The organism is Curtobacterium guangdongense, from assembly GCF_049341845.1.
Lineage (GTDB): Bacteria > Actinomycetota > Actinomycetes > Actinomycetales > Microbacteriaceae > Curtobacterium > Curtobacterium guangdongense.
In genome coordinates, this window is sequence record NZ_JBMPIT010000005.1 from 111,079 (window position 1) to 341,764 (window position 230,686).

Here is a 230,686-nt window from a genome sequence, read left to right on the forward strand (position 1 = left end):
CAGCTCCCGGCCGGCACGCGCGTGCTCGTCGTGGACGACGTCCTCGCGACCGGTGGGACCGCCGACGCCACGATCACGCTGTTGGAACGCGCCGGCTACCAGGCCATCGGGTTCGCGGCGTTGCTCGAACTCGACGGGCTCGCGGGCCGCGAGCGCATCGAACCGCGCCTGCCCGTGACGACGCTCGGGATGGTCCCGGCGTGACCGCCCTCGCGCACTAGTCTTGATCCACCCCATCCAACCGAGGAGTCCCATCATCGTGACCGAGTCAGTCGCACCCGAGCCCGCAGAGCTTCCCCAGGCACCCGAGCCCCGGACCGCGACGACGACCACGACGGGCACCGAGCTCTTCGACGGCGTGCGCGGGATCGTCGCGATCCGCGTCGACGGCGTCCTCAAGGACCTCGCCGCGGACGTGCAGGCGGGGGAGACCGCCGAGCCGGTCACCCTCGACGAGCAGGACGGCCTCGACATCCTGCGCCACTCCGCCGCGCACGTGCTCGCGCAGGCGGTGCAGCAGATCAACCCCGACGCCAAGCTCGGCATCGGCCCGCCCGTCACCGACGGCTTCTACTACGACTTCGACGTCGCCGAGCCCTTCACGCCCGAGGACCTCAAGGCGATCGAGAAGGGCATGGACCGCATCGTCAAGCAGGCCCAGCGTTTCCGTCGCCGGGTCGTGACCGACGACGAAGCCCGCGAGCTGATGGCCGGCGAGCCCTACAAGCAGGAGCTCATCGGTCTGAAGGGCGCTGCGGCCGACGGCGACTCCGGCGAGAGCGTCGAGGTCGGTGCCGGTGAACTCACCGTCTACGAGAACGTCGACCCGAAGTCCGGCGACGTCGTCTGGCAGGACCTCTGCCGTGGCCCGCACGTCCCGCACACCCGGTGGATCGGCAACGCCGCCAAGCTCATGCGCGTCGCCGCTGCGTACTGGCGCGGCTCCGAGAAGAACCCGCAGCTGCAGCGCATCTACGGCACCGCCTGGCCCGACAAGGACCAGCTGAAGGCCTACCTCGTTCGACTGGAAGAGGCGGCCAAGCGCGACCACCGCAAGCTCGGTGCCGAGCTCGACCTGTTCTCGTTCCCGGACGAGATCGGCTCGGGCCTGGCGATCTTCCACCCGAAGGGCGGGATCATCCGCCGCGAGATGGAGGACTACTCGCGCCGGCGGCACGAGCAAGAGGGCTACTCCTTCGTCTACACGCCGCACATCACCAAGGGCGACCTGTTCGAGCAGTCCGGCCACCTCGGGTGGTACAAGGACGGCATGTTCCCGCCCATGCACATGGACCAGGCGGTGGACGAGGACGGCAACGTCTCCCGTCAGGGCGCGGACTACTACCTCAAGCCGATGAACTGCCCGATGCACATCCTGGCGTACCGCTCGCAGGCACGGTCCTACCGCGACCTGCCCCTGCGGATGTTCGAGTTCGGCACGGTCTACCGCAACGAGAAGTCCGGCGTCATCCACGGCCTCACCCGGGTCCGCGGCATGACCCAGGACGACGCGCACATCTTCACCACCAAGGAGAAGATGAAGGAGGAGCTGACCACGACGCTGCAGTTCGTGCTCTCGCTGCTCCGCGACTACGGCCTCGACGACTTCTACCTCGAGCTCTCCACGAAGGACCCGGAGAAGTACGTCGGCGACGACGACGTCTGGGAAGAGGCGACGAACACCCTGCGTGAGGTCGCCGAGGAGTCCGGGCTCGAGCTCGTGCCGGACCCCGCAGGCGCGGCGTTCTACGGCCCGAAGATCTCCGTGCAGGCCCGCGACGCCATCGGTCGCACGTGGCAGATGTCGACCGTGCAGCTCGACTTCAACCTGCCCGAGCGCTTCGAGCTGGAGTACGCGGCCGCCGACGGCACCCGTCAGCGTCCCGTGATGATCCACCGCGCCCTGTTCGGCTCGATCGAGCGGTTCTTCGGCGTGCTCACCGAGCACTACGCCGGTGCGTTCCCGGCGTGGCTGTCCCCGGTGCAGGTCGTCGGCATCCCCGTCGCCGAGGAGTACGCCGACTACCTCGACGAGGTGATCGCGAAGCTCCGCGCACACGGCGTCCGGGCCGAGGTCGACCACTCGGACGACCGCATGCAGAAGAAGATCCGCACGCACACCAAGGCAAAGGTGCCGTTCCAGCTCATCGCGGGCGGCGACGACCGCGACGCCGGTGCGGTGAGCTTCCGGTTCCGCGACGGTCGTCAGGACAACGGCGTGCCCGTGGACGAGGCCGTCGAGCGCATCCTCACGGCGATCCGCGAGCGCGCCCAGGTCTGATGTCGGCCGAGCAGGACGAGCCGCTGGTCATCCGGGACGCCGCCACGCAGGCGGCCGTCCCGGATGCCTTCCAGCGTCTCTGGAACCCGCACCGGATGGCGTACATCGACGCCGGTCGCGAGGGCGAGGGCCGCGGACACAAGGACGACTGCCCGTTCTGCGAAGCTCCGCGGAAGTCCGACGAGGACGCCCTCATCGTCGCCAGGGGCGAGCACGCCTACGTCCTGCTCAACCTGTACCCGTACAACAACGGGCACCTGCTCGTCTGCCCGTACCGCCACACGCCCCTCTACGACGAGGCAACGCCCGCGGAACTCCGGGAGATCGGCGAGCTGACGCAGACCGGGATGCGGGTCCTCCGGCAGGTCTCGCACTGCGACGGCTTCAACATCGGCATGAACCAGGGCGAGGTCGCGGGCGCCGGCGTCGCCGGACACCTGCACCAGCACATCGTCCCGCGGTGGGAGTCCGATTCGAACTTCTTCCCGATCATCGCCCGCACCAAGTCGATGTCCCAGATGCTCGGGGACACCCGCCGGCTCGTCGCGGAAGCGTGGCCCGCGCAGCACTAGACTGATCGCCATCATGAGCGACAGCACCAGCACCCCCGGAACCTCCATCACCGGCTCCTCGCGCGTCAAGCGCGGCCTCGCGGAGATGCTCAAGGGCGGCGTCATCATGGACGTCGTCGACGCCGAGCAGGCCCGCATCGCGGAAGAAGCCGGCGCGACCGCGGTCATGGCCCTCGAGCGCGTCCCCGCCGACATCCGCGCGCAGGGCGGCGTCGCCCGCATGTCCGACCCCTCGATGATCGAGGAGATCATCGCAGCGGTGTCGATCCCCGTCATGGCGAAGGCCCGCATCGGCCACTTCGTCGAGGCGCAGGTGCTGCAGGAGCTCGGGGTCGACTACATCGACGAGTCCGAGGTGCTCTCGCCCGCCGACTACGTGAACCACATCGACAAGTGGAAGTTCACCACTCCCTTCGTCTGCGGTGCCACCAACCTCGGCGAGGCGCTCCGCCGCATCACCGAGGGCGCGGCGATGATCCGCTCCAAGGGCGAAGCCGGCACCGGTGACGTCTCCGAGGCGACCAAGCACATCCGCACCATCTCGAAGGAGATCGCGGCGCTCCGCAATCTCCGCCCCGACGAGCTCTACGTCGCGGCGAAGGAGCTGCAGGCCCCGATCGACGTTGTGCAGGAAGTCGCCGAGACCGGCAAGCTCCCCGTCGTCCTCTTCACCGCGGGTGGCGTCGCGACCCCGGCGGACGCCGCGATGATGATGCAGCTCGGCGCCGACGGCGTCTTCGTCGGCTCCGGCATCTTCAAGTCCGGCGACCCGGCCGCTCGCGCCGCCGCGATCGTCAAGGCGACAACCTTCCACGACGACCCCAAGGTCATCGCCGAGGTGTCCCGCGGCCTGGGTGAGGCGATGGTCGGCATCAACGTCGCCGACGTCCCCGCGCCGCACCGCCTCGCCGAGCGTGGCTGGTAGCCCCATCGGTGGTGCGGCACCCCGCATCGGGGTGCTCGCGCTGCAGGGCGACTTCCGCGAGCACATCGTCTCGCTGACCGACCTCGGTGCCGACGTGGTGCCGCTCCGCCGCCCGGAGGAGATCGACGGCCTGCACGGCGTCGTGATCCCCGGCGGCGAGTCCGGCGTGATGGACAAGCTCTCGCGGATCTTCGGGCTCGCCGAGCCGCTGTCTGCTGCGATCCGGAACGGCCTGCCGACGTACGGCACGTGCGCGGGCATGATCATGCTGAGCGCTCGCATCACGAACGCGACCACCGGCCAGCAGACGCTCGACGTGCTCGACACGACCGTGCGCCGGAACGCCTTCGGCAACCAGAACGACTCGTTCGAGATCGACATCCCGATGCCCGACCTCGGCGAGGCACCGGTGCACGCGGTGTTCATCCGTGCACCCGTCGTGGAGGACCACGGTCCAGGGGTGCACGTGCTCGGTGCCCTGCCCGACGGCCGCGCGGTCGCCGTGCAGCAGGACAACGTCCTCGCGAGTGCGTTCCACCCGGAGGTCACGGGCGAGGACCGCTTCCACCGACGCTTCCTGGACCTCGTCCGCTCCGCCTGACCCGCTCGGGACCGCCGCCTGCGCGCCGGGCCCGCACGCTGCGCGCCCACGCCTGGTGTGATCTGCTCCCGCACAACCAAACGCACATCGCGCCGCGCGAAAGCGCGGCGCGATGTGCGTTCCGTTGTGCAAACGGCGCGCAGGGCGGCGCGCAGGGCGGCGCGCGCGCCCGGCGCGACCTGCCCGCCGGGGCCGCGCCGGGCCTCCAGGCCGGTGTCTGCCGTCCAGCCCGCTAAGCTGACGGGGACTTTCCGCAAGACGCAAGGAGAACCGTGTCCGGGCATTCCAAGTGGGCAACGACGAAGCACAAGAAGGCCGTCATCGACCAGCGACGTGCCAAGTCGTTCGCGAAGCTCATCAAGAACATCGAGGTCGCCGCGAAGATGGGCGGCGCCGACATGTCTGGCAACCCGACCCTGGTCGACGCCGTGCAGAAGGCGAAGAAGACCTCGGTCCCCAACGACAACATCGACCGCGCGATCAAGCGCGGCGCCGGGCTCACCGGTGAGTCCATCGAGTACACGACGATCATGTACGAGGGCTACGCCCCGAACGGCGTCGCGATGCTCATCGAGTGCCTCACGGACAACAAGAACCGTGCAGCTGCCGAGGTCCGGACGGCGATGTCCCGCAACGGCGGCACCATGGCCGACCCGGGCAGCGTCGCGTACAACTTCTCGCGCAAGGGCGTCATCTCGGTCTCGAAGGTCGACGGCCTTTCCGAGGACGACGTCATGACCGCGGTGCTCGACGCCGGTGTCGAGGACGTCATCGACCAGGGCGGCGGCTTCGAGGTCATCACGGAGGCGACCGACCTCGTCGCGGCCCGCACCGCGCTGCAGGACGCCGGCATCGACTACGACTCCGCCGACGCCGAGTTCGTCCCCGGCCTGAAGGTCCCGGTCGACGCCGAGACGGCCCGCAAGGTGTTCCGCCTCATCGATGCACTCGAAGACTCCGACGACGTCCAGAACGTCTACGCGAACTTCGACATCCCCGCCGACGTCCAGGCCGAGCTCGACCAGGACGAGGACGAGGACTGACCTTGTCGCGCCCCGGGCCCGTGCTCCGCGTGCTCGGGGTCGACCCCGGGCTCACGCGGTGCGGCGTCGGCGTCGTCGAGGTCACCCCTGATCGACGCGCCCGCATGGTCGCGGTCACCGTGGTCCGCACCCCGTCGGACATGGCGCTCGAGCAGCGGCTGGTCCTGATCGCCGCGGGGCTCGCGGAGCAGATCGAGGAACACCACCCCGACGCCGTCGCGGTCGAGCGCGTGTTCGCCCAGGCGAACGTCCGCACCGTGATGGGCACGGCACAGGCATCCGGCCTGGCGCTGCACGCCGCGGCGGTGCGCGGCATCCCGGTCGGGCTGCACACCCCGTCCGAGGTCAAGGCAGCCGTCACCGGGTACGGCAACGCCGACAAGAAGCAGGTGCAGGCGATGATCGCGCGCGTGCTCGGTCTCGCCGAGGCACCGAAGCCGGCGGACGCCGCCGACGCGCTCGCCCTGGCGGTCTGCCATGCCTGGAGGCTCGGTGCACCCGACCAGGTCGGCGTGCAGTCCGGCAGCCTGACGCCGGCGCAACGCGCGTGGCGCGACGCACAGGCCGGGACCGGTGGGCGCACGGCGTCCTCGCCACTGGCCCGCGCGGCGGCTGCGGCTGCGTCGGCGGCTGCACGTAGGCTCGGAGCATGATCGCGAGTCTCCGGGGCACCTGCATCGACGTCGCCGGATCCGCCGTCGTGATCGAGGCCGGGGGAGTCGGCTACGCCGTCACGGTGACACCGGCCCACGCACTCACCATGCGCCACGGGGTAGAGGTGTTCGTGCGCACGGCGATGATCGTGCGCGAAGACGAGCACCTGCTCTTCGGGTTCGAGTCGACCGACGCGCTGCGGGTCTTCGACCTGCTCCGCAGTGTGTCCGGGGTCGGCCCGAAGTCCGCCCTCGGTGTCCTCGGCGCGATGGACCCGGCGCAGATCGCGAACGCCGTGGCGAACGACGACGATGCCGCGTTCCGCAAGGTGTCCGGCATCGGGCCGAAGACCGCCAAGCTCATCATCGTCGCACTGTCCGGCAAGCTCACCGCCTTCGAGACCTCGTCCGCCGCAGCCGCCGCCGGTCAGGGCGCCGCTGCGCACCCTGCGTCCGAAGACGTCGTCATCGCGCTCGTCGGGCTCGGCTGGCGTGAGGACGCGGCACGTTCCGCGGTCGACGACACGATCGCGAACGAACCCGGTGTCGCGGCCATGGGGACCCAGGCGCTCCTCCGTGCCGCGCTCGGTGCCCTCCGCCCGACCGGGGCCGGCCGATGAGCGGCGGGATCACCGCGGCGGACGCCCAGTCACCGGAAGAACTCGCGTTCGAGGGCGCGCTCCGCCCGAAGTCGCTCGCCGAGTTCGTCGGACAGCGCAAGGTCCGCGGCCAGCTCGACCTGCTCCTCAAGGCCGCGGCGATGCAGGACCGCACGCCCGACCACATCCTGATGGCCGGTCCTCCCGGGCTCGGCAAGACCACGCTCGCGATGATCGTGGCGCACGAGTCCGGCCGTCCCCTGCGGATGTCGAGCGGTCCGGCGATCCAGCACGCCGGCGACCTGGCAGCCGTGCTGTCGTCGCTGATGCCCGGTGAGGTCCTCTTCATCGACGAGATCCACCGGATGGCCCGGTCGGCAGAAGAGATGCTGTACCTGGCGATGGAGGACTTCCGCATCGACGTCATGGTGGGCAAGGGTGCAGGGGCGACGAGCATCCCCCTCGACCTCGCGCCGTTCACCCTCGTCGGCGCGACCACCAGGGCCGGCCTCCTGCCGAACCCGCTGCGGGACCGCTTCGGGTTCACGGCGCACCTCGAGTTCTACGAGCGGGACGAACTCGAGCAGGTCCTCATCCGCGCCGCACACCTGCTCGAACTCGACTTCGACCGCTTCGCCCTCCGCGAGATCGCCGGTCGCTCACGGGGCACACCGCGCATCGCGAACCGCCTGCTCCGCCGCGTCCGGGACTACGCCCTCGTGCACGGCACCCGGGACGGCATGGCCGCGGTGCAGGGCGCCCTCGAGCTCTACGACGTCGACGAGTACGGCCTGGACCGGCTCGACCGCGCGGTGCTCGAGACGATGCTCACCCGGTTCGACGGGGGTCCGGTCGGCCTGAACACGCTCGCGGTCTCCGTCGGGGAGGAATCCGAGACCATCGAATCGGTCGTCGAGCCGTTCCTGGTCCGCATCGGGCTCGTCACCCGCACCCCGCGCGGCCGGATCGCCACGCCGGCGGCATGGCGGCACTTCGGGCTCACACCCGGTCAGGCGGCCGGTTCCGCCCAACCGGGACTGTTCGACGACGAGTAGGCCCGTCTGCGGCATCCGCCACAGCCACGTGCCCTAGACTGCTACGGCCCGAAACCGAAATACCAGAGAAGGCATCGCAATCATGGGTCAAGAAGTCATCCTCATCGTCATCGTCGTGGCGTTCGCGGCCTTCATGTTCTACAACAGCCGCAAGCGCAAGAAGCAGCAGTCGGAGCTCGCGACCAAGATGGTCCCGGGTGCCCGCGTCATGCTGTCCTTCGGTCTCTACGGCACGCTCCTGTCGGTCGACGACGAGAAGGTCACCGCCGACGTCGAGATCGCGCCGGGGACCATCGTCACGGTCCACCGTCAGACCCTCTCGCGTGTCGTCGACGACACCGCGTCGGACATCGAGACGACCGCGACGCCGGAAGACGAGCCGAAGCCGGTCGCCGAACTCAACGGTGAGCCCGTCTACGGCGAGCGTGCGGACGACGCCGAGCAGGCGAAGCGCAAGTCCGAGGACTGAACCACTCGGCCGTCGGGACACAATCGTGACCCGGCGGCATCACTCCGTCCGCCGGCGCACTCGTCGACGGTCCTGACAGAAAGACGAGACGACCGGTGGCACGATCGACACCCGTCAAGAAAGCGCTGCGCTCGCTCACCTGGTTGGTGATCATCATGGCGGTCCTCGCAGGCCTGAACACGGCTGCGTCGATCCTCGCCAGCACCACCAAGGACGACGCGGGCAAGTGGTTCGAAGGCGCCAGCTGGGTTCCCCAGCTCGCACTCGACCTGCAGGGCGGCACGCAGCTGACCCTCGCGGCGCAGAGCACCGACGGTGACTCCGTCACATCGGACCAGCTCAAGCAGGCGGTGAACATCATCCGCCAGCGCATCGACGCCACCGGCGTCTCGGAATCCGAGATCAACACGCAGGGCGCGAACAACATCGTCGTCTCGATCCCGGGCAAGCCCGACCAGCAGACCATCTCGCGCATCGAGGCCGCTGCGAAGCTCACCTTCCGTCCGGTCCTCTACACCGAGGCCGCGACGAACACCGCGGTCGGCGGCGACTCCTCGTCGAGCGCGTCCCCGACGCCGTACACGCCGCCGGCATCGCTGCCGGCGACGCCCAGTGCGAAGCCGACGAATGCCAGCGACCTGAGCTGGGCGACGCCGAAGCTGCAGGACCTGTACACGAACTACAACTGCAAGGCGCCGGACGACGTCACCGCCGCCCCCGACGACCAGCCGCTCGTGACGTGCGACCAGGACGGTGCTGCCAAGTACATCCTCGGCCCGGTCGAGGTCTCCGGCGCGAACATCAGCAACGCGACCTCCGGCCTCGCGACCTCGTCGCAGGGCACCACCACGGGCGAGTGGGCGGTCAACCTGACGTTCGACGGCACCGGCACCAAGGACTTCCGGACGGTCACCAACCGCCTCGTGTCGCTCCAGCAGCCGCAGAACCAGTTCGCCATCGTCCTGGACGGCAACGTCATCACGGCGCCGACCACGAACAGCGCGATCACGAACGGCAAGGCACAGATCAGCGGCTCGTTCACGGCCGAGTCGGCGAAGACCCTCGCCGACCAGCTCAAGTACGGCGCGTTGCCGATCAACTTCAAGGTCCAGTCGAACGAGAACATCTCCGCGACCCTGGGCACCGCGCAGCTCATCGGCGGGCTCGTCGCCGGCCTGATCGGGCTCATCCTGGTGATCATCTACTCGGTGATCCAGTACCGGGCGCTCGCGTTCGTCACGGTGCTCTCGCTCGGTGTGGCCGCGACCTTGACCTACCTGGTCATTGCGATCATGTCGTGGCGCGTCGACTACCGGTTGTCGTTGGCCGGTGTCGCGGGGTTGATCGTGGCGATCGGCATCACGGCGGACTCGTTCATCGTGTACTTCGAGCGCATCCGTGACGAACTCCGTGACGGTCGCGCACTCGAGGGTGCGGTCGAGTCCGGCTGGAAGCGTGCCCTCCGCACGATCCTGGCGTCCGACTCGATCAACTTCCTCGCCGCGATCGTGCTCTACATCCTCGCGGTGAGCGACGTGAAGGGCTTCGCGTTCACGCTGCTCCTCACCACCCTGATCGACGTCGTCGTCGTGATCCTCTTCACGCACCCGATGCTGCAGCTCATCTCGCGTCGCCGCTTCTTCAACGAGGGGCACCGGTTCAGCGGCCTCGACCCGACAGCCCTCGGCGCGGTCTACCGCGGTCGTGCGCAGTTCCGCGCGCCCGTCGTGGACGGCAAGCGCCAGCGGGCAGCCGGCGAGGCACAGCGCCGGCAGACGATCGCTGAGCGGAAGGCCGGCAACGGCGACACCACCGACAACGGCGGCAAGCCGAACGGGAAGGACAGCTGATGGCGAGCTTCAGCCAGTTCGGCAACGACCTCTACACGGGCAAGCGCTCCTACGACATCGTCGGACGCCGCCGCACGTGGTACCTCATCGCGATCGCCGCGATCGTGATCTCCCTCGCGGTGCCGTGGCTCCGCGGCGGGTACCAGCTCGGCATCGAGTTCACGGGCGGGTCCGAGTTCACGATCTCCGACGTCAAGACGGTCGACCAGAACCTCGCGACGAACGCCGTCGAGAAGATCGTCTCCGACGAGATCCCGCGCGTCTCGCAGCTCGGCACGCACGGCATCCGTGTGCAGACCGGGCAGCTCACCGACGCCGAGACGACGAAGATCCAGTCGGCGCTGGCCGACGCGTACAACGTCGACAAGGGCGAGGTCGCGTCGACCTTCATCGGTGCGACGTGGGGTGCCGACGTGCTCGCACAGGCCATCCGCGGTCTGATCATCTTCCTGGCCCTCGCCGCCGTGTTCATGGCGCTGTACTTCCGCACGTGGAAGATGTCGCTGTCGGCGATGGTGGCGCTGCTCCACGACCTTCTGATCACCGCCGGTGTGTACGGCATCGTCGGGCTGGAGGTCACGCCGGCCGCGGTGATCGGCTTCCTGACGATCCTCGGGTACTCGCTGTACGACACCGTCGTGGTGTTCGACAAGGTCCGCGAGAACACCGCCCAGGAATCGCACCGGACGTTCGTGCAGTCGGTGAACCTCGCGGTGAACCAGACGCTGGTCCGCTCGATCAACACGTCGGTCGTGGCACTGCTGCCCGTCGCGGCGATCCTCTTCATCGGGTCGTACGTCCTCGGTGCCGGTACCTTGCGCGACATCTCGCTCGCCCTGTTCATCGGCATCATCGTCGGCACGTACTCGACGATCTTCATCGCGTCGCCGATGTACGCGCACCTGCGTGAGAACGAACCGAAGATTAAGCAGGCCGACGCCAAGAAGGTCGCCGCCGCGCGGAAGCGTGCGGAGACCGCTGCGCCGGTCGAGGCCTGATCCGCATGGACGAGATCACCGTCGACGAGGCCCTGCGTCGCATCGAGAACGGCTCGCGCCTGTACGACGTGCGCGAGCCGGGGGAGTGGGACGAGGTCCACGCGCCCCAGGCCACCCTGGTGCCGATGTCCGAGCTCCAGACGCGGTGGACCGAGATCCAGCCGACCGACGACCCGGCGATCATCGTGTGCCACTCCGGCATGCGGTCCGCCCGGGTCGTCGCGGCGCTCGAGCAGTCCGGCGTCCCCGCGGTGAACCTCGCCGGCGGCATGGTGGCGTGGGAGGCCGCCGGTGCGCCGGTGGAGCGCGCCGACGCCCAGCGCGAACGTGGTCACGAGCACTGACGACACGCGCGTAGTCTGGTCGGATCGAGTTCGGCCGGTTCGAGTCCTGGGAGACGCAGCATGACGGACATCCGTGAGACGTCGGCGCAGGACGACTCCGCCGCGAGCCGCCCTGGTCCGTCGCCGCTGCCGTCCAGCCCGCCGCTCGGCCCGAACACCACGGGCAACCTCGGCTCCCTCCGTTCCCTGCTGCCGCGCCTGTTCTCCCGCGCGCAGCCGGCCGGTGCCGTCGACACGCTGATCCGGACCGTCCGCTCGCACCACCCGAAGGCGGACGTCACGCTGATCGAGCGTGCGTACTCGGTCGCGGAACGCGCGCACGACGGCCAGAAGCGCAAGTCCGGCGAGCCCTACATCACGCACCCGGTCGCGGTCGCGCAGATCCTCGCGGACCTGGGCATCGGGCCCATCACGATCGCTGCTGCGCTGCTGCACGACACGGTCGAGGACACCGACTACCAACTCGACCAGCTGCGTCACGACTTCGGCGACGAGATCGCGATGCTCGTCGACGGTGTCACGAAGCTCGACAAGGTCAAGTACGGCGACAGCGCTCAGGCCGAGACCGTCCGCAAGATGGTCATCGCGATGTCGAAGGACATTCGGGTCCTGGTGATCAAGCTCGCGGACCGCCTGCACAACGCCAGGACGTGGGGCTTCGTCGAGTCCACCTCGGCCACGCGCAAGGCCAAGGAGACCCTCGAGATCTACGCGCCGCTCGCGCACCGTCTGGGCATCCAGATGATCAAGCTCGAGCTCGAGGACCTGTCGTTCGCGGTGCTGCACCCGAAGCTCTACGTCGAGATCGACAGCCTGGTCAAGGAACGGCAGCCGAAGCGCGAGCAGTTCGTCCAGAACGTCATCGGGACCCTGAAGAAGGACCTCAAGGCCGCCAAGGTGCGCGGCGAGGTCATGGGCCGGCCGAAGCAGTACTACTCGATCTACCAGAAGATGATCGTCCGCGGCCGCGAGTTCGACGAGATCTACGACCTCGTCGGCATCCGGGTGCTCGTCCCCACGGTCCGCGACTGCTACGCCATGCTCGGCTCCGTGCACGCGCGCTGGACACCGCTGCCCGGGCGCTTCAAGGACTACATCGCGACGCCGAAGTTCAACCTCTACCAGTCGCTGCACACCACGGTCCTCGGGCCGCAGGGGCGTCCGGTCGAGATCCAGATCCGCACGCACGAGATGCACCAGCGCGCCGAGTTCGGTGTCGCTGCGCACTGGAAGTACAAGCAGCGGGCCGCCGGTCGCGACGTCGACAGCTCGAGTGCGAACGACGACATGGCGTGGCTCGCGCACATCACCGACTGGCAGGCCGAGACCAGCGACCCCGGCGAGTTCCTCGATTCCCTCCGCTACGAGATCGGCGCGAAGGAGACCTACGTCTTCACGCCGCAGGGCAAGGTCATCGGGCTCCCGGCCGGTGCGACTCCGGTCGACTTCGCGTACGCGGTGCACACCGAGATCGGGCACCGCACGATGGGTGCCAAGGTGAACGGTCGCCTGGTGCCCCTCGAGAGCTCCCTGTCGAGCGGCGACGTCGTCGAGATCTTCACGTCGAAGAACCCCGACTCCGGGCCCAGCCAGGACTGGCTGACCTTCGTCCGCAGCCCACGCGCGCGGAACAAGATCAAGCAGTGGTTCACCAAGGAGCGCCGCGAAGAGGCGATCGAGCAGGGCCGCGACGCCATCGCCCGCGCGATGCGCAAGCAGAACCTGCCGCTCCAGCGGATCATGAGCCAGGACTCCATCTCGGAAGTCGCATCAGCGATGCGGTACGACGACGTGTCCGCGCTCTACGCCGCGGTCGGCGAGGGCCACGTCTCGACGCAGTCGGTGATCGAAAAGGTGCTCGCCGGCGTCCAGACCGAGACCGAGACGGACGAACCCGAACTCGCGTTCCCGCGGCAGGTCACGAGTCGGCAGCTCCGCAACAGCGACAGCGGAGTGCTCGTCCGCGGCGCGCCCGACATCCTCGTCAAGCTCGCGAAGTGCTGCACGCCGGTCCCCGGCGACCAGATCGTCGGGTTCATCACCCGCGGCCAGGGGGTGTCCGTGCACCAGGCATCGTGCACGAACGTCAAGTCGCTGATGAACGAACCCGACCGCATGATCGAGGTCGAGTGGGCGCCGTCGTCGAAGTCGGTGTTCCTCGTCCAGATCCAGATCGAGGCGCTCGATCGGTCGGGGCTGCTGAGCGACGTCACCCGGGTGCTCACCGACCACCACGTCAACATCCTGTCGGCCACGGTGTCGACGTCGTCCGATCGGCTCGCACTGTCCCGGTTCGTGTTCGAGATGGGTGACACGACGCACCTGGACCGCGTCCTCAACGCGGTGCGACGCATCGACGCCGTGTACGACGTCTACCGAGTCAGCGCCGGCTGACCGCGGCCCAAGCCGGCTGACCGCGGCCCAAGCCGGCTGACCGCGGCCCACGCCGGCTGACCTGGCTGCGTCACACCAGCTCAGCGAGCCGACGCTCGGCCTGCCGCACCATCGGCACCGTCCCGAGCTGCCGGAGGCGGACCCGGAGCGTCGACGGCGTGGTGTCGGTCGCCGCGAGCAGTCCCAAGACGGTGGGGGCACGTGCCGCCCAGTCCGCCGGTCCGGCGATCCGCAGCAGGTCGAGCGCGGTCCGGACCGGGGTCGTCACCCGGACACCGGCGACGACCGCGACCTCGGAGGGTTCGAGGCGCACCTCGCGGACGCGGCCACCGCCCCGCTGCCGGACGCGCTGCCCGTCGTCGATGCACGCGTCGTGGGGGAGCGGCGGCCGCGAGCACCCGCCCCAGATCCACGCGGCGCTGCGGTCCGATGCGATGATTCGCTCGTCACCGACGCTCCAGCGGAACGACGCCGCGCGCAGCCCAGGGTCCGCCGGCTCCGCGACCGAGGCCCAGCACTCGCCGACCGCCACCAGGTCGCCGGCGAGCACGGCTGCGCGGAGTTCGGCCTCTGGCCAGTCGTCGGTGGTGACGAGTCGGGAGGAGCGCACCCGGTCATCCTGCCGCACCGGACCAGCCCGGCGGAGCCGACTGTGGACAGCAGCGCGGCGTACCGGCGTGCAGTGTGGGACGGCTCAGCGGAGGACGTGGGAGCGGTGCACGAGCGCCGCGGCACCGATGAGCGGCCCGTCCTGGGACAGCCCGGTCGGGACGATCCGCACCTTGGTGACGAAGCCGAACTCGACCCGTTCGGCGACGGCCTGCCTGGCGTACTCGAACAGGTCGGGCGTGACGTGCGAGAACCCGCCGCCGATGGCCACCACCTCGAGGTCGACGAGCGACGTGGCGGCGGCGATGGCCTGCCCGAGGGCGCGACCACTGCGCTTGATCGCCGCCGCGGCGATCTCGTCACCCGCCGCGTACGCGGCGGAGAGCTCCTCGCCGGTCTCCCCGGTGAACCCCTGCCGTCTCGCCCACGCGACGGTCTTCGGACCGCTCGCCACGGCCTCCAGGCAGCCGGTTCCGCCGCAGGCGCACGGGTCGTCGTACCCACCGCACTCGACGTGACCGATGTGCCCGGCGTTGCCGGTCGGACCGCTGACGGTGCGGCCGTGCAGGATGAGCCCGCCGCCGACACCCGTCGAGACGATCATGCCCATCACGTGGTCGGAACCCTTCGCCGCGCCGAGCCAGTGCTCGGCGAGCGTGATCGCGAGGCCGTCCATCCGGAGCGTCACCGGCGTCCCGGCCGGGACGAGCGCTGCGATGCGCTCGCGGAGCGGGTAGCCCCGCCAGACCGGCATGTTGAGCGGCGAGACGAGCCCGTGCTCCTCGTCGACGGGACCGGCGGAACCGATGCCGACACCGGCGAGCGTCGCGTCGGCCGGCAACGCCGCGAGGGCGCTCGTGACCACCTCGTCGACGGCCGCCTGCAGCTCCTCGGAGCTGCGCTGCGGACCGGTGGGGCTCCGGAACCGGGTCCCGGGCAGGACGACGCCCTGGTCGGTGACCAGGGCCGCCTCGACCTTGGTGCCGCCGAGGTCCACGGCGAGGGCGAGGGACCCGGGGTGGTCGGTGATGGTGTCGGTGTTCGACATGCGCGCTCCGATGCGACGGTCTGGAGGCTCGGAGCGGCTCCCGACGCGGCGTCGCGTCGGTCACGCACCGGCTCGGTGCTGGTGGTCGGGTCGGCCTGGTCGGCCGGGGGTCAGTAGGAGGTGGTGTCGTCGCCGACGCCGGAGGCGACGCCGGTCTCGACGCGGTGTGCGACCTCGTCGAGGATGCGGGCCGAGGCGCTCGTGCCGATCCGGTCGGCGCCGGCCTGCACCATCTCGATCAGGGTGTCCAGGCCACGGACGCCACCGGAGGCCTTGACTCCCGTGTCCGCACCGACGGTCCGGCGCATGAGCGAGATGTGCTCGGCGGTCGCTCCGCCGCCGGCGAACCCGGTCGACGTCTTCACGAACGCCGCGCCGGCGGACTGCGCGGCGCGGCTGGCGGCGACGATCTCGTCGTCGGTGAGGAACGCCGTCTCGAGGATGACCTTGACCACGGTGTCGCCCGCAGCGTCGACCACGGCACGCACGTCCTGCTGGACGCGGTCCCAGTCGCCGGACTTCGCCGCGCCGATGTTCTGGACCATGTCGAGCTCGAAGGCGCCGTCGGCGAGGGCCTGCAGCGACTCGGCGACCTTGGCCTCGGTCGAGGTGGTGCCGTGCGGGAAGCCGATGACGGTCCCGACGCCCACACCGGTGCCCTGCAGGCGCTCCACGGCGTGGCGGACGTCGCTCGGGCGGACGCACACGCTGAACACGCGGTGGGTCGCGGCTTCGTCGAGCTGCGCATCGACGTCGGAGCGGGTCAGCTCCGGCTTCAGGATCGCGTGGTCGATGAGTCGACGCACGGCGTCGGCGGTGACGGGGAAGGCTGCGTTGTCCACCCGACAAGCGTACCCGGAGGGGCGCGGCGTACCGTTCCCCGCATGCGCGTCCTCGTCACCGGGGCCACCGGCTACATCGGCGGTCGCCTCGTCCCACGTCTCCTCGAAGCCGGGCACTCCGTCCGCGTCCTCGTCCGTACCCCGCAGAAGCTCGACGACGTCCCCTGGCGGGACTCGATCGACGTCGTCCAGGGCGATCTGCAGGACGCCTCGGCCGTGGCCACCGCGGTCGACGGGATCGAGGCCGTCTACTACCTCGCGCACGCGATGGGCGCTGACGGGGACTTCGAGGAAGCCGAGCGGGACGCGGCCCAGACGATGGCCACCGCCGCGCACGACGCCGGTGTCCGCCGCTTCGTGTACCTCGGCGGCCTCCACCCCGACGGGGAGCTGTCGAAGCACCTCCGCAGTCGGAAGGAGGTCGGCGACATCCTGCTCGGGTCGGGTGTGCCGACGATCGCCTACCAGGCCGGTGTCGTCATCGGCTCCGGGAGCACGTCGTTCGAGATGATCCGGCACGTCACCGACGTCCTGCCGTGGATGCCGGCACCGCGGTGGGTCCGCAACAAGATCCAGCCGATCGCCGTCCGCGACGTCCTCTACTACCTCGTCGAGGCCCTCCGCATCCCGGCCGACGTGAACCGGACGTTCGACATCGGTGGGCCGGACGTCCTCCGGTACGGGCAGATGCTGAACGGGTACGCGGTCGAGGCCAAGCTCCCGCAGCGGCCGATCACCGCGCTGCCGGTGATGACCCCCGGGCTCGCCGCACACTGGTTCAACATGGTGACGCCGATCCCGCGCAAGCTCGCGACACCGATCATCGAGTCGCTGCAGTTCGAGTGCGTCCAGCGTGAGCACGACATCGACGACGTCGTGCCGCAGCCGGAGGGCGGGCTGACGTCGTACCGACGGGCCGTCCGGCTCGCGCTGACGAAGATGCGCACCGCGGAGGTCGAGACGAGTTGGCGGAGCGCGACGCTGTCGAGCACCCCGGCCGACCCGCTGCCGAGCGACCCGGACTGGGCCGGGCACACGGTGTACTCCGACGACCGGACCCGGCACACGTCCGCGCCGCCGGAAGCGGTCTGGAGCGTCGTCGAGTCGATCGGCGGTGAGAACGGCTGGTACTCGTTCCCGCTCGCGTGGGTCGCCCGCGGGTGGATGGACAAGATCGCCGGGGGAGTCGGACTCAACCGTGGTCGACGAGACCCGAAGCGCCTCGAACAGGGCGACGCGCTCGACTGGTGGCGCGTCGAACGACTCGACCGCGGGCACTACCTCCGGCTCCGGGCCGAGTTCAAGTCGCCGGGGCGCGCCTGGCTCGAGATGACCGTCACGCCCACGGATGACGGCGGCTGCGACTACCACCAGCGAGCGCTGTACTTCCCGCAGGGACTCGCCGGGCGCCTCTACTGGTACTCGATCCTGCCGTTCCACGGCGTGATCTTCCCGGGCATGGTGGAGCGCATCACGGCCCGCGCCGAACGCGAGGCGCACCGCACCGACTCGACGCAGGCCAACAGCACGCAGCAGAATGGGTCTCGCGCGCCGGCGCACGAGGAGGCAGCATGAGCGACGACGACCGCGGACTGGTCCTGTTCCTGGGGGACAGCATCACCGCAGGAGGCACCTGGGACGAACGCTTCCCGGACGAGCGCACCCTGAACCTCGGCATCAGCGGGGACACCACGGACGGTGTCCTCGAACGGCTCGACGAAGTCGTGCAGGCCGCTCCCGACGCGATCGTCCTGCTCATCGGCACCAACGACTTCGGCAACCACCGCAAGAGCGCCGAGCACGTCGTGCGGAACGTCGAGACGATCCTCGTGACGCTCCGCCGCGAGCTCCCCGGCGTCCGCTTGCTCCTGGTGTCGATCCTGCCGCGGCAGGCCGAGTTCACCCCGCGGATCGAGGAGACGAACCGGCACCTGCGCCAGTTCGTCGCCACCTGCCACGCGCAGTACCTCGACGCCTGGCCGGCCCTCGCCGACGGCGACCACCTCGCCGAGCAGTACACCGAGGACGGCCTGCACCTGACCGACGACGGCTACCGCGCGTACGTTGCCGAGCTCGGTCCGGCGCTCGAGCGGCTCCGCGGCCTGCCGCCGATGTCCCGCCCGATCACGGCCATCGAGCTCGACGAGGCATCTGCCTGATGGCCGCACGCAGGGGACGGCCCGCGGTCGGGTCGTCGCTCCACTCGACCGCGCCCGGTACCCGCCCGGCAGTCACTCCTTCGACGGGCACCGCCGGGACCCCGCCGTTCACACGCCCGGCCCTGGCGCCGGGCCTCGTCGCAGCCATCGTCCTGCTCGCGTGCATCGCCTTCCTCGACGCGCCGGCGTTCGTGTTCGTCCGGTGGGGCGTCACGGTCCTGGCGCTCATCGTGCTCGTCTTCGCGACCAGGGGCCGTGCCTGGTGGGCGGCCGTCCTGATGGCAGCCATCGCGGTGTGCTGGAACCCGCTGGTCACGATCCCGATCCCCGGACAGGTCTGGGCAGCGCTGCAGATCGTCGCAGCGGCGCTGTTCATCGTCGTCGGGATCGTCGTGAAGGTGCCCAGAACGACGGAGGAGCCGCCTGCCCGGTAGGATCGGATCGGTCGGGTGCAGCGCCTGACCACCTGATCAGAAGGGCATGGATGAGCAACGAGACCGAGCCGGAGACCGAGAGTCCTCTGCTGAACCCTCGACCGTCCTCCGGCGGTCTCGACCGCCCCGACATCGTGCTCCGGAAGGGCCGCTTCACCCTGCTGAACGGCCACCTGACGCCGCAGCAGTCGATGATCGAGGACCTCCTCTTCCTCGACGACGCGCTCACCGCGGCCGACGTCGACCACCTGCTCATCCGCGGGAACGACCAGCGCCCGGTCATCGCCGTCGACGAGCGGGACCGACAGCGTGCCGAGTCCGCCGTGATGGACGCCGCCGTGGGCGAGCCGTTCTACGCCAAGCCGCCGGGGGAGCCGGCCGTCCTCGTCGTCGACGACGGCCTGGGCCCCGTCGACCAGCCGGTGCTCCGGGTGTTCCGCCCGCGCCTCGAACCGCTCGGACGGCTCCGCTACGGCGCCGAGACGAGCGTGCAGCTGGAGTTCTGGCGGGTGACGGACACCGAGGTCCTCGCGCCGGTCGAGAACGCCCTGATGCGCAGGAGCCTGCCCGTCGACGAGTTCGTGCTCACCGACATCGAGCGCTACGGTCGCACGTGGCGCACCGTGGAGCACATGTTCGACGACCACGTCTCGGACATCCGGTTCCCGATCGACATCGTGTTCTCGTGGGTCGACGGCAACGCGATCGAGTACCAGCGTGCCCGTCAGGCCGCGCAGTCGTCGACCGTCCTGGGGGAGGGCGACGACGCTCCCGCTCGGTTCCGGCAGATCAACGAGCTGAAGTACGCGCTGCGTTCCGTGTACACGTACGCACCGTGGATCCGCACGATCTACATCGCCACGGACTCGCCGGCGCCGGCATGGCTCGCGGACCACCCGCGTGTCCGGATCGTCCGGAGCGAGGAGTTCTTCGCCGACCCGTCGGTGCTGCCCACGCACAACTCGCAGGCCGTCGAGTCGCAGCTGCACCACATCCCGGGCATCAGCGAGCACTTCATCTACTCGAACGACGACATGTTCTTCGGCCGGCAGGTCGACCCCTCGGTGTTCTTCAGCCCGGGCTCCGTGTCGAAGTTCATCCTGGCGACCACCCGGATCGGCCTCGGCTCGAACAACCCGCGCCGCAGCGGCTTCGAGAACTCCGCACGGGTGAACCGACGCCTGCTCCAGCAGCGCTTCGGCGCCGTCACCACGCGCCACCTCGAGCACGCGCCGACGCCGCTCCGGTCCAGCATCATGACGGAGATGGAGCACGAGTTCGCAGACGAGTTCCGTGCGACGGCGGCGTCACGGTTCCGTGCGGCCGAGAACATCTCCGTGACGAACTCCCTCTACCACTACTACGCGCTGCTCACCGGGCGCGCGATCGTGCAGGAGAACGCACCGGTCCGGTACGTGGACACGACGATGCAGTCCGGGCTCCGGGCACTCGACGACCTGCTCAAGAAGCGGAACGTGGACTTCTTCTGCCTGAACGACGGCAGCTTCCCCGAGGTCTCCGACGAAGAACGGACGACCCGCGTCACCGAGTTCCTCGACCGCTACTTCCCGTTCCCGGCTCCGTGGGAGCAGCCCGAGGAGTAGCGCCCCGCCGCGCCCGCCCGCGCTCGCGCAACTTCAGGTGAGATCGCACTTCCTGTCGGATCCCGTTCTGGTGTTCCGACAGGAAGTGCGATCTCGACGGAGACCCGCGTCAGCGGTGGACGGGGGAGAGGGGCACCGAATCGAGGGTGAAGACCGGGATGCTCGACGTGACCGGTGCCGGCTCCACGGCCGGCGGGATGACGACCCCGGCGGCGGCGAGTCGTGCGTCGGTCTCCACCGCGGAGACCGGCTCGCCCACGGTCGCGTACTGCCCGATCGGCACAACGGAGTGGACGACGTCGTGCCCGTACACGTGCACCAGGTTGAACGACTGCGCACCGTCCTGGCCGCGAGTCCCGCCGCGGAACTCGTTGAGGTCCTGCGTGTAGCACGTCGCACTCGCCACGGACACCGGAATGCCCGCGAACACGGCACTGGTCGAGTAGTGCAGGTGTCCGGCGATGATGGTCAGGACGTCACTGCCCTCGACGACCTCGGCGAGGGCCCGTTGGTCACGGAGTTCGACGAGGACCGCGAGGTCCTGCACACTGGGCACCGGCGGGTGGTGCATCGCGAGGACCGTGCCGTGCGGGGCCGGCTCTGAGAGCACCTCTGCCAGCCAGTCCAGCTGCTCCGGCGTGACGATGCCGTAGTGCTCGCCAGGGACGCTGGTGTCGAGGGTGATGACCCGGAGCCCGTTCACGTCGTAGACGAAGTCCACGGGCCGCTCGGTGGGCTGGAGCCCGAAGAGCTCCTGACGGAACGCGCCACGCTCGTCGTGGTTCCCCATCGCCCAGATGACCTGTGCGCCGATGCGCTCGGCGGCGGGCTCGACGATCTGACGCACGCGGGCGTAGGCACCGGGCTCGCCCTTGTCGGCGACGTCACCGGTGACGACGATCGCCTCGGGCCGGGTGCCGGAGGCCTCGATCTCCTCGACGATCTGCGTCAGCCGTGCCGCCGAATCGACGTCACCGTACAGATCACCATCCGAGGCGATGAGGTGCGTGTCGCTGAGGTGGAGCAGGAAGTGGTTCGGCCTGGGGTGCTCGGCCGTCCGGGGTTCCATCGGGTTCTCATTCCGTTGGCGGGCTCCGCGAGGGCCACCCGTTCCAGATGCGTGGTGCAACACGTTGCCACACCGTCCTGGAAGAGTCCAGCACGTGACGGTGAACCGCCCGTGAACTGGGGACGGCGTGTCGGCGTACGCAGAACGCCCCCGACCACATCGTGATCGGGGGCGTCCGGTGGGACTGCGTCAGTGTCCGCCTGCTCCGACCTGGGGAGCCTGGTGCGAACCCTCGACGTCGTGGCCGTGGTGCGCTGCGTGTGCGGCGTCGAGCTCGGCCTTCGAGACCGGCGCGATGCGGTCCTCGAAGAAGAAGCGCGAGGCGCTCGCACGCATCTTCTGCAGCGGCGTGATCTGTCCCTTGGCGTTCGGACGGATCATCAACGGCTTGTAGTCGTTGAACTGCAGCAGACGCCAGCGCTCGTACTCGTCGAGCTGCTCGTGGACCTCGATGTACTCACCGTGGGGGAGACGGACGATGCGGCCCGACTCGTACCCGTGGAGGACGATCTCGCGGTCCTTCTTCTGGAGCGCCAGGCAGACGCGCTTCGTGATCCAGAAGGCCACGAACGGACCGAGGACCGTCGTCGCCTGGATCACGTGGATCACCGAGTCGACGGACACCAGGAAGTGCGTCGCGATGATGTCCGAGCTCGCCGCCGCCCAGAGGCTGGCGTAGAGCGTGACACCGGCGGCACCGAAGGCCGTGCGGGTCGGCGCGTTGCGCGGGCGGTCGGCGATGTGGTGCTCACGCTTGTCGCCCGTGACCCACGCCTCGATGAACGGGTAGATGAAGATCGCGAGGATGAGCCCCACGAGCACCGCGATCGGGACGAGGATGTTGAACGACACCGTGTAGCCGAACCACACGACCTCCCAGTGCGGCGGCACCAGACGGAGCGCACCGTCCGCGAAGCCGATGTACCAGTCGGGCTGGGTACCGGCGGACACGGGGGACGGGTCGTACGGGCCGTAGTTCCAGATCGGGTTGATCGTGAACAGCGACGCGATGAGGGCGAGGATTCCCGCGACGATGAAGAAGAAGCCACCGGCCTTCGCGGCGAACGCCGGGAGGATCGGGACACCCACGACGTTGTCGTTGGTCTTGCCGGGGCCCGCGTACTGCGTGTGCTTGTTGATCACCACGAGGACGAGGTGGACACCGAGCACCGCGACGAGGATCGCCGGCAGCAGCAGGATGTGCAGCGTGTACAGACGCCCGACGATCGCGGTCCCGGGGAACTCGCCGCCGAACAGGATGTACCCGATCCACACGCCGATGACCGGGACGCCCTCGATCATGCCGACGATGATGCGGAGACCATTGCCGGAGAGCAGGTCGTCGGGGAGCGAGTAGCCCGTGAAGCCCTCGGCCATGGCGAGCACCCAGAGGACGAAGCCGAAGACCCAGTTGAGCTCACGCGGCTTGCGGAACGCGCCGGTGAAGAAGACGCGGGCCATGTGCAGCATCACCGAGGCGACGAACAGCAGGGCCGCCCAGTGGTGGATCTGCCGGACGAAGAGCCCGCCGCGGATGTCGAACGAGATGTTCAGGGTCGACTGCAGCGCCGTCGACATCTCGACGCCCTTGAGCGGGATGTACGAGCCGTCGTAGACGACCTCGGCCATCGACGCCTGGAAGAAGAACGTCAGGAAGGTGCCCGAGAGCAGGATGACGACGAAGCTGTAGAGGGCGACCTCACCGAGCATGAAGCTCCAGTGGTCGGGGAAGATCTTGCGACCGACCTCCTTCACCAGCCCGGAGATGCTCGTTCGTTCGTCGATGTAGTTGGAGAGCCCGCCGATGATGCGGGATCCGCGGTCCGGAGCCGGCTTGGTGCCGGCTGCGGGCTGCTGTGTCGTGGTGGTGGTCATCAGCGTGCACGCTCCCAGAAGGACGGGCCGACCGGTTCGTGGAAGTCGCTCTGCGCTACCAGGTACCCGTCGTCGTCGATCGCGATCGGAAGTTGGGGGAGGGGACGAGCCGCCGGTCCGAAGATGACCTCGCAGTTGTTCGAGACATCGAAGGTCGACTGGTGGCAGGGGCACAGCAGGTGGTGCGTCTGCTGCTCGTAGAGCGCGACCGGGCATCCGACGTGGGTGCAGATCTTGGAGTAGGCAACGATACCGTCGTAACCCCAGTTCTCGTGGCCCTTGGCCGGATTGAGGTCCTTCGGGTCGAGACGCATCAGGAGGACGGCGGCCTTGGCCTTCTCCTCGAGCATGTCGTCCTTGTCGAGCAGCCCGTCCGGGATGACGTGGAAGACCGAGCCGATCGTGACGTCGGACGCCTTGATCGGGAGACCGGTCGGGTCCTTCGTCAGGCGCGTGCCCTTCGCCCACATGGTGTGGCGGAGGAGCTCGTTCGGGTCGGCGGCGGGTGCGAGATCACGCACGAGCACGATGCCCGGGAGCGGGAACGCGGCGAGGGCGCCGATCATCGAGTTGCGGATCAGCTTGCGACGGCTGAACCCGGACTCCTTGTCGGCCAGCTGGAAGGCCTCGACGGCCTTCGCGCGGGTCGCGTCGGAACCGCGCGTGGGGTGGCGGTCCTCGGAGATCTCGCGGTCGCTGACGAGCGACTTGGACCAGTAGACCGCGCCGAGGCCCAGGCTGAGCAGGGCGAGCGCGATGGCCAGACCGAGGAAGAGATTCCCGGTGCGGACGGTGCTGAAGTCGTCGGCCTTGATCGGGAAGGCGACGTAGGCCGCGATCGACAGGACGCTGGCGACGATCGACACGTAGAAGAACGTGGCGACCTGGCGCTCGGCCAGACGCTGCTTCTTCGGGTCGACGTCGGTGCGGCGTGCGCGGTGCGGCGGCTCACCCGGGTTCTCGAACGGCTCGGCGGGCAGGACCGCGGTGCCGGGCGACGTCGTGCTCGTGCCGTGCTTCTCGACAGCCGAGGACGAGTTCAGTGCCTCGTCGTCGTGCTCTGCCATGGTGTTCCCTTCAGTGTCGTGCGACACGGACGATCAGTTGGACTTCGCGGTCAGCCAGACGGTCATCGCGACGACCGCCCCGAGTCCGAAGATCCAGATGAACAGACCCTCTGCCACCGGGCCGAGGGCGCCGAGGCCGAAACCACCGGGCGAGGAGTTGTCCTGCACGTACTTGAGGTACGTGATGATGTCGGCCTTCTGCTGCGGCGTGATGTTCAGGTCGTTGAAGACCGGCATGTTCTGCGGGCCCGTGACCATGGCCTCGTAGATGTGCTTGCCGCTGACGTCCGTCAGCTTCGGGGCGTACTTGCCCTCGGTCAGCGCACCACCGGCGCCGGCAACGTTGTGGCACATGGCGCAGTTGATGCGGAAGAGCTCCGCACCGGCGGCGGCGTCGCCGTCCGCACCGTTGGTGAGTGACTCGGACGGGACCGACGGGCCGGGGCCGAGCGATGCGACGTACGCGGAGAGGGCGGCGACCTGCTCGTCCGAGAACTGCGACGGCTTCTCCTCGGCCTGCGGGCCCTGGGCAGCCATCGGCATGCGGCCGGTACCGACCTGGAAGTCGACCGACGCGGCGCCGACACCGATGAGGGACGGGCCCTCGCTGGTGCCCTGCGCAGAGAGGCCGTGGCAGGTGGCGCAGTTGGACGCGAAGAGCTTCTGGCCCTCGTTCACCTGCGACTGGCTCGATGCGGCGACCGTGCTGACATTGTCGTCCGCGTTCGCCGTGGAGCTGAACAGTGCGTACGCACCGCCGGTGGTCATCAGCGCGACTGCGATGAGCGACACGGTCGCCAGCGGGGAGCGGCGGCCCTTCTTGGACTTGGTTCTGTTGAACATGCGGTGGGTGCTGTCCGATTCCTACTTGAGAAGGTAAATGACTGCGAAGAGGCCGATCCAGACCACGTCGACGAAGTGCCAGTAGTACGACACGACGATGGCCGTGGTGGCCTCCTTGTGGCCGAAGTTCTTGGCGGCGAAGCCACGGCCGAGCGTCAGGAGGAAGGCGAGCAGGCCACCGGTGACGTGGAGGCCGTGGAAGCCGGTGGTGATGTAGAACGCCGAGCCGTACGCGCTCGAGGAGAGCGTGACGCCCTCGTGCCAGAGGTTGGCGTACTCGAAGATCTGGCCGCAGACGAAGACGGCACCCATGCAGTACGTGACGAAGAACCACTCCGTCATTCCCCAGTCGCGCGGGTTCCAGCTGGTGCGGTGCACCTGGAAGCGCTCGGCGGCGAAGACGGCGAACTGGCACGCGAAGCTGGACAGCACCAGGACGATGGTGTTCACGGAGGCGAACGGCACCTCGAGCTTGGCGGTCTCGGTCGCCCAGAGCTCGGGGGAGGTGCTGCGCAGCGTGAAGTAGATCGCGAACAGGCCGGCGAAGAACATGACCTCGCTGCCCAGCCACACGATCGTCCCCACGGCAACGGGGTTCGGCCTGTTGAGGACCGTACCGCTGGCTGGTCTGGAGAGAGGGGTGCTTGTCACAGGGTCCATTATGGCCGAAACCTCCGACAGTGTTTTGCCAGGCAACTGGCGGGTCGTTCGAAAACAGTACGATCCTGGGTATGTCTGACGTTCTCTCCTGGCCTGCAGTGATCAGCGCGCTCATGGCGCGCGAGGACCTCACGATCAGGCAGTCCACATGGGCCATGGAGGAGATCGTGCACGGCCGGGCCACCGACGCACAGATCGCGGCGTTCGCCGTCGCCCTCCGCGCGAAGGGCGAGACCGTCGACGAGGTGGTCGGGTTCCGCGACGCGATCCTCGACGCAGCGGTCCCGCTGGACGTCGACCCGATGGCGCTCGACATCGTCGGCACCGGCGGCGACGTCGTCGGCACGGTGAACGTGTCGACCATGGCGGCCATCGTCATCGCGGCTGCCGGCGTCCCGGTCGTGAAGCACGGCAACCGCGCGAGCTCGTCGAAGTCCGGGTCGAGCGACGTCCTCGCCGCACTCGGCCTCGACCTGTCGATGGACGCCGAGCACGTCGCCGAGACGTTCCGGCGTGTCGGACTGACGTTCGCCTTCGCGAGCGCCTTCCACCCCGGCTTCGCGCACGCCGCCCCGGTCCGCCGGGAGATCGGCGTGCCGACGGTGTTCAACTTCCTCGGCCCGCTCGTCAACCCGGCGCGGTGCGAGGCGAACGCCGTCGGGGTCGCCCAGCTCGACCTCGTGCCGATCATCACGGGCGTGTTCCAGACCCGTGGCGCGACGGCGCTCGTCTTCCGCGGCGACGACGGCCTCGACGAACTCACCACGACGGGTCACAGCCACATCTGGGAGGTCACCGGCGGCCGCGTCACGGAGCACGACCTCGACCCGCGGGACCTCGGCATCCCCCGGGCACGGATGGAGGACCTGCTCGGCGGCGAACCCGACGTCAACGCCGCGATCGTCCGGCGTGTCCTGGCGGGGGAGACCGGTCCGGTCCGCGACATCGTCCTCCTCAACGCGGCCGCCGGCCTGGTGTCCTTCCGGCTCGCGCAGGACCCGACCGAGTGGGACCGTCCGATCCTGCACCGCTTCCGCGAGCAGCTCATCGTCGCCGCCGACGCGATCGACTCCGGTGCCGCGGAGCAGAAGCTCGCCGACTGGGTGACCGCAGCGCCCGTCTGGTAGGCGGGTGCAGCACCAGACGAACGACGGGAGGCCCGGTGCCGGTTCCATGAACCGGCACCGGGCCTCCCGTCCGTGTGCTGGACTACCGGACTACTGGACGTCCTCGTCGACCCAGTCGAAGGTCTTCGTGACGGCCTTCTTCCAGAGGCGCAGCGTGCGGTCACGCTCCGCCGGGTCGAGCTTCGGCTCCCAGCGCTGGTCCTCCTGCCAGTTCGCGCGGAGCTCGTCGAGGTTCGCCCAGAACCCGACCGCGAGGCCGGCTGCGTAGGCGGCGCCGAGCGCCGTGGTCTCCGCGACGACCGGTCGGACGACCGGCACGTCGAGGATGTCGGCCTGGAACTGCATGAGCTCGTTGTTGGCGGTCATGCCGCCGTCGACCTTGAGCTCGGTCAGGTCCACACCGGAGTCGGCGTTGACCGCGTCGAGCACCTCGCGCGTCTGCAGCGCCGTCGCCTCGAGGGCCGCACGTGCGATGTGGCCCTTGTTGACGTAGCGCGTGAGGCCGACGATGGCGCCACGGGCATCGGGACGCCAGTACGGCGCGAACAGGCCGGAGAACGCCGGGACGAAGTACACGCCGCCGTTGTCGTCGACGGTCTTGGCGAGCGCCTCGACCTCCGGTGCGCTCTGGATGAGCCCGAGGTTGTCGCGGAGCCACTGGATGAGCGAGCCCGTGACGGCGATCGAGCCCTCGAGCGCGTAGTGCGTCTCCTGGTCACCGAGCTTGTAGCCGACGGTCGTCAGCAGCCCGTTCTCGGAGCGGACGATGTCCGTGCCGGTGTTGAAGATCAGGAAGTTGCCGGTGCCGTAGGTGTTCTTCGACTCGCCCTTGTCGAACGCGGCCTGGCCGAAGGTCGCGGCCTGCTGGTCGCCGAGGATGCCGGCGATCGGGACCTCGCGGAGCAGGCTGGACGACTCGACGTGCCCGTAGACCTCGGAGGAGCTGACGATCTCGGGGAGCATCGACTTCGGCACGCCGAAGTCGGCGAGGATGTCGTCGCGCCACTGCAGCGTCTCGAGGTCCATGAACAGCGTGCGGGACGCGTTCGTGACGTCGGTCTTGTGGACGCCGCCGTCGACGCCACCGGTCAGGTTCCAGAGGACCCAGGTGTCGGTGGTGCCGAAGAGCAGGTCGCCCGCCTCGGCCTTCTCACGGGCACCCTCGACGTTCTCGAGGATCCACATGATCTTGGTGCCGGCGAAGTAGGTCGCGAGCGGGAGGCCCACGATCGACTTGTACCGGTCCGTGTCGCCGTCCGCGAGCTTGTCGACGATCGACTGCGTGCGGGTGTCCTGCCAGACGATGGCGTTGTAGACCGGCTTGCCGGTGGTCTTGTCCCAGACCACCGCGGTCTCGCGCTGGTTCGTGATGCCGACCGCCGCGACGTCGTGGCGGGTGATGTCGGCGCGGGACAGTGCCTGGCCGATGACCTCACGGGTGTTGTCCCAGATCTCGGCGGGGTCGTGCTCGACCCACCCGGCGCGCGGGAAGATCTGCTCGTGCTCCTTCTGTCCGGTCGACACGATCGATCCGGAGTGGTCGAAGACGATCGCTCGGGTGCTGGTCGTGCCCTGGTCGATGGCGACGATGTAGTCGGCCATTGGTGCTCCTTACGGGTTCGTTCGGTGGGTTCAGGCGAGGGGGAGGAGCGCGTAGGACAGGCCCGCCGCGATCGCTCCACCGAGGAGGGGGCCGACGACCGGCACCCAGGCGTAGGCCCAGTCGCTCGAGCCCTTGCCCTTGATGGGCAGGAAGGCGTGCGCGATGCGCGGGCCGAGGTCACGGGCGGGGTTGATGGCGTACCCGGTCGGGCCACCGAGGCTGACACCGATCGCGATCACGAGGAAGGCGACGGGGATGGCACCGAGCTCGGACGGCGTCTTGCCGTTCGTGAACGCGATGACCACGAACACGAGCACGAAGGTGCCGATGATCTCGGTGACGAGGTTCCAGCCGTACGAGCGGATCGCCGGGCCGGTCGAGAAGACGCCGAGCTTCGCAGCCGGGTCCGGCTCTTCGTCGAAGTGCTGCTTGTAGGCGAGCCAGACGATGACGGCACCGATCACGGCACCGATCAGCTGGGCGATCCAGAAGAGGAACATCTCGCCGATGGTGATGTTGCCGAGGATGGCCTGGGCGAGGCTGACCGCGGGGTTGAGCTGGCCGCCCGACTTGTAGGAGACGGTGACGCCGGCGAAGACCGCGAAGCCCCAGCCGATCGTGACCATGAGGAAGCCCGCGCCGAAGCCCTTGGACTTCTTGAGGGACACTGCGGCGACGACACCGCCACCCAGGATGATGAGCATCGCGGTGCCGACGAGCTCAGACAGGAACTTGACTCCGATGCCGTCCATCGGTGACCTCCATTGCGCTGTGGTTTGGGGGTCCCGGGCTGCACCGACACTCCCCATCGAGTGATTGTGGCGAGCATACTGCTGGGTTTTCGCGGCGCGCGACGGACACGTGAGCGATCTGCGGGAAAGTGCACGAACGTGCATGCGGGATGTGCGTCCGCGACCCCCGGGGCCTCCCTGCGACGATCCGACGGTGCACGAACGTGCAGAACGGACGAACACCCGCCCGTTGTATGTTGGGCGCACTCCGGACGACGTCGGCGGTGTGCAGGCCTCGTCCCGGCGTCGACACCCGTGGAGGCCACACATGAAGAAGCTCATCAACGACCCGCAGGACGTGGTCATCGAGACCGTCCGGGGGTTCGCCCAGGCGCACGCCGGGCACGTCGTCCTGGTGGAGGACCCGATCCACCTGCACCGTGCCGATGCGCCGAAGCAGGGCAAGGTCGGCCTGGTCAGCGGCGGCGGGAGCGGGCACGAGCCCCTGCACGCCGGGTTCGTCGGACACGGGATGCTCGACGCCGCCGTTCCCGGCCCGGTGTTCACGAGCCCCACGCCGGACCCGATCGTCGCCGCGACGAAGGCGGTCGACGGTGGTGCCGGTGTCCTGCACATCGTGAAGAACTACACCGGGGACGTCCTCAACTTCGAGACGGCCGCGGAACTCGCCGGCATGGACGACATCCGCGTCGAGTCCGTCGTGGTCGACGACGACGTCGCCGTGCAGGACTCGCTCTACACGGCCGGCCGCCGGGGCGTCGCCGGTACCGTCGTGGTGGAGAAGTGCGCGGGCGCGGCCGCCGAGCGTGGCGACGACCTGGACGCGGTGGCCGCCGTCGCCCGGCACGTCAACGACGTCACGCGCTCGATGGGCCTCGCGATCGCGCCGGGCACCGTGCCGCACGCCGGGGATCCGTCGTTCACCCTGGCCGACGACGAGGCAGAGCTCGGCATCGGGATCCACGGTGAGCCAGGACGTGAACGGATCGCGATGGCACCGGTCGACGAACTCGTCGACCGTGTCCTCGAACCGATCCTCACCGACCTCGCCGCGCCGACGGGCGCACGCCTGCTCCTGTTCGTGAACGGCATGGGCGGGACCCCGCTGTCGGAGCTGTACATCGTCTACCGACGCGCCGCAGAGGTCCTGTCCGACCGCGGCTACGAGGTCACGCGTAGTTTGGTCGGGGACTACGTCACGTCCCTCGAGATGCAGGGGTTCTCGATCACCGTCACGGTGCTCGACGACGAACTGACCACGCTCTGGGACGCACCGGTGGAGACCCCAGCACTGCGCTGGGGCCGTTGACACCGCACCGACCGCAGGAAGGGAACGAGAATTGGCGCTCGACACCGCATGGGCCATCGACTGGGTACGCCGCACCGCCGCGACGATCGACGAACACCGGGCGGAGCTCGTGACGCTCGACCGGGAGATCGGTGACGGCGACCACGGCGAGAACCTCGACCGGGGCTTCCGCGCCGTGCTCGAAGCCGTCGACGGCGGGTCGTTCGACACACCCGGCGCCGTGTTCAAGACGGTCGCCACGAAGCTGATCTCGACGGTCGGCGGTGCGGCCGGTCCGCTGTTCGGCACCGCGTACCTCAAGGCGGCCCAGGCCGCGGGTGACGCGACCGAACTCGACGCGGACACGCTCGTCGCGGTCCTCACCGCAGCCAGGGACGGCGTCGTCTCCCGCGGCAAGGCCGCCGTCGGCGACAAGACGATGATCGACGCGTGGACCCCTGCTGTCGACGCCGCGGCCACGGCGGCCCAAGCCGGCGAGTCCCCGGAGCGGGTGCTGGAGGCAGCAGCGGACGCGGCCGTCACCGGCGCGGAGTCGACCGAGCCGCTCGTCGCGCACAAGGGCCGCGCGAGCTACCTCGGCGAGCGTGCGGTCGGGCACCGCGATCCCGGGGCCCAGTCGACCGCCTACATCCTCCGCGCAGCAGTGGACGCGGCGTGACCGTCGGGATCCTGGTCGTGTCGCACAGCGCGGCGGTCGCGACCGGGACCGTCGAGCTCGCCCGGCAGATGGCGGCCGACGTGCGGCTCGTCGCCGCCGGTGGCACCGAGAACGGCGGCATCGGCACCTCGTTCGAGGCGATCACCGCCGGCATCGAGGAGCTCTCCGATGCCGATGCGGTCGTCGTCCTGTGCGACCTCGGGTCCGCGTACCTGACCACGGACACGGCGCTCGACTTCCTGGACGACGACGTGCGCGCACGGGTGCACGTGTCCGATGCCCCGATCGTGGAGGGAACGGTCGCCGCTGCGGTCGCGGCCCAGACGGGTGGCGACGTCGACGCAGTGCTCACCGCCGCGGCGTCGGCCGCAGCCTCCGAACCGGACGCGAGCACAGCCTCCCGTCCGGTGGAGGGTGGCCAGGTCGGAGGATCGGTGCCGGTCGACGGGGCTGGCCCTGTCGACGACGTGGCCGCCTCCACGACCGTGGAACTGGTCAACGAGACCGGCCTGCACGCGCGCCCTGCTGCCGACTTCGTGAAGACCGCCGCGAAGTACGACGCGGCCGTCCGGGTGAACGGGGTGGATGCGAAGAGCCTCCTCGGCATCATGGCGCTCGCCCTGCCGAAGGGCGCCACGGTGACCATCGAGGCATCCGGGGCGGACGCGCGGGACGCCGTCGACGCACTCGAGGCGCTCGTCCGGTCGGGCTTCGGGGAGTAGCCGCCGTCAGCCGGTGATGCTGATCGTCGCGGCGACGTCGACGTCGGACGGCCCGCCGACGGCGCCGGCCGAGGCGAACAGCACGGCACCGAACACCGCGCTCCAGAACGTCCGGGCATCACGCGCCACGCCGCGCTCGCTGCGCCAACCGTGGTCCGCGGTGATGCGGTCGAGATAGCGCTCGGACTGCCGGAAGAGCACCGCCAACAGGGTGCTCGTGCGATCCCGGACGCGGGGGTCGTCCTGTGCGGTGCCGAGCGCCGTGACGAGGAGCGCCGTCGACGGCATCGCCAGCGCGGTCCGCGCCAGCACGGACCGGAAGGCTTCCGGCGTGGTCGCACGACGCCCGGCGGCTTGGAGGCGTGTGGTGTCACGGAGGAACCGGGCGAACGCCGCGTCGACGACGAGTCGGTCCTTCGACCCGAAGTGGTGCGTGATCTGGTTCGGGTAGACCTCGGCGGCCCGTGCGACGTCGCTGACGGTGAGTGCACGGGGACTGCGGTCGCCGAGGAGGTCGGCCGCCGCGTCGAGGATCCGTGCCCGCGTCGCCGAGCCGCGTGTGCTTGCCATGCCCGGATTGTACGTGGTACAACGGCACTTGTGCAGCATACAAGTACAGGTCTCCACGACATCGTCATCACCGGGTCCGGCGCGGTCTCGCCGTTCGGCCACGGCGTCGCCCCGCTCTGGGACGCGCTCGTCGCCGGTCGGTCGGGTGTCCGGACGCTCGAACGGCAGGGCGACCTCTGGGCACAGGTGCCGATCCGCATCGGCGCCGATGCCGCACTCGACGCCGAGGGTGCGCTCGGACGGGTCCGGGCGCGGCGTCTCGACCGCAGCCAGCAGCTCGCGCTCGTCGCCGCTGCCGAGGCGTGGGCGGACGCCGGCACGCCGGACGTCGACCCCGACCGGCTCGCCGTCGTGGTGGGCACGGGCATCGGCGGGATCGAGACGCTCCTCGACGCCCATGACGAACTCGGTCGGAACGGTGCCAGGCGTGTCTCCCCGCGGACGGTGCCGATGCTCATGGCGAACGGCGCGGCGGCACAGATCAGCATCGAACTCGATGCGCGTGCCGGCGCCTACACGACCGTCTCCGCCTGCGCGTCGGGGGCCGAGGCGATCGCGCTCGGTGCCCGACTGATCCGCTCGGGGGAGGCGGACGTGGTCGTCGCCGGGGGAGCGGAGGCGGCGGTGACCCCCGTGACGATGGCGTCGTTCGCCCAGTCACAGGCGCTCGCGAAGCCGGACGGCGACGACCCGACCACCCTGTCGCGGCCGTTCGACGCCGACCGGCGCGGGTTCGTGCTCGGGGAGGGCTCGGGGCTCGTCGTCCTCGAGCGCGCCGACCATGCCGCAGCCCGCCGTGCACGGGTGCGCGCACGGCTCGCGGGCTGGGGCATCACCTCCGACGCCTTCCACATCACCGCGCCGCGCTCGGACGGATCCGGACAGGAACGCGCGATGCTCCAGGCGCTCCGGATGGCCGGGCTGCAGGGGACCGACGTCGACCACGTGAACGCGCACGCCACCGGGACGCCGGTCGGCGACACGAGCGAGGCAGCCGCGATCACGCGGGTCGTCGGGGCGGATGCGGTGGTCACCGCGCCGAAGAGCGCGATCGGGCACATGTTCGGCGCCGCAGGTGCGGTGGAGACGATCCTGACGATCCGTGCCCTGGAGACGGGCATCGCGCCGCCGACCCTGAACCTGGAGCGGCTGGACCCGGAGATCGACCTCGACGTGGTGTCCGGCGTCGCACGGAAAGTGCGGATGCGGGCCGCGCTGAACAACTCGTTCGGCTTCGGCGGTCAGAACGCGTCGCTGCTCCTGACGGCCGCGTGAGCCGATCGTGGCGTCAGCGGGGCGCCAGGTCCTGCAGCCCGGTGACGCGGAGCAGGTCCAGCTTGTCGGCGTCGTCCGATCCGGGGACCGCCGTGTAGACGACGATCCGCAGGTCCCCGCCCGGCACGCTGAGCACGTCGCAGTCCACTGCGATCGGGCCGACGGCGGTGTGGAGGGTCTTCCGGCTCGCCCGGTGCTCCGCGACCCGCGCGACCGCCCATCGGCGCTCGAACTCCGGCGACTCCCGTCGGAGCCTGGCGACCAGCTCGGCGAGGGCCCGGTCACCCGGGTACTTCCCCACGGCGACGCGCAGGTCGGCCACGAGGTCGCTGGAGAACTCCTCCTGGTGGTCGTCGTCGTACTCGATCCCGTCGTGGCCGAGCATGAAGTGTCGCCAGACCAGGTTCCGCTCGATGCCCACGAGGCGTTCCGGGTCGCCGGTGAGTGCCGCCCAGAGGTCGTTCCAGAGCAGCGTGTCGTGCGCCGCCGTGAACACCGCGAGCGGGACGTCGCCGAGACGGTCCACCATGCGCTGGACCCCTGGCGTGACGTGGCGGGGGACGACGCTCCGTGACGGCGGAGCGGCATCAGCGACGCGGAAGAGGTGGTCGCGTTCCTCGGTCGTCAGCCGGAGTGCGGTCGCGAGGGAGCCGAGCAGCTGCGGCGACGGGTTCACCGAGCGCCCCTGCTCGAGCCGGACCACGTAGTCGACGCTCACACCGGCGAGCGCGGCGAGTTCCTCGCGGCGGAGTCCTGGCGTGCGCCGCCCTGGGCCGGCGGGCAGGCCGACCTCCTCGGGCCGGACCCGATCACGCCAGGACCGCAGCACACTCGCGAACTCGCTCATGGCCCCCATCATCGCCCCGATCGTCCGGGTCGGACTGGTACTCCGAGTCCCACCGTCGACCGGCACCTGGGAGGCCCACTGCCCGCGGTCCACGCTGGGTGCATGACCACCACATTGATCACCGGAGCCAACCGGAGCCTCGGACTCGAGACCGCACGACGACTCATCGACGCCGGGCACACCGTCCACGCCGGCATGCGCGACCCCGCGACCGGCGACGCCGCACGCGCCCTCGGCGCGCACGTCGTCCGACTCGACGTCACCGACCAGGCGAGCATCGACGCCGCGATCGCGACGCTGCCGGAACTCGACGTCCTCGTCAACAACGCCGGGATCCTCGGGACGTCGTTCGGCGTCGACGACCTGGACGCCGAGGCGATCGCGCACGTCCTCAACACCAACGTCACCGGCATCGTCCGGGTGACGCAGGCGGCACTGCCCCGTCTCCGGCAGTCGGCGAACCCGGTGATCGTCAACGTGGCGTCCGGCGTCGGGTTCGCGCGCTGGCTGACCACGCCCGGTCGTGACGAGTACCCCGTGCCGTCGATCCCCTACGCGGCGTCGAAGGCGGCGGTGATCGCGCTGACCGTGCAGTACGCCTAGAACCTGCCCGACTTCCGCGTCAACGTCAGCGATCCCGGCTACACGGCGACGGAGTTCAACGGGTTCGGCGGCCACCAGACCGTCACCGAGGGGACCGACGCCACGGTCGCCCTGGCGACGCTCGACCAGAGCGGCCCCACGGGCGAGTTCCACGACCGCGACGGACGCATCGCGTACTGACGCGCAGTCCTCGGCTGCTCATTCCTCTTTAGGGGTCCGGCGTCCGCGGGTGGTGGCGACGAGCACGAGTGCCACGGCGACGAGCAGCGCGCCGCCACCGATCCACGGCGCCGGTCCCGCGTACCAGGGGGACCCGCCGTCGGCCCCGGCGACGGGCGGCGCGGTCGCCGACAGCGTCACGTCGACGGAGGACGATGACGGACTCGGTACCGACGTCGGCGTCGACGCGGCCGGCAGCGCGACCGTGAAGCCGAGCTCGCCGGTGATCGGGTGCCCGTCGGGGGAGACGTACCGCCAGAGCACCGAGTACGTGCCGTCCTCGACTCGGACTCCGGTGGACATCGTCGTCCCGTCGACGAGCACCTCGCCGTTCGACACGTCGGTTCCGGCGGCGTCGCGGACCTCGATCCGGAGTCCGGCGTCGAGTCCGGCGAGCGGCGCTTGCGAGAACGTCAGCTCGACCCGCTCCAGCCGCGTCGTCACGGTCGCGCCGTCGGCCGGGTTGCTCGCGGTCAGCGCCGAGTGCGCGTCCGCCGATTCCGTCGCGACGAGCGTGGTCAGGACGAGGACCGCCGCGGCGAGCGAGGAAGAGAGGATGCGGCGCATGCGTCCATTCTCCGGGGAGCTCGCGGTCAGTCGTGCACGTCGTGGCCGAATCCCGGGCCGGGCAGGACCATCCAGTTCTCCGGATCCGGCACCGGTCGGAAGCCGGATTTCTCGTAGAGGCCGTGTGCGTCCGCGGTGTACAGCACGATCCGCTTGAGGCCGAGCGGTGCCAACGACGTCGTGATGCCTTCGACGAGGGCGATGCCGACGCCGCGACCACGGGCGTCGGGGTCGACGAAGACGTCGGCGAGCCAGCCGAACGTCGCGCCGTCCGTGATCACCCGGGCGTACCCGAGCTGGACCCCGCTCGCGTCGTCGAACACGCCGAACACCCGGGAACCCGCCATCGCGGCGCGCTGCTGCTCGCGGGTCCGACCCCGCGCCCAGTAGGACTGCTCGCTCAGCCAGCGGTGCACCCGCTCGAAGTCGAGGTCGGCCGGATCGTCGGAGAACCGCAGGTCGCTCATCCGACCAGCCAAGCAGGCGCGGCGCGCGCCGACAACGGCCGATCTCGGCGGAGTGGACCGGTGGTCGACGCGACCAGCGGCGGACGGGAGGCTCGTGGCGGCGCCGCACCGAGCCTCCCGTCCGCCTCGTGACCGGGCCGTCCGTGGATTGCCGACCCGTGACGGGTCAGTCCGTCGGCTGCGCCGCGCCGCGGCGCGTCCGCGTCGTCGCCCACAGGACGAGTGCAGCGGCGATCACGGTCAGTGCGATGCTGCCGACCGTGACCGCCTCGTCGAACCCGGCGGCCTGCGCTGCGGTCCAGTGCACCGACGCGATCGACCCGGTGAAGAGCCCGGCGAGGATCGTGCCCACGACCGCGAGTCCGACGCCGGAGGCGACCTCGGAGGCGGTGTCGACGAGTGCGGCGCCGATCGTCGTGCGGTCCTCGGGGAGGCCGCGGAGCACGTTGACGCCGGCGACGACACCGACCACGCGCATGCCTGCGGCGACGAGCACCAGCGCGATGGCGACCGCGACGTAGCCGGTGCGCCCGAGCACGGCGAACACCGCGAGCCCGAGGACCACGGCGGTGGCGCTCATCCACGCCGCACGCCCGAGACCGACCCGCTGGACGAACGGTCCGACCAACCGGCCACCCGCGATCAGGACGACGACCTGCGGCAGCATGCCGACGGCAGCGAGCGCGGGGGACCAGCCCCAGGCGAGCTGGAGCTGCAGGGTGACGAGGTACCCCATGCCTGCGACCGCGATGCCGGTCGCGGCCTTGTACGCGAGGCCGGCGGACACCAGTGGACGGGCGATCAGGGCGAGGTCGAGGAGCGGGTGGTGCGCCGTGCGCTCGCGCAGGACGAACAGCACGACCGCCAGGGCCGCGGCGGTCGTCGCGATCCACGGTCCGACGGTGCCGACCCCGTCTTGCACGAACAGCGTCGGCGCCACGAGTGCGCAGACGACCGCCGCCGTGCCGAGGACCGCTCCGAGCACGTCGACGGGGTCGCGGTGGAGCTCGGTCGGGTCGTCGCGAGCGATGCCGGCGCGGATCCCGAGGAACGCGAGCGCCGCGATCGGGAAGTTGACGAGCAGCAGCACCTGCCAGGGCGCGACCGCCAGGACCAGGCCGCCGACCGTGGGACCGATCGCGAGTCCGACGAGGCCGACCGTCGAGATCACGGTGGTGGCGCGGACCCGCAGGTCGTCCTCGCGGAAGAGCCGGAACGCCAGCGCCATCGATCCCGGTGTCGTCATCGCGGCAGCGACGCCCATCACGATCCGGACCGCGACGAGTTGCTCGGCCGTCGTCACGAACACCGTCGCCAGGCTTGCGAGCCCCAAGAGCACCAGGCCGAGCAGCATCACGCGGCGACGACCGAACCGGTCGGCGACGGCACCGAAGCCCAGCATGAGACCGCCGAACACCACCGCGTACGAGCCGGTCACCCACTGCAGGGCGGTCGTGCTCGCGTGGAGGTCGCGCCCGATCGTGGGAAGCGCCACGTTGAGGATCGAGTTGTCGAGCATCTCGAAGAGGAACACCGCCGACAGACCGGCGAGTGCGACCCACGCATCCCGGAGCGAGGCGCGAGACTGCGGGATGATGTTGTCGGAGTGAACGGTGGCCATGCCGGTAGATTAACTGACTAAACTTAGTGACACAAGGAGATCGGGTGCCCAGGACTGCCACACGCGGGGGGCCGAAGACGCGCGAGAAGATCGCCTCGACCGCGGCTGAGCTGTTCCTCGAGCACGGGTTCGACGCGGTGACGGTCGCACAGGTCGCCCGAGCAGCCGGGGTCTCGAGCGTCACGGTCTTCAACCACTTCCCGCGCAAGGAGGACCTGTTCCTCGATCGGTCGGACGAGGCGCGCGACCTGCTCGTCGGTGCCGTCGCGGGGCGCCCGGACGGACTCGGGGTGGGGGAGTCCCTCTCCGCCCTGTTCCACCGACTCGCCGACGAGCACCACCCGCTGTCCGGGCTCGATCCACGGTCCGTGCCCTTCTTCCGGACGATCGCCGGGTCGCCGGCACTCCTCGCGCACGCGCGTGCGATCGCCACGGAACTCCAGGCCGCGCTCCGCGACGCGCTGTCGTCGGACGACTCGTTCGCCGCCGACGCCGGACTCGCGGCGGCGTACGTGGTCGCCGGCTACGGGTCGGTGCTCGTCGAGACCGCCGGCCGCGTGCTCGCGGGGGAGTCGGGCGACGACGTCGCAGCAGCGCACCACGCACGCGTCGACCGCCTCGTCGACACGCTCCGTCACGGCGTTCTGCCAGCCTGACCCCGGACATCCACACCGATCACCCAGTGCACGTCATGTCGTATGCAGGACAGTGTGCGCATGGCAACACAAGAGAACCGCTCGGGGGTCGGAGCGTTCATCGGGTTCATCGGGTTCAGCACCCTCGCCGGACTGCTCGTGACCGTCGGTGTCACCCCCGCCATCGCCGTGCTCGGGGTCACCACGACGTCGACGATCGACGTCTTCGACTCGCTGCCGGAGTACATCGAGATCGGCGACCTCCCGCAGCGGAACGAGGTGCTCGCGTACCAGGGCGGGCAGCCTGTGCACCTGGCCACCGTGTACGACCAGAACCGCGAAGAGCTGCAGCTCGACGACATCAGCGAGTACCTCCGTGACGCGGCCGTCGACGGCGAGGACAAGCGGTTCTGGGACCACGGCGGCGTGGACGCGTCCTCGGTCGTCCGTGCCGCCGTCGGCAGCGTGGCCAGCGGGGGGCTCGGCGGGTCGGGTGGCGCGTCGACGCTGACGATGCAGCTCGTGCGCAACATCAAGATGCAGCAGGCGCTCGAGCTCCCGACGCAGGAGGAGGTCGACGCCGCGTACCGCGAGGCCATCGAGCCGTCGGCGTCCCGGAAGCTCGCGGAGATGAAGCTCGCGATCGGTCTCGAGAAGAAGTACTCCAAGAAGGAGATCCTCGCCGCGTACCTCAACATCGCCTACTTCGGCGACCAGACCTACGGGGTGCAGGCCGCGGCGCAGCGCTACTTCGGCAAGGACGCGACGAACCTCACACCGGCCGAGGCTGCTTCGATCCTGGCGATCGTCCAGTGGCCGGAGAAACGCGACCTGTCCGATCCGTCGCACTACCCGGCCAACACCGACCGCCGAGACGTCATCCTCGGGTCGATGTACGCGCAGGGGCACCTCACCCGGGCCCAGTACGACGAGGCGATCGCGGCGCAGCCGGAACAGTACGTCCACCTGACGGCGCCGTCGCAGGGATGCGTGGCCGCCGCCGGAGTCGGATCCCAGTTCTTCTGCGACTACGCCGTTCGGGTCGTGAAGTCGATGACCCAACTCGGCGCGACCCAGGGCCAGCGCGACGCTGCCTGGCGGAACGGTGGCTACACGATCCAGACGAGCCTCGACCTCGACCTGAACGGACAGCAGAAGGGCCTGCTCGACGAGTACGACCCCAACACCGAGGCCCGGATCGCACTCGGATCGACGCTCGACACCGTCGAGGCGTCCACCGGTCGCGTGCTGACGATGGCGCAGAACCGCAACTACAACCAGCTGCCGTCCTGCGCCGCGGTCGACTCGGACCAGGGCGCCTGCGCACCCGCGACGGACACGAGCATCAACTACAGCGTCGACCAGGACCGCGGCGGCGGGATCGGCTTCCAGCCCGGGTCCACGTACAAGCTGTTCACCCTGCTCGCGTGGCTCGAAGCCGGTCGGAGCGTGAACGCCGTCGTGAACGGGACACCGCACACGACGAGCCGCTGGACGCAGTGCGGTGAGACCATCACCGCGGCGTGGAGTCCGAAGAACGACTCGCCGGGGCAGCGCGGTAACTACACGGTGGCTGCCGCGACCGCCGGATCCGTGAACGCCGCGTACGCGTCGATGGCGGCGAAGCTCGACCTCTGCGACATCCGCGACGTCGCCGCCAAGCTCGGTGTGCACCTCGCCGCAGGAGGCGACCTGCCGGCGAACCCGGCGTCGATCCTCGGCACGTCGAACATCGCCCCGCTGACGATGGCATCCGCGTACGCGGCGGTCGCGAACGGCGGCGTGTACTGCGCCCCGACCGTGGTCGATGCCATCACCGACCGGAGTGGGAAGTCCCTCGGCGGGCAGCAGCGCTCGTGCACGCAGGCACTGTCACCGGCCGTGGCGGACACCGCGTTCCGCACCATGCAGGGGACCGTCGCCCGGGGGACGGCCGTCGGCGCGCAGACACCGGACGGGACGCCGCTGTTCGCGAAGACCGGCACCACGGACGACGCCGACCAGATCTGGCTCGTCGGCGGGAGCAAGCAGGCGGTCACCGCCTACTGGCAGGGGCTGACCGACGGGAAGAAGACGAACCTCCGGCACTACGGCAGCGGAGCGGGTGGCACGTACGCGAGCATGCGGTCGAACGTCTGGAAGCAGGCGCAGACCGCGGTCAACCAGGCGATGCGGGCGGCGGCGTAGCTGGCTTGCTTGCTTGCTTGCTTGCTTGCTTGCTTGCTGGGTCAGCGTTGCGGTCGGTAGACGTTCGCCATCGCGCCGCCCGCGAACGCCGTCGAGCTGACGAGCTCGAGGTCGAGCTCGCGGGGGAGCCCTGCGAAGAGGGCATCCCCGCCACCGAGCGCGACCGGCAGCACCACGATCCGGTACTCGTCGACCAGGTCGGCGTGCACGAGGTTCCGGCAGAACGTGGTGCCGCCCTGCGCGAGCACGACCCCGTCGTGCTCGGCCTTCAGACGGCTGACCTCAGCGGCGAGGTCCCCGTCCGCGACCCGTGCGTCCCGCCACACCTCGGCGGCGTCCAGCGTGCGTGGGTCGAAGCCGTCCCGGGTGAACACGACCTTCCGCACGCTGTTCATCGGTTCCGCGACGGGCACCGTCGCGGTCGACCAGAACCCGGCGATGGACTCGAACGTCCGGCGACCGAAGACGTGGACCGCGGCGCTCGCGACCGTGTCGGTCACCCACGATGCCGAGTCGGGAGTGCCCGCGCGGAACATCCAGTCGGATCCGTCCGCGCCGCTCGTGTAGCCGTCCAGCGACATGGACATCTTCAGGACCAGTGCACCCACGCTCACCACGCACCCTCGTCCGCTCGTCATGGCTGCTGTCCCTGCCATGATGATCCGGTGCGCGCAGTCATGTACGAAGAGTTCGGTGCCACCCCGGCGATCGTCGACGTCGATCGGGAACCGTGCCCGCCGCACGGCGTCGTGGTGCGGGTCGCCGCGACCGGCGTCTGCCGCAGCGACTGGCACGCCTGGCGCGGCCACGACGACTCCGTCACGCTGCCGCACGTCCCCGGACACGAGTTCGCGGGCGTCGTCGTCGAGGCCGGACCCGGCGTCCGCGACCACCAGGTGGGGGACCGCGTCACCGCGCCGTTCGTCTTCGCCTGTGGGACCTGCCCGGAGTGTCTGGACGGCGCCACCCAGGTCTGCACGCGGCAGGAGCAGCCGGGGTTCACCCTGCCCGGGTCGTTCGCCGAGGAACTCGTCGTCCCGCAGGCCGACCTGAACCTCGTCGCGTTGCCCGGCGCCGTCGGGTTCGCCGAGGCCGCGGGGCTCGGGTGTCGCTTCGGCACGGCGTACCACGCGCTGCACGCCCGCGGCCGGCTGCGAGCGGGGGAGCATGTCGCGGTGTTCGGGTGTGGCGGTGTCGGACTGTCGGCCGTGATCGTCGCGATCGCAGCGGGTGCACACGTCGTCGCCGTCGACGTGTCGCCCGATGCGCTCGCACGCGCCGAGGCCCTCGGTGCGACGACCGTGCCGTCGGGGGAGCGGGCCGTGGAGCGGGTTCGGGAGCTGACCGTCGGCGGCGCGCACGTCTCGGTCGACGCCTACGGCAGTCGCGCGACATCGGTCGCCGCCGTCGCGTCACTCCGCCCGCGGGGCCGGCACCTGCAGGTCGGGTTGCTCCTCGACGACGAGGCTGCGCCGGCGATCCCGATGGGCCGGGTGATCGGCGAGGAACTCGAGCTGCTCGGCAGTCACGGCATCTCCGTCGGGGAGTACGCCGCGATGCTCGACGACGTCGTCGCCGGACGACTGCGTCCGGACGAGTCCGTCGGACGGACGATCGACTTCTCCGAGCTGCCCGCGGCGCTCCAGGCGATGGACGGCCCGAGCTCGTCGGTGGGGATGACCGTCGCGGTGTTCTGAGCCAACGCTCGGGGGTCCAGACATGTCGAGCGCCCCATCACACGCATGTGATGGGGCGCTCCGTGATCTCAGTCGCGCTCTTCGAGGGTGAGGGCGACACCGAGTGCCATGAACGTCGGCGCCCAGTGGCCGACGAAGATGCCCCATCGGTCGGACTGTGCCTTGTCGTGGTGCTTGTTGCCGCGGGAGAACAGCCAGCTGATCAGCGAGAGGGCGATCGAGAGGAACGCACCGAGGTAGGCGTAGTCGCTGCGGAAACCGATGCTGCTGAGGTACTTGACGGGGTGCATGAGGTGCCTTTCGTCGGCGGGGACCGTCGAGCGACGGCGTCGCACTCGAGCCAACTCGTCGCCGTCCGCGACCACGTCCAGTTTCAGCACCGCGGAGTCGTTCCTGGTAGACCGGGACGTGCAACGGACCACCAGGGGAGTACTGATGACATCGGAGCAGATCGATTCCCATGCGGAGGCGTTGATCACCTCGTTCGTGGAACCGGGCCGGCGCTCCCGCCTCGCCGGACTCCGCGGCTCGGTGTCCGCCCGGCGGAAGTTCGCGATCGAGGTCGCACTCCGGCAGCCGTTCCGAACCGATCGGCGCTTGCCGGTCGTGTCGGGAACGGGTCCTGCTCCCGAAGCGGTGTTGCGACAGCTCGAAGCGCTCGGCGCGACAGTGGATACACCGTGTGTGGTGTTCACGGTCGACGGCAATGAGCTCGTCCAGGATCTTCGGTCAGCCCTGGACGAGCACGCCGGACAAGCTGGAGGCGTCGTGGTCTCGATCGCACCCGGCACGCTGGTGTACACGGAGTCGGAGCGGGGAGCCCGGTTCGTCCTGCGCGATGTCCCGGAACGGGCGAGCTGACATAATATGCATTATCGGCGCATCGGCGCCTGGAGTATTGCCCAGTGCTCCGCCACGGACTTCAGTGTCTCCGGCATTACTTCTGCGCGTCGAGCTTTCGCAGTCCCGCCGCCGCCCGCTTCCGCACCCACGCTCGGCGATCGAAGAGTTTCTCTTCGAAAACCTGGCGTGCACGAGGATTCGCACTGTGGCTCAACGCATCGATGGCGTGACCATCGACATCAGGGTCCCGTGTGAGATCAAGCAATACGTCGATCACCTCCTCCTTCCGCGATTTTCTCAGTGCAAGCGCCAACATCTCGCGGTCCCGCCCGTATTGGCGGTCCAGAGCGAGGGAACTCACTTCGTCCGCATAGGCGTCGTCGAAGGTGGCTTCGATCGCACTGCCAATCGCCCATCTCACTCGAATCGGGTCGTCGTTCGGAGTCCTCGTGAACGCTTCGAGCAGCCCGGGCACGGCAACTCCCTTGGCGGCCGGTGTCGTGAGCGCATGTGCAAAGCGCAACCGATTCATCGGATTCTCGACGCTCTTCAGGAGGTTGAGGAGAAGTGGGACGGCATCCTTGTGCCGAAGTCGAGAATTGGCAAATGCGGTCATGTCGTCGAACTGGTAGCCCAGCCTACTCAGCGCTTCAAGCATCGCCCGGTGCTCGACCGCGCTCTCCGCCGTTTCGGCCATGAAGTCAGAATGCCCTGTCAATCTCGACGACGATGCGTACTTTGACCCACTGTACTTCCCCGGGTCCGGTACACACCCCATGTGGGGTAGCCGCCTCGATGTCCTCACCGCATGACCGACGTCGTCGCCGACTCCCTCAGCACGCAGGAACCCGCAGTCCGAAGCGTCCTGGCACGCGTCTACGAGATCGCCGCTGAGCGCGTTCCGTCGGCCACACCCGGGACCAGCTACGGCATGCCTGCACTGCTCCTCCGCGGCAAGGGGCTCGTCGTCGCCACGGGGAACGCCCGGTTCCCGTCCGTCTACCCGTCCATCGGTGCGGTCGTCCCAGCGCTCGGCCACCGCCTCGACGGGTCCGAGACGACGACGGGCAGCATCCACTGCTCAGCGGACCGCACGCTGCCCGACGCCGTCGTCGAACGCCTCGTGGACCTCCGGCGAGCAGAGATCAAGCGCGCCGTCCGCGCCTGAGGTCGAGCCCTACGACTTCTCCCCGTCCTCAGTGGGGACGTCGTCGGCGTCGATCTCCAGCGCTGCGCTCTCCTCTCCCGACTCTTCGAGCACCTCGGGCTCGGTGTCGGGCTGCTCAGGCGCTCCGCCTTGCGTGGTCTCTTCTGCCGGATCCGGCTGGCTGTAGCTCATGGGCCGGACCGTACGCGCGCAACACTGGAGTTGCCGTCAGCCACCGCATTCCGGACTGGAGGCTCGCCCTGCATCCGGCACCGCGCCTCCAGTCCGTCCCGTGGCCGGCACGACCGGACGTGCGAGTGCGCAGAAACGGCGACCGGACCCGCGCTCAGCCCCCGACGTACTCCGCCAAATGCTGCCCGGTCACCGTGGACCGCGCGGCGACGAGCTCGGCCGGCGTCCCCTCGAACACCACCCGCCCGCCGTCGTGCCCCGCACCGGGCCCGAGGTCGATGATCCGGTCCGCGTGCGCCATCACCGCCTGGTGGTGCTCGATCACGACGACGCTCTTGCCCGAGTCGACCAGCCGGTCGAGCAGCCCGAGGAGCTGTTCGACGTCGGCGAGGTGCAGGCCGGTCGTGGGTTCATCGAGGACGATGATCCCGCCCCGCTCCCCCAGGTGGGTCGCGAGCTTCAGTCGCTGGCGTTCCCCACCGGACAACGTGGTGAGCGGCTGCCCGATCGTCAGGTACCCGAGGCCGACGTCCACCAGACGCTCGAGCACCGCGTGCGCCGCCGGCACACGTGTCTCGCCGCTGCCGAAGAACACTGCCGCCGAGGCAACGGGCATCCCGAGCACCTCGCTGATGTCCTTGCCGCCGAACCGGTACTCGAGCACCGACTGGTCGAAGCGCTTGCCGTCGCACTCGGCACAGGTCGTCGAGACACCGGCCATCATCCCGAGGTCGGTGTAGACCACGCCGGCACCGTTGCAGGCCGGGCACGCACCCTCGGAGTTGGCGCTGAACAACGCCGGCTTCACGCCGTTGGCCTTCGCGAACGCCTTGCGGATCGGCTCGAGCATCCCGGTGTACGTCGCCGGGTTGCTCCGCCTGGAGCCCTTGATCGCGCTCTGGTCGATCGCGACGACGTCGTCCATCGGCGAGAGCGACCCGAGGATGAGCGTGCTCTTCCCGGAGCCAGCGACCCCGGTGACGACGGTGAGCACCCCGAGCGGCACGTCGACGTCCACGTCCTGCAGGTTGTGCCGGTCCGCGCCGCGGATCTCGATCGCGCCGGTCGGGACGCGCACGTCGGTCTTGACCGACACCCGGTCGTCCAGGTGCTTCCCCGTGACGGTCCCGCTCCCCCGCAGGCCGTCGACCGGGCCCTGGTAGCAGAGGGTCCCCCCGCCGGTGCCCGCCCCTGGTCCGAGGTCGACGACGTGGTCGGCGATCTGGATCACCTCGGGCTTGTGCTCGACGACGAGCACGGTGTTGCCCTTGTCGCGCAGGCGGAGCAGCAGCCCGTTCATCCGCTCGATGTCGTGCGGGTGCAGGCCGGTGCTCGGCTCGTCGAACACGTAGGTGACGTCGCTCAGCGAGGAGCCGAGGTGCTTCACCATCTTGACGCGCTGGCCCTCGCCCCCGGACAGGGTGCCGGTGGGTCGATCGAGCGACAGGTACCCGAGGCCGATCTCGACGAAGGAGTCCACGGCGTCCCGGAGCCCGTCGAGCAGCGGCCCGACCGACGGCTCGTCGAGCCCGTGCAACCAGGCCGCGAGGTCGGTGATCTGCATGGCGCAGACGTCGGCGATGCTCGCCCCGGCGATCTTCGACGACCGCGCGACCTCGTTGAGGCGGGTTCCGTCGCAGTCCGGGCAGGTGGTGAAGGTCACGGCACGGTCGACGAACGCACGGATGTGCGGCTGCATCGCTTCGCGGTCCTTCTGCAGGAACGACCGTCGGACGCGGAGCACGAGGCCCTCGTACGTCATGTTGATGCCGGCGATCTTGCGCTTCGTCGGCTCGCGGTAGAGGAAGTCCTGTCGCTCCTGCTCGGTGAAGTCGCGGATCGGCTTGTCGCCGTCGACGTAGCCGGACTCGGCGAACATCCGGACGTTCCAGCCCGCTGTCCCGTAGCCGGGGATCGTGATCGCGCCGTTCGACAGCGCCTTCGAATCGTCGTACAACTGCGTGAGGTCGATGTCGGTGACGCTCCCCCGCCCTTCGCACCGCGCGCACATGCCGCCGAGCCGGTTGAAGCTGACCTTCTGGGCCTTGGCGTCGGTGCCCTTCTGCACGGTGATCGCCCCGCCGGCAGACACGGTCGCCAGGTTGAACGAGAACGCGTTCGGACCGCCGACGTGCGGCTGCCCGAGCCGGCTGAACAGCACACGCAGCATCGCGTTCGCGTCCGTGACGGTGCCCACGGTGGAGCGCGGGTCCGCCCCGGTGCGCTCCTGGTCGACGACGATCGCGGTGGTGAGTCCGTCGAGCACATCGACGTCCGGACGGCCGAGCGTCGGCATGAACCCCTGCACGAAGGCGCTGTACGTCTCGTTGATCATGCGCTGCGACTCCGCCGCGACGGTGCCGAACACGAGCGAGCTCTTGCCGGACCCGGACACCCCCGTGAACACCGTCAGCCGACGCTTCGGCAGGTCGACGTCGACGTCGCGCAGGTTGTTCTCGCGCGCGCCGCGGACACGGATGCGGTCGTGGCTGTCGGCGACCGACGCGTCACTGGTATGCATGTCGATCAGCGTACCGGCCGGTGCCGACACGGTCGCGGCCTGCACGGACGACTCAGCACGACCCCCACCGTCCCGTCCTCGCGGCCACCGCACGCTCCTCGAGCGCGGACAGGTACGGGTGGTTCGCCACGTTCGGCCACACCCGGATCGCCGTTCCCGCAACGCTCGACACGAGCTCGCCCTCGACGAAGCGCCTGTCGTCGGTCCACACACTGAACAGGCGTCGTCCGTGGTCGCCCCACGTGTCCCGGTCCGGCGCGACCCAGACGGTGGAACCGACGGGCGCGAGCGCCCGGAGTGCCGCTGTCGCCTCCCGCGACCAGCACTGGGCCGTCGGCTTCGCCTCCGGGGTGTCGACGCCGATCAGCCGCACCCGGATCGGGTTCGTCGTGGTCACCACGGCGTTGGGCGTCGCGTGCTGCAGTTGCAGCGTGTCGCCGTCGTCGACGTACCTGACCGTCATCGGGAACGCGGCAGCGGGGCGGACGGGAGCCGACGTCGGGACCGGCGACGAGCCTCCAGGCCGACCACCGGGACCGTCTGGAGGCGCGACCAGCGACGGCGGACCGGCAGGCGTCCCCGAGACGCTCACCGGGGTCGGACCGGCTGACGCGACCGCCGACGGACGTGTCAGCGGGCTCGCCTGCGCGAGCCACGCCGCGCCGACGGCCGCCCCGACCAAGACGACCACCGCCGTGGTGACGACCCGTCTGCGCGCGCCCATGCGGCCACCGTACGACCGGGGTCGACCGGTGTCCGGACGGCGTCGGTGGGCACGGCCATACTGTCGCCATGGCACTCCGCTGGTACTCGATCGTCGTCGACAGCCACGACCCGCACGCACTCGCGCGATGGTGGGGTGAGACGCTCGCGTGGCCGGTCGTGTACGAGTCCGACGACGAAGCCGTGATCGCGCCGGCGCACGCGATCGAGCTCCCGGAGGGCACGCCGCGCGAGCAGCAGCCGCAGGGGCTCGTGTTCGTGCCGGTGCCGGAGGGCAAGACCGTGAAGAACCGGCTCCACATCGACCTCGCACCCGCGCCGGACGACTCGCACCAGGGAGCGGTCGACGCCCTGGTGGCCCGGGGCGCGACGCTCGCCGACGTCGGTCAGGCCGAGGTGCCGTGGGTGGTGCTGGCCGATCCCGAGGGCAACGAGTTCTGCGTGCTCACGCCCCGCGAGTGACCCGTCGGACCAGATCGGGCAGCTCGGCGGGCTCGAACGGTTCGTCCGTGGCGTCGAGCTCGTCCGCGGTCCACCAGCGGGAGCCGAGGATGTCGACCCGCTCGTCGTCGGTCCACTCGTCACTCGACAGCACGAAGCCGGTGGTCCGCACGACGTAGAACTCGGAGTGGCCGCGGTCGTGGTCGGCCTGGTCCCACGTGACGTCGAAGTCCCACGACCAGACGGGTTCGCCCGGGTCGGTGATCACGATTCCGGTCTCCTCGCGGAGCTCGCGGATCGCGGCGTCCCGGTGCGTCTCGCCCGGGTCGACTCCCCCACCCGGCGTGATCCACCGGTGGAAGCCGTCCGACGACGGGGCGTTGGTGTCCATCAGGAACACGCGGCCGTCGTCGTCGAGCAGCAGGATGCGGGAGGTCAGGCGGAGCCCGGGTGCAGCAGTCACCCGGCCGACGCTACCCCGGGCCCTCAGGCCGTGAAGCCGCTGACGTCGCCGACCAGGCGAGTGTTGTCCGCCGGGATCGGCTCCACGGCGGCGAGGGCGACCTCGGCGGCGAACTCGGACACGCTGTAGAGCTTGCCGACGGCCCCGCGACGCTCCTCGATCGCGCCGGGGTTCAACCGGTTGAGCAACGTCGCGGTGATCGTGCCCTCGATCATGTCGCCGGAGACGACGACGAACTCGATGCCGGCTGCCTCGAGCTGCGGGAGGAGCTCGCGGAGCGCGGTCTCACCGGCGTGCTTGCTCTTCGCGACGGGCAGGTACTCCGGCATCGTCTCGGCGGTCTCGACGAAGTGGGCCTGGTGGCTCGTGACGAACACGACGCGGGAGCCGGCGGCCATGTGGGGCACGGCGGTCTGGAGCATGTCGACCTGCGCGTCACGGTTCAGGCGGAGCGCGTAGTCCTCGCCCATGCCCGACTCCATGCCGCCCGATGCGTTGAGCACGAGGAGGTCGATGCCGCCCCACGCATCGACGACGGTGTCGACCATCGCCTGCACCGAGTCGTGGTCCGTCAGGTCGGCGCCCACCGCGAGGGATTCTCCCCCGGCGGCGACGATGCCCTCGGCGATCTGCTCGGCGCGACGGGCCTTGTTCCGGTAGTTGACGACGACCTTGGCGCCGGCCTCGGCCAGGTACCCGACGGTGTCGGCGCCGATGCCGCGGGACGAGCCGGTGACGAGGGCGCGCTTGCCGGCGAGGGATCCGGGGGCGAGGGGGCTGCTCACAGTGGTGTTCTCCAGTTCGTGACCGTGCATCGGGACCGGTCGAGCCTACCAATCCGTGCGCCCGGTCAGACGTCGTTTGATATGTTGAACGGACTTGAACCGGCCGTCGCGACGCTGCGCTGCCGCGCGCGACCGAGGGAGGGAGATCGCGTGAACATCTCGGATTGGATCCAGACGATCATCTGGATCGCACTGGTGCTGGTGCTGGGGGTGGTCGAGGTCTTCACCCTCGACTTCATCTTCATCATGCTGGCCGCCGGCGCGGCAGGCGGCTTGATCGCCGCCCTGATCGGCGCACCCTGGTGGCTGTCCGCCATCATCGCCGCGGCCGTGGCGCTCCTGCTGCTCGCGCTCGTCCGCCCCCGTCTCCTGATCGCGCTCGGACGGAACGCCGACCCCCACCGCACCGGCGTCGAAGGACTCGTCGGCATGCCCGGGACGGTCGCCGTCGCGTTCACCTCCACCGCCCCCGGCCAGGTCCGCCTGGCGAACGGCGAGACCTGGAGCGCGCGCATCGCCGTCACCGCTCCCGATCGAACCCCGCCGCTCGGCACCCACGTCGTCGTCGAGTCCATCGAGGGCTCGACCGCCGTCGTCCGCATCGAACAGAAGGCTGCTTCATGACCCTGGAACCCGGGACGATCGTGCTCCTCGTACTGATCGTCGTCATCGTCATCTTCGTGATCGTCGTGCTCGCCAAGGCGATCCGCATCGTCCCCCAGGCGACCGCGGGCGTCGTGGAGCGCCTCGGCAAGTACCACAAGACGCTCGCCCCCGGCCTGAACCTTCTCGTGCCGTTCATCGACCGCCTCCGGCCGCTGCTCGACATGCGTGAACAGGTCGTGTCGTTCCCGCCGCAGCCCGTGATCACCGAGGACAACCTCGTCGTCTCGATCGACACCGTCGTCTACTTCCAGGTCACGGACGCCCGCGCCGCCACCTACGAGATCGCGAACTACCTCGGCGCCGTCGAGCAGCTGACGACCACCACGCTCCGCAACGTCGTCGGTGGGCTCAACCTCGAGGAAGCGCTGACCAGCCGCGACAACATCAACGGCCAGCTCCGCGTCGTGCTCGACGAGGCGACCGGCAAGTGGGGCATCCGCGTCGGGCGCGTCGAGCTCAAGGCGATCGAGCCGCCCGTGTCGATCGTCGACGCCATGGAGCAGCAGCTCCGTGCGGAGCGCAACCGTCGCGCCGCGATCCTGCAGGCCGAGGGCACCAAGCAGTCGCAGATCCTCGAGGCAGAGGGACAGCGACAGGCGGCGATCCTCGCTGCGGAGGGTGACGCCAAGGCCCAGGTGCTCCGCGCCGAGGGTGAAGCGCAGGCCATCGCCACGGTGTTCGACGCGATCCACACCGGTGACCCGGACGAGAAGCTGCTGTCGTACCAGTACCTGCAGACCCTCCCGAAGATCGCCGAGGGCACGGCCAACAAGCTCTGGATGATCCCGAGCGAGTTCACCGAAGCCCTCTCCGGCATCGCGAAGGGCTTCACCGCTCCCCGGTCCGGCGGCGGCGCTCCGGCGGCCGGCGCTGCTGGCGGCAGCGACTTCCTCGCGAAGATCTCCAAGCTCGCGAGCGAGAGCCTCGCGAACACCGCGGTCTCCGACCCCTCGGGCGGCAGCGCTGGTGCGAACCCGAATGCGACAGCGTCGGACATCGTCCCGGACGCAGGTCTCGACGAGCGCCTCGCGGAGTCGAACCGCAGCGTCGACGAGAAGCTCCGCGCCGCAGCCGATGCGACGCGAGCGCAACTGGCGGAACAGCAGGACCAGCAGGGCCAGCAGGACGACCAGAAGTAGCACGGAACGACGAAGGCCCGCTCCCCTCGGGGAGCGGGCCTTCGTCGATCGTCAGTGCCTCAGGCGCCGCGACGGGCGCGCAGGAACTGCAGTCGTTCCTGGAGCAGTTCCTCGAGCTCTTCGCGCGAGCGCCGCTCGAGCAGCATGTCCCAGTGGGTCCGTGGTGCCTTGACGTCTTCTGCTGCGACCTCGACGGGCACGCCGTCGTCACCGAGCAGTCGTCCTTCGCGTCCGCTCCTGGGGTCGGCCCAGCTCTGCGGGACCTCTGCCTCGGCAGAGAACACGACGTCGAACGTCTCGCCCGAGTCGGTCTGGTAGACCGCACGCTTGCGGTCCGAGAGCTCGACGCCCTCTTCGCTCTGGAGGCTCTGGCTCCCGAGCCGCATGCCGCGGAGACTCCGATCAGCCATGGTGGACTCCTCTCGCTCGTTCCCCCCTTGCAACACTGTCCCACGCGGGTTCGTTCCGGCCCCTGCGCATTCACAGTCGATGGTCAGGCGCGCCGGCGACGCTCCGCTCGTGTCCACGGCGCGCAGGCGATGAGGACGAGGAGCCCGCCGAGCGAGAGCACCATCGTGATCAGTCCGGACGCGACGGTGGCCGGCGTGGTCGAGGTGCCGAGGGGGACGTCCGTCACCATCGAGGTCGCGGTGTACTCCGGCACGCGGTCGATCGTCCGTCCGGACGGGTCGATCACCTGCGAGGCGCCGACGGTCGAGATGTTCACGAGCGACCGCCCGGTCTCGATGGCACGCATCCGCGCGATCTCGAGCTGCTGCAGGTTCTCGTCGGTGCCGGAGAAGTCGGCGTTGTTCGTCTGCGCGAGGATCACCTGCGCGCTGCCGCGGGCCATGTCGCGCGTCAGTCCGTCGTCGACGATGTCGAAGCAGATCGCGATGCCCGCCTTGATCCCGGCGACGTCGAGCACGTTCGGCTTCGTCCCCGGCGTGTAGTCGCGCTGCAGCAGCCCGATGAGCGACGGCGCCAGCTTGGAGAAGAACCACCGGTCCGGGACGTACTCCCCGAAGGGCACCGGGCGCTTCTTGTCGTAGGACGACTGCCATCCGTCGGCGGTCCACACGAACGACGTGTTGTGGAGCACACCCGACGGCGTCTGGGTGATCGCGCCGGCCACGACGGGTGCGCCGACGGACTGCACGACGGAGTTCAGCGCGCTCGCGATCACGGGCTGCTGGCGCGGGTCGATCTCGGCAGAGGCCTCGGGCCAGACGACCAGGTCGACGCCCTTCGCGGACACGTCGGTCGCGGCGACCTGCGACTCGAGGACCTGGCCGGGGGCTGCGCGGTCGAAGTACCCGGCGGGACCGTTCCCCTGCACGGACTCGACGCGGATCGTCCCGTCGGTCGCGGTCGGCCACGCTGGGACGGCGAGCACCGCCGCCACGAGCAGTCCGGCGACCGCGACGCGCATCCGGAGCTTGATCCCCCCGACGAGGCCCAGGGAGACGACGACGGCGACGCAGTAGACCACGACGAACGAGAGCCCGAGGACGCCGACGTACGCGACGAGGTGCGCGAACGGGCTCTCCGACTGCGACAGTCCGACCCGTCCCCACGCGAACCCGCCGTACGGCCAGCTTCCGGAGAACCACTCGCGTCCGGTCCACAGTGCGGCGACCACGGCCGGGAGGCCCCACACGCGTCCGGCGGTCGAGGGCACGACGCGGGCGACCCAGCGGTACGCGAGGGCGATCGCGACGCTGCCGAGTGCGAACATGGCCGCCTCGAACAGCGCGAGCGCGAGCCACGGGACCGGCCCGAGGTAGCGCCCGGCCCACGAGATGGCAGGCACCCAGAAGGCGACTCCCCCGAGGTAGCCGAGCCAGGCGGCACGGCGCCATCCTTGTCCCATGGCGGACAGGAGCAGACAGGCCACCGCGGGGTAGGCGAGGAACCACCATCCGGGCGACGGGAAGGACAGGGCGAACAGGAGTCCGCCGATGACCGCCAGCGGCAGGGCGGACCGCACCGGCAGTGCCGCGAAGGGCGCGCGCGGGCGCACACCGGTCTCGGGAACCTGCACCGGGCCTCCCGTCAGACCGTCGCGTACGCGACGATGCCGCGGCGGACCGCGTCCGTCGCCCGTCGGGCGGTCTCGGCGAGCTCGGGGTCGCCGGCGTTCTTGATCTGGTCGAGGAGGTCGATGACCTGCTTGCACCACCGGACGAAGTCGCCGGCCGCCAGGTCGAGCGACCGCAGGACGTCGTCGAGCGCCGAGCCGGACGCCCATCGGAACATGCCGACGGCGATCGCGGGGGTCGGCGGCTGCGAGCCGGACAGCCGGGCGTCGCGTTCGACGTCGTCGAGTCGGGACCAGATCGTCAGGGTCTCGTCGAGCGCCGGGCGGAACGCGCCGCGCGGCAGTGCGTGCTCGGTCCCGGGGGCGTCCTCACGACGGGGCTGGTAGACGATCGTGGCGGCCATGGCGGCGAGCTGTGCCGGCGTGAGGTCCTTCCAGACCCCGGCCTCGAGGCACTCGGCCACGAGCAGGTCCCGCTCGCCGTAGATCCGCTGCAGGCGTCGACCACCCGCAGCGACGGTGAGCTCGCCGTTGGTGCCGCCGGTCTCGCCGTCGGCGTCATTCCCGCTCGGTACGAGGTACCCGAGCTGGACGAGCACGTCGGTCACCCGGTCGAAGGTCGTCGCGACGGCGCCGGTCCTGGAGCGGATCTGCTGCACGAGCTTGTCGTTGACGCGCTTGAGCTTGTACCAGCGTTCCGCCCACCGGGCGTGCGCTTCGCGGTCGGGGCAGGCGTGGCACGGGTGACGCTGCAGGGCACGGCGCACCTCGGTGATCTGGGACTGCCGTTCCTGGCGGGCACCGTGCGAGGCTTCGCGGCCGCCGGGGACGTTCGTGCGTTCGAGGTCGGACAACCGCCGTCGCAGCGCCGCGTACTCGGTGAAGTCGCCGAGGTGACACGCCATCGACCGCTGGTATCCGTCGAGCGACTCCTGCTGCGACCGCACCTTCCTGGCGAGGTCCACGACGGAACGGTCCGCCTGGAACTGCGCGAAGGACGTCTCGAGGACCTCACGCGTGCGCTGTCGACCGAACTGCTCGATCAGGTTCACGGCCATGTTGTACGTCGGCTTGAACGAGGAGTTGAGCGGGTACGTCCGACGGCTCGCGAGCGACGCGACGGCCTGTGGTTCGAGCCCGTCGGTCCACTGGATGACCGAGTGCCCCTCGACGTCGATCCCACGACGGCCGGCGCGACCCGTGAGCTGCGTGTACTCCCCCGGCGTGATCGGCACACGGGCCTCGCCGTTGAACTTCTCGAGCTTCTCGAGGACCACCGTGCGCGCCGGCATGTTGACCCCGAGCGCCAGGGTCTCCGTCGCGAAGACGACCTTGAGGAGCTTCCGCTGGAAGAGGTCCTCGACGACCTCCTTGAACGCGGGCAGGAGCCCGGCATGGTGTGCGGCGACGCCGCGCTCGAGCCCTTCGAGCCACTCCCAGTACCCGAGGACGGCGAGGTCCTCGTCGAGGAGGGTGCGGCAGTGGTACTCCGCGGTCTCGCGGATCTCGTTCCGCTCTTCGCGGGTGGTCAGGGACACGCCGGAGCGCAGCACCTGCCGGACGCCCTGGTCGCACCCGTTGCGGCTGAACACGAAGAAGATCGCCGGGAGCAGCATCCGCTCGTCCAGCATGCGGGCGATGTGCTCGCGGTGCAGCTTCTCGGTGCGCGGACCACGGCGGTCGACGTACCCGCCACGACCCCGACGTCCGCGGTGGCCGCCACGGCTGTCGTTGCGCGAGCCGCCGCCCACCAGACGGAGCAGCTCCGGGTTCACGCGGTTCGTCGCCGCGGCACCCGACGAGTCGAAGAGGTCGACCATCTTGTTGCCGACGAGCACGTGCTGCTCGAGGGGCACCGGACGGTCCTCGGACACGATGACGTCGGTGTCGCCGCGAACGGTCTGCAGCCAGTCGCCGAACTCCTCGGCGTTCGACACCGTCGCGCTGAGCGAGACCAGGCGGACCTCGGTCGGCAGGTGCAGGATCACCTCTTCCCACACCGCGCCCCGGAACCGGTCGGCGAGGTAGTGGACCTCGTCCAGCACGACCCACGCCAGGTCGTCGAGCAGGTCGGAGTCCGCGTAGATCATGTTGCGGAGCACCTCGGTCGTCATCACGACGACCCGTGCCCGGGGGTTGACGTTGGTGTCGCCGGTGAGCAGCCCGACCTCGGACTCCCCGTACGCCTCCACGAGCTCCGCGTACTTCTGGTTGCTCAGCGCCTTCATCGGCGTCGTGTAGAACACCTTCGCCGTCGGTTGCCGCATCGCGAGCCAGATCGCGAACTCGGCGACGATCGTCTTGCCGGCGCCGGTCGGAGCGGCGACGAGCACGCTCCGCCCCTGATCGAGGGCGTCGCACGCGGCGAACTGGAACGCGTCCAGGTCGAACCGCAGGTCCGCACGGAAGAGCTCCAGGTTGCGCGACCGACTCCGCACACGGGCAGCCTGGAACCGCTCGGCCGCGCTCAGCCCGGTGTCCGTCACAGGCCGTACTCGGCGTCGAGCTTGGCCTGGCGCTTCGCGAGACGACGGTCGTGCAACCAGGTCACCACGCAGGCGGCGACGTAGAGCACCATCATCGGGATCGCGAGCAGGAACATCGAGATGACGTCGGCGCTCGGGGTCACGATCGCGCAGAAGACCAGGATGCAGAGGATCGCCACGCGCCAGGACTTGATGATCGACTTCGCCTCGAGCACGCCGACGAAGTTCAGCAGCACCAGGAACACGGGCAGCACGAACGCGATTCCGACCGCCACGATGAGCTTGATGACGAAGTCGTAGTAGGCCTTCGCGTCGACGATCGAGGTGTCCTGGCTCGACACGAAGCTGCCGAGGATCCCGACGATGTGCGGCAGGACGTACCAGCCGAAGTAGCACCCGGCGAAGAACAGCGGGATCGCCGTGCCGAGGAAGCCCCACACGTACTGCTTCTCGCGCCGGACCAGTGCCGGGACGATGAACGCCCAGATCTGGTAGAGCCACACCGGACTCGCGATGACGATGCCGATCGTGATCGCGATCTGCAGCTTGAGGTCGAACGCGCCCGTGATCATGGGGAAGTTCAGCTCGGCGGTGTGCCCGCCGACCTTCGCCAGCTGCGACACGGGGGCGCGCAGCGAGTCGAGCACGAACGGGGTCAGGAACCAGCCGCCGACCGCGCCGACGAGGACCGCGAGGACGGCCTTGAACAGGCGGTTGCGCAGCTCAATGAGGTGCTGCCCGAGGGACATGCGGCCTTCGGGTTCCTTCGGACGGCGACCCTGCCGCTTCTCTCGCCCGCGCGCGGTCGTCGAAGCCATGCGTCGATCCTACGGCAGCGCGGCCCTCGCTCGGCGGCGCGACGTGCGAACGCACAGCGCACCTTCGGGCGCGCGCGGCGTCGGAGCGCGCGCTGCGCCGCCCTCGATCCCCGAGATCGCAGTCCGTGTCGGATCCGGCGCGCGGGAAACGACACCAACTGCGATCTCAGCGGCCCGGCGGGCGCGCCCGGCGTCGGACGGGGCCGTCGGATCGCAGTCCGTGTCGGAACCGGCGCGCGGGAAACGACACCAACTGCGATCTCAGCGGCCCGGCGGGCGCGCCCGGCGCGCGCTGTCCGCGTCAGGACGCGGGCAGCGCGGACGCTGCGAACGCGCGCACCGCGTCGCGCGCGGCGGGCGGGTCGAGCACGACGGCTCGCCCGGGCAGGCCGGCGACGAGGCGCACCACGCCGTCGAACCCCGCGGACGCGGCGAGCCGGATGCGCACGCGCCGATCGGCGTCCGGCACGTCCGCGGTGTCCGCGAGGAAGTCCGCGACGAGCGGCAACGACGAGGCGTCGAGCTCCACGGTCACGATCACGTCGTCCGCGCTCTGCTGGAACAGCGTGTCGGGGATGGTGACGTCGTCGGTCGAATGCGAGGCCGGGCGGTCGTCGACGCGTACGGCCGACATGCGGTCCAGTCGGAACGTGCGGAGTGCGGCACGATCGAGGTCCCAGGCACGGAGGTACCAGTCCGTGTCGATCGACTCGACGCGGAGCGGGTCCACCGAGCGGGTGCTGCCCTGGGTGCGCGGGCCGGCGTAGTCGAACACGAGTCCGCGGCCGTCGGACATCGCCTGCCGGATGGTGGCGAGGGTGGCATCGTGGCGCTCCTGCCCGACGGCGACGTTCGCAGAGGCTCCACCTGCACCACGCGAGAGCTTCGCCATCAGTGCCCGGATGGCGTCGCGGTCGGCGGCCTCGGGCAGCGCGGAGAGGTACTGCAGGCCCGCGATGAGCGCAGAGGCTTCTCGTGCGGAGAGCCGCGGAGAGTCGTCGATCGCCACGAGGTTCGTCAGCACGATCATGTCGTTCTGCTCGAAGTCGTCCCAGGCGATGTCGAACAGGTCGCCGTGCTGGTACTGCATCGTCTCGCCGGGGATGCCCGACACGGCGATGAGCTCCACCGCGCGGCGGATCCGGGTCTCCTGCACGCCGAAGTGCCGAGCGGCCTCGGTCACGGAGACACGCTCGCGATCGATCAGGTACGGCACCAGCGCGAGCAGGAACGCGAGCTTGTCCTGGGCCTGGAGCGGCTGGGCTTCAGCCACGGAGCACCCCTTCGCTGTGGTCGGCGACGAGCCCGCGGAGACGGTCGAGCACGCGGTCGCGGACGTCCGCGGGCTCGAGCACCTGCACTTCGGGGCCGAAGGCGGCGAGTTCCTCGGCGAGGATCTGCGGGTCGACGTAGTGGAGCACGAGGACGCCGTCGCCCTGTGCGGTGGTGTCCCGCCGACGGCCGAGACGACGTTCCGCGTCCGACCCGGGGACGACCGCGATCGTCGCCGTCCGTTCGGCCCACAGCCGGTCGAGCTCCGCGAGGGTCCGCTCCCCCGCACCGGCGGGCGCCGGATGGCGACCCGGCTCGTACGTCGTGACGGGACCGACGATCCGCGAGAGCAAGTAGTTCTTGTCGGAGTCCGTCGAGGGTTCGTGTGCGGCGAGCATCCACCGGCCGCCGTGCTGCACGAGCGCCAGCGGAGCGACGTCGCGCCGTCGTGCTTCGTGCTCACCGGGGGTGATGTAGTCGAACCGGACGGCTGCTGCGCGGTCCAGCGCGGCACGGAGCGGCTCGAACGCGGCATCCCGTGCGCGGAGCCGCGGTGCGTACGCGTCCATGCCGGTCGCGCCGGCGCGGCTGTCGTCGTCACCCGCGGAACGGACCTTGAGGAGCGCTCGACGCGAGTCCGACGACAGGGCCCCTTCGCGCCAGGCCATCGCCGCGAGCGACAGCAACGCGGACTCGTCCGGGGTGAACCGGACGTCGAGGGGCAGGTCGTACTCGCCCTTCGGGATGCGGTACCGGAGGGTCTGGTTGTTGCCGGACGATCCGGGAGTCTCGATGGTCTCGAGCGGGATGCCGAGTTCGCGGACGTCGTCCTTGTCGCGTTCGAACTGCCGCTCGAGCGACGCGTTGTCACCACCGGCCGCGAACCGCTGTCGGTAGCCCTGGACGTTCGTCAGGATCTCGGACTTCGTCAGGCCCGACTCGGTCGACAGCAGCGCGAGCACGAGGCTGAACAGGCGTTCTTCCGCCGGTACGCGGGGCACACGGGTGGCTGGCACGAGCCGATCCTACGGCAGCGCGGGGGCACCGGAGTGCACCCGCGCGCGGGTTCGTGGAGAGCGGACGAGCGTCGTCAGGACCGGGATCCGGGTCAGGACTGCATCGAGCCGAGCACGTCGATGACGTACGCGTAGGCCACGCCCTGCTGGTGGACGATCGCGAGCACCTGGTCGCCGACCTTCCGGCCGACGAGCGCGCTGCGCACGCCTTCCTGGACCTGACCCTTGGCGAGCGGTACGGTCTGGGCGCCGGTCCCGTCGGTCCAGCTCGACCCGGCGACCGTTGAGTCGTTCCCCCACGTGACGGCGGTGTACTTGATGACCGCGGTGTCCTTGTCGGTGAGCACCTTGCCGTGACCCTTGCGGAGCAGGTGGGTCTCGTCGGAGGACGGGGCCGCGGACGACGGCACCGTGATGCCGGGGGCACCGTCGGGCGCCAGGACGACGGCGGGCATGTGGTCACCCGCGAGCTGCGGGGTACCGGTGGCACGGGCGTCGAACGCCCGCTTCACGTCGATCACCGCGATGACGGCGTCCTCGGTCTTCTTGGTCGAGGTCGCGCCGCTCGACAGCGCACTCTGCGGCAGCGCCACGGCGAGGCGGTCGCCGACCTTCGCGCACTCGAGCGCCTTGCCGAGGGCACCGGCGTTCGACGAACCCGCGGTGATCGGCGCGGTCGTGCCGGAGTAGCCGCTGGTCTGCGCGACCTTGCCGGTGGAGCCGTCGACGAGCGTGTACTCGATGAGGACCGGCGTGCCGTTCCCCACCGTGCGGCCGTCGCCCTGCTTCAGCACCGAGACCTGGGTGCCCTTCGTGGTGAGCCCCGCGGGGATCGACACCTTCGGCTCCTTGCCGAACGCGCCCGACGCGGTGACGGACTCGGACGCGGCACCGGGAGCGTTGCAGCTCGACGGCGTCGTACCGGCTCCGCTCGACGCGCACGCGGTGAGCGACGCGGCCAGTCCGATGGTGACCAGGAGTGCGGGGATGGTGCGCACGGACCCTCTTTCCGTTCGATGCGGGGCGGGCAACGGTGGGTAGCCTACCGGTCGTCTCCATCAGGAACGGACGTGTCGGGAGCACCGGCTCCGGCCGCGTCCGCGGCTTCGGCGGCCGCGACCTTCCGCGCCTGCGCTGCCGCCTGCCGTGCCACCTTGCGGAGCTTCTTGTCGCTGGCGGACCGTTCGCCGACGGCGCCCGGCGTCCAGGCCTCGACGTCCTCGTCGGAGAACTCGGCCTTGCCTGGGCGACGCTTCAGGTTCGGGAGGACCACGCCGTCGGCCAGGCGGCGTGCCGTCACGAGGAACCCGGTGTGCCCGACCATGCGGTGGTCCGGCCGGACGGCGAGGCCCTCGACGTGCCAGGTGCGCACGAGCGTCTCGCTCGACTGGGGGTCGGTGAACCTGCCGGTGTCGCGGAGTGCCTCGGCGGTGCGGCTCAGCTGCGTGACGGTCGCGACGTAGCAGACGATCAGCCCGCCGGGCACGAGCGCGTCGGCGGCCGCGTCGACGCACTCCCACGGCGCGAGCATGTCGAGGACGACACGATCGACGCTCTGCGGTTCGGTGGCGCCCGGGAGCTCCTCGACGAGGTCGCCGACGGTCACGCTCCAGTTGTCCGGCACGGCGCCGAGGAAGGTGCCGACGTTGCCACGGGCGATCTCGGCGAACTCGTCGCGGCGCTCGAACGACTGCAGGCGACCGGTCGGGCCGATCGCGCGGAGCAGCCACAGCGAGAGCGCGCCGGAACCCACGCCCGCCTCGACCACGCGGGCACCGGGGAACACATCGGCGAATGCGACGATCTGGGCGGCGTCCTTCGGGTAGACGATCGCGGCACCGCGCGGCATCGACATGACGTAGTCGTTCAGCAGCGGCCGGAGCGCGAGGTACTCGTCGCCCGAGCTCGCGGTGATGACCGAACCGTCTGGCTGGCCGATCACGTCGTCGTGCGCGAGCATGCCGCGGTGCGTGTGGTAGATCACACCGGGCTCGAGCGACAGCGTCGTGAGCTTGCCCTTGGGTCCGGTCAGCTGCACGCGGTCGCCTGCGCGGAACGGGCCGCGCGGCGGGGTGTGCGGGGTGCCGCCGGTCGTGTGCGGCAGGCCGGTGGTGTCGGGGAGTTCGGCGTTCACCGTGCGACCTCCTCGGCGCCGGTGGCGGACCCACCGGCTCGCGCGGCCAACGCCGGCGAGGTGAGTGCCACGAGCCGGTCCACGTCGACACCGGCGAGCGACGTCAGGTAGACATCGCCGGCGGTCTCCGGCAGCGGCACGATGTGTTCGACGGCGATCGTGACGGCGCCGGACGCGACGGCCGCGGCGACACCGGTGGCGGAGTCCTCGATCGCGACGCAGGCGGTGGCGTCGACACCGAGCTGGGCGGCGGCCGTCAGGTACGCCTCGGGGTGGGGCTTCGGGTGCTCGACGTCGTCACCGGCGACGACGACGCGGAACGGGTGGTCCGCGAGGGCGTCAGCGGCGACGAGCGCCATGTTCCGACGGGACATCGTGACCAGCGCCGTGGGGATGCCACGGGCGTGCAGTTCCTCGATGAGCTCACGTGCACCGGGACGCCACGGCAGGTCGTCGTGCGCCAGCCGCTCCATCACGTACGAGGTCATCCACTGGACGATCTCCTCGACCTCCATGTCGACGCCCTTGTCCCGCAGGATCTCCCCCGAGCGCTCGAGGCCGCTCCCCACCAGGGAGAGTCCGTCCTCGTGGGTCCACTCGGCGCCGTAGCGGCCGGTCAGCTCCACTTGGGACTGCTGCCAGATCGGCTCGGTGTCGATGATCGTGCCGTCCATGTCCCACAGCACGGCTGCGGGCTGGACGAGGGCGAGGGGATGCGCGGTCACGGGCGACGAGTCTACCGGCGCACGCGGTCGCCGAAGGCCCTGGGGCCTATTGTGGATGCCTGATCGTGTCCGGTCGGCTGTGGACGGTCCGCCCTCCGCGCCGACCCGCTCCACTCCACCTCCAGGAGGTCCGCTCCGTGCCACAGCACTCCCCCTTCAACGACGGCCGCCTGCTGGTCGTCGCGTTCGAGGGCTGGAACGACGCCGGCGAAGCCGCCAGTGGCCTCGCCCGGCGGATCGTCGACGCACTCGGGCTCGACGAACTGCGGGAGATCGACGGGGAGCAGTACGTCGACTACCAGTTCAACCGCCCGAACGTCGGCAGCGACGACAGCGGCGTCCGCGGGATCCAGTGGCCGCGCATCGTGCTGCACGGCCCCGGCGACGTCGGCCGCCCGGTCATCGGCGCGGCGGGGTCCCCGGCGGAGCGCGACGTCTTCGTCCTCGTCGGACCGGAACCGTCCCGGACGTGGCGGGCGTTCTGCGCCGAGATCATCGACCTCGCCGACGTGTACTCCATCGACGCCGTGGTGTTCGTCGGTGCGATGCTCGCGGACGTCCCGCACACCCGACCGATCTCGGTGTTCGTGTCCAGCGAGAACGCGGGCGTCCGTGCCGCGTTCGACGTCGACAAGTCGTCGTACGAGGGCCCGACGGGCATCCTCGGCGTGCTCTCCGACACGATGGACAAGGCCGGGCTCACGACGCTGTCCCTCTGGGCCTCCGTCCCGCACTACGTGCACAACGCGCCGTCGCCGAAGGCCACGCTGTCGCTCCTGGACAAGATGGAGGAGCTCACCGACGTGACGGTTCCCCGCGGCACGCTCCTCGACGACGCGACGCAGTGGGAGGAGGGCATCGACGCCCTGGCCTCTGACGACGAGGACATGGCGTCGTACATCGAGCAGCTCGAGCAGGCGCGCGACACCGTCGACTCCCCCGAGGCCTCCGGTGACGCCATCGCGCAGGAGTTCGAACAGTACCTGCGGCGTCGGGAGCGCAAGGACGGCAAGGACGGTCCCGGCCAGGCGGGCGAGGGCCCGTGGCGGCCCCCGCAGCCTCCGCAGTAGGAGCGCGCGACGACCGACGGGAGGCACGGTGCCAGCTGGCACCGTGCCTCCCGTCCGTCGTGTGGCCGCGCCCACGGCCGCGCGCGCGCCGGGGCTGGTCGCGCGCCGGGGCTGGCTGCGGTTCCGCAACTCGCCGCTCACCTTCTTCGAGGTTCCACGACTCGCCTCCTTGGCTCCCCGAGATGCCAGAATTACGGAACCTCGAGGGGACGGGTGCGACGGAGCCGGATGCGACGGGGACGGGCGCGCCGGGCCGAGCGCGCGGCGCGCGGCGCGCTTCAGGCGATGCGGATGCCGAGCAAGGCGTCGACCAGGTCGACGAGCTCGGGCGTGCACCGGGTCCCGCCGGCGACCGCGGTGTCGACGGCAGCGACCGCACCGGGCGTGTCGAGGTCGTCCGCGACACGAGCGCGGATTCGCGCGATGACATCCTCGGCGTCGTCGGCGTGCCCGGCGCCCGCTGTTGCCCAGGCGTCCCAGGCGTCGAGCCGGCGGGTCGCGCTCGACAGCTCGGCGTCGAACCACTCCCAGTCGTCCGAGTACCGGTGCGACAGGAGCGCGAGCCGGATCGCACGGGGATCGGCCCCGTCGTCGAGCAGGCCGCGGACCGTGACCAGGTTGCCGAGCGACTTCGAGATCTTCTCGCCCTGGTAGGCGATCATGCCCGTGTGCACGTACGCGTGCGCCAACGGCTGGTGCGCCAGCGCCGCCGCGTGCCCCGCGCTCATCTCGTGGTGCGGGAAGACGAGGTCGCTGCCACCGCCCTGCACGCTGATCGGCAGCCCCAACCGGTCACCGGCGATGACGCTGCACTCGATGTGCCAGCCGGGGCGCCCCTCGCCGAGCACGGTCTCCCAGCGCGGCTCCCCCGCGCGGGCGGCACGCCAGAGCAGCGGGTCGAGCGGGTCGCGCTTGCCGGCGCGGTCGGGATCGCCGCCGCGTTCGGCGGACAGCGCCAGCATCGTCTCGCGGTCCATGCGGCTCTCGTCGCCGAGCGCCCAGGACTCGGTCGGACGGTTCACGTCGAAGTAGAGGTCGTCGCCAGCGGAGTCCGGCGTCGGCACGGTGTAGGCGTACCCGGTCTCCTGCAGGAACGCGACGGCCTCGGCGATGCGCTCGACCTCGTCGGTGACCGCGACGTAGTCGTCAGGCGGCAGGATGCGCAGGGCTTCCATGTCCCGGCGGAACAGGTCGATCTGCGACGCCGCGAGCTCCTGCCAGTCGACGCCGTCACGGGTCGCCCGCTCGAGCAGCGGGTCGTCCACGTCGGTGGTGTTCTGCGCGTACTCGACGTCGAGTCCGGCGTCGCGCCAGGCCCGGCCGAGGGTGTCGAACGCCAGGTACGTCGCGGCGTGTCCCAGGTGTGTGGCGTCGTACGGGGTGATCCCGCAGACGTACAGCGCCGCGCGGTCGTCACCACGGGTCGGGTCGACGGGCTTCCCGGTTGCCGTGTCGTGCACGACCGGACGGGGCCCGGTCCCGCCGACGTCGGGGACGGACGGGGCCTCCCAGGCCCTCACGGCTGGATCACTCCGAGCGACAGCAACACGATGAGAACAATACCGAGTGCGATGCGGTAGTAGACGAACGGCATGAAGCTGCGCTTGCTGATGTAGTTCATGAACGCCGCGATCACGACGAACCCGACGACGAACGCCACCACGGTCGCGATGACCGTGTCGGCCACGCCGAACGGCGCGCCGGTGTCACTGAGGCTGGTCGCGGCCTCGTACAGGCCGGACAGGAAGACCGCAGGGATCGCGAGCAGGAACGCGAAGCGCGCCGCGGCCGCACGGGTGTAGCCGAGGGCGAGGCCCATCGAGACCGTGGCCCCGGAGCGCGAGACACCGGGAACGAGTGCGAGGACCTGCGCGATGCCGATCAGGATCCCGCCGCCGAAGGTCATGTGCTCGATCCGGCGCTCCTTGCGGCCGACGCGGTCGAGCACACCGAGGACGATGCCGAACACGATGAGGACGATCGCGACGATCCAGAGCGACCGGAAGGTGGTCTCGATCGAGTGCTGCAGCAGGAGTCCGACGACGCCGATCGGGATCGTGCCGATGATCACGAGCCAGCCGAGGCGCACGTCGGGGTCATCGCGCGGGACTTTGCCACCGAGCGCCCCGAACCAGCGCGTGACGATGCGCGTGATGTCCCGCCAGAAGTAGATGAGCACCGCGGTCTCGGTGCCGAGCTGCGTCACGGCGGTGAACGCGGCGCCCGGGTCCTGCGCGTCCGGCAGGAAGAGTCCGACGATGCGCAGGTGTGCGCTGGAGGAGACGGGCAGGAACTCGGTCAGTCCCTGCACGAAGCCGAGGAAGATCGCCTCGAGGATGTGCACTGGCGCGGCCTTTCGGGTCGTGGTCGCCGGTGGCGACCCGACAGCATATCAATACGAGGCGAGCAGGTCCCCGAGGACACGACGACCGAACGCGAGCGAGTCGAGCGGCACCCGCTCGTCGACACCGTGGAACATCGCCGGGAAGTCGACGCCGGCCGGCAGCTGCAGCGGCACGAAGCCGTAGCCCGCGATGCCGAGGGTCGACAGTGCCTTGTTATCCGTCCCGCCGGAGAGCAGGTACGGCAGCACCGGGGCACCCGGGTCGTGGCGGCCGAGGACGTCGCGCACGGCGTCGACGAGCGGTCCGCCGAAGTCCTGCTCGAGTCCGATGTCGCGGAAGGACATCACGACCTCGACGTCGTCGCCCGCGAGCTCCCGCACGCGCTCGAGGACCGTTTCTTCGTCGCCGGGGAGGCACCGGATGTCGATGAGCGCCTCGGCGGCGTCGGGGATGACGTTGTGCTTGTACCCGGCCTGCAGCACCGTCGGGTTCGACGTCGTGTGCAGCGCCGCGTGGATGAACCGGGACGCCGACCCCGTCGCCAGGGCCACCTCGTCCGGGCCGGTGACCGCCGGGTCCACGCCGAGGAACCGTGCGACCTCGGCGACCATCGCCTCGGTCGTGGCGGACAGCCGAACGGGCCATTCCTCGCTCCCGATCCGGGCGACGGCCGCCGCGAGCTTGGTCACGGCGTTGTCGCGGATGACGTGCGAGCCGTGCGCCGCCGTGCCCTTCGCGACGAGCTTGAGCCACATCAGGGCCTTCTCGCCGGTCTGCAGCAGGTACGCGCGGCGGTCGCCGAGCGTGATCGAGTAGCCGCCGACCTCGCTGATGGCGGCCGATGCTCCGGCGAACACCTCGGGGTGCTCGGACACGACGTGGTGCGAGCCGAGGACTCCCCCGGCTTCCTCGTCCGCGAAGTACGCGATCACGAGGTCACGCTCGGGTGCCCCCTGCGCCGCGATCACGTCACCGAGGGCGGTGAGCATCATCGCGTCCATGTTCTTCATGTCCACCGCGCCGCGGCCCCACAGCATGCCGTCCTTGACCACGCCGCCGAACGGGTCGACGCTCCAGTTCGCGGGATCGGCGGGGACGACGTCGAGGTGGCCGTGCACGACGAGCGCCGGCTTGCTGCGATCGCGTCCGGGGATGCGAGCGACGACGCTCACCCGGTCGGGCTCCGACTCGAAGAGCTGCGGCGTCGCGCCGAGCTCCTGCAGCTTGGCTTCGACGTAGTGCGCCGCTTCCGTCTCGCCCTTCGAGCGACCTTCGCCCCAGTTCGTGGTGTCGATCCGGATGAGGTCCCGGGCGATCGCCGCGGTGGCTTCGAGCTCGGTCGTGGTGGCCGCGGGATCCGTCGTCATGCACCAACGCTATCGGGCACCGCTGACGCGCCGGAACTCGCCGTCACCGGGGGACGCGCCCGGGATGCGCGCCCGTGTTCAACGTGCGTTCACAGCCGTGCTAATGTCTTCTCCGGCAGCAACGCCGGGGAAACCCGCCGGAGCGGCCGACAACTGAACGAACACCTGTCCGGGTGGCGGAATTGGTAGACGCGCTAGCTTGAGGTGCTAGTGCCCGTATTAGGGCGTGGGGGTTCAAGTCCCCCCTCGGACACGCAGTGTTGAGACACGCGGCGAACGGCTCACCTTCGGGTGGGCCGTTCGTTTTTGCGCGCCCGTTTCATCTCTCCGCGGCAGTCGTTGCGCGCGGACGCGCAGCCGACGGGTCAACGCGACGACACGACCGACGCGACCAGCAGACCGACGGGAGGCCCGGTGCCAGCTGGCACCGGGCCTCCCGTCGGTCGGGCAGTCGCCTGCTACTTCGTCGCGTCCACGAAGGCGCGGCGCGGGTCCGTCTCCTTGATCAGCGAGGTCGCGTCACGACCGGAGACCGCACCGGTCACCCAGCCGATGACGATGCGCGCCTTGCGGTTCAGCGTCGGCATCGCGTACACGTGGTACGCCCGGTGCGCGAGCCACGCGAGCAGGTTCGTCATCTTGATGCCCTTGATGTTCGCGGCACCCTTCCCGACGCCGTACGAAGCGACGGTCCCGATCGACGGGTGGCGGTACTCCTCGAGCGGCTTGCCCGTGATCGTCGCGACCACGTTGTCCGCCGCCACGACGGCCTGACGCACGGCGTTCTGCGCGTTCGGCGGGTAGTACGCCGGCTGCTTGTCCGCGGTGAGGTCGGGGACCTGCGCGACGTCGCCGAGACCCCAGACGCCCGGGACGACCTCGTGCGTCTCCTCGTTCTCGACCTGGAGCTTCGCGTTCGCGGCGAGGTGCCCCTTCGGCCCGCGCGGCAGGTCGGAGGCGTCGAGGAGCGGGTTCGGCTTCACGCCGGCGGTCCAGACGAGCAGCCCGGTGGCGAACTCGTCGCCGTCGGAGAGCTTCACGACGCCACCCTCGCAGCTCGGCATCGTGGTCTTCAGGCGGACGTCGATGCCGCGGGCACGAAGGGACTCGAGGGTCCACTTCGACAGCTCGGGGCCGACCTCCGGCGCGACGCGGTCGAGCGCGTCGATGAGCACCCAGCGCGGCTGCTCCCCCGCGAGCGACGGGTAGGTCTTGATCGCGGCCTGCGAGACGTCGAACAGCTCGCCGATCGCCTCGACGCCGGTGTAGCCGCCGCCGATGAAGATGCTGGTCAGGAGTCGGCGACGCTCGTCCTCGTCACGGGTCGCCGCGGCCTTCGCGATGTTGTCGAGCAGCTTCGCCCGGACGTACGCCGCCTCTTCCACGCTCTTGAAGCCGACGCCGACCTCTTCGAGACCGGGCGTCGGGAAGGTCCTGGTGACGGAGCCGAGCGCGACGACGAGCTGGTCGTAGCCGAGCGTGCGGTCGTCACCACCGGCCGTGGCGATCGAGACGGTCTTGTCGGCGGACGAGATCCCGGTGACCTTGCCCTGGATCACCCGGGTCTTGCGCAGCGCACGACGGAGCTCGACCGTGACGTCCTTCGGTGCGATGTGACCACCGGCGACCTCTGGCAGGAACGGCAGGTACGTGTAGTACGTGTTCTGGTCGACGAGGGTGATGCGCATCGGGACCGTCGCGGCGTGCTTCTGGAGCTGCTTGACGGTCGTGTAGCCGGCTGAGCCGCCACCGAGGACGAGGACGTGAGGGATGGAGTCTGCCATTCCTCCGGTCTACTCGATCTGACCTTGCCGCGTCATGTACGCCGCGCAGAATGCCGAGATCCGGTCGAGATCAACGACGACCGTCGCGCAACCGCCACCACGCCGTCTCGGCGAGGTCGACCCCGAGGTACACCCCGTGGGCGGTCCGGCGCGATTCGGTGAGGCTGAAGCGACGGAGACGGTAGCCGCCACCGAACCGGTCGATGATCGCCTCGGGAGAGGACTCGGCCGTGCGCTTCACGAGCCAGGTCCGCTCGTCGACGGGGACGATCACGCGCGCACCGGGCTCACCGGCGCCCGCCGATGCGGGAGCGCAGCAGGTCGATGCGCTTCTGGATCTGCTCGATGCTCGCCTGTGCGACGGCCGGTCCCCCGCTGATCCGCCGGAGTTCGGCGTGGATGGCGCCGTGCGGCTCGTTCGAGTGCCTGGACCAAATTGACACGAGCCGCTGGAGCTCGGAGCGTTGCTCCTTGAGGGTCATGTACATCGGCCGGTTCTCGGGCGCCGCGGCCTTCGGCTGGCCGTCCTTCACGGCGCGACCCTTCGAACGCTTCGCTTGGGTGGCCTGCCGCGCACGCAGCAGGTCGCGCACCTGATCGGGTTCGAGGAGCCCCGGGATCCCGATGAAGTCGAGTTCTTCCAACGAGCCGATCTCGCCACCGGTGCCGAACTCGCCGCCGTCGTAGAGGACACGGTCGAACGACGCCTGCGAGTCGAGGGCCTCGAACGGCTGCACGTCGAGGAGGCTCTCCGAAGCGCGTTCCTCCTTGTTGGCCTCGGCGACCATCGCGTCTTCGGGGTTGTACATCCCGTCGTCGGCGTCCTTCGGGCGATCGAGTGCGTGGTCGCGCTCGAGCTCGAGGGTCGCCGCCAGGGCCATCAGCCCGGGGACGCTCGGCAGGAACACCGACGCCGTCTCCCCACGGCGACGAGCACGCACGAAGCGGCCGATCACCTGCGCGAAGAAGAGCGGCGTGCTCGCGCTGGTCGCGTACACCCCGACGCAGAGCCGCGGGACGTCGACACCTTCGGACACCATGCGGACCGCGACCATCCACCGCGAGGTGTCCGCGGCGAACGCGCCGATCCGGCTCGATCCCGCAGCTTCGTCGGAGAGGACGACGGTGGGCCGCTCCCCCGTGATCTGCTGCAGGATCCTGGCGTACGCACGAGCGGTCGTCGTGTCGGTCGCGATGACCAGGCCACCGGCGTCCGGCACACCGCGGCGGACCTCGGTCAGGCGCTTGTCGGCCGCCGACAGCACGGCCGGCATCCACTCGCCTTCCGGGGAGAGGGCCGTGCGCCATGCCTGCGCCGTGATGTCCTTCGTGACCTGCTCGCCGAGGGACGCCGACATCTCGTCTCCCATGCGCGTCTTCCAGCGCATCTGGCCGGCGTAGGCCATGAACAGCACGGGGCGGACGACGCCGTCCTGCAGGGCGCGTCCGTAGCCGTAGTTGTAGTCGGAGATCGACGTGCGGATGCCCTGCTCGTCGGGGGCGTACTGCACGAACGGGATCGGTGCGGTGTCCGAGCGGAACGGCGTCCCGGAGAGCGACAGGCGGCGCGCGGCACCGCTGAACGCCTCCCGGATGCCGTCGCCCCAGGTGAGCGCGTCGCCGCCGTGGTGGACCTCGTCGAGGATCACGAGCGTGCGACCGCCCTCGGTGATCTTCTTGTGGACCTCGGGGTTCATGCCGACCTGGGCGTACGTGATGGCGACGCCCTGGTAGTGCCGGCCGAACATGCCGTCGCCGTTCTTGAACATCGGGTCGATGCGGATGTTCACGCGGTCGGCGGCGTCCGCCCACTGGCGCTTCAGGTGTTCCGTCGGTGCGACCACCACGATGCGGTCGACGGTGCCCCGCGCGAGCAGCTCGGTCGCGAGCCGGAGCGCGAACGTGGTCTTGCCGGCGCCGGGCGTCGCCGCGGCGAGGAAGTCGCGCGGCTCGGTCTCGAAGTACTTCGTGAGCGCTTCGACCTGCCAGGCACGGAGCTTCGACGCGGTGCCCCATGCCGCACGGTCCGGGAAGGCCGGCGAGAGGTGCTCCGCCGCGGCGTTGCCCGCGATCTCGGCCAGTTCGGCCGGCGCGAGTTCGGCCGGCGCCGATCCGGCCGGAGCCTGTTCGGCCCGTCCGAGTTCCTCCGACGGCGCCGTGGCCCGCTCGGTGTCGAGTCCGTCGGCCGCGGCGTGCTGCTGGTGTTCGTACTCCGCTGCGCTCACTGTCCCCGATTCTACCGTCACCCGATGTCCTGTCGGGCGTGCGGAGGTCGTTGCTCGGGCGTGCCGCGGACCAGCGACGCCGGTCGGAGCACGCCGGCGCCGAAGCGTGCCGTGACCGCGTCGACGGTGGTCTCGGTCTCACGCCACGGCGCGTCGTCGTCCCACAGCGCGTTGCTCGCCGCGGTCGGGACGAGGTTCTCACCGCGGACCCCGATGAGCCGGATGCGGTTGCCGGGCTTGTGCAGCACGTCGTACAGCTCGACGGCTTCGCGGTGGATCCGGCGCGCGACGTCGGTCGGCTCGGCGAGGGTGCGCGAGCGGGTCAGCGTCGTGAAGTCGGTGTACCGGACCTTGAGGGCGATCGTGCGGGCCTGGACGTCGGCACGGCGCATCCGGACGGCGACCTTCTCCGCCAGGCGCAGGAGTTCGCGCGCCACCACATCACGGTCGGTGAGGTCGGTGCCGAAGGTGACTTCGTGCCCGATCGACTTCTCGCCGACGGCCGTGTCGACCACGCGCGGGTCACGCCCCCAGGACAGGTCGTGCAGACGCTGCCCACCGGCAGGGCCGAGCGCGGACACGAGCGAGCCGAGCGGGGTGGTCGCCAGGTCGCCGACGGTGCGGATGCCGCGGCGCTCGAGGATCTCCTGCGTCTTGCCGCCGACACCCCACAGCGCGGACACCGGCTGCGGGTGGAGGAAGGCCACGGTCTCGGCCTCGGGGACCACGAGGAGCCCTGCTGGCTTGGCGCGGCTCGAGGCGAGCTTCGCGACGAACTTCGTCGACGCGGCACCGACCGAGCAGTGCAGCCCCGTCTCCTCGAACACGGCGCGGCGGATCGCCGTGCCGATCTCCCACGGCGTGCCGTACATCCGGACGGCCCCGGCGACGTCGAGGAAGGCCTCGTCGATGCCGAGCTGTTCGACCCTGGGGGTGAACCGGTCGAAGACGTCCATCACCGCGGCGGAGTTCGCCCGGTACTTCTCGAAGTGCGGTTCGACGATGATGGCGTTCGGGCAACGGCGCTTCGCGACGGCCATCGGCATCGCCGAGTTCACGCCGTACTTGCGGGCTTCGTACGTGGCGGCCGTGACCACCGAGCGGTCGGAGTCGTGCCCGACGATCACCGGCAGTCCGCGGAGGTCCGGTCGGTCGAGCAGTTCCACCGACGCGAAGAACGCGTCCATGTCGACGTGCAGGACCGTTGCCGTCAGGTCCGCGACCGGTTGGTCGGAGACGAGGCGGTTGCGTCCGTCCTGCTTGCTCACACGGAGATGGTGCCATCGACCGCCGACATCCGCGCCGAGGCGTCGCCGACGACCGTCATGCCGACCCGCTCGGCCAGCAGGGCGAGCGACTCGTCGATGCGACCGAGGGCGTGCACGCGGTCCCGCAGGGCGTCGCCCTCCGGACCGTCGGGGAGTGACTGCGCCACGTCCTCGATCCGGTCGGTGATCCGGGTCCAGACCCCCTCGTCCGTGGCGGCGGGGCCGGCCACGACGCGGTCCGACAGCGTGTCCACGGACGCGGCGAGGGCCTCCGCCGCACCGCGCAGGGTGTCGGGGACGACCGCCGGGGCCGCACCGGGCCTCCCGGCCAGCTCCCGCGCGAACGCCGCAGCCGCCTGCAGGGACGCACGCATCCGCGCATCGGCGCGTGCCGGCCCGCCCGTCGGGAATCGCACCATCGGCTTCAGGACGCTCTCGAGCTGGTACGTCGCGTTGTCGACGGCGCGGGAGCGGGTGCGCAGGTCGAGGCGGTCCGATCGGGACGCCGTGGTCGCGTCCGCCTCGTCGCCGTCGTCGGTCTCGTCCGCGTCCACCCCCACGGTCGCCAGCACGAAGGCCCGCACCGCGACGAGCTGCCGGCGCACGGCGCGCCGGACGACGCTGCGCGTCGCGAGCGGCAGCACCACCAGGCTGACCAGGATCGCAATGGTCGCGCCGAGCAGGTTCTCGGCGAGGCGCATCGGGATGAGCGCGTCGGTAAAGGTGCCCGAGTAGTCGTAGACCTGGCAGAGCACGACGACGAGGCATGCTGCCCAGACCGCGTACAGCCCGCCGAACCCGTAGGTGCCGACGGCGAGGAGCACGCAGACGATGACCATCGTGACCCACGGGTGGTCGGTGCCGAGGAGGTGCACCAGCCCGATGCCGACCACACCGCCGACGATCGTCCCCACACCGCGGTGGATGCCCTTGCGGACGCGTTCCGGGGTGGTGTTCGTGCCGGCGAGGACGATCATCACGCCGATGACGCCCCAGTAGAAGCGGCTGCTGTCGAGGAGCAGGGCGAGCGGCTCCGTGATCGCGACGGCGATCGCCGCGTGCACCGCGGTCCGGAGCGACGCCGTCATGTGGAACCGACGCCACGGCCCCTCCGCGATCTCGTCCGCGACGACCGGCACGGCACCGACCGGGCGGCCCCCCGCGAGGATCACCGGGGACGCGAACGGTACCCCGTCGCCCGCGCGGGGCAGCTCGTCGCGCAGCTCCCGCCAGCGGAGCCCGGCCGTCCGGAGGTCCGTGAACTCCCGGCCCATCCGCTGCACGAGCACGGTGGTGCGTGACCCTTGGTCGGCAGCGGTCGCCGTGATCGCGAACCGCGCTGCGAGCGTCTTGCCGGCGTCGTCCCCCGCGCTGCCGCCGTGCCGGAGCACCGTGGTGAACGCCCGGAGCGCGGCGTGCCGGACGTCCTCCGGCGCGCCCTGCTCGACGAGGGCCGCTGCGGCACGGCCGAGCTCGTCGATCGCGAAGTGGGTGTCGAACACGAGGCGGTGCAGCTCGTCGGCCGTGCCGTCGATGCCGCTCGCCGCGAGCATGCCGTCGACCGTCAGTGCGATCTCGTGGTACTGCGCACGCCGGTGCCGGAGCCGACGGAGCGCCCTGGCACGGCTGCGCGGTTCGTCGGCGGTCGCGAGGGCAGCGGTCGCCGCCTCGAGCACGTCCGACCCGCGCGCCACGAAGCCGCGCCGGGTGCGCATCAGGGAGCGGTACGGGTTCGGGCGGAGGAACACCGTCCGGACCACGATCGTCGTGGTGAGGGACCCGGCGACGACGACGGACAGCGGCAGCACCGCGGTCTCCGGAAGCGGCAGCAGCAGCCCGCACAGGTACCCGGAGAAGGCGACGACGGCGGCGTCGGACGCCCACTTCCCCCACTGGAACGCCAGGAACTGCACGAAGAGCAGCACGACGATGAGCACGAGCTCGACGATGCGGAACGGGTGCAGTGCGATGCTGCCGGCCAGGGCGACGACGAACGGCACGATGACGGCACCGGTGCGTCCGGCGACGCGGCCGGCGCTCGGGTCGACGATGACCAGGCACGTGATGAACGCCGGCATCGCGCCGATCATCAGCCCGAGGATCGCGGGCAGCCCGAACACGAGGGCGAACGCGTACCCGACGGCCATGCCGGCGGGAACGCACAGCAGGGTGCGCAGGGCGCCCTCGCTCTTGACGAAGCCCGGGTCGAGGACGAGCAGGCGGTCCCACAGGCGCTGGCGGCGGGGGCGACGCCGCGGTGGTGTCCGGTGCGTGGGTGCGGGGCGGCCGCGGTCGGTCCGTTCGATCGTCGCGTCCGTCGTGCTCGTCACCTGGCGCATCGCCTCCTGAGGGGGGAACACCAATAGTACCGCATGCGAACTACTTTGCCGACTGGGGTCCGAGCACCTCGGTAGCGATCGTGCGCGCAGCCGAGTCCCGCGACGACGGGTGGTACTGCCCGGCCCGGACGTCCCTGGCCAGCCGCGCGAGTTCGCTCGAGGCCCGGTACGCCCCGCCGCCGACGACCCGCATCGCCTCGTCGACGACGTGCTGCGCGGCGTCCACCGTACGTGCCTTGGTGCCGACGAGGAGCGGGAACCACCGCGCTCCGTGGTCCTCGAGTTCGTCCACGTCCCGGGCCAGCGCGTCCACCTGGAGCGCGACGGCGTCGACCGTCCCCCGCATGTCCGCGATCGCGCGCCGGACGTCCGGATCGTCCGATCGCGGCGTCCCGTCCATCCCCCGCCGGTCGCGGACCCGCTCCACCGCGAGGTCGAGCGCCCGCGTGGCGATCCCCACGTACACCGACGCGACGAGCAGCTCGAACGCGGCGAACACCCCGAACACGAGCGGGTCGGCGGTCGGCCCCACCGGTAGCGACCGCACGATCCGGTCGGCGGGCACGTGCACGCCCTCCAGCAGCGTCGTCCGGCTCTGCGTCGCCCGCATGCCGAGGGTGTCCCAGTCGTCGAGGTGCCGGATGCCCCCGTCGGCACGGACGGCGAACCCGTGCACCAGTCGCGGCTCGTCGCCCGTCGAGTCCTTGCCGAAGACGCTGAGCACGTCCCACGCGGGCGCCAGCGACGTGGAGACCTTCGTGCCCGTGAACCCGTAGCCGCCCTCCCCGTCGGGCGACGCCTCGGTCAGCGAGTCGAAGAGCACACGATCGTTCCCGGGTTCGCTGACCCCGAAGGCCAGCAGCCGGTCCGCAGCGGCGTGGTCCGTGACGGACTGGAGGAACGACTCACCTTGCGCGGACACGCTGCGGGCCGCCTGCACCCAGACCTGGTGCATGCCGAGCGCCAGCGCCGTCGCCGGCGCGGCCTGGGCGATCTCCCGCTGCACCGCAGCGGTCGCGCGGAGCCCGAGCCCGCTGCCGCCGTCCGCGATCGGCACACCGATGCGCAGGTACCCGGCGGCACGGAGTTCGTCGAGGTCCTCGGAGCAGAACGCGTTCTCGGCGTCGTACCGGGGTGCCCGCTCCGCCAACCGGGCGAGGAGGTCGTCCGGGACGGTCCACGGCCGTGCCTTCGTCGGCTTTGCCTTCGTCATGGCACGAGACTATGTTCCGAGGCGTGTCAGATCGTCATCCGTGGTCCAGGTACGTCGCGATCGGTGACTCGTTCACCGAGGGGCTCGGAGATCCAGACCCCACCGTCCCCGGCGGGTTCCGCGGCTGGGCCGACCGGGTCGCCGAGGTCCTCGCCCACCAGACCGACGACTTCGCGTACGCCAACCTCGCGATCCGCGGACGGCTGCTCCAGCAGATCATCGACGAGCAGGTGTCGGACGCGCTGGCGCTCGGGCCCGACCTGATCACGATCTCCGCCGGCGGCAACGACATCATCCGCCCGGGATCGGACCCCGACGAGATCGCCTCGCGGTTCGACCAGACCGTCGCCGACCTGCGACGCGACGGCGCGACCGTCGTCATCTTCACCGGCCCCGACGTCGGCATGACCCCGGTGCTCGGGCTCGTCCGGGGCAAGGCGGCGATCTACAACGAGCACCTGCACGCCATCGCACTCAAGCACGGGGCGCTCGTCGCCGACATGTGGGCGCTCCGGGTGCTCCGCGACCCGCGCATGTGGGCGCCCGACCGACTGCACCACTCCCCCATGGGCCACGCGACGATCGCCGCTGCCGTCCTCGACACCCTCGGGGTGGAGCACGGGCTCGAGCCCTTCAACCCGGAGCCACTCGCCGCCCGCCCCTGGCGCGAGGCCCGCGCCGAGGACCTCGGCTGGGCGAAGGAGTACCTGGTGCCGTGGGTCGTGCGGCGCATCCGGCACACCTCGTCCGGCGACGGCGTCAGCCCGAAGCGCCCGGAGCTCCAGACGATCGTCGAGCACCGGAGCGACACGCCCTAGCGCATCACGCGCCCTGGAAGGGCCCCAGCGCGCCAGGCGCTCTGGACGAGCCCGAGCGCGTCAGGCGCCCTGGAACGGGTTCGTCCAGCGCCACCAGATGCCCGGGTCCGGGATCGCCTGCTCCAGCACGAGCGGCACCGTCACCGGGTCGTGGTCGCTGATCGTGAACCGTACCCGTCCGATCCGCTCGCCCTTCGTGCCGAGCGTCACGGCGTCCAGCTTCGTCGTCGCGGTCACGGTCGTCTTGCCCCACACCAGGACCTCCGACGCGGACTTCGTCACGGCGTCGGTCTCGTCCTTCCACGGCGTCGAGTACGTGCCGAACGTCTGCCCGGCATGGGTCAGCGTGACCACGTGGAAGTTGTCCGCCACCGAGTGCAGCAGTCGCTGGATGTCGGCGTCGAGCGCGTCGTGGTCCTGGCCGCCGAGCATCGCGCCGATCACGGTGACCGCCTTCCCGCCGCGCTGGTACGTCGCCGCGAAGAGCAGGCACGCGCCGGCTTCGTCGAGCGTGCCGGTCTTGATGCCTTCCACCCCGTCGATCCCGAGCAGCTTGTTCGAGTTCTCGATGTCGCCGACGTTCGGGATCGTCGCCTGCTTCGTGCCGACGACCTCCTTCACCACGGGGTTCGCCAGCGCCAGCTTCCCGAGGTCCACCAGGTCCGTCGCCGTCGAGACGTTCTTCGCGTCGAGGCCCGTGGGCTCCTGGATGGACGTCTCGTCGAGACCGTGCTCGTCGAGCCACGACGCTGCGGCCTTCTTGTAGGCATCCATCGACCCGAACGCCCAGAGTGCGAGCGACCCCGCGTAGTTGTTCGCCGACTTCATGAGCATGACCTGCAGCGTCTGGTACTCCGACAACCGGAGTCCTGACGGCATCGGGGCGACCTCCCCGTTCTGGGCGAGGTACTGCGCGTAGAGGCCCTCCATCTCCGGCGTGAACGCGATCGTCGGGCCCGCCTGCCCCTGCGACAGGGGCTTGGCGTCCAGCACCACCAACGCCGTGACGACCTTCGAGATGCTCGCGATGGACCGCTGCTTCGTGTCGCCGCTCGTGCGGAGGCTCTCCGGGAAACCGGGCGCCTCGACCGCGGTCGCGCCGTACGACGGGAACGTCAACGCGGGCAACGAGGACGTCGGGGCTGCGTACGAGGTGGTCGTGGCGCTCGCCGGGGAGAACGGCACGACCGCTGCGGCGACGAGGTACCCGACCGCGAGGACGAGCACCGCGACGACCGAGATCGTCACCGGCCTCCTGACGGCGGAACGGGGGCGGCGGACGACACGTGACACGACAACCGAGGGTACCGGGGCCGGGTACCGGACACCTGCGGAACCGCCGGGACGTGGAGAAGGTGGGTCGAGCCTCCCGGCCTATCCCCGCGCTCGCTGGGCCGCCCGCACCGCCCACAGGCCGACGGCGCTCGCCGCGGCCACGTTGAGGGAGTCGACGCCGTGGTGCATCGGGATGCGCACCGTCGTGTCAGCCGCGGCGATCGCGGCGGACGTGAGCCCCTGCCCCTCGGTGCCCATCACCAGCGCGACGCGCTCCGGCACGTCAGCGGCGAAGGCGTCGAGGTCGACCGAGCGGTCCGTCAAGGCCATCGCGGCGAGGTGGAAGCCCTGGGCGCGGAGCGACTCCCCCGCCTCCGGCCAGTCGCCGATCCGTGTCCACGGGACCTGGAGCACCGTGCCCATGCTGACCCGGACGCTGCGGCGGTAGAGCGGGTCGGCGCATCGCGGACTCACCAGCACGGCGTCCGCGCCCAGCCCCGCGACGCTCCGGAAGACGGCGCCGACGTTGGTGTGGTCGACGATGTCCTCGAGGACGACGACGAGCTTCGCGTCCCGGACGACGTCCTCGACGCTCGGCAGCTCCGGGCGGTGCATCGCCGCGATCGCGCCACGGTGCATCCGGAACCCGGTGAGGTCCTCGAGCAGGTCGTCCGGGCCGACGAACACCGGGCCGTCGTGGTCCGCGACGAGCGGCAGCACGCTGTCGAGCCACTTCTCCTGCACGAGGATGCTCCGCGGGACGTGGCCGGCGCGGACGGCGCGTTCGATGACCGTGTTCGACTCCGCGATGTAGAGGCCGCCCTCCGGCTCGGACACCCGACGGAGCGCGACGTCGGTCAGTCGGGCGAAGTCGTCGAGGCGGGGGTCGTCGATGGTGTCGATGCGGACGGGGTGCACTGGTCTCGTTCCGGGTTCGTGGCGGCTGCTCGCGTCGCTGCTCGCGTCGACGCGTGGCGGTGTGGGAAGTCGCGGGGGCGGTCGGCTGTTGAGGGTACCGTGAACGTGATGGCGACGAGCGACGCGACCGACACGGCCCAGTTCGACCGGGTCGTGGACCTGCTCGCGGGCAAGCGCATCGCCGTGCTCTCCGGCGCCGGCCTCAGCACCGACTCCGGGATCCCCGACTACCGGGGCGGCGGCCGCGTCGTGCGGAAGCCGATGACGTTCCAGGAGTTCCGCGCCGATGCCGCGAAGCGCCAGCGCTACTGGGCCGGTTCGCACCTCGGCTGGCGGACCTTCGCCGCTGCACGGCCGAACGCCGGGCACGACGCCCTGGCCGCGCTCGAACGGGCCGGCGTCGTCACCGGGGTCATCACCCAGAACGTCGACGGGCTCCACCTCCGTGCCGGGTCACGACGGGTCGTCGAGATCCACGGCTCCATGGACCGCGCCGTGTGCCTGACGTGCGGGCAGGTGTTCGCGCGCGCGGACCTCGCCGGCGTGCTCGACACCCTCAACCCCTGGATCGACGACCCCGACTCGGTGCACCTCCAGCCGGACGGCGACGTCGAGATCACCGACGTCGAGCGCTTCGTCGTGCCCGACTGCACCGTGTGCGGCGGGATGCTCAAGCCCGACGTCGTCTTCTTCGGCGAGTTCGTCCCGACCGAGAAGTTCGCCGAGTCCGTGTCGATCGTCGCGGACGCCGACGCGCTGCTCGTCGTCGGGTCCTCGCTCACCGTCAACTCCGGCGTCCGGCTCGTCGACCACGCGGCGCGGCGGAAGCACCCCGTCGTGATCGTCAACCGTGGTGCGACGCGGAGCGATCGGCGGGCGGCGGAGAAGATCGACGGCGGCACCACGGAGACGCTGGTCGCCCTGGCGTCCCGACTGGCTCTGTCATGATCGAGTCGTGACGACCCTCCTCTACCTCGTGCGCCACGGCGAGACCGACTGGAACAAGCAGCGCCGCATCCAGGGCTCGACCGACATCCCGCTGAACGACACCGGACGGGCGCAGGCAGCAGCCTCGGCATCGCTGCTCGCGCGCAGGTCGTTCGACGCCGTCGTCGCTTCGCCGCTGTCCCGGGCGTTCGAGACCGGGTCGATCATCGCGTCGCACCTCGCTCTTCCCGCGCCCTCGACGTACCCGGGGCTCGCCGAGCGGTCCTACGGCGAGGCCGAGGGGCTGACCGACGACGAGGTACTGGAGCGCTACCCGGACGACGTCATCCCCGGGCGGGAGTCGCGGGCTGCGCTGCTCGCCCGCGCGACCGAGACCCTCGCCGAGATCGCGGTCCGGTACGACGGCGGCGTCATCGTGGTGGCAACGCACGGTGCCGTGATCCGGAGCGTTGTGAACGCGGCGGCTCCCGGAACCGCCGATCGGCACCACACGCCGATCCGGAACGGGTCGATCCACTCGTTCCGGTGGGACCCGGAGCGCTTCCACGCGGAGCTCGTCCGGTTCGACGACCCAATCGACGACGCATCGGACGCGCCGGGCAAGTACTCCTTCGAGTACCAGAACCCCCTCGAGCAGCGAAGCTGAGGCGGGCGGGCGACCGTGCAGGCGCCGGGGCGCGGTGCGGCGCTCGAGCCCGGCGCGGCGACGGGATCGACTGCGCAACAATGCCGACTAACCGCCCGAATCCGTCGCCAGGACCGCGCACTCGATCACTTCCGATCCGCGGCGACCATTCGAGTGCGCAGATCTGCAGCCGTCGGACGTGGTCCGGTCGCCACGACCGCGCACTCGATCACTTCCGATGTCGCTTACGAACCGTAGCGTCGCTCACGAACCGTAGCGTCGCTCACGGCCCACAGCAGCCGATCGAGTGCGCAGAAGCGGCGTCGGCACCGCTCACCCTGTCGCCACTCTTGCGCGCTCGATCGACGACGCCGGTCAGCGCCCAACCGGGTTGGGCCCTCAGGCGCCCGGGCCGCCGGTGAAGCCCGTCGCCCCATCCGGCCGCGCGGCCTTGGCGTTCGCCGTCCGGATCTCCTGATCGGCATCGATGCCGGGCCGGGGAGCGAGCGGGTCCTCGAGTCCTCGCAACGACCGCGCACGATGTGACGCCTGGACCCCCAGCACGACACCGACCGCCACGATCGTCAGGAACACGATCAGCAGGGTGATGAACATGGGTGCAGCCTAACGACGGAAGCTCACGCGTGCGCTCCGTTCGACGAGCGCTGCGCGCGCCGCCGTCGTACTCGATCCGCGAGACGGTGTTCGTCCACGAGATCTCGGTCGGTCACCAGGACGAAGGTCCACCGTTCGGCTTCGAAGCGTTCCCGTCGGACGATGTCGCGGAGGTACGTCGCCCGGTCCTCTTGATGGTGGCGCCCCTCGTACTCGATCGCGATCCGCATCTCCGGGTAGGCAAGGTCGACGCGCCCGAGGAATCGACCATCGCCGCCGCGCACATCGAGGTTGCACTCCGGTTCGGGCAGCCCGTGATCGACGAGCACCAGGCGCAACTCGCTCTCCATCGGGGACTCGGAGCCCGGCCGGACCAACTCGACCGCCGCACGCAGACGGGTGATCCCCCTGATGCCACCGGCGCGGCTGACAGCGACCCGCAGCTCCGCCAGTGAGTACCAGCCGTCGATGAGCTGGTCCCCCATCACGGTCAGCTCTCGGACGGACAGCACGGCGGCGCAGTCCAGCCACGTCCGGAGCGGATCGCTCGCCGGCAGCCCCGCCGCCGTCCCGACGTGCGGAGCCGATCTCGTCCTGTGGCCGACGACACCTGGCCGACGCATCTGCCGCCCGTTCGCGCCGGTCACGTGCAGGACGGGCTCGTCCCGGAGGCGCGCGGGCAGGGCGAGGCCCCACAAGGCCGCAGCGGTGGTGTGATTGAACCACTGTTCTGCATCGAGCAGCGGCCTGAACGCACGGGCCCGCAGCTCGACGGTGTCGAGCGGAACGACCCGCGGTACGCGGAGCGAGCGAGTGGGACGGACGAGGTCCCGCCCACGCATCCGCGACCTCGAGACGCCGCGACGGCGCGCCTCGCGCACGGTGAACGAGGTGTTCCGGAGGAGCAGCGGAAGCGGACGAGCGGACATGGCTCCACCCTCCCGAACGCCGCGTGCCCCCGGCTGCCCGATGTGCGGATCCGTGGACTCTTCACGGCGACCACGCCCTGTGGAGGACGTTGCCCGATCGTTGTCTCCGCGCGCTGCACCGCTCCCGCGAGCGGACTAGCATCCTCTTCACTCGATGGCCCGAGCACACGTGTGAGGGGATGACATGACGACCGAGGGACCGGGTCCGACCGGCCGACACCGCGACCGGTTCGGGGACGACGACGACCTCGGTCGCGCCTTCGGTACGGACACGTCCTCCGTGCCCGTGCGCACGACACCGCAACGCGTCCGCGCGTGGTCCCTGCTCCTGGCCGGAGTGGTCGTCGTGGCCGCGGTCATCATCGTCGCGCTCTCGATGATCATCGGCAGTGTCCAGAGCGGCGTCGGCGGGATCTTCCCCCGACCGGACGTCAGCCTCCAGCGCTTGACCCAGGACGCCGGCGCGCTCGACGGTGTGATCGCGACCGACGCCACGAAACCCACGAAGACGTCCTTCGCCAGCTACGACGTCACGGCGACGGTCACCGCGTCCACGGAGCTGTCATCGGACCAGCAGACCGCGCTCGTCGACCAGCTGAGCGAGGCCGTCGCAGACGCGAGCGGCAGCGGCGTCCACGTGTACGCGATCGCCGACCTGGGCGATGTGGACGTCGGGGTCTCGCCGTCGAAGGCCCGCACGGACGAACGGCTGGAGCTCGCCCGGGCGATCCGGCAGGTCGCGGGCGTGCAGCAGGTCAGGTGCGTGTGGGCGGCCGCGAGCGAAGGACGTTCCGACACGCCCGCCGGTCAGTCCGTGGAGGTCGAGACCGCGCCGACCGGTGTCGACGTCCCGGCTGTCCAGGCGCAGGTCACGGACGCCGTGCACCGGGTCTTCCCCGACGCCGCCGTCCAGGTCGTCACCGCGAAGCAGTGACCCGGAGCCCCCGAACGACGGTGCGGGGCCCCCGATGCTCGCCTGCGCTCGATCGAGTGCGCAGAAACGGAGACCTCGGCCGCCCCGAGGTCGCCATTTCTGCGCACTCGATGATCGGGACGCACCACGCACCACCCGCACGCTCGCACCCCGCACCGGGTCTCAAGCGCCGCGCGCCGCGACCCCCTGCTCGACCGCCCGGACGACCTGCTCGGCGGAGTCCTCCCACCGGAACCGGGCCGCCTGCACGACCGAAGCGGCCGAGGCGGAGTCCCACCGAGCCTCCAGTCTGCGCACCGCCGCAGCGACCGCAGCAGGCGACGACGGGTCGAAGTACTCCGCCGCGTCCCCACCGATCTCGCGGAAGATCGGGATGTCGCTGACGGCCACCGGCGTCCCGACTCCCATCGCCTCGACCAGCGGGATCCCGAACCCCTCGTCGTACGATGCCGTGACCAGGGCGGTCGCCGACCGGAGCGCGTCGAGGTACTCCTCGTCCGGTGCCCCGTCGTGGAAGACGACCGCGTCCGGGCCGGCGAGCGCGGACAGCCGGGCACGGTCGGCAGCGGACACGCGGGACATGCAGTGCAGCGTCCAGTCCGAACCGAGGAGCGGGAGCGCCGCGACGAGCGTCTCGACGTTCTTGTACGGCATGAAGGAGCCCATGTAGACCAGCGACTTCGTCCGTGCGCCTCCTGCCGGTCGCACGGTGGCCGGGTCCGCTGCGTTGTACGCCACCGTCACCGGTCGCTTCGTCAGCCGATGCGATTCGATGAGTCCGGCGGTCGTCCTCGAGACGGTCACCACCGCATCGGCGCCGTTCAGGAGCAGGCGCTGCGGCCACCACGACAGGTGGAACGCCCGCCAACCGAGCCGGATCGGCCACGAGAACTCCCGTGGCGGCGTCCGGTTCCGGTAGTAGATCAGGTCGTGCAGCGTCAGCACGAGGGCGTACCGCCGCCCGCGCGACCCCATCGTCTGCATCGGAGAGAACACCGCGTCGAGTCCGAGTCGGTTCACGTGACGGGCGACGAGCGGCTCACCGGCGTCCGTCGGCGCCGGGATCAGCTCCCACGGCAGGTCGTCCGGCAGCGACTCGAGCTGCCGTTCGTCGTTCACGAGCAGCGTGTAGTCGTGGCGGTCCGGAAGGTGCGCGACGACACCGGCCGTGAAGCGGCTGATCCCGTCGTGCCGGCCGATCCGGACGTACCGGCAGTCGATCCCGACGCGCAGGCGACTCACGACGTGCGCCCGGTGTTCGGCCTGGAGGCCCGACCCGCCTTGGCAGCGCGCGTCGGCTTCCGGACGGGGTCGGCCATCCGACGCAGGGTCGCGCTGGCAGCGGCGGCCGGCGTCTCGTAGTGCACCAGGTGGCCGACCTCGGGGATGACGACGAGCTCGGCGTCGCGGAGCCGATCGGCGAGCGCACGTTGTTCCGGCACGGCGGTGATGTCGTCGCGTTCGGCGGCGATCATGAGCACGGGGACCTCGATGCGGTCGGCGTACTCCGAGACGTCGTGGGTGACCGAGGTGCGGAACGCCTCGAGCACGCTCGTCCGGTTGGCGAAGGCGGAGAAGTACCGGTCGTGCTGGTCGTGCACCCACCGGCGCATCTCGGGGTCCTTCGACTTGAGCATCGCGACGCTCATCGCCCGGACGATCGCGCGGTTCCGGAGGACGCCGAGGCCGACCGGCCGGGGCAGTGCTGCTCCCGCGCGGTAGTACGCGATCGCGATGCCGGTGCCGACGGCGCGGGGCCCCTGGAGCGCCGGAGCCGCGATCGGGTTCACGAGGACGAGCAGCCGCGTGTCGAGCCCGGCAGCGACCGCTGCGGACACGACGATCGACCCGAACGAGTGCCCGAGCACGACGGTGGTGCGGTCGAGGCCGAGCGCCGTGTGGAACCCGCGCAGCCACGACACGTACCCGTCGATGTCGGAGACCGCGAGCGGGTCGGAGATGCCGAAACCGGGCAGGTCCGGGACGATCACGCGGACGCCGACGAGGTGCGCGGCGATCGACTCGAGCCCGTGGTGGTCACCACGGAACCCGTGCACGGCGAGCACGGTCTGGGACGCGTCGTCGGGGCCGTACTCCCAGTAGTGCGTGGTGCGGCCGTCGACCTCGACGGCGCGGTGCACGACGGGCGTCGAGGCCATCAGCGACTGGTACGGGGAGAGCACGGGCGGTTGCATCCGCGCCAGTCTACGAAACCGGCTCCGGTGCACCCGGGAACACGCTCGGAGCCGTCGGCCTATCGTGTCCGGGGCGGGCGGAGATGCCCGTCGACCACGACGAGGAGCACGGTGACCTTCACAGCCCCGATCCAGCTGCCCGGACTGACGCTCGACCCCCTCTGGTACAAGCGCTCGGTCTTCTACGAGTGCATGATCCGCTCGTTCGTCGATTCGAACGGCGACGGTACCGGAGACCTGCAGGGCCTGATCAGTCGCCTCGACTACCTGCAGTGGCTCGGCGTCGACGCGCTCTGGCTGCCGCCGTTCTTCAAGTCACCACTGCGTGACGGCGGCTACGACATCGCGGACTACAAGGCGATCCTGCCGGAGTTCGGCACGCTCGAGGAGTTCCGTGAGCTCGTGACGAAGTCGCACGAGCGGAACATGCGCATCGTCATCGACATGGTGATCAACCACACGTCGGACCAGCACGAGTGGTTCCAGCAGTCCCGGGAGGACCCGGACGGCCCCTACGGCGACTTCTACGTCTGGCGCGACACCGACGAGCACTACGAGAACATCCGCATCATCTTCGTCGACACCGAGGAGTCCAACTGGACGTTCGACCCGGTCCGTCGGCAGTTCTTCTTCCACCGGTTCTTCTCGCACCAGCCCGACCTCAACTTCGAGAACCCCGCGGTGGTCGAGGCCGTGTACGACGTCGTCCGACACTGGCTCGACCTCGGTGTGGACGGACTGCGGCTCGACGCGATCCCGTACCTCTTCGAGTCGGAGGAGGGCAACGGCGAGGGCGAGCCGGAGACGCACGAGTTCATCAAGAAGCTCCGCGCGATGGTCGACGAGGAGTACCCCGGGCGCGTCCTCATCGCCGAGGCGAACCAGTGGCCCCGCGAGACCGCCGCGTTCTTCGGGACCGACGAGGAACCCGAGTGCCACATGGCGTTCGACTTCCCCGTGATGCCCCGCATCTTCTACTCGCTCCGCGCCCAGCACGCCAAGGAGCTGTCCGCGATCCTCTCCGAGACGCTCGACGTGCCGGACAGTGCCGCGTGGGGCGTGTTCCTCCGCAACCACGACGAGCTCACCCTCGAGATGGTCAGCGAGGAGTACCGGCAGGCGATGTACGGCTGGTACGGCTACGACCCGCGGATGCGCTCGAACATCGGTATCCGCAGGCGCCTCGCTCCCCTGCTCGACAACTCCCGCGCGGAGCTCGAACTCATCCACGCGCTGCTGTTCTCGCTGCCTGGTTCGCCGTTCCTGTACTACGGCGACGAGATCGGGATGGGCGACAACATCTGGCTGCCCGACCGTGACTCGTCCCGCACACCGATGCAGTGGACGCCGGACCGGAACGCGGGGTTCTCGACCGCCGACCCCGGGAAGCTGTTCCTGCCGGTCGTCCAGTCGCTCGTGTACAACTACGCGCAGGTCAACGTCGAGGCGCAGCTCGCGCAGTCGCGGTCCCTGCTGCACTGGGTGCGCAACGTCATCCACGTACGGAAGGCCCACCCGGTGTTCGGCATGGGGTCGATCGCGGTGCAGGAGACCGACAACGAGAGCGTGCTCGCCTTCATCCGCTCGTGGGAGGGTGCCGGCACCCAGTTCGGCGCCTCGGCCGAGGACGTGCTCTGCGTGTTCTCGTTCGCGGTCAACGCGACGACGGCGACCATCTCGGCGCCCGAGTTCGCGGGCCGTCCGCTCTACGACCTGTTCGGCGGCAGCTCGTTCCCGTCGTTCGACGACGAGGGCAACGTCACGCTGACCCTCGGCACCCAGTCGTTCTACTGGCTGCACGTCGGGGCCGCGCCGACGGCGTGAGCAGAGTTTGCCGGTCGTTCACCTGGCTGCACGTCGGGGCCGCGCCGACGGCGTGACCCGGCGTGTCGGTGCGCGCGGTTAGCCTGACACCGTGACGTTCCCCACATCGCAGCTCGACACGCCGACGGCCCCCCAGGACCTCTCGACACGTCCGTGGTGGCACGCCCTCGGCGTGTTCGACCTCGAGACCACCGGCATCGACGTCGAGACCTCCCGGATCGTCACGGCGCACGTCGGGCTCATCGACATGACCGGACGCAGCATCGTCGAGGGCTCGTGGCTCGCCGACCCCGGTGTCGAGATCCCCGAGCAGGCCTCGGCCGTGCACGGCATCAGCACCGAGCGTGCCCGTGCCGAGGGGCGTCCCGCGGGAGAGGTCGTCGCCGAGATCGTCGCCGCGATCGAAGCCGTGTTCGCGCGCGGGATCCCGCTCGTGATCTACAACGCCCCGTACGACCTCACGCTGCTCGACCGGGAAGCCAAGCGGCACGGCATCGCCTCCCCGGTGATCGGCAACGTCGTCGACCCGCTCGTGATCGACAAAGCGCTCGACACCTACCGCAAGGGCAAGCGCACGCTCGAAGCCGCCGCCGAGCTGTACGGCGTCACCCTCTCCGACGCGCACGACGCCGGCGCGGACGCGATCGCTGCCGGTCGGGTCGCCCAGGCCATCGCGACGAAGTACCCGGACGACCTCACCGTCTCCGCCGAAGAGCTCCACCGCAAGCAGGTCGGCTGGTGCGCCGAGCAGGCCGCATCGTTCCAGGACTACATGCGGAAGAAGCGCGACCCGTCCTTCACCGCCGACGGCCGCTGGCCCCACCGCACCGCCGACTGACGCTCTCGTCGGCTCCTCTTCGCTCGCCGCACAACGAAAAGCAGCTCGCACCGCGCAACGACGCGGTGCGAGCTGCTTTCGGTTGTGCGAGCGCGATCGGCACCAACGAAGAACGGGCGGCCCTCCCGAAGGAGAGCCGCCCGTTGTGGACTGCAGTCTTACTTGCTGAAGCCCTTGAAGCGCTGGTTGAACTTCTCGACGCGACCGGCCGAGTCGAGGATGCGCTGCTTGCCCGTGTAGAACGGGTGCGACGCGGACGAGATCTCGACGTCGATGACCGGGTAGGTGGCACCGTCGAGCTCGATGGTCTTGTCGCTGTTCGCGGTCGAACGCGTCAGGAACGTCTCACCGGAAGCCAGGTCGCGGAAGACGATGGCGCGGTACTCGGGGTGGATGTCGGTCTTCATGGAGATTCCTCGGATAGCAGTGTGTGTTGAGATGCGCAGAACCGCGCGGGAAGTCGTTGGCCTACGCCAGCCGTCTACGTTACCAGACAGCAAGGCCGATGTGGAGCACCGTCACGCAGCGCGCGCCGAGAACCGACCGGAGTCCTTCGACACGGTGAGCCCGATGCCGAACGCCTCGGTCAGGGTGGCGTCGGTCAGGACCTGGTCGATCGGTCCCGCCGCCTGGACGTGCCCGTCGGCCAGGATCAGCGCGTGGGTGAAGCCCTCGGGGATCTCCTCGACGTGGTGCGTCACGATGACGATCGCCGGCGAGTCGCCGCTCTTCGCGTACCCGCCGAGCGTGCGCACGAGGCTCTCCCTGGCGCCGAGGTCGAGCGACGCTGCCGGTTCGTCGAGGAACAGGATCTCGGGGTCGGTCATGACCGCGCGGGCGATCTGGACGCGCTTCTGCTCGCCGTCGCTCAGCTCACCGAAGGTGCGGTCGGTGAACGCGCCGAGGCCCCACTCGTCGAGCACGCGCTGCGCACGGCGGACGTCGAGCTCCTCGTACTCCTCGTTCCAGCGACCCGTGACCGAGTAGGCAGCGGTCAGCACGACGTCGATGACCTTCTCGGTGACGGGGATGCGGCGCGCGAGTGCCGTCGACGCGAACCCGATCCGGGGCCGCAGGTCGAACAGGTCGGCGCCGCCGAGCTCGGTCCCGAGCACCTCGACCTCGCCCGAGGTCGGGAAGCTCTGGGCACCCGCAACCTGCAGCAGCGTGGTCTTGCCGGCGCCGTTCGCACCGAGTACGACCCACCGCTCGTCGTCCTGCACCTCCCACGAGACACCGTCGAGGATGGTGGCCCCGTTCCGGACCACGGACACGTCAGACAAGCGCACAACCGAGGGCATGTGATCACCCTACGGCAGCCGACCATCCGAAACGGGGCACACGCCGAGCGTCACGCCGCCAGGATCGACTCGATCTGTCCGAGCGCCTCCAGCATGCCTTCGCGCATGCCCATCTCGAGCAGTTGCTCGAGTTGCTCCGCCGTCGCGAAGTGCGCCGTGTTCGTCATCCGGGTACGGCCACCGATGTCCTCGAGCGTCACCTCGATGGTCGTGATCGGCATCGACGTGTCCGGCCGTCCCGACGCGTCGGCGAAGCCGTCCTCGAGCGTGATGGAGTGCGGTTCGTCCACGGCGACGATCGTCCAGTAGCCGGGCGCCTCGATGCCGTCAGGACCGGTCATGAAGTAGTCGCTGCGGGACCCCGGCTCGAGCGTGTGTCGGACGAACGTGGCCGGCCACGACGGCGGTCCCCACCACCGTTCGAGCTGCCCGGGGTCCGCCCAGATCTGCCAGACGCGCTCGACCGGCGCGTCGAACTCGGCGGCGAACGTCATGGTCAGGGCGTCGACGTCGTGCGTCGCATCGATGGTGGTGCTCATCTGCCGGTCCCCCTCGGGGTCGGTGGGCTCCGTCACGGATCGGTGTGCGGCCGATCGGCGAGCCCCTCGTCGGCGAGGAGCTCCGTGATCCGATCGACCCGGTGCCGCCAGAGGTCCGGGTCGGACCGCAGACGATCGGCGCGTTCGTGTACCGCGACGGTACGCCGGGCGCGCCCCGCGCGCAACGTGGGGAGAGGCTCGGGGTGACGTCCGACAGGAACGTCACCCCGAGCCTCCAGTGCGGTTCAGTGCGTGGTGCGGTCAGCGCGCCGCCAGGACCTGGTCGTACACGGCGCGCGTGCGCGTCGCGATCGCGTCCCAGGTGAACTCTGTCTCGACGCGGAGGCGGCCCGCGCGACCCATCAGCTTCGCCAGCCCGATGTCGGACAGGACCTCGTTGAGGGCGGCCGCGAGGTCGGCGACGTACTTGTCGGGGTCGGTCGGCGTGCCGGTGCCGTCGGTGGCCTGGTCGATCGGCACGATGCGGCCGGTCAGCCCGTCGGCGACGACCTCGGGGATGCCACCGGTGCCGGTGCCGACGACGGGGATCCCGCACGCCATGGCCTCGAGGTTCACGATGCCGAGCGGTTCGTAGATCGACGGGCACACGAAGACGGTGCCGGCGGACAGGACCTTGACGATCTCCTCGTGCGCGAGCATCCGGTCGATCCAGACGACGCCGTCGCGGTGTTCCCGGAGGTCCTCGACCAGTCCGGTGACCTCCGCCATGATCTCCGGGGTGTCCGGAGCGCCGGCGCAGAGGACGATCTGGACCTCCGGCGGCAGCGACGCGACCGCACGCAGCAGGTACGGCAGGCCCTTCTGACGGGTGATGCGTCCCACGAAGACGACGCTCGGACGCTCGGGGTCGATGCCGAGGGCACGCACGGCGTCGTGGTCCACGTCCGGCTTCCACTCGTCGACGTCGATGCCGTTGTAGACGACGTGGACCTTGGCCGGGTCGATCGACGGGTACGAGCGCAGGATGTCCGCACGCATCGCCTTCGACACCGCGACCACCGCGTCCGCCTGCTCGAACGACTCGCGCTCCATCCAGCTGGACAGCCGGTACCCGCCGCCGAGCTGCTCGGCCTTCCACGGCCGGAGCGGTTCGAGGCTGTGCGCCGTGACGACGTGCGGAATGCCGTGGGTGAGCTGCGCCAGGCGTCCGGCGGCGTTCGCGTACCAGGTGTGCGAGTGCACGAGATCGGCGCCCTCGACGTCCGCCGCCATCTGGACGTCGGTGCCGAGGGCCTGGAGCGCGCCGTTCGCGTTCTCGAGCCCCGCCGGGGTCCGGTAGGCCCAGACGCCCTCCTCGTCGCGGAACGCCCCGAAGGCACGCACCCGCACGTCGGTGTCCGTTCCCGACCGCAACGCTGCGGTGAGCTCGGCCACGTGGACGCCAGCACCGCCGTAGACCTCCGGCGGATACTCCCTGGTCAGCAGATCGACTCGCACTGGTTCAACGTAACCGGTTCCCAGTGCTGACGCCTACTGTGAACGGCATGGCACCAAAGAAGGTCTTCGGCATCGTCCTCGCGGGAGGTGAGGGCAAGCGGCTCATGCCGCTGACGGCCGACCGGGCGAAGCCCGCTGTCCCGTTCGGCGGGAACTTCCGTCTCATCGACTTCGCGCTCTCGAACCTGGTGAACTCCGGGTTGCAGAAGATCGTCGTCCTGACGCAGTACAAGTCCCACAGTCTCGACCGTCACGTCGCGAAGACGTGGCGCATGGAGGGGCTGCTCGGGTCGTACGTCGCGTCGGTCCCGGCGCAGCAGCGTCTCGGCAAGCGGTGGTTCGCCGGATCGGCCGACGCCATCCTGCAGTCGCTCAACCTGCTTCGTGACGAGCGCCCCGACATCGTCGTCGTGGTCGGCGCCGACCACGTGTACCGGATGGACTTCCACCAGATGGTCGAGGCGCACATCGCCTCCGGCCGCAGTGCCACGGTCGCAGCGATCCGTCAGCCGATCGGCCTCGCCGACCAGTTCGGCGTGATCCAGGTCGCCGAGGACGACCCGACGAAGATCGACGCCTTCCTCGAGAAGCCGAAGGACGCGGTCGGCCTCGCGGACTCCCCGCACGAGATCCTCGCCTCGATGGGCAACTACGTGTTCGACGCCGACGCGCTCGTCGACGCCGTCCTGCGCGACGGCCAGCTCGAGTCGTCGGCGCACGACATGGGCGGCGACATCGTGCCGGACTTCGTCGCGCGCGGCGACGCCGGCGTGTACGACCTCAAGGGCAACGAGGTCCCGGGTTCGAACGACCGCGACAAGTACTACTGGCGCGACGTGGGGACGATCGACTCGTTCTTCGACGCGCACATGGACCTCATCGCGCCGGTGCCGGTGTTCAACCTGTACAACCAGGACTGGCCGATCTTCAACCAGCAGACCAACCTGCCGCCGGCGAAGTTCGTGCGGGACGCGAACGGCAACACCGGGTCGACGGTCGACTCGATCGTCTCGCTCGGGTGCCTGCTCTCCGGAGCCCAGGTCGAGCGCAGCGTCATCGGGCCGTGGTGCGGAATCGACTCCGGGTCGAAGGTGCTCGACTCGATCGTGTTCGAACGGGCGTCGATCGGCGCCGGGTCGATCGTGAACCGCTCGATCCTGGACAAGGACGTCGTCCTCGCGCCCGGTGCGCAGGTCGGTGTCGATCGGGAGGCCGACCTGGCGAGGGGCTTCACCGTCACCGATTCCGGCATCACCGTGGTCGGCAAGGGCGTCCGCGTCGAGGCGTAACGCCGTCCGGCGTCACAGGAGGCGCGGCACCGCTACCGTTGTGGCGTGCCGCGCTTCCTCGTCGTCCTCGATGCCGATTCCACCCTGCTCGAGGACGAGGTCATCGAGCTGCTGGCCGACGCCGCCGGGACCCGGCCACAGGTCGCCGCGATCACGGAGCGCGCCATGCGCGGGGAGATCGACTTCGGGGACAGCCTCCGGGAGCGTGTCGCGACCCTTGCGGGCCTCCCGTCCACCGTCTTCGCCGACGCCCAGCGAGCGGTCCGCGTGACCCGTGGCGCGGACGAACTCGTCCGCGGCGTGCACGCCGCAGGCGGGACCGTCGGCGTCGTCTCGGGTGGCTTCCACGAGGTGCTCGACCCGTTCGCCGCGGCACTCGGCCTGGACCACTGCCAGGCGAACCGGCTCGAGGTCGTCGACGGACGACTCACCGGACGGGTGCTCGGCGACGTCGTCGACGCGCACGCGAAGGCCACCGCCCTCCGGACGTGGGCCCGGGCGGACGGTGTGGACCTCGCACGGACCGTGGCGATCGGCGACGGTGCGAACGACCTCGAGATGATGCGGGTCGCGGCGCTGTCCGTGGCGTTCGACGCCAAGCCGCGCGTGCGGGAGTCGGCGGACGTCGCCGTCGTCGACCGGGACCTCTCCCCCGTGCTCGCCGCCCTCGGCCTGCGCGGCTGAGCGTCGGCCGCGCTGCGGCAGGCCAGAGGGTGCGCTAGTGCCCCATCCCGAGGCCGCCGTCGACGGGGATGACCGCGCCGGAGATGTACCCGGCGCCGTCACCAGCGAGGAAGAGCGTCGCGTCCGCGACGTCGTCGACGCTGCCGTAGCGCGCTGCCGGGATCTGCTTCTTGAACTCGGCCTGCAGTTCCTCCGGCAGCGCTGCCGTCATGTCCGTCTCGATGAACCCGGGCGCGACGACGTTCGCCGTGATGCCGCGGGACCCGAGCTCGCGGGTGATCGAGCGCGCCATGCCGACGAGGGCCGCCTTCGATGACGCGTAGTTGACCTGGCCGACCTGCCCGTACGCCCCGACGACGCTGGACATGAGCACGATGCGGCCGAACTTCGCGCGCATCATGCCCTTCGTCGCACGCTTCACGACCCGGAAGGTGCCCGTCAGGTTCGTGTCGATGACGCTGGTGAAGTCCTCTTCCGACATGCGCAGCAGGAGCTGGTCGTTCGTGACGCCGGCGTTCGCGACGAGGACCTCGATCGGCCCGAGCTCCGCCTCGACCTGCGTGAACGCCGCGTCGACCGACGCCGTGTCGGTGATGTCCGCCTGCACGGTCAGCGCACCCTCCGGGCCACCCTGACCGCTCCGTGACGTCACCGCGACGCGGTGTCCCTCGGCGACGAAGCGCGCCGCGAGCGCGTGGCCGATGCCGCGGTTGCCTCCGGTGATGAGGACGGTACGGGGGGTGGTCATGGAGGCTCCGTTCAGTGGCGATCTCGTGCGGTGCGGGCCGGGTCTCCCGGCCGACACGCCCGCACGAGCCTACCCGGGCACACATCGCGCGCGTGATGTGTCCATGTGTCGGTGCGCGGGCTTAGGCTTGTCAGAGGGAAGACGGAGACCGAACGCATGAAGACGACGCGACGCATCACGCGACGCACGACGCAGGCCATCACGGCACTGCCGGAGACACCGCAGCGCGACCGGAAACACCGTCTGTCGCGGTACATCTGGCAGATGGCCGTGCGCGTGATCCTCTTCGTCGGGGCGGTCCTCGTCTACACCGTCTGGCACAGCCCGTGGCTCGCACTCATCCCGATCGTCCTCGCCGCGGTGATCCCCTGGGTCGCCGTGGTCATCGCGAACGCCGGCAGCCACACCGAGTCCGACTACGTCGCCCCGGCCGGGGCGCTCGTCCGTGCCGCTGACATCGACCCGCGCCTCCGCGAACAGCAGGAAGACGCGCGGGCGCAGGCCTACCGCGACGAGCAGGACCGTCTGCGCGAGGGCGCGCAGCACGCGCAAGAAGAATGGCAGCGCAACGGGGACCGCTCCCGCGTGTGGGGCCACCGCTGATGGGCGCCACGTTCGACCTCTTCACCGAGCCGGGTTCGACCCCGGTGTGCTCCCGCGCCGGGTGCTCGACCGCCGCGAGTTGGCGGGTGAACTGGCGGAACCCACGCATCCACGCGATCGATCGCGTGAAGATCTGGGCGGCCTGCGACGAGCACCGTGACTTCCTCGCCGGGTACCTCCGATCCCGGACGTTCCCGGTGCGGGTCACCGGCATCGACGAAGACGTGGACCAGCTCGACGACGCCAGGCACGACGCGCACGACCAGCCGAAGAACGACGTCGGCGAACGGGCGCGCTCGGCGAACGAGCGATGACCGACGACTTCGACCCGGGTTCCCGGTACGGTCGCCGCCACGCCGAGAAGCTCCGTCGGGCTGCCGATCGAGACCGCCGGGCGGCCGTCGACGCCGGCGTGGTGGAACGCGACCCCGACGAGCCGTTCGTCGGCTGGCGGTTCGTCGGGAGCCGCCGCTGGCTCGGGTACTTCGCCATCGCCGTCGCGTTCGCGATCGTCTGTGCCCTGTTCGGCATGTGGCAGTGGGACCGCCGGAACGAAGCCGTGCGCGAGAACCAGCAGATCGCGGCGAACTACGACCACACCCCCGTCCCCGTCGACCAGGCACTCCCCCGGGCCTCGAGCTGGAACGACGACCAGACCTGGCTCCGGGTCGAGGTCACCGGGCGCTACGACACCGACGACCAGCTCCTCGTCCGGAACCGCGTGCACAACGGGCAGCCGGGCTTCGAGGTCCTCACGCCGCTCGTCACCGCGGACGGCCGCGCGTTCGTCGTCGACCGCGGGTGGGTTCCGACGGGCAACCGGCAGGACGCACCCGACAGCATCCCGGCTGCCCCCACCGGCGAGGTCACCGTCGTGGCCCGTCTGCAGCAGAGCGAACCGCGCATCCCCGGGCGCACCGATCCGGCCCACACCGACCAGGTGCAGTCCGTGACGCTCGCCGACGTCGCGAAGAAGGTCGACGCCCCGATCTGGACGGGTGCGTACGGGCAACTCGCATCGGAGACCCCGGCGCCGACCGAGGCACGCCCGCTCGGGTGGGACCGTCCGAGTGCGGACACGGGCCTGCACCTCAGCTACTTCATCCAGTGGTTCATGTTCGCCGCCGGCGGGTTCGGCTTCCTGGCGTACCTGATGGTGCAGGAGTACCGGAACCTCAACCAGGACGACCCGGAAGAGCGCGAGCGTGCCCTCGAGCGGCAGCGGCGCAAGGACGCGAAGCCCAAGTCGGACGCCGACATCGAGGACGAGCTCCTCTCCCGCTGACCGCTAGGCGAGCTCGATGAGTTCCGCGTAGTCCTTGTTCCAGTGGTCCTCGGTGCCGTCGGGCAGCAGCAGCACCCGCTCGGGGTTGAGCGCCTCGACCGCACCCGCGTCGTGCGACACGAGCACCACGGCACCTTCGTAGCCCGCCAGCGCGCCGAGGATCTCCTCGCGCGACGCCGGGTCCAGGTTGTTCGTCGGCTCGTCGAGGAGCAGCACGTTCGCACCGGAGACCACGATCATCGCGAGCGACAGACGGGTCTTCTCGCCACCGGAGAGCACGCCGGCCTTCTTGTAGCCGTCATCACCCGTGAAGAGGAACGACCCGAGGACGCGACGGGCCTCGGTCTCGTTGAGCTCCGTCGACGCCGACACCATGTTCTCGATGACGGTGCGGTTCACGTCGATGTTCTCGTGCTCCTGCGCGTAGTAGCCGATGCGCAGGCCGTGACCGGGCTGGATCTCGCCCGTGTCGGGCGCATCGGCGCCGGCGAGGATGCGGAGCAGCGTCGTCTTGCCGGCACCGTTGAAGCCGAGGATGACGACGCGGGAGCCGCGGTCGATCGCCAGGTCGACCCCGGCGAAGATCTCGAGCGACCCGTACGACTTCGACAGCCCCTCGGCCATCAGCGGCGTCCGACCACAGGCGACCGGCGTCGGGAACCGGAGCTTCGCGACCCGGTCGGCGGCGCGCTCGTCCTCGAGTCCGGCGAGCAGCTTGTCGGCCCGCGCGACCATCTGGTGCGCCGCGGCCGCCTTCGACGCCTTGGCACCGAAGCGAGCAGCCTGGTCCTTGAGCGTGGCCGCCTTCTTCTCGGCGTTCGCGCGTTCCTTGCGGCGACGTTCCTCGTCGGCGACGCGCTGCCGCTGGTACAGCTTCCAGCCCATGTTGTAGATGTCGATGGTCTGACGGTTCGCATCGAGGTAGAACACCCGGTTGACGACCTCGTCGACGAGTTCGACGTCGTGGGAGATCACGATGACGCCGCCGGGGTAGGTCTTGAGGTGCTCACGGAGCCAGACGACGCTGTCGGCGTCGAGGTGGTTCGTCGGCTCGTCGAGGATCATCGTCTCGGCGTCCGAGAACAGGATCCGGGCGAGCTCGATGCGACGACGCTGACCACCCGACAGCGTCTTGAGCTGCTGGTCGAGGATGCGGTCCGGGAGCTTGAGGTTCGACGCGATCGACGCCGCCTCGGCCTCAGCCGCGTAGCCGCCGAGCGCGTTGAACTGGTCGTCGAGGCGCGAGTAGCGGCGCATCGCCTTCTCGGCGACCGCCGGGTCGTCGCTCGCCATGTCGAGCGTGGCGAGCCGGATGCCCTCGACGAGCTCGCCGAGCCCGCGGGCGTCGAGGATGCGCTTCCGCGCGGTGTCCTCCGGGTTGCCCGAGCGCGGGTCCTGCGGCAGGTAGCCGATCTCGCCGGAGCGCTCGATCTTGCCGTCGGTCGGCGGGGTCTCCCCCGCCAGGGCCTTGGTCATCGTGGTCTTCCCGGCGCCGTTCCGGCCGACGAGACCGATCTTGTCGCCCTTCTCCACGCGAAAGGACACGTTCTCCATCAGGAGGCGGGCCCCGACTCGGATCTCGAGGTCGTGCACGGCAAGCACAGTGGAAGTCCAATCAGTTGGTGGTTTTGCACAACGACGTGCGCATGAGGTGCACCGCTACGCTGACGGGACCGATGGTCCTGAACAGGACCAGCAGTCCATTCTAGGAGAATCCATGACGAACGCCACCGGGTTCGCTCCCCGCGCAGTCCTCGCCGACCGTCTGCGGACGCACGGCCTCGCCACCGATGCCGCGCTCATCGCCGGCGGAACGCTCTTCACAGCGGCGATGGCCCAGGTCGAGGTCCCGATGTGGCCCGTCCCGATCACCGGGCAGACCCTCGCGGTCGTGCTCGTCGGTGCGACCCTCGGTGCCCGCCGCGGCGTGCTCTCGATGCTCGTCTACGCGATCGCCGGGCTCGCCGGTGCACCGTTCTTCGCCGACATGCAGGGCGGCCTGCACGCGCTGACCCTGCCGAGCTTCGGGTACGTCATCGGGTTCATCCCCGCCGCCGGCGTCGTCGGCTGGCTGGCACGCCGGAACTGGGACCGCCACGTGGGGCGCGCCGCTGTGGCGTTCACGCTCGCGAGCGCGATCCCGTTCGTGACGGGGCTCCCCTACCTCGCCGTCGCGCTCGGTGCGCTCGGCCTGCCGAACGACCTGCAGTCGGTGCTCACTGCCGGCCTGTACCCGTTCATCGTCGGCGGCCTCGTGAAGGCGCTCATCGCCGCGGGCATCATCCCCCTCGTGTGGAAGGCCGTCGGCCGCCGCTGACGCGCGTGCGCGCGCTGGGCGCGCCCGCGGGCGCCGGGGCGCGCGCTTCGAACCCCGCCGAGGTTCCAGAATTCTGGAACCTCGGCGGGGTTCTTGCGTGTGTCGTGACATCTCGGCGAACGTGAGCGGCGAGTCGTGGATCCGCGACATCGCGCCGTACGGTCCGCGACACGCCCAGCGCACGCACACGATGGACGGGAGGCCCGGTGCCAGCTGGCACCGGGCCTCCCGTCTGTGTGTGGTCGCGACTAGATCGAGAAACCGAGCGCGCGCATCATCTCGCGCCCGTCGTCGGTGATCCGCTCCGGACCCCACGGCGGCATCCAGACCCAGTTGATCCGGAACGCGTCGACGATGCCGTCGAGCGCGTTCGCGGTGTCGCCCTCGATGACGTCAGTCAGGGGGCAGCCGGCGCTCGTGAGCGTCATGCTGATGATGAGCGCGGTCGCCTCGTCGTCCCAGGCGAGGTCGTAGATGAGTCCGAGGTCGACGATGTTGACGCCGAGTTCCGGGTCCTGGACCTCCTTGAGGCCCTCGACGACCTCGTCGAACTTCTCCGGTGCGAGTGCGGTGATCATCGTCAGTTCGCCTCGGCTGCGGCTGCGGCCTGCACGTAGCGGTCGTAGCCCTCGTTCTCGAGCCGGTCCGCGAGCTCGGGTCCACCCTGCTCGGCGACCTTGCCCGCGACGAACACGTGCACGAAGTCCGGCTTGATGTAGCGGAGGATGCGCGTGTAGTGCGTGATGAGCAGCACGCCGAGGCCGGTGGCGGCCTTCGCGCGGTTGACACCCTCGGAGACGATCTTCAGCGCGTCGACGTCGAGCCCGGAGTCGGTCTCGTCGAGGACGGCGAACTTCGGCTTGAGGAGCTCCAGCTGCATGATCTCGTGGCGCTTCTTCTCGCCACCGGAGAACCCCTCGTTGACGTTGCGCTCGGCGAAGGCGGAGTCCATCTTGAGGTCGGCCATCGACTGGCGGAGGTCCTTCACCCAGGTGCGGAGGGCGGGCGCTTCGCCGTCGATCGCCGTCTTGGCGGTGCGGAGGAAGTTCGAGACGGTGACACCGGGGATCTCGACCGGGTACTGCATGGCGAGGAACATGCCGGCGCGGGCACGCTCGTCGACGCTCATCGCGAGGACGTCCTGCCCGTCGAGGGTGATCGAACCACCGACGACGTTGTAGCGCGGGTGACCGGCGATCGTGTAGGCGAGCGTGGACTTGCCCGAACCGTTCGGTCCCATGATCGCGTGGATCTCGCCCTCGTTGATGGTGAGGTCGACGCCCTTGAGGATCTCCTTGACACCCTGGTCGGTGTCGATCGAGACCTGCAGGTCACGGATTTCGAGAGTGGACATTGCGTTCCTTCGGTTGCAGCTGGGTCGCGGCGTCAGCCGCGGGGAAGAGGTGGGGGTCGCTCAGTCGACGGGGACCGGGTCGTGCACGTCGACGTAGACGTCGCCGTCACGGACCTCGACCCGGAAGACCGGGACGGGCTCGTACGCGGGGAAGTTCTGCGGCTTGCCGGTGGTCAGCGAGAAGCGGGACCCGTGCGCCCAGCACTCGAGCGAGTCGCCCTCGACGAAACCCTCGGCGAGGGAGATGTCCCCGTGCGTGCACGTGTCACCGATGGCGTGCACCGTGCCCGCGGAGTCCTTCACGATCGCCACTGCTGTGCCGTCGACCACGACGCGCATCGGGCTGTCCACCGCGATGTCGCCCTCGGCGCAGACCTTCTCGGCCATCAGGCGTCCGAGCCGTCCGCCTCGGCCGACGGTGCGGCCAGCACGGTCCGCCCCTCGGCGAGCTCCTGCTCGACGGCGGCGATGAGGCGTTCCTCGAGCTCGGGGGCCCCGATCTTCTGGATGACCTCGACGAGGAAGCCGAGCACGACGAGTCGACGTGCTTCTTCTTCCGGGATGCCGCGGGCCTGCAGGTAGAACAGCTGCTCGTCGTCGAAGCGGCCGGTCGCACTCGCGTGTCCGGCGCCCTGGATGTTGCCCGTCTCGATCTCGAGGTTCGGGATGCTGTCCGCGCGGGTGCCGTCGGTCAGGACGAGGTTGCGGTTCTGCTCGTACGAGTCGGTGTCGTCGCCGGCGCGGCCGATGAGCACGTCGCCGATCCAGACGGTGTGCGCACCCTGGCCCTGCAGCGCGCCCTTGTAGTTGACCCGACCGCGCGTGTTCGGCGCGTCGTGGTTCACGTAGACCTGCTGCTCGATGTACTGGCCCGCGTCGGCGAAGTACACGCCGTACATCTCCGTGTCCGCGCCCTGTGCGCCGAGGTGCGTCGACGGGTTGACCCGGACGACGTCGCCGCCGAGCGAGACCACGACGTGCTTGAGGAAGGCGTCGCGGCCGACCTCGGCGAACTGCGTCGACACGTGGACGGTGTCGTCGGCCCAGTCCTGCAGCGACACGACGGTCAGCCGCGCCTTGTCACCGACGACGATCTCGACGTTCTCGCTGAGGAGCGCCGAGCCGCGGTTGTCGATGACGACGATGCCCTGCGCGTTCGGCTCGGCGGTGACGACGGTGTGCGCCGCGCGGGGCTGCGTGCCGAAGTCCGAGCGGGTGATCGTGATCGACTCGGCGGACTCGGTCGCTTTGATCGTCACCGCGAGAACGGCGTCACGAGCCGTCCAGGCAGCGGCGGCCGCCCGGTCCTCCGGGAGCCCGGCCGTGCCGACGCGGGGGTCGTCGCTGCGGACCCACTCGACGTCGGCGCCGTCGGTCTCCGTCGCCAGGAACGGGTACGCGGAGCCGTCGAGCCCGCCCGCGAGGAGCGGTGCGAGCTTGTCGAGCGGTGCGAACTTCCAGTTGACCTCTCGGCCGGTGACCGTCGGGAAGTCGTCGATGTCGCCCGACTGCGGGCGCGCCGAGCGCGTCTGGACGGGGACCTTGGAGTCCCAGCCGCCGTCGGAGTGCGCCTTCGCGCCGTGCTGGTCGGAACCGGTGCCGGACGCAGGCTCGATCGGCTGGTCGATGCGGGGTGTCTGGGTGGGGCTGGACATCTAGCCGACGGATCCTTCCATGCTCATCTCGATGAGCTTGTTGAGTTCGAGTGCGTACTCCATAGGGAGCTCGCGGGCGATCGGCTCGATGAAGCCGCGGACGATCATCGCCATCGCCTCGTCTTCCGCCATGCCGCGGGACATCAGGTAGAACAGCTGCTCTTCGCTCACGCGCGACACCGTCGCCTCGTGCCCGAGCTGGACGTCGTCCACCCGGATGTCGATCGCGGGGTACGTGTCCGACCGGCTGATCGTGTCGACGAGCAGCGCGTCGCAGCGGACCGTGTTCGCCGCGTGGTGCGCGTTGGGGTCGACCCGGACCTCGCCGCGGTAGCCCGCACGACCGCCGCCGCGGGCGATCGACTTCGAGACGATCGAGGACGTCGTGTACGGCGCCATGTGGATCATCTTCGCGCCGGCGTCCTGGTGCTGACCGGGGCCCGCGAACGCGACGGAGAGCGTCTCGCCCTTGGCGTGCTCGCCGGCGAGGTAGATCGACGGGTACTTCATCGTGACCTTGGACCCGATGTTGCCGTCGATCCACTCCATCGTGGCGCCTTCGTGCGCGATGGCACGCTTGGTGACGAGGTTGTAGACGTTGTTCGACCAGTTCTGGATCGTCGTGTAGCGCACGCGGGCGTTCTTCTTCACGATGATCTCAACGACGGCAGAGTGCAGCGAGTCCGACTTGTAGATCGGGGCGGTGCAGCCCTCGATGTAGTGGACGTAGGAGTCCTCGTCCGCGATGATCAGCGTCCGCTCGAACTGGCCCATGTTCTCGGTGTTGATCCGGAAGTAGGCCTGCAGCGGGATCTCGACGTGGACGCCCTTCGGGACGTAGACGAACGAGCCGCCGGACCAGACGGCCGTGTTCAGCGCGGCGAACTTGTTGTCGCCGGCCGGGATCACGGTGCCGAAGTACTCCTCGAAGATCTCGGGGTGCTCGCGGAGGGCCGTGTCGGTGTCCATGAAGATGACCCCCTGCTGCTCCAGGTCCTCACGGATCTGGTGGTAGACCACCTCGGACTCGTACTGCGCGGCGACGCCGGCGACGAGGCGCTGGCGCTCGGCCTCGGGGATGCCGAGCTTCTCGTACGTGGCGCGGATGTCCTCGGGGAGGTCTTCCCACGACTGCGCCTGCTTCTCGGTGGAGCGCACGAAGTACTTGATGTTGTCGAAGTCGATGCCCGTCAGGTCGGCACCCCACGTCGGCATGGGCTTCCGGCCGAAGAGCTGCAGGCCCTTGAGACGGTTCTTCAGCATCCACTCGGGCTCGTTCTTGAGGTTCGAGATGTCGGTGACGACCTCTTCCGAGATCCCGCGACGTGCCGAGGCACCGGCGGAGTCGGAGTCGGACCAGCCGAATTCGTACTGGCCGAGCCCTTCGAGTTCTGGACGGTCGATGAGCACGTCGGACATGGTCTCCTCGTTTCCTTCTCGTGGCAGCTTCCGGTTCCAACCGGTCGGCGTCGGGTGCCATTCCATCGTGAACCGCCGACAAGGCGATCACGGTGCTGCTACCTCGCAACGTCATGGTTCCACGCAGTCCTGGGCATGATCGGCGATCTCGGCCCATTCGGAGCCGGCGCCTGCCTAGACTTGACTGCTGCTGAACCCTCGAATCCTACAGGTTCGCTGCACGGAACAACAGGAAGGCACCACCCTCGTGACACGCGTCGGATCCCCCGTCGGCCAGGAGACCCGGACCAGGTGGTGGTCCCTCCCCCGCGTCGTCGACCAGCGGGTCGTCGTCCTCGCCTGGGCGTCGTTCGTCGTCGAGGTCGTCCTGATCGGCACGGGTGGGCTCGTCCGCCTCACCGCGTCGGGACTCGGATGCCCGACCTGGCCCCGATGCACCGCCGATTCGCTCGTGTCGACGCCGGAGATGGGCGTGCACGGGATCATCGAGTTCGGCAACCGTCTGCTCACCTTCGTGCTCGTCATCGTGGCGATCGCGATGTTCCTGCTGGTCGTCCGGATGCGTCGTACCCGCCCCGAGCTGTTCTGGCTCGCGTTCGCCCAGGGCGCAGCGATCCCCGTGCAGGCGGTCATCGGCGGCCTGAGCGTCCTGACGAACCTGAACCCCTACGTCGTCGGGCTGCACTTCGTCGTGTCGACACTCCTGACCGCCGTGACGGCCACGCTCGTCTACCGCTCGATGAACGGGCCCCGCACCGCGACGCGTCTCGTCCCCGGTTGGTACGTCGGCGTCGTCCGGGGCACGATCGCCGCCACCGCCGTCACGGTCCTCATCGGCATCCTCACCACGGGCAGCGGCCCGCACGCCGGAGCGGACGAGGCGGTCGACGGCGGCCGCCTGCACCGCACGGGGCTCGACCCGGCGATCCTGCAGCACGTGCACGCGGTCCCGGCGTACGTCCTCTTCGCCCTGACGCTGGTGCTCGTCGTCGGTGCCGTGCGGCTGCACCTCTCCAGCCGATGGGCACTCGTCCTGCTGGTCGTGGAGTTCGTGCAGATCGCCGTCGGCTTGACCCAGGCGCGCACCGGGCTGCCGGTCGGGCTGGTCGGGACGCACATGGTCCTCGCCGGGCTGCTCGTCGGCGCCGTCACCATCGTGAGCCTGTCCACGCGCGCGTCCACCGGCCGCCAGGCGGTCCGGGAGCCCCTGCCCCGCTGACCCGCACCCGCACCCGCACTCGCGAAGGCGACAGTGTCCGCCCGGATCCCGGGCGGACACTGTCGCTTTCGCGGCACTCGGTGCGGTCGTCCGCGATGGCTCGCCACGCACCGGACAGGAGGCTCGTGGCGGCCCCGCCACGGCCCTCCCATCCGTCCGCGCGGGTCGTTCCTGCCCACTGCGCCCGCAATGGAAAGCCGAATCGCGCGTAGGAGGTCGGAAAAACCGACCTCCTACGCGCGATTCGACTCCCTACGCGCGAAACGGCCCCCCGGTGGCGATGAGGCCGCAGACGCGGCGGCGCGCAAGCGCGGGGGCGCGCCGCGCGCGACGGCGCCCTAGAAGGTGAAGACCTGCGGGAGCAAGGGGTCGATGCCCACCGCGATGAAGAGCAGCGTCAGGTAGGTGATCGAGCTGTGGAAGACCCGCATCGGCTGGACCTGCTCCACGTGCTGGATCGCCCGGTTGTAGAGCCTGTGCGACTCCACGACGAACCAGACACCGCCGGCGAGGGCCACGACCGTGTAGAGCGGCCCCATGTGGGCGACCGGGATGAGCAGCAGCGAGCAGACGAGCGTCGCCCACGCGTACAGCACGACCTGCAGCCCCACGACGGTGCGGCCCCGGACGACGGCGAGCATCGGCACGTCGGCGGCGTCGTAGTCGTCGCGGTACTTCATCGACAGCGGCCAGTAGTGCGGCGGCGTCCAGAGGAAGATCACCATGAAGAGGATCACGGGAGCCCAGGTCAGCGACCCGGTGACGGCCGCCCAGCCGATGAGCACGGGCATGCAGCCGGCCGATCCGCCCCAGACGATGTTCTGCGGCGTGCGGCGCTTGAGCCACAGCGTGTAGACGAAGACGTAGATCAGGATCGCGGCGACGCTGAGCGCGGCGGCGAGCCAGTTGACCAGGAACCCGAGGACCGCGGTGGACCCGATCGCGAGCACCCACGAGAACACCAGGGCTTCGCGGTCGGAGAGTTCGCCGGTGACGAGCGGCCGGGTGCTGGTCCGCTTCATGAGCCGGTCGATGTCGCGGTCGATGTAGCAGTTGAACGCCGACGCCGACCCGGCCGACATCGCGCCCCCCAGCAGCGTCCAGAAGACCAGCCACAGGTTCGGCACCCCGCGCTCGGCGAGGAACATCGTCGGCGCCGTCGTGACGAGCAGCAGCTCCATCACGCGCGGCTTCGTCAGCGAGACGTACGCTCGGACCTTGCGGGACAGCGTCGAGCGACGCTCGGTGTCGGGCCTGGTCACGGTGGCAGTCGGCAAGGGGACCTCAGTCTGTTCGCTTCAGCTCGCACGCTCGGTGGACGACGCCATCGGCGTCCGGGCATGCGCTGACCCGGAATGTTCACGGGTCATCGACAGTTTACGTGATGGAAGCGCCGCGACGATGCCCCGCTCCCCATCCGGTGGAGAAGTCGACGAGATGCGTCCCGAGACCGCCGCAGAACCGCGGAACAGCGGGCGACACGCCCGGAGCGGCAACGCGCGAGGACCGCGTCCATGAACATCGGGGGTCACCTGAACCCCTTCTGAGTGGCGGGTCACTATGCTGGAGACGCCCTCCCGCAGTGTGCCCCGACGAAGCCGGCCGCGAAAATGCGCCGGTCGGCCGCCGGTGACGGCGACACGACGGAGCCCCGGGATGGGAACCATGTCCGTGCGATGGCACGAGCCCTCGCACATGTCGCTACAGAAGGGTCAACATCCAAGTGGCTGAATTCACCTGGGACGCCATCGACCGGAAGGCCGTCGACACGGCCCGCGTTCTCGCCGCCGATGCGGTCGAGGCCGCCGGCAACGGTCACCCCGGCACCGCGATGAGCCTCGCGCCGCTCGCACACCTCCTCTTCCAGAAGGTGATGCACCGCGACCCGAGCGACTCCACGTGGATCGGCCGTGACCGGTTCATCCTCTCCGCTGGACACGCATCGATCCTCCAGTACGTGCAGTTCTACCTGCACGGCTACGGCCTCGAGCTCGAGGACCTCCAGCACCTCCGCAAGTGGGGCTCCAAGACCCCGGGCCACCCGGAGTACGGCCACACCGACGGTGTCGAGATCACCACCGGCCCGCTCGGCCAGGGCCTCGCGTCCGCCGTGGGCTTCGGCTACGCGCAGCGCTACGAGCGCGGGCTCTTCGACGCAGAAGCCGGCGAGGGCCAGTCGCCCTTCGACCACTTCACCTACGTGATCGCCGGTGACGGCGACATGCAGGAAGGCGTCACCAACGAGGCAGCGAGCCTCGCCGGCCGCCAGCAGCTCGGTCGCCTGGTCGTCTTCTACGACTCGAACCAGATCTCGATCGAGGACGACACCGACATCTCCTTCTCGGAGAGCGTCCCGGACCGCTACGAGGCCCTCGGCTGGCACGTCCAGACCGTCGACTGGAAGAAGACCGGCGAGTACACCGAGGACGTCGAGTCCCTGTACGCCGCGATCGAAGCGGCCAAGGCCGAGACGAACAAGCCGTCGCTCATCGTCCTCAAGACGATCATCGGCTGGCCGTCGCCGACCAAGCAGAACTCCGGCAAGATCCACGGTTCCGCGCTCGGTGCCGAGGAGATCAAGGGCCTCAAGGAGGTCCTCGGCTTCGACCCCGAGCAGACCTTCCACGTCGACCCCGAGGTTCTCGAGTACACCCGTGGCGCGATCGCCAAGGGTCAGGCGCAGCACGCCGAGTGGCAGAAGACCTTCGACGCGTGGGCCGAGTCCCACCCGGAGCAGAAGGAACTGTTCGACCGCGTCATGTCGAAGACCCTCCCCGAGGGCCTCGAGGCAGCGCTGCCGGAGTTCCCGACCGACAAGGCCGTCTCCACCCGCGCCGCGTCCGGCAAGGTCATCAACGCCATCGCGCCGCTGATGCCCGAGTTCTGGGGCGGTTCCGCGGACCTCGCGGAGTCGAACCTCACCACGATCGAGGGCGCCAAGTCCTTCGGCCCGCTCGACGCGGCCACCAAGGCGTGGAGCACCGACCCGTACGGCCGCGTGCTGCACTTCGGTATCCGCGAGCACGCGATGGGCTCGATCCTCTCCGGCATCGTCCTGCACGGGAACACCCGCCCCTTCGGCGGCACGTTCCTCATCTTCAGCGACTACATGCGCCCGGCCGTCCGTCTCGCCGCGCTCATGCAGGCGCCGGCGATCTACGTCTGGACGCACGACTCGGTCGCCCTCGGCGAGGACGGCCCGACGCACCAGCCGATCGAGCAGCTCTCCGCGCTCCGCGCGATCCCGGGTCTCGACGTCGTCCGTCCGGCCGACGCCAACGAGGTCGCGTACGCGTGGCTCGAGATGCTGAAGCACCAGGACCGCCCGGCCGGCATCGCGCTGAGCCGTCAGAACCTCCCCGTCTTCGAGCGTGGCGACGGCGACGCGTCCGGCGAGGTCTTCGCATCCGCGAAGAACGTCGGGAAGGGCGCGTACGTCCTGGCCGAGGCGCCGAACGGCACCCCCGACGTCATCCTCATCGCGACCGGTTCCGAGGTGCAGATCGCGGTCGAGGCCCGTGAGCAGCTCAAGGCCGAGGGCATCAACGCCCGCGTCGTGAGCGCGCCGTCGCTCGAGTGGTTCCGCGCCCAGAGCGAGAACTACCAGGACCAGGTCCTGCCGAAGGACGTCACCGCGCGTGTCTCGGTCGAGGCCGGGATCGCGATGAGCTGGCGCGACATCGTCGGCGACAAGGGCCGCAGCGTCTCGATCGAGCACTTCGGTGCGTCGGCCGACTACCAGACGCTCTTCAAGGAGTTCGGCTTCACGACGGAGCACGTCGTGGCCGCCGCGAAGGAATCCATCGCGGCTTCCTGACCCTGATGGGCCGGGTCCGGTTCGCCGGATCCGGCCCTTCTTCCGGGAGGCCCGGCTCGGCCCCGCCAGTCGCCTCCCGCCCCCACACCACGACACCAGGGCCCGCATCACCTCCGCGACGCGGGCCGGTCGACGAAAGAAGAAGAGAAACACATGGCTGACACCACCCCCACCGCCGAGCTCTCCGCCGTCGGCGTGAGCATCTGGCTCGACGACCTCTCCCGCGAGCTCCTCGAGACCGGGCGTCTCGACGGCCTCATCGCGGACCGCAACGTCGTCGGCGTGACCACCAACCCGACGATCTTCGCGTCGGCACTCGCCAAGGGCGAGCGCTACGACGCCCAGGTCAAGGAGCTCGCCGCCGCCGGTACCGAGGTCACCGACGCGATCTTCGAGATCACCACGCAGGACGTCGCCAACGCGTCGGACCGCTTCAAGGCGATCTACGACGACACCAAGGGCTTCGACGGCCGCGTCTCGATCGAGGTCGAGCCGGGTCTCGCCCACGACACCGCGAAGACCATCGAGCAGGCCAAGTTCCTGTACGAGAAGGTCGGTCGCGAGAACGTCCTCATCAAGATCCCCGCGACGCTCGAGGGCCTCGAGGCGATCACCGAGGTCATCGGTGCCGGCATCTCCGTCAACGTCACCCTGATCTTCTCGCTCGAGCGCTACCGCGCCGTCATCGACGCCTACCTCGGTGGCCTCGAGAAGGCGAAGGCCGCCGGCCACGACCTCTCGAAGATCCACTCGGTCGCCTCCTTCTTCGTGTCGCGCGTCGACACGGAGATCGACAAGCGCCTCGACGCGATCGGCTCGGACGAGGCGAAGGCCCTCAAGTCCAAGGCCGGCGTCGCCAACGCGCAGCTCGCCTACCAGGTCTGGGAGCAGGCGTTCGACTCCGAGCGCGCGAAGGGCCTCCTCGAGGCCGGTGCCAACACGCAGCGTCCGCTGTGGGCCTCGACCGGTGTCAAGGACCCGTCGCTGTCCGACACGCTCTACGTGACCGAGCTCGCGGCCCCGCACACCGTCAACACCATGCCGGGCAAGACCCTCGAGGCCACGTTCGACCACGGCCAGGTCCACGGCGACGCGATCTCCGGCTCCTACGACGCCGCCAACGGTGTCATGGACCAGCTCGCCGCAGTCGGCATCGACTACGACGACGTCGTCGCGCTCCTCGAGAAGGAGGGCGTCGACAAGTTCATCGTCTCCTGGGGTGAGCTCGTCGAGACCGTCAAGACCGCTCTCGAGAACGCCAGCAAGTAAGTGACGGTCTCCATCGCAGCCACCGGCGACGCAGCGCGGGCCATCGACCTGATGGTCCCGCAGCTCGTCGCCGACCTGGTCGCGTCGGGGATCACCGTGCAGGACCCCGAGCTCTGGGGTCCGGCAGCCGAGGCCGAGGCGTCCAAGCGCCTCGGATGGGTGGAGGCCGTCTCGGTCTCCACCCCCCTCGTGGCGGAGATCTCCGCCTTGCGCGACTCGCTCCGTGCCGAGGGGGTCGACCACGTCGTGCTCGCCGGCATGGGTGGCTCATCGCTCGCGCCGGAGGTCATCACGCGGACGTACGGCGTCCCGCTGACGATCCTCGACTCGACGAACCCGGCACAGGTCCGGGCCGCGGTGGAACACGACCTCGAGCGCACCGTGCTCGTCGTCTCGTCGAAGTCCGGTTCCACGATCGAGACCGACGCCCAGCGCCGCGTGTACGAGCAGGCGTTCCGCGATGCCGGCATCGACCCGGCGCGGCGCATCGTCGTCGTCACCGACCCGGGCTCCCCGCTCGAGGCGTCCGCACGTGACGCCGGCTACCGGGTGTTCACCGCCGACCCGAACGTCGGCGGCCGGTTCTCCGCGCTCACGGCGTTCGGCCTCGTGCCGTCCGGTCTGGCCGGAGCGGACATCCAGGAGCTCCTCGACGAGGCCGACGCCATCTCGGCGCTCCTCGCCGTCGACACCGACGAGAACCCCGGGCTCGTGCTCGGCGCGGTGCTCATGAGCGTCGACCCGAAGGTGTCGAAGATCGGCATCGTCCCGGACGGCACCCACATCGTCGGGTTCGGCGACTGGGTCGAACAGCTCCTCGCCGAGTCCACCGGCAAGGACGGGCTCGGACTCCTGCCCGTCGTCCTCACCCCGGACTCCCCCGAGGTCACCGACGTCCCTGCGGACATGCAGATCATCCGGATCGTCGGGTCGCGCGGGGCCGAACGCCACGTCGCCCCGAACGAGGCCGAGATCGACGGCACGCTCGGCGGCCAGATCCTGGTCTGGGAGTACGCGGTCGCGGTTGCCGGTCGCCTCATGGGGATCAACCCCTTCGACCAACCGGACGTCGAGGCCGCCAAGGTCGCCGCGCGAGCCCTGCTCGACGGCGGAGCCGGCGACGGCTCCCCGCGACCGGAACCCGCCTTCGAGGAAGCGGGCACGGCGGTGACGGCGACCGGCTTCGAACCGGGCACCACCACCGCCCAGGCCGTGACGAGCCTCCTGTCCGGTCTCGGCGACCACGGCTACGTCGCCGTCCAGGCGTACGTCGACCGCACGACGAGCCAGTCCCTCGAGCCGCTCCGCGACCTGCTCGCGGCGCGCACCGGCCGCCCCGTCACCTTCGGGTACGGCCCCCGGTTCCTGCACTCGACCGGGCAGTACCACAAGGGTGGCCCCGCGAACGGCGTGTTCCTGCAGATCGTCTCCGACGACCAGGCAGACCTCGACGTCCCCGGCCGCCCCTTCACCTTCGGCCAGCTCATCCGGGCGCAGGCAGCGGGGGACGCCAGCGTCCTCGCGCAGCACGGGCGCCCGGTCCTGACCCTGTCGACGCGGGACGTCCCCGCGCTCGCACAGGCGCTCACGGCCGCAGTACGTTCCTGACACCAAAAGGAGTTCACCGACACATGTCACCGGTGGCGATCACCCCGGAGCACAACCCGCTCCGGCTGCCCACGGATCGTCGACTGAACCGCATCGCGGGTCCCAGTACCCTCATCATCTTCGGCGTGACGGGCGACCTGTCCCGCAAGAAGCTGATGCCCGCGGTGTACGACCTCGCGAACCGGGGGCTCCTGCCCCCTGGATTCGCGCTGGTCGGGTTCGCTCGACGTGACTGGGAGGACCAAGACTTCTCCCAGCTCGTCCACGACGCGGTCAAGGAGCACTCGCGTACTCCCTTCGACGAGGACGTCTGGCGGCAGCTCGAACAGGGCATCCGCTTCGTCCAGGGGTCCTTCGACGACCCCGACGCGTTCGTCCAGCTCAAGGAGACGGTCGACGCACTCGACGCCGAACGCGGAACGCTCGGCAACCACGCGTTCTACCTCTCGATCCCGCCGAAGATGTTCCCGGTCGTCACCGAGCAGCTCAAGCTGTCCGGCCTGACCGAGAAGCGGGACGGTTCCTGGAGCCGTGTCGTGGTGGAGAAGCCGTTCGGCTCCGACCTCCGCACCGCTCGCGAGCTGAACGCAATCGTGGAGAGCGTCTTCGCTCCCGACGACGTGTTCCGCATCGACCACTACCTCGGCAAGGAGACGGTCCAGAACCTCCTGACGCTGCGGTTCGCGAACCAGATGTACGAACCCATCTGGAACTCGAACTACGTCGACCACGTGCAGATCACGATGGCCGAGGACATCGGCGTCGCCGGACGTGCCGCGTACTACGACGGCATCGGTGCGGCGCGCGACGTCATCCAGAACCACCTGCTCCAGCTCCTCGCGCTCACCGCGATGGAGGAGCCCGTCTCGTTCAAGGCCGGTCACCTCCGTGCCGAGAAGGAGAAGGTGCTCTCCGCGGTGGAGCTCCCGGACGACCTGTCGACCGCGACCGCCCGCGGGCAGTACGCCGGCGGCTGGCAGGGCGGCGAGAAGGTCCTCGGCTTCCTCGAGGAAGCGGGGATGAACCCGGAGTCCGGCACGGAGACGTTCGCGGCGATCAAGCTGAACATCGCCACGCGCCGCTGGCAGGGCGTCCCGTTCTACCTGCGCGCGGGCAAGCGCCTCGGCCGCCGCGTCACGGAGATCGCGATCGTGTTCAAGCGCGTCCCCGAGGACGTGTTCGGCATCCCGCAGTCCCCGCTCGGCCAGAACGCACTCGTCATCCGCGTCCAGCCGGACGAGGGCGTGACGCTGCGCTTCGGCTCGAAGGTCCCCGGCGTCGGCACCCAGGTGCGCGACGTGACGATGGACTTCGGCTACGGCCACGCGTTCACCGAAGCATCACCAGAGGCGTACGAGCGACTCATCCTCGACGTGCTCCTCGGTGACCCGCCGCTCTTCCCGCGGCACCAGGAGGTCGAGCTGTCCTGGAAGATCCTCGACCCGATCGAGGAGTTCTGGGCCACGCAAGGCCAGCCCGAGCAGTACCGTCCCGGCACGTGGGGTCCGGCTTCGGCCGACGACCTCCTCGCCCGCGACGGACGGACCTGGAGGCGTCCATGAAGATCGATCTGCCGAACACCACGGTCTCGAAGATCCAGAAGACCCTGGTCCACATCCGCGAAGAGGGCGGCGCCGTCGCACTCGGTCGTGTCCTGACGCTCATCATCTCGACGGCCCTCGGCCACGAGGAAGAGGCGATCGCGGCCGCGAACGAGGCTTCTCGCGAGCACCCGATGCGCGTGATCATCGTGTCGAAGAACGACGGCGACATCCACTCGCCCGGTCGCCTCGACGCGCAGATCCGCGTGGGGAGCGACGCCGGCGCGAGCGAGGTCATCGTGCTCCGCGCCTACGGCGAGACGGCCACCGACGAGGAGAGCCTGGTCACGGGCCTCCTGCTGCCGGACGCGCCCGTCGTCGCCTGGTGGCCCGGGATCGCACCGTCGAAGCCGTCCGAGTCCTCGCTCGGGCGCATCGCGCAGCGCCGGATCACCGACGCCGCAGCGCAGAAGGACCCGAGCATCGCGATCGCAGCGCTCGGAGCGTCCTACGTGCCGGGTGACACCGACTTCGCGTGGACCCGGCTCACCCTGTGGCGGAACCAGCTCGCCGCGGCGCTCGACCAGCCGCCGTACGAGCCGATCACCGGCGTCGAGGTCTCGGGAGCGAGCGACAGCCCGTCGACGATCCTCCTCGCCGCGTGGCTGCGACTGCAGCTCCAGGTGCCGGTGTCCGTCGTCACGTCGCCGCGCGCGACCGGGTCGAGCGGCATCCACGGCGTCTCCCTGGTGCGTGAGAGCGGCACGATCGAGCTCGAGCGTTCCCTCGTCGACGTCGCGACCCTGTCGATGCCCGGTCAGCCGACGCACGATCTGTCGCTGCCACGCCGCAACCTGCGCGACTGCCTGGCCGAGGAACTCCGTAGACTCGACCCAGACGTCCTGTTCGGGGACGTCGTCAAGCACGGGGTGGCCCAGCTCCGCGATTCCGTCGCGGGCTGATCAGCTCCACAGCGGTCCGGTCGGTCTGCCGCCGTCGTCACGACGGGGACCGGCCGGCCGGACCGACGGCGGTCACATCGGGTGGCCGCACCACGAACACGGGAGTCACGTGACCAACGAACGGCGGGTGCTGGTGCACCCGGACAAGCAGGCCCTCGGCGCCTCCGTCGCCGCACGGTTCATCACGAAGATCATCGACGTGCTCGACGAGCAGGAGCGTGCCGACATCGCGATCAGCGGTGGCTCGGTGTCGTCCCTGGTCCTCGCGGCCATCGGTCAGTCGCAGGCGCGCGAGAGCGTCGACTGGTCGAAGGTGCACGTGTGGTGGGTCGACGAGCGCTGGGTGCCGGAGGGTGACGCGGACCGCAACATCACCGGCACGCAGACGGACTTCTTCGACCACGTCGCGATCCCGGCGGAGAACATCCACCCGATGGCGGCGTCGGACGCCGGCCTGACCATCGACGAGGCAGCGACGCAGTACGAGCGCGAGCTCCAGGCTGCTGCGCCGGACTCGGCCGTCGCGCCGAAGTTCGACATCACGCTCCTCGGCGTCGGACCGGACGGGCACACGGCGTCGCTGTTCCCGGAGTTCCCGCAGCTCGCCGTCACCGACCGCGTCGTGCTGTCGGTCGACGACTCCCCCAAGCCGCCGCCGCAGCGGCTGACCCTGACCTACCCGGCGATCAACGCGTCGCAGCGGGTCTGGGTGATCCTCTCCGGTGCCGAGAAGGCGTCCGTGCTCGGGCTCGCGCTGGCCGGCGCCTCGGTGGACGAGGTCCCCGTCGGTGGCGTGCAGGGTCGCAAGCGCACGGTGTTCTTCGTGGACCAGGACGCCGCGCGTGACGTCCCGGAGAACCTCATCGCGTCGACGTACTGACGCGCGCACTTCGAAGACGGGAGGCACGGTGCCAGCTGGCACCGTGCCTCCCGTCTTCCGTGTGGTTGCGCAGGCCACCCGTGGTGAGATCGCACTTCGTGTCGCAGTCGCGGCACCGGTACCGACACCGAACGCGATCTCACCACGCCTGGGCGTCCGCGCCCCACGCACCCCGCACGACGAAGGCCCCCGCACCGATCGGTGCGGGGGCCTTCGTGACGTCTGGTGCTACTTCGCGGTACCGCGACGCTGCCGGAGCTGCTGGAGCGCGTCCTCGAGGAGCTGCTCGGCTTCCTCTTCGGTGCGGCGTTCCTTCACGTACGCGAGGTGCGTCTTGTACGGCTCGGTCTTCGTGACCTGCGGCGGGTTCTCCTTGTCACGACCGGCCGGGAGCCCGGTGGACGGCGAGTCGACCGTCTCGGGGATCTCCTCGTCCGGCAGGGTCGCGGAGAAGTACCGCACGACCTCGTTGCCGAGGGCGTCCCAGTACGAGATCGCCACACGCTCTGCCTGGACCCCGCGGTCCTGCTCCCCCATCGGGCCCGCGCCGACGCGCGAACCCCGGATTGCACTGCCTCCGGTTGCCATGGATCAGCTCCCCGCCGTGAACTTGTTGATGAGCCCGAGCACGATGATCGACACGATCCAGAGGAGACCGAGGATCACCGTGATCCGGTTGAGGTTGCGCTCGGCCACGCCGGACGCCCCGAGGTTGCTCGTCACACCACCGCCGAACATGTCGGAGAGACCGCCACCGCGGCCCTTGTGCAGGAGGATGAGGAGCGTGAGCAGGAGACTCGTGATAGCGAGGAGCACCTGCAGCACGACGGAGAGAATCGCCACGACGTACCTTTCGTGTCAGTCAGCCGTACGAGTATACCGGCCGAGCTGGGCTCGGCCGGTACACCGGACGGAACGGTGTGTCAGAGCCCGACGTGCTGGCGGAAGCGCGCGATGGCCGCGAACTCCTGGACGTCGAGCGACGCCCCGCCGACGAGCGCACCGTCGACGTCGGGCTCGCGCAGGAAGCCCGCGATGTTGCCCGACTTCACGGAGCCGCCGTACAGCACGCGGGTCTCGGCAGCAGCTTCGTCGCCCCACGCCGCAGCGATCCCGCGACGGAGTGCTGCGCATTCGTCCTGTGCCTGCTCCGCCGTGGCCGCCTGGCCGGAGCCGATCGCCCAGACCGGCTCGTACGCGACGACGATCTCGGCCGGCTTGACCGCGTCGAGCACGACCTGGAGCTGCTCGACCGGTACGACACCGGCTCCGCGGCTCTCGCGCTGCTCGCCGGTCTCGCCGACGCAGACGACCGGCACGAGTCCGTGCTTGACGGCGGCGGCGGTCTTCGCGGCGACGACCTCGTCGGTCTCACCGTGGACGGTGCGACGCTCGGAGTGCCCGACGATCACGTAGGCCGCGTCGAGGGCAGCGAGGAACGCGCCCGAGACGTCGCCCGTGTAAGCGCCGGAGTCGTGCTGGGAGAGGTCCTGCGCACCGAAGCGGATCGGGAGCTTGTCCGCCGAGATGAGCGTCTGCACGCTGCGGAGGTCGGTGAAGGGCGGGAACACCGCGACCTCGACGTCGTCGAAGTCGTGGCGGGCGTCCTTCAGGGTCCACGCGAGCTTCTGCACGGTGGCGATGGCCTGGAGGTGATCCAGGTTCATCTTCCAGTTGCCGGCGATGAAGGGGGTGCGGTTCATGCTGCGTCCTTCCCAGCGTTGCCGGCGATGAACGGCGTGCGGGTCATCGGGTCCACCCCAGGGCTTCGAGACCGGGGAGCGACTTGCCCTCGAGGAACTCGAGGCTCGCGCCGCCACCGGTCGAGATGTGCCCGAACTGGTCGTCCGAGAACCCGAGGGACCTGACGGCAGCCGCGGAGTCGCCACCACCGACGACCCCGAGGCCGTCGACCTCGGTGAGGGCCTGCGCGACGGTCTTCGTGCCGGCGGCGAACGCCGGGAACTCGAACACGCCCATCGGGCCGTTCCAGAACACGGTCTTCGAACCGGACACCGCCGACGCGAACCGCGCCGCCGTCTCCGGGCCGATGTCCAGGCCGATGCCGTCGGCGCCGAACGAGGAGGACTCGATGGCGTCGGCGGCGACCGTCTCGTGGTCGGCGTCGGCCGCGAAGCCGGACGCCACGACGACGTCGGTCGGCAGGTCGATCGTCACGCCCAGCTCGTCGGCCTTCGCCAGGTACGAGCGCACGACGTCGAGCTGGTCCTGCTCGAGCAGGGACTTGGCGACGCCGTGCCCCTGCGCCGCGAGGAAGGTGAACAGCATGCCGCCACCGATGCACAGCGTGTCCACCTGCGGGAGCAGGTGGTCGATCACGCCGAGCTTGTCGCTGACCTTCGAGCCACCGAGCACCACCGTGTACGGGCGCTCCGGGTTCGTGGTCAGGCGCTCGAGCACGCGGAGTTCGGTCTCGATGAGCTCGCCGGCCGCCGAGGGCAGCGCAGAGGCGAGCTCGTACACGGAGGCCTGCTTGCGGTGCACGACGCCGAAGCCGTCCGACACGAAGGCGTCGGCCAGGGCGGCGATGCGGTCCGCGAAGCCACCGCGCACGGCGGCGTCCTTCGAGGTCTCCTCCGGGTTGAAGCGGAGGTTCTCGAGCAGCAGGACGTCGCCGTCCCCGAGGGCCTCGGCGGCCGCGGTGGCGTCGTCGCCGACGGTCTCGCCGACGAACGTCACCTCTTTCCCGAACAGCTCGGAGAGGCGCTGGGCCACCGGGGCCAGCGAGTACTCCGGCGCCGGCGACCCGTCGGGACGGCCGAGGTGGGAGATGACGATGACGCGAGCGCCGGCGTTGATGAGCGTGTTGAGCGTCGCGAGCGACGCCCGCACGCGGCCGTCGTCCGTGATCACGCCGTCCTTGAGCGGGACGTTCAGGTCACAGCGGACGACGACACGTTTGCCGGCGAGGTCGCCGAGGTCCTCGAGGGTGCGGAGGGTCATGCTCAGAGACGCTCGCCCACGAACTCGGTCAGGTCGACGAGGCGGTTCGAGTAGCCCCACTCGTTGTCGTACCACGACGTGATCTTCACGAGACCGCCGATGACCTTGGTCAGGCCGGAGTCGTAGATCGACGAGTGCGGGTCCGTGGTGATGTCGGTCGACACCAGCGGGTCCTCGCTGTAGAGCAGGATGCCCTTGAGGGCGCCCTCTGCGGCCTCCTTGTAGGCGGCGTTGATCTCGTCGACGGTGACCTCGGCCTTGGTCTCGAGCGTCAGGTCGGTGATCGACCCGGTCGGGACCGGCACGCGGAGGGCGTAGCCGTCGAGCTTGCCGGCGAGCTCCGGCATGACCTGCCCGATGGCCTTGGCGGCACCGGTCGAGGTCGGCACGATGTTAAGGGCAGCGGCGCGGGCGCGACGCGGGTCCTTGTGCGGGCCGTCCTGGAGGTTCTGGTCGGCGGTGTAGGCGTGGACCGTGGTCATGAGACCGCGCTCGATGCCGAACTTGTCGTTGAACACCTTGGCGAGCGGCGCGAGGCTGTTCGTGGTGCACGACGCGTTCGAGATGATGTTGTGGTTCGCCGGGTCGTACTGGTCCTCGTTCACGCCGAGCACGATGGTGACGTCGTCACCCGTGGCCGGGGCGGAGATGATGACCTTCTTGGCGCCTGCGTCGATGTGCTTCTGCGCGTCGGCGGCCTTGGTGAAGAACCCGGTCGACTCGATGACGATGTCGACACCCAGCTCGCCCCAGGGGAGGTTGGCGGGGTCGCGCTCCGCGAGGACCTTGATCGGCTTGCCGTCGACGACGATGTTGTCGCCGTCGAGCTCGACGGAGACGCCGAGACGGCCCGTGATGGAGTCGAACTTCAGCAGGTTCGCCAGCGCGGCGTTGTCGGTGAGGTCGTTCACCGCCACGATCTCGAGGTCGCTGCCCTTGGCGAGGGCGGCCCGGAAGAAGTTACGGCCGATGCGGCCGAAGCCGTTGATGCCGATCTTGACGGTCAATGGATCTCCTGTTGGGTGTGGAGCGCCCAGGGGGCGCTGCTTTCGGAGTCGCGAGCCCTCGTCGGGCCCGCGTGTGGTGACGATACGCCCCGTAACGTCGCCGTAACGACCCTAGCAGTCAGAGCATCAGCGCCCGCCCGTGTGACGTCCAGGAAGCGCCACGTCGGGACGGGTCGGACGAGGAGGCCTCAGGCGCCCTCGAGCTCCTCGGGGACGCTGGCCTCGGTGCCCGGGATGTCGAGTTCCGCGGCGCGCTTGTCGGCCATCGCGAGGAGGCGGCGGATGCGGCCGGCGATGGCGTCCTTCGTCATGGGCGGGTCGGCGTGCTGGCCGAGTTCGTCGAGCGACGCGTCCCGGTGTGCGAGTCGCAGGGACCCGGCGTACTGCAGGTGGTCCGGAACCTCGTCGCCGAGGATCTCGAGCGCGCGCTCGACCCGTGCGCACGCGGCGACGGCGGCCTGGGCGGAGCGGCGGAGGTTCGCGTCGTCGAAGTTCACCAGGCGGTTGGCGGTCGCGCGGACCTCCCGGCGTTGGCGCATCTCCTCCCACTCTGCGGTGGTGCGCGCTGCACCCATCACGGTGAGCATCTGCCCGATGGCCTCGCCGTCGCGGATGACGACGCGGTGCACCCCGCGGACCTCACGGCCCTTCGCGGCGATCCCGAGACGCGACGCGGCTCCCACCAGGGCCATCGCCGCCTCGTTGCCGGGGCAGGTCACCTCGAGCGCTGCGGCGCGACCCGGGTCGGTCAGGGTGCCGGCGGCGAGGAACGCACCGCGCCAGATCGCGGCGAGGTCCTCGCGGTTCCCGGTGGTCAGCCGGTTCGGCAGCCCACGGACCGGACGACGGCGGGCGTCCATCAGCCCGGTCTGGCGTGCGAGGGTCTCCCCGGCCTCGAGCACGCGGACCAGGTAGCGGGTGCCACGTCGAGCGGACGCCGACGAGCCCACCGAGGCCTCGCTGCGGACGCCGTAGAGCTCGGCGAGGTCCTTGCGGACACGGTGCACGATGATCCGGGTGTCGAGCTCGACCTCGACGGCGATGCGGCCGGAGATCACGTGCAGCCCGCCCGCGAAGCGCAGCACGGTCGCGAGCTCGGCGGCACGGACCGTGTTGCGGCCCACGACGACCCTGGCCAGTTCGTCCTTGACCTCGGCAGTCAACGGCACAGCATCATTCCTAACGTTTCTGGTGGTGGGGCTCGTCGGTCCCGGTGGCGCAGCCGTGTGGAGCGGCCGGTGGGACGGTCACTCCCGGCCGAGATCTCGGTTCTTCACACGCACGGCGACGTTGGGCATCCCGCGGAGGAGACTCGCCAACTCGGCGACGATGGCGACCGAGCGGTGCTTCCCGCCGGTACAGCCGATGGCGATCGTAGCGTGTCTTTTGTTCTCGCGCTGGTAGCCGTCCAGGACGGGCTCCAGCACGGCGGCGTACCGGTCCACGAACGGACGGGCGCCGGACTGGGCCAGGACGTAGTCCGAGACGGGCTTGTCGAGGCCCGTGTGGGGCCGGAGTTCCGGCACCCAGTACGGGTTCGGGAGGAACCGCACGTCGGCGACCATGTCCGCGTCCGCCGGCAGCCCGTACTTGAACCCGAAGCTCATCAGCGTCACCTGAACACCCGTGAAGCGGTCCTCGGCGAACTTCTCGATGACGGTGTTCGCGAGCTGGTGGATGTTGAGGTCGGAGGTGTCGATGATCACGTCGGACGCCTCTCGGAGTCCGAGGAGCCGCTGACGCTCGCGGGCGATGCCGTCCAGCAGCGTGTCCTCGCCCTGCAGCGGGTGCGGTCGACGGACCTGCTCGAACCGGCGCACCAGGACCTGGTCGGTCGCCTCGAGGAACAGCACGCGCACCCGTGCGGAGGTGCTCGCGCGCAACTGTTCGACGGCGGCTTCGGGATCGGTGAAGTGCCGCCCGCCACGGACGTCGACCACCGCGGCGAGCTTCGGGATCTTCTCCCCCGCCCGGTCGGCGAGGTCGGTCAGCGGACCGAGCATCTGGGTCGGCAGGTTGTCGACGACGTACCAGTCGAGGTCCTCGAGGGCCTTGCCGACCGTCGACCTGCCCGCACCGGACATCCCGGTGACGATGAGGACGTCGTGCTGGGGCTTCGGTTCGGTGTCGGTCATCTGAGAGATGTGCTCCGTCGTCGCTGCCCGGGCGCGTCGCCAGGGCTCTCCGGGACGGCCCGGACGGGTGGTCTCGGGTCGGTTGGGCTCGCGGACAAGGCTATCCCCCGCCACGCGCGGTCCGCAGGCCGGCCTGGAGGCTCGTCACGCGTCATACAGGCAGGTGCGGACCGTCGGCGGTCGTCTTTGGGACCTGCACCGGGCCTCCAGAGCGGGTCGCGTCGTCCGTGTCCTGCCCATCCGGCTCCGCCGGCTGGGGCGCGCTCGTCGGCGACTCGCCGGTCGGCGTGCTCGTCGGCACCGTCGTCAGCTTCCGGACCACCGCAGCCGCGGTCGCCGGACCCACCCCGTTGACCTCGGCGATCTCGTCCGCCGTGGCGGACCGCAGCCGCGCCACCGAACCGAAGTGCTTCAACAGCGCACTCACCCGGCTCGGCCCGAGCCCCGGGATCTCCGAGAGCTGCGTGCGGACGTCGCGCTTGCGGCGTCCCCGCTGGTGGGTGATCGCGAACCGGTGCGCCTCGTCACGGATGCGCTGGATGAGGAAGAGCGCCTCGGAGTTGCGCGGCAGGATCACCGGGAAGTCGTCGTCGGGCAGCCAGAGTTCCTCCAGCCGCTTGGCGATCCCGACGAGTGCGATGTCGGTGACACCTGCTTCGTCCATCGCCCGCTTCGCCGCCTGGACCTGGGGCTGGCCGCCGTCGACGATGAGGAGCTGCGGGCGGTACGCGAACCGCTTCGTGGGCTTCTCCACCGCGACCACGCCGTCGGCGTTCTGGTCCGGCTGCTCGGGCAGCTCGGCGTCCTCGTCGAGCCGCGCGAGCCGACGGGTCAGCACCTGGTGCATGCTGTCGGTGTCGTCGCGGGTCTCGGCGATCGAGTAGCGCCGGTACTGGTCCTTGCGGGGCAGACCGTCCTCGAACACGACCATCGACGCCACGACGTTCGTGCCCTGCAGGTGCGAGATGTCGTAGCACTCCATCCGCAGCGGCGCCTCGGTCATCCCGAGCGCGTCCTGGATGTCGGCCAGGGCTGCGGCACGCGTGGTGTAGTCGGCCGAGCGCTTGGTCTTGTAGAGCATCAGCGCCTGCTGGGCGTTCTGCGACGCGGTCCGTGCGAGGCCGGCCCGGTCGCCGCGCTGCGCGGTGCTGAGCTTGGTCCCCCGGCCGCCACGACGGTCGCTGAGCCACTGCTGCAGCGCGTCGGCGTCCTCGGGCAGTGCGGGCACGACGACTTCGCGCGGCGGCTCGTCGTTCGTCGCGTAGTTGCCCTGCACGATCTGTTCGACGAGGTCGCCGGTCGAGATGTCGAGTTCCTTGTCGACGACCCAGCCGCGGACACCGCGGATGCGACCGCCGCGGACCGAGAACAACTGCACGGCGGCGGCGAGTTCGTCCTCGGCGATGCCGAACAGGTCGAGGTCCACCGAGTCGCGGAGCACGACGGCGGACTTCTCGAGCACGGCCTCGAGCGCCTCGACCTGGTCGCGGTACTTCGCGGCCTGCTCGTACTGCATCGCGTCGGCGGAGGCGCCCATGCGCTGCCGGAGCTCGGTGATCACCCGGCGGTCGTAGCTCGCCATGAACCGGACGAACTCCTCGACCAGGGCACGGTGCTCCGCGATCGTGACCCGCTGCGAGCACGGCCCGCCGCACTTGCCGATCTGCCCGGGGAAGCACGGCTTGCCGGTCTGCATCGCGCGCTTGTACGACGAGTCCGAGCAGGTGCGGATCGGGAACACCTTGATCATCAGGTCGATCGTGTCGTGCACGGCCCAGATCTTCGGGTAGGGCCCGAAGTACTTCGCGCCCCTGATCTTCCGGTTCCGCGTCACCATCACCCGCGGGGCTTCGTCCGCCATCGTGATCGCCATGTACGGGTACGACTTGTCGTCCCGGAACTTGACGTTGAACGGCGGATCGAACTCCTTGATCCACGTGTACTCGAGCTGGAGCGCCTCGATCTCGGACCCGACGGTCGTCCACTCGACGCTCTTCGCCGTGAGGACCATCCGCCGGGTCCGCTCGTGCAGCGTCGGCAGCGGCGCGAAGTAGTTGCTCAGCCGTGCGCGGAGGTTCTTCGCCTTGCCGACGTAGAGCACCCGGCCGTCGCCGTCACGCCAGCGGTAGACGCCCGGGTCGGTCGGGATCTCCCCCGCCTTCGGGCGCCACGGGACGGTGTCCGCCACCTACCGAGCACCCGCCTTCGTGCCGCGCTTCAGCGTGCCGGTCTCGGAGACCGTGCGGGCGCCGACGGAGCGCTCCTTGCCGACGCGGGCGTCCTGCGCGTCGAAGATCTCGCGCAGGAAGACACCGGTGTGGCTCTCGGGTACGTCCGCGACGAACTCCGGCGTCCCCGTCGCCAGGACGGTGCCACCACCGGAACCACCTTCCGGCCCCATGTCGATAAGCCAGTCCGCCGACTTGATGACGTCGAGGTTGTGCTCGATCGTGATGACCGTGTTGCCCTTGTCGACGAGGCCCTGCAGCACGAGCAGCAGCTTCCGGACGTCCTCGAAGTGCAGGCCAGTCGTCGGCTCGTCGAGCACGTACACGGTGCGACCGTTGGACCGGCGCTGGAGTTCCGTCGCGAGCTTCACGCGCTGCGCTTCGCCGCCGGAGAGGGTCGTCGCGCTCTGGCCGAGCCGCACGTACCCGAGACCGACGTCGACGAGGGTCGCCATGTAGCGGTGGATCGCGGAGATCGGCTCGAAGAACTCGGCCGCTTCGCTGATCGGCATGTCGAGGACCTCGGAGATGTCCTTGCCCTTGTAGTGCACCTGCAGCGTCTCGCGGTTGTACCGCGCACCGCCACAGACCTCGCACGCGACGTAGACGTCCGGGAGGAAGTTCATCTCGATCTTGATCGTGCCGTCACCGGAGCAGTTCTCGCAGCGACCACCCTTGACGTTGAAGCTGAAGCGACCGGGCTGGTAGCCGCGGGCCTTGGCTTCCGGGGTCTCCGCGAAGAGCTGCCGGATCCGGTCGAACACGCCGGTGTAGGTCGCCGGGTTCGACCGCGGGGTGCGGCCGATCGGTGCCTGGTCGACGTGCACGACCTTGTCGAGCTGGTCGAGGCCCTTGACGCGGGTGTGCTTGCCGGCGATGTGCCGTGCGCCGTTGAGCTGGTTCGCGAGCACCTTGTAGAGGATGTCGTTCACCAGCGTGGACTTGCCGGAACCACTGACGCCGGTCACCGCGGTGAACACCCCGAGCGGGAAGTCGACGTCGACTTCCTTGAGGTTGTTGGCACGGGCGCCCTGCACGCTGATCACGCGCTTCTTGTTGATCTTCCGGCGTTCCGACGGCATCTCGATCATGCGACGCCCGGCGAGGTAGTCGCCCGTGATCGACTCGCGGTTCTCGATGATGCCCTCGTACGAGCCCGAGTGCACGACGTTGCCGCCGTTCACCCCGGCGCCCGGACCGATGTCGACGACCCAGTCCGCCGTGCGGATCGTGTCCTCGTCGTGCTCGACGACGATGAGGGTGTTGCCGAGGTTCTTCAGCTTCACGAGGGTGTCGATCAGCCGGCGGTTGTCGCGCTGGTGCAGGCCGATGCTCGGCTCGTCGAGGACGTAGAGCACGCCGGTCAGCCCCGACCCGATCTGGGTCGCGAGCCGGATGCGCTGTGCCTCTCCGCCGGACAGCGAACCGGCGCCGCGGGACAGCGTCAGGTAGTTGAGGCCGACCTCGAGCAGGAATTCGAGTCGTGCCCGGATCTCGCGCAGCACGGCCGCGGCGATGTGGGCCTCACGCTCGGTGAGTGTCAGGGTCTCCATGAACGCGTACGCGTTGTCGAGGCTGAGCTCGGTCACGTCCGCGATGCTGCGGTCCGCCACGGTGACGGCGAGGACCTCTGGCTTGAGACGGGTGCCGTCGCACACGGGGCACGGGACCTCCCGCAGGTAGCCCTGGAAGCGCTGGCGCTGGGAGTCGGACTCCGCCTCGGCGAACTTGCGCTCGATGTACGGCATCACGCCTTCGAAGCCGCTGGTGTAGCGCATCTCGCGGCCGAAGCGGTTGCGCCAGGACACCGATACCTCGAAGTCCTTGCCGGTGAGGATCGCTGCCTGCACCGACGCGTCGAGCTGGTTCCAGGGGGTGTCGAGCCGGAAGCCGAGCTCCTTGCCGAGGCCGGCCAGGAGCTTCTCGAAGTACGAGTACAGGCCGCTCGTACCGGTCCAGGGCAGCAGGACACCGTCGGCCAGCGAGGCTTCCGGGTCACCGAGCACGAGGTCGGGGTCCACCGACATGCGCGTCCCGAGGCCGGAGCACTCCGGGCACGCGCCGAACGGGGCGTTGAACGAGAACGTCCGTGGCTCGATCTCGGTGAGTGCCAGCGGGTGGTTGTTCGGGCAGGAGAGGTTCTCGGAGTAGGTCCGGACCGCGCCGGGCCCTTCGTGGTCGACGAGGTCGATCGCGACCGTGCCGTTCGTCAGGCGCAGTGCCGTCTCGAGGGAGTCGGTGAGGCGGCCGAGGATGTCGTCGCTCGCCACGAGCCGGTCGACGATCACCGAGATGTCGTGCTTGACCTGCTTCTTGAGCGTGGGCGGGCTGCTCAGCTGGATCCGCTCGCCGTCGACGATCGCGCGCGAGTAGCCGGACGCCGCGAGCTCCTGGAAGAGGTCGACGAACTCGCCCTTCTTCTTGGAGACGATCGGGGCCAGGACCTGGAACCGGGTGCCGGTCTCCTGGGTCATGAGCTGGTCCGCGATCTGCTGGACCGTCTGCTTGCTGATGACCTCGCCGCACGTCGGGCAGTGCGGGATCCCGATGCGCGCCCAGAGCAGGCGCATGTAGTCGTAGACCTCGGTGATGGTGCCGACCGTCGACCGCGGGTTGCGGTTCGTCGACTTCTGGTCGATCGAGACCGCGGGCGAGAGCCCCTCGATGAAGTCGACGTCGGGGCGGTCGACCTGCCCGAGGAACTGGCGCGCGTACGCCGAGAGCGACTCGACGTAGCGACGCTGTCCCTCGGCGAAGATCGTGTCGAACGCCAACGAGGACTTCCCCGAGCCGGACAGGCCGGTGAACACGACGAGGGAGTCGCGCGGGATCTCGAGGTCGACGTCGCGCAGGTTGTGCACGCGCGCGCCACGGACGCTGAGCGTCGAGGTGTCGTGCGGTGCAGCCCCACCCGGGAGGTGCTGGTCTGCGGGCTCGAGGTCGGTGTTGGCGGAGTCGCCGAAGGCGCTCCGGCCGGAGGTCGCGGTACCGCGGTCAGAGGTGATGGTCATCACCGTCGATTCTACGAAGGCGCTCCGACATTCGGTCCGGGAACGGCATCAGACGAGTGCGTCGAGAGCGAACGCGACCCCGGAAGCGCGCTCGCTCGCCCGCCAGAGCCGTGCCGCTTCGCCACGGTCGTGCGCACGTGGCTCGGCCGGGACGACCGCCGCCGGACCGCGGAGCTGCATGAACCCGCCGGGCCCCCAGTACTCGCCGGACCGGACGTCGTCGCCGACCGCGGCGTGGACGAGGGGGTGGGCTCCGGCGTCCTTGCCCTGGGCGAACAGCCGCTGCCCCGGTCGGGTCCACGCCGGCTCGGTCCGCGCGGGCTGGATCGCGGGACGCGACGGCGCGAGCGAGTCCAACGAGAGGCCGGGGTGCGCGACCACGCTCGACACCGGGGAGCCGGCGTCCGCGAGTCGCTCGGCGAGTTCGAAGCCGAAGAGCATCACGGCGAGCTTGCTGCGGGCGTACTGCCGGTAGCCGGAGTAGTGCCCGACCCGGAACGGATCCGACGGGTCGAGCGATGCCCAGCGGTGCGCGATCGACCCGAGGTGGACGACGCGTCCCGCGGTCTCCTCGAGCAGTGGGAGCACGAGCGCGGTGAACGCGAAGTGCCCGAGGTGGTTCGTCCCAACCTGCAGCTCGATCCCCTGCGCGGTGAACCGCTCCGTCCGCGATCCCACGACGCCGGCGTTGTTGACCACGGCGTCGATCGGGCCGAGTTCCCCGAGGGCTGCCGCCGCCGCACGCACGACGTCGAGGTCGGCGAGGTCCACGTGCAGGTGCTCGAGCGACGCGCCGGGAACGTGTCGACGGATGCTGTCGGCGGCCGCCGTCGCACGCTCGGGGCTCCGGGTGGCGAGCACCACCCGGTGCCCGGCCGCGGCGAGCTGCTCCGCCGCGAAGTACCCCAACCCGGCGCTGGCGCCGGTGACGACGACGGTCTTCCGCGGCTGCTCAGCGGACATGCCCGGCCGACTCCATCTGGCGCAGCGCCTTCTTGAGGTCCTGGACCTCGTCGCGCAGACGTGCCGCGAGCTCGAACTTCAGCTCGGTGGCCGCCTGGAGCATCTGGTCGTTGAGGTCGGCGATGGTCGCCTCGAGCTGCGTCGCGCCCTCTCCCGCGATGCCTCCGCGCTTGAGCGACGGTGTGGGTGCACGACCGCGGTCCTTCGCGCCACCACCGCGGCGTTCGAGGAGCTCCTGCGTGTCGTCGTTCTCGCGTGCGAGCTGCTCGGTGATGTCGCCGATCTTCTTGCGGAGCGGCTGCGGGTCGATGCCGTGTTCCAGGTTGTACGCGACCTGCTTCTCGCGACGGCGGTCGGTCTCCTCGATGGCCTGCTTCATCGAGTCGGTCATCTTGTCCGCGTACATCAGGACCTGGCCGGAGACGTTTCGGGCGGCACGACCGATCGTCTGGATGAGCGAGGTCGACGAGCGGAGGAAGCCTTCCTTGTCGGCGTCGAGGATCGCCACGAGCGAGACCTCCGGCAGGTCGAGGCCCTCACGCAACAGGTTGATGCCGACGAGCACGTCGTAGACGCCCTGTCGCAGCTCGGTCAGGAGCTCGACGCGCTTGAGCGTGTCGACGTCCGAGTGCAGGTAGCGGACCCGGACCCCGGCGTTCCCGAGGAAGTCCGTGAGTTCCTCGGCCATGCGCTTGGTGAGGGTCGTCACGAGCACGCGCTCGTTCTTCTCGACGCGCTGCTGGATCTCCTCGAGCAGGTCGTCGATCTGCCCGTCGGAGGGCTTGATGACGATCTCGGGGTCCACGAGGCCCGTCGGGCGGATGATCTGCTCGACGACGCTGTCGGTGACGCCGAGCTCGTAGCGCCCCGGCGTTGCCGACAGGTACACCTTCTGGCCGGCGCGCTCGAGGAACTCCTCCCACGTCAGCGGACGGTTGTCGAGGGCGCTCGGCAGACGGAACCCGTGGTCGACGAGGGTGCGCTTGCGCGAGGCGTCGCCTTCGTACATCGCGCCGATCTGCGGCACCGTGACGTGCGACTCGTCGATCACGATGAGGAAGTCGTCCGGGAAGTAGTCGAGCAGGCAGTGCGGCGCTTCACCTGGCATGCGGGCGTCGACGTGCCGCGAGTAGTTCTCGATGCCCGAACAGAAGCCGATCTGCTCCATCATCTCGATGTCGAACGTGGTGCGCATCCGGAGGCGCTGCGCTTCGAGCAGCTTGCCCTGCCCTTCGAGCTCGGCGAGGCGCTCGGCGAGTTCTTCCTTGATCGTGCCGATCGCCCGGTGCATGACGTCGGTGTCGGCGACGTAGTGCGACGCCGGGAAGATCGACACGGCGTCGAGGTCTTCGATCACGGAGCCGGTGAGCGGGTGCAGGGAGCTGAGCGCTTCGACCTCGTCACCGAACATCTCGATGCGGATCGCGTGCTCTTCGTACATCGGGATGATCTCGATGGTGTCCCCACGGACGCGGAACGTCCCGCGGGCGAAGTCGACGTCGTTGCGCTGGTACTGCATCGCGACGAACCGGCGGACGAGCTGGTCGCGGGAGATCGTCTGCCCGCGGTGCAGCGCGACCGAGGCGTTCATGTACTGCTCCGGCGTCCCGAGGCCGTAGATGCAGGACACCGTCGAGACGACGACGACGTCGCGCCGGCTGAGCAGCGAGTTCGTCGTGGAGTGTCGGAGGCGCTCGACCTCGGCGTTGACCGAGGAGTCCTTCTCGATGAAGGTGTCCGTCTGTGGGACGTACGCTTCCGGCTGGTAGTAGTCGTAGTACGAGACGAAGTACTCGACGGCGTTGTTCGGCAGCAGCCCGCGGAACTCGGTCGCCAGCTGCGCGGCGAGCGTCTTGTTGTGCGCGAGCACCAGTGTCGGCCGTTGGACCTGCTCGATGAGCCAGGCCGTGGTCGCCGACTTGCCGGTACCGGTCGCACCGAGGAGCACCACGTCAGTCTCGCCGGCGTTGATCCGACCGGCGAGTTCCGCGATGGCCGCCGGCTGGTCACCGCTCGGCGAGTACTCGCTGATGACCTCGAACGGACGGACCGCGCGGGTGGGTTCGATCGCTACTCCCATGCCGTCAACACTAGGCGCGACCACCGACACCGAGCGGTCCCGCTCGCCCACGGCGTACCCCGGCCGCGTGCGGACCGTCCATCGGTCCCCGCAACGAACCACAAAGGACGCTGATAGAAATCAGGTCTAGCGTCCCATTCGTTCAGCACGCGCAGCGATCTCCCCGCAACGCCCCGAAGACCAGAAGACCCGAAGAGGCTCCCATGACGACGGCGACTCCCGCCGCACCGGCGAAGGGCACACCGTTCCGCGGACGCATCCGCGGGCGCGTGCTCCTCCTGCTGTGCTTCATGTACGCGATCTCGTACATCGACCGCACCAACATCTCCACCGCACTCCCCCACATCACCGAGGAGTTCGGCTTCAACGAAGCCACCGCCGGTCTCATCGTCTCCGCCTTCTCGCTCCCCTACGCCCTGCTGCAGGTGTTCGGCGGCACGATCAGCGAGAAGTTCGGGCCGCGCAAGGCGCTGTTCGTCATCACGGTGATCTGGGGCGTCGCGACGCTCTGGACCGGGTTCGCCGTCGGTTTCTGGACCCTCTTCGCCGCACGTGCGCTCCTCGGGCTCAGCGAGGCGGCGGCGTTCCCGACCGCCACGCAGGCCATGAGCCGCTGGATCCCGCGCGACCGGAACGGCTTCGCCCAGGGCGTCGTGCACTCGGCCGCGCGACTCGGCAACGCCCTCGCGCCCCTCGTCGTCGCATACTTCATCGCCATCAGCGGCTGGCGACTCGCGTTCTTCGCCACCGCCGCACTCTCCTTCGCGTGGGCCGTGGTGTGGTGGTTCTTCTTCCGCGACAAGCCGGAGTCGGCGAAGGGCATCAAGCAGGTCGAGCTCGACGAGCTGCCGCCCGTCGAGACCCGCGCGACGCGTCCCCCGGTGCCGTGGGGCCAGATGGCGAAGCAGATCCTGCCGGTCACCTTCGTCGACTTCGGGTACGGCTGGACGCTCTGGGTGTTCCTCACCTGGCTGCCGACGTTCCTGAGCTCGACGTACGGCCTGGAGATCGGCGACTTCGCCCTCTTCACCACGCTGATCCTGCTCGCCGGCGTCGTCGGGGACACCGTCGGCGGCATGCTGAGCGACCGGATCATCCACCGGGGCGGGAACACCCGCAACGCGCGACGGACCATCCTCGTCATCGGGCTCGGCGGGTCACTGGTGTGCCTGATCCCCCTCGTCATCGGACAGGGACTCCTCGTCGCCACGATCTCACTGGCGCTGTCGTTCTTCTTCCTCGAGCTCTGCAACGCGAACCTCTGGGCGATCCCGATGGACGTGGCGCCGCAGTGGTCCGGGACCGCGTCCGGGTTCATGAACACCGGGTTCGGCATCGCCGGCGTGGTGTCGCCGATCGTCTTCGGGCTGCTGATCGACGCCTCCGGGTGGCAGCTGCCGTTCGCCCTCTCGTGCGTGCTCCTCGGCGCCGCGGCGGTGGTCGCCTGGTTCATGAAGCCGCAGCGGCTCACGATGACCGACGGTGTGCTCGAGGTCGGCACGCCGAAGGCGGAGCAGCGGCAGCCGTCCTGACCCGACCACCTGACGGACGGGAGGCCCGTGGCGGCGTCGCCACGAGCCTCCCGTCCGTCACGTGGTGGGCCCACCGGGTCGAAACGCGCGTAGGAGGCTGAAACGCGCGTAGGAGGTCGGAAAAACCGACCTCCTACGCGCGAAACGACCTCCTACGCGCGAAACGGCCCCCTACGCGGCCGCGGCCGCGGCCTGCCGCTTCGCGGCGCGCGCGGCACGGGCCTTCCGAGACGACAGCGACGGACGACCCGTGAGCGGCACGCTGAGGGGCGTCCAGCGGAAGACCTCGGTGATCGCGACGGCGAGCACCACCACGAGCAGGTACGTGACGAGCGTCAGCCACGGCTTCGGGACGAGGCCCTCGAGCCAGCTGTCGCCGTACAGGAGCAGCCAGATGACGAGCGGGTGGCTCAGGAAGATGCCGAACGAGCGGTCCGAGGCGTAGTCGACCGCCTTGGCGAGACGACTGCCCGGCACACGCTTGTCCGCCCACGCGGCGCCGATCGCCAGGAACGCGACGAAGACGATCGTGCTCCAGACGACCTCGATCGGCTGGAGCGGCGTCCCGGCCGCGTACGGTGAGTTGCCCGCGAGCAGGTGGATCGCGAAGACGATGACGGTCAGCAGCGCGCCGCCGGCGAACGCCCACATGATCGCGCGCCGGTACTTCCGGATGAAGCCGAGGAAGCCGTCCGCGTGGTCGGCGGCGATGGCCCCGGAGATGATGAAGAACACGTAGGAGAAGAAGAACTGCTTCTGGTACCCGTTCATCCAGGCGTCGGTCGACGGGAAGTACTTGTAGCAGGCGAAGATGCCGAGCTGGACGACGAAGGCGACGACGAGCAGCGTCACGTGGTGCCGCCGGGTCCTGCGGACGACCCACATGATCGCGGGCAGCAGGAGGTACACCTGCATCGTGACGAGGAGGAAGTACAGGTGGTACTTCGCGGTGCCGGTGACGATCCCCTCGGCGTACGTCGTGACGAGCGCGGGGACGTCGCCGCGTTGCCCGGAGTCGAGCAGCCAGGCCGACGCGACGTAGACGAACGACCACGCCAGGTAGGGCACGCCGACGAGCAGGAAGCGCTTCGGCCAGAACACCGACATCGGCTTCGGTCGGATCGTGTAGCTGTACACGAGCACGAACGCCGTCAGGGTGAAGAAGACCAGGCGGGTGAAGTGCAGCAGCGACAGCAGCCCGGCGAGGCCGATGTCGTCCGAGGCCATCGTGTGGCTCGTGGTGTGCACACCGAGCACGCACGCGAACGTCAGGATGCGGAGGACGTCGATCTCGTACAGGTGCCGCGGCCGCCCGGCGGCGGTCCTGGTCGGGGTCTGCACCCCGGTCGGGACGACGGGCGGGGTGGCGTCGGTCGTCCCCGTGCCGGTGCTGGTCGCGGTCACGAGGTCTCCGCCATGCTCCGCACCCGGGCGCGCTGGATCTTGCCGGTGGGCGCCCGCGGCAGGTCGGGGACCACGACGATCTCGACCGGTCGCCGGAAGCGGGTGAGCTCGGCGGTCGTCCGCGCGGTCAGGTCGGCCACGAGGGCGTCGGCGTCGACGGGTTCGTCCGGCTGCGGGATCACGTAGGCGATCGGCACGCTGCCCAGGACGTCGTGCGGACGTCCGACCACGACGGCCTCGAGCACGCGGGCGTCGCCGAGCAGGACGTCCTCGACCTCGGAGGGGTAGACCTTCTCGCCGCCGCGGTTGATCACGTCGTCCGATCGGCCGGCCAGCGACACCCAGCCGTCCTCCGACACCGATCCGACGTCGCCCGTCGAGAGCCAGCCGTCGGCGTCGAAGCGTTCCGCCGCGCGGCCGAACAGGTACGAGTGCACGATGCCGGGGCCACGGACCCAGAGCGCGCCGACCTCGCCGGCGGGCAGCGGTGCGCCGTCCTCGCCGCGGACCTGCACCTCGGAGCCGACGGGCACGCCGACCGTGCCGAGTCGCGCCGGAGCATCGAGGGGCGTCGCGGTGATCTGGCTCGCGCCCTCGGTCATCCCCCAGCTCACGACGAGCGGGGTGTCTCCGAGGGCCGTGCGGACCGGGTCCGGCAGCGGCGCCGACGCGCTCCGGACGAAGCGCAGGCCCGGCGGGAAGTCGAGGGGGCCAGTCTTGGCGAGCACTGCGAGGATCGCCGGCACCGCGTTCAGCCAGGTGATGCGTCGCTCGGCGAGCAGCTCCCAGAACCCGGTGCGACGGAAGCGCCGGTCGAGGACGAGCGTCGCGCCCGCCACCAGCGTCGAGAGCAGCCCGACGACCTCGGCGTTGACGTGGAAGAGCGGCAGGGAGTTGAACCCGCGGTCGTCCGAGTCGAGCTGGTTGTGCTGCGCGACTGCTCGGGCGACGAAGAGCAGCTGCGACTCGGGGAGTTCGACGCCCTTGGGCATGCCCGTCGAGCCCGAGGTGAACAGGACCACGGAGCCCTCACCGGGGGCGTCGGCCGCATCGCCCGGCAGGTCGCCGTCACGGACGTCCGTCGGGAGGCCCGTGGCCGGGTCGATGCGCGCGGCGGGCGTCCCGGGGATGGTCGCGTCCACCTCGCGATCGGACACCACGATGAAGGCTCCACCGAGCAGGTCGGCGAGCCGGGCCGGCTCGGTCGGCGGCTGGCCGGTGTCGACGGGGACCGCACGGCGTCCCGTGGCGACCGCGGCAAGGTGCACCACCGCGAACGCGAGCGGGTCACCGACGTCGACGAGGACCGCACCGGAAGCAGGGATGCCGATCACGTCGAACGTCGACGCCCAGGCACTGACGGCGTCTTCGAGGGCGCCGTAGCGCAGGACCCGGTCGGACCGGGCGTCCTCGAGGAAGACGCGATCCGTGTCCGTGGAGGCACGCTCCCGGATCAACGAGCGGAGATCGGCGGGTGCGGGTTCGGGTGATCGACCATCGTGCTGCACCACCCAATGGTAGTTCTCGTTCCTATGACGTCCCGGAGGACGTCGTCGGTGCCGCTTGTGGGACGTCGGTGGCGCCGGGCTGCGGACCGGGTTCGACGGGGAGCGGGAACCGCCGGAGCAGCCACTGCCACAACGCGAGCATCCGTGGTTGGCCGTCGGCCGCGAGCGGCGTCGAGTCCTTGATCGTGCGGGAGTGCGACTCGGCCGGGGTCCCCACGCTGATGTCGGTGAGGATGGCATGGGGCTCCCAGCCGTCCGGTGGCGGGGCGGTGTCGGTGCGCCACGGACCGTCGGGTCCACCGGTCGTCGCGGGTGCGTCGAGCCCGAGGACACGCCACGACCCGCGGATCCTCGGGCCGAACACGTCGCGGACGTCGTCGATGGCGTACATCCGGGACGCCGGCGTCCGACCGGGACGGTCCATCCACGCCGCATGTGCGGGCCCGAGGGACTCCACCGGCGACGAGAACATCAGCGCGCCGAGGACCGGACGGATGTGGGCGATGTACGCCGCCTCTCCCCCGCCCTGCGAGTGCCCGGCGACGACGATGTCCTGCCAGGCGATGTCCTCGTTCGACGCGACGAACCGGCCCCAGCCGCCCTTCGGGTCCACGTCGTCGAGGTGCGTGATCGCGTCGCGGAACCGGGAGACGATCGATCCGGCCGGCGAGACCGTGCTGAACTCGGACTGCCTGGTGCCGTCGAACCGGTTCCGTTGCACCTGTCCGTAGCACTGCGGATCGGCCTCGCACGTGCCGGACAGGGTCTTCCCGAGGTTCCAGTAGTCGAGTCCCAGCACGTGGTAACCGTCGCCGAGCGCCGTGGTGAGGAAGCGCTGGTACTGGGCGGGCTTCGCCCTGGTGGCGGGGAGGAACAGGAGCAGCGGACCGTCCGAGGCCGTACGAGCCGCGAAGTCGTCACGGTTCGGCTCCAGACGCTCGCCGTCGATCGCGCCGAGCCGGAAGCGGTGGAACTCGTCCTGCGGACCGTGCGTGTTGCGTGGCTGGGCGTTCGCGGGCCGCCGTCCGTGGTCCTCGACGCGCTGTTCGCCCATGACGTTCGCCGCGACGAGTGCAGCGGCACCGATGGCCACGAGCACGATCAGCGCGATGACGATCAGCAGGCGGTGTCTCATCGACCGACCCGGGACCACACCTCGTCAGCGGACCGGATGGTGTCGGTCACGGAGCCCGTGGCGTCGACGACGTGGTCAGCGAGTTCGAGACGCTCCGCATCGGAGGCCTGTGCGCCGACGCGGCGTTCGGCCTCGGCACGGGACATCCCACGATGCGTCACGAGGCGTTCGATGCGGTCGGCCGCCGGGGCGTCGACGACCACGACGGCGTCGAACTGCAGCGGGCGGTCCGCCTTCGCCTCGGCGAGGAGCGGGACGTCGTACACGACGACCGCGTCGGGGTCCGCGGCGGCGGCCGCGTCGAAGGCGAGTTGTGCGAGGCGCCACACCTCGGGGTGCGTGATCGCCTCGAGGTCCTTGCGCGCCGCGGCATCGGCGAACACGATCGCGCCGAGCGCCGCGCGGTCGAGCGAGCCGTCGGCAGCGATCACGTCGGGGCCGAACCGCTCCACGACCCGCGCGAGCCCATGGCTGCCGGGAGCGACGGCGTCCCTGGCCAGCCGGTCCGCGTCGACGACGACCGCGCCGTGCTCGGCCCAGCGACGCGACACGGTCGACTTCCCCGCGGCGATGCCGCCCGTCAGTCCGATGATGCGCACGGCAACAGATTACGGGTCGGACGCTCCCGAAACGCCGGAAGCCCGGCACCCTCTCGGGGTGCCGGGCTTCCGGTGCACTCAGTGCTGCGCACAGCAGCACCGGCTCGATCAGTTGGTCGAGCTGAGCTTCTCGCGGAGCGCCGCGAGCGATGCGTCGTCGGCCAGGGTGCCCTGACCGGCCTGCTCGCTCGTGAACGACGAGGAAGCGCTGGCCGGGAGGTCGAAGCCACCCTGCGCCTCTTCGGTGAGCGACTTGGCGACCTGCGCCTTGTGCGCCTCCCAGCGACCCTGAGCGGCGGCGTACTGACGCTCCCACTCTTCGCGCTGGGTGTCGTAGCCCTCGAGCCACTCGTTGGTCTCCGGGTCGAAGCCGTCCGGGTACTTGTAGTCACCCTTGTCGTCGTACTCCGTCGGCATGCCGTAGAGCGCCGGGTCGAACTCGCTGCCCTCGGGGTCGACGCCCTCGTTCGCCTGCTTGAGGCTGAGCGAGATGCGGCGACGGTCGAGGTCGATGTCGATGATCTTCACGAAGACCTCGTCGCCGACCGAGACGACCTGCTCGGCGAGCTCGACGTGCTTGTTCGAGAGCTCCGAGATGTGGACGAGGCCCTCGATGCCGTCCGCGACGCGGACGAAGGCACCGAACGGCACGAGCTTCGTGACCTTGCCCGGTGCGATCTGGCCGATCGCGTGGGTGCGGGCGAAGACCTGCCACGGGTCTTCCTGGGTGGCCTTGAGCGAGAGCGACACGCGCTCGCGGTCCAGGTCCACCTCGAGGATCTCGACGGTGACTTCCTGACCGACCTCGACGACCTCGCTGGCGTGCTCGATGTGCTTCCAGCTGAGCTCCGAGACGTGGACGAGACCGTCGACGCCGCCGAGGTCGACGAACGCACCGAAGTTGACGATCGACGAGACGACGCCCTTGCGGACCTGGCCCTTGTGGAGGTTGTTGAGGAACGTGGTGCGCGACTCGGACTGCGTCTGCTCGAGCAGGGCGCGGCGCGAGAGGACCACGTTGTTGCGGTTCTTGTCGAGCTCGAGGATCTTCGCCTCGATCTCTTGGCCGAGGTACGGCGTCAGGTCACGGACACGACGCAGCTCGATGAGCGAAGCCGGGAGGAAGCCACGGAGACCGATGTCCACGATGAGGCCACCCTTGACGACCTCGATGACGGTGCCGGTGACGACCCCGTCGGACTCCTTGATCTTCTCGACGTCGCCCCACGCACGCTCGTACTGCGCGCGCTTCTTCGACAGGATGAGGCGGCCTTCCTTGTCCTCCTTCTGGAGAACCAGGGCCTCGACCTCGTCACCGACGTTGACGACCTCGTTGGGGTCGACGTCGTGCTTGATCGAGAGCTCGCGCGAGGGGATGACGCCCTCGGTCTTGTAACCGACGTCGAGGAGGACCTCGTCGCGGTCGATCTTCACGACGGTGCCGGAGATGAGATCGCCGTCGTTGAAGAACTTCAGGGTCTTCTCGACCTCGGCCAGGAAGTCATCAGCCGAACCGATGTCGTTGATGGCGACCTGCTTAGGAGCCTTGGTCGTAGTGGTTGTCATGTAGAGATTGCTCCGAACGGACATGAGTCGGGCCAGGGCGACACGGGAGAATGACTCCCAAGTGCTGTCGCGGTGGCGGTTGATTGTGGTGACGCGGATTGCGCCGCACAAGTCTAACCGGTGCGCGCGACCCCCCACAAGCGGGTGTGTCACCCGTGTCGCGGGGCGTCACACGCACCGGATCGGTCAGTCGAGCAGGGCCGAACGGAGCGTGTCGAGGCCGATGCTGCCGAGCGCCAGCGCCCGGTGGTGGAAGGACTTCAGGTCGAACGCGGAGCCCTCGCGTGCCGCGACCTCGTCACGGATCGACTCCCAGACGCGCTGTCCGACCTTGTAGGACGGCGCCTGCCCCGGCCACCCGAAGTACCGGGCGACCTCGAACCGGATGAACGCGTCGTCCATGTTCACGTTCTCGCGCATGAAGTCGAGCGCGTACTCCCACGTCCAGCCGCCGCCGTCCGGGTTGGTCTTCTGCAGGTGGACGCCGATGTCGAGGACGACGCGGGCCGCCCGCATGCGCTGCCCGTCGAGCATCCCGAGCCGGTCGCCCTCGTCGTCGAGGAACCCGAGCTGCTCCATCAGCCGCTCCGCGTAGAGCGCCCAGCCCTCGACGTGGCCGGAGGACCCGGACAGCTGGCGACGCCAGGTGTTCAGCTCGCCGCGGTTGTAGACGCCCTGGCTGATCTGCAGGTGGTGTCCGGGGACGCCCTCGTGGTAGACGGTCGTCTTCTCGCGCCAGGTCTGGAACTCGGTCACACCCTGCGGCACGGACCACCACATGCGGCCGGGCCGCGAGAAGTCGTCGGACGGACCCGAGTAGTAGATCCCGCCCTCCTGCGTCGGCGCGATGCGGCACTCGAGGCGCTTGATCGGGTCGGCGATGTCGAAGTAGACACCGTCCATCGCCCGGATCGAGGCGTCGCTCGTCTCCTGCATCCACCGCTGCAGCGCATCGGTGCCGTGCAGCATCCTGGCCGGGTCCGCGTCGAGCACCTCGACCGCGCGGGCGACCGACGCGCCGGGTTCGATGCGGTCGGCGATGCGCTCCTGCTCCGACCGCATGCGGGCGAGCTCCTCGAGCCCCCACTCGTACGTCTCGTCGAGGTCGACGACGGCACCGAGGAAGTGCCGGGAGTGCAGTTCGTAGGCATCGCGGCCGACGGCGTCCACCGGGGTCGCCAGTGGCATCAGTTCGTGTTCGAGGAAGCGCCCGAGCGACCGGAAGGACGCCGCGGCGACCTCGCCACGACGAGCGAGCTCCGCGCGCACGGCGTCCGGGACGGGCGACCCGTCGTCGAGCGCGGCGCTCTCGGCGAGCTGTCGGAAGAAGCCGTCCTCGGCACCGCTCCGGGCAGCCTGCTCGGCGACGAGCTCGACCTGGCGCCTGGCCGGCGTGACGCCCTCGCGCGTGCCCTCGAGCAGGGTCTCGCGGAACCCCTCGAGCGCGTCCGGCAGTGCGCCGACGCGGCCGGCGATGTCGTCCCAGTCCGACGCCGTGGCGGTCGGCATCAGGTCGATGATCTCGCGGAGTGACTGCGCCGGGCTGGCGATGACGTTGAGGTCACGCAGGTGGAGCTTCCGGTCGTACGACTCGACGACGAGGTCGAGCTCGGCGCCGAGGTCCGTCTTCGTCACGCGGTCGACGGCGTCCACCGGCTCCGCGGCGGCCAGGGAACGAGCGGCCGCCTTCGCCGCGTCGGCCATCGCGGCCGCACCGGCGGGTGAGGTGTCGCCGTACTCCCCCGTGCGCCCGGGGACGCCGATGTAGGTGGCGACCGTCGGGTCGAGGTCGACGAGGGTGGTCACCCATTCCTCGGCCACACGGTCGACGGCGGAGGGCTGGCGGGCGGGACGGTCTTCGGTCATGCCACGACCCTACCGATGTGCGCCGCCGCCGCTAGGCTCGGGCGCACCGGCACCGGCCGGTCAGTCGAAGGGATGTTGCATGTCCGAACACGATGGTCCTTGGGCACCCGGCAGCCCGTGTTGGTCGGACCTCGGCGTCGGGGACGTCCCTGCGGCCCGGCGGTTCTACGGCGAGGTGTTCGGCTGGGCGACCGAGGACGGCCCGCCGGAGTCCGGCGGGTACGTCATGGCGCTGCTCGACGGCCGCCCGGTCGCGGGCATCGGACCGCTGATGGGGGCGGAACAGCCCGTCAGCTGGACCGCGTAACTCGCCACCGACGACGCCGACATGACGGCCGCTGCGGTCACGGCGGCCGGTGGCACGGTGTTCACCGCGCCGTTCGACGTCATGGACGTCGGACGGATGGCGATCGCCGCGGACCCGACCGGGGCGGTGTTCGGGCTCTGGCAGGCACGGGCGCACGACGGCTACGGTCGAGTGGACCAGGCAGGTGCCCCCTGCTGGAACGAGGTCCACACCCGTGACGCCGAGACCGCGAAGACCTTCTACACGGCACTCTTCGGCTACACCTACGACGTGTTCGGCGACCCGTCGGAGCCGTACTCCTCCGCGAAGCTGCACCCGGACGACGCCGCCCCGGTCGCCGGGGTGTTCACGCCGCCCGGCGGACTGCCCGAGGGCGTCCCCGGGTACTGGCTCACCTGGTTCGGTGCGGCCGACACCGATGCGACGGTGGCCGCGATGACCGAGCGGGGCGGATCGGTCCTGATGGGACCGTTCGACAGCCCGTTCGGACGATCGGCGATCGTCACTGGCGCGCAGGGTGAGGTGTTCGGCATCGTCGCCATGTGACGTCAGCCGGCGGCCGGACGACGGACGGGAGGCACCGTGCCAGCTGGCACCGTGCCTCCCGTCCGTCTCGGGGTGCGCCCGGCGCACCGGCCGTCAGTGGGCTGCGGCCTCCCAGTTGGGGCCGGAGCCGACGGACACGTCGAGCGGCACGGTGAGGTCGGCCGCGCCGCCCATCCGGGCACGCAGGATCTCCTCGACGCGGTCCTGCTCCCCCGGAGCGACCTCGAGGATGAGTTCGTCGTGCACCTGGAGCAGCAGCCGCGTGCCCATGTCGCCGTCGCGCAGGTCGGCAGCGACGCCGAGCATCGCGATCTTCATGATGTCGGCGGCCGAGCCCTGGATCGGGGCGTTCAGCGCAGCACGCTCGGCGTTCTCGCGGAGGACGCGGTTCGGGCTCTTGAGGTCGGGGAAGGGACGACGACGACCGAAGATCGTCTCGGTGTAGCCGTCTTCACGGGCCTGCTCGACCACGTTGCGGAGGTAGTCCCGCACCGCGCCGAAGCGGGCGAAGTACTCGGTCATCAGGGTGCGGGCTTCGCTCTGCTCGATGCGGAGCTGCTTGGACAGACCGAACGCGCTGAGCCCGTACGCGAGGCCGTACGACATCGCCTTGACCTTCGTGCGCATCTCCGGGCTGACGTCCGCCGGCTCGACACCGAACACCCGGGCGCCGACGAAGCGGTGCAGGTCCTCGCCCTCGTTGAAGGCCTGGATCAGCCCGGGGTCGCCGGAGAGGTGCGCCATGATCCGCATCTCGATCTGCGAGTAGTCCGCGGTGAGGAGCGTCGTGTAGGGCTCGGCGACGGCGAACGCGGAGCGGACCCGACGACCGACGGCCGTCTTCACCGGGATGTTCTGCAGGTTCGGGTCGGTGGAGGAGATGCGGCCGGTGCTGCTGCCGGTCTGCTCGTACCGCGTGTGGATGCGGCCGTCGACGACCGCGGCATCGAGGGTGTCCACGATCTGCCGGAGCTTCGTGGCGTCACGGTGCTGGAGCAGGAGCCCCAGGAACGGGTGCGGGTGCTGCTCCTGCAGGTCGGCCAGGCTCGCGGCGTCGGTCGAGAACCCCGTCTTGGTCTTGCGGGTCTTCGGCATCGCGAGTTCGGTGAAGAGCACTTCCTGCAGCTGCTTCGGCGAGCCGAGGTTGACCTCGTGCCCGATCTCGGCGAACGCCTGTTGCGCGAGGTCGGCCGCACGCTCCCCGAGTTCCTTCGAGAGGTTCGTGAGCACCGGGCGGTCGATGCCGACACCGGTGGTCTCCATGTCGGCGAGGACCGACACGAGCGGGAGCTCGATGTCGTCGAGGACCCCCAGCGACCCGGCGTCGATGCGGGCCCGGAGCGCCGTCGTCACGCGGAGGACGTACCAGGCGTGCACGCCGACGTTCACGGGGTCGGTCTCCGGGACGAGCTGGTTCGGGTCCGCCGTCGGGAGCTCCTCACCGAGCTCCTGGTAGACGAGGTCGGTGAGCGGCTGGCCCTGCTTGCCGGGGTTCGCCAACCAGCCCATGATGCGGGCGTCACCGGCGATGCCGTTCACCGCGATGCCGGCGGTACCGAGCGCCTTCACGGCGGCCTTGGCGTCGTGGAAGTGCTTCGGGGCGTCGGACGCGAACCACGCGGTCAGTTGCTCGTAGTCCTTCGCACCGCTGCCGCCGGGGACCAGGACGGCGTCGTCGTGGGTGGCGATCCCGATGGCACTGAGGCGGCTGTCGATGACCTCGACCGCGACGCCGTACCCGTTCTCGGCTGCCGCGGCGTTCTTCCGCTCGAGCCAGTAGCCGAGCTCTTCGTCGATCAGGGTCTTCACCGGCGGCGAGGCGGGCCCGCTGTCCTCGACGCCGCCCTCGACCGCTGGAGCCTCACCGGTCTCGCCGTTCCCGGCGACCTTGAACACGCGGTCGAGCAACGTGCGGAACTGCAGCTTGGCGAAGAGCTCGCGGACGGCGGTCTCGTCGAGGGGACGGAGCGCGACGTCCGCCGGACCGACCGGCAGCTCGACGTCGGTGACGAGGCGGTTCAGCTTGCGGTTCCGGATCGCCCGGTCCTTCTGCTCGCGCAGGTTGTTGCCGACGACGCCCTTGATCTCGTCCGCGTGCTCGAGCACGCCGTCGAGCGAGCCGTACTGGGTGATCCACTTGACGGCGGTCTTCTCGCCGACCTTGTCGATGCCGATCAGGTTGTCGCTGGTCTCGCCCACGAGTGCGGCGATGTCCGGGTACTGGTGCGGCTCGATGCCGTACCGCTCGTAGACCTTGTCGCGGTCGTAGCGGGTGAGTTCGGACACCCCGCGGACGGACGGGTACAGCAGCGTGACGTCGTCGTTCACGAGCTGGATGGAGTCGCGGTCGCCGGACACCACGTAGACCTGGTAGCCCTGCGCAGCACCCTGCGAAGAGAGGGTCGCGAGGATGTCGTCCGCCTCGTAGTCCTCCTTCGTGACGGTGGTGATGCCCATCGCCTCGAGCGCCTGCTGCAGGAGCGGGATCTGGCCCTTGAACTCCGCGGGGGTCTCGGAACGGGTGCCCTTGTAGTCCTCGTACTCACGGGTGCGGAACGAGAACCGCGAGATGTCGAACGCGACCGCCAGGTGGGTCGGCTTCTCGCGCTGGAGGAGCATGAGCAGCATCGAGATGAAGCCGTGGATGGCGTTCGTGTGCTGCCCGTCGCGGTTCACGAAGCTGTCCACCGGGAGCGCGTAGAAGGCCCGGAAGGCGAGCGAGTGGCCGTCGATGACCATGAGGGTAGGCTTTGCGGAGTCCGACACCCGGACAGCCTACCGACGCCATCCGACACGGGAGTCCCAGCGCGTGACCGACGAAGCGACCACCACCGGAACCGTCGACGAACGCCTCGCGGACCGCGGGATGGGCGAGCTCGCCGACAAGATGGGCATGGTCATCACGGAGCTCTCCGCGGAGCGCGCCGTCGGCACCATCCCGGTCGAGGGCAACCGGCAGCCGGTCGGGCTCCTGCACGGTGGGGCGTACGTCGTCCTGGCGGAGAGCCTCGGTTCGATGGCCGCGAACGTGCACGCCGGACCCGGTCGGTACGCGGTCGGCATCGAGCTGAACGCCTCGCACTCGCGGAGCGCCACCAGCGGCATCGTCACCGGCACGTGCACCGCGATCCACCTCGGCAACACGCTGACGACCCACGAGATCGTCCTCACCGACGACCAGGGGCGACGCTGCTCCACGGTGCGCATCACGAACATGATCCGCGAGCGGCGCTGACCGACCGCTCCGACGCAGGAAGTCCGCCATGGACTGGAAGATCGAGCTCATCATGGTCCCCGTCAGCGACGTCGACCGTGCCCGCGAGTTCTACGAACGCATCGGCTTCACGATCGACCACGACCAGCGCGTCTCGGACGAGCTCCGTTTCGTGCAGGCCACCCCGCCCGGATCCGCGTGCTCGATCGCGTTCGGCCAGGGCATCATGTCCCCCGACGTGCTTCCCGGGTCGCTGAAGTCGATCCAGGTCGTCGTCCCCGACGCCGACGAGGCCCTCGCGCACCTGCAGGGCCTCGGGGTGAACGCCGTCGGCGTCGACGAGATGTCCTGGGGCCGGTTCGTCTTCTTCACCGACCCGGACGAGAACGCCTGGACGCTGCAGCAGCTGCCAGCGCGCGGCTGAGCGACGACGGGCGCGGTCAGTCCTCCGGCGGCCGCTGCAGCAGCAGCCGGGCATCGCCGAAGCCGAGCCGCCGGTAGAGTCGTTCGCCGTCCACGCTCGAGTGCACCGACGTGCGCTCGGAGCCGAGTTCGTCGGCGATCTCGAGCAGGCGCGCCACGAGCCGGCCTGCGACCCCGAGACCACGCAGGTCCGGGTGCACGTAGACGGTCTGCACGTCGGCCGTGATGCGGCCGCCTGGACGGTCCGGTGCCGGCGGCCGGGCGACCAGCGCCAGCCACGCCATCCCGAGCACGACGCCGTCGCGCTCGGCGACGACGCACCGATGCGAGTCCGGGTGGGCGACGGCGAAGTCCGTCATCGCGTCGCGGTAGGACTCAGGTGTCTGCGCGGCCTGCCGGCCGTCCTCCTCGATGCTCCACCGCCACCGCAGGTCGGCAACCGCCGGCATGTCGGACGGACGGGAGGCACGGATCACGACGTCGTTCACGGTTCCACCTTCGCAGATGGTCGGTTCCAGGGCCGCGAGACGCCGCCGGAGACACGGAACGCCGCCGAGAACGCGAAACGCCGCCGAGAACGGCGGCGTTTCGGGTAAGAAGCGGTGTGAGCGACTACTTCTTGGCGCTGAGCTGCTCGATGATCGCCTTGGCGACGTCGTGCATGGTCAGGCGGCGGTCCATCGAGGCCTTCTGGATCCAGCGGAACGCCTCGGGCTCGGTGAGGCCCATCTTCTCGTTGAGCAGGCCCTTGGCGCGGTCGACGAGCTTGCGGGTCTCGAAGCGCTCGACCAGGTCGGCGACCTCGGCTTCGAGGGTGATGATCTGCTGGTGCCGCGAGAGGGCGATCTCGATCGCGGGGAGCAGGTCGTTCGGCGTGAAGGGCTTCACGACGTACGCGAGCGCTCCGGCCTCGGTCGCACGCTCGACGAGCTCCTTCTGGCTGAACGCCGTGAGGAGGACGACCGGGGCGATGTGGTTCTTCGAGAGCTTCTCGGCCGCGGAGATGCCGTCGAGCTGGGGCATCTTGACGTCCATGATGACGAGGTCCGGGCGGAGGTCGGTCGCGAGCTGCACGGCGGTCTCGCCGTCACCCGCTTCGCCGACGACGTCGAACCCGTTGTCGCGGAGGATCTCGACGATGTCGAGACGGATGAGCGACTCGTCCTCGGCGACGACGACACGACGGGGTGCTGTTGCAGTTGCTTCTGAGTCACTCACGTCCGAAAGCCTACTAGACGCAAGGAGCACGCCGTTCCAGATCAGGAGTCGACGGGGAACTTGTACGAGTGGCGGGACTTGAACCCGCACGCCGTGAGGCAGAGCATTTTGAGTGCCCCGTGTCTGCCGATTCCACCACACTCGCGAGGTGACTCACGATACCAGCCCGGCCCGGGCCTCCAGGCCGGTGCCCGCGCTCACGGACCTTCGAGCGCCTCCACCGCGGCCACCAGTCCGGCCCGGCGTGGCGACCGCGGCGGCAGCGTCGCGAGCAGCGCTCGCAGCACGCGCGCATCCGCGGAACCATCAGGGGTGCGGGACCAGGCGAGCAGCGCGTCGGGCGACCCGTCGGACACGACCGCCTCGCGGAACCGACCGCGCACCAGGTCGCGGAGCGCGTCCACACCGGGCGCGGCGGAACCGGGGAGAACGGGTCCCGGGTAGCGGCTGACGGCCTGGAGGCGCGCTCCGCGGTCGAGCGCGGACAGCACGCCGTCGACGTCGGTGCGGACACCGCCCACGCGGTACGGGCGGGAGGCGAGCGTCACCGACGGTGCGGCCGACGACAGCACGCGGCGGAGCCGCACGACCTCGGCGCGGAGCGTGACGACCGCGCCGGGATCGCCGTAGACGGCGTCGGCGAGATCAGCGGCGGCCATCCCGGCCGGGGCGGTCGCGAGCACCGCGAGGATCTCCGAGTGCCTCGCCGACATCGCCATCGCGCGGCCGTCGACGTGCAGGGTCGCGGTGTCGGAGCCGAGCAGGACGAGCTCGGCCTCGGCCGGCGCGATCGCCGCGGGAGTCGGGACCCGGAGCGTGGCGAGCGCGAGTTCCGCTTCGACCGCCGCGACGGTCGCACGCACGAGCGGCAGCGTGTGCCGTTCGACCGCGCGGTCGTCGCCCGTGATGTCGAGCACGCCGACCGCGCGTCCGGACGAGTCGTGCACCGGGACCGCCGTGCAGGACCAGGGCTTCACCGCGGTCGCGTAGTGCTCGTCGCTGCGGATCTGCACGGCACGGTCGATACGGAGTGCGGTACCTGGTGCGCTCGTGCCGACGTGTTCCTCTGCCCAGTCGGCGCCGGGGACGAACCCCATGTCCTCCGCTGCCCGTCGAGCGGTCCGGGCGCCGTCGACCCAGACGAGTCGGCCGGACGCGTCGCCGACGGCCACGACGCAGCCGGCCGACCGCGTGTCGTCGACGAGCAGCCGCCGGACGATCGGCAGCAGCGTGGCGAGGGGCCCGTCTCGCCGGGCGGCGTCGAGTTCATCGGCTCCGAGGGCGACCCGCGGGACACCATCGGGGTCGACGCCCGCGGAGCGGCGCCAGGATTCGGCGACGAGGGGACGAACGGAGCCCGGTCGGGGTGCGCGCATGCGTCCTCCGTCCTCGGGTCCGCCCGTCGCGTCGTCGCGCCGGGTGCGGTCAGCCTACGTCCGGTGGGTGGCCGGGACCAGACCGAGATCCTCCAGTTCCGGGTCGGTGAACATCCGGGACCTGGTGAGGAACCGCTTGCCCTCGGGGACCTCGAGCGAGAAGCCGCCGCCACGACCGTCGACGACGTCGATCGTGAGGTGGGTGTACTTCCAGTACTCGAACTGTGCCTTCGACATGTAGACCTCGACGGGGTCGATGCCGTCGACCTCGAGCGCGCCGAGCAGTACGTCCCCCGGCCCGGTCATGAACATGCCGACGGGGTAGCACATCGGGCTGGAGCCGTCGCAGCAGCCACCGGACTGGTGGAACATGAGCGGGCCGTGCCGGGCGGCGAGGGACCGGAGCAGGTCGCTCGCCGCCGGCGTGACCGCGACGCGGTCGGTGCTCATCAGAAGAAGCCCATCGGGCCCTCTGCGTACGAGACGAGCAGGTTCTTCGTCTGCTGGTAGTGGTCGAGCATCATCTTGTGGTTCTCGCGCCCGACCCCGGACTGCTTGTAGCCACCGAAGGCCGCACCCGCCGGGTACTGGTGGTAGGTGTTCTCCCACACGCGTCCCGCCTGGATGTCCCGACCGGCACGGTAGAGCGTGGTCGCTTCGCGGCTCCACACGCCGGCACCGAGCCCGTAGAGGGTGTCGTTCGCGATCGAGATCGCGTCGTCGTACCCGCTGAAGGACGTCAGCGCCAGGACCGGCCCGAAGATCTCCTCCTGGAAGATCCGCATCGCGTTGTCGCCCTCGAACACGGTCGGGGTGACGTAGTACCCGCCGGACAGCTCGCCGCCGAGGTCGGCACGCTCGCCACCGGTCAGGAGCTTCGCCCCCTCCTGCTTGCCGATGTCGATGTAGCTCAGGATCTTCTCGAGCTGGTCGTTCGACGCCTGGGCGCCGATCATGGTCGACATGTCGAGCGGGTGCCCCTGCTTCACCGCACGCACCCGCTCGAGGCCGTCGGCGACGAAGCCGTCGTAGATCTCCTTCGCGACGAGGGCGCGGGACGGACAGGTGCAGACCTCACCCTGGTTGAGGTTGAAGAACGCGAAGCCCTCGAGTGCCTTGTCGTAGAACGCGTCCTTCTCCTGGGCGACGTCGGCGAAGAACACGTTCGGGCTCTTGCCACCGAGCTCGAGCGTCACGGGGATCAGGTTCTGCGACGCGTACTGCATGATGAGCCGGCCGGTGGTCGTCTCCCCCGTGAACGCCACCTTCCGGACGTCCGGGTGCTGCGCGAGCGGGGCACCGACCTCGAACCCGAAGCCGTTCACGACGTTGAGCACGCCGGCGGGGATGAGGGCCTGGATCAGCTCGACGAGCACGTGGATCGATGCCGGTGTCTGCTCGGCGGGCTTCAGGACGACGCAGTTCCCGGCGGCGAGGGCCGGCGCGAGCTTCCACACCGCCATCAGGATCGGGAAGTTCCACGGGATGATCTGGGCGACCACGCCGAGCGGCTCGTGGAAGTGGTAGGCCACGGTGTCGTGGTCGATCTCCCCCGTCGACCCCTCCTGCGCACGGATGGCCCCCGCGAAGTACCGGAAGTGGTCGATCGCGAGCGGGATGTCCGCACCGAGGGTCTCGCGGATCGGTTTGCCGTTCTCCCACGTCTCCGCCACCGCCAGGAGCTCGAGGTTCTGCTCCATCCGGTCGGCGATCCTGTTGAGGATGTTCGCGCGCTCGGTGACGCTGGTCCTCCCCCACGCCGGGAACGCCTTCCACGCGGCCTGCACGGCGCGGTCCACGTCGGTGGAGTCGCCACGGGCGACCTCGGTGAAGACCCGCCCGGTGACCGGGGTCGGGTTCTCGAAGTACTGGCCGCCACTCGGGGCGACGTACTCGCCGCCGATGAAGTGGTCGTACCTCGGTCGGAACGAGACGAGTGATCCTGCCTCGCCGGGTGCGGCGTAGGTGGTGGGCGATGCTGCGATGGTCATGGTGGTGCCCTTTCGACGACGCTGTCGGGGCGCACGATCCGCGCGCCTGTCCGCGACGCTACGTCGGCAGGGGTTGCATCCGGTTGCACGGGCGGGCAGGCCGGCCGTGCTCCGGGTACTGTCCAGGTCGTCCAGCTCCGATCAGGGAGGAGTGCTCGTGGATTCCCGTGCAGTCCGGACGTTCCGGGTGTTCGTCATCGTGACGTCCGTCGTCGCCATCGCGCTCGGCATCGTCGCGATCGTCTGGCCCCGACCGTCCCTCGTCGTCGTCGCGCTGCTCTTCGGCGTCTACCTCGTCGTCGCCGGCGTGATGCGCGTGTTCGCAGCGGTCCGCGGCCACGGGACGCCGCCGGTGTGGCGGTGGACGTCCGGCGTGGTCGGGGTGCTCGTCGCGGTCGCCGGGCTGGTCACGCTCCTCGACCCAGCCGTCCCGCTCGTGGTCTACGCCGTGCTCGCGGGGATCGGGTTCGTCATCGAGGGCATCGCGTCGCTCGTCGGCGGGTTCGTCGGGCACCCCGGTTCCTCCCGCATCCCGACGGTCGTCAGCGGGGTGCTCTCGATCCTCGGCGGCATCGCGGTGCTGGTCGCGCCGGGTCTGGCGCTGACGGTGTTCATGTTCTTCGCGGGGATCGCCCTCATCGTCGTCGGGGCGGCCGCGCTGCTGCTCCTGCCCCCGCGAGCCGCCGTCCGTCGGTAGCCGGCGGTCGCTACGCCGATCCCGTCCCGAAGAGCAGCCCGAGCAGGTACGTGACCACCGCGGCACCGAAGCCGATCGCGAGTTGCCGCAGTGCCCGACGGAGCGGCGACGCACCGCTCAGCACGCCGACGACCGCACCGGTGCCGAGCAGGGCGATCCCGACCAGGAACCCGGCCACGACGACCGCGGTCCAGCCGTCGAGTCCGAACAGGTACGGCAGCACCGGGATGATCGCGCCAGACGCGAAGAACAGGAAGCTCGAGATCGCTGCGCTCATGCCGTTGCCGACCGCCTCGTGGTCGTCGACCGCCCGGGTCGACCGGGCGTCCGGCCCGGTTCCGAGCCCGGCGAGCACGTCGGTCGCGTGCGCCTCGGCCTCGTGCTCGGGCATCCCCCGCGCCCGGTAGACCAGCGCGAGCTCGTTCGCGTCGACGTCGAGGTCCGCGACCGCCCGGTGCGCGTCCGGGTGCGGCGACGACGCGTCGAGGAGCTCCCGCTGGGACCGCACCGACACGTACTCCCCCGCGCCCATCGACAGGGCACCCGCGAGGAGCCCGGCGATCCCGCTGAGGAGCACGAAGTGCCGGTCCGCACCGGACGCACTGATGCCGATGATGAGCGCCAGGTTCGAGACCAGGCCGTCGTTCGCGCCGAAGACCGCCGCCCGGAACGTGCCGGACAGGCGCATCCGGCCGCGGTTCGCCAGCCCGCGGACCACCTCACCGTGGATCCGTTCGTCTGCTGCCATGCTCGCCGTCGCGTCCGCGTCGTCGGCGTACGGCGAGCGGTCCTCGGCGCGTTGCATGAGCGCGAGCACGAACACCGACCCGAACCGCTTCGCCAAGGCGGCGAGGACCCGCGTCCGCAGGCTGCCGCGCAACGGTCGGCCGACGTCGTTGCCGAGCAGGTCGACCCAGTGCTGCTCGTGCCGGCCCTCGGCCTCCGCGAGGGCGCTCAAGATCTCCCGCTCCTCACCCTCGCGACGGGCCGCGAGGTTGCGGTAGACGGCGGCTTCCGCGCGCTCGTCGGCCAGGTACCGCCGCCATCGGCGCACGTCCGTGGGCCGGCGACCAACCGTCTCGGACCGGAGGCTCCGCTCACTCATCGCGATCGTCTCCTGTCGACGGGATGGGGGCTGGAACGCGAGCGGGCGCGGACCGGAGGTGGTGCAGTCACCTGCACCGAGCCTCCCGTCCGCGCCCTCGCGCGATCCGTGGGACTAGTCCCGAACGTACGCCGGTGCGGCCTCGGCGTGCGCGTCGCCCACGCGGTGGACGCGGAGGTCGTTCGTCGAGCCCTCGAGTCCGGGAGGCGAGCCGGCCGTGACGATGACCCGGTCACCGGGCGCGGCGAGGCCGTTGTGGATGAGGACGTCGTCGACCTGGCCGAACAGCTCGTCGGTGTGCTTCATGCGCGGCACCAGGAACGAGCGGACGCCCCAGGTGAGTGCCATGCGGCGACGCGTGGCTTCGTTCGGGGTGAACGCGATGATCGGCAAGCCGTGGCGGAGACGCGACATACGGCGGGCCGAGTCACCGGACTCGGTGAAGACGCAGAGGTACGACGCCTCGGTGAACTCGGCGATCTCGACCGCGGCGAGCGTGATCGCACCACCGAGGGTGCGCGGCTTGGTGCCGAGCGGCGCGATGCGCTCGAGGCCGTGGTCCTCGGTCGACTCGACGATGCGGGCCATGGTGCGGACGGTCTGCACGGGGTACTCGCCCACGCTGGTCTCGCCGGAGAGCATCACGGCGTCGGCGCCGTCGAGCACCGCGTTCGCGACGTCCGAGGTCTCGGCGCGGGTCGGGATCGGCGACGAGATCATCGACTCGAGCATCTGCGTCGCGACGATGACCGGCTTCGCCATGCGGCGGGCGAGCTCGACGGCACGCTTCTGCACGATCGGGACGGCCTCGAGCGGGAGCTCCACACCGAGGTCACCGCGGGCGACCATGATCGAGTCGAAGGCGTCGATGATCTCCTCGAGCGCGTCGACGGCCTGCGGCTTCTCGATCTTCGCGATGACGGGGAGGCGCTTGCCCTCTTCGTCCATGATCTCGTGGGCGCGGTCGACGTCGGCGGCGTTGCGCACGAACGACAGCGCGATGAGGTCGGCACCCTGCCGGATCCCCCAGCGGAGGTCGGCTTCGTCCTTCTCGCTCAGTGCGGGGACGTTCACGGCGACGCCGGGGAGGTTGATGCCCTTGTTGTTCGACACGGTGCCGCCGACGACGACCTCGGTGCGGACGCGGACGCCGTCGGTGTCGAGCACGCGGAGTCGCACGCGGCCGTCGTCGATGAGGAGCGGGTCGCCGGGCTTCACGTCGTCGGGGAGGCCCTTGAACGTGGTGCCGCAGATCTCCTTCGAGCCGGGCACGTCCTCGGTCGTGATCGTGAAGACGTCGCCGACGGCGAGTTCGTGCGGGCCGTCCGCGAACTTCGCGAGTCGGATCTTCGGACCCTGCAGGTCGACGAGGATCGCGACGGGCTTGCCGAGCTCGTCGGCGGCGCGACGGACGTTCTCGTAGTTGGCCTCGTGGACGCTGTAGTCACCGTGGCTGAGGTTGAGTCGGGCGACGTCCACGCCTGCCTCGATGATCTCCTTGACGGTCTCGTAGTCCGACGTGGCCGGGCCGAGGGTCGAAACGATCTTTGCGCGTCTCAATGGAATCCTTCGTGTGGGGTCTTGTGGGGCTTGCGGCTGCTGCTTGCTTGCTGGCGTGGGGCTTCGCAGTACGAAGAAGAGGCCACCAGCACCCTATCGAGTGCTGGTGGCCTCCCGCTCACCGACTGGTGGCCATCAGATGGAGATCGCCCGGTCGGTCGCCTTCACCGGCGCCGGCAGCATCGTGGTGCCCTCGAGGTACTCGTCGACCTTCGCGGCGGCCGCACGGCCCTCCGCGATGGCCCAGACGATGAGGGACTGCCCGCGGCCGGCGTCACCGGCGACGAACACGCCGGCCTCGTTCGTGGTGTAGTCCGCCTGTCGCGCGACGGCGCCGGACACCGTCACCGGGAGCCCGAGCTGCGGCTCGAGCGTGTCGGTCTCGGGACCCGTGAAGCCCATCGCGATGAGGACCAGGTCTGCCGGGATCTCCCGCTCGGTGCCGGCCTTCGGGACCCGGCGGCCGTCGAGGTACTCGGTCTCGGCGACACGGAGCGCACGGACCTCGCCGGCGTCGTTCGAGAGGAACTCGACCGTCGAGGCCAGGAAGGTGCGCTCCCCGCCCTCTTCGTGGGCGCTGGTGACCTCGAACACGGTCGGGAACATCGGCCACGGCTGGTTCTCCGGACGCTCCAGCGGCGGCTGCTTGCCGATCGCCAGGTTCGTCACGCTGAGCGCGCCCTGACGGTGGGCGGTCCCGATGCAGTCCGCACCGGTGTCGCCGCCGCCGATCACGACGACGTGCTTGCCCTCCGCGGTGATCTGGTTGTCGACGACGGTGCCGGCACCCGCGCGGTTCTGCTGCACGAGGTACTCCATCGCGAAGTGCACGCCGGCCAGGTCGCGACCGGGGATGGGGAGGTCGCGCGGGACGGTCGCACCCGTCGCCACGACGACCGCGTCGTAGCGCGACTTCAGGTCGTCCCAGGTGATGTCCCGGCCGATCTCGACACCGGCTCGGAAGCGCGTGCCCTCTGCCTGCATCTGGGCGAGTCGCGCGTCGATCTGACGCTTCTCCATCTTGAAGTCCGGGATGCCGTAGCGGAGCAGACCACCGATGCGGTCGTCACGCTCGTAGACGGCGACGGTGTGGCCGGCGCGGGTCAGCTGCTGCGCGGCCGCGAGCCCGGCGGGGCCGGAGCCGACGACGGCGACGGTCTTGCCGGTCAGGCGCTCCGGCGGGTGCGGGGTGACCCACCCGTTCTGGAACGCCTCGTCGATGATCGAGACCTCGACCTGCTTGATGGTCACGGGCGGCTGGTTGATGCCGAGCACGCACGACGACTCACACGGAGCCGGGCAGAGCCGACCCGTGAACTCCGGGAAGTTGTTCGTCGCGTGGAGCCGCTCGATCGCCTGCCGGCCCTCGCCGCGCCACGTGAGGTCGTTCCACTCCGGGATGAGGTTCCCGAGTGGGCAGCCCTGGTGGCAGAACGGCACGCCGCAGTCCATGCAGCGACCGGCCTGGCGCTTGAGCTGGCCGGACTCCTGCTGCTCGTAGACCTCTTTCCAGTCCATGAGCCGGACGGGGACGGGCCGACGCTGGGGCAGTTCGCGTTCCTGGACCTTCAGGAATCCCTTGGGGTCAGCCACCGGTCACCTCCATGATCCTGTTCCAAACGATGTCGCCGTCGGGGTCGAGCCCCTCGTCGACTGCCTGCTTGCGGGTTTCGAGCACTGCGGCGTAGTCGCGCGGCAGCACCTTGACGAACTCGGACAGGTCACCTGATGCCAGCAGGTCGGCGGCGACCGTCGACCCCGTCTCGGCGGCGTGCCGCTCGAGCAGGTCCGTGACGATCTCCACGTCCGCGCTGTCGAGTTCCTCGAGCCGGAGCTCGCCGCTGCCCAGGGAGTCCTGGTTGACGTGCTCCGTGCGCAGGCCCCTGACGTACGCGGTGCCACCGGACATGCCGGCGCCGAGGTTCCGGCCCGTCTCGCCGAGGATGAGCGCGAGGCCGCCGGTCATGTACTCGAGCGCGTGGTCGCCGACGCCCTCGACGACGGCGGTCGCCCCGGAGTTCCTGACCAGGAAGCGCTCCCCCACGATGCCGCGGATGAACATGCTGCCCTGGGTAGCGCCGTAACCGATGACGTTGCCGGCGATGACGTTCTCCGACGGCTCGAATCCGCTCGACTCCGCCGGGCGCACGACGATGTCGCCACCGGAGAGGCCCTTGCCGACGTAGTCGTTGCTGTCGCCGATGAGCCGCAACGTGATGCCGGACGGCATGAACGCACCGAGCGACTGCCCGGCGGACCCGCGCAGCGTGACGTCGATCGACCCGGCCGGCAGCCCGTTCTCGCCGTGGCGCAGCGTGACCTCGTGGCCGAGCATGGTGCCGACGGCGCGTTCGGTGTTGCGGATCGGCAGGTCGAGCGTGACCGACCCGCCGTGCTCGAGCACGTCGGACGCCTTCTGGATGAGCTGCACGTCGAAGTGCTGCTCGAGCTCGTGATCCTGCTCGCGGTGGTGCCGACGGGGTTCCTCCGCCTGGAACTCCGGCCCCTTGAGGACGGGTTCGAGGTCGAGGCCGGACGCCTTCCAGTGCTCGACGGCGCGGTCGACGTCGAGGACGTCGGTGTGCCCGATCGCCTCGTCGAGGCTGCGGAAGCCGAGTTCGGCGAGGAGCTCGCGGACTTCCTGCGCGATGAACTCGAAGAAGTTCACGACGAACTCGGGCTTGCCCGAGAAGCGCTTGCGGAGCTCCGGGTTCTGCGTCGCGACGCCGACCGGGCACGTGTCGAGGTGGCAGACGCGCATCAGGATGCAGCCCTCGACGACGAGCGGAGCGGTGGCGAAGCCGTACTCCTCTGCGCCGAGCAGCGCTGCGACGACGACGTCACGGCCGGTCTTCATCTGGCCGTCGACCTGCACCACGACGCGGTCGCGCATGCCGTTCAGCATGAGGGTCTGCTGCGTCTCGGCGAGACCGATCTCCCACGGGGTGCCGGCGTGCTTCAACGAGTTCAGCGGCGACGCACCGGTCCCGCCGTCGTGGCCGGAGACGAGCACGACGTCGGCCAGGGCCTTCGTCACGCCGGCGGCCACCGCACCGATGCCGGACTGGCTCACGAGCTTGACGTGCACGCGCGCCGAGGGGTTGGCGCGCTTGACGTCGAAGATCAGCTGCTTGAGGTCCTCGATCGAGTAGATGTCGTGGTGCGGCGGGGGCGAGATGAGACCGACCCCGGCGGTGGCGTGGCGGGTGCGCGCGACCCACGGGTAGACCTTCTGCGGCGGCAGCTGGCCACCCTCGCCGGGCTTGGCACCCTGGGCCATCTTCAGCTGGATGTCCGTGGCGTGGGTCAGGTACATGCTCGTGACGCCGAAGCGACCGGACGCGACCTGCTTGATCGCGCTGCGGCGCTCGGGGTCGAGGAGTCGGTCGACGTCCTCGCCGCCCTCACCCGTGTTCGACCGCCCGCCGAGACGGTTCATCGCGATCGCGAGGGTCTCGTGGGCTTCCTTCGAGATGGAGCCGTAGGACATCGCGCCGGTGTTGAACCGCTTGACGATGGACTCGATCGACTCGACTTCTTCCAGCGAGACGGGCTTCCGCTCGCCGTGCTTGAAGCGGAACAGCCCGCGGAGGGTCATGAGCTCCTCGGACTGGTCGTCGACCGCGCTCGAGTACTCCTTGAAGATGTCGTACCGGCGGGCACGGGTCGCGTGCTGCAGGCGGAACACCGTGTCCGGGTTGAACAGGTGCGGCGGGCCTTCGCGGCGCCACTGGTACTCGCCCCCGGTCTGCAGGCGCTCGTGGGCGAGCACCGCGCCGTCCTGCGGGTAGGCCTGACCGTGCCGCTCGGCGTTCTCCTTCGCGATGACGTCGATGTCGACGCCGCCGAGGATCGACGAGGTGCCGGTGAAGTACTTGTCGACGAACTCCTGCGACAGCCCGACCGCCTCGAACGCCTGGGCGCCCGCGTAGCTCGACACCGTCGAGATGCCCATCTTCGACATGATCTTCAGGACGCCCTTGCCGAGCGCCTTGATCACGTTCTTGACGGCCTGCTCGGGGGTGATCCCGCTGATCATGCCCTGGCGGACCAGGTTCTCGCAGGTCTCCATCGCGAGGTACGGGTTGATCGCCGAGGCGCCGTAGCCGATCAGGGTCGCGACGTGGTGGACCTCACGCACGTCACCCGCCTCGACGATCAGGCCGACCTTCATGCGCTGCTCGGTGCGGATCAGGTGGTGGTGCACGGCCGCGAGCAGCAACAGGCTCGGGATGGGCGCGCTCTCGGCGTTGCCGTCGCGGTCGGACAGCACGATGAACTGCTTGCCGGACTCGATGGCCTCGTCGACCTCGTCGCAGACGGCCTGGATGCGCTGCTCCATGGCCTGCTCGCCCGCGTCCACCCGGTAGAGGCCCTTGATCGTCACGGTGAGGTGCCGACCGGACGCCGTCTCGAAGTGCTGGACCTTCGCGAGCTGGTCGTTGTCGATGACCGGGAAGTCGAGGACGATCTGCTTGGCGTGCTCCGGGCCGGCGTCGAGGAGGTTGCGCTCCGGGCCGAGGCCCATGCCCATCGAGGTGATGACCTGCTCGCGGATGGAGTCGAGCGGCGGGTTCGTCACCTGCGCGAACTGCTGGGTGAAGTAGTCGAAGAGGAGCCGCGGGCGCTGCGACAGCACCGCGATCGGGGTGTCGGAGCCCATCGCGCCGAGCGGTTCCGCACCTGCCTGCGCCATCGGGCGCAACAGGATCCGGACTTCTTCCTCGGTGTACCCGAAGGCGCGCTGTCGACGCGTGACGGAGGCGGGCGTGTGCACGATGTGCTCCCGCTCGGGCAGGTCGCGGAGGTTGATCCGACCGGCTTCCAGCCACTCGCCCCACGGCCCGGAGGACGCCAGGCCCTGCTTGACCTCGTCGTCCTCGACGATGCGACCGGCCTCGGTGTCGACGAGGAACATCCGGCCGGGACGAAGACGGCCCTTGCGGACGACCTTCGACGCGGGGACGTCGATCACGCCGGTCTCCGACCCCATCACGATGAGGCCATCGTCGGTCACCAGGAAGCGTCCGGGGCGCAGCCCGTTGCGGTCGAGCGTGGCACCGACGAGCGAGCCGTCGGTGAACGTGATCGCCGCGGGGCCGTCCCACGGCTCCATGAGCATCGAGTGGTACTCGTAGAACGCCCGGAGCCCCGGGTCCATGTCGGCCTGGTTCTCCCACGCCTCCGGGACCATCATCGACACCGCGTGCGGGAGCGTTCGCCCGGTCAGGGTGAGCAGCTCGAGGGTCTCGTCGAAGGACGCGGAGTCGCTCGCGCCGGGGCTGACGATCGGCAGCAGCGGGGCCATGTCGCCGAGCAGCTCGCTCTCGAGCTGCGACTGGCGGGCGCGCATCCAGTTGCGGTTGCCGCGGACGGTGTTGATCTCGCCGTTGTGCGCCAGCGTGCGGAACGGCTGTGCGAGCGGCCACGACGGGAACGTGTTCGTCGAGTACCGGGAGTGCACGATCGCGAGCTTCGACGCGAACCGCTCGTCGCTGAGGTCCGGGTAGAACGGCTCGAGCTGCAGCGTCGTGACCATGCCCTTGTAGACCATGGTCCGGCTCGACAGCGACATGAAGTAGATCTCCTGCTCGCGCTCGACGCGCTTGCGGAGACGGAAGGTCTGGCGGTCGAGGGCGATGCCGCTCCAGGACGCGCCCTGCTCGTCGTGACGCTCGGACGCCACGAACAGCTGCTCGAAGGCCGGCATCGCGGCACGTGCGAGCGTCCCGAGGACGTCCGGGCGCACCGGCACCACGCGCCAGCCGAGGACCCGGAGGCCCTCTTCGGCAGCGTAGGACTCGACGGCGGCCTTCACCGCGGCACGGTCGGCGTCGTCCACCGGCAGGTAGGCGGTGCCGACGGCGTACTCCCCCGCGGCGGGCAGCTCGAACGGCGCCTCGTCGCGGAAGAACGCATCCGGCACCTGGCAGAGGATGCCGGCGCCGTCACCGGTGCCGGCGTCCGAACCGACGGCACCGCGGTGCTCGAGGTTGCGGAGCGCACCGAGCGCGGCGTCCACGATGTCGTGTCCTGGAGTCCCGCGGAGCGTCGCGACCATCGCCAGGCCGCAGGCGTCCTTCTCGTTCGCGGGGTCGTACATCCCCGTGGCGTCCGGGATCGCGGAGAACCGCCGGTGCGCAGGCAGGAGCGCCGTGGCCCGGCCCGTTGCGGCCGGACGAGACGTAAACTGTGGTGGCAGGAGCGCCATGGGGAACCGTCCTCACGAGGAAGTGGAACAGGGACAGCGGTGGCCCGGCGGTGCGTGCCGCCCGAGTGGGCGGGACTGGTGCCCGTGCACGCCGTCAGCGAGTTGCCCTGCGGCGTGCGGAGGTGTTCTGGCCCGCTTGTGGTGGACCTGTTGCTGTGGTGGTGCGCGGCTGGTGTGGTGCGCTGAGCGGGTCCGCTGCAGCGGACCCCTCAGGAACGGTCGGCTGCTGTGGCGACCGGTTCGGAGTCGGCGGCGAGGGGTGCGTCGTCCCCGTGCTCCGAGTAGGTGTCGTCCGAGTCTACATCCGAGTTCGCGCGGGGCCCGCGACCGGGTAGGTAGGGGCTCGGCTCCTTGCCGGTGTGCCGCTTCGACTGGATCCAGAAGATGATGAGGCCCAGCAGGATCGCCGCGAACGAGGCCCATACGTTCGTCCGGATGCCGAAGAAGGTCTCGGAGGTGTCGACGCGGATCGACTCGAGGAACGACCGGCCGAGGCCGTACCAGATCAGGTACAGCGCGAGCACGCGGCCCCACTGGAGGTTGAACTTGCGGTCGATCAGGATGATCACGACGAAGCCGAGGACGTTCCAGATGATCTCGTAGAGGAACGTCGGGTGGAACAGCGTGCCCTCCGGCAGCCCGGTCGGGTAGGCCGCGTTGGACGACTCGATCTGCAGCCCCCACGGCAGGCTGGTCGGCATGCCGAACAGCTCGTGGTTGAAGTAGTTGCCGAGCCGGCCGAACGCCTGCGCGAGCAGCATCGCGGGCGCGACGGCGTCGAGGAAGGCGGTGAACCGCAGCCCCACCTGGCGGCATCCGATGTAGGCACCGACCGACCCGAGGATGAGCGCCCCGAAGATCGCGAGGCCGCCTTCCCAGATGTAGAGGAAGGACAGCGGGTCGCGCCCGGGACCGAAGTAGTCGCTGACGTGGGTGAACACGTGGAAGAGGCGCCCACCGATGATGCCGGCCGGCACGGCCCAGATCGCGATGTCGATGATGATCCAGCGCTCCACGCCGCGGGCGTTGAGCCGTCGGTTCGTGACGACGACAGCGGCGACGATGCCGAGCAGGATGCAGATCGCGTACGCGTGGATCCGGAAGTCGAGCGGCAGCGACCACCCGAACGCGTCGCGCAGCCAGGCGGTCAGATCGAAGTACTGCCAGGCGGTGCTGGGGCTCGGGATGCTCAGGAGGGGCATGGAGGTGCTGTCGCCTTTCGGTGTGCGCCGCGGGCGTCGCAGTCGCGACGATCCCGGATCACTGTAGCGCGGGTGGCACGGTGGTCAGGACCCAGCGGCGGCTGTCTGTGGAAACCGTGATGCGGGTGGACGGGAGGCCCGGCGGACCTGAGCCGATCGGCTCACGTCCGCCGGGCCTCCCGTCCCGGTCCTCAGCGGCGCTGCGCGCCTGCTGTCAGTTCCGCGGCGCGCTGGCCGGCACCCGTGACACCGAGGTCGGCGAGGGCACGGACGAAGGCCGAGCCGACGATCGCACCGTCGGCGTAGTCGAGGACCTCGGCGACCTGGTCGGCCGTCGAGATGCCGAGCCCGACGCACGTCCGGTCGACGCCGGCGTCGCGGAGTCGCGACACGACGGTGCGTGCTGCGGCGTCGACGCCGACGCGAGCGCCGGTGACCCCCATCGTCGAGACGGCGTAGACGAACCCGCGGCTCGACTCGACGGCCTGGTGCATGCGCGCATCGGTCGACGACGGTGCGGCGAGGAACACCCGGTCGAGCCCGGTCCGCTCGGACGCGGCGAGCCACTCGGTGGCCTCGTCCGGGATGAGGTCGGGGGTGATGAGCCCCGAGGCGCCGGCGGACACGAGGTCGTCCGCGAACCGGTCCACCCCGTAGCGGAGCACCGGGTTCCAGTACGTCATCACCAGCACCGGGATGCCGGCCCGCTCGGTGATCTCGTGCACGGCGTCGAAGACCTGCGCCACGCGGAACCCGTTCGCGAGCGACTCCTCCGCCGCGCGCTGGATGACCGGGCCGTCCATCACCGGGTCCGAGTACGGCAGGCCGAGCTCGATGACGTCCACGCCGTTCTCGGCGAGGGCGACGGCGGCGTCGATGCTCGTCCTGACGTTCGGGAACCCGGCGGGCAGGTACCCGACCACGGCTCCGGCGCGGTCCGCGTTCGCCTGGTCGATCGTCGTCGCGACCGTGTTCGTGTTCGTCGTGCTCACAGCTGCACCGCGTTCTCGTCGAGGATGCCGAAGTACCGGCTGGCCGATGCGACGTCCTTGTCGCCGCGACCGGACAGGTTCACCAGGATGACGCCCTCCGGGCCGAGCTCCTTGCCGAGTTTCATCGCGCCCGCGAGCGCGTGCGACGACTCGATCGCCGGGAGGATGCCCTCGGTGCGGCTGAGCAGTCGGAACGCCTCCATCGCCTCGGCGTCCGTGATCGGCTCGTACCGGGCACGGCCGATCGACGCAAGGTAGGCGTGCTCCGGGCCGACGCTCGGGTAGTCGAGGCCGGCGGAGATGCTGTGGCTCTCGATGGTCTGGCCGTCCTCGTCCTGCATGAGGTACGACTTCGTCCCCTGCAGCACGCCTTCGCGGCCCAGGGTGATGCTGGCCGCGTGCCGACCGGTCTCGACGCCGTCGCCACCGGCCTCGAAGCCGTGCAGACGGACCGACTCGTCGTCGAGGAACGCCTCGAAGATCCCCATCGCGTTCGAGCCGCCACCGACGCACGCGGCGACGGCGTCGGGCAGACGGCCGACCAGGTCGAGGACCTGCTGCCGCGCCTCGACACCGATCACCTTGTGGAACTCGCGCACCATCTCGGGGAACGGGTGCGGACCGGCGACTGTGCCGAGCAGGTAGTGCGTCGAGTCGACGTTCGCCACCCAGTCGCGGAGCGCGTCGTTGATCGCGTCCTTCAGCGTCTTCGAGCCGGTCTCGACCGGGATGACCTCGGCGCCGAGGAGCCGCATGCGTGCGACGTTGAGCGCCTGTCGGTCGGTGTCGACCGCCCCCATGTACACGACGCAGTCCATGCCGAAGAGAGCAGCGGCCGTCGCCGTGGCGACACCGTGCTGGCCGGCGCCCGTCTCGGCGATCAGGCGCGTCTTGCCGAGCCGCTTCGCGACGAGGGCCTGGCCGAGGACGTTGTTGATCTTGTGGGAGCCGGTGTGGTTGAGGTCCTCGCGCTTGAGGATCACCCGGGCGCCGCCGGCGTGCTTCGCGAACCGCGGCACCTCGGTGATGATCGACGGACGCCCGGTGTAGTCGCGCTGCAGGGCGTCGAGTTCCTCGTGGAAGGCCGGGTCCGCCCAGGCCTCGCGGAAGGCGGCTTCGAGTTCGTCGAGGGCCAGCACGAGTGACTCGGGGACGAACCGTCCGCCGAAGTCGCCGAAGTACGGGCCGTGGAGGTCACGGAGTGAGGTCACGATGGTGCTCCCGGAACGTGTCCGGCACCTGGCCGGACGAAGGGTCAGGCGTCGATGAACGACGCGAGTGCTGCAGCGGGGTCGGCGCCCGTCACGAGCGCCTCTCCCACCAGGACGACGTCGGCACCCGCAGCGCGGTAGTGGGCGACGTCGGCGGGACCGGCGACGGCGGATTCGGCCACGCGGACGACCCCGTCCGGGATCGCGCCGGCGAGGGAGCCGAACAGGTCGCGGTCGAGCGAGAAGTCCGTCAGGTCGCGGGCGTTCACACCGAGGATGCGCGCGCCGGCGTCGAGACCGCGCGTGACCTCGTCGGCGGAGTGGGCCTCCACCAGGACACGCATGCCGAGCTGCTCCGCGAGGTCGTGGAGCTCGACCAGCTGCTGCTGTTCGAGCGCCGCGACGATGAGCAGCACGATGTCCGCTCCGGAGGCACGGGCCTCGACCACCTGGTACGGGTCGGCGATGAAGTCCTTGCGGAGGACCGGGACCGTGACACGGGCCTTGACGGCTTCGAGGTCGGCCAGACTGCCGAGGAACTTCCGGCCCTCGGTCAGGACGCTGATCGCCGAGGCGCCGCCACGCTCGTACTCGGCGGCGAGGGCCGCAGGGTCCGCGATGGGCGCCATCGAACCGCGCGACGGGCTCGCGCGCTTGACCTCGGCGAGGACCTTCACGCGGTCACCCGGTGCGAGGAACTCGAGCGCGTCGAGCGGCGATGCGACCCGGTCCAGGTCGCGTTCGACGTCCGAGTACGGACGGTCGACGCGACGGGCCGCAGCGTCTTCGAGCGCGCCCGCGACGAGGGTCTCGAGCACGTTCGGCATGCCGGACCTACTCGTTGTGGTGCTTGGGGACGAACTTCGGACCGTTCACGCCGTAGCCGGCCTTGCCCATGACCCAGCCGACGATGAGGCCGACGACGAGCAGCGCGGCAGCGGCCCAGACACCCCACACGATGCTGAACCAGAAGCAGATCGTGCCGATCGCGAACGCCACCAGCATGATGATGACGGACGTCCAGGCTGCCGGCGAGTGGCCTTCGCCGAGTTCTGCGGGCTCAGTGGTGCTCACGGTGCTCCTCGTGGTCGGTGGCGCCGTCGGTCGACCGGCGCGGTTCCCAGCCTACCGTGTCGGCGGCTTCGGTCCCGTCAGCAGCGTCCGTCCGGGCGACGGAGGTCGGGTCGACGGAGGTCGGGTCGACGCCTGCGCTCAGGTCGTCCCAGTCCACGACGGCGTCCCGCTCGACGGGCGCGGCCTTCGGCGTGGCGGTCGGCGTCGCGGCGTACTTCCGGCTGGGCCCCGGCCACGACCGCTGCACGACCAGCACGACCACGCCGAGCAGCACGGCGAGGACTCCCCCGACGATGCCGACGACGGGCCACGCGGAGACGTCGACGCTCGTGACGACGCGGCGGACCGCTGACAGGTCGCTCACGCCGGCGACCTCGCCGATGGCCCCCTTCGCGGCGGCGACCGGATCGGCCAGCGCGTTGATGCCCGCGACGACGATCGCGACGCCGAGCAGGACCTCGATCACCGCGAGGACGACCCGGACGACGCGCCCGGCGATCGTCATGGCCAGGAACAGTGCGAGCGACGCGATCGCCAGCGCGGTGTACTGCGGCACCGCCTTCGAGCCGTCGGCGTCCACCGTGGTGGTCACGGCGGAGGCCGCGTCGAGGTGCACCGTGAACCAGGTCTGCGTCCACGAGAGCATCACGATGCCGGCGACGGCCAACCCGATGACGACGACGAGCGGGCGGGAGCGCTTCACGAACGGACCTCCCGCATCTGGTTGGCGGTCGCGACGGCACGGAGCGGAGCTGCTGCCTTGTTGACCGCCTCGGTGTGCTCGGTCGCCGGGTCGGAGTCGGCGACGAGGCCCGCTCCTGCCTGCACCCGGGCGACGCCGTCCTGGATCAGGGCGGTGCGGATCGCGATGGCCAGGTCCGCGTCACCGGCGAAGTCGAAGTACCCGACGACGCCGGCGTACGCGCCGCGCTTGGCCGGCTCGAGCTCGTCGATGATCTCGAGCGCACGCGGCTTAGGCGCGCCGGACAGGGTGCCGGCCGGGAACGTCGCGCGGAACACGTCGATGGCCGACGCCTCCGGACGGACCGAGCCCTCCACGCTCGACACCAGGTGCATGATGTGGCTGAAGCGCTCCACGGTCATGAACTCGGTGACGGCGACGGTGCCCGGTTCGCAGACCTTCTGCAGGTCGTTGCGGGAGAGGTCGACGAGCATCAGATGCTCGGCGCGCTCCTTCGGGTCCTCGAGCAGGTCCTCCCCGAAGCGCACGTCCTCCTCCGGCGTGGCGCCTCTCGGACGCGACCCGGCGATCGGGTGCGTGATGGCCCGGCCACCCTGCACCTTCACCAGTGCTTCGGGCGAGGCGCCGACGATCCAGAACGGCTTGCCCGTGGTGTCCTCCATCGACAGGAAGTACATGTAAGGGCTGGGATTCAGCGTGCGGAGCACCCGGTAGACGTCGAGCGGCTCGGCCGTGACGTCGTGGTCGAACCGCTGCGAGATGACGACCTGGAACACGTCGCCGTCGCGGATGAAGTCCTTCGACCGGGTGACCGCCGCCATGTACTCGTCCGGCGTCGAGCGGTGCCGGGGCGTCGGCTCGGCGATGTCGAACGCCTCGGCGACGGTCGCGACGGTCGGCTGGACCAGGTCGGCCTGCATCCGGTCGAGACGCTCCTGCGCCGCGGCCCAGAGCACGTCGGCGTCGTCGGTGCCGTCGTTGAGCGCGCTCGCGACGAGCAGGACGAGTCCGGTGCGGTGGTCGAGCGCCGCGAGCTCGGAGACGAACGCGAGCGACTGCCCCGGGACGTCGAAGTCGGCCTGCGGGACGTTCGGCAGGTGCTCGAGCTGCCGGACGGCCTCCCAGCCGATGAAGCCGACCGTGCCGCCGACGAGCGGCGGCGTGCCGGGGACACGCGGCGTCGCCCAACGCTCGTGGAGCCGCGCGAGGACGTCGAGCGGCGCACCGTCGAGGGATCCGACGGCACGTTCGGCGGTCATCCCGGTGTCGATCCACGCCGCGCGGTCGCCGTCCTGGGTCAGGACGCCGAAGCTCCGCACGCCGACGAACGACCACCGCGACCACAGGCCGCCCTGGCCGGCCGACTCGAGCAGGAACGACCCGGGACGCCCGTCCGCGAGCTTCCGGTAGACACCGACCGGCGTCTCGCTGTCGCCGTAGAGCGCGCGCACCACGGGGACGACGCGGTGGCCGTCCGCCACCAGGTCGTCGAACTCCGGACGGGAGGTCGTGTGCGGCTGATCGGAGCGCGTCGCGGTGGTCATCGGGTCTCCTCCACTGCCGTGGTCGCCGGGGCGGACGCCGTCACCGGCTCCAGGGGGTCGACGTCGAAGCACCGGTGCGCGCCGGTGTGGCAGGCGGCACCGACCTGTTGCACGGTGACGAGGAGGGTGTCGGCGTCGCAGTCGAACGCCGCCGCCCGGACGTACTGGGCGTGACCGGAGGTGTCGCCCTTGCGCCAGTACTCCTGCCGCGAGCGGGACCAGAAGGTCACCCGCCCCTCGGTCAGGGTGCGGCGGAGGGCTTCCCGGTCCATGTAGCCGAGCATGAGGACGTCCTTGGTGGACTCCTCCTGCACGACTGCCGGGAGCAGCCCGTCCGCACCGAAGCGTGCGCGATCGAGGACCGCGTCCGTGCTGGTGCTGGTGCTGTCGGTCATGAGGCTCCTAGCGTACGGCGTGCCCGGTCCCCCGCAGCGCGTCCTTGACGTCCCCGATGGTCATCTCGCCGCGGTGGAACACACTCGCCGCGAGGACCGCGTCCGCGCCGGCGTCGACGGCCGGAGCGAAGTGGTCGAGGCTGCCGGCGCCGCCGGAGGCGATCACGGGGACCGACGACACCGCACGGACCGCTGCGGTCAGCTCGAGGTCGAACCCGTTCTTCGTGCCGTCGGCGTCGATCGAGTTGACGAGCAGCTCTCCCGCGCCCCGCTCGACGGCTTCCCGCGCCCAGGCGATCGCGTCGAGGTCCGACTCGGTGCGGCCGCCGTGGGTCGTCACGACGAAGCCGGAGGGCATCCGGTCCGACCGCTTGACGTCGAGGGACAGGACGACGGCCTGCGCCCCGAACCGGTCCGCGATCTCTCCGACGAGGTCCGGGCGGGCGATCGCGGCGCTGTTCACGCCGATCTTGTCCGCGCCGCACTGCTGGAGTCGTGACACGTCGTCCACGCTCCGGACGCCGCCACCGACCGTGAGCGGGATGAAGACCTGCTCGGCGGTGCGCGTGACGGTCTCGTACATGGTGGAACGGTTCTCGACGGTCGCGCCGACGTCCAGGAACGTCAGCTCGTCCGCGCCTTGCTCGTAGTAGCGCGCGGCGAGTTCGACGGGGTCGCCGGCGTCCTGCAGGTCGAGGAAGTTCACGCCCTTGACGACGCGTCCACCGGACACGTCGAGGCACGGGATCACGCGGATCGCGACCCCGCCGCGGGCGCCGCCCACGGTTCCGGTCGCCCCGGTCACAGTCGTGCCGCGTGGATCGGGCTGACCAGGATGGCGCGTGCCCCGAGGTCGTAGAGCGCGTCCATGATCAGGTTCGCGTCGTCGCGCGGGATCATCACGCGGACGGCCGACCAGTCGCGTCCGTGCAGCGGCGAGACCGTCGGCGACTCGATGCCGGACGCGATCGCCGTCGCCTGCTCGAGCAGCTCGGTGGGGATGTCGTAGTCGAGCATCACGTAGCCGCGGGCGACGAGGACGCCCTGCAGCCGGCGGCGCAGCACGTCGATGCCCGCGATGGTCTCGTCCGTGGTGATGAGGAGCGCGGTCGACTCGAGGATCACCGGTCCGAAGATCTCGAGCCCGGCCTGCCGGAGGGTGCTGCCGGTCGAGACGACGTCCGCGACGGCGTCGGCCACGCCGAGGCGCACCGCGCTCTCGACGGCGCCGTCCAGCTTGACGAGCGTCGCCGTGACGCCGTGCTTCGCGAGGAACTCCCCGACGAGCCCCGGGTAGCTGGTGGCGACCCGGACGCCGTCGAGGTCCTGCAGGTCCGCGAACCGACCGGGCGTGCCGGCGAAGCGGAACGTCGAGTCGGCGAAGCCGAGCGCGTCGACCTCGTGAGCGGTCGACCCGGAGTCGAGGAGCAGGTCGCGGCCCGTGATCCCGACGTCGAGGGCGCCGGAACCGACGTACGTGGCGATGTCCCGCGGGCGCAGGAAGAAGAACTCCACCCCGTTGCGGTCGTCGACGAGGTGGAGCGCCTTCGGGTCACGGCGACCGGCGTACCCGGCCTCCCGCAGCATCTCGGAGGCGGTCTCGGAGAGGGAGCCCTTGTTGGGCACGGCGATGCGGAGCATCAGGGGGTCTGCTTTCTGGTGGAGGGTCTGGTGACGGCTCTGGAGGCGAGGCCTACAGATGTCGCCAGACGTCCGCCGGGGTGAGGCCCTTCGCGACCATCAGCACCTGCAGGTGGTAGACGAGCTGGGAGATCTCCTCGGCCGTGCGGACGTCGCCCTCGTACTCGGCGGCCATCCAGACCTCCGCGGCCTCTTCCACGATCTTCTTGCCGATCTGGTGCACTCCGGCGTCCAGTTCGGCGACGGTGCCGGAGCCCTCGGGGCGCGTGGCGGCCTTCTCGGTCAGCTCCGCGAACAGGTCGTCGAACGTCTTCACGCTCCCAGGCTACCGTCCTGCGCGCGCACGTTGCGCCGCGTCACGGAGGTCGGCGATGCGCGATGCAGGCTCGCCGCCGTAGACCGCCGAGCCAGCGACGAGGGTGTCCGCGCCGCTCTGCACCGCCTGGGGCACGGTGTCGACACCGATGCCGCCGTCGACCTCGAGCCAGACGTCGAGCCCGGAGGCGTCGACCGCTGCCCGCGCGTCGGCGAGCTTCGGCATGACCTCGGGCATGAACGACTGCCCGCCGAACCCGGGCTCCACCGTCATGAGCAGGATCATGTCGTACGCGTCGAGGTGCTCCAGCACGGGCGCGATCGGGGTCCCCGGCTTCACCGCGATCGCCGCGCGGGCGCCGTTCGACCGGATGGCCGCCGCGGTCGCGACGGGGTCGGTGGCCGCCTCGAAGTGGAAGGTGACGCTCGCGGCACCCGTCTCGGCGTACTGCGGAGCCTGGCTGTCGGCATCGGTGATCATCAGGTGCACGTCCAGCGGCACCGGCGACACCTGCTGCAGGCGCTGCACGATCGGCAGCCCGAGCGTCAGGTTCGGCACGAAGTGGTTGTCCATCACGTCGACGTGCACCATGTCGGCGGTCGCGATGCGGTGGAGCTCACGCTCGAGGTTCGCGAAGTCGGCGGACAGGATGCTCGGCGAGATACGGATCGTCACCCCACGAGCCTACCGGCGCACGTAGGCTGCAGATCGTGACCGATGATCAGATCCGCAGGGACACGGAGTCGGTCCGCGTGCGGGTCGAGTTCGCCGAGGACCGTGGTGTGCCGCTGAGCGAGACGATCGGGGCACTCGAGGACGTGCACGAGGCGGTGGACTTCGCCTTCTTCCTCGCGCACGGCGATGCCCGCCGTTGGGCGCACGGCGGAGGTCGGGGGCAGGTGCGACTCGACGAGCTGGACCACGGCACGCCGGTCTCGATCGACCTCCGCTTGGTCATGTCCGGCGGCCTCGGACTGACCCACCCGGAGGTCCTCGAGGGGGTGACCGCCGTCGAGGCGGTGCTGCGGACGGCGTGGTCGAGCACGGCCGCGGCCACTGTCACGACCGTCGACGACGCCGAGAAGCACGTCCTGGAGGCGATGGAGCGGGTCGCGTACGAGGCTCGCGGCACCGACCTGGCCTGGCGCATCCGCGAGGCCGAGGAGTACCGCGCTCCGACCCCCGACGGCACCCCGGGCAAGGGCGCCCGCTTCGTGCGAGCGGCGGCCCGCCTCGTCACGAAGCCCGCCTTCGCCTTCCGCGTCGACCGCTGACAGCGAGGGCGTCGGGACACTCATCGCCAGAGCGGGAGCTCCTGCCAGCCGTCCCGCGTCCCGATCACGGCCGGCGGCACGAAACGGACATCGGGATGGCTGTCGACGACTCGCGACATGAGACGCGACGGCTCGACGCCCTGCTCGTTGCGCAGGTACTGGACGAGGGTCAGCTGACCGAAGGTCCGGTTCATGCTGGCCGCAGCGAAGTCCAGGGAGCGGTCGGATCCGGCTCGCGGCAACTTCGGTCGCTTCGAGTAGACACGATTGAACAGCCGACCGTGGTGTGCGCACGCGTTCCGCACGGTGTTGAGCGCGCGGAGCCACGACGTCAACTGTGGAGCACGAAGCGAGTACTCAGTGGCGATCGCCTGTTGCACGACCGGCGGCGCGAACTCGAACAACCGCACCAGGCCGCCCCAGTCGAGGACCTCGACGGCCGCCCAGACCGGGAGCACGCCCGCGTACTGGTTCCGGTGGTGCTCGACGAAGTCCTCACGGGACATGGACACGTTGGTCTCGAACTTCCGACGCCACATCGGGTAGGCGTCGCCCCGCCGAGCCAACGGGCCGAGGATCTCGGGCGCGAGGTGAGCGGTCGCGTCCAGACGACCGAGCGCATGGCCCAGATGGGCGCGGACCGAGAGCTCGACGGGCGCGAGGGCTGCGAAGACAGCGGTCCGGAGCCGCTCGTCGAACTCGTACAGGGCGATCACGTCGGCGAAGGACGCGCCCCGTCGGAACTGGTCGAGGCGTCGTCCGTCCTCGATCCGCCGGAATGGGTACCAGTACCCGCTCAATCGGTAGTAGTTGACTCGAGCGAGCCACGTCAGCGCGAGCTGGGGGTCGTCGACGACCAGTCCACGATCGAGCAGCTGATCGAGTTGCTGTTCGTACGATCGAAATGGCTTCGGCGCCCCCATCCTTCGCCTCCACCGGCCAAAAAAGGACCGGCCCTGGACCTGCGGAGCAGGCGGAACCGGTCTTGTACAGCCAACATATCACTGGGGCGAGGCGCGACGCAACCCGTCAGGCGACACGACGGAACAGCGCGATGAACATCGCGTCCGTGCCGATGCGGTGCGGCCAGAGCTGCGCCGTCATGCCGTCCGGGACCTGCGGGTCACGCGCTGCCACCGACCGCACGACCGAGGCCGTGTCGACCTGCTCGAGCACCCCACCGTGCCGTGTCATCAGCGCGTCGACCTGCCCACGGGTCTCGGCCAGGTGCGGCGAGCACGTCACGTACGCCAGGGTCCCACCAGGGGCCAGCACCCGGACGGCCGCGTCGAGCAGCTCGGTCTGCAGCGCCGCGAGCTCCTGCACGTCCTCCGGTACCTTGCGCCAGCGCGCCTCCGGTCGCCGACGCAACGCCCCGAGTCCGGTGCACGGCGCATCGAGGAGCACGCGGTCGAACGTCACGCCGGAGCCGTCGAGTCCGTACCGCCGACCGTCGCCCTCGACGACGGTGACGGTGTCGCCGAACCCCGCGAGGGCCTGCTTCACGAGTCCGACACGCGCGGGCACGAGTTCGTTGGCCACGAGGGTGGCGCCGCCCTGCGCGGCCTCGGCGGCGAGCAGCGCGGCCTTACCACCGGGGCCGGCGCACAGGTCGAGCCAGCGCTCCCCTGCGCGGACCGCCGACGCGCGGCTCAGCGTCAGGGCGGCGAGCTGCGAGCCCTCGTCCTGCACGCGCAGTCGTCCGGCCGCGACGCCGGGCACCCGGGCGGGGTCGCCGGAGACACCGCGGATCCCGACGGGCGACACCGGCAGGGCGTCCGCATCCAGGACGGGAGGCTCGGTGTCCGTCGCGTCGTCGGCCTCCGGTCCGTCCGTGGCCGGTTCCACCGCCGTGGTCGCGGTGGCGAGGTCGTCCTCCGTCGCGAGACCGGGCAGCGCAGCGAGCTGCACGCGGGGCGCGACGTCGTCCGCCGCGAGCAACGCGACGAGTTCGTCACGGGAGCGCTCGGCGGCGAGGGCGTCGCGGAGCGCCGACACGACCCAGGTCGGGTGCGACCACCTGGTCGCGAGGAGGGCGTCCCCGGAGAGCCCGCGGGTGATCTCGGCGTCCCACTCGTCCGGCGTCTTCGCGGCGACCTTGCGCAGGACGGCGTTCACGAAGCCGGTGGCACGGCGGGCACCGACCTCGCGGGCGAGCTCGACCGTCGCGGACACCGCGGCGTGCACCGGGGTGCGCATCGCGAGGAGCTGGTGGACGCCGAGGCGCATGACGTCGAGCACGTCCGCCTCGATGTTCGCGACCCGTCGTCCGGAAGCCGCTTCCACGATGGCGTCGTACCGGCCGATCATCCGGATCGTGCCGTAGGTCAGCTCGGTGGCGAACCCGGCGTCGCGAGCGGAGAGCGCGGCCCGGCGGATGCGGGTCGGGAGGAGCAGGTTCGCGTACGCGTCGTCGACCTGCACGGCGCGGATGACGTCGAACGCGACGCGGCGTGCGCTCGGGCCGCGGACGGTGCGCGCCGGCTGCTGGTGCTGCTGGTGGGGGCTCATGCGAGGGTCTTCCCGTCGAGTTCGCCGAGGCCACGGGCCCAGGCGGCGGCGTCCATCGCCTTCTTGCCTGCCGGCTGCACCTCGGTGAGCACCAGCGGTCCGTCACCGGTCCCGACGAACAGCTGACCGCCCTGGACGGCCAGCGCGCCGGGGGCGAGCGACGGGGCGGGGTCTGCCGAGCCTCCCGGCAGGGCCGCGCGGAGCAGCTTGACGCGCGTCTCCCCCAGGTGCGCGAACGCTCCTGGTTCCGGCGTCACGCCGCGGATGCGGGCGTGCACGGCGGACGCGGGTTCGGCGAAGTCGATCCGGCCGTCCTCGATGGTGGTCTTCGGGGCGACGGTCGGCTCGCCGACCTGCTCGGTCGCGGTGGCGGTCCCGGCGGCGATGCCGTCGACGACGCGGGCGACGACCGCTGCGCCCGTCTCGGCCATCGCGGCGAGGACCTCGCCCGACGTGGCCTCCGGCTCGATTGCGAACGGCTCGGCGGCGAAGACCGGGCCGGCGTCGAGCGCCTCGACGAGCTGGAAGACGGTCGCGGCGGTCGTCGTGTCCCCCGCCATGACGGCACGCTGCACCGGGGCCGCGCCGCGGTAGGCCGGCAGGTCGGAGAAGTGCAGGTTGATCCAGCCGTGCCGCGGCGCGTCGAGCGCCGGACGGCGGAGCAGCGCGCCGTAGGCGACGATGACACCGAGGTCGACGTCGAGGTCGACGAGCTGGCGGGTGACGTCGTCGTCGACCCGGGACGCCTCGATGACGGGGAGTCCGAGCTCCTCGGCGACCCGCGCGACCGGTGTCGGGGTGAGCACGCGCTTCCGGCCCTGCGGTGTCGGCGGACGCGTCAGCACCGCTGCGATCTCGTGGTCGGAGGCCGCGAGCCGGCGGAGGGTGGGGACGGCCGCAGCGGGGCTGCCGGCGACGACGAGACGCATGGGTTCGATCCTCCCATGCCTCAGGTCGTCGTCGCCGCGTCCCGCGACTCGGTGAACGCCTGCACGCACGCCTCGATCTGCTCCTCGGTGTGCGCGGCGGAGAGCTGCACACGGATGCGGGCACGCCCCTTCGGCACCACGGGGTAGCTGAACGCGGTGACGTAGACCCCTCTGGCCTGCATCTCGTCGGCGATCCGGGCCGTCAGGGCCGCGTCGTGGAACATGACCGGCACGATCGGGTGCTCACCGGCGAGCAGTTCGAACCCGGCGTCGGTCATCCGCGTCCGGAACAGCTCGGCGTTCCGCGCCAGGCGGGCCCTGGCGTCGTCGGACCGTTCGATGAGGTCCAGCGCCGCCACCGTCCCGGCTGCGATGACCGGGGCGAGCGAGTTCGAGAAGAGGTACGGACGCGAGCGCTGCCGGAGCAGGTCGACGATCTCCTTCCGGCTCGACACGTAGCCGCCGGATGCGCCGCCCAGCGCCTTGCCGAAGGTCCCCGTGTACACGTCGACCCGGTCCGCGACGCCGCAGTGCTCCGGCGTTCCGCGACCGTGCTCCCCGATGAAGCCGACGGCGTGCGAATCGTCCACGATGACCAGGGCGTCGTAGCGGTCCGCGAGGTCGCAGATCTCCGCGAGCGGTGCGATGAAGCCGTCCATCGAGAACACGCCGTCCGTCACGATCGCCCGGAAGCGCGCGTCCCCCGCCGCGACGAGCTGCGCCTCGAGGTCCTGCATGTCACGGTTCCGGTAGCGGTACCGCTGCGCCTTGCAGAGTCGGACGCCGTCGATGATCGAGGCGTGGTTCAGCTCGTCGGAGATGATCGCGTCCTCGGGGCCGAGCAGCACCTCGAACAACCCGCCGTTCGCATCGAAGCACGACGAGTACAGGATCGTCGCCTCGGTGCCGAGGAACGACGACACCCGGCGTTCGAGGTCGAGGTGCAGGTCCTGCGTTCCGCAGATGAACCGGACGCTCGCCATCCCGTAGCCCCAGCGGTCGAGCGCGTCCTTCGCCGCGTCGACCAGGTCCGTCGAATCGGCGAGCCCGAGGTAGTTGTTCGCGCAGAAGTTGAGGAGCTCGCGCCCGTCCGCGTCGATCGCGGCTCGCTGGGGACCCGAGATGCCCCGTTCGTGCTTGGTGAGGCCCGCGTCCTCGATGCCCGCGAGTTCGTTCGCCAGGTGTTCCTTGATCGCGCCGTACATCAGTGCTCCGTCCAGTCGATGACGACCTTGCCGCCGTCTGCGGTCGCTGCCGCTTCGAATGCCTGCTCCCATTCGGCCGCCGGGAACCGTGCCGTCACGAGCGAGCCGATGCGGTCCCGCAGCACCGTGCTCGTCTGCAACATCGAGCTCATGGCCTGCCAGGTCTCGAACATCTCGCGGCCGTAGATGCCCTTCACGGTGAGCATGTGCGTCACGACGAGTCCCCAGTCGACGGCGATCGTGCTCGACGGCAGGCCGAGCATCGCGATCCGCCCGCCGTGGTTCATGTTCGCGACCATCGAGGGCAGCGCGTCCGGCGCGCCGGACATCTCGAAGCCGACGTCGAAGCCCTCGCGCATGCCGAGGTCGTGCTGCGCCGCCCGGATCGCCTCGGCACCGTCGGCCCGGACGTCGACCGCGGCGTCGGCGCCCATCTCCGTCGCCATCGCCAGGCGGTTCGCGCTGACGTCGGTCCCCACCACGAACCGGGCTCCGGCGTGGCGTGCGACCGCGATCGCCATGAGGCCGATCGGTCCGCACCCCGTCACGAGCACGTCCTCGCCGATGACCGGGAAGGCCAGTGCGGTGTGCACGGCGTTCCCGAGCGGGTCGAACAGCGCGCCCACCTCCGGCTCGATCGTCTCGTGGTGGACCCAGACGTTCGCGCCGGGCAGCGTCAGGTACTCGGCGAAGGCGCCGTCCCCTTGCACGCCGAGCCCCTTCGTGCGGATGCACATCTGGCGGCGACCGGCGCGGCAGTTCCGGCAGGTGCCGCACACGATGTGTCCCTCGCCCGAGACCTGGTCCCCGACCGAGACGTCCCGGACGGCTGCGCCCACCTCGACGACCTCGCCGAAGAACTCGTGCCCGGGGACGAGCGGCGCGGTGACGGCGGAGGCCGCCCAGTCGTCCCATCGTCTGATGTGCAGGTCGGTGCCGCAGATGCCGGTCCGGAGCACCCGGATCAGGACCTCGTCCTCGGTGGGGACCGGCACGGGACGGTCGACCATGACCAGTCCCGGGGCGGCATCGGGCTTGTACAGCGCTCGCATCGCGTTCACCTCGTCGTGAATGTCGTCTGACGGCGACTCGTGGTCACCGCCCTCCACCCTGGCACAGCTCGTGACGGGGCCGGGTAGGGAGGGCCGCGGGCGCGCCTGCGCGGGACCCCGTCAGACCTCGGAGAAGGGCTCGGCGTCGTCGAGCCGCGCGCGGAGCGCGGGAGCCGCGCGTCGCTTGTCGCCGCCGGGGAGCACCCGGCGCGTCGAGGATCGCCGGATGACCTCGGCCTTGAGCGTCGCGGCGACCTCGGTGCCGTGCGCGTACGGGAAGCGCACGATCGCGCGGACCGTGCCGGGGACCGGGTCGTCCACGGGCACCGGACCGAGCACGGGACCGACCGGGGCGTCTCCGAGCGCCTCGACCGCCGCGGTCACCGCCTGCTCCGTCCCGGTCAGCGTCGCCACCCGGACGGCGGGCGGGAAGAGCAGCTCGCGGCGGTCGACGAGCTCGTCGTGCGCGGGACCGTCGAGCTGCCACAGGGCCATCGCGGTCGCGAGACGGCCTCCGATGCCGACCAGGTAGACCTCGGCGCCCGGAGCGCCCTTCGCGGCGGCGTTCGTCCAGAAGCGGAGCACTTCCTCCTGCACGCGGAGGCCCTCCCTCGCGAGCATGCGTTCGCCGTCGAGCAGCAGCACGCAGGCGTACCCACCCGGTGTCGACGGTTCTGCGCCCCGCGTCGCGACGACCACCGCGGGTTTCGCGGGGACCTCGTCGATCGGCCGTGACCCGTCCGCGACGATGATCCGGGTGCCGGGGAACGCCCGACCGAGCTCGTCCGCGGTGCGCTGGGCACCCTGCCCTACGGGCTTCAACTTGCCCCCACCGCACGTCGGGCAGCGGTACCCGACCGCGAGGGCGCCGCAGAACCGGCACTGCGGGACGGCACCGTGCGTGGGACTGCCGAGCGGCCCGCCGCACACTCGGCAGTGCGCACGCTCGCCGCAGTCGGCGCAGACGAGTCCGGTGCCGAAGCCCGGGTTCGCGACCTGCACGAGCACCGGGCCCTCGCGACTGGCCTCTCGTGCCGCACGCCACGCACTGCTCGGGATCCGGGCCTGGGCGGCCGGGCCGTCGGCGTTCACCTGCTGTGCGGTCGGGATGACGTTCGGCACCAGCTGGCGGTACGGCACCACGTCCTCGAGCCACTGCAGCTCGACGAGCCGCTGCACGTCGGTGCTCCGAGCGTGCGCGGCGAACAGCAGCGCGGCGCCGGACTGCGCTGCCCGGACGAGGGCGACGTCGCGGGTGTGGACGTAGGGCGCACGCGGCTCGATGAACGACTGGTCGCCGTCGTCCCACATCGCGATCAGCCCGAGGTCGTCGGCGGGCGCGTACATCGCCGTCCGGTTCCCGATCGCCACCACCGGGTGCGTCCGCGCCTGCAACAGCGCCTTCGCACGCTGACCGTTCGTCTGCTTCGCGTCGAACCGGACCACCCGTTCGACGGGCACGAGCGCGTGCAGCGCCCGTTCCAGGTCCATCACGTCGCGGAAGTCCGGGACCGCGATGACGGCCGAGCGCTCGGTGGCGAGGGTCCGCGCAGCCGCCTGCGCGAGCGTCGCGGCCCAGCCGGGGACCCACACCGGCTCGTCGGCGGACCCGAGGTCGACGGGGTGCGGGACCGCTGCCACCGCCGCACGGCCGTCCTTCGCCAGGACACCCTCCAGCACGCCGTCCCCGTAGCCCGTCACGGATGGGGCGACCACCGCGGGTGGCACGGCGGACGTGTCCCGCGCGAGCCAGGCCTTCTCGGCCCGGACCTGCCGCGTCGGCACGGCCAGGCGCAGCACGTCCGATGCCACCCCGGCGGCCCGGTCGGACACCGCGCGTGCGAGCTTCCAGATCTCCGGCGCGAGCACCGGGACCGGGCTGACGAGCGTCTCGATCGCGCTGAGCTCCCCGGGGTAGCTGCCCTCCTCGAGCACCTCGACGACGTACGCGTCGGACATCCTGGCGCCGGTGCGCAGTGGCACCTTCACGCGGACCCCCGGCACGCAGTCGGCCTCGAGCTCGGCCGGCACCCGGTAGTCGAACAGACGGTCGAGCTGCGGGAGCGGCGAGTCGAGGACGACGCGCGCGACGGTGGTCACGCGTGCCTTCAGACGGCGACGGAGACGAGTCCTGCCGCCTGGCGGAGTTCCTCGACGCGGTCGAGCTGCTCCCAGGTGAACCCGGGGCGCTCGCGGCCGAAGTGGCCGTACGTCGCGGTCTGCGCGTAGCGCGGCTTGAGCAGGTCGAGGTCACGGATGATCGCGGCCGGACGGAGGTCGAAGACCTGTCGGATCGCGGCTTCGATCGTGGCGTCGTCGACGTGACCGGTGCCGAACGTCTCCACGTAGAGCCCGACGGGCTTCGCACGACCGATCGCGTACGCGACCTGCACCTCGAGCCGGTCGGCGAGTCCTGCGGCGACGGCGTTCTTCGCGACCCAACGCAGGGCGTAGGCCGCGGAGCGGTCGACTTTCGACGGGTCCTTGCCGCTGAACGCGCCACCGCCGTGCCGGGAGGCACCGCCGTACGTGTCGACGATCACCTTGCGGCCGGTGAGTCCGGCGTCGCCCTGGGGACCGCCGATCTCGAAGCGACCGGTCGGGTTGACGATGACCTCGACGCCCGACGAGTCGAGCTCCGACAGCGCCAGCACCGGGCGGATGACGTGCTCGGTGATCGCCGCGGTCAGCTCGTCGAGCGTGACGCTCGGCGAGTGCTGCGTCGACACGACCACGGTCTCGACGGTCTTCGGGACGACGCCGTCGTAGCCGACGGTGACCTGGGTCTTGCCGTCGGGACGCAGGAACGGCAGTTCACCGGACTTGCGCACGGCGGCCAGGCGCTCGGCCAGGCGGTGCGCGAGCCAGATCGCGACGGGCATGTACTCGGGCGTCTCGTTCGTCGCGAAGCCGAACATGATGCCCTGGTCGCCGGCGCCCTGGCGGTCGAGCGGGTCGACGCCGGCACCGGAGCGGGCGTCGAGCGATTCGTCGACGCCCTGCGCGATGTCCGGCGACTGCGCGCCGATCGAGACCTCGACGCCGCAGGTGCGGCCGTCGAACGAGACCTCCGACGAGTTGTACCCGATGCCCGTGATGACGTCACGGACGATCTTCGGGATCTCGACGTAGCCCGACGTCGTGACCTCGCCCGCGACGTGCACGAGCCCGGTCGTCACCATCGTCTCGACGGCGACGCGCGCGTGCGGGTCCGCCGCGAGGAGGGCGTCGAGGATGCTGTCCGAGATCTGGTCGCAGATCTTGTCGGGATGCCCCTCGGTCACCGACTCGGACGTGAACAGGCGCAGGGTACTGGACGTCACCGGGGTCAGACGGTGGTCTGCGGCTGCTGCTTGGTGGCGGTGAGCTTGTCCTCGTTGATCTCATGGAGGGCCACCGACAGCGGCTTGTCGTCGATCGTGGAGTCGACGAGCGGACCGACGTTGTCGAAGAGCGAGCCCTCGTGCAGGTCGGCGTAGTAGTCGTTGATCTGGCGCGCGCGCTTCGACGCGAAGATGACGAGCGCGTACTTCGACTCGACCTTGGACAGCAGGTCGTCGATGGGCGGGTCGATGATGCCCTGGGGGTTGGCCATGGTGTCTCCTGTCGACGGAAAGATCGGTCGCACCCGGCGGGGCGCAGTCGCGCCCGGCTAGGGCGCAGTGAACAAGTCTACGACTTCCTGTGCCGCGGTGCTGACATCGGAGTTCACGATGCGCACGTCGAACTCGTCCTGCGCGGCGAGCTCGACCTTCGCGGTCTCGAGCCGACGGGCCTGTTCCTCCGCGGATTCCGTCCCGCGACCGATCAGCCGGCGGACGAGTTCGTCCCACGTCGGCGGCAGCAGGAAGACGAGCACGGCCTCGGGCATGGCGTCGCGCACCTGCCGAGCGCCCTGCAGGTCGATCTCGAGCATGACCTTGTCGCCGGCGTCGAGCGCGCGGTCGATCGGCGGACGCGGGGTGCCGTACCGGTACGAGTTGTGCACGGTCGCCCACTCGAGGAGCTCGCGGTCCCGGATCATCCGGTCGAACTCGGCGTCGTCGACGAAGTAGTAGTGCACGCCGTCGACCTCGCCGGGTCGGGGCTTCCTGGTCGTCGCGGACACGCTGAGGTTCACCTCGGGGTACTGCTCGCGGATGTACGCGCTGACGGTGCCCTTGCCGACGGCGGTGGGACCCGCGAGCACGACGAGCTTCGACACTCCACGCTTGCGGCCACGCGCGACGAGCCAGTCCGACAGCGCGGTCCGCTGCCGGGTCCCGAGTCCGCCGAGCCGCTTCGACGGCGCGATCCGGAGCGTGCCCATGATCCCTTCGGCCCGCGCCGGACCGATCCCGCTCAGGCTGGTGAGGAGGTCGCGGACGCGCAGGGACTTCTCGGCCGGTGCGTCCTCGTCGCTCCATGCGGTGCGCGCGACGTCGAGCGCCGACCGCTCCCCCGACGCGACGGCGGCCTTGACCGCCGCCCGGGCGCGACGTGCGGCGACCGCCGCACGAGCCGCCGCGACACGGTCCACCTCTGGCGGATTGCGGTGCGCAGGCAGCTGGCTGCGGTCGTCGGTCATGCCCCTGCCCCCGCCAGCGCCGTCGCGATCCGGTCGGCACGGTCGGTGACGAGCGCCGCGACGCCGTCCGGCCCGTCGGTGAGCAGCCCGCGGGACTCGCTCACGAGCACCTGCTCGGCACGGGAGCCGTACAGGGACCGGAGGTCCTCGATGCGAGCGCCCTGGGCACCGAACCCCGGGGCCAGGATCGGCGAAGTGCCGATCTCGTCCGCGCCGATGCCGAATTCCTGCAGGGAGAGGGTCGCGCCGAGCACGAGCCCGACGTCGCCGATGGCCTGGTCGCCCACGGCCGGGTTGTCGTCTGCCACGTCGAGAACGATACCGGCAGCGACGGAGCGCCCCGCACGCGGGCCCTCCGCCAGCACTGCTGTCTGCAGGACGCGGGCCTCGGGGTTGCTCGTCGCCGCGAGCACGAACACGCCGGCGCCGTTCCGGCGCGCGACGTCGACCGTGCCGGCGAGCGAGCCGTAGCCGAGGTACGGCGAGACCGTCATCGCGTCGGCCGCGAACGGCCCGTCGCGGTCCAGCCACGCGAGCGCGTAGTCGTCACCGGTCGATCCGATGTCGCCGCGCTTCACGTCGGCGACGACCAGGAGGCCCGCATCGCGTGCCCGGCGGATCGTCGCGTCGAGCGCACGGTAGCCGTCCACCCCCGCGGCCTCGAAGAAGGCGATCTGCGGCTTCACGACCGCCGCGCGGCCGGCGGCCGCGTCCACCAGGACACGGCCGAACTCGGTCAGACCCGCTTCGTCACGACCGAGCCCCCACGCCGCCAGGGTGGCGGCATGGGGGTCGATCCCGACGCACAGGGCGGAACGCGACCCGATGGCGGCCGCGAGCCGGACGCCGAACGGCACCGTGCCTCCCCTCCGGTCAGCATCCACGGGGCGGTCCGTCACCAGCCAGCCCGCTCGAGCGCGTAGTCCTGCAGGCTGCGGACGCTGTGCTGCGTGCCGATCGTCTCGATCGCCGCGACTGCCGCACCGAGCTGCGCGATCGTCGTGAACAGCGGCTTGTCCGCCGCGACGGTTGCCGCGCGGATCTCGTAGCCGTCCGCGCGACCCGACGCGCCCGACGGCGTGTTGATCACGATGTCGACCTCGTCGCGGGCGAGCATCTCGACGACGCTGTCGCCGCCCTGGCTGAACTTGCCGACGACCGACACCTGGATGCCGTTGCGGCGCAGGACCTCGGCGGTGCCCTCGGTCGCGGTGATCGTGAAGCCGAGCTGCTGCAGGCGGTGCACCGGCAGCACGATCGCGCGCTTGTCGGTGTCGGCGACGCTCACGAAGACCGTGCCGGACGTCGGCAGCCCGCCGTACGCGGCTTCCTGCGACTTGAGGAACGCCCGCGGGAAGTCGCGGTCGATCCCCATGACCTCACCCGTGGAGCGCATCTCCGGGCTGAGGACCGAGTCGACGACCTGGCCCTCTGCCGTGCGGAACCGGCGGAAGGGCAGCACGGCCTCCTTGACCGCGACCGGGGCCTGGGCGGGGACGAACGCGCCGTCCCGCTCCGGCAGGAGCCCCTCGGCGACGAGTCCGTCGACGGTGGTCCCGGTCATGATGCGGGCGGCGGCCTTCGCCAGCGCGATGCCGAGCGCCTTGGAGACGAACGGGACGGTGCGGCTGGCACGCGGGTTCGCCTCGAGCACGTAGAGCACGCCGGCGCCGATCGCGAACTGCACGTTGAGCAGCCCCCGGACACCGATGCCGCGCGCGATCTTCTCGGTCGCGTCGACGACGGCCTGGATCTCGCCGCGGCCGAGCCCGACCGGCGGGAGCGTGCACGACGAGTCGCCGGAGTGGATCCCGGCTTCCTCGATGTGCTCCATGATGCCGCCGATGTAGAGCCGCTCACCGTCGAAGAGCGCGTCGACGTCGATCTCCACGGCGTCGTCGAGGAACCGGTCCACCAGGAGCGGCAGATCAGGGCCGATGATCGCCTGGTCGGCCATCCGGTCGAAGTAGTCGGCCATCGCGGTGGAGTCGTAGACGATCTCCATGCCGCGGCCGCCGAGGACGAACGACGGGCGGACGAGCACCGGGTACCCGATCTCCTCGGCCACCGCGGTCGCGCTGGCGAGGTCGTGCGCGGTGCCGTTGCGCGGGGTGAGCAGCCCGGCCTCGTCGAGGATCGCGGAGAACTGACCGCGCTCCTCGGCGGAGTCGATCGCCGTCGGGCTGGTGCCGAGGATCGGGATGCCGGCAGCCTCGAGCGGCTTCGCGAGCCCCAGTGCCGTCTGGCCGCCGAGCTGCACGACGACGCCGACGAGCTCCCCGGACGCGGCCTCGGCCTCGATGACCTCGAGGACGTCCTCGGTGGTCAGCGGCTCGAAGTACAGGCGGTCGGAGGTGTCGTAGTCCGTGGAGACCGTCTCCGGGTTGCAGTTGATCATGATCGTCTCGAACCCGGCGTCCGAGAGCGCGAAGGACGCGTGCACGCACGAGTAGTCGAACTCGACGCCCTGGCCGATGCGGTTCGGGCCGGAGCCGAGGATGACGACCTTCTTGCGGTCGCTCGGGGCGACCTCGGTCTCGGTGTCGTAGGACGAGTAGTGGTACGGCGTGAGTGCCGGGAACTCGCCGGCGCAGGTGTCCACCGTCTTGAACACCGGACGGATGCCCAGCGCGTGACGGGTGTTGCGGACGTCCTGCTCGGTGACGCCGCGCAGCGCCGCGATCTGGATGTCGCTGAAGCCGTGCTCCTTCGCCCACCGGATCGTGTCGGCGTCGAGCTCCGCTGCCGCGGCGACCTCGGCGGCGACCTCGTTGATGAGCACGATCTGGTCGATGAACCACGGGTCGATCTTCGTGGCGTCGAAGACCTCTTCCGCGGTGGCGCCGGCGACCAGGGCCTGCTGCACCGTGACGATGCGGCCGTCGGTCGGGATCGCCGACTTCGCCAGCAGTGCGTCCTTGTCGAGCTCGGTGGCCGGGGTGTCCCAGTGGAAGCTCGAGCCGCGCTTCTCCAGCGAGCGGAGCGACTTCTGCAGGGCGGTGGCGTAGTTCCGGCCGATGGCCATCGCCTCGCCGACGCTCTTCATCGTCGTGGTCAGCGTGGCGTCGGCGGCCGGGAACTTCTCGAACGCGAACCGCGGGGTCTTCACCACGACGTAGTCGAGCGTCGGCTCGAAGCTCGCCGGGGTGACGCGCGTGATGTCGTTCTGGATCTCGTCGAGGCGGTACCCGATGGCGAGCTTCGCGGCGATCTTGGCGATCGGGAAGCCCGTCGCCTTCGACGCGAGGGCGCTCGAGCGGGACACGCGCGGGTTCATCTCGATCACGATGACGCGACCGTTCGACGGGTCGATCGCGAACTGGATGTTGCAGCCGCCGGTGTCGACGCCGACGCGACGGATGATGTCGATGCCGATGTCGCGGAGGTTCTGGTACTCGCGGTCGGTGAGCGTGAGCGCCGGGGCGACCGTGATCGAGTCGCCGGTGTGCACGCCGACCGGGTCGACGTTCTCGATGGAGCAGACCACGACGGTGTTGTCGTAGTTGTCCCGCATGAGCTCGAGCTCGTACTCCTTCCAGCCGAGGATCGACTCCTCGAGCAGGACCTCGGTCGTCGGGCTGGACTGCAGGCCGTCGCCGACGAAGCGGACGAGCTCCTCCTCGTTGTACGCGAAGCCGGAGCCGAGACCGCCCATCGTGAAGGACGGACGGACGACGAGCGGGTAGCCGAGGTCGGCCGCGAACGCCTTCGCCTCCTCCAGCGTGTGCGCGATGTGGCTGCGCGCCACGTCGGCACCCGACTCGAGCACGAGCTCCTTGAAGAGCCAGCGGTCCTCGCCGCGCTGGATCGCGTCGACCTTGGCGCCGATGAGCTCGACGCCGTGCTTCTCCAGGATGCCGGCCTCGTCGAGGGCGATCGCCGCGTTCAGGGCGGTCTGGCCGCCGAGCGTCGGCAGGACGGCGTCCGGCTGCTCGATGCGGATGATCTCCTCGAGCGAGGCGTTCGTGATCGGCTCGATGTACGTCGCGTCGGCGAAGTCCGGGTCGGTCATGATCGTGGCCGGGTTCGGGTTCACGAGGATGACGCGGATGCCCTCTGCACGGAGGACACGGCATGCCTGGGTGCCGGAGTAGTCGAACTCGGCGGCCTGGCCGATGACGATCGGGCCGGAACCGATGACGAGGACGGAGTTGATGTCGGAGCGCTTGGGCATCAGTTCGCTTCCTTGGTGGTGTCTGCTGCGGGAGTCGTGGCGTCGGCGGTGGCGGCGTCCAGCGGACGGCCTTCCGCGCGCGCCACGACCATGTCCCGGAAGCGGTCGAAGAGGTACATGCTGTCGTGCGGTCCCGCGGCGGCCTCCGGGTGGTACTGCACGCTGAACGCGGGGATGTCGAGCGCGCGGAGGCCCTCGACCACGTTGTCGTTCAAGGAGTAGTGCGAGACCTCGACGCGGCCGAAACCGGCGGGCGACTCGAGGACCTCGCCGACGGGGGCGTCGACCGCGAAGCCGTGGTTCTGGCTCGTGATCTCGACCTTGCCCGTGGTGGTGTCGAGCACCGGCTGGTTGATCCCGCGGTGACCGAACGGCAGCTTGTACGTGCCGAACCCGAGGGCGCGGCCGAGCAGCTGGTTGCCGAAGCAGATCCCGAAGAACGGACGGCCGTCGTGCAGGCTCTCCTGCAGGAGCGTCACCTGGGCGTCGGACGCAGCGGGGTCGCCGGGGCCGTTCGAGTAGAACAGGGCGTCGGGGGCGAGCGCTCGGAGCTCCTCGATCGTGACGTCCTGGGGCAGGACGTGGACCTCGAAGCCGCGCTCGGCGAGGTAGCGGGTGGTCGACGCCTTGACACCGAGGTCGAGCACGGCCAGCGTGCCGATCTGCTCGCCGACCGCGGGGACGACGTAGGTCTCGGGGGTGGACACCGTCGCGGAGAAGCTCGCGCCGGCCATGTCGGCCTGCTCGCGCACGAGCCGCGCCTGCTCCTCGGGTGCCAGCGCGGCGTCTGCGCCGCTGAACACGCCGCCCTTCATCGCGCCGGCGTCCCGGATGCGCCGGGTGAGCGCACGGGTGTCGATGCCGGAGATGCCGACGATGCCGTCCCGCTCGAGGTGGTCGTCGAGCGAGGCGTTCGCCCGGTGGTTCGACACGACGCGGCTGGGGTCGCGGACGACGTACCCGGCCACCCAGATGCGGCGGGACTCGGGGTCCTCGTCGTTGACGCCGGTGTTGCCGATGTGCGGCGCGGTCTGCACCACGATCTGCCCGGCGTACGAGGGGTCGGTCAGGGTCTCCTGGTAGCCGGTCATCCCGGTCGCGAAGACCACCTCGCCGAGTGTGCGCCCGCGGGCGCCGTAGGCCCATCCGTCGTACCGGGTGCCGTCCTCGAGGACCAGCACGGCCCGTTCGCGTGTCATCAGTTCGTCCCTTCGCCCGCGTGGTGCGGGTGGTTGTGCTTCGTCGCCAGCTCCTGGAGCGCGTGCAGTGCTGCTGCGTCGCCCTCCGGGAACCGGAAGTAGGTGTCGAGGTCCGTCGCACCTGCGGCGCCGGTCGCCGTCCATCGCAGACGGACCAGTCCCCCGGGTTCGACCACGCGGTCGATGGCCCAGGTGGCACGGTCCGCGCCGCGGACGGCGTCCCGGGCGACCCAGCGGTCGTCGGCTCCGGCGAGGTGCAGCACCACGCCGTCCCGGTGGACGGTCACGCCGCCGCGGCCGCGGAAGCCGAGTCCGCCGGCGGTGATGCGTTCGAGCGGGGTGTCGGCCCGGGTCGTCGCGACGGTGAACCCGTCCCACGACCCGGCTTCCGGCCCGGGGTCGGCCGGCACACTGACGGGAGGCACGGATTCCGCCTGCCCGCGGGCCCGCGTCCGCCAGGTGCGTGCCATGGCGACGAACAGCGCGGCCACGGCGAGGAGGATCACCCCGCCCAGCAGCCAGCGTGCGGCGTCACCGCTCATGCGGTCGCCGCCGTCCTGGTCGTCGCCGCCGCCGCGGCGGCGACCGTCTCGGTGTCGACGAGGGCGCCGTCGAGGAGCGTGGGGTACCCCTGGTGGAAGGTCGCGACGACCCGACCCGGGAGCCGCATGCCGAGGTACGGCGAGTTCTGCGACTGTCCGGCGAGGTCGGTCACCGCGAACTCGCGGACCGCGCTCGGGTCGTACAGTGTGATCTCCGCGGGGGCACCGGCCGCGATCGCGTGGCCGTGCCCGGCGACCTGCCCGATCCGGGCAGGAGCGCTGGACAGCACGCGGGCGACGTCCGCCCAGTCCAGTCGGCCGTCCTCGACCACCGCGGCGTGCACGACGCTCAGCGCGGACTCGAGGCCGACCATGCCGTTCGCGGCGGCCGGCCACTCGCAGCACTTGGCTTCCGCCGTGTGCGGCGCGTGGTCCGTCGCGACGATGTCGATCGTCCCGTCGGCCAGTGCGGCGCGCAGGGCGTCCACGTCCTCGCGGGAACGGAGCGGCGGGTTCACCTTGTACTTGGCGTCGTACCCGGGTGCGCCGTCGACCCCGGCGATGAGGTCCTCCGTGAGCACCAGGTGGTGCGGCGTGACCTCGGCGGTGACGTCGATCCCGCGGGACTTCGCCCAGCGGATGACCTCCACGCTGCCGGCGGTCGAGACGTGGCACACGTGCAGCCGCGCTCCGACGTGGTCGGCGAGCAGGACGTCGCGGGCGATGATCGCCTCTTCGGCCACCGACGGCCAGCCGGCGAGCCCGAGCTCCGACGACAGCCGGCCCTCGTTCATCTGCGCGCCGATCGTCAGCCGGGGTTCCTGCGCGTGCTGCGCCAGCACGCCACCAAAGCCCTTGATGTACTCGAGCGCGCGCCGCATCAGCAGCGGGTCGGCGACACACGAGCCGTCGTCCGAGAACACCCGGACCTTCGCCCTGGACGTCGCCATCGCACCGATCTCGGACAGGTGCGTGCCCTGCAGCCCCTGCGAGACGGCACCGATCGGGCGGACCGTGACGTACCCGGCGTCGTCGCCGAGGGCCTGGACCTGCTCGACGACGCCTGCCGTGTCGGCCACCGGGCTCGAGTTCGCCATCGCGTTGACGGCGGTGAAGCCGCCGGCGGCCGCGGCACGCGAGCCGGACAGGACCGTCTCGGACTCCTCGAAGCCGGGCTCGCGGAGGTGCGTGTGCAGGTCCACGAGACCGGGCATGGCGATCAGGCCGTCCGCGTCCACGGCCGTGGCACCGGCCGCGTCGAGACCGGACCCGACCGCGGTGATGCGTCCGGCCTCCAGTCGGATGTCGGCACGGGTGCCGTCGACCAGCTGCGCGCCGCGGATGAGGTGGGCGGTCATGCGATGGTCTCCTTCGCTTCGTTTCCGATCAGTGCCAGGTACAGCACCGCCATGCGGACGCTCACGCCGTTGGCGACCTGCTCGACGACGGTCGAGCGAGGGTCGTCCGCTGCCACGCCGGCGATCTCGAGTCCGCGGTTCATCGGGCCGGGGTGCATCACGAGCGTGCGCTCGGACAGCCGCTGGAAGCGGGCCGCGGTGAGCCCCCAGTGCCGGGTGTACTCGCGCGGGTTCGGGAAGAACGCGTCGTTCATCCGCTCCTGCTGGATGCGCAGCGTCATCACGACGTCGGGGTCCTCCGCGAGGGCCACGTCGAGGTCGTGGTGCACGGCAGCGCCGAACGGGGTCGTGGTGGCGGGCAGCAGCGTCGGCGGCGCGGCGAACGTGACACTGGCACCGAGCGTGCGGAGCAGCCACGCGTTGGACCGTGCGACGCGACTGTGCAGCACGTCGCCGACGATGAGCACGCGCACGCCGTCGAGGCCCTGGCCGCGTGAGGCAGTGCCGTGCAGGCGGCGGCGCATCGTGAAGGCGTCGAGCAGGGCCTGGGTCGGGTGCTCGTGCGTCCCGTCACCGGCGTTCACCACCGGGACGTCGATCCAGTCCGCGTCGGCGAGCACCCGCGGGGCGCCGGACGCGCCGTGGCGCATGACGATGCCGTCGATGCCCATCGCCCCGAGGGTCTGGACGGTGTCCTTCAGGGACTCGCCCTTCGAGACGCTGGAGCCCTTCGCGGCGAAGTTGATGACGTCGGCGGACAGGCGCTTCGCCGCGGCCTCGAACGAGATGCGGGTGCGCGTGGAGTCCTCGAAGAAGAGGTTCACGACGGTCTTGCCGCGGAGCGCAGGCAGCCGCTTGACCTCGCGCGTGCCGACCTCGGCCATCTCCTCGGCGACGTCCAGGATGTGGATCGCCTCGGTGCGGGAGAGGTCGGCGGTGGAGAGGAGGTGCTTCACGAGGCGACATCCGACGTCTCGCCCGGCTTCTCGCTCTGCTCGATGACGACCTGGTCGGTGCCGTCCGTCTCCGTCAGCCGGAGCGTCACGCGCTCGTCGGACGCCGTCGGCAGGTTCTTGCCGACGTGGTCGGCACGGATCGGGAGCTCGCGGTGCCCCCGGTCCACGAGCACGGCGAGCCGGACGGCGCGGGGCCGGCCGATCCCCTGCAGCGCGTCGAGCGCCGCGCGGACGGTGCGGCCCGAGTAGAGCACGTCGTCCACGAGCACGACGACCTTGCCGTCGATGCCGCTCGTCGGGATCATCGTGCGGTGCGGCGCACGGCCGATGCCGTGGCCGAGGTCGTCACGGTGCATCGTGACGTCGAGCGTGCCGACGCGCTGGTCGCGCTGATCGGCCCAGTCGGGCTCGATGCCGGCGAGGATCGTCGCGAGACGATCGGCGAGCACGGCTCCGCGCGTCGGGATGCCCAGGAGCACGAGATCCGAGCCGCCGTGGTTGGCCTCGAGGATCTCGTGGGCGATGCGTGTCAGAGCACGCGTGATGTCGGGGTGCTGCAGGACCGTTCTGGTACCCACGCCGACCTCCTTCCCCGCCTCTCAGGACGGCATTTAAAGGATGCTGACGTGGTCAACCCTACCGGGACTCCTGGTCCCCTGCGACCGTCCGGCCGGACGGTGCACGGCCCCCGGCGACCGCGCCGAGGACGCCGTTGACGAACCCGGCGGACTCCTCCGTCGAGAGCGACTGCGCGAGCTCGACCGCCTCGGCGATGGCGACACCGTCGGGCACGTCGGCGTTGAACCGGATCTCCCAGACACCCATGCGCAGGATGCACCGGTCGAGGACCGGCATCCGGGCGATCGACCAGCCCTGCGCGTGGTCGACGATCACGGCGTCGATCTCAGCGCGCGCTTCCTCGACGCCGGTGACGACCTGCCGGGCGTAGTCCCAGCTGGACGCACGCTCGGGCTGGTCGAGGTGGCGGACGGTCTCCGTGGCGAGGACGTCCGCGATCGGGAGATCGCGGACCTCCGCCACGTACAACATGTCGAGGGCGCGCTTGCGGGCCTTGGAACGAGCGCTCATTCGTTGACGCGGCCGAGGTAGTTGCCGTCGCGCGTGTCGATCTTCACCTTGGTGTCGGTCTCCAGGTACAGCGGGACCTGGATCTGGTAGCCCGTGGCCTTGATCGTCGCGGGCTTGGTGCCGCCGGACGAGCGGTCGCCCTGCAGGCCGGGCTCGGTCTCGATCTCGGTGACGATCGAGGTCGGGAGCTCGATGTAGAGCGGGTTGCCCTCGTTCATCGCGATGGTGACCATCGCGGACTCGAGCAGGAAGTTCTTCGCGTCGCCGACGACCGTCGCGGGGACCGGGATCTGGTCGTAGGTGTCGGTGTCCATGAACACGTACGAGTCGCCGTCCTCGTAGAGGAACTGGTAGTCACGACGGTCGACCGTCGCGGTCTCGATCTTCGCGCCCGCGTTGAACGTGCGGTCGACGACCTTGCCGGAGACGACGTTCTTCAGCTTGGTGCGCACGAACGCACCACCCTTGCCGGGCTTGACGTGCTGGAACTCGACGACCGACCAGAGCTGCCCGTCGATGATGAGAACGGCGCCGTTCTTGATGTCAGTGGTACTGGCCATGAGTCTTCGATGTCCCGTTCGTATTGATGAGTGAAGTGTTCGGGCGGCTGGCGCCCGGAGTCGGACGGCTGGCGCCCGTGTCGGGCGCGCGCCCCGGACGAGTGTAGCCGACGGCGTCACTCCCGCCGTCGTGCCCGCCACGCGTCGATCGCCGCCCAGACCAGCAGCACCACCGCCGCACCGCCGAGCAGCCCACCGGCCGCCGCGGTGCTCAACGCAGCCGTCGGTCGCGCGGGCGACGCCAGGTAGACGATGGCGAGGACGCCCGCTCCTGCGCCGAGCAGCACGAGGAGCACCCGACGGATCAGGCCGGACAGCGTCCGTCGGTCCCGCTGGTCCGCGAACAGTCGGATGTTGACGGTCAGCTTCCCCGTCTCGATCGCCTCGCCGATCCGGTCGACACGGCGTGGCAGGCGTCGGGCGGTCGACACGAGCCCGAAGAGCTCACGCACCGCGACGTCCCGCAGCTTGCCCGGACGCAGTTGATCGCGGATCTGCTCGCGGGCGAGGTTCCGCGATTCCTCGAGCAGATCGAAGCTCGGCACGAGGGTGCGGAGGGTCCCCTCGAAGATCGCGAGTGCCCTGGCCGCGGCCACGAAGTCCGGCGGGGCCTTCAGCCGGTACTGCCCGAACACCTCGACCGCGTGGTCGACGGTCTCGACGCCGATGCGCGCACCAGGCCCGAGTTCCTCGGCCACGAACCGGGCGATGTCCCGCCGGAAGTCCGGCTCGTCCTGCGCTCGGCGCACCGGGGCCATGCGCAGCACCGCGTCCGCGATCCGGGAGGTGTCGTCCTGCAGGTAGGACGCGAGCAGCTCCTGCACGACGTCGCGGAGCCCCGGGTCGAGTCGGCCGACGGACCCGAAGTCGATCAGTGCCGGCCGACCGTCGGGGAGCAGGAGCACGTTCCCCGGGTGCATGTCGGCGTGGTAGATGCCGTCGAAGACCACCTGCCGCAGGAACACGCGCAGGATCGCCCGCATCGGCTCGTCCAGGTCGCGGCCGGACCGGGTGGCCCGGATCGCGCTCAGCGTGTCGCCCTCGAGGAACTCCATCACGAGCACCCGTCGGCCGGACAGCTCCGGGTACGGGTCGGGGAAGCGCACCTCGTCCGGACGGGCACTCCGCGCCTGTGCCGCGCGGAGTGCTTCGAGGTTGCGGAGCTCCGACGTGAAGTCGACCTGCCGGATGAGGTCGGCCGCGTACTGCGCCGCCACGTCCTGCACGCCGATCTGCCGAGCCTCGGTCGAGGTGCGGGCCATGAACCGCACGACCCGGAGCGCGATGTCGACATCGCGCCGGACGGCGTCGTCGATGCCGGGCCGCTGCACCTTCACGGCGACCGCCGTGCCGTCGTGCAGTCGGGCACGGTGGACCTGTGCGATCGACGCGGCCGCGACGGGTGTCGTGTCGAAGGACTGGAAGACCTCGTCGACGGGCGCGTGCAGATCGCTGGCGAGCAAGGCGGCGACGGCAGCGGGGTCCGCCGGCGTCACGTTGCGCTGCAGGTGCGCGAGGCCCTCGGTCCACTCGTCGGGCAACAGGTCGTCCCTGGTCGACAGCAGCTGCCCCATCTTCACGAACCCGCCACCGGCTTCCTCGAGCGCGCGGCGGAGGTGCTCCGCCTGGCTCCGGCGCTTGTCGGACGTCTCGGGGTCGCGGGAGAAGTCGAGCCGACGGAACGGCACCAGACCGTGTCGGCGGGCGATGGACAGGAGTTCGGCGAACCGGCGCGCGCGGGTGCGGAGTGTTCCGGGCTCCGCCGCCGGCCCGGCGCCGAGGTCGCTCAGGCGGGGTGGGTTGGGCACTCGGCCAGCATGCTCCCCCGGGCTGGGCTTCAGCAGACGGCTCCTCCACAGCCGGGAGGCTCGGCGCGCGTTCCACAGATCGGCTGGCCGCCGCCTCGTGGCTCGGTCCACGACCTCACGCTCGTCCCATGGACACCGCACTGATCGCCGCTGCCATCGCAGCCGCTGCCGCCGTCTTCGCAGCGGTCATGGCCTGGATCGCCGCCGGTCAAGCGCGACGTTCGAGCGATCGAACGCACGCGTGGGCACGGATCATCTGGACCGTCCAGACCGCGAGCGATACGGAACACGACATTTCGGAAAGTGTGCTCGCGAACATGCGCGACCTACGGTGGGCTCCCGAGGACGACCGCGAACTCGCCGCCAGGCTGCTGGCACAGATGCGCCGCCGTTCCGACGGATTGCCCAGCGAAGGAGTGCCACCATGCTGAAACGGAAGCCGCTCGACGTCCCGACCGACCCGTTCGAACGCCGGGCGTTCGCCAACGGCGCCACGCCCGAGGAATGGGCCGAGTTCCACCGCACCAACATCATCACGGTGTCGATGCGCGTGAAGTGGTGGTGGCGTCGGACGCTCCACGTCCTTCGATGAGCGCGGGCTAGACGCCGACCTCCTGGTAGGCGGTGAAGAGCAGGTGGTCCTCCGGCCCCTCGAGGGTGACGGGCTTGCCGACACCGTCGAGGATGATGAACCGCAGCATCCCTGCACGGGCCTTCTTGTCGCGGCGCATCGTGGCGAGGAGCCCCTCCCACCGGCCGAGCGGGTAGGTCGTGGGGAGCGACAACGAGTCGAGGATGGCACGGTGCCGATCCACGGTCGCGTCGTCGAGGTGTCCGGTCAACCGGGCGAGCTCCGCGGCGAACACCATCCCCACCGAGACGGCCGCACCGTGACGCCACTGGTACCGCTCGGCATGCTCGATCGCGTGTCCGAGCGTGTGCCCGTAGTTGAGGATCTCGCGGCGGCCCTGCTCGGTGAAGTCGTCCGACACCACCTGCGCCTTGAGCTCGATCGCGAGCTCGACCACGCGGCGGAACTCCGGCGTCGTGGGGTCGGTCGCGCGATCGACGTCGGCTTCCACGATGTCGAGGATCTCCGGAACGGCGATGAACCCGGCCTTCACGATCTCCGCGAACCCCGTGAGCACGTCGTTGCGCGGCAGCGTCAGCACGAGGTCGATGTCCGCGACGACCGCCTTCGGCGGGGAGAACGCGCCGACGAGGTTCTTGCCCTCGTTGGTGTTGATGCCGGTCTTGCCGCCGACGCTTGCGTCCACCATGCCGAGCACGCTCGTCGGGATCGCGATGTACGGCACGCCGCGGAGCCACGTCGCGGCGACGAACCCCGCGAGGTCGGTGACGGCTCCCCCACCGAGCCCGATCACGGCGTCGGTCCTGGTGAAGTCCGACTGCCCCATGATCTGCCAGCAGAACGCCGCGACCTCGACACGCTTGGCGGCCTCCGCGTCCGGGACCTCGGCGATGAGTGCCTCGAGGCCCGCGTCGACGAGCTGCACGCGGAGCTCCTCCGCGCGTGCACCGAGGGTCGGGGCGTGCACGATGAGCACCTTGGTGACCCGCGGTCCGAGGAGCGCCGGCACGGAACCGAGCAGGCCGTTGCCGACCGCCACGACGTACCCGTCGTCGCCGCCGACGCGGATCTCGGTGGTGCCCTCTGGCAGGGTCGACTCGGTCACGGTGTTCCTCCTGTTGTCCCCCGCACCCACGCGACGACGTCGTCGACGACGTGCGACATCGGGCGGCGGGAGGTGTCGACGACGATGTGCGCCAGCTCCGCGTAGGTCGCGGCGCGCTCGTCCATGATGGTCTGCCAGGCGTCGATCCCGCCGGACGCCAGCAACGGCCGGTCCGAGCCGTTGATCCGCTCGGCGACGGCCTCCGGCGACACGGTGAGCAGGACGACGCGCGCCCCGACCATCGCGTCACGGGTGGCCGCGTGGGTCACGGCTCCCCCGCCGACGGCGATCACCCCGCCCGACGCCATCGCCGCGGCGACCGCATCGGCCTCGAGCGCCCGGAACGCCGGTTCGCCACGGTCCGCGAAGATGCCGGGGATCGGTCCGTGCTCACGGACGATCACCCGGTCGGTGTCGGTGAAGGGGACACCGAGCTGCTTCGCGACCCGCTTGCCCACGCTCGACTTGCCGGCGCCCATCGGTCCGATGATGACGACGGGAGCAGCGGCGTGCCCGGCGCTCACCAGGTGCTGGAGGGCTCAGCCGGCTCCGTGCGGCGGGAACGCAGGGTCTCCGGGATCGACGCGAGGTACGACTCGAGGTTGCGCTTGGTCTCCACGACGTTGTCGCCACCGAACTTCTCGAGCACGGCGTCGGCGAGCACGAGCGCGACCATGGCCTCGGCGACCACACCGGCGGCCGGCACGGCGCAGACGTCCGAGCGCTGGTGGTGCGCGGACGCGTCCTCACCCGTGGCGACGTCGATGGTGTGCAGCGCGTGCGGGACAGTGGCGATCGGCTTCATCCCGGCGCGGACGCGCAGCACGGTCCCGGTGGACATGCCGCCCTCGGTCCCACCGGCGCGGTCGCTCGTGCGGATGATCTCGCCGTCCTCGCGGAACAGCTCGTCGTGCGCTTCGGAACCGCGGCGTGCAGCCGTCTGGAATCCGTCGCCGATCTCGACGCCCTTGATCGCCTGGATGCCCATGATCGCGGCTGCGAGGCGCGCGTCGAGACGGCGGTCCCACTGCACGTGCGAGCCGAGCCCCGGCGGGACGCCGTAGAACAGCACCTCGACGACACCGCCCAGGGTGTCCCCGTCCTTCTTCGCCGCCTCGACCTCGGTGACCATGCGGGCGGAGGTGTCGGCGTCGAAGCAGCGCAGCTGGTCCTCGTCGAGCCGGTCGACGTCGTCGGGCTGCGGCAGGGCGGTGCCGTCGGGGACGCGGACGGTCCCGACCTGCAGCGTGTGCGCGACCGACCGGATGCCGAGTTCGGCGAGGAAGGACTTCGCGACGGCGCCGAGGGCGACGCGCGCCGCGGTCTCGCGAGCAGAGGCACGTTCGAGGATCGGGCGGGACTCGTCGAACCCGTACTTCTGCATGCCGACGAGATCGGCGTGCCCCGGACGCGGGCGGGTCAACGGGGCGCTGCGACCACGCGAGAGCTCGGTCTGCTCGACCGGCTCCGGGTTCATCACCTCGACCCACTTCGGCCACTCGGTGTTGCCGATACGGATCGCGATCGGGCTGCCGAGGGAGTACCCGTGCCGGACACCGCCGGACACGTGCAGTTCGTCCTGTTCGAACTTCATGCGCGAGCCGCGGCCGTAGCCGAGCTTGCGCCGCGCGAGGTCGGTACGGATGGACTCGAACGACACCGGGACGCCGGCGGGCAGGCCCTCGAGCATCGCGATCAGTTCGGGTCCGTGGGACTCACCAGCGGTCAACCAACGAAGCATGGTGTCCATCCTCCCACAGCGACGGAGCCCGAGTCGTTACTGGTACGAGGGGTTCGCGCGGAGCCACGCCTGGAACTGCTTCACCGCCTGCTGGTGCTCGGCGTAGGTGTCCGAGAAGACCGTCTCACCGGTCTCGAGGTTCACCGTGACGAAGTACAACCAGTTGCCGGTGGCCTCTTGTGTGACCGCCTTGATGGCGATGTCGCCGGGGTTCGAGATCGGCGCGGGCGGCAGTCCCTCGTGCTGGTACGTGTTGTACGGGTTCGAGGCGTCGTTCCGCTCGGCGTCGGTCGTCGTCACCCGATGGGTGTTCCCCGTGCCGTACGCGACGGTCGCGTCCGACTGCAGCTTCATCCCCTGGTCGAGGCGGTTCTGGAACACGCGCGCGACCTTCGGGTAGTCGGCAGCCAGACCGGCTTCCTTCTGCACGAGCGACGCGAACACGATGACGTGCTCCTGGTCCGCCTCGGCCACGCCGGCGTCCTTCAGGTGCTGCTTCATCGTGTCGACCATGGACTGGAAGTACTGCTTCGCGGTCCAGCCCGGGTTGATCGGGTAGGTCGCCGGGAACAGCCAGCCCTCGAGGGTGGTCACGCCGCTCGGGAGTCCGTACGCCGAGACGTCCTTCGCTGCCGACGACACCTCGGCTTCGCTCAGTCCGGCCTTCGAGACCATGCCGGCCTCGATGTCCTTGAGTGCGGTGCCCTCCGGGATCACGATGGAGGCGCTGACCTTGTTGTCCTTGTCCTGCAGCGCCGCGAGCGCGGCCTTCGAGCTCATGTGCTTCTTCAGCGCGTAGGAGCCCGGCTGGAACTGGACGTCGCTCGACGCCAGCAGGAGCTTGTAGAACGCGGTCGACGTCTTCACGACGCCGCTCCGCTGCAGGGTCTTCGCGACGTCCTCGCCGATGTCGCCCTGCTTGATGGTGATGGTGACCTTCGAGGTCCCGTTCCCGGTGTAGTCGTCGGTCTCCTTCGCGCCGGTGAGCGCTCCGATGACCTGCTGCACCTTCGGCGCAGCGAACGTGTAGGCGCCGACGCCGGCCGCCAGCACGACGGCGACGATGACGATGCCGGCGATCAGTCCGCCGCGAGAGCGACGGTGCGGCTCACGGGGCGGCCTGGAGGCTCGTCCGCGTCCGCCTCGACGCCCACGACCGCCGCCTCCCGCGGATCCACCGCCGTCGCCGGTGCTGCCGGCGCCGTCGCCGGCGCCCGGTGCAGGCGCTGCCCCGCCCTCGGTGAGCAGGTCGTGCACCTCCGGGTGGAGCTCGTCGACGGATCGTGCCACCGGAGCGTCGGCCGGTGAGACCGGCCGCTCCGACTCGTCGGGGGGCGACCCAGCGGCCGCGCGAGCCGACGTCGCTTCCCGGGCACGAGCCTCCCGTCGGGACAGCGGGCGCCCTGCGGCACCGTCGGCGGAGCGGACGTCGTCGCGTCCATCGGGTTCGCCGTCGGCGGGCTTCGCCCGCCGCTCGGCGTCGTTGCCGGGCGCGATGATCGCGTTCCAGTCCAGGTCGTCTGCCAACGGTCCTCGATCTCTCGGTCGGGAAGACTCCGCGGGGGCTCCGTCGCTTCGGTGACGACGGGAGGGCAGCCCTACTCGGGGAGCGTGGCCCCGGGTGGGGCGCCGGACGCACGCTCGTGGTCGAGCGCATGTTGCAGAATGATAACAGCGGCCGCTTGGTCGATCACGGACCGCGACTTCTTGGCGTTGCGTCCCGCCTGCCGCATCCCCCGCTGGGCGGTCACCGTGGACAGTCGCTCGTCGACCAGACGGACGGGTCGGTGCTCGGCGATCCGGGCCGCGAACTCCCGCGCGTCCGTCGTGGACGGCGTGTCCGCTCCGGACATCGACAGCGGCAGTCCGACGACGATCTCGAGCACATCGTACTCGTCGGCGATCGTCAGGATCCGACGCACGTCCGTGTCGTCGTCGCGCGCGACGGTCTCCACCGGCGTCGCGAGGAGTCCGTCACGGTCGCAGACGGCCACACCGATCCGGGCGCGGCCGACGTCGACGCCGAGCCGGCGTCCGGATCGGATCGTCATGGTCAGGCCGACAGCCGCGTGGTCACCGCACGGAGCGCTTCGGGCAGTGCCGCAGCGTTCGTGCCACCGCCCTGTGCGAGGTCGGGCTTCCCACCACCGCCGCCGCCGAGGACACCGGCGGCTTCCTTGGCGAGCGGTCCGGCCTGGATCCCCGCGGCACGGGCGGCGTCGTTCGTCGCGACGATGACGGCCGGCTTGTCGTTGACCACGGCGCCGAGCACGACCACCGCGGCGCCGTCGCCGAGCTGGGCGCGGACGCCGGTGGCGAGCGATCGCAGGTCGTCCGCGGAACCGAGGTTCTCGACCGACTCGGCGACCACGGTGGTCGCGCCGATCGTCGTCGCCTGGCGGGCGATCGCCGGCACACGCTGCTGGAGCCCGGCCGACTCGAACTCCGCGATGCGCTTCTGCGCGACACGGAGGTCCTCCATCAGGGACTGGACACGGGTCGGGAGGTCCGCCCGCGGGGCCTTCAGCGCACTCGAGAGCTGGGACACGATCGTGCGCTCGACCGCGAGGTCGCGGAAGCCCTCGAGCCCGACGAGGGCCTCGACACGACGGTTGGTGGAACCGACGCTGGATTCGCCGACCAGGTTCACGAGACCGACCTGCGAGCTGGACGCGACGTGCGTCCCACCGCAGAGCTCACGCGACCACGGGCCACCGATGTCGACCATGCGGACCTCGGCGCCGTACTTCTCGCCGAACAGCGCCTGCGCGCCGAGTTCCTTCGCCTGGTCGAGCGGCATGATCCTGGTCGAGACCTCGAGGTCGGAGCGGATCGCGGTGTTCACGACCTCTTCGATCTCGGAACGGGTCTCGAGCGAGACGGGCTGGCTCCACGAGAAGTCCAGGCGCATGTACCCGGACTTGTTGTACGAACCGGCCTGCAGTGCTTCCGGCCCGAGGATGTCGCGGAGCGCCGCGTTCACGAGGTGGGTCGCCGAGTGGGCCTGGGTCGCGCCCCTGCGGTACTCGGCGTCGACCACGGTGGTGGCCGCGTCGCCGACGCCGACCTCACCGGAGCGGACCTGCACCTTGTGGCTCCACAGCCCGGAGACCGGTCGCTGCACGTCGAGGACCTCGAGGTCGAAGCCGTTGCCGACGATCGACCCCTGGTCGGCGTCCTGCCCGCCGGACTCCGCGTACAGCGTGGTCTCGCTGAGGACGACCTCGGCGATGTCACCGGCCACCGCACGGTCGACGCTCTGGCCGTCCACGATGAGGCCGAGCACGCGGGACTCGGCTTCGAGGGCGTCGTACCCGAGGAAGGTGGTCTCGCCGGAGGCACGGAACGCGCTGTAGACGCTGAGGTCCGCCAGCGCGGTCTTCTTGCTCTTGGCGTCCGCCTTGGCACGCGCGCGCTGTTCCGACATCAGGGTGTCGAAGGCGGAGCGGTCGACGTGGACGCCCGCTTCCTCGGCCATCTCCATCGTCAGGTCGATCGGGAAGCCGAACGTGTCGTGCAGGAGGAACGCGGTGTCCCCGCCGATCGACGGCTGGTTGTCCTGCTTCGCGCGGTCCACCGCGACGTCGAGGATCGTCGTCCCCTGCGCCAGGGTGCGGAGGAAGGTCTCTTCCTCCGCGTAGGCGATGCGCGAGATGCGGTCGTAGTCGGACGCGACCTCGGGGTAGGCGTCACGCATGGCGTCACGCGACGCGGGGAACAGCTCGGGGAACGTCGCACCCTCGACACCGAGCAGGCGCATCGCCCGGACGGTCCGGCGCAGCAGACGGCGGAGGATGTAGCCGCGTCCCTCGTTCGACGGCGAGACACCGTCGGCGATGAGCATCAGCGAGGACCGCACGTGGTCCGCGATGACGCGCATGCGGACGTCGTCCTCGTGCACCGCGCCGTAACGACGACCGGAGACCTCCGCCGCCTTGTCGAGGACCGGGCGCACCTGGTCGATCTCGTACATGTTGTCGACGCCCTGCTTGATGAAGGCCACGCGCTCGAGCCCCATGCCGGTGTCGATGTTCTTGTTCGGCAGCTCGCCGGTGATCTCGAAGTCGTACTTCGACCGCACGTCGGCGATCTGGTACTGCATGAAGACGAGGTTCCAGATCTCGACGTACCGGTCGTCGTCCGTCGCCGGACCACCGTCGATGCCGTACTCCGGGCCGCGGTCGAAGAAGATCTCCGAGCAGGGGCCGGCGGGACCGGGCTGGCCGGTCGACCAGTAGTTGGTGTCCTTGCCGAGTCGCTGGATGCGTTCGTCGGGCAGGGACGAGTGCTGCTTCCAGAACGCGATCGCCTCGTCGTCGTCCTCGTACACCGTGACCCACAGGTCGTCCGGCGAGAAACCGAGCCCACCGTCGGGCTCCGGCGAGGTGAGGAACTCCCAGGCGTACTGGATCGCCTGCTCCTTGAAGTAGTCGCCGAAGGAGAAGTTGCCGTTCATCTGGAAGAACGTGCCGTGCCGCGGGGTCTTGCCGACTTCTTCGATGTCGTTGGTGCGGATGCACTTCTGCACGCTCGTCGCGCGGGGGTACGGCGCGGGGATGAGTCCGGTCAGGTACGGGATGAACGGGACCATGCCGGCCACCGTGAACAGCAGCGACGGGTCGTCCGAGACGAGCGAGGCGGACGGGACGACGGTGTGGCCGCGGTCACCGAAGTACTGGAGCCAACGGCGGCGGATCTCTGCGGTCTGCATGGTGCTTCCTGATGACGTGGAACGGGTACGGGCGCTGGTGTTGTGCGGTGCGGGGCTGTTCGGTGCGACGGTGTCGCCGCGTGTCGGTGCGACGGTCAGTCGTCGGTGCGGAGCTCGGCTTCACGGGAGCGGTACCCGTCGGCCACGGCACCGGTGAAGGCCTTCGTGCGGGCATCGACCTCGGCGAAGAACTTCGCGCCCGACGAGGTCCTGCTGACCTTGTGGGCGATGAGGAACCCGATGACGACGCCGACGGCGACGAAGAACAGTTGCTTCACGGTGCATCCCTTCCGCACGCGCCGTGGCGCGCGTCCGACCAGCTTAGTCGTCGCTCCTGGAACGCAGAACGGCGGGCCGTCCGATGTGGACGACCCGCCGTTCAGGCGGTGCAGTGGATCAGCGAGCCGCGTAGTACTCGACGACCAGCTGGACCTCGCAGGTCACGGGGACCTCGGCACGCTTCGGGCGACGCACGAGGCGGGCCTGGAGCTTGTCGATCTCGACCTCGAGGTAGCCCGGGACCTTCGGGAGGACTTCCTGGTGGCCACCGGCAGCGGCGACCTGGAAGGGCTCGAGCGACTCGGAGCGCTGCTTGACGTGGATCAGCTGGCCCTCCTTGACGCGGAAGGAGGGGCGGTCGACGAGCTTGCCGTCGACGAGGATATGGCGGTGCACGATCAGCTGACGGGCCTGCGCGGTGGTGCGGGCGAAGCCGGCACGCAGCACGAGGGCGTCGAGGCGCTGCTCGAGCAGCTCGACCAGGTTCTCACCGGTCAGGCCGTTGGTCTTGCGGGCCTCTTCGAAGACGATGCGGAGCTGCTTCTCGCGGATGCCGTACTGGGCGCGCAGACGCTGCTTCTCACGGAGGCGGACGGCGTAGTCGCTGTCGGCACGACGACGCGTGCGGCCGTGCTCACCGGGGCCGTAGGGGCGCTTCTCGAGGTACCGGGCCGCCTTCGGCGTCAGCGGGATGCCGAGCGCGCGAGACAGGCGGGTCTTGCTGCGGGTACGTGACTTGGTAGACACAGGGTCCTTTTCTCTGTTGTTGCTGAACTGAACACGGGTCTCGGCACGCGCACGTGCCGACGAACCCCGTGAAGGGATCCAGAGGGATGAGCCTGTGGGATCGGACGGCTACAGTCCGAACCTCTGCCCCCGTGTCACAACGACGCTCTGCGCCGCGTGGCACTCTGTCCCCGACGCAGCCGCACGCGGGGACCAGGACTTAGGCCCGTCAACGATAGCAGGCTTCAGGCGTCCCCAGAAGTACCGCGCGTGATCTTCCGGAGACGGTCCAGGCGCGGCCCGACTTCTCGCTCGTAGCCGTTCGTGGTCGGCGTGTAGTACTCGGTGCCCTCGAGCGCGTCGGGGAGGTACTGCTGCTCCGCCACACCGTGCTCGGCGTCGTGGGAGTAGATGTAGCCCTTGCCGTGCCCGAGCCGCTTCGCACCGGCGTAGTGGGCGTCCCGGAGATGGTTCGGCACGACGCCCATCCGGCCGGCCTTGACGTCCGCCATCGCCGCGTTCACGCCGTTGTACGCGGCGTTCGACTTCGGGGCCGTCGCCAGGTACACGACCGCTTCCGCCAGGGGGATCCGTCCCTCCGGCATGCCGATCAGCTGCACCGCCTGTGCCGCGGCGACGGCGATCGGGAGCGCCTGGGGGTCGGCCATGCCGATGTCCTCGGCCGCGGAGATGATGATGCGCCTGGCGATGAACCGGGAGTCCTCTCCTGCCTCGATCATCCGGGCCAGGTAGTGCAGCGCGGCGTCGACGTCGCTCCCCCGCACCGACTTGATGAACGCGCTGATGACGTCGTAGTGCTCGTCGCCCTGCCGGTCGTAGCGGAGCAGTGCACGGTCGACGGCGGCTGCGACGGTGTCGGCGTCGACCACCGGCACGCTGTCGTCGTCGTCGTCCTGCGCCGCCCCGGCCGAGGCGGCAGCGGCTTCCAGCGCCGTGAGCGCCCGACGGGCGTCGCCGGAGGCGAGCCGGACGATGGCGGAGCGTGCTTCGTCGCCGAGGACGACGGACCCGCCGAGGCCGCGGGGATCCTCCACCGCACGGTCGACGAGCATGCCGAGGTCGGCGTCGGTCAGCGGCTTCAGGGTGAGCAGGAGCGACCGGGACAGCAGCGGCGAGATGACCGAGAACGACGGGTTCTCGGTGGTGGCCGCGATGAGGATCACCCAACCGTTCTCGACGCCGGGGAGCAGCGCGTCCTGCTGCGCCTTGCTGAACCGGTGGATCTCGTCGAGGAACAACACCGTGGTGGAGCCGTAGAGGTCACGGTGCGTGAGGGCCTTCTCCATCACCTCTCGCACGTCCTTGACGCCGGCGGTCACCGCGGAGAGCTCGACGAACTCGCGTCCGGACTGGCGTGCGATCGCCTGCGCCAGAGTGGTCTTGCCGGTCCCCGGGGGGCCCCAGAGGATCACGGAGACCCCGCCGGGGTTCTCACGCGTGCCGGTCGCGAGCTGCACGAGCGGCGAGCCGCGCCCGAGGAGGTGCTGCTGACCGGCGACCTCGTCGAGGCTGGTCGGACGCATCCGGACGGCGAGCGGCACGGAGCCCTGCGCCAGACCGACACGCCCACCGGTCGTGGGCGCGGTCATGCCCGATCGATCCGATGCCATGTCCGCAATCGTAGGTGGAACCACTGACAGCCGACTCATGGGAGCAGGTCCGATACGCTCGCAAGCACACTGCGACGAGAGGGCAGACCAGCACCGTGGCACCGAAGAACCAGGCGCGTGACAACCGTGAGGCGCGCGAGCGGCTCCGTCTCTACGAGGCTCGACAGGGCCTCCACGACCGGCAACGCCGCCGCCGTGTGCGGGACAACGTCATCGGGCTGAGCGCGCTCGTCGCCGTCGCGGCACTCGCGACCGGGTCCCAGCTCGCCTTCGCCGGCTCGCAGCCCGACGCGGAGCCGAGTGCCAGCGCCAGCGCCAGCGCGACCGGCACGCCGACTCCCTCGGCCAGTGCCACCCCCGCGAACACCGGGGACGTCCCGAGCAAGTCCATCGCGAAGGACTCGACGTGGACGGGGTCCCTCACGCTGAACAAGGACGTGAAGCTCGGGATCGAACTCGACGGGAAGAAGGCGCCGCAGGCCGCGAGCGTCGAGATCGACCTGATCCGCAAGCAGTTCTACGAGGGCACGACCTGCCACCGGCTCGCCGACAGCGACGGGTTCGAGTTCCTGCAGTGCGGTTCGGCGAACGGCGACGGCACCGGCGACGCGGGCTTCCAGTACGGACCGATCGAGAACACGCCGAGCGACGACGTCTACGACAAGGGCACGATCGCGATCGCCCGCAGCTCGTCCACGTACTCCCAGTCGACGCAGTTCTTCATCGTCTACGGCGACACCACGCTCGACGGCTCGACCGGCGGCTACACGGTGGTCGGCAAGGTCACCAGCGGCCTGTCGGACCTGGTGTCGAAGATCACGTCGAAGGGCATCTCCGACGCCGGTTCGGACGGCACCGGGGAGCCGAAGGTGACGACCACGATCACCGGCGCGACGATCAAGCAGGAGCAGTAGTCCACAGACCAGCACACTGGCGGGTCGCGGGGCTCGCCAGTGCAATAGGGTGGCTTCCTGACCGTACCGACGGTGACGTCGGTGATGCACGACCACGATCGAGGCGAGACCTGTGGGATCTGACGAAGCAACGACCTGGGGGCGGGTCGACGATGCCGGCACCGTGTACGTCCGGTACCAGGACACCGAGCGTGTCGTGGGTGAGTACCCGGACGCCACCCCCGAAGAAGCACTCGCCTACTTCGCGCGCAAGTACGCCGACCTCGAAGGTCAGGTGAAGATCGCGGAGCAGCGTGTGCAGCGCGGCGCCTCCGCGAACGACGTCGCCAGGACGGTCGAGCACCTGACCGCGCTCGTGGGCGAAGCCCGCGTCGTCGGTGACGTCAAGGCCCTCGAAGACCGTGTCGGAGCGCTGTCCGAGCAGCTCGGGTCGCTGACCAAGGAACAGGCGGAGCAGGCCCAGCAGGCCCTCGCCGAGGCACTCGCGTTCCGCACCGCCCTCGTCGAGGAAGCCGAAGCGCTCGCAGCGGTCGACCCGGCCCGCGCGCAGTGGAAGCAGATCACCGCGCAGCTCGACGACGTGTTCGCGCGGTGGCAGCAGCACCAGCACGACGGTCCGCGGATCCCCAAGAACGAAGCGAACGAGCTGTGGAAGCGGTTCCGTGCCGCACGGTCCACGGTGGACCAGCACCGTCGCGCGTTCTACTCCGAACTCGACGCGCAGCACCGGGACGCCCGCACCCGCAAGCAGGAGCTCGTCCAGCAGGCCGAAGCGCTCGCGCCCCGTGGCTCGGACGCCATCCCCACCTACCGCCAGCTCCTCGACGACTGGAAGCGTGCGGGACGTGCGGGCAAGCGCCACGACGACGCGCTCTGGGCACGGTTCAAGGCCGCAGGTGACGTGCTGTTCGAGCAGCGCCATGCCGAGAGCGCCGCGGAGAACGAGGAGTACTCCGCCAACCTCGAAGCGAAGCTCGCCGTCCTGACCGAGGCCGAGCCGCTCCTCCAGCAGAACGACCGGGTCGCTGCCCGCAAGACGCTCACGGACATCCAGCGCCGGTGGGACGAGATCGGCAAGGTCCCCCGCGGGGACGTCCGCCGCATCGAGGACCGACTCCGCGCGGTGGAAGACCACGTCCGCGGGCTCGAGGACGCGCACTGGCGCGAGTCGAACCCGGAGCGCAAGGCGCGGACGACCGGGCTCGCGAGCCAGCTCGAGGACGCGATCGGCAAGCTCGAGTCCGAACTTGAGTCGGCCAAGGCCTCCGGGGACGCCCGCAAGATCAAGGACGCCCAGGAAGCCCTCGACGCCCGCAAGATCTGGCTCGACGCGCTCGGCAGCTGACCCAGCACGGCGGCCGACGCTGCTGCACCCACGACGAAGGCCCCGGCGGATCCGCCGGGGCCTTCGTCGTCGTCGTGGAGCAGGACTCGTCGGTCAGACGGGCGCCGGCAGCCCGAGCAGGGTCCTGATGTCCCGGTCGTCCTGTCGCATCTGGGCAGCGAGCTCGTCCATCGACGAGAACTTCACCATCCCGCGCACGTAGGAGACGAACAGCACCGAGATGGTGTCCCCGTAGAGGTCGATGTCGACGTCCAGCAGGTGCGCCTCGATCTGCTTCGCCGGCACGCCCTCGAAGGTCGGGTTGTTCCCCACCGACACCGCGGCCGGGTACACCGTGCCGTCGTGCAGCACCCGGGCGGCGTACACACCGTCTGCCGGGACGAACCCCTCGCACGACGGGTCGAGGTTCGCCGTGGGGTACCCCATCGCGCGACCCCGCTGGTTGCCGTGCACCACCACGCTGCGGACCGCGTGCTCACGGCCGAGGAGCCTGGCGGCTTCCGCGACACGGCCCTCGCCGAGGAGCTCGCGGATCCACGTGGACGAGACGCGACGTTCCCCGTCGGGGCGGACGTCGTCGACCAGGTCCACGTCGTCGATGAGCTCGACGGCGAACCCGTGCTGCGCGCCGAGGGTCCGCAGGAGTGCGACGTCGCCTGCCCCCTTCGCACCGAAGCGGAAGTCGCTCCCGACGAAGACGAGCTCGGCGTGCAGGGTCTCGACGAGGATCCGGGACACGAAGGTCTCCGGTGTCCACGACTGCAGTTCCGCGTCGAACCGCAGCAGCAGCGTGGCGTCGACCCCGACGTCGTCGAGCAGCTCACGGCGTTGCGCGATGCTCGTGAGCGCCGGCGGCACCTTGGCGGGGTCGATGATGCTCAGCGGGTGCCGGTCGAACGTCACGACGGTGGACACCAGCCCGTGCTGCCGAGCGGCCCGCTCGAGGTGGGCGATCACGGCACGGTGGCCGACGTGCACGCCGTCGAACTTGCCGATCGTGACGGCGCTCGGCCCGAATCCCTCTGCGACGTCGTCGACGTCCTCGTAGTACTGCATGCTGCTCCCCCGCCTACTCGCCGGCCGTCACGGCGGGCTCGGCAACGGGTCGTCCGGCGGTGCGGTGGTGCTTGCGGAGCCACCACAGCCCGGCGATCGGCAGGACGAGCGGCGCGAAGGCGTACCCCATCCCGTAGTACGACCAGATGGTGTCGTCCGGGAAGAGCTGACGGTCGAACAGCGACAGCGTGCCGATCACCAGGACACCGGTCATCTCGAACACGATGGTGACGCACGCCACCCGGTACCAGAACCGACCGGGGACGATCAGGGCGATCATCGCGACGATGTACACGACCGCGGCGATCGCGCTCAGCGTGTACGCGAACGGGGCGAACGAGAACTTCTCCGCGATCTGGACGACGCTCCGCCCGGTCGCCGCGAGCGCGAGGATGCCGTACACGGCGATGAGGACGCGACCGATGCCGGTCGCGAGTGAGGTCTTGGTCGCCATTGCACCGATTCTACCGACGCCGGGAGACCACCGCGGCACACCTGGTCGCCCGGTGACGCGGACGCACCTCAGTTCAGCGCGAACCAGATCTGGTACATCCGGTAGAGCATCACCGCGACGGTGAAGGCCCCGGCGCCCAGGACCACGGTGCTCCACCGCGTGCGGTCGACGAGCGCCCACACGATGGTGGCCGGCGGGACGAGCAGGACCGACACCGCGTACACCCAGAACTCGAGCACGTTGCCCCGAGGTGGGTTCCCGACCGCTGGTGCGACGAGCGAGACGACGAGCTGCGCGATGAGCAGCAGTTCGACGAGGACGAGCGATCCGACGGTGTAGTCGTTCGGCTTCCACCCGATGAACCCGACCACCACGGCGAAGACGCCGATCACGACGGCGAGCACGAACTGCACCCACATGAACCACTCGATCACGCGTTGGCTCCGGTCGTCGTCGGGAAGTTGGTGATGACGCGCAGCAGCCCCCTGCGCACCGACACGAGGCCGATGAGCCGGTCGTCGCGCGCGGTGACGGCGGCGACGGGTCCGTCGGTGTCCGGGTGGTCGGCGCCGATCCGCTTGCCGTCCGCGAGGTCCTTCGCGTCGACGGCGTCGAGCGTCACGACCGGGAACAGGGTGCGGGCGATGTCGGCCGGCCGCACGAGTGCCCCGCGGACGTCGACCGAGTCGTCCTCCAGGTCGACCGCGTCGTCGACCGAGAACGGTCCGACGAGGGTGCGACGCAGGGCTGTCAGGTGAGCGCCGGTCCCGAGCGCTGCGCCGACGTCACGGGCGAGTGCCCGCACGTACGTGCCCGACGAACACGAGACGACGACGTCGAGGTCGACGACGGGCACCGACGCGTCGAGCGCTGACACGACACGGTCGTTCCGACCGGTCACGTCGAAGCGCGAGATCGTCACCGCCCTCGCCTTAAGGGTCACTTCCTCGCCCTTCCTGGCGAGGTCGTACGCGCGCCGACCGTCCACCTTGATGGCACTGACCGTCGAGGGTACCTGCGAGATCGGGCCGCGCTGCGTGGCGACGGCCGCCTCGATCGCCGCGTCGGAGACGTCCGCGGATCCGACACCGACCGCGGCGACCGGTGTGCCGTCCGCGTCGTCGGAGTCGGTGGAGACGCCGAGTCTGATCGTCGCCGTGTAGGTCTTGTCGAGCCCGACGAGGTGCGTCAGGAGCCTGGTCGAGGGGCCCGCACCGAGGAGCAGGAGGCCCGTCGCCATCGGGTCGAGCGTGCCGGCGTGACCGATCTTCTTCAGGTCGAGCCGTCGACGCGCGATGGACACGGCACGGTGGCTCGAGATCCCCTGCGGTTTGTCGACGAGGAGGATGCCGTCGGGAGCGGTTGCGAGCACCGCAGCAGATTACCAGCGCGGTGGGACGCCAGCGGCGTCAGCAGGCATCGTTCCACTCGCGCCGAGGGTGCGCCGGGTCGGTGACGTCGAGCACCGCGGACGCGGCGATCTTGACGTCGGCGCGGCGCTCGAGCCGACCGGACTCCTGCTCGACCCACATCGACCACCGCCACAGCCCACGCGCACCGGCGCCGAGGACACCGTGCCCGTGCACCACCAGCACGCCGGGGCCTTCCCCCGTCGACCGGAACGGCGCCACCAGGTCGTTCCGCAGCGCGTCGGCGTCCGCCGAGCTCGCGGCAGCCGCCATGGCGGAGACGCCCTGCTGTTCGAACCCGGCAACGAGTGCTGCGGCGACGCGCTCGAGGTCGACGCCGTCCTGGCCGTCGATGCCGACGACGGTGCGGTTTGTCCCGACCTGCGCGATCACCTCGTTCGCGATCGCGGCCATCGTGTCGGTCTCTTCTGGTGCCCAGCGTGCCATGCACCCACCGTAGGCTGTCGTGGTGAACGCGAGCGGAGCCTCCCGAGGGCCTGTGGAGAACCCGACCGATCCCGACATCGCGACCCCGCTGATCGCCTGGTACCGCGCCGAGGCGCGCGACCTGCCCTGGCGCCGCCCCGGCTTCCCCGCGTGGGGCACCCTGGTCAGCGAGATAATGCTCCAGCAGACGCAGGTCGCGCGCGTGGTTCCCCGACTGGAGGCATGGCTCACCCGGTGGCCGACACCTCGCGACCTCGCCGACTCGCCTCCCGGCGACGCAGTGCGGGCCTGGGACCGGCTCGGCTACCCGAGACGCGCGCTCGCGCTGCACGCGGCGGCGACGGCGATCGCCGAGCGGCACGACAACGTGGTGCCCCGCGACGTCGACGCGCTCCTCGCGCTCCCGGGGATCGGCGACTACACGGCCAGGGCGGTGGCGGTCTTCGCGTACGGCGACCGGCACCCGGTGGTCGACGTCAACGTGCGGCGGGTCCTGGCGCGAGCGCTCCTCGGCGAGGGCGAGCCCGGGCCGGCGAAGGCAAAGCGGGACCTGCCGCTGATGGAGTCGGTCCTGCCGGAGGACCGCGACGACGCGGCGACGACCAACGCCGCCGTGATGGAGCTCGGCGCACTCGTGTGCGTCGCCCGCTCCCCCGCGTGCGACGCATGCCCCATCGCGGACCGGTGCGCCTGGCGAGCAGCCGGGTACCCGGAGCACGACGGCCCACGCGCCCCGAAGCAGGCCAGGTTCGCCGGGAGTGACCGACAGGTCCGTGGGCTCGTGATGGCCGAGCTCCGCGCGAGCGACGTCCCGGTCACCCCGGACGAGATCCGCATGGTGTGGCCGGACGACGCCCAGCGCGACCGGGCGCTCGCGTCGCTCCTGCGCGACGGGCTGGCCGTCGGGGACGACGCGAGCGGCTACCGGTTGCCGGATGGGTCAGACTGAGCGTCGGGACCGACTAGGCGCGCTCCTCGGCGTCGTCGTCCTCGTCGTCGTCGTGCTTGTACGGGTCGGCGTCGCCGGCGTACGTCGCGCCGGCCGAGGCGTTCCGGACCTCCTCGTCGCGCAGCTTGGCCTGCACCAGCAGGTCCTCCATGTGCGCCGAGGTGTCCGGCAGGGCGTCGGCGATGAACTCGAGCGACGGCGTCAACCGAGCGGTGATGTTCTTGCCGACCTCGGAGCGGAGCATGCCGGTCGCGGCCTTGAGCGCCGCGGCGGAGTCGGCACGCTCCTCGTCCGTGCCGTACACGGTGTAGAAGACCGACGCGTGCTGCAGGTCACCGGTGACGCGGACGTCCGTGATGGTCACGAACCCGAGTCGCGGGTCACGCAGGCCCTTGTCGATCCGGCGGGCGACGACTTCCTTGATGCGGTCCGCCATCTTGCGTGCGCGCTGCGGATCAGCCATGGGTGCCTCCTGGGGCGGTGGTGGAACGGGGTCGGGCCCCGGCTCCTCCCGCGAAGGAGAGGCCGGGGCCCAGGGTGGTCACACGATCAGTCGCGCGGCTTCTCGACGAGCTCGGTGGTCTCGATCTCGTCACCGATCTGGATGTCGTTGTACTTGCCCAGACCGATACCGGCCTCGAAGTCCGTGCGGACCTCGGTGACGTCGTCCTTGAAGCGACGGAGCGACTCGATGGCCAGCCCGTCCGCGAGGACCACGCCGTCACGGATGACGCGCGCCTTGGCGTTGCGCGTGATCGTGCCGGAACGGACGATGACACCGGCGATGTTGCCGAACTTCGAGGACCGGAAGACCTCGCGGATCTCGGCGACACCGGACTGCACCTCTTCGTACTCGGGCTTGAGCATGCCCTTGAGGGACTGCTCGATGTCCTCGAGTGCGTTGTAGATGACCGAGTAGAACCGGACGTCGATGCCTTCACGGGCAGCGCGCTCGCGGGCCTTGACGTCCGGACGGACGTTGAAGCCGACGACGATCGCGTTGTCGATCGTGGCGAGGTCGATGTCCGACTCCGTGATCGCACCCACACCGCGGTGCAGGATGCGCAGCTGCACGCTGTCGTCCACCTCGATGTCGAGGAGCGACTGCTCGAGTGCCTCGACGGCACCGGAGACGTCACCCTTGATGATGAGGTTGAGCGAGTCGACCTTGCCCTCTTCGAGTGCACGGGTGAAGTCCTCGAGCGAGATGCGCTTGCGGGCCTTGGCCAGCTGGGCGTTGCGCTCGGCGGCTTCACGCTTCTCAGCGATCTGGCGTGCCGTGCGGTCCTCTTCGGTGACGAGGAACGTGTCACCGGCGCGGGGCACCGACGACAGACCCTGCACCTGGACCGGGCGGCTCGGCGTCGCTGCTGCGACGGCGTTGCCGTCCTCGTCGGTCATCGCACGGACGCGGCCGTAGGCCGTACCCGCCACGATGGCGTCACCGACGTGGAGCGTGCCCGACTGGATGAGCACCGTCGCGACGGCGCCGCGGCCCTTGTCGAGGCGTGCTTCGATCGCGACACCGCGGGCGTCCTTGTCGGGGTTCGCACGCAGGTCGAGCCCGGCGTCCGCGGTGAGCAGGACGGCGTCCAGGAGCTCCTGGATGCCGATGTTCTGCCGCGCCGACACGTCGACGAACATGACGTCGCCGCCGTACTCCTCGGCCACCAGGTTGTACTCGGTGAGCTGCTGGCGGACCTTGGCCGGGTTCGCGCCGTCCTTGTCGATCTTGTTCACCGCGACCACGATCGGCACGTTCGCCGACTGCGCGTGGTTCAGCGCCTCGATCGTCTGGGGCATGATGCCGTCGTCCGCCGCGACCACCAGGATCGCGATGTCCGTCACCTGCGCACCACGGGCACGCATGGCGGTGAACGCCTCGTGTCCAGGGGTGTCGATGAAGGTGATCGGGCGCTCGATGCCCTCGTGCTCGGTGGTGATCTGGTACGCACCGATGTGCTGCGTGATGCCGCCGGCTTCGCCCTCGACCACCTTGGAGTTGCGGATGGCGTCGAGCAGTCGGGTCTTACCGTGGTCGACGTGACCCATGACGGTGACGACCGGGGGACGCTGCTGGAGGACGGAGTCGTCTTCCTCTGCGTACTCGGCGTCGATGTCGATGTCGAAGCCCTCGAGGAGCTCGCGGTCTTCGTCTTCCGGCGACACGATCTGGATCTTGTAGCCGAGCTCGTCGCCGAGGACCTCGAAGGTCGCCTCGTCGAGGGACTCCGTGGCGGTCGCCATCTCACCGAGGTGGAACAGCACCGTCACGAGGTTGCCGGGGCTGGCGTCGATCTTGTCCGCGAAGTCCGAGATGCTCGCACCGCGACGGAGTCGGACGACCGTGTTGCCGTCGCCACGAGGGACCTGCACACCGCCGAGCGACGGCGCCTGCCGCATCTCGTACTCGGCGCGCTTCGTCCGCTTCGACTTGCGGGCACGGCTCTTGCCGCCACCACGACCGAACGCACCAGCGGTACCGCCACCGGGGCCACGACCACGGCCGCCGCCACCGGCGGGACGCGGGCCGCTGAACGCCGGACGCGGGAAGCCGCCACCGGCGCCGCCACCGGCACCCGGACGACCACCGGGGCCGCCACGACCGCCGCCACCCTGGCCCGGGCGCTGCCCGAAGCCGTTCGGACGGTTGCCCTGACCGGGACCACCCGGACGCGGAGCACCCGGACGGGGCGCGCCGGGACGCGGGGGCTGCGGACGCGGGATCCCACCGCCGCCGGCACCGCCGGCGGGGCGCTGGCCCATGCCCTGGTTCGACGAGTAGGGGTTGTTGCCCGGACGGGGCGGGCGCGAGCCCATGCCCTGGCTGGACGCGTAAGGGTTGTTGCCCGGACGTGCGCCCGGCTTCGGGCCACCCGGCTTCGGACCGGCAGCCGCTGCGGGCTTCGGGCCACCCGGCTTCACGGCGTCCGACTTGGCGGGACCGTCAGCGGAGCCGGAGCTCTTCGACTCGGCTGCCGCCTTCTGGGCTGCTTCTGCCTCGGCCTGTCGCTGTGCGACGGTCTTCGGAGCCGGCGTGACGGGCACGTCGGAACCGTCCGAGGGTGCTGCCGCGGCGGGTGCTGCGGCCTCGGGCTCCGGGGTCGGCGCCGGACGCTTGGGTCCGGGCTTCGGGCCACCGGGCTTGGGCGCTGCGGACTTCGCCGCCGGCGCGGGTGCTGCTGCAGCGGGCTTGGCGGACGCCGAAGCACCTTCTGCCTGCAGGGCGGCACGGAGCTTCCGTGCCACGGGGGGCTCGACACTCGAGCTCGGTCCCTTGACGAACTCGCCCAGCTCCTTGAGCTTCTCGAGTGCGGTCTTGCTGTCGACGCCGAGCTCGCTTGCGATCTCGTGTACGCGTGGTTTCGCCACTGTTCTCCTTCACGGGTCCCACCCCGTCAAGGGGTAGGACTCACTGGATGATGGGTCTCATTTCGAGCCGCTCATCAGTTGTCCATAAGCCGTTCAGCCTGTTCTGTCGTGTCCGGGCGCTCTTCCGCGAGGTCCCTCGGGTGAGGGAGACTCCGCAGGTAGTCGAGCACCGCAGACGTGTCCGGTTCGCGATCCAGCCGCAGCGCCCGGCGGAAAGCCCTGCGCTTGACGGCCAGCTCGTAGGCTTCGACGGTCGGTGTGAGCCACGCTCCCCGGCCCGGCATGACTGCCTTCGGATCCGCCACCACACGTCCGTCACCCAGGGCGACGACTCGGAGGAGGGAGGATCGGGATGCGCGACGACGACTGCCGATGCACGTTCTGACGGCGACCACTCTACTCCTTGCCTCCGACGACCGCGATCCGGCGCGCCCGGACGGGGCACGCCGAGCGCGAAACCCGCCCGCTACGACTCGTCGTCGTCCAAGATGGAACCTCGACGAATCATCTGGATGTCGACCATCACTCGTCGTCGTCCAGGATGGAATCCGGCTGGATGTCGATGCGCGCGCCCGTGAGCTTCGCTGCCAGGCGGGCGTTCTGCCCTTCCTTGCCGATCGCGAGCGACAGCTGGTAGTCGGGCACCAGAGCACGGACCGCCTTGGTCGAGACGTCGAGCACGAACGCGCTCGTCACCTTCGCCGGCGACAGCGCGCTCGCCACGAACGTCGCGAGGTCGGGCGACCAGTCCACGATGTCGATCTTCTCGGCACCGAGCTCGGTCGTCACGGCGCGCACGCGGGCACCGAGCTCGCCGATGCACGCGCCCTTCGCGTTGACGCCGGGTTCGTTCGCCTTGACCGCGATCTTCGTGCGGTGACCGGCTTCACGTGCGAGCGAGGTGATCTCCACGACGCCGGAGGCGATCTCCGGGACCTCGAGCGCGAACAGCTTGCGGACCAGACCCGGGTGCGTGCGCGACACCGTGATCTGCGGACCCTTGTTGCCGCGGCCGACGCTCGTCACGTAGACGCGGAGGCGGGAGCCGTGCGTGTACGTCTCCCCCGGGACCTGCTCTTCCGGCGGCAGGATGGCCTCCACCGTGCCGAGGTCGACGTGCACCATCTTCGGGTTCGGGCCCTGCTGGACCACACCCGCGACGATGTCGCCTTCCTTGCCGCGGAACTCGCCGAGGATCTTGTCGTCGCCGATGTCGCGGAGTCGCTGGTTGATGACCTGCTTCGCCGCGAACGCCGCGATGCGGCCGAAGTCGCTCGGCTGGTCGACGGCCTCACCGATGACGGTGCCCTCGTCGTCGCGCTCCGGTACGAAGACGCTGACCTCACCGGTCTTCCGGTCGAGCTCGACGCGGGACTGCGCGTCGGCCGGCTCGCCGTTCTCGTCGGTGTGCTTGTGGTACGCGGTCAGGATGGCCGACTCGATGATCTGGACGAGTTCTTCGAACGGGATCTCCCGTTCACGCTCCATGAGTCGCAGGACTGCGAGATCGATCTTCACCGAGGGCCTCCGTATTCAGCTGAGTCGCTCCCGCGCACTGGAACCGCGCAGAAGTCGGCGTCCAGACTACCGCACTGCGGGTCGCGACCCGGCCGCGCCGTTGCGGACTGGAGGCACGGTGCCAGCCCGCACCGAGCCTCCCGTCCGGTGCGTGGCGCGCCCAGATCCCCGAAACGGTCCCGGAACGACGAGACGCCGCCGATGTCGGCGGCGTCTCGTTCCGGTCGCGGCGTTTCGGCCGCACTGCGGTGCCAGCCGCTAGATCGCGCGGACCGCCGACAGCAGGTCGGCGACGGGCACCTCGGTGCGCTCACCGCTCGCACGGTTCCACAGCTCGACGATGCCGTCGGCGGCGCCGCGACCGGAGACGATCACGATCGGCATGCCCAGGAGCTCGGCGTCGCGGAGCTTCACGCCGGGAGAGACCTTGGGACGGTCGTCGTAGAGCACGTCGTACCGGTCGTCCTCGAGCGAGGCGACGATCGACGTGGCGAGGTCGTAGGCGGTCTCGTCCCGACCGGTGGCGACCACGTGCACGTCGAACGGTGCGACGTGCTTCGGCCACGCGAGACCCTTGTCGTCGTTGTGCGCCTCGGCCAGGATCGCGAGGATGCGGGTCACGCCGATGCCGTACGAGCCCATCGTCACGGTGGCGAGCTTGCCGTTCTCGTCCTGCACCTTGAGCCCGAGGGCTTCGGCGTACTTGCGGCCGAGCTGGAAGACGTGGCCGATCTCCATGCCGCGTGCGGTCTCGAGCGGACCGGAGCCGTCGGGTGCGGGGTCGCCGGCACGGACGTCGGAGACCTCGACCACGCCGTCGGCGACGAAGTCACGCCCGGCGACGAGGCCCGAGACGTGGAGGCCGCGCTCGTTCGCGCCGGTCACCCACGCGGTGCCGTCGACGACGCGCGGGTCGACGAAGTACCGGATGCCCGTCGCGCTGTCCGCGCCGAGGACCTGCGGGCCGATGTAGCCCTTGACCAGGCCCTTGTGCTTCCGGAAGTCGTCGTCGCCCGCGGCTTCGACCTCGGCGGGGGCGAACGAGACCTCTGCACGCTTCAGGTCGACGTCGCGGTCGCCGGGGAGCCCGACGACGACGATCTCCCGCGTGCCGTCGAGGTGCGTCAGCGCGAGCACGACGTTCTTGAGCGTGTCGGCGGCCGTCCACGGCGCACCGTCGCGCGGAGCCACCTGGTTGGCGTGCTCGACGAGGGTGTCGATCGTCGGGGTGTCCGACGCCGGTAGCAGCACGGGTTCGGGCTGGCCGTCGATCGGCAGGGCGTAGGGCACCGGGGTGACGTACGCCTCGACGTTGGCCGCGTACCCGCCGGCACTGCGCACGAAGGTGTCCTCACCCACGGCGATCGGGTGCAGGAACTCCTCCGACTTGGAGCCGCCCATCGCACCGGCGTCGGCCTTGACGATCGCGTACTCGAGACCCAGGCGGCTGAAGATGCGCTCGTAGGCGTCGCGCATCGTCTGGTAGCTGCGGTCGAGCCCCTCGTCCGTGACGTCGAACGAGTAGGCGTCCTTCATCGTGAACTCGCGACCGCGCAGCAGCCCGGCACGGGGACGTGCTTCGTCGCGGTACTTGTCCTGGATCTGGAACAGCGTGACGGGCAGGTCCTTGTACGACGAGTACAGGTCCTTCACCAGCAGCGCGAAGAGCTCTTCGTGCGTGGGCGCGAGCAGGTAGTCGGCGCCCTTGCGGTCCTGCAGGCGGAAGATGCCCTCGCCGTACTCGGTCCAGCGGTTCGTCGCCTCGTAGGGCTCGCGCGGGGCCAGCGCCGGAAGCAGGACCTCTTGCGCGCCGGCGGCCTCCATCTCCTGCCGGATGATGCCCTCGATGCGCGCGCGGACGCGCAGACCGAGCGGCAGCCAGGCGAAGATGCCCGGGGCCTGGCGACGGATGTACCCGGCGCGGACGAGCAGCTTCGCGCTCGTCACCTCGGCGTCGGAGGGATCGTCGCGGAGCGTACGGAGGAACAGATGCGAGAGCCGTGTGACCACCCGCTCAGCCTAGCGGCGGTGCCGACCGTCACCGCGACGGACAGGAGGCCCGTGGCGGGATCGCCACGAGCCTCCTGTCCGGTGTGTGGTGCTGCGCGCGGTCAGGACGTGACGACGAGCGGCTTGCCGGTACCGGCGGCCGGACCCATCTCGTCGGCCAGGCGGTTCGCCTCCGCGAGGAGCGTCGCGACGATCTCGGCCTCCGGCACGGTCTTGATGACCTGGCCCTTGACGAAGATCTGGCCCTTGCCGTTGCCCGACGCGACGCCGAGGTCGGCCTCGCGCGCTTCTCCGGGACCGTTCACGACGCAGCCCATCACGGCGACGCGGAGCGGCACGGTCATGCCCTCGAGCCCCGTCGTGACGTCGTTCGCGAGCTGGTAGACGTCCACCTGGGCGCGACCGCAGCTCGGGCACGAGACGATCTCGAGCTTGCGCTCGCGGAGGTTCAGCGACTGCAGGATCTGCAGGCCGACCTTCACCTCTTGCGCGGGGGGCGCCGACAGGGACACGCGGATGGTGTCGCCGATGCCCTCGCTGAGCAGGATGCCGAACGCGGTGGCGCTCTTGATGGTGCCCTGGAACTCCGGACCGGCCTCGGTCACGCCGAGGTGCAGGGGCCAGTCGCCGCGTTCGGCGAGCTGCCGGTAGGCCTTCACCATCACGATCGGGTCGTTGTGCTTGACCGAGATCTTGAAGTCGTGGAAGTCGTGCTCCTCGAACAGGGAGGCTTCCCACACGGCGGACTCGACGAGCGCCTCCGGGGTCGCCTTGCCGTACTTCTGGAGCAGGCTCGGCTCGAGCGACCCGGCGTTCACACCGATGCGGAGGCTGACGTTCGCCGCCTTGGCCGCCGCGGCGATCGCGCCCACCTGGTCGTCGAACTTGCGGATGTTGCCCGGGTTCACGCGGACGGCGGCACATCCGGCGTCGATCGCCTGGAAGACGTACTTCGGCTGGAAGTGGATGTCGGCGATCACCGGGATCTGCGACTTCTTCGCGATGATCGGCAGCGCGTCGGCGTCGTCCTGGGTCGGCACCGCCACGCGGACGATGTCACAGCCGGACGCCGTGAGCTCGGCGATCTGCTGCAGGGTCGCGTTGATGTTCGTGGTCGGCGTCGTCGTCATCGACTGCACGGACACCGGCGCGTCGCCACCGACCAGGACCTTGCCGACCCGGATCTGCCGGGACTTGCGACGGGGGGCGAGGGTTTCCGGGGCCTTGGGCATACCGAGATTCACTGCGGGCACGGATCGAACTCTACGCGCTCCGGGTGCGCGCGAACCTCAGAGCGTGTCGACGACCGTGATCAGCGGCGCGTACAGGCGCATGGTGTCGAGGGCGCGCTCGTGGTCGGCGTCGCTCGCTCCGGCGCAGGCGTCCGCCACGACCGTCACGCGGGCGCCGGCGTCGGCCGCCGCGAGCGCGGTCGACAGGACGCAGCAGTCCGTCGACACACCGGTCAGGACCAGGTGCGGTCGGTCCCCCACGACGGACTGGAGGGTCGTCCCCCACTTGCCGAAGGACGTCTCGGTGACGACGGGGCCGTCCAGAGCCGCGAACGGCTCCGTCAGGTCGTACAGCGGATCGTCGGCGGGGACGAGCGCGAACGGCCAGTCTCGGTAGTAGTCGACCCATGCACCCTGCGGGCGCTCGGGCGCGACGAAGCGGGTCCGGACCGTCCGGTCCGCGAACCGTGGGAGCAGGCGCTGGATCCCCGCCGCTGCGTCGTCGTAGCGCGGCGCGGCCCACTCGCTGTCACCGGTGAAGACGCGTTGCATGTCGATGACGACGAGCCACGCGTCGCTGGTGTCCGGCGCCGGCGTCACGGGTGCAGCTCCGTCGCGGGGACGCTGTCGATCGGCTCGGTCACCGGCAGCGACTCCTGCTCGCGGATCGACCGGCGGGCGAAGAGCACCGTCCCGAGAAACCCGACGACCAGGGCCACCAGCACGCCGAGGTTCGCGTACGCCCACGCACCGGTTCGACCGCCGAGTCCGAACGGCTCCAGCAGGTACCCCTGCCAGTTGAGCCACGACGGCACGCCGTACGTGTTCGTCACCAGGCCCCAGCCGAGTGCGGTCCCGAGCACGACGAGTCCGATCGCACCCCAGCGGACGTCGCCGTAGCGGCCGGTCGTCGCGTGCAGCTCCCCCTCGGCGTAGGCCTTCCGGCGCAGGACGACGTCGGCCACGAAGACGCCGCACCACGCCGCGATCGGGACGCCGAGCGTGACCAGGAACGCCTGGAACGGCGAGATGAAGTCGGTCGCGAAGAACACCACGTAGATCGCGCCGGCGACCATGAAGACGCCGTCCACCCCGGCGGCGACCGGGCGCGGGATGCGGATCCCGGCGCTCAGCAGGGCGAGTCCGGAGGAGTAGATGTCGAGCACGGCGCCGCCGACCAGGCCGAGGATGGCGACGATCGCGAACGGCACGAGGAACCAGACCGGCAGCAGTGTGGTGAGCGCGCCGATCGGGTCGGCGCTGATGTCGGTGTTCAGCTGCTTCGACGACCCCGCGAGCAGGACCCCGGTGACGACGAGCACCACCGGAGCGAGCGCTCCCCCGAACGTCGTCCACCACACCACCCCGCCCGTCGAGGCCGACCGCGGCAGGTAGCGCGAGTAGTCGGCGGCGGCGTTCACCCAGCCGAGCCCGAACCCGGTCATCACGAGGACCAGAGCGCCGACGACGTTCTGCGCGCTCCCGGACGGCAGCGCCGCGAGTGCGCCGAAGTCGATCGACCCGGCGACGAGCACGATGTAGACGACCGTCAGCACGGCGGTGATCACGGTGATCCACGCCTGCAGCCGCATGATCACGTCGAACCCGGCGATGCCGGCGCCGATCACCAGGGCGGCGACGACCACGAGCGCGACGAGCTTCGTCACGACGCCGTCGTCCCAGCCGAGCTCCCGGAACACCGTCGACGTCGCGAGCACCGCCAGCGCAGCGAGCGAGGTCTCCCACCCGACCGTGAGGATCCAGCTCAGGAACGACGGCAGTCGGTTGCCCCGCACGCCGAAGGCCGCACGGCTCAGGACCATCGTCGGCGCCGAACCGCGCTTGCCGGCGATCGCCACGATGCCGCACAGCAGGAACGAGAACACGACCCCGATGACGGACACCACGGTCGCCTGGACCACGGAGATCCCGAAGCCCAGCACGAACGAGCCGTAGCTCAACCCGAGGACGGAGATGTTGGCGGCGAACCACGGCCAGAACAGCCCGCGGGGCCGCCCCTTCCGCTCGGACTCGGCGATGACGTCGATGCCCTGCCGTTCGACGGCACGGACCTCGGGCGCTGTGCTCATGCGCTGAGCGTAGTGCTGGCGGGGCCTATCCGAACAGGTTCACCGGCCGCACGATGTCGGCGTAGATCAGCAGGGCGCTCATGCCGGCGAGCAACACCACGACGACCATCGTGAGCGGCATGGTCTTCGCGAGGTCGATGGGACCGGGGTCCGCCTTGCCGACGAGCTTGAACGCGCGACGCTTGATCACCTCCCAGAGGGCGCCGGCGATGTGCCCGCCGTCGAGCGGCAGGAGCGGCACCATGTTCAGCACGAACAGGCCGATGTTCAGCGACGCCAGCAGCCCGAGGATCGTGTAGATCTTGTCGACCACGGGGACGCCGCTCATCGACGACACCGTGCCGATCGCCCGACCGACACCGACCACGGACACGGGGCTGTCCGACGAGCGCTCCTGCGCGCCGAACGCCGCGTTCCAGACCGCGACGAGGCGCTGCGGGAGGTCGATGATGAGGTGCGCGGACGCCCCGATCTGCGCTCCGGTCGCCGGCAGGACCGCAGCAGGCGACTGCCGCACGAGCGTCTGGCCGATCGAGACCCCGACCACACCGACCTGCTGGGTCTTCGACGTGCCGTCCGCGTTCTTCACGACCTTCCCCTGCGCGTCGTACACGTCGCGGGTGGCCAGCGCCGGCGTGACCTCGAGGGTCTTCCGTGCACCATCGCGTTCGACGACGACCTGGACCGGCTTGCCAGCGGACTCCTGGAACGTGTCGGAGACCTCGGTGATCGTCGGGTTCTCCTTGCCGCCGACGGCGAGGACCACGTCGCCGGAGCGGATCCCGGCCTCTTTCGCCGGGGAGACGGCGTCGCCTGGTGAACACGTCGTCGTCGCGGTCGTCGGGAGCACGCAGTCCACGCTCGACGTGAAGGTCGTGGTCGGCGCACCGAACCCGACGAGCAGCACACCGAACAGGACGATCCCGATCACCAGGTTCATCGCAGGACCGGCGACCATCACGATGATGCGCTTCCACGGGGTCAGCCGGTAGAACGCCCGCGAGTCGTCGCCACCGGACTCCGCGATCTGCTCGGCGCTGGCCTGCCGGGCGTCCTGCACGAACGCGCTGTACATGCCCGTGTTCGTGATGGCGCGGCCGGAGGCACGGGGCTTCAGCATCCCCACCATGGAGATGTAGCCGCCGAGCAGGATCGGGCGGATCCCGTACTCGGTCTCCCCCCGACGGAACGACCAGAGCGCCTTGCCGAAGCCGAGCGAGTACTGCGTCACCTTCACGCCGAAGAGCTTCGCGAACGCGAGGTGACCGAGCTCGTGGAGCCCGATCGAGATCAGCAAGCCGACGATGAAGACGACCACACCGAGGACGAAGAGGAGCACGGTTCCGACGGTCACCGGAGAAGCGTACGGGACGCTGGCAAAGAAGCAGCCGAGCGTGTCCTGGATGGTGACCCGTGCCTCCTGCGCGTCAGCGGGCCAGTGCGCGGTCCGCAGCGGTCCGTGCCCACCGCTCCGATGCGAGCACACCCTCGAGCGACGGCTCCGTGGGCTCGTGCGACTCCACCACCCGCTCGATCGTCTCCACGATGTCGAGGAAGCCGATCGCGCCGGCGTGGAACGCGGCGACGGCCTGCTCGTTCGCGGCGTTGAACACGGCCGGGTACGTGCCGCCGAGTTCGCCGACCCGCTTCGCGAGTGCCACCGCGCCGAACGCCTCGTCGTCGAGCGGTTCGAACGTCCACGTGCTCGCCGCCGTCCAGTCGAGCGGGACGCCGACGCCGGGGACACGGTGCGGCCATGCGAGCCCGAGTGCGATCGGCAGCCGCATGTCCGGGGGTGATGCCTGTGCGATCGTCGACCCGTCGGTGAACTCCACCATCGAGTGCACGATCGACTGGGCGTGCACGGTCACGTCGATGCGGTCGTACGGCACGCCGAAGAGCAGGTGCGCCTCGATCACCTCGAGACCCTTGTTCACCAGGGTGGCCGAGTTCGTCGTGACCACGAGGCCCATGTCCCACGTCGGGTGCGCGAGTGCCTGCTGCGGTGTCACGTCGCGGAGGCTCGCGCGCGACCTGCCTCGGAACGGACCGCCGCTCGCCGTCAGGACCAGGCGGCGGACCTCGGCGTCGGTGCCCGAGCGGAGGGCCTGCGCGATCGCGGAGTGCTCGCTGTCGACCGGGACGATCTGTCCGGGCGACGCCGCCGCCTGCACGAGCGGGCCGCCGACGATCAGGCTCTCCTTGTTCGCCAGGGCAAGGGTGGCGTTCGTCTCGAGCGTGGCGAGCGTCGGACCGAGCCCCACGGAGCCGGTGATCCCGTTGAGCACCACGTCGGCCTCGACGCTGCGGATCAGGCGCTCGGCATCGGCGGCGCCGAGCGCGGTGTCACGGACGCCGAACTCGGCAGCCTGCTCGGCCATCGTGTCGGCGTTCGTCCCGGCGGTGAGGCCGACGACCTCGAAGCGGTCGGGGTTGCGAGCGACGACGTCGAGGGCCTGCGTGCCGATCGAGCCGGTGCTGCCGAGGACGATGATGCGGCGGCGTTCGCCAGTGGTGTGCATGGTGCTCGAATCTACTCTCGCGCCGGACCCCGGCCGCCTTCGGTATTTCAGCGGCGGAGTTCCGGTCCCTGGTACGTTTCCACCGAACTCGTCTCGTCAGGAGGAACCATGCTGAAGAAGACCGTGGTGGTCGGCGCTGTCTGCGCACTCGCCACCGCCGGTGCACTCTCCGCCGCCGCGTCGCCGGCTGCACACACCTCCGTCGGCAAGTGGGTGCCGTCGGGACTCGCGATACGAGTCGGCACGCAGTCACCGGCGGAGATCGACCGCATCATGCACGGCGGCGGCCAGATCGAGGCGTACGTCGACCCGGACACCGGCGCCGTGCTCGCTGCGCAGCGGTCGTCGTGGCGCTCGATCGTCCGGACCGGGTGAGGTATCAGCCCTTCGCGAGCAGGTCCACGACGAAGACCAGGGTCGCGTTCTTCGGGATGTCGGAGCCCTCCGGCGGGTTCGCGCCGTAGCCGTCCTCCGGGGTGACGACGATCATCACCTGGGAGCCGACCTTCTGGCCGACGAGTCCGGTCACGAAGCCCTTGATGAGCGAGCCCTCGGCGATGGTGAAGGTCGTCGGTGCGCCCTTCGACCACGAGGAGTCGAACTCCTTGCCGCCGTCGTAGAGGACACCCTTGTACTGCACGAGCGCGGTGTCGCCCTCGGCGATCTCGTCCCCGTCGCCCTGCTTGATGACCTCGGCGGTCGTCTTGGTCGGAGCGGTGGTGTCCGGGATGGTGATCTCCGGTTCACCGTCGGACTTGTCCTTGACGGTGGGCAGGTCGGGGTTCTGCGGCTGGGCGGCGCCCGTGGACTTCGTCGGCGTCTGCGCGATGACGTCGGCCACGACGACGATGTTGCCGCCGGTGTTGAACCCGAGCGCGGACGACGCGCCGACGGCAGCGATGCGGTCACCGACGTGCGAGCAGGCGAGGAGCGCGCCGAAGCCGCTGCCACCGACGGACAGGACCTGGGCGTTGCCCTGGTCGAACCCGACCGTCCCGAGCTTCTTGGCGTCCGACGCCTGGTAGACGCTGTAGGCGACCTGCGTGTAATCGCCCTTCTTCAGCGCGGCGCCGGAGCCCTTGGTGACGGTCGTGGCCTGCGGCGGCGTCGCCTTGAGTCCCTTGTCGAACGTCACCGTCGGGGCGGTCTTGCCGCCGAAGTCACCGGAGACGTCGATCGCGGCCGAGGCCTTCCCGGGCTTCGGGCAGCTGGTGATCGCCGAGGCTGTCGCGCTGGACGACGCGGACGGCGTCGCCGACGAGTCGGTGGAACCGGAACCGGAGCAGGCGGCCAGTCCGAGGACGACGGCGGGCACCAGGGCGATCGGGAGCAGGCGGAGACGCTTCACGGGCACCTAGTCTGCCTCACTCGTCGATGAGTCGGCTCCGAGTCGGGGTGCGCCCGGTCGACGGGCCGGGTCGGCGACGATGGTCGTGGCGTCGTGGTGCACCGGGAAGGCCACCGACCGGGCGATGAAGCAGAGCGCGTTCGCTGCCGCGTGCGCCGCCTCGGCATCGGCGACGCGGTCCGCTTCGGCGATCGTCACGACCGGGTGGAGCGTCGCGCCGGTCAGTTCTCCCGAGCCGTCCCGGTTGAGATTCATCGAGGCGGTTGCACGGTCCTCGTAGGCCAGGACCGTGAACCCCTGCGTCACCGCGACGTGCAGGTAGCTGAGCATGTGGCACTGGGCGAGCGCCGCCGTCACCATCTCCTCCGGGTTCCAGCGATCGCGGTCACCACGGAACGTCGGGTCGGCGGACCCGAGGACGTCGGGTTTGCCGGCGGCGGAGACCACGTGGTCGCGTCCGTACTCGCGGTACCCACTGGTGCCGGTCCCACGGTCGCCGGTCCAGCGGACCTCGACCTCGTAGGTGTGGTCGTGCATGCTGCTCCCCTTCCAGGGCGATCCGGTGCCGTGCGGCTCGGTACGATCTCGGTATGACGGAGAGCACCGATGTCCGCACCGACCGCCATCCTCTCACCGCCGACGGCGCCGTCGAGCTCGCGGTGCTCGAACGCTCCGGCTTCGACGAGAGCCGGCACATCGGAGCCGGTGTCGTCGTCGACGCCTCGGGCACGGTGATCGACTCCGTCGGGGACATCTCCGCGAGCATCTACCCACGCTCCACGATGAAACCGTTCCAGGCACTCGCCATCCGACGGGCCGGCGCGCGGTTCTCGGACGCAGAACTCGTGATGACGACGGCGAGCCACGCCGGCACGCCGTCGCACCAAGCCCTGGCGGAACACATGCTGGCCTCCTTCGACCACGTCGAGGCCGACCTCGGCTGCCCGCCCGACATGCCGTACGACCGGGCGACGGCGCGGACCATGACCGAGCCGCGTCGGCTCGCGATGAACTGCTCCGGCAAGCACGCCGGCATGCTCGCCGCCTGCCGGGTGAACGGGTGGGACGCGGCGACCTACCTCGACATCGAGCACCCGATGCAGCGCGCAGTCCGGGCCACCGTCGAGGACGCGACCGGGGAGGTCGTCGACGTGATCGGCGTCGACGGGTGCGGGGCGCCGGTGTTCCCCCTGACGTTCACCGGCATGGCCCGTGGCATCGCGGGAGTGGTGCAGCGCGGCGACGCCGACACGGCAGCACTCACCGACGCGATCCTCGCGAACCCCTGGGCGATCGACGGGGTCGGGCGTGCGAACACGGTCACGATCGAGCGGCTGGGGCTCGTCGCCAAGCTCGGTGCCGAGGGGGTGATGGTCATGGCTGCGCCCGGCGGTGCGGCAGTGGTCGTGAAGGTCCTCGACGGGGCACTCCGCGCCGGCACGCTGGCGGCGCTCACACTGCTCGAGCGGAACGGCGTCGTCTCCGCTGACGGTGTCGCCGACGTGCTGGCCGCCACCGGCGAGAAGGTCCTGGGCGGCGGCGTCCCGGTCGGCTCGATCCGCCCCGGCGCCGGGCTGCGCTGAGCCCCGGGAGGGTCGAGCGCCGGGAGCACCGGAGCGAGTGCCAGTCCGACGGGTTCGTCCGGGTCGCTGCGGAGCGTACAGCCGTACCGGGTGACCTCGATGGTGGGACAGCGCTCACGTGGCCGGGACCGCAGATCCGGGACGAGCACGACGGAGCCGGTCCTGGCGCCGTCGACATCGACGAGCACGGCCACCGCGACACCCGACGGCAGCGTCGCGACGGGCGCGCAGGCCAGCTCGGGCAGGACGACGTCGACGCCGTGGGCGACCCGGAGCTCCTGGTCGGTCGTCGCCGTCGCCCCGAGGTCTGCCGTGACCGCCGCGAAGACACCGACGGCCAGTGCACCGCGGCCGACGACCAGCACGCCGTCCAGGCGGTCGATCGACACCGGTTCTCCCCCGATCACCCGGCCGACGTGCAGTGCACCGCCTTCGAGCTCACCACCCTCGGCCGCCACGTCGACGACCACTTCGTCCATCGGAAGGCGGACGTCGATCGCGGGGCGTTCCGTCTCCGCCGGCCGCGCCCGCACGGCTGCCGCGATCACAGCGAGGACGACGGTCGCCGAGAGGGACGCGATGCGCTGTCCCGGCGGGCCCGGGATCGACGCGGCAGCGCCGTACATGGCGGCGACGGCCAGCACGGACCATCGAACGGCGGGCGCTCCCATGCCCCCGAGTCCAGCGCACCACGACGACGAACGAGAACGGGCGCCAGAGTCCGTGGAGAACTCCGGCGCCCGCCGGTGTGTGCAGGGATGCGCTACTGCACGAGGAAGAACTGCTCGCCGATGTCAACGCGGGCACCGCGCTCGACGCGGTACCGACGCCCGGGCTCGCAGCGGCGGATCGATCCGTCGATGTGTCGGATGACGGAACCGTTGCCCGAGAAACGATCGGACACCCAGAGGTCGTCCTCGTCGCGCCCGAGCTCGAGGTGCGTCTTCGACACGGACTTGCCCGGGTCGTGGATCGTCAGCAGGTCGTCGAACCGCTCGCCGGGCTCCGGGCGGGGCAGACGCCCGAGCAGTCCGGTTCCGTGGACGCCGATCCGCTCACCCGTGCTGAAGTGCAGGACGAACGGCGCACGCGTCGGGGTCTTCGTGACGATCCGGGTCTCGTCCACATCCTCGTCGAGTTGTGCGGACTCGTCAGCGTCGGTACTCGAGGGCACCACGTCCGCGTCCGACAGCGGTCGGGCAGGCTCCGCACCCGGGACGGGCGGGAGCGGTGCTGCGGTCGGAACGGGTGGGAGGGGAGCTGCGGTCGGGACGGATGCGTCCTCGCGCACGGGCGATACCTCGACGTCGTCCGACGCCTCGACATCGTCCGTCGGCCCGACGTCGTCCGTCGGCTCGACGTCGTCCGTCGGCTCGACGTCGTCCGTCGGCTCGGCGTCGCGCGGTTGCTCGTCGGCGCCTGGCGCTTGGGCGCGATCGGACTCGTCCCCCGGGACGTCGACCGGGATCTCGTCGTCGGGTGCCTCGACGGGTGACCCGTCGTCGTTCGCCGCCCAGTCGGGACGGTCGACCGGCAAGGGCATCACGGGACCGGTGAACGCGGCGGTGACCGCAGGACGGACTGCCCCACACTCGCCGCAGAAGATGTCGTCGGGCTCGAGCCGGTGGCCGCACACGTGGCACGTCGTCGGCTGCAGCCCGGGCTGGACCAACGGCGTCGGACGCATCGACCGGCGGTCGACCAGCGGCTCGACGACCGCGGTGTCGCCCGGTCGGGCACCGGTGTCCGCCTCGGGGAGAGCACCGGGCGTGGGCTCGTCCGACGCGGCCGACCGCTCGGCCGGCGAGGCTGCTTCGTCGCGATCGGCGAACGCAGGCTCCGGTTCGGCCGCGGCCGACTGCTCGTCGACGGCTCGTCCGATCCACCACGACGGCGCACTCGGAGCAGGTGCGGGTGCAGGCTCCTGCGGCGGCGCCCAGAACGGAGCGGCGGCCGCCTCTGCCACGGGCTGCGACGGCTGCACCGTCGGCGGCACGGGGGTCGTTCCTGCGCCGGAACGGGGTGCGACGCGGGTGACCTCCGGGTCGTCCTCGACGGCAACGGGCTCGGACGGGAACGCATCCGGGTCGAGCGGCGGCTCCGACGGCACGGGCGCGTTCGGAGCACCCTCGGTACCGGTCCACGCACCGAGGCCACTGCCGGCACCGTGCACGTGGGTCGGTGCGGAGCGGGGAGCGTAGGAGTCCGGCGTCCGGACCGGGACGGGCGCGGTCGGACCGGACTGCCGGCGATCGGCACCGGTGAGCCACGCCCTGGTGGCGGGATCGAGCGTCGACTCCGGCAGCCACGCCTCTGCGGCGGGGTCCTGGCGACGGCCGTGCTGGTCCGGCTGCTGGAGCGGCGGCGGTGTCGCACGGTCGACGGGCTCGGGCGCGACCGATCGTCGCCCGGGAGCCGCGTTCACCGCTCGACCGCACTCACCGCAGAAGATCGCTCCGTCCGGGAGCACCGATCCGCAGTGTTCGCATCTGATCACAGGTTGCCTCTGTCCTCGTCCGGCCCGCCGTGACGCTCGTCGGGCCTCCGGACATCGTAGTCACCGCCGGCTCCACGCCGACGCTGACCGGCACCCGCACGCCGTCGGAGTGCGCCGCCGACACGTGCAACAGCGGCCCTCGGTGCGGTGCTGCGCAGCGACCTCGTCGACACGGCGGTGCGGATGCGCTCCCGCCGGGTCCGTCCGTCGCGGAGGTTGCCGATGGCGGTGTCGGTGGCCTCCCACATGCGGTCGGCAGTGCGGTCGTCCGCCTCGCTCGGGCCGAACACCGCCCGGTCCGCCAGCGCGGCGAGTCCGGTCCCACCGTCGCCCGGGGCGCTCGACGCGACCTCACGTCGCGTCGACTCCGCACGGACGTCGTGTCCGCGGTCGAGCAACGCGTCCCGGTACTCGTCCCACGCGCCGACGATGCGGCCCCTGGCAGTAGCGGCCCGGCGACGGCGACGACGACGGATCCGCTTCAGCAGCACGATCACGCCGAACGGGAGCAACACCAGGGCGATGAACGCGAGGGTCCCGAGCACCCACGGCAGTGCCGCGAGCAGGATCTGCAGCCACAGCGGTGGTTGGTCCGGCGTGTTCCGGTCGCTCTGCGGCGGCGTCTGCTGGTCCTGGTCCTGCTGGTCGACGGGCGGCGGCGGCACCACCGTCTCAGGCCGGGTGACCGGTTGCGGGGTCTGCTCCTGCTCCTTCGGGATCTCCCGGACGGTCGGGTTGGGGTTCAGCGTGACCCATCCCCACTGCGCCGTGTCCACCTCGATGCGCGCCGTCACGTCGGAACCGCGGAAGGTCGTCGTGCCGGCAGCACCAGAGGAGGACGGCGTCGCCCCGGAGTCACCTCCGGCTGCGAAGCCCAGCACGACCCGGGTGGGGAAGCCGATCGACTCGGACATCAGTGCCGCCGCGACGGCGTACTGCTCTTGGTCGCCGAGCATCAGTGGCGACGTGAGGAGTTCCTGGATGCGGTCGGCACCGTGCCCAGAACGACTGACCCGGTCATCACCCACACCGTGGCTGACGTACCCGTTCCGCTGCAGGGCCTGCACCACGGCCAGGAGCTTCGCCCCGTCGCTCTGGGCATCGGTGGTCGTGGACTCGACGGTGTCGCGCACGGCGTCCGGGACGTTGCGAGCCGCAGGGACCGACGCGGGTCCCGGCCGGGCGGTCGCCAACTGCTCGTCCGTCGGCTGGTCGGGCACCACGGCGGTGAGGTCGTACCGCGTCCCGTCCTGCACCCCGCCGACGACCGCTCCGGTGCGGGTCGACGCGTTGTAGAAGAACGCACCGCGCTCGCGCTCCCCCGCGGCGCCCGCGAACTCGACGCGTTCGAGGTCGCCGACGGTCGGGAGCCAGACCCCGGAGTAGCCGTCCACGGTCACGCCCACGTGGACGGTGGTCCCGCTCACCCCACGGACGTCCACGGACGTCGGGACACGCTCGAACGTGCCGGATGCCGACGCGCCGTCCGTCCCGCCGACGCGGTAGACCACGCCGTCGTACGTGTCCAGCGTGGCGATCCGCACGAACCCGTTCTCCGGCAGTCCGGTGACACGGAGCTGCGTGGTGTCCGCCTCGGTCGATTCCTCGTACGCCCGGAAGCCGCTGAGTGGGCTGACGTAGTCACGGGGATCGAACGGCTTGACGACGTCCGTCCGCGCGACGGTCCGCGCGGTGGTGGGCGGCGCGACGAGCCCCAGTCCGGTCGCGACGATGGCCGCCGCGACGATCGTCCCCGTCCCGACCAGGGCCGGCCGGACGACGGACCTGGTCACGGTGACACGGGCGCCGATCGTCTCGGCCACCGCGACGGCGCGGCGCGCGTGGCGCACCGTCAGCGCCCAGACGAGCGCGATGCCGGTGAGCACGACCGCCAGGGCGAGCGACGTGTCGAGACGGCTCGGCCCGACGACGACACCGGCAGCGAACAGCACCAGTGCCGGGATGCTCGCCAGTTCCTGCCTGGAGGCACGGGTCGCCACGCTCACGGACGTCACGGTGGCGACGAGGAGCGTCACGAAGAACGGCACCAGGAGGGCCTCGTAGGTCCCGACGGGCAGGCTGATGGTGACGAGCCGCTTCCAGCCGAGCGCGACGCCCGAGAACAGGTCCAGGAGGCCCTGGCCGGTCGGGAGCACCGCGTTCGCCTCCCCCGGCACGGCGGCGGGGACACCGGTCACCGTGAACGCCGCGACCGTCGAGATCGCGACGACCGCGGTCGGCAGCCGGAATACGGCGCCGAGCAGCGCGACGAGCGAACCGACGAGCACCGCGGTGACCGCGGCGACGACCATGCCGTCGTCCCGGTAGACCGGCCACCACGCGATGCTCGCGACCGCCAGGAGCAGCCACACGACGAGCGTGCCGCCGACGAGCCGGAACGCCGGCACCCGACGGGCCCGCCGTCGCGTGTCTCGCCGTGCGCGCGACGGTGCCACCGCGGGGGCGCTCATGCCGCGGCCGATCGGTGCAGCGCGTGGCGGAGGTCGTCGAGGTACCCGATGGTCATCACGGTCAGCCCTGGTACCCGCACGAACCGCGGGACGGCCTCGGGCTCGCAGATCACGGCGACGACCTCGACGCCGATCGGGAAGCGGGTGGCGGCGAGCCGGAGCGCAGGGAGTTCGACCGCCGAGCCGACGACGAGGAACGCGACCGAGATCCCGGCGGTGTCGTTGCCCACGATCCGCGCGACCTCGGCGACGGGCAGGCAGGCGTCCGCGAGGCCGACGGTCGCGAAGTCGTCCAGCAGTCGCGTCGGCGTCACGGTCGGCAGGCGGTGCACCGCGTACACGGCGCGCTTGGCGAACTCCGGGGTCCGTTCGGACACGACGACCGTGACCTCTCGGCCGTCGCGCACCGCACGGCTGCCGAGGGACGCCGCGGCGCTGACCGCGAGCTCGAACTCCTCGTCGTCCGCGAACTCGGTCCGGGAGATGCCGAGCGCGATCACCAGGTGCGACCGACGCGTGTCCTCGAACTGGCGCACCATGAGCGCACCGGTCTTCGCCGTCGACTTCCAGTGGATGTTCCGGGGATCGTCACCCGGCATGTACTCGCGGATCGCGTGGAAGGAGATGTCGGCGGGCGAGAGGTCGGTCGTCGCCTGTCCCTCGAGGTCCCGGACCAGACCGGTGCTGGTCGACGGGATCGCGACCGTCCTCGGGTGCACGATGACCTGTTCGCGAGCCGTCCAGACGATCTCCCGGCGCACGAGGCCCACCGGGTCGGCGCGGACACCGGTCACGGGACCGACGTCGAGGACCCCGCGCCGGACCGTCGGGACGGGGACCTCTCGTTCGAACGTGCCGCGCGGGGCGATGGTCGGGATCGCGACGTCCACGAGTCCGGCGCCGACCGGCACCTCGACCGTGATCGGGACGGACGGCAGACGGGCCGGGTTCTCCGCGGTGACGGTCACGCCGGCCGGGTCTCCGACAGCGACCCGGCGGACCGGGAGGCTCATCCGGATGAGCAGCCTCGACCCGCCGATGAGCGCGATGGCTGCGACGACCACGAGCAGGGCGCCGGCGAAGCCGACGACGACGACCTCGCGCAGACCGAAGACGTACCCCGTGACGAACGCGACGAGCGTGAGCGCGGCGACCGTCCAGCCCAGGCCGGTGACCACGGACGAGACCTCGGCCCACCCGCGTGCCACGAGCCTCCAGGCCGTGCGCCACAGACGGACGATGCCGACGACCGCATCGGCGGCGACGCCGTCGCGGTCACCGACCAGCCGCGTGCGGACGTTCGTCAGGCCGGCGACCGTCCCCGTGCGCTCGTAGGCCGTGCTCGAACGACGCGACCGCGTCGACGAGGGACGGCGCGAGCGCGTGGAGACGGGCCGGCGATCCGTCACGAGGCGACCCGGTCCGCGGGCGGCGGGGTCTCCACCAGGAGCTGCGAGACGACGCTCGAGGCGCTGACGCCGTCGAACTCCGCCTCGGCGTCGAGCACGAGGCGGTGGGCGAGCACGGGCTCGGCGAGGGCCTTGACGTCGTCGGGGGTGACGTAGTGACGGCCGCTCAGCGCCGCGAACACCCGCGACGCACGCATCAGGCCCATCGCACCACGGACACTGACGCCGAGGCGGACCTCGTTCGCCGAACGCGTGGCGTCCACGAGGCGGGCGACGTAGTCGGCGATCGTCGCGTCGACGTGGACCGTGCGGGCCAGCGCCGCCATCTCCGTGATCGTCGCAGCGGGCACCACGCTCGCGAGCGGCACCGACGACGCCGGTGCCGAGGAGGTCTCGAGGATCTTCACCGTCGCCGCGTGGTCGGGGTAGCCGATCGACGTCTTCATCAGGAAGCGGTCGAGCTGCGCCTCCGGGAGCCGGTACGTGCCCGCCTGCTCGATGGGGTTCTGCGTCGCGATGACCATGAACGGCGCCGCGAGCCGGTGGTTCACGCCGTCGACCGTGATCGCGGACTCCTCCATTGCCTCGAGCAGCGCGGACTGCGTCTTCGGGCTGGCACGGTTGATCTCGTCGGCGAGCACGATGTTCGCGAAGACCGGGCCGCGGTGGAACTCGAACTCCTGCGCGCGCTGGTCGTAGACGCTGATGCCGGTGATGTCACCCGGCAGCAGGTCCGGGGTGAACTGGATCCGGTTCGTCGAGCCCTGCACGCTCTGCGCCAGCGCCCGCGCCATGCTCGTCTTCCCGGTGCCGGGGACGTCCTCCAGCAGCAAGTGGCCCTCGCTGAGCATCGCCGTGACCGCGAGACGGATCACGAACGTCTTCCCGAGGAGCACCTGCTCGACGTTGGTCACGATGCGGCCGGAGACGTCGGCGAACCAGGTGGCCTGCTCGGGGGTCATGCTCATGTGAAGGGGTTCCTCGTGTCGTTACGGGTTGGGGTTGGCCGGGCTGGGATTCGTAACCGGTACGTACGCGCCTTGCGGGTCCGTGTAGCTACCCACGGTCGCTCGGATGCGGAGATAGCGATACGAGGGACCGTCTGGCACGACGTCGTTGCCTGTCCAAGCCTTCTGAGTCTCGGGGTTGATGTCTGAGCACCCAGCCGACGTGAAGTTGGTCGGGCAGTACTCAAGTGTGTAAGCAGAGGGAGACAACTTGTCGTTGTTGTCCGGCGCGTTCACAACGGGAGTCTGACCGACTACTGCAGTGCCCGAGGCGCGAGTGTTGACTGCTGTCACCGGAGGAAGCGACGTCGACGAGCAGTATTCGTCAGACGACGTCGTACACGCGTACAGCGTGATCGTCGTCGTGTTCCCGTAGCCAGCCCCGGAGGTTGTCGCAGGGCCGTTGATGCTCTGCGGTGATGCCCCGTTGACCGAATACGAGTAATGATCTGCACCGCCGGGACCAGTCACCGAGACCTTGATGTCGACGTGACCGTTATCGTCCGGTGTCTCGGCAAGCGTCGCGCTGCCTGTGGGCGCATCCGGTGGAGTGAAGCTGGTGACCGGCTTGGAAACGCCTACGGCACAGAAGCCGCCGCCGTTCGAACTGAAGACCAGGTATCGGTACTGGCTGCCGTTCCCCGTTACCGTGCGGTCGGTTGACGACGCGATTGGTGTCAGTCCGGTGGAGTCACAGGTGCTCGGAACGTTCCCGGCCGTCCGATAGACGGCGTTCGAAAGGCTCCCACCCTGAGCATCGCCACCTGAGATCGTGAGGTCGACGACGGTCTTCCCGTTCTCGGCGCGCGACGTCGCAGTGATGTTCGCGGCCGTCGGCTGCCCGTACGCCGTGACGCTGGCGGAGGTCGTCCGGTTCCAGTCGTCGTCGGAGGCGACCAACGCGCGGTTCTTCGCGTAGACCGTGGCGGTGTAGGTCGAACCAGCGGTCATGCCGTCGAACGTCGCGCTCGTGGCGTCGCCGCCCACGTTCTGCGTCGACCCGCCGTCGCCGTTGAGCGTCACGACGTAGCTCGACACCGGGCTGCCGGGCGACGGACGAGCCACCGCGGTCCACTTGACGACGATGCGGTTCGGCGTGGTCTTGCCTGCCTCGACCGAGACGCTCTGCGGCGCACCGGGGATGTAGTCGGCGCTCATGACCGGGCTGGTCCCCGAAGGAGCCGACGTCCCGACCGAGTTCGTCGCCGTCACCTGGAAGGTGTAGCGCTGCTGCGGATCGAGGTCACTGAGCGAGCACACCGTGGCGGTGCCGCAGTCGTGGCTGTAGGACGCACCGCCGTCGCCACGACCGATGACCTGGTAGCTCGTGATCGGCGCGTTGTTCGACTGCGGCGCGGACCACTGGAGCCGGACGACCCCGCCCTCGTACGAGCCGGTCTTCGACGGGGTCCCCGGCGCATCCGGCACATCCTGCACCGAGATGGTGACGTCGCCCCAGACGTAGCGGTCCGGGTCGTTCGTGGCATCGGCGACCTGGTACTGCAAGTTCGTGTTGATCGGCTTCGCCGCTCCGGACACCGCAACCTGCAGGCGCGACTTGTCGGCGCTCGGGGTGA

213 protein-coding genes, 2 tRNA genes and 2 pseudogenes (2 of these 217 running past the window's edge) are annotated in these 230,686 nt (G+C 70.2%); 67 read left to right on the forward strand and 150 right to left on the reverse strand.

The annotated features are described in order from the left end of the window. The 14 genes from ACO0E1_RS09060 to ACO0E1_RS09125 form a co-directional block, all read left to right on the forward strand. Positions 1–204, forward strand: partial view of an adenine phosphoribosyltransferase gene (locus tag ACO0E1_RS09060; protein ID WP_422873897.1) — the final stretch only. Its footprint begins 339 nt before the window's first position; the window shows 204 of its 543 coding nt (coding positions 340–543); its start codon lies beyond the left edge, outside the window; the stop codon is at positions 202–204. Positions 205–358: 154 nt separating this feature from the next. Beyond that, complete coding sequence (thrS, locus tag ACO0E1_RS09065; protein ID WP_422874083.1) at positions 359–2,281, forward strand: threonine--tRNA ligase; 1,923 nt, start codon at positions 359–361, stop codon at positions 2,279–2,281. Next, the gene (locus tag ACO0E1_RS09070; protein WP_422873898.1) at positions 2,281–2,853 is read left to right on the forward strand and encodes an HIT family protein; all 573 of its coding nucleotides are present in this window, start codon (positions 2,281–2,283) and stop codon (positions 2,851–2,853) included. Before thrS ends, ACO0E1_RS09070 begins: the two co-directional genes overlap by 1 nt. A 13-nt stretch (positions 2,854–2,866) precedes the next feature. After that, a complete protein-coding gene (gene pdxS / locus ACO0E1_RS09075) occupies positions 2,867–3,778 on the forward strand; it encodes a pyridoxal 5'-phosphate synthase lyase subunit PdxS (protein WP_422873899.1) in 912 nt (303 codons plus the stop codon). Then, positions 3,768–4,379: a pyridoxal 5'-phosphate synthase glutaminase subunit PdxT gene (gene pdxT, locus ACO0E1_RS09080; RefSeq protein ID WP_422873900.1), complete on the forward strand. Its 612-nt coding sequence runs from the start codon at positions 3,768–3,770 to the stop codon at positions 4,377–4,379. The genes pdxS and pdxT overlap by 11 nt, the downstream gene beginning before the upstream one ends. Before the next feature lie 272 nt (positions 4,380–4,651). Then, entirely contained in the window at positions 4,652–5,422 is a 771-nt protein-coding gene (locus tag ACO0E1_RS09085; protein ID WP_281264552.1) for a YebC/PmpR family DNA-binding transcriptional regulator, read from the forward strand. A gap of 2 nt (positions 5,423–5,424) precedes the next feature. Then, positions 5,425–6,075: a crossover junction endodeoxyribonuclease RuvC gene (gene ruvC / locus ACO0E1_RS09090; protein WP_422873901.1), complete on the forward strand. Its 651-nt coding sequence runs from the start codon at positions 5,425–5,427 to the stop codon at positions 6,073–6,075. Next, entirely contained in the window at positions 6,072–6,695 is a 624-nt protein-coding gene (gene ruvA, locus ACO0E1_RS09095; protein WP_422873902.1) for a Holliday junction branch migration protein RuvA, read from the forward strand. Before ruvC ends, ruvA begins: the two co-directional genes overlap by 4 nt. Then, complete coding sequence (gene ruvB / locus ACO0E1_RS09100) at positions 6,692–7,729, forward strand: Holliday junction branch migration DNA helicase RuvB (protein WP_422873903.1); 1,038 nt, start codon at positions 6,692–6,694, stop codon at positions 7,727–7,729. The genes ruvA and ruvB overlap by 4 nt, the downstream gene beginning before the upstream one ends. An 82-nt stretch (positions 7,730–7,811) precedes the next feature. Beyond that, positions 7,812–8,198, forward strand: coding sequence for a preprotein translocase subunit YajC (locus ACO0E1_RS09105; RefSeq protein ID WP_281264555.1), 387 nt, complete (start codon positions 7,812–7,814; stop codon positions 8,196–8,198). Between the two features lie 95 nt (positions 8,199–8,293). Beyond that, complete coding sequence (secD, locus tag ACO0E1_RS09110) at positions 8,294–10,048, forward strand: protein translocase subunit SecD (RefSeq protein WP_422873904.1); 1,755 nt, start codon at positions 8,294–8,296, stop codon at positions 10,046–10,048. Further along, positions 10,048–11,046, forward strand: a complete 999-nt coding sequence (secF, locus tag ACO0E1_RS09115) for a protein translocase subunit SecF (RefSeq protein WP_422873905.1) — start codon at positions 10,048–10,050, stop codon at positions 11,044–11,046. The genes secD and secF overlap by 1 nt, the downstream gene beginning before the upstream one ends. A 5-nt stretch (positions 11,047–11,051) precedes the next feature. Continuing rightward, positions 11,052–11,390, forward strand: a complete 339-nt coding sequence (locus ACO0E1_RS09120; RefSeq protein WP_281264558.1) for a rhodanese-like domain-containing protein — start codon at positions 11,052–11,054, stop codon at positions 11,388–11,390. A gap of 60 nt (positions 11,391–11,450) precedes the next feature. Beyond that, complete coding sequence (locus ACO0E1_RS09125) at positions 11,451–13,784, forward strand: RelA/SpoT family protein (RefSeq protein WP_422873906.1); 2,334 nt, start codon at positions 11,451–11,453, stop codon at positions 13,782–13,784. A gap of 70 nt (positions 13,785–13,854) precedes the next feature. On the opposite strand, the gene ACO0E1_RS09130 is transcribed toward ACO0E1_RS09125, so the two are convergent. From ACO0E1_RS09130 to deoC, 3 genes are all read right to left on the reverse strand, one after another. Beyond that, positions 13,855–14,394 (reverse strand): hypothetical protein, encoded by a 540-nt coding sequence (locus tag ACO0E1_RS09130; RefSeq protein ID WP_422873907.1) that lies wholly within the window; start codon positions 14,392–14,394, stop codon positions 13,855–13,857. A gap of 84 nt (positions 14,395–14,478) precedes the next feature. Then, the gene (locus ACO0E1_RS09135) at positions 14,479–15,441 is read right to left on the reverse strand and encodes an ROK family protein (RefSeq protein WP_422873908.1); all 963 of its coding nucleotides are present in this window, start codon (positions 15,439–15,441) and stop codon (positions 14,479–14,481) included. Positions 15,442–15,551: 110 nt separating this feature from the next. After that, the gene (deoC, locus tag ACO0E1_RS09140; RefSeq protein WP_422873909.1) at positions 15,552–16,283 is read right to left on the reverse strand and encodes a deoxyribose-phosphate aldolase; all 732 of its coding nucleotides are present in this window, start codon (positions 16,281–16,283) and stop codon (positions 15,552–15,554) included. Between the two features lie 42 nt (positions 16,284–16,325). Between deoC and ACO0E1_RS09145 the strand changes: the two genes are divergently transcribed. The 4 genes from ACO0E1_RS09145 to ACO0E1_RS09160 are packed head-to-tail and all read left to right on the forward strand — an operon-like array spanning position 16,326 to position 20,480. Beyond that, entirely contained in the window at positions 16,326–17,858 is a 1,533-nt protein-coding gene (locus ACO0E1_RS09145) for an SDR family oxidoreductase (protein ID WP_422873910.1), read from the forward strand. After that, complete coding sequence (locus ACO0E1_RS09150) at positions 17,855–18,442, forward strand: GDSL-type esterase/lipase family protein (RefSeq protein WP_420364652.1); 588 nt, start codon at positions 17,855–17,857, stop codon at positions 18,440–18,442. The genes ACO0E1_RS09145 and ACO0E1_RS09150 overlap by 4 nt, the downstream gene beginning before the upstream one ends. Further along, positions 18,442–18,876, forward strand: a complete 435-nt coding sequence (locus ACO0E1_RS09155) for a DUF6804 family protein (RefSeq protein ID WP_422873911.1) — start codon at positions 18,442–18,444, stop codon at positions 18,874–18,876. Before ACO0E1_RS09150 ends, ACO0E1_RS09155 begins: the two co-directional genes overlap by 1 nt. A gap of 50 nt (positions 18,877–18,926) precedes the next feature. Continuing rightward, positions 18,927–20,480: a stealth conserved region 3 domain-containing protein gene (locus ACO0E1_RS09160; RefSeq protein WP_422873912.1), complete on the forward strand. Its 1,554-nt coding sequence runs from the start codon at positions 18,927–18,929 to the stop codon at positions 20,478–20,480. Between the two features lie 109 nt (positions 20,481–20,589). Here ACO0E1_RS09160 and ACO0E1_RS09165 read toward each other — a convergent pair whose 3' ends face one another. The 5 genes from ACO0E1_RS09165 to ctaE all read right to left on the reverse strand — a co-directional run bounded on the left by ACO0E1_RS09165 (position 20,590) and on the right by ctaE (position 25,994). Beyond that, positions 20,590–21,549: a phosphodiesterase gene (locus ACO0E1_RS09165; protein ID WP_422873913.1), complete on the reverse strand. Its 960-nt coding sequence runs from the start codon at positions 21,547–21,549 to the stop codon at positions 20,590–20,592. A 189-nt stretch (positions 21,550–21,738) separates the two neighbouring features. After that, entirely contained in the window at positions 21,739–23,424 is a 1,686-nt protein-coding gene (qcrB, locus tag ACO0E1_RS09170; protein ID WP_422873914.1) for a cytochrome bc1 complex cytochrome b subunit, read from the reverse strand. Continuing rightward, entirely contained in the window at positions 23,424–24,491 is a 1,068-nt protein-coding gene (gene qcrA / locus ACO0E1_RS09175) for a cytochrome bc1 complex Rieske iron-sulfur subunit (protein ID WP_422873915.1), read from the reverse strand. Before qcrA ends, qcrB begins: the two co-directional genes overlap by 1 nt. A gap of 33 nt (positions 24,492–24,524) precedes the next feature. Further along, positions 24,525–25,334, reverse strand: a complete 810-nt coding sequence (qcrC, locus tag ACO0E1_RS09180; protein ID WP_422873916.1) for a cytochrome bc1 complex diheme cytochrome c subunit — start codon at positions 25,332–25,334, stop codon at positions 24,525–24,527. 21 nt (positions 25,335–25,355) lie between these two features. Further along, on the reverse strand, positions 25,356–25,994 hold the full coding sequence (gene ctaE / locus ACO0E1_RS09185; protein ID WP_281264573.1) for an aa3-type cytochrome oxidase subunit III: 639 nt from the start codon (positions 25,992–25,994) through the stop codon (positions 25,356–25,358). Between the two features lie 71 nt (positions 25,995–26,065). Between ctaE and trpD the strand changes: the two genes are divergently transcribed. Continuing rightward, positions 26,066–27,121, forward strand: a complete 1,056-nt coding sequence (gene trpD, locus ACO0E1_RS09190) for an anthranilate phosphoribosyltransferase (protein WP_422873917.1) — start codon at positions 26,066–26,068, stop codon at positions 27,119–27,121. A 90-nt stretch (positions 27,122–27,211) separates the two neighbouring features. Here the strand turns inward: trpD and glpK are convergent, their stop codons facing one another. Both glpK and ACO0E1_RS09200 read right to left on the reverse strand, forming a co-directional pair. After that, positions 27,212–28,723: a glycerol kinase GlpK gene (gene glpK, locus ACO0E1_RS09195; protein ID WP_281264575.1), complete on the reverse strand. Its 1,512-nt coding sequence runs from the start codon at positions 28,721–28,723 to the stop codon at positions 27,212–27,214. Between the two features lie 30 nt (positions 28,724–28,753). Then, positions 28,754–29,476 carry an MIP/aquaporin family protein gene (locus ACO0E1_RS09200; protein ID WP_422873918.1) on the reverse strand — a complete coding sequence of 241 codons (723 nt, stop codon included), beginning with the start codon at positions 29,474–29,476 and terminating at the stop codon, positions 28,754–28,756. Between the two features lie 307 nt (positions 29,477–29,783). Here ACO0E1_RS09200 and dhaK point away from each other — a divergent pair, with 307 nt between their 5' ends. From dhaK to dhaM, 3 genes are read left to right on the forward strand one after another with little or no spacing between them, the layout of a single operon-like run. Next, positions 29,784–30,785 carry a dihydroxyacetone kinase subunit DhaK gene (gene dhaK / locus ACO0E1_RS09205; protein ID WP_422873919.1) on the forward strand — a complete coding sequence of 334 codons (1,002 nt, stop codon included), beginning with the start codon at positions 29,784–29,786 and terminating at the stop codon, positions 30,783–30,785. Positions 30,786–30,816: 31 nt separating this feature from the next. Further along, on the forward strand, positions 30,817–31,443 hold the full coding sequence (gene dhaL / locus ACO0E1_RS09210) for a dihydroxyacetone kinase subunit DhaL (protein WP_422873920.1): 627 nt from the start codon (positions 30,817–30,819) through the stop codon (positions 31,441–31,443). Then, a complete protein-coding gene (gene dhaM, locus ACO0E1_RS09215; protein WP_422873921.1) occupies positions 31,440–32,165 on the forward strand; it encodes a dihydroxyacetone kinase phosphoryl donor subunit DhaM in 726 nt (241 codons plus the stop codon). The genes dhaL and dhaM overlap by 4 nt, the downstream gene beginning before the upstream one ends. A 6-nt stretch (positions 32,166–32,171) precedes the next feature. Here dhaM and ACO0E1_RS09220 read toward each other — a convergent pair whose 3' ends face one another. Then, positions 32,172–32,735 carry a TetR/AcrR family transcriptional regulator gene (locus ACO0E1_RS09220; protein WP_422873922.1) on the reverse strand — a complete coding sequence of 188 codons (564 nt, stop codon included), beginning with the start codon at positions 32,733–32,735 and terminating at the stop codon, positions 32,172–32,174. Between the two features lie 30 nt (positions 32,736–32,765). Between ACO0E1_RS09220 and ACO0E1_RS09225 the strand changes: the two genes are divergently transcribed. Next, entirely contained in the window at positions 32,766–34,010 is a 1,245-nt protein-coding gene (locus ACO0E1_RS09225; RefSeq protein WP_422873923.1) for a beta-ketoacyl-[acyl-carrier-protein] synthase family protein, read from the forward strand. Positions 34,011–34,023: 13 nt separating this feature from the next. Here the strand turns inward: ACO0E1_RS09225 and ACO0E1_RS09230 are convergent, their stop codons facing one another. Then, positions 34,024–34,857, reverse strand: a complete 834-nt coding sequence (locus ACO0E1_RS09230) for a helix-turn-helix domain-containing protein (RefSeq protein WP_422873924.1) — start codon at positions 34,855–34,857, stop codon at positions 34,024–34,026. A 102-nt stretch (positions 34,858–34,959) separates the two neighbouring features. Here ACO0E1_RS09230 and ACO0E1_RS09235 point away from each other — a divergent pair. Continuing rightward, a pseudogene (locus ACO0E1_RS09235) lies at positions 34,960–35,640 on the forward strand (SDR family NAD(P)-dependent oxidoreductase). A gap of 18 nt (positions 35,641–35,658) precedes the next feature. Here ACO0E1_RS09235 and ACO0E1_RS09240 read toward each other — a convergent pair. The 3 genes from ACO0E1_RS09240 to ACO0E1_RS09250 all read right to left on the reverse strand — a co-directional run bounded on the left by ACO0E1_RS09240 (position 35,659) and on the right by ACO0E1_RS09250 (position 38,334). Continuing rightward, positions 35,659–36,246, reverse strand: a complete 588-nt coding sequence (locus tag ACO0E1_RS09240; protein ID WP_422873925.1) for a copper resistance CopC family protein — start codon at positions 36,244–36,246, stop codon at positions 35,659–35,661. 26 nt (positions 36,247–36,272) lie between these two features. After that, positions 36,273–36,713, reverse strand: coding sequence for a GNAT family N-acetyltransferase (locus tag ACO0E1_RS09245; RefSeq protein WP_422873926.1), 441 nt, complete (start codon positions 36,711–36,713; stop codon positions 36,273–36,275). 166 nt (positions 36,714–36,879) lie between these two features. After that, positions 36,880–38,334 carry an MFS transporter gene (locus tag ACO0E1_RS09250; RefSeq protein WP_422873927.1) on the reverse strand — a complete coding sequence of 485 codons (1,455 nt, stop codon included), beginning with the start codon at positions 38,332–38,334 and terminating at the stop codon, positions 36,880–36,882. A 44-nt stretch (positions 38,335–38,378) separates the two neighbouring features. On the opposite strand from ACO0E1_RS09250, the gene ACO0E1_RS09255 reads away from it, so the two are divergent. Both ACO0E1_RS09255 and ACO0E1_RS09260 read left to right on the forward strand, forming a co-directional pair. Beyond that, positions 38,379–38,990 (forward strand): TetR/AcrR family transcriptional regulator, encoded by a 612-nt coding sequence (locus ACO0E1_RS09255; RefSeq protein WP_422873928.1) that lies wholly within the window; start codon positions 38,379–38,381, stop codon positions 38,988–38,990. Positions 38,991–39,050: 60 nt separating this feature from the next. Further along, positions 39,051–41,156 carry a transglycosylase domain-containing protein gene (locus ACO0E1_RS09260; protein ID WP_422873929.1) on the forward strand — a complete coding sequence of 702 codons (2,106 nt, stop codon included), beginning with the start codon at positions 39,051–39,053 and terminating at the stop codon, positions 41,154–41,156. A gap of 41 nt (positions 41,157–41,197) precedes the next feature. Here the strand turns inward: ACO0E1_RS09260 and ACO0E1_RS09265 are convergent, their stop codons facing one another. Beyond that, positions 41,198–41,794 carry a dihydrofolate reductase family protein gene (locus ACO0E1_RS09265; RefSeq protein WP_422873930.1) on the reverse strand — a complete coding sequence of 199 codons (597 nt, stop codon included), beginning with the start codon at positions 41,792–41,794 and terminating at the stop codon, positions 41,198–41,200. A gap of 27 nt (positions 41,795–41,821) precedes the next feature. Here ACO0E1_RS09265 and ACO0E1_RS09270 point away from each other — a divergent pair, with 27 nt between their 5' ends. Next, on the forward strand, positions 41,822–42,853 hold the full coding sequence (locus tag ACO0E1_RS09270; protein ID WP_422873931.1) for an alcohol dehydrogenase catalytic domain-containing protein: 1,032 nt from the start codon (positions 41,822–41,824) through the stop codon (positions 42,851–42,853). A 68-nt stretch (positions 42,854–42,921) separates the two neighbouring features. On the opposite strand, the gene ACO0E1_RS09275 is transcribed toward ACO0E1_RS09270, so the two are convergent. Beyond that, positions 42,922–43,233 carry a hypothetical protein gene (locus ACO0E1_RS09275; protein WP_422873932.1) on the reverse strand — a complete coding sequence of 104 codons (312 nt, stop codon included), beginning with the start codon at positions 43,231–43,233 and terminating at the stop codon, positions 42,922–42,924. A 55-nt stretch (positions 43,234–43,288) separates the two neighbouring features. On the opposite strand from ACO0E1_RS09275, the gene ACO0E1_RS09280 reads away from it, so the two are divergent. Continuing rightward, positions 43,289–43,714 carry a hypothetical protein gene (locus ACO0E1_RS09280; RefSeq protein WP_422873933.1) on the forward strand — a complete coding sequence of 142 codons (426 nt, stop codon included), beginning with the start codon at positions 43,289–43,291 and terminating at the stop codon, positions 43,712–43,714. A gap of 76 nt (positions 43,715–43,790) precedes the next feature. On the opposite strand, the gene ACO0E1_RS09285 is transcribed toward ACO0E1_RS09280, so the two are convergent. Then, a complete protein-coding gene (locus tag ACO0E1_RS09285) occupies positions 43,791–44,393 on the reverse strand; it encodes a HEAT repeat domain-containing protein (protein WP_422873934.1) in 603 nt (200 codons plus the stop codon). A 111-nt stretch (positions 44,394–44,504) separates the two neighbouring features. Between ACO0E1_RS09285 and ACO0E1_RS09290 the strand changes: the two genes are divergently transcribed. Further along, the gene (locus ACO0E1_RS09290; protein WP_422873935.1) at positions 44,505–44,864 is read left to right on the forward strand and encodes an iron chaperone; all 360 of its coding nucleotides are present in this window, start codon (positions 44,505–44,507) and stop codon (positions 44,862–44,864) included. Positions 44,865–44,873: 9 nt separating this feature from the next. Here ACO0E1_RS09290 and ACO0E1_RS09295 read toward each other — a convergent pair whose 3' ends face one another. The 3 genes from ACO0E1_RS09295 to ACO0E1_RS09305 all read right to left on the reverse strand — a co-directional run bounded on the left by ACO0E1_RS09295 (position 44,874) and on the right by ACO0E1_RS09305 (position 48,280). Continuing rightward, the gene (locus ACO0E1_RS09295; protein WP_281264593.1) at positions 44,874–45,035 is read right to left on the reverse strand and encodes a hypothetical protein; all 162 of its coding nucleotides are present in this window, start codon (positions 45,033–45,035) and stop codon (positions 44,874–44,876) included. Positions 45,036–45,189: 154 nt separating this feature from the next. Beyond that, positions 45,190–47,556: an ATP-binding cassette domain-containing protein gene (locus tag ACO0E1_RS09300; RefSeq protein ID WP_422873936.1), complete on the reverse strand. Its 2,367-nt coding sequence runs from the start codon at positions 47,554–47,556 to the stop codon at positions 45,190–45,192. 52 nt (positions 47,557–47,608) lie between these two features. Further along, on the reverse strand, positions 47,609–48,280 hold the full coding sequence (locus ACO0E1_RS09305; RefSeq protein ID WP_422873937.1) for a thermonuclease family protein: 672 nt from the start codon (positions 48,278–48,280) through the stop codon (positions 47,609–47,611). Positions 48,281–48,348: 68 nt separating this feature from the next. On the opposite strand from ACO0E1_RS09305, the gene ACO0E1_RS09310 reads away from it, so the two are divergent. Continuing rightward, positions 48,349–48,741: a VOC family protein gene (locus tag ACO0E1_RS09310; protein ID WP_422873938.1), complete on the forward strand. Its 393-nt coding sequence runs from the start codon at positions 48,349–48,351 to the stop codon at positions 48,739–48,741. Here the strand turns inward: ACO0E1_RS09310 and ACO0E1_RS09315 are convergent. Further along, positions 48,725–49,183: an NUDIX hydrolase gene (locus tag ACO0E1_RS09315; protein WP_402728762.1), complete on the reverse strand. Its 459-nt coding sequence runs from the start codon at positions 49,181–49,183 to the stop codon at positions 48,725–48,727. The two genes, ACO0E1_RS09310 and ACO0E1_RS09315, sit on opposite strands and share 17 nt — an antisense overlap. Before the next feature lie 23 nt (positions 49,184–49,206). Continuing rightward, the gene (locus tag ACO0E1_RS09320) at positions 49,207–49,968 is read right to left on the reverse strand and encodes an SDR family oxidoreductase (RefSeq protein ID WP_422873939.1); all 762 of its coding nucleotides are present in this window, start codon (positions 49,966–49,968) and stop codon (positions 49,207–49,209) included. Between the two features lie 150 nt (positions 49,969–50,118). Here ACO0E1_RS09320 and ACO0E1_RS09325 point away from each other — a divergent pair, with 150 nt between their 5' ends. Both ACO0E1_RS09325 and ACO0E1_RS09330 read left to right on the forward strand, forming a co-directional pair. Further along, entirely contained in the window at positions 50,119–50,592 is a 474-nt protein-coding gene (locus tag ACO0E1_RS09325) for an NfeD family protein (protein WP_422873940.1), read from the forward strand. Next, complete coding sequence (locus ACO0E1_RS09330) at positions 50,589–51,773, forward strand: SPFH domain-containing protein (RefSeq protein WP_422873941.1); 1,185 nt, start codon at positions 50,589–50,591, stop codon at positions 51,771–51,773. Before ACO0E1_RS09325 ends, ACO0E1_RS09330 begins: the two co-directional genes overlap by 4 nt. A 59-nt stretch (positions 51,774–51,832) precedes the next feature. On the opposite strand, the gene ACO0E1_RS09335 is transcribed toward ACO0E1_RS09330, so the two are convergent. From ACO0E1_RS09335 to ACO0E1_RS09375, 9 genes are all read right to left on the reverse strand, one after another. Continuing rightward, a complete protein-coding gene (locus ACO0E1_RS09335) occupies positions 51,833–52,183 on the reverse strand; it encodes an RNA polymerase-binding protein RbpA (RefSeq protein ID WP_281264600.1) in 351 nt (116 codons plus the stop codon). Between the two features lie 83 nt (positions 52,184–52,266). Next, positions 52,267–53,817 carry an apolipoprotein N-acyltransferase gene (gene lnt, locus ACO0E1_RS09340; RefSeq protein WP_422873942.1) on the reverse strand — a complete coding sequence of 517 codons (1,551 nt, stop codon included), beginning with the start codon at positions 53,815–53,817 and terminating at the stop codon, positions 52,267–52,269. An 11-nt stretch (positions 53,818–53,828) separates the two neighbouring features. Next, the gene (locus tag ACO0E1_RS09345) at positions 53,829–56,300 is read right to left on the reverse strand and encodes a DEAD/DEAH box helicase (RefSeq protein ID WP_422873943.1); all 2,472 of its coding nucleotides are present in this window, start codon (positions 56,298–56,300) and stop codon (positions 53,829–53,831) included. Next, positions 56,297–57,049, reverse strand: coding sequence for a twin-arginine translocase subunit TatC (gene tatC, locus ACO0E1_RS09350; RefSeq protein ID WP_281267580.1), 753 nt, complete (start codon positions 57,047–57,049; stop codon positions 56,297–56,299). The genes ACO0E1_RS09345 and tatC overlap by 4 nt, the downstream gene beginning before the upstream one ends. A gap of 370 nt (positions 57,050–57,419) precedes the next feature. Continuing rightward, positions 57,420–58,391 carry a helix-turn-helix transcriptional regulator gene (locus ACO0E1_RS09355; protein ID WP_422873944.1) on the reverse strand — a complete coding sequence of 324 codons (972 nt, stop codon included), beginning with the start codon at positions 58,389–58,391 and terminating at the stop codon, positions 57,420–57,422. Then, the gene (locus tag ACO0E1_RS09360) at positions 58,384–59,406 is read right to left on the reverse strand and encodes a helix-turn-helix transcriptional regulator (protein WP_422873945.1); all 1,023 of its coding nucleotides are present in this window, start codon (positions 59,404–59,406) and stop codon (positions 58,384–58,386) included. The genes ACO0E1_RS09355 and ACO0E1_RS09360 overlap by 8 nt, the downstream gene beginning before the upstream one ends. 92 nt (positions 59,407–59,498) lie before the next feature. Beyond that, positions 59,499–60,404 (reverse strand): FKBP-type peptidyl-prolyl cis-trans isomerase, encoded by a 906-nt coding sequence (locus ACO0E1_RS09365; protein ID WP_422873946.1) that lies wholly within the window; start codon positions 60,402–60,404, stop codon positions 59,499–59,501. Between the two features lie 44 nt (positions 60,405–60,448). Next, the gene (locus tag ACO0E1_RS09370) at positions 60,449–61,510 is read right to left on the reverse strand and encodes a tRNA (adenine-N1)-methyltransferase (protein WP_422874084.1); all 1,062 of its coding nucleotides are present in this window, start codon (positions 61,508–61,510) and stop codon (positions 60,449–60,451) included. 26 nt (positions 61,511–61,536) lie between these two features. Further along, entirely contained in the window at positions 61,537–62,265 is a 729-nt protein-coding gene (locus ACO0E1_RS09375) for an HAD family hydrolase (protein ID WP_422873947.1), read from the reverse strand. A gap of 137 nt (positions 62,266–62,402) precedes the next feature. On the opposite strand from ACO0E1_RS09375, the gene ACO0E1_RS09380 reads away from it, so the two are divergent. Next, positions 62,403–63,335 (forward strand): PAC2 family protein, encoded by a 933-nt coding sequence (locus ACO0E1_RS09380; RefSeq protein WP_422873948.1) that lies wholly within the window; start codon positions 62,403–62,405, stop codon positions 63,333–63,335. Between the two features lie 278 nt (positions 63,336–63,613). Here the strand turns inward: ACO0E1_RS09380 and mshC are convergent, their stop codons facing one another. From mshC to ACO0E1_RS09395, 3 genes are read right to left on the reverse strand one after another with little or no spacing between them, the layout of a single operon-like run. Further along, on the reverse strand, positions 63,614–64,855 hold the full coding sequence (gene mshC / locus ACO0E1_RS09385; RefSeq protein ID WP_422873949.1) for a cysteine--1-D-myo-inosityl 2-amino-2-deoxy-alpha-D-glucopyranoside ligase: 1,242 nt from the start codon (positions 64,853–64,855) through the stop codon (positions 63,614–63,616). After that, the gene (locus tag ACO0E1_RS09390) at positions 64,852–65,679 is read right to left on the reverse strand and encodes an undecaprenyl-diphosphate phosphatase (RefSeq protein ID WP_422873950.1); all 828 of its coding nucleotides are present in this window, start codon (positions 65,677–65,679) and stop codon (positions 64,852–64,854) included. The genes mshC and ACO0E1_RS09390 overlap by 4 nt, the downstream gene beginning before the upstream one ends. Positions 65,680–65,727: 48 nt before the next feature. Next, entirely contained in the window at positions 65,728–67,047 is a 1,320-nt protein-coding gene (locus ACO0E1_RS09395) for a M20/M25/M40 family metallo-hydrolase (protein WP_422873951.1), read from the reverse strand. Positions 67,048–67,214: 167 nt separating this feature from the next. On the opposite strand from ACO0E1_RS09395, the gene ACO0E1_RS09400 reads away from it, so the two are divergent. Continuing rightward, positions 67,215–67,300, forward strand: a tRNA-Leu gene (locus tag ACO0E1_RS09400). Positions 67,301–67,505: 205 nt separating this feature from the next. On the opposite strand, the gene ACO0E1_RS09405 is transcribed toward ACO0E1_RS09400, so the two are convergent. From ACO0E1_RS09405 to ACO0E1_RS09430, 6 genes are all read right to left on the reverse strand, one after another. Beyond that, positions 67,506–68,831, reverse strand: a complete 1,326-nt coding sequence (locus tag ACO0E1_RS09405) for an NAD(P)/FAD-dependent oxidoreductase (protein WP_402728776.1) — start codon at positions 68,829–68,831, stop codon at positions 67,506–67,508. Between the two features lie 70 nt (positions 68,832–68,901). Next, complete coding sequence (locus tag ACO0E1_RS09410; protein WP_422873952.1) at positions 68,902–69,105, reverse strand: hypothetical protein; 204 nt, start codon at positions 69,103–69,105, stop codon at positions 68,902–68,904. A 13-nt stretch (positions 69,106–69,118) separates the two neighbouring features. Then, positions 69,119–70,912, reverse strand: coding sequence for a DEAD/DEAH box helicase (locus ACO0E1_RS09415; RefSeq protein WP_422874085.1), 1,794 nt, complete (start codon positions 70,910–70,912; stop codon positions 69,119–69,121). A 161-nt stretch (positions 70,913–71,073) separates the two neighbouring features. Beyond that, complete coding sequence (gene dinB / locus ACO0E1_RS09420; protein ID WP_422873953.1) at positions 71,074–72,324, reverse strand: DNA polymerase IV; 1,251 nt, start codon at positions 72,322–72,324, stop codon at positions 71,074–71,076. Then, positions 72,321–74,654 carry an FUSC family protein gene (locus tag ACO0E1_RS09425; protein ID WP_422873954.1) on the reverse strand — a complete coding sequence of 778 codons (2,334 nt, stop codon included), beginning with the start codon at positions 74,652–74,654 and terminating at the stop codon, positions 72,321–72,323. The genes dinB and ACO0E1_RS09425 overlap by 4 nt, the downstream gene beginning before the upstream one ends. Before the next feature lie 49 nt (positions 74,655–74,703). Continuing rightward, positions 74,704–75,876, reverse strand: a complete 1,173-nt coding sequence (locus tag ACO0E1_RS09430) for an acyl-CoA dehydrogenase family protein (RefSeq protein WP_422873955.1) — start codon at positions 75,874–75,876, stop codon at positions 74,704–74,706. Between the two features lie 23 nt (positions 75,877–75,899). Between ACO0E1_RS09430 and ACO0E1_RS09435 the strand changes: the two genes are divergently transcribed. Then, positions 75,900–76,694 (forward strand): SGNH/GDSL hydrolase family protein, encoded by a 795-nt coding sequence (locus tag ACO0E1_RS09435; protein ID WP_422873956.1) that lies wholly within the window; start codon positions 75,900–75,902, stop codon positions 76,692–76,694. 60 nt (positions 76,695–76,754) lie between these two features. On the opposite strand, the gene ACO0E1_RS09440 is transcribed toward ACO0E1_RS09435, so the two are convergent. Continuing rightward, positions 76,755–77,987 (reverse strand): D-alanyl-D-alanine carboxypeptidase family protein, encoded by a 1,233-nt coding sequence (locus ACO0E1_RS09440; protein ID WP_422873957.1) that lies wholly within the window; start codon positions 77,985–77,987, stop codon positions 76,755–76,757. An 81-nt stretch (positions 77,988–78,068) separates the two neighbouring features. Continuing rightward, entirely contained in the window at positions 78,069–78,887 is an 819-nt protein-coding gene (locus ACO0E1_RS09445) for a TrmH family RNA methyltransferase (RefSeq protein WP_422873958.1), read from the reverse strand. A 108-nt stretch (positions 78,888–78,995) separates the two neighbouring features. Here ACO0E1_RS09445 and ACO0E1_RS09450 point away from each other — a divergent pair, with 108 nt between their 5' ends. Both ACO0E1_RS09450 and ACO0E1_RS09455 read left to right on the forward strand, forming a co-directional pair. Then, on the forward strand, positions 78,996–79,835 hold the full coding sequence (locus ACO0E1_RS09450) for a Sir2 family NAD-dependent protein deacetylase (RefSeq protein WP_422873959.1): 840 nt from the start codon (positions 78,996–78,998) through the stop codon (positions 79,833–79,835). 7 nt (positions 79,836–79,842) lie between these two features. Beyond that, positions 79,843–80,481, forward strand: a complete 639-nt coding sequence (locus ACO0E1_RS09455; RefSeq protein ID WP_422873960.1) for a histidine phosphatase family protein — start codon at positions 79,843–79,845, stop codon at positions 80,479–80,481. Positions 80,482–80,859: 378 nt separating this feature from the next. Here the strand turns inward: ACO0E1_RS09455 and ACO0E1_RS09460 are convergent, their stop codons facing one another. Together ACO0E1_RS09460 and ACO0E1_RS09465 are read right to left on the reverse strand one after the other, a co-directional pair. Then, positions 80,860–81,075 carry a hypothetical protein gene (locus ACO0E1_RS09460; protein ID WP_422873961.1) on the reverse strand — a complete coding sequence of 72 codons (216 nt, stop codon included), beginning with the start codon at positions 81,073–81,075 and terminating at the stop codon, positions 80,860–80,862. A gap of 23 nt (positions 81,076–81,098) precedes the next feature. Continuing rightward, positions 81,099–82,004: a hypothetical protein gene (locus ACO0E1_RS09465; RefSeq protein ID WP_422873962.1), complete on the reverse strand. Its 906-nt coding sequence runs from the start codon at positions 82,002–82,004 to the stop codon at positions 81,099–81,101. Between the two features lie 184 nt (positions 82,005–82,188). Here ACO0E1_RS09465 and ACO0E1_RS09470 point away from each other — a divergent pair, with 184 nt between their 5' ends. After that, positions 82,189–82,938, forward strand: coding sequence for a hypothetical protein (locus ACO0E1_RS09470; protein ID WP_422873963.1), 750 nt, complete (start codon positions 82,189–82,191; stop codon positions 82,936–82,938). Positions 82,939–83,100: 162 nt separating this feature from the next. On the opposite strand, the gene ACO0E1_RS09475 is transcribed toward ACO0E1_RS09470, so the two are convergent. Both ACO0E1_RS09475 and ACO0E1_RS09480 read right to left on the reverse strand, forming a co-directional pair. Then, on the reverse strand, positions 83,101–84,171 hold the full coding sequence (locus ACO0E1_RS09475; protein ID WP_422874086.1) for a glycosyltransferase family 4 protein: 1,071 nt from the start codon (positions 84,169–84,171) through the stop codon (positions 83,101–83,103). A 5-nt stretch (positions 84,172–84,176) separates the two neighbouring features. Continuing rightward, complete coding sequence (locus ACO0E1_RS09480; RefSeq protein ID WP_422873964.1) at positions 84,177–85,133, reverse strand: alpha/beta fold hydrolase; 957 nt, start codon at positions 85,131–85,133, stop codon at positions 84,177–84,179. A 111-nt stretch (positions 85,134–85,244) separates the two neighbouring features. On the opposite strand from ACO0E1_RS09480, the gene treS reads away from it, so the two are divergent. Together treS and ACO0E1_RS09490 are read left to right on the forward strand one after the other, a co-directional pair. Further along, positions 85,245–86,957 carry a maltose alpha-D-glucosyltransferase gene (gene treS, locus ACO0E1_RS09485; RefSeq protein ID WP_422873965.1) on the forward strand — a complete coding sequence of 571 codons (1,713 nt, stop codon included), beginning with the start codon at positions 85,245–85,247 and terminating at the stop codon, positions 86,955–86,957. Between the two features lie 91 nt (positions 86,958–87,048). Beyond that, positions 87,049–87,795 carry a 3'-5' exonuclease gene (locus tag ACO0E1_RS09490; protein WP_422873966.1) on the forward strand — a complete coding sequence of 249 codons (747 nt, stop codon included), beginning with the start codon at positions 87,049–87,051 and terminating at the stop codon, positions 87,793–87,795. Positions 87,796–87,953: 158 nt separating this feature from the next. Here ACO0E1_RS09490 and ACO0E1_RS09495 read toward each other — a convergent pair whose 3' ends face one another. From ACO0E1_RS09495 to glgA, 4 genes are all read right to left on the reverse strand, one after another. After that, the gene (locus ACO0E1_RS09495; RefSeq protein ID WP_071300737.1) at positions 87,954–88,202 is read right to left on the reverse strand and encodes a type B 50S ribosomal protein L31; all 249 of its coding nucleotides are present in this window, start codon (positions 88,200–88,202) and stop codon (positions 87,954–87,956) included. A gap of 111 nt (positions 88,203–88,313) precedes the next feature. Further along, positions 88,314–89,096, reverse strand: a complete 783-nt coding sequence (locus tag ACO0E1_RS09500) for an ABC transporter ATP-binding protein (RefSeq protein WP_422873967.1) — start codon at positions 89,094–89,096, stop codon at positions 88,314–88,316. 50 nt (positions 89,097–89,146) lie between these two features. Next, positions 89,147–89,635, reverse strand: a complete 489-nt coding sequence (locus tag ACO0E1_RS09505) for an SRPBCC family protein (protein WP_422873968.1) — start codon at positions 89,633–89,635, stop codon at positions 89,147–89,149. A 261-nt stretch (positions 89,636–89,896) separates the two neighbouring features. Continuing rightward, complete coding sequence (gene glgA, locus ACO0E1_RS09510; RefSeq protein ID WP_422873969.1) at positions 89,897–91,093, reverse strand: glycogen synthase; 1,197 nt, start codon at positions 91,091–91,093, stop codon at positions 89,897–89,899. 47 nt (positions 91,094–91,140) lie between these two features. On the opposite strand from glgA, the gene ACO0E1_RS09515 reads away from it, so the two are divergent. Then, positions 91,141–92,382: a glucose-1-phosphate adenylyltransferase gene (locus ACO0E1_RS09515; RefSeq protein ID WP_402728790.1), complete on the forward strand. Its 1,242-nt coding sequence runs from the start codon at positions 91,141–91,143 to the stop codon at positions 92,380–92,382. 45 nt (positions 92,383–92,427) lie between these two features. Then, positions 92,428–93,066 (forward strand): phosphoserine phosphatase SerB, encoded by a 639-nt coding sequence (gene serB / locus ACO0E1_RS09520; RefSeq protein ID WP_422873970.1) that lies wholly within the window; start codon positions 92,428–92,430, stop codon positions 93,064–93,066. Positions 93,067–93,100: 34 nt separating this feature from the next. On the opposite strand, the gene fabG is transcribed toward serB, so the two are convergent. Further along, positions 93,101–93,814 (reverse strand): 3-oxoacyl-ACP reductase FabG, encoded by a 714-nt coding sequence (gene fabG / locus ACO0E1_RS09525; RefSeq protein ID WP_422873971.1) that lies wholly within the window; start codon positions 93,812–93,814, stop codon positions 93,101–93,103. A gap of 156 nt (positions 93,815–93,970) precedes the next feature. On the opposite strand from fabG, the gene ACO0E1_RS09530 reads away from it, so the two are divergent. The 3 genes from ACO0E1_RS09530 to ACO0E1_RS09540 are packed head-to-tail and all read left to right on the forward strand — an operon-like array spanning position 93,971 to position 95,702. Next, complete coding sequence (locus tag ACO0E1_RS09530) at positions 93,971–94,417, forward strand: DUF3099 domain-containing protein (RefSeq protein ID WP_281264635.1); 447 nt, start codon at positions 93,971–93,973, stop codon at positions 94,415–94,417. Then, positions 94,417–94,731 carry a hypothetical protein gene (locus ACO0E1_RS09535; RefSeq protein WP_422873972.1) on the forward strand — a complete coding sequence of 105 codons (315 nt, stop codon included), beginning with the start codon at positions 94,417–94,419 and terminating at the stop codon, positions 94,729–94,731. Before ACO0E1_RS09530 ends, ACO0E1_RS09535 begins: the two co-directional genes overlap by 1 nt. Then, positions 94,728–95,702 (forward strand): SURF1 family cytochrome oxidase biogenesis protein, encoded by a 975-nt coding sequence (locus tag ACO0E1_RS09540; protein ID WP_422873973.1) that lies wholly within the window; start codon positions 94,728–94,730, stop codon positions 95,700–95,702. The genes ACO0E1_RS09535 and ACO0E1_RS09540 overlap by 4 nt, the downstream gene beginning before the upstream one ends. 3 nt (positions 95,703–95,705) lie before the next feature. On the opposite strand, the gene ACO0E1_RS09545 is transcribed toward ACO0E1_RS09540, so the two are convergent. After that, positions 95,706–97,304, reverse strand: a complete 1,599-nt coding sequence (locus ACO0E1_RS09545) for an ABC-F family ATP-binding cassette domain-containing protein (protein WP_422873974.1) — start codon at positions 97,302–97,304, stop codon at positions 95,706–95,708. Positions 97,305–97,419: 115 nt separating this feature from the next. Here ACO0E1_RS09545 and ACO0E1_RS09550 point away from each other — a divergent pair, with 115 nt between their 5' ends. After that, entirely contained in the window at positions 97,420–98,019 is a 600-nt protein-coding gene (locus ACO0E1_RS09550) for a biotin transporter BioY (protein ID WP_422873975.1), read from the forward strand. Positions 98,020–98,267: 248 nt separating this feature from the next. Here ACO0E1_RS09550 and ACO0E1_RS09555 read toward each other — a convergent pair whose 3' ends face one another. The 5 genes from ACO0E1_RS09555 to sufB are packed head-to-tail and all read right to left on the reverse strand — an operon-like array spanning position 98,268 to position 102,447. Beyond that, positions 98,268–98,597, reverse strand: a complete 330-nt coding sequence (locus ACO0E1_RS09555; RefSeq protein ID WP_071300728.1) for a metal-sulfur cluster assembly factor — start codon at positions 98,595–98,597, stop codon at positions 98,268–98,270. Between the two features lie 2 nt (positions 98,598–98,599). Further along, complete coding sequence (gene sufC / locus ACO0E1_RS09560; protein ID WP_422873976.1) at positions 98,600–99,373, reverse strand: Fe-S cluster assembly ATPase SufC; 774 nt, start codon at positions 99,371–99,373, stop codon at positions 98,600–98,602. A gap of 60 nt (positions 99,374–99,433) precedes the next feature. Further along, positions 99,434–99,760: a non-heme iron oxygenase ferredoxin subunit gene (locus tag ACO0E1_RS09565; protein WP_281264640.1), complete on the reverse strand. Its 327-nt coding sequence runs from the start codon at positions 99,758–99,760 to the stop codon at positions 99,434–99,436. Further along, positions 99,760–101,028, reverse strand: coding sequence for a Fe-S cluster assembly protein SufD (sufD, locus tag ACO0E1_RS09570; protein WP_422873977.1), 1,269 nt, complete (start codon positions 101,026–101,028; stop codon positions 99,760–99,762). Before sufD ends, ACO0E1_RS09565 begins: the two co-directional genes overlap by 1 nt. Next, a complete protein-coding gene (gene sufB / locus ACO0E1_RS09575) occupies positions 101,029–102,447 on the reverse strand; it encodes a Fe-S cluster assembly protein SufB (protein WP_402728798.1) in 1,419 nt (472 codons plus the stop codon). 247 nt (positions 102,448–102,694) lie between these two features. Between sufB and ACO0E1_RS09580 the strand changes: the two genes are divergently transcribed. Then, positions 102,695–103,666 (forward strand): COX15/CtaA family protein, encoded by a 972-nt coding sequence (locus ACO0E1_RS09580; RefSeq protein ID WP_422873978.1) that lies wholly within the window; start codon positions 102,695–102,697, stop codon positions 103,664–103,666. Positions 103,667–104,004: 338 nt separating this feature from the next. Here the strand turns inward: ACO0E1_RS09580 and ACO0E1_RS09585 are convergent, their stop codons facing one another. Further along, positions 104,005–104,928, reverse strand: a complete 924-nt coding sequence (locus ACO0E1_RS09585) for a heme o synthase (protein WP_422873979.1) — start codon at positions 104,926–104,928, stop codon at positions 104,005–104,007. Between the two features lie 461 nt (positions 104,929–105,389). On the opposite strand from ACO0E1_RS09585, the gene tkt reads away from it, so the two are divergent. From tkt to pgl, 6 genes are all read left to right on the forward strand, one after another. Then, positions 105,390–107,483, forward strand: coding sequence for a transketolase (gene tkt / locus ACO0E1_RS09590; protein ID WP_422873980.1), 2,094 nt, complete (start codon positions 105,390–105,392; stop codon positions 107,481–107,483). Between the two features lie 153 nt (positions 107,484–107,636). Next, positions 107,637–108,752 carry a transaldolase gene (gene tal, locus ACO0E1_RS09595; protein ID WP_422873981.1) on the forward strand — a complete coding sequence of 372 codons (1,116 nt, stop codon included), beginning with the start codon at positions 107,637–107,639 and terminating at the stop codon, positions 108,750–108,752. After that, a complete protein-coding gene (locus ACO0E1_RS09600) occupies positions 108,753–110,360 on the forward strand; it encodes a glucose-6-phosphate isomerase (protein WP_422873982.1) in 1,608 nt (535 codons plus the stop codon). A gap of 23 nt (positions 110,361–110,383) precedes the next feature. Then, the gene (gene zwf / locus ACO0E1_RS09605; RefSeq protein ID WP_281264648.1) at positions 110,384–111,922 is read left to right on the forward strand and encodes a glucose-6-phosphate dehydrogenase; all 1,539 of its coding nucleotides are present in this window, start codon (positions 110,384–110,386) and stop codon (positions 111,920–111,922) included. After that, positions 111,919–112,863 (forward strand): glucose-6-phosphate dehydrogenase assembly protein OpcA, encoded by a 945-nt coding sequence (locus tag ACO0E1_RS09610; RefSeq protein WP_281264649.1) that lies wholly within the window; start codon positions 111,919–111,921, stop codon positions 112,861–112,863. The genes zwf and ACO0E1_RS09610 overlap by 4 nt, the downstream gene beginning before the upstream one ends. Positions 112,864–112,972: 109 nt before the next feature. Further along, a complete protein-coding gene (gene pgl / locus ACO0E1_RS09615) occupies positions 112,973–113,743 on the forward strand; it encodes a 6-phosphogluconolactonase (RefSeq protein ID WP_422873983.1) in 771 nt (256 codons plus the stop codon). A 228-nt stretch (positions 113,744–113,971) separates the two neighbouring features. On the opposite strand, the gene ACO0E1_RS09620 is transcribed toward pgl, so the two are convergent. From ACO0E1_RS09620 to uvrB, 11 genes are all read right to left on the reverse strand, one after another. Then, positions 113,972–114,331, reverse strand: coding sequence for an RNA polymerase-binding protein RbpA (locus ACO0E1_RS09620; protein WP_281264651.1), 360 nt, complete (start codon positions 114,329–114,331; stop codon positions 113,972–113,974). A gap of 3 nt (positions 114,332–114,334) precedes the next feature. Continuing rightward, the gene (secG, locus tag ACO0E1_RS09625) at positions 114,335–114,586 is read right to left on the reverse strand and encodes a preprotein translocase subunit SecG (protein ID WP_056124375.1); all 252 of its coding nucleotides are present in this window, start codon (positions 114,584–114,586) and stop codon (positions 114,335–114,337) included. An 80-nt stretch (positions 114,587–114,666) separates the two neighbouring features. Then, positions 114,667–115,446 carry a triose-phosphate isomerase gene (gene tpiA, locus ACO0E1_RS09630; protein ID WP_422873984.1) on the reverse strand — a complete coding sequence of 260 codons (780 nt, stop codon included), beginning with the start codon at positions 115,444–115,446 and terminating at the stop codon, positions 114,667–114,669. Positions 115,447–115,489: 43 nt separating this feature from the next. After that, entirely contained in the window at positions 115,490–116,707 is a 1,218-nt protein-coding gene (locus tag ACO0E1_RS09635) for a phosphoglycerate kinase (RefSeq protein ID WP_422873985.1), read from the reverse strand. A 2-nt stretch (positions 116,708–116,709) separates the two neighbouring features. Further along, positions 116,710–117,714: a type I glyceraldehyde-3-phosphate dehydrogenase gene (gene gap / locus ACO0E1_RS09640; protein WP_422873986.1), complete on the reverse strand. Its 1,005-nt coding sequence runs from the start codon at positions 117,712–117,714 to the stop codon at positions 116,710–116,712. A gap of 188 nt (positions 117,715–117,902) precedes the next feature. Then, positions 117,903–118,883: a DNA-binding protein WhiA gene (gene whiA, locus ACO0E1_RS09645; RefSeq protein WP_281264655.1), complete on the reverse strand. Its 981-nt coding sequence runs from the start codon at positions 118,881–118,883 to the stop codon at positions 117,903–117,905. A 78-nt stretch (positions 118,884–118,961) separates the two neighbouring features. Continuing rightward, positions 118,962–119,849 carry an RNase adapter RapZ gene (gene rapZ, locus ACO0E1_RS09650; RefSeq protein ID WP_422873987.1) on the reverse strand — a complete coding sequence of 296 codons (888 nt, stop codon included), beginning with the start codon at positions 119,847–119,849 and terminating at the stop codon, positions 118,962–118,964. A 151-nt stretch (positions 119,850–120,000) separates the two neighbouring features. Further along, positions 120,001–122,037, reverse strand: coding sequence for an excinuclease ABC subunit UvrC (gene uvrC, locus ACO0E1_RS09655; RefSeq protein WP_422873988.1), 2,037 nt, complete (start codon positions 122,035–122,037; stop codon positions 120,001–120,003). Next, the gene (gene uvrA, locus ACO0E1_RS09660; RefSeq protein ID WP_422873989.1) at positions 122,038–125,088 is read right to left on the reverse strand and encodes an excinuclease ABC subunit UvrA; all 3,051 of its coding nucleotides are present in this window, start codon (positions 125,086–125,088) and stop codon (positions 122,038–122,040) included. 48 nt (positions 125,089–125,136) lie between these two features. Next, positions 125,137–126,051 (reverse strand): SDR family NAD(P)-dependent oxidoreductase, encoded by a 915-nt coding sequence (locus ACO0E1_RS09665; protein WP_422873990.1) that lies wholly within the window; start codon positions 126,049–126,051, stop codon positions 125,137–125,139. Further along, positions 126,041–128,119, reverse strand: a complete 2,079-nt coding sequence (gene uvrB, locus ACO0E1_RS09670) for an excinuclease ABC subunit UvrB (RefSeq protein WP_422874087.1) — start codon at positions 128,117–128,119, stop codon at positions 126,041–126,043. Before uvrB ends, ACO0E1_RS09665 begins: the two co-directional genes overlap by 11 nt. Before the next feature lie 215 nt (positions 128,120–128,334). Here uvrB and ACO0E1_RS09675 point away from each other — a divergent pair, with 215 nt between their 5' ends. Further along, on the forward strand, positions 128,335–129,663 hold the full coding sequence (locus ACO0E1_RS09675) for an MFS transporter (protein ID WP_422873991.1): 1,329 nt from the start codon (positions 128,335–128,337) through the stop codon (positions 129,661–129,663). 171 nt (positions 129,664–129,834) lie between these two features. Here ACO0E1_RS09675 and ACO0E1_RS09680 read toward each other — a convergent pair whose 3' ends face one another. From ACO0E1_RS09680 to ACO0E1_RS09705, 6 genes are all read right to left on the reverse strand, one after another. Then, positions 129,835–131,067 carry an acyltransferase gene (locus ACO0E1_RS09680; protein WP_422873992.1) on the reverse strand — a complete coding sequence of 411 codons (1,233 nt, stop codon included), beginning with the start codon at positions 131,065–131,067 and terminating at the stop codon, positions 129,835–129,837. After that, complete coding sequence (locus ACO0E1_RS09685; RefSeq protein ID WP_422873993.1) at positions 131,064–132,575, reverse strand: class I adenylate-forming enzyme family protein; 1,512 nt, start codon at positions 132,573–132,575, stop codon at positions 131,064–131,066. The genes ACO0E1_RS09680 and ACO0E1_RS09685 overlap by 4 nt, the downstream gene beginning before the upstream one ends. Before the next feature lie 22 nt (positions 132,576–132,597). Continuing rightward, on the reverse strand, positions 132,598–133,710 hold the full coding sequence (locus ACO0E1_RS09690) for a BPSS1187 family protein (protein WP_422873994.1): 1,113 nt from the start codon (positions 133,708–133,710) through the stop codon (positions 132,598–132,600). Next, positions 133,707–134,309, reverse strand: a complete 603-nt coding sequence (coaE, locus tag ACO0E1_RS09695; RefSeq protein WP_422873995.1) for a dephospho-CoA kinase — start codon at positions 134,307–134,309, stop codon at positions 133,707–133,709. Before coaE ends, ACO0E1_RS09690 begins: the two co-directional genes overlap by 4 nt. Before the next feature lie 108 nt (positions 134,310–134,417). Then, positions 134,418–135,875 carry a 30S ribosomal protein S1 gene (gene rpsA, locus ACO0E1_RS09700; protein ID WP_402728815.1) on the reverse strand — a complete coding sequence of 486 codons (1,458 nt, stop codon included), beginning with the start codon at positions 135,873–135,875 and terminating at the stop codon, positions 134,418–134,420. A gap of 186 nt (positions 135,876–136,061) precedes the next feature. Continuing rightward, on the reverse strand, positions 136,062–137,741 hold the full coding sequence (locus ACO0E1_RS09705; RefSeq protein ID WP_422873996.1) for a DUF885 domain-containing protein: 1,680 nt from the start codon (positions 137,739–137,741) through the stop codon (positions 136,062–136,064). 79 nt (positions 137,742–137,820) lie between these two features. Here ACO0E1_RS09705 and ACO0E1_RS09710 point away from each other — a divergent pair, with 79 nt between their 5' ends. Continuing rightward, a complete protein-coding gene (locus ACO0E1_RS09710) occupies positions 137,821–138,048 on the forward strand; it encodes a VOC family protein (protein WP_422873997.1) in 228 nt (75 codons plus the stop codon). Positions 138,049–138,069: 21 nt separating this feature from the next. Further along, positions 138,070–138,594 (forward strand): VOC family protein, encoded by a 525-nt coding sequence (locus ACO0E1_RS09715; RefSeq protein WP_422873998.1) that lies wholly within the window; start codon positions 138,070–138,072, stop codon positions 138,592–138,594. Between the two features lie 93 nt (positions 138,595–138,687). Here ACO0E1_RS09715 and polA read toward each other — a convergent pair whose 3' ends face one another. Further along, positions 138,688–141,333: a DNA polymerase I gene (polA, locus tag ACO0E1_RS09720; RefSeq protein ID WP_422873999.1), complete on the reverse strand. Its 2,646-nt coding sequence runs from the start codon at positions 141,331–141,333 to the stop codon at positions 138,688–138,690. Positions 141,334–141,460: 127 nt separating this feature from the next. On the opposite strand from polA, the gene ACO0E1_RS09725 reads away from it, so the two are divergent. After that, on the forward strand, positions 141,461–141,829 hold the full coding sequence (locus ACO0E1_RS09725; RefSeq protein ID WP_422874088.1) for a PaaI family thioesterase: 369 nt from the start codon (positions 141,461–141,463) through the stop codon (positions 141,827–141,829). Between the two features lie 28 nt (positions 141,830–141,857). Beyond that, positions 141,858–142,232: a VOC family protein gene (locus tag ACO0E1_RS09730; protein WP_422874000.1), complete on the forward strand. Its 375-nt coding sequence runs from the start codon at positions 141,858–141,860 to the stop codon at positions 142,230–142,232. A 16-nt stretch (positions 142,233–142,248) separates the two neighbouring features. Here the strand turns inward: ACO0E1_RS09730 and ACO0E1_RS09735 are convergent, their stop codons facing one another. The 6 genes from ACO0E1_RS09735 to exaC form a co-directional block, all read right to left on the reverse strand. Further along, positions 142,249–142,719 (reverse strand): GNAT family N-acetyltransferase, encoded by a 471-nt coding sequence (locus ACO0E1_RS09735; protein ID WP_422874001.1) that lies wholly within the window; start codon positions 142,717–142,719, stop codon positions 142,249–142,251. 124 nt (positions 142,720–142,843) lie between these two features. Beyond that, positions 142,844–143,449: an ANTAR domain-containing response regulator gene (locus ACO0E1_RS09740; protein WP_144758275.1), complete on the reverse strand. Its 606-nt coding sequence runs from the start codon at positions 143,447–143,449 to the stop codon at positions 142,844–142,846. Between the two features lie 63 nt (positions 143,450–143,512). Beyond that, positions 143,513–143,594, reverse strand: a tRNA-Leu gene (locus tag ACO0E1_RS09745). Between the two features lie 52 nt (positions 143,595–143,646). Continuing rightward, positions 143,647–144,825 carry a GAF domain-containing protein gene (locus tag ACO0E1_RS09750; protein WP_422874002.1) on the reverse strand — a complete coding sequence of 393 codons (1,179 nt, stop codon included), beginning with the start codon at positions 144,823–144,825 and terminating at the stop codon, positions 143,647–143,649. Positions 144,826–144,879: 54 nt separating this feature from the next. Next, positions 144,880–145,275, reverse strand: a complete 396-nt coding sequence (locus tag ACO0E1_RS09755; protein ID WP_402728821.1) for a DUF779 domain-containing protein — start codon at positions 145,273–145,275, stop codon at positions 144,880–144,882. Continuing rightward, positions 145,275–146,816 carry an acetaldehyde dehydrogenase ExaC gene (gene exaC, locus ACO0E1_RS09760; protein ID WP_422874003.1) on the reverse strand — a complete coding sequence of 514 codons (1,542 nt, stop codon included), beginning with the start codon at positions 146,814–146,816 and terminating at the stop codon, positions 145,275–145,277. Before exaC ends, ACO0E1_RS09755 begins: the two co-directional genes overlap by 1 nt. Positions 146,817–146,973: 157 nt before the next feature. Here exaC and ACO0E1_RS09765 point away from each other — a divergent pair, with 157 nt between their 5' ends. Continuing rightward, the gene (locus tag ACO0E1_RS09765; RefSeq protein ID WP_422874004.1) at positions 146,974–147,513 is read left to right on the forward strand and encodes an HdeD family acid-resistance protein; all 540 of its coding nucleotides are present in this window, start codon (positions 146,974–146,976) and stop codon (positions 147,511–147,513) included. A 10-nt stretch (positions 147,514–147,523) separates the two neighbouring features. Here the strand turns inward: ACO0E1_RS09765 and ACO0E1_RS09770 are convergent, their stop codons facing one another. The 16 genes from ACO0E1_RS09770 to rpe all read right to left on the reverse strand — a co-directional run bounded on the left by ACO0E1_RS09770 (position 147,524) and on the right by rpe (position 166,142). Beyond that, entirely contained in the window at positions 147,524–148,618 is a 1,095-nt protein-coding gene (locus ACO0E1_RS09770) for a VIT1/CCC1 transporter family protein (RefSeq protein WP_422874005.1), read from the reverse strand. Between the two features lie 114 nt (positions 148,619–148,732). Beyond that, entirely contained in the window at positions 148,733–150,178 is a 1,446-nt protein-coding gene (pyk, locus tag ACO0E1_RS09775) for a pyruvate kinase (protein WP_422874006.1), read from the reverse strand. A 135-nt stretch (positions 150,179–150,313) separates the two neighbouring features. Beyond that, a complete protein-coding gene (locus ACO0E1_RS09780; protein ID WP_422874007.1) occupies positions 150,314–151,771 on the reverse strand; it encodes a glutamate synthase subunit beta in 1,458 nt (485 codons plus the stop codon). Next, positions 151,764–156,281 carry a glutamate synthase large subunit gene (gltB, locus tag ACO0E1_RS09785; protein WP_422874008.1) on the reverse strand — a complete coding sequence of 1,506 codons (4,518 nt, stop codon included), beginning with the start codon at positions 156,279–156,281 and terminating at the stop codon, positions 151,764–151,766. The genes ACO0E1_RS09780 and gltB overlap by 8 nt, the downstream gene beginning before the upstream one ends. A gap of 317 nt (positions 156,282–156,598) precedes the next feature. Then, positions 156,599–157,591 carry a prolipoprotein diacylglyceryl transferase gene (gene lgt / locus ACO0E1_RS09790; RefSeq protein ID WP_422874009.1) on the reverse strand — a complete coding sequence of 331 codons (993 nt, stop codon included), beginning with the start codon at positions 157,589–157,591 and terminating at the stop codon, positions 156,599–156,601. Positions 157,592–157,782: 191 nt separating this feature from the next. Beyond that, the gene (gene trpA, locus ACO0E1_RS09795; RefSeq protein ID WP_422874010.1) at positions 157,783–158,583 is read right to left on the reverse strand and encodes a tryptophan synthase subunit alpha; all 801 of its coding nucleotides are present in this window, start codon (positions 158,581–158,583) and stop codon (positions 157,783–157,785) included. Continuing rightward, on the reverse strand, positions 158,580–159,794 hold the full coding sequence (gene trpB / locus ACO0E1_RS09800; RefSeq protein WP_422874011.1) for a tryptophan synthase subunit beta: 1,215 nt from the start codon (positions 159,792–159,794) through the stop codon (positions 158,580–158,582). The genes trpA and trpB overlap by 4 nt, the downstream gene beginning before the upstream one ends. 44 nt (positions 159,795–159,838) lie before the next feature. Then, complete coding sequence (gene trpC / locus ACO0E1_RS09805) at positions 159,839–160,612, reverse strand: indole-3-glycerol phosphate synthase TrpC (protein WP_422874089.1); 774 nt, start codon at positions 160,610–160,612, stop codon at positions 159,839–159,841. A 16-nt stretch (positions 160,613–160,628) separates the two neighbouring features. Beyond that, positions 160,629–160,868 carry a DUF6704 family protein gene (locus tag ACO0E1_RS09810; protein WP_402728828.1) on the reverse strand — a complete coding sequence of 80 codons (240 nt, stop codon included), beginning with the start codon at positions 160,866–160,868 and terminating at the stop codon, positions 160,629–160,631. Then, positions 160,855–161,571, reverse strand: a complete 717-nt coding sequence (locus ACO0E1_RS09815; RefSeq protein WP_422874012.1) for a Trp biosynthesis-associated membrane protein — start codon at positions 161,569–161,571, stop codon at positions 160,855–160,857. Before ACO0E1_RS09815 ends, ACO0E1_RS09810 begins: the two co-directional genes overlap by 14 nt. After that, positions 161,568–163,115, reverse strand: a complete 1,548-nt coding sequence (locus ACO0E1_RS09820; RefSeq protein WP_422874013.1) for an anthranilate synthase component I — start codon at positions 163,113–163,115, stop codon at positions 161,568–161,570. The genes ACO0E1_RS09815 and ACO0E1_RS09820 overlap by 4 nt, the downstream gene beginning before the upstream one ends. Beyond that, positions 163,112–163,510: a phosphoribosyl-AMP cyclohydrolase gene (gene hisI / locus ACO0E1_RS09825; RefSeq protein WP_422874014.1), complete on the reverse strand. Its 399-nt coding sequence runs from the start codon at positions 163,508–163,510 to the stop codon at positions 163,112–163,114. The genes ACO0E1_RS09820 and hisI overlap by 4 nt, the downstream gene beginning before the upstream one ends. 7 nt (positions 163,511–163,517) lie before the next feature. Next, positions 163,518–164,315, reverse strand: a complete 798-nt coding sequence (gene hisF, locus ACO0E1_RS09830) for an imidazole glycerol phosphate synthase subunit HisF (protein ID WP_422874015.1) — start codon at positions 164,313–164,315, stop codon at positions 163,518–163,520. Further along, positions 164,312–165,151 carry an ATP phosphoribosyltransferase gene (gene hisG / locus ACO0E1_RS09835; protein WP_422874016.1) on the reverse strand — a complete coding sequence of 280 codons (840 nt, stop codon included), beginning with the start codon at positions 165,149–165,151 and terminating at the stop codon, positions 164,312–164,314. The genes hisF and hisG overlap by 4 nt, the downstream gene beginning before the upstream one ends. A 52-nt stretch (positions 165,152–165,203) precedes the next feature. Continuing rightward, complete coding sequence (locus ACO0E1_RS09840; RefSeq protein ID WP_281264686.1) at positions 165,204–165,467, reverse strand: phosphoribosyl-ATP diphosphatase; 264 nt, start codon at positions 165,465–165,467, stop codon at positions 165,204–165,206. Positions 165,468–165,476: 9 nt separating this feature from the next. Beyond that, the gene (rpe, locus tag ACO0E1_RS09845) at positions 165,477–166,142 is read right to left on the reverse strand and encodes a ribulose-phosphate 3-epimerase (protein WP_422874017.1); all 666 of its coding nucleotides are present in this window, start codon (positions 166,140–166,142) and stop codon (positions 165,477–165,479) included. A gap of 35 nt (positions 166,143–166,177) precedes the next feature. Here rpe and ACO0E1_RS09850 point away from each other — a divergent pair, with 35 nt between their 5' ends. Beyond that, positions 166,178–166,741: a hypothetical protein gene (locus ACO0E1_RS09850; protein WP_422874018.1), complete on the forward strand. Its 564-nt coding sequence runs from the start codon at positions 166,178–166,180 to the stop codon at positions 166,739–166,741. A gap of 20 nt (positions 166,742–166,761) precedes the next feature. Here the strand turns inward: ACO0E1_RS09850 and ACO0E1_RS09855 are convergent, their stop codons facing one another. From ACO0E1_RS09855 to ACO0E1_RS09945, 19 genes are all read right to left on the reverse strand, one after another. Continuing rightward, the gene (locus ACO0E1_RS09855; protein ID WP_422874019.1) at positions 166,762–167,664 is read right to left on the reverse strand and encodes an Abi family protein; all 903 of its coding nucleotides are present in this window, start codon (positions 167,662–167,664) and stop codon (positions 166,762–166,764) included. 106 nt (positions 167,665–167,770) lie between these two features. Then, positions 167,771–169,252 carry an RsmB/NOP family class I SAM-dependent RNA methyltransferase gene (locus tag ACO0E1_RS09860; protein ID WP_422874020.1) on the reverse strand — a complete coding sequence of 494 codons (1,482 nt, stop codon included), beginning with the start codon at positions 169,250–169,252 and terminating at the stop codon, positions 167,771–167,773. After that, a complete protein-coding gene (fmt, locus tag ACO0E1_RS09865; protein ID WP_422874021.1) occupies positions 169,249–170,181 on the reverse strand; it encodes a methionyl-tRNA formyltransferase in 933 nt (310 codons plus the stop codon). The genes ACO0E1_RS09860 and fmt overlap by 4 nt, the downstream gene beginning before the upstream one ends. A 20-nt stretch (positions 170,182–170,201) precedes the next feature. Continuing rightward, entirely contained in the window at positions 170,202–171,386 is a 1,185-nt protein-coding gene (locus ACO0E1_RS09870; RefSeq protein ID WP_422874022.1) for a glycine C-acetyltransferase, read from the reverse strand. Further along, positions 171,386–172,438, reverse strand: coding sequence for an L-threonine 3-dehydrogenase (tdh, locus tag ACO0E1_RS09875; protein WP_422874023.1), 1,053 nt, complete (start codon positions 172,436–172,438; stop codon positions 171,386–171,388). Before tdh ends, ACO0E1_RS09870 begins: the two co-directional genes overlap by 1 nt. A gap of 120 nt (positions 172,439–172,558) precedes the next feature. Further along, positions 172,559–174,538, reverse strand: a complete 1,980-nt coding sequence (locus ACO0E1_RS09880) for a primosomal protein N' family DNA-binding protein (RefSeq protein ID WP_422874024.1) — start codon at positions 174,536–174,538, stop codon at positions 172,559–172,561. A gap of 8 nt (positions 174,539–174,546) precedes the next feature. Then, positions 174,547–175,761 carry a methionine adenosyltransferase gene (gene metK / locus ACO0E1_RS09885; RefSeq protein ID WP_422874025.1) on the reverse strand — a complete coding sequence of 405 codons (1,215 nt, stop codon included), beginning with the start codon at positions 175,759–175,761 and terminating at the stop codon, positions 174,547–174,549. Between the two features lie 5 nt (positions 175,762–175,766). Further along, a complete protein-coding gene (rpoZ, locus tag ACO0E1_RS09890) occupies positions 175,767–176,033 on the reverse strand; it encodes a DNA-directed RNA polymerase subunit omega (RefSeq protein WP_422874026.1) in 267 nt (88 codons plus the stop codon). Positions 176,034–176,090: 57 nt separating this feature from the next. After that, on the reverse strand, positions 176,091–177,005 hold the full coding sequence (gene gmk, locus ACO0E1_RS09895; RefSeq protein WP_281264697.1) for a guanylate kinase: 915 nt from the start codon (positions 177,003–177,005) through the stop codon (positions 176,091–176,093). Continuing rightward, on the reverse strand, positions 177,002–177,889 hold the full coding sequence (pyrF, locus tag ACO0E1_RS09900) for an orotidine-5'-phosphate decarboxylase (protein ID WP_422874027.1): 888 nt from the start codon (positions 177,887–177,889) through the stop codon (positions 177,002–177,004). The genes gmk and pyrF overlap by 4 nt, the downstream gene beginning before the upstream one ends. 11 nt (positions 177,890–177,900) lie before the next feature. Continuing rightward, the gene (gene carB / locus ACO0E1_RS09905) at positions 177,901–181,179 is read right to left on the reverse strand and encodes a carbamoyl-phosphate synthase large subunit (protein WP_422874028.1); all 3,279 of its coding nucleotides are present in this window, start codon (positions 181,177–181,179) and stop codon (positions 177,901–177,903) included. After that, positions 181,179–182,378: a glutamine-hydrolyzing carbamoyl-phosphate synthase small subunit gene (gene carA, locus ACO0E1_RS09910; protein WP_422874029.1), complete on the reverse strand. Its 1,200-nt coding sequence runs from the start codon at positions 182,376–182,378 to the stop codon at positions 181,179–181,181. The genes carB and carA overlap by 1 nt, the downstream gene beginning before the upstream one ends. Further along, positions 182,378–182,920, reverse strand: coding sequence for a PH-like domain-containing protein (locus tag ACO0E1_RS09915; RefSeq protein WP_422874030.1), 543 nt, complete (start codon positions 182,918–182,920; stop codon positions 182,378–182,380). The genes carA and ACO0E1_RS09915 overlap by 1 nt, the downstream gene beginning before the upstream one ends. Then, positions 182,917–184,278 carry a dihydroorotase gene (locus ACO0E1_RS09920; RefSeq protein ID WP_422874031.1) on the reverse strand — a complete coding sequence of 454 codons (1,362 nt, stop codon included), beginning with the start codon at positions 184,276–184,278 and terminating at the stop codon, positions 182,917–182,919. Before ACO0E1_RS09920 ends, ACO0E1_RS09915 begins: the two co-directional genes overlap by 4 nt. After that, positions 184,275–185,234 carry an aspartate carbamoyltransferase catalytic subunit gene (locus tag ACO0E1_RS09925; RefSeq protein WP_422874032.1) on the reverse strand — a complete coding sequence of 320 codons (960 nt, stop codon included), beginning with the start codon at positions 185,232–185,234 and terminating at the stop codon, positions 184,275–184,277. The genes ACO0E1_RS09920 and ACO0E1_RS09925 overlap by 4 nt, the downstream gene beginning before the upstream one ends. Beyond that, positions 185,231–185,812 (reverse strand): bifunctional pyr operon transcriptional regulator/uracil phosphoribosyltransferase PyrR, encoded by a 582-nt coding sequence (pyrR, locus tag ACO0E1_RS09930; protein ID WP_422874033.1) that lies wholly within the window; start codon positions 185,810–185,812, stop codon positions 185,231–185,233. The genes ACO0E1_RS09925 and pyrR overlap by 4 nt, the downstream gene beginning before the upstream one ends. Before the next feature lie 58 nt (positions 185,813–185,870). Beyond that, on the reverse strand, positions 185,871–186,323 hold the full coding sequence (gene nusB / locus ACO0E1_RS09935) for a transcription antitermination factor NusB (protein WP_281264705.1): 453 nt from the start codon (positions 186,321–186,323) through the stop codon (positions 185,871–185,873). Then, a complete protein-coding gene (efp, locus tag ACO0E1_RS09940) occupies positions 186,320–186,883 on the reverse strand; it encodes an elongation factor P (protein ID WP_144758338.1) in 564 nt (187 codons plus the stop codon). The genes nusB and efp overlap by 4 nt, the downstream gene beginning before the upstream one ends. A 116-nt stretch (positions 186,884–186,999) precedes the next feature. Beyond that, entirely contained in the window at positions 187,000–188,691 is a 1,692-nt protein-coding gene (locus tag ACO0E1_RS09945; protein WP_422874034.1) for an ABC1 kinase family protein, read from the reverse strand. A 128-nt stretch (positions 188,692–188,819) separates the two neighbouring features. On the opposite strand from ACO0E1_RS09945, the gene ACO0E1_RS09950 reads away from it, so the two are divergent. After that, a complete protein-coding gene (locus ACO0E1_RS09950; RefSeq protein WP_422874035.1) occupies positions 188,820–189,122 on the forward strand; it encodes a hypothetical protein in 303 nt (100 codons plus the stop codon). Continuing rightward, positions 189,116–189,283 (forward strand): hypothetical protein, encoded by a 168-nt coding sequence (locus ACO0E1_RS09955; RefSeq protein ID WP_422874036.1) that lies wholly within the window; start codon positions 189,116–189,118, stop codon positions 189,281–189,283. Before ACO0E1_RS09950 ends, ACO0E1_RS09955 begins: the two co-directional genes overlap by 7 nt. 7 nt (positions 189,284–189,290) lie before the next feature. Here ACO0E1_RS09955 and aroB read toward each other — a convergent pair whose 3' ends face one another. The 9 genes from aroB to ACO0E1_RS10000 all read right to left on the reverse strand — a co-directional run bounded on the left by aroB (position 189,291) and on the right by ACO0E1_RS10000 (position 199,455). After that, on the reverse strand, positions 189,291–190,373 hold the full coding sequence (gene aroB, locus ACO0E1_RS09960) for a 3-dehydroquinate synthase (protein WP_422874090.1): 1,083 nt from the start codon (positions 190,371–190,373) through the stop codon (positions 189,291–189,293). Positions 190,374–190,384: 11 nt separating this feature from the next. After that, positions 190,385–190,912, reverse strand: coding sequence for a shikimate kinase (locus tag ACO0E1_RS09965; RefSeq protein WP_422874037.1), 528 nt, complete (start codon positions 190,910–190,912; stop codon positions 190,385–190,387). Next, complete coding sequence (aroC, locus tag ACO0E1_RS09970) at positions 190,909–192,129, reverse strand: chorismate synthase (RefSeq protein WP_281264709.1); 1,221 nt, start codon at positions 192,127–192,129, stop codon at positions 190,909–190,911. Before aroC ends, ACO0E1_RS09965 begins: the two co-directional genes overlap by 4 nt. Positions 192,130–192,165: 36 nt before the next feature. After that, positions 192,166–193,656 carry an endolytic transglycosylase MltG gene (gene mltG, locus ACO0E1_RS09975; protein WP_422874038.1) on the reverse strand — a complete coding sequence of 497 codons (1,491 nt, stop codon included), beginning with the start codon at positions 193,654–193,656 and terminating at the stop codon, positions 192,166–192,168. Between the two features lie 71 nt (positions 193,657–193,727). Further along, complete coding sequence (ruvX, locus tag ACO0E1_RS09980) at positions 193,728–194,180, reverse strand: Holliday junction resolvase RuvX (protein ID WP_422874039.1); 453 nt, start codon at positions 194,178–194,180, stop codon at positions 193,728–193,730. Between the two features lie 2 nt (positions 194,181–194,182). Beyond that, positions 194,183–196,840, reverse strand: a complete 2,658-nt coding sequence (gene alaS, locus ACO0E1_RS09985; RefSeq protein ID WP_422874040.1) for an alanine--tRNA ligase — start codon at positions 196,838–196,840, stop codon at positions 194,183–194,185. Positions 196,841–196,935: 95 nt separating this feature from the next. Then, entirely contained in the window at positions 196,936–197,118 is a 183-nt protein-coding gene (locus tag ACO0E1_RS09990; RefSeq protein WP_422874041.1) for a hypothetical protein, read from the reverse strand. 118 nt (positions 197,119–197,236) lie between these two features. After that, positions 197,237–197,866: a 30S ribosomal protein S4 gene (gene rpsD / locus ACO0E1_RS09995; protein WP_281264714.1), complete on the reverse strand. Its 630-nt coding sequence runs from the start codon at positions 197,864–197,866 to the stop codon at positions 197,237–197,239. Positions 197,867–198,090: 224 nt separating this feature from the next. Next, positions 198,091–199,455, reverse strand: a complete 1,365-nt coding sequence (locus ACO0E1_RS10000; protein ID WP_422874091.1) for a replication-associated recombination protein A — start codon at positions 199,453–199,455, stop codon at positions 198,091–198,093. A gap of 116 nt (positions 199,456–199,571) precedes the next feature. Between ACO0E1_RS10000 and ACO0E1_RS10005 the strand changes: the two genes are divergently transcribed. Beyond that, positions 199,572–200,390 (forward strand): peptidylprolyl isomerase, encoded by an 819-nt coding sequence (locus ACO0E1_RS10005; RefSeq protein WP_422874042.1) that lies wholly within the window; start codon positions 199,572–199,574, stop codon positions 200,388–200,390. A 112-nt stretch (positions 200,391–200,502) separates the two neighbouring features. After that, entirely contained in the window at positions 200,503–201,735 is a 1,233-nt protein-coding gene (locus ACO0E1_RS10010) for a DUF349 domain-containing protein (protein WP_422874043.1), read from the forward strand. A 93-nt stretch (positions 201,736–201,828) separates the two neighbouring features. Here ACO0E1_RS10010 and ACO0E1_RS10015 read toward each other — a convergent pair whose 3' ends face one another. The 5 genes from ACO0E1_RS10015 to ACO0E1_RS10035 all read right to left on the reverse strand — a co-directional run bounded on the left by ACO0E1_RS10015 (position 201,829) and on the right by ACO0E1_RS10035 (position 205,101). Beyond that, positions 201,829–202,791, reverse strand: coding sequence for a bifunctional riboflavin kinase/FAD synthetase (locus tag ACO0E1_RS10015; protein WP_422874044.1), 963 nt, complete (start codon positions 202,789–202,791; stop codon positions 201,829–201,831). Positions 202,792–202,804: 13 nt separating this feature from the next. Continuing rightward, the gene (locus ACO0E1_RS10020) at positions 202,805–203,245 is read right to left on the reverse strand and encodes a hypothetical protein (protein ID WP_422874045.1); all 441 of its coding nucleotides are present in this window, start codon (positions 203,243–203,245) and stop codon (positions 202,805–202,807) included. Between the two features lie 68 nt (positions 203,246–203,313). Then, entirely contained in the window at positions 203,314–203,679 is a 366-nt protein-coding gene (locus ACO0E1_RS10025) for a hypothetical protein (protein ID WP_422874046.1), read from the reverse strand. Further along, positions 203,676–204,617, reverse strand: coding sequence for a tRNA pseudouridine(55) synthase TruB (gene truB, locus ACO0E1_RS10030; protein WP_422874047.1), 942 nt, complete (start codon positions 204,615–204,617; stop codon positions 203,676–203,678). Before truB ends, ACO0E1_RS10025 begins: the two co-directional genes overlap by 4 nt. A 37-nt stretch (positions 204,618–204,654) precedes the next feature. Further along, positions 204,655–205,101 carry a hypothetical protein gene (locus tag ACO0E1_RS10035; protein WP_402728859.1) on the reverse strand — a complete coding sequence of 149 codons (447 nt, stop codon included), beginning with the start codon at positions 205,099–205,101 and terminating at the stop codon, positions 204,655–204,657. Between the two features lie 22 nt (positions 205,102–205,123). Here ACO0E1_RS10035 and ACO0E1_RS10040 point away from each other — a divergent pair, with 22 nt between their 5' ends. Continuing rightward, positions 205,124–206,050: an HhH-GPD family protein gene (locus tag ACO0E1_RS10040; RefSeq protein ID WP_422874048.1), complete on the forward strand. Its 927-nt coding sequence runs from the start codon at positions 205,124–205,126 to the stop codon at positions 206,048–206,050. A gap of 13 nt (positions 206,051–206,063) precedes the next feature. Here ACO0E1_RS10040 and rbfA read toward each other — a convergent pair whose 3' ends face one another. The 10 genes from rbfA to dxr all read right to left on the reverse strand — a co-directional run bounded on the left by rbfA (position 206,064) and on the right by dxr (position 218,794). Further along, positions 206,064–206,513 (reverse strand): 30S ribosome-binding factor RbfA, encoded by a 450-nt coding sequence (rbfA, locus tag ACO0E1_RS10045; protein ID WP_422874049.1) that lies wholly within the window; start codon positions 206,511–206,513, stop codon positions 206,064–206,066. A gap of 86 nt (positions 206,514–206,599) precedes the next feature. Beyond that, on the reverse strand, positions 206,600–209,422 hold the full coding sequence (gene infB / locus ACO0E1_RS10050; protein ID WP_422874050.1) for a translation initiation factor IF-2: 2,823 nt from the start codon (positions 209,420–209,422) through the stop codon (positions 206,600–206,602). A gap of 74 nt (positions 209,423–209,496) precedes the next feature. Continuing rightward, positions 209,497–209,817, reverse strand: a complete 321-nt coding sequence (locus ACO0E1_RS10055) for a YlxR family protein (protein WP_281264724.1) — start codon at positions 209,815–209,817, stop codon at positions 209,497–209,499. A 127-nt stretch (positions 209,818–209,944) separates the two neighbouring features. Then, positions 209,945–210,940 carry a transcription termination factor NusA gene (nusA, locus tag ACO0E1_RS10060; RefSeq protein WP_422874051.1) on the reverse strand — a complete coding sequence of 332 codons (996 nt, stop codon included), beginning with the start codon at positions 210,938–210,940 and terminating at the stop codon, positions 209,945–209,947. Positions 210,941–211,198: 258 nt separating this feature from the next. After that, entirely contained in the window at positions 211,199–212,950 is a 1,752-nt protein-coding gene (locus ACO0E1_RS10065) for a proline--tRNA ligase (RefSeq protein WP_422874052.1), read from the reverse strand. Positions 212,951–213,051: 101 nt separating this feature from the next. After that, entirely contained in the window at positions 213,052–214,182 is a 1,131-nt protein-coding gene (gene ispG / locus ACO0E1_RS10070) for a flavodoxin-dependent (E)-4-hydroxy-3-methylbut-2-enyl-diphosphate synthase (protein ID WP_422874092.1), read from the reverse strand. Between the two features lie 57 nt (positions 214,183–214,239). After that, positions 214,240–214,782 (reverse strand): cysteine hydrolase family protein, encoded by a 543-nt coding sequence (locus ACO0E1_RS10075; protein ID WP_422874053.1) that lies wholly within the window; start codon positions 214,780–214,782, stop codon positions 214,240–214,242. Then, the gene (locus ACO0E1_RS10080; protein WP_422874054.1) at positions 214,779–216,272 is read right to left on the reverse strand and encodes a purine-cytosine permease family protein; all 1,494 of its coding nucleotides are present in this window, start codon (positions 216,270–216,272) and stop codon (positions 214,779–214,781) included. Before ACO0E1_RS10080 ends, ACO0E1_RS10075 begins: the two co-directional genes overlap by 4 nt. Positions 216,273–216,297: 25 nt before the next feature. Then, positions 216,298–217,626, reverse strand: coding sequence for a M50 family metallopeptidase (locus tag ACO0E1_RS10085; protein ID WP_422874055.1), 1,329 nt, complete (start codon positions 217,624–217,626; stop codon positions 216,298–216,300). A 73-nt stretch (positions 217,627–217,699) separates the two neighbouring features. Then, positions 217,700–218,794 (reverse strand): 1-deoxy-D-xylulose-5-phosphate reductoisomerase, encoded by a 1,095-nt coding sequence (gene dxr / locus ACO0E1_RS10090; protein WP_422874056.1) that lies wholly within the window; start codon positions 218,792–218,794, stop codon positions 217,700–217,702. Positions 218,795–218,902: 108 nt separating this feature from the next. Between dxr and ACO0E1_RS10095 the strand changes: the two genes are divergently transcribed. Then, positions 218,903–219,169: a hypothetical protein gene (locus ACO0E1_RS10095; RefSeq protein ID WP_422874057.1), complete on the forward strand. Its 267-nt coding sequence runs from the start codon at positions 218,903–218,905 to the stop codon at positions 219,167–219,169. A 4-nt stretch (positions 219,170–219,173) separates the two neighbouring features. Here ACO0E1_RS10095 and ACO0E1_RS10100 read toward each other — a convergent pair whose 3' ends face one another. Together ACO0E1_RS10100 and ACO0E1_RS10105 are read right to left on the reverse strand one after the other, a co-directional pair. Then, positions 219,174–220,148, reverse strand: coding sequence for an FKBP-type peptidyl-prolyl cis-trans isomerase (locus tag ACO0E1_RS10100; RefSeq protein ID WP_422874058.1), 975 nt, complete (start codon positions 220,146–220,148; stop codon positions 219,174–219,176). Next, complete coding sequence (locus ACO0E1_RS10105; protein WP_422874059.1) at positions 220,149–220,679, reverse strand: OsmC family protein; 531 nt, start codon at positions 220,677–220,679, stop codon at positions 220,149–220,151. It lies immediately after the preceding gene. A gap of 53 nt (positions 220,680–220,732) precedes the next feature. On the opposite strand from ACO0E1_RS10105, the gene ACO0E1_RS10110 reads away from it, so the two are divergent. Continuing rightward, entirely contained in the window at positions 220,733–221,725 is a 993-nt protein-coding gene (locus ACO0E1_RS10110) for an asparaginase (RefSeq protein ID WP_422874060.1), read from the forward strand. 763 nt (positions 221,726–222,488) lie between these two features. Here the strand turns inward: ACO0E1_RS10110 and ACO0E1_RS10115 are convergent. The 6 genes and pseudogenes from ACO0E1_RS10115 to ACO0E1_RS10135 all read right to left on the reverse strand — a co-directional run. Continuing rightward, positions 222,489–224,150 (reverse strand): FHA domain-containing protein, encoded by a 1,662-nt coding sequence (locus ACO0E1_RS10115; protein WP_422874061.1) that lies wholly within the window; start codon positions 224,148–224,150, stop codon positions 222,489–222,491. 3 nt (positions 224,151–224,153) lie between these two features. Further along, positions 224,154–224,222 (reverse strand): annotated as a pseudogene (locus tag ACO0E1_RS18920) (zinc-ribbon domain-containing protein); the annotation flags it as partial. After that, positions 224,219–226,693 (reverse strand): transglutaminase TgpA family protein, encoded by a 2,475-nt coding sequence (locus ACO0E1_RS10120; protein ID WP_422874062.1) that lies wholly within the window; start codon positions 226,691–226,693, stop codon positions 224,219–224,221. The pseudogene ACO0E1_RS18920 and the gene ACO0E1_RS10120, both read right to left, overlap by 4 nt. Then, on the reverse strand, positions 226,690–228,102 hold the full coding sequence (locus tag ACO0E1_RS10125) for a DUF58 domain-containing protein (protein ID WP_422874063.1): 1,413 nt from the start codon (positions 228,100–228,102) through the stop codon (positions 226,690–226,692). The genes ACO0E1_RS10120 and ACO0E1_RS10125 overlap by 4 nt, the downstream gene beginning before the upstream one ends. Next, positions 228,099–229,070: an AAA family ATPase gene (locus ACO0E1_RS10130; protein ID WP_422874064.1), complete on the reverse strand. Its 972-nt coding sequence runs from the start codon at positions 229,068–229,070 to the stop codon at positions 228,099–228,101. Before ACO0E1_RS10130 ends, ACO0E1_RS10125 begins: the two co-directional genes overlap by 4 nt. A 21-nt stretch (positions 229,071–229,091) precedes the next feature. Beyond that, positions 229,092–230,686, reverse strand: the 3' end of a protein-coding gene (locus ACO0E1_RS10135) for an Ig-like domain-containing protein (RefSeq protein WP_422874065.1). 4,177 nt of this gene lie beyond the right edge of the window; 1,595 of the gene's 5,772 nt are visible here — the last part of the coding sequence; the start codon falls outside the window, past its right edge; the stop codon is at positions 229,092–229,094.

Excerpts from the sequence above, each read along its gene's own strand:
- ACO0E1_RS09070 (WP_422873898.1), top strand. The coding sequence starts at position 2,281 with ATGTCGGCCGAGCAGGACGAGCCGCTGGTCATCCGGGACGCCGCCACG.
- pdxS (WP_422873899.1), top strand. The coding sequence starts at position 2,867 with ATGAGCGACAGCACCAGCACCCCCGGAACCTCCATCACCGGCTCCTCG.
- ruvA (WP_422873902.1), top strand. The coding sequence starts at position 6,072 with ATGATCGCGAGTCTCCGGGGCACCTGCATCGACGTCGCCGGATCCGCC.
- ruvB (WP_422873903.1), top strand. The coding sequence starts at position 6,692 with ATGAGCGGCGGGATCACCGCGGCGGACGCCCAGTCACCGGAAGAACTC.
- ACO0E1_RS09105 (WP_281264555.1), top strand. The coding sequence starts at position 7,812 with ATGGGTCAAGAAGTCATCCTCATCGTCATCGTCGTGGCGTTCGCGGCC.
- secF (WP_422873905.1), top strand. The coding sequence starts at position 10,048 with ATGGCGAGCTTCAGCCAGTTCGGCAACGACCTCTACACGGGCAAGCGC.
- ACO0E1_RS09120 (WP_281264558.1), top strand. The coding sequence starts at position 11,052 with ATGGACGAGATCACCGTCGACGAGGCCCTGCGTCGCATCGAGAACGGC.
- ACO0E1_RS09125 (WP_422873906.1), top strand. The coding sequence starts at position 11,451 with ATGACGGACATCCGTGAGACGTCGGCGCAGGACGACTCCGCCGCGAGC.
- ACO0E1_RS09135 (WP_422873908.1), bottom strand. The coding sequence starts at position 15,441 with ATGTCGAACACCGACACCATCACCGACCACCCCGGGTCCCTCGCCCTC.
- ACO0E1_RS09145 (WP_422873910.1), top strand. The coding sequence starts at position 16,326 with ATGCGCGTCCTCGTCACCGGGGCCACCGGCTACATCGGCGGTCGCCTC.
- ACO0E1_RS09150 (WP_420364652.1), top strand. The coding sequence starts at position 17,855 with ATGAGCGACGACGACCGCGGACTGGTCCTGTTCCTGGGGGACAGCATC.
- ACO0E1_RS09155 (WP_422873911.1), top strand. The coding sequence starts at position 18,442 with ATGGCCGCACGCAGGGGACGGCCCGCGGTCGGGTCGTCGCTCCACTCG.
- ACO0E1_RS09160 (WP_422873912.1), top strand. The coding sequence starts at position 18,927 with ATGAGCAACGAGACCGAGCCGGAGACCGAGAGTCCTCTGCTGAACCCT.
- ACO0E1_RS09165 (WP_422873913.1), bottom strand. The coding sequence starts at position 21,549 with ATGGAACCCCGGACGGCCGAGCACCCCAGGCCGAACCACTTCCTGCTC.
- qcrB (WP_422873914.1), bottom strand. The coding sequence starts at position 23,424 with ATGACCACCACCACGACACAGCAGCCCGCAGCCGGCACCAAGCCGGCT.
- qcrA (WP_422873915.1), bottom strand. The coding sequence starts at position 24,491 with ATGGCAGAGCACGACGACGAGGCACTGAACTCGTCCTCGGCTGTCGAG.
- qcrC (WP_422873916.1), bottom strand. The coding sequence starts at position 25,334 with ATGTTCAACAGAACCAAGTCCAAGAAGGGCCGCCGCTCCCCGCTGGCG.
- ctaE (WP_281264573.1), bottom strand. The coding sequence starts at position 25,994 with ATGGACCCTGTGACAAGCACCCCTCTCTCCAGACCAGCCAGCGGTACG.
- trpD (WP_422873917.1), top strand. The coding sequence starts at position 26,066 with ATGTCTGACGTTCTCTCCTGGCCTGCAGTGATCAGCGCGCTCATGGCG.
- glpK (WP_281264575.1), bottom strand. The coding sequence starts at position 28,723 with ATGGCCGACTACATCGTCGCCATCGACCAGGGCACGACCAGCACCCGA.
- ACO0E1_RS09200 (WP_422873918.1), bottom strand. The coding sequence starts at position 29,476 with ATGGACGGCATCGGAGTCAAGTTCCTGTCTGAGCTCGTCGGCACCGCG.
- dhaK (WP_422873919.1), top strand. The coding sequence starts at position 29,784 with ATGAAGAAGCTCATCAACGACCCGCAGGACGTGGTCATCGAGACCGTC.
- ACO0E1_RS09220 (WP_422873922.1), bottom strand. The coding sequence starts at position 32,735 with ATGGCAAGCACACGCGGCTCGGCGACGCGGGCACGGATCCTCGACGCG.
- ACO0E1_RS09230 (WP_422873924.1), bottom strand. The coding sequence starts at position 34,857 with ATGAGCGAGTTCGCGAGTGTGCTGCGGTCCTGGCGTGATCGGGTCCGG.
- ACO0E1_RS09240 (WP_422873925.1), bottom strand. The coding sequence starts at position 36,246 with ATGCGCCGCATCCTCTCTTCCTCGCTCGCCGCGGCGGTCCTCGTCCTG.
- ACO0E1_RS09245 (WP_422873926.1), bottom strand. The coding sequence starts at position 36,713 with ATGAGCGACCTGCGGTTCTCCGACGATCCGGCCGACCTCGACTTCGAG.
- ACO0E1_RS09250 (WP_422873927.1), bottom strand. The coding sequence starts at position 38,334 with ATGGCCACCGTTCACTCCGACAACATCATCCCGCAGTCTCGCGCCTCG.
- ACO0E1_RS09260 (WP_422873929.1), top strand. The coding sequence starts at position 39,051 with ATGGCAACACAAGAGAACCGCTCGGGGGTCGGAGCGTTCATCGGGTTC.
- ACO0E1_RS09265 (WP_422873930.1), bottom strand. The coding sequence starts at position 41,794 with ATGACGAGCGGACGAGGGTGCGTGGTGAGCGTGGGTGCACTGGTCCTG.
- ACO0E1_RS09280 (WP_422873933.1), top strand. The coding sequence starts at position 43,289 with ATGACATCGGAGCAGATCGATTCCCATGCGGAGGCGTTGATCACCTCG.
- ACO0E1_RS09285 (WP_422873934.1), bottom strand. The coding sequence starts at position 44,393 with ATGGCCGAAACGGCGGAGAGCGCGGTCGAGCACCGGGCGATGCTTGAA.
- ACO0E1_RS09290 (WP_422873935.1), top strand. The coding sequence starts at position 44,505 with ATGACCGACGTCGTCGCCGACTCCCTCAGCACGCAGGAACCCGCAGTC.
- ACO0E1_RS09295 (WP_281264593.1), bottom strand. The coding sequence starts at position 45,035 with ATGAGCTACAGCCAGCCGGATCCGGCAGAAGAGACCACGCAAGGCGGA.
- ACO0E1_RS09300 (WP_422873936.1), bottom strand. The coding sequence starts at position 47,556 with ATGCATACCAGTGACGCGTCGGTCGCCGACAGCCACGACCGCATCCGT.
- ACO0E1_RS09305 (WP_422873937.1), bottom strand. The coding sequence starts at position 48,280 with ATGGGCGCGCGCAGACGGGTCGTCACCACGGCGGTGGTCGTCTTGGTC.
- ACO0E1_RS09310 (WP_422873938.1), top strand. The coding sequence starts at position 48,349 with ATGGCACTCCGCTGGTACTCGATCGTCGTCGACAGCCACGACCCGCAC.
- ACO0E1_RS09330 (WP_422873941.1), top strand. The coding sequence starts at position 50,589 with ATGACCCTGGAACCCGGGACGATCGTGCTCCTCGTACTGATCGTCGTC.
- ACO0E1_RS09335 (WP_281264600.1), bottom strand. The coding sequence starts at position 52,183 with ATGGCTGATCGGAGTCTCCGCGGCATGCGGCTCGGGAGCCAGAGCCTC.
- tatC (WP_281267580.1), bottom strand. The coding sequence starts at position 57,049 with ATGTCCCTCGGGCAGCACCTCATTGAGCTGCGCAACCGCCTGTTCAAG.
- ACO0E1_RS09395 (WP_422873951.1), bottom strand. The coding sequence starts at position 67,047 with ATGACGACGGATCCCGCGGCCACCACGACCGAGCTCGAAGCCACCGCG.
- ACO0E1_RS09405 (WP_402728776.1), bottom strand. The coding sequence starts at position 68,831 with ATGGCAGACTCCATCCCTCACGTCCTCGTCCTCGGTGGCGGCTCAGCC.
- ACO0E1_RS09430 (WP_422873955.1), bottom strand. The coding sequence starts at position 75,876 with ATGACGAAGGCAAAGCCGACGAAGGCACGGCCGTGGACCGTCCCGGAC.
- ACO0E1_RS09450 (WP_422873959.1), top strand. The coding sequence starts at position 78,996 with ATGGCGACGAGCGACGCGACCGACACGGCCCAGTTCGACCGGGTCGTG.
- ACO0E1_RS09460 (WP_422873961.1), bottom strand. The coding sequence starts at position 81,075 with ATGTTCATCACCCTGCTGATCGTGTTCCTGACGATCGTGGCGGTCGGT.
- ACO0E1_RS09465 (WP_422873962.1), bottom strand. The coding sequence starts at position 82,004 with ATGTCCGCTCGTCCGCTTCCGCTGCTCCTCCGGAACACCTCGTTCACC.
- ACO0E1_RS09470 (WP_422873963.1), top strand. The coding sequence starts at position 82,189 with ATGACGACCGAGGGACCGGGTCCGACCGGCCGACACCGCGACCGGTTC.
- ACO0E1_RS09480 (WP_422873964.1), bottom strand. The coding sequence starts at position 85,133 with ATGCAACCGCCCGTGCTCTCCCCGTACCAGTCGCTGATGGCCTCGACG.
- ACO0E1_RS09495 (WP_071300737.1), bottom strand. The coding sequence starts at position 88,202 with ATGAAGACCGACATCCACCCCGAGTACCGCGCCATCGTCTTCCGCGAC.
- ACO0E1_RS09500 (WP_422873967.1), bottom strand. The coding sequence starts at position 89,096 with ATGCCCTCGGTTGTGCGCTTGTCTGACGTGTCCGTGGTCCGGAACGGG.
- ACO0E1_RS09505 (WP_422873968.1), bottom strand. The coding sequence starts at position 89,635 with ATGAGCACCACCATCGATGCGACGCACGACGTCGACGCCCTGACCATG.
- ACO0E1_RS09515 (WP_402728790.1), top strand. The coding sequence starts at position 91,141 with ATGGCACCAAAGAAGGTCTTCGGCATCGTCCTCGCGGGAGGTGAGGGC.
- fabG (WP_422873971.1), bottom strand. The coding sequence starts at position 93,814 with ATGACCACCCCCCGTACCGTCCTCATCACCGGAGGCAACCGCGGCATC.
- ACO0E1_RS09530 (WP_281264635.1), top strand. The coding sequence starts at position 93,971 with ATGAAGACGACGCGACGCATCACGCGACGCACGACGCAGGCCATCACG.
- ACO0E1_RS09535 (WP_422873972.1), top strand. The coding sequence starts at position 94,417 with ATGGGCGCCACGTTCGACCTCTTCACCGAGCCGGGTTCGACCCCGGTG.
- ACO0E1_RS09540 (WP_422873973.1), top strand. The coding sequence starts at position 94,728 with ATGACCGACGACTTCGACCCGGGTTCCCGGTACGGTCGCCGCCACGCC.
- ACO0E1_RS09550 (WP_422873975.1), top strand. The coding sequence starts at position 97,420 with ATGACGAACGCCACCGGGTTCGCTCCCCGCGCAGTCCTCGCCGACCGT.
- ACO0E1_RS09555 (WP_071300728.1), bottom strand. The coding sequence starts at position 98,597 with ATGATCACCGCACTCGCACCGGAGAAGTTCGACGAGGTCGTCGAGGGC.
- sufC (WP_422873976.1), bottom strand. The coding sequence starts at position 99,373 with ATGTCCACTCTCGAAATCCGTGACCTGCAGGTCTCGATCGACACCGAC.
- ACO0E1_RS09565 (WP_281264640.1), bottom strand. The coding sequence starts at position 99,760 with ATGGCCGAGAAGGTCTGCGCCGAGGGCGACATCGCGGTGGACAGCCCG.
- sufD (WP_422873977.1), bottom strand. The coding sequence starts at position 101,028 with ATGTCCAGCCCCACCCAGACACCCCGCATCGACCAGCCGATCGAGCCT.
- sufB (WP_402728798.1), bottom strand. The coding sequence starts at position 102,447 with ATGTCCGACGTGCTCATCGACCGTCCAGAACTCGAAGGGCTCGGCCAG.
- tal (WP_422873981.1), top strand. The coding sequence starts at position 107,637 with ATGGCTGACACCACCCCCACCGCCGAGCTCTCCGCCGTCGGCGTGAGC.
- zwf (WP_281264648.1), top strand. The coding sequence starts at position 110,384 with ATGTCACCGGTGGCGATCACCCCGGAGCACAACCCGCTCCGGCTGCCC.
- ACO0E1_RS09610 (WP_281264649.1), top strand. The coding sequence starts at position 111,919 with ATGAAGATCGATCTGCCGAACACCACGGTCTCGAAGATCCAGAAGACC.
- ACO0E1_RS09620 (WP_281264651.1), bottom strand. The coding sequence starts at position 114,331 with ATGGCAACCGGAGGCAGTGCAATCCGGGGTTCGCGCGTCGGCGCGGGC.
- tpiA (WP_422873984.1), bottom strand. The coding sequence starts at position 115,446 with ATGAACCGCACCCCCTTCATCGCCGGCAACTGGAAGATGAACCTGGAT.
- ACO0E1_RS09635 (WP_422873985.1), bottom strand. The coding sequence starts at position 116,707 with ATGACCCTCCGCACCCTCGAGGACCTCGGCGACCTCGCCGGCAAACGT.
- rapZ (WP_422873987.1), bottom strand. The coding sequence starts at position 119,849 with ATGACCGACACCGAACCGAAGCCCCAGCACGACGTCCTCATCGTCACC.
- uvrA (WP_422873989.1), bottom strand. The coding sequence starts at position 125,088 with ATGACCATCACCTCTGACCGCGGTACCGCGACCTCCGGCCGGAGCGCC.
- ACO0E1_RS09665 (WP_422873990.1), bottom strand. The coding sequence starts at position 126,051 with ATGTCCGCTGAGCAGCCGCGGAAGACCGTCGTCGTCACCGGCGCCAGC.
- ACO0E1_RS09675 (WP_422873991.1), top strand. The coding sequence starts at position 128,335 with ATGACGACGGCGACTCCCGCCGCACCGGCGAAGGGCACACCGTTCCGC.
- ACO0E1_RS09690 (WP_422873994.1), bottom strand. The coding sequence starts at position 133,710 with ATGAGACACCGCCTGCTGATCGTCATCGCGCTGATCGTGCTCGTGGCC.
- rpsA (WP_402728815.1), bottom strand. The coding sequence starts at position 135,875 with ATGACAACCACTACGACCAAGGCTCCTAAGCAGGTCGCCATCAACGAC.
- ACO0E1_RS09705 (WP_422873996.1), bottom strand. The coding sequence starts at position 137,741 with ATGACCGAAGACCGTCCCGCCCGCCAGCCCTCCGCCGTCGACCGTGTG.
- ACO0E1_RS09710 (WP_422873997.1), top strand. The coding sequence starts at position 137,821 with ATGTCCGAACACGATGGTCCTTGGGCACCCGGCAGCCCGTGTTGGTCG.
- ACO0E1_RS09715 (WP_422873998.1), top strand. The coding sequence starts at position 138,070 with ATGACGGCCGCTGCGGTCACGGCGGCCGGTGGCACGGTGTTCACCGCG.
- polA (WP_422873999.1), bottom strand. The coding sequence starts at position 141,333 with ATGGTCATCGACGGCCACTCGCTCGCCTTCCGGGCCTTCTACGCGCTC.
- ACO0E1_RS09725 (WP_422874088.1), top strand. The coding sequence starts at position 141,461 with ATGGGCGAGCTCGCCGACAAGATGGGCATGGTCATCACGGAGCTCTCC.
- ACO0E1_RS09730 (WP_422874000.1), top strand. The coding sequence starts at position 141,858 with ATGGACTGGAAGATCGAGCTCATCATGGTCCCCGTCAGCGACGTCGAC.
- ACO0E1_RS09750 (WP_422874002.1), bottom strand. The coding sequence starts at position 144,825 with ATGCGCGCACCCCGACCGGGCTCCGTTCGTCCCCTCGTCGCCGAATCC.
- ACO0E1_RS09755 (WP_402728821.1), bottom strand. The coding sequence starts at position 145,275 with ATGAGCACCGACCGCGTCGCGGTCACGCCGGCGGCGAGCGACCTGCTC.
- exaC (WP_422874003.1), bottom strand. The coding sequence starts at position 146,816 with ATGACCATCGCAGCATCGCCCACCACCTACGCCGCACCCGGCGAGGCA.
- ACO0E1_RS09770 (WP_422874005.1), bottom strand. The coding sequence starts at position 148,618 with ATGAGTGAGCGGAGCCTCCGGTCCGAGACGGTTGGTCGCCGGCCCACG.
- gltB (WP_422874008.1), bottom strand. The coding sequence starts at position 156,281 with ATGTACGACCCCGCGAACGAGAAGGACGCCTGCGGCCTGGCGATGGTC.
- lgt (WP_422874009.1), bottom strand. The coding sequence starts at position 157,591 with ATGCCCCTCCTGAGCATCCCGAGCCCCAGCACCGCCTGGCAGTACTTC.
- ACO0E1_RS09820 (WP_422874013.1), bottom strand. The coding sequence starts at position 163,115 with ATGACCACCGCGACGCGCTCCGATCAGCCGCACACGACCTCCCGTCCG.
- hisI (WP_422874014.1), bottom strand. The coding sequence starts at position 163,510 with ATGACCGACAGCACCAGCACCAGCACGGACGCGGTCCTCGATCGCGCA.
- hisG (WP_422874016.1), bottom strand. The coding sequence starts at position 165,151 with ATGCTCCGCATCGCCGTGCCCAACAAGGGCTCCCTCTCCGAGACCGCC.
- ACO0E1_RS09855 (WP_422874019.1), bottom strand. The coding sequence starts at position 167,664 with ATGGGGGCGCCGAAGCCATTTCGATCGTACGAACAGCAACTCGATCAG.
- ACO0E1_RS09860 (WP_422874020.1), bottom strand. The coding sequence starts at position 169,252 with ATGAGCCCCCACCAGCAGCACCAGCAGCCGGCGCGCACCGTCCGCGGC.
- fmt (WP_422874021.1), bottom strand. The coding sequence starts at position 170,181 with ATGCGTCTCGTCGTCGCCGGCAGCCCCGCTGCGGCCGTCCCCACCCTC.
- ACO0E1_RS09870 (WP_422874022.1), bottom strand. The coding sequence starts at position 171,386 with ATGTACGGCGCGATCAAGGAACACCTGGCGAACGAACTCGCGGGCATC.
- tdh (WP_422874023.1), bottom strand. The coding sequence starts at position 172,438 with ATGCGAGCGCTGTACAAGCCCGATGCCGCCCCGGGACTGGTCATGGTC.
- rpoZ (WP_422874026.1), bottom strand. The coding sequence starts at position 176,033 with ATGGCCAACCCCCAGGGCATCATCGACCCGCCCATCGACGACCTGCTG.
- gmk (WP_281264697.1), bottom strand. The coding sequence starts at position 177,005 with ATGACCGACGACCGCAGCCAGCTGCCTGCGCACCGCAATCCGCCAGAG.
- carB (WP_422874028.1), bottom strand. The coding sequence starts at position 181,179 with ATGCCCAAGCGCTCCGACATCAACTCCGTCCTCGTCATCGGTTCCGGC.
- carA (WP_422874029.1), bottom strand. The coding sequence starts at position 182,378 with ATGACACGCGAACGGGCCGTGCTGGTCCTCGAGGACGGCACCCGGTAC.
- ACO0E1_RS09915 (WP_422874030.1), bottom strand. The coding sequence starts at position 182,920 with ATGAGCGGTGACGCCGCACGCTGGCTGCTGGGCGGGGTGATCCTCCTC.
- ACO0E1_RS09920 (WP_422874031.1), bottom strand. The coding sequence starts at position 184,278 with ATGACCGCCCACCTCATCCGCGGCGCGCAGCTGGTCGACGGCACCCGT.
- nusB (WP_281264705.1), bottom strand. The coding sequence starts at position 186,323 with ATGAGCGCTCGTTCCAAGGCCCGCAAGCGCGCCCTCGACATGTTGTAC.
- efp (WP_144758338.1), bottom strand. The coding sequence starts at position 186,883 with ATGGCCAGTACCACTGACATCAAGAACGGCGCCGTTCTCATCATCGAC.
- ACO0E1_RS09950 (WP_422874035.1), top strand. The coding sequence starts at position 188,820 with ATGGACACCGCACTGATCGCCGCTGCCATCGCAGCCGCTGCCGCCGTC.
- ACO0E1_RS09955 (WP_422874036.1), top strand. The coding sequence starts at position 189,116 with ATGCTGAAACGGAAGCCGCTCGACGTCCCGACCGACCCGTTCGAACGC.
- aroC (WP_281264709.1), bottom strand. The coding sequence starts at position 192,129 with ATGCTTCGTTGGTTGACCGCTGGTGAGTCCCACGGACCCGAACTGATC.
- ruvX (WP_422874039.1), bottom strand. The coding sequence starts at position 194,180 with ATGACGATCCGATCCGGACGCCGGCTCGGCGTCGACGTCGGCCGCGCC.
- alaS (WP_422874040.1), bottom strand. The coding sequence starts at position 196,840 with ATGCAGACCGCAGAGATCCGCCGCCGTTGGCTCCAGTACTTCGGTGAC.
- ACO0E1_RS10000 (WP_422874091.1), bottom strand. The coding sequence starts at position 199,455 with ATGACCGCGCCCACGACCGGTGGGCGTGTCGGTCTGGCGCAGGGCTCC.
- ACO0E1_RS10015 (WP_422874044.1), bottom strand. The coding sequence starts at position 202,791 with ATGCAGTACTACGAGGACGTCGACGACGTCGCAGAGGGATTCGGGCCG.
- ACO0E1_RS10020 (WP_422874045.1), bottom strand. The coding sequence starts at position 203,245 with ATGGCGACCAAGACCTCACTCGCGACCGGCATCGGTCGCGTCCTCATC.
- ACO0E1_RS10035 (WP_402728859.1), bottom strand. The coding sequence starts at position 205,101 with ATGGCACGCTGGGCACCAGAAGAGACCGACACGATGGCCGCGATCGCG.
- rbfA (WP_422874049.1), bottom strand. The coding sequence starts at position 206,513 with ATGGCTGATCCGCAGCGCGCACGCAAGATGGCGGACCGCATCAAGGAA.
- ispG (WP_422874092.1), bottom strand. The coding sequence starts at position 214,182 with ATGCCCAAGGCCCCGGAAACCCTCGCCCCCCGTCGCAAGTCCCGGCAG.
- ACO0E1_RS10080 (WP_422874054.1), bottom strand. The coding sequence starts at position 216,272 with ATGAGCACAGCGCCCGAGGTCCGTGCCGTCGAACGGCAGGGCATCGAC.
- dxr (WP_422874056.1), bottom strand. The coding sequence starts at position 218,794 with ATGCACACCACTGGCGAACGCCGCCGCATCATCGTCCTCGGCAGCACC.
- ACO0E1_RS10095 (WP_422874057.1), top strand. The coding sequence starts at position 218,903 with ATGCTGAAGAAGACCGTGGTGGTCGGCGCTGTCTGCGCACTCGCCACC.
- ACO0E1_RS10105 (WP_422874059.1), bottom strand. The coding sequence starts at position 220,679 with ATGCACGACCACACCTACGAGGTCGAGGTCCGCTGGACCGGCGACCGT.
- ACO0E1_RS10110 (WP_422874060.1), top strand. The coding sequence starts at position 220,733 with ATGACGGAGAGCACCGATGTCCGCACCGACCGCCATCCTCTCACCGCC.
- ACO0E1_RS10120 (WP_422874062.1), bottom strand. The coding sequence starts at position 226,693 with ATGAGCGCCCCCGCGGTGGCACCGTCGCGCGCACGGCGAGACACGCGA.
- ACO0E1_RS10130 (WP_422874064.1), bottom strand. The coding sequence starts at position 229,070 with ATGAGCATGACCCCCGAGCAGGCCACCTGGTTCGCCGACGTCTCCGGC.